Source organism: Serratia proteamaculans (assembly GCF_949794035.1).
GTDB lineage: Bacteria > Pseudomonadota > Gammaproteobacteria > Enterobacterales > Enterobacteriaceae > Serratia > Serratia proteamaculans.
In genome coordinates, this window is sequence record NZ_OX461105.1 from 1374057 (window position 1) to 1600105 (window position 226049).

General features: G+C 56.3%; 224 protein-coding genes and 1 riboswitch (2 of these 225 cut by a window edge). Of the genes, 116 read left to right on the plus strand and 108 right to left on the minus strand.

Annotated features, from left to right (window positions below):
* Window positions 1-709, minus strand: partial view of a molybdenum-dependent transcriptional regulator gene (modE, locus tag QOT07_RS06440; protein WP_099065154.1) — the 5' portion only. It extends 83 nt beyond the left edge of the window; the window shows 709 of its 792 coding nt (coding positions 1-709); its start codon is at window positions 707-709; the stop codon falls past the left edge of the window.
* Between the two features lie 190 nt (window positions 710-899).
* Here modE and QOT07_RS06445 point away from each other — a divergent pair, with 190 nt between their 5' ends.
* From QOT07_RS06445 to modC, 4 genes are all read left to right on the plus strand, one after another.
* Window positions 900-1043, plus strand: coding sequence for an AcrZ family multidrug efflux pump-associated protein (locus QOT07_RS06445; protein WP_085115649.1), 144 nt, complete (start codon window positions 900-902; stop codon window positions 1041-1043).
* A gap of 157 nt (window positions 1044-1200) precedes the next feature.
* The gene (modA, locus tag QOT07_RS06450) at window positions 1201-1974 is read left to right on the plus strand and encodes a molybdate ABC transporter substrate-binding protein (protein WP_283602743.1); all 774 of its coding nucleotides are present in this window, start codon (window positions 1201-1203) and stop codon (window positions 1972-1974) included.
* Window positions 1971-2660, plus strand: a complete 690-nt coding sequence (gene modB / locus QOT07_RS06455; RefSeq protein ID WP_099065156.1) for a molybdate ABC transporter permease subunit — start codon at window positions 1971-1973, stop codon at window positions 2658-2660. The genes modA and modB overlap by 4 nt, the downstream gene beginning before the upstream one ends.
* Window positions 2661-3728, plus strand: coding sequence for a molybdenum ABC transporter ATP-binding protein ModC (gene modC, locus QOT07_RS06460; RefSeq protein WP_207976031.1), 1068 nt, complete (start codon window positions 2661-2663; stop codon window positions 3726-3728). It abuts the gene before it with no gap.
* Window positions 3729-3761: 33 nt separating this feature from the next.
* Here the strand turns inward: modC and QOT07_RS06465 are convergent, their stop codons facing one another.
* A complete protein-coding gene (locus QOT07_RS06465) occupies window positions 3762-4586 on the minus strand; it encodes a pyridoxal phosphatase (protein WP_283602744.1) in 825 nt (274 codons plus the stop codon).
* Between the two features lie 178 nt (window positions 4587-4764).
* Between QOT07_RS06465 and pgl the strand changes: the two genes are divergently transcribed.
* On the plus strand, window positions 4765-5760 hold the full coding sequence (gene pgl, locus QOT07_RS06470) for a 6-phosphogluconolactonase (protein WP_207976029.1): 996 nt from the start codon (window positions 4765-4767) through the stop codon (window positions 5758-5760).
* A 41-nt stretch (window positions 5761-5801) separates the two neighbouring features.
* On the opposite strand, the gene QOT07_RS06475 is transcribed toward pgl, so the two are convergent.
* Window positions 5802-6284, minus strand: a complete 483-nt coding sequence (locus tag QOT07_RS06475; RefSeq protein WP_283602746.1) for a kinase inhibitor — start codon at window positions 6282-6284, stop codon at window positions 5802-5804.
* Between the two features lie 166 nt (window positions 6285-6450).
* Between QOT07_RS06475 and QOT07_RS25855 the strand changes: the two genes are divergently transcribed.
* Window positions 6451-6852 (plus strand): YkvA family protein, encoded by a 402-nt coding sequence (locus QOT07_RS25855; RefSeq protein WP_099065161.1) that lies wholly within the window; start codon window positions 6451-6453, stop codon window positions 6850-6852.
* A gap of 4 nt (window positions 6853-6856) precedes the next feature.
* Here the strand turns inward: QOT07_RS25855 and bioA are convergent, their stop codons facing one another.
* Window positions 6857-8131, minus strand: a complete 1275-nt coding sequence (gene bioA, locus QOT07_RS06485; protein ID WP_099065240.1) for an adenosylmethionine--8-amino-7-oxononanoate transaminase — start codon at window positions 8129-8131, stop codon at window positions 6857-6859.
* Between the two features lie 90 nt (window positions 8132-8221).
* On the opposite strand from bioA, the gene bioB reads away from it, so the two are divergent.
* The 4 genes from bioB to bioD are packed head-to-tail and all read left to right on the plus strand — an operon-like array spanning window position 8222 to window position 11834.
* The gene (bioB, locus tag QOT07_RS06490; RefSeq protein WP_012005745.1) at window positions 8222-9259 is read left to right on the plus strand and encodes a biotin synthase BioB; all 1038 of its coding nucleotides are present in this window, start codon (window positions 8222-8224) and stop codon (window positions 9257-9259) included.
* Window positions 9259-10410: an 8-amino-7-oxononanoate synthase gene (bioF, locus tag QOT07_RS06495; RefSeq protein ID WP_099065162.1), complete on the plus strand. Its 1152-nt coding sequence runs from the start codon at window positions 9259-9261 to the stop codon at window positions 10408-10410. Before bioB ends, bioF begins: the two co-directional genes overlap by 1 nt.
* Complete coding sequence (gene bioC / locus QOT07_RS06500) at window positions 10394-11161, plus strand: malonyl-ACP O-methyltransferase BioC (protein ID WP_283602747.1); 768 nt, start codon at window positions 10394-10396, stop codon at window positions 11159-11161. The genes bioF and bioC overlap by 17 nt, the downstream gene beginning before the upstream one ends.
* Window positions 11154-11834, plus strand: a complete 681-nt coding sequence (gene bioD, locus QOT07_RS06505) for a dethiobiotin synthase (protein ID WP_262261188.1) — start codon at window positions 11154-11156, stop codon at window positions 11832-11834. The genes bioC and bioD overlap by 8 nt, the downstream gene beginning before the upstream one ends.
* A gap of 57 nt (window positions 11835-11891) precedes the next feature.
* Here bioD and QOT07_RS06510 read toward each other — a convergent pair whose 3' ends face one another.
* Together QOT07_RS06510 and QOT07_RS06515 are read right to left on the minus strand one after the other, a co-directional pair.
* Window positions 11892-13604 carry a hypothetical protein gene (locus tag QOT07_RS06510; protein WP_283602748.1) on the minus strand — a complete coding sequence of 571 codons (1713 nt, stop codon included), beginning with the start codon at window positions 13602-13604 and terminating at the stop codon, window positions 11892-11894.
* Between the two features lie 191 nt (window positions 13605-13795).
* The gene (locus tag QOT07_RS06515; protein WP_085115670.1) at window positions 13796-14506 is read right to left on the minus strand and encodes an ATP-binding cassette domain-containing protein; all 711 of its coding nucleotides are present in this window, start codon (window positions 14504-14506) and stop codon (window positions 13796-13798) included.
* A 1334-nt stretch (window positions 14507-15840) separates the two neighbouring features.
* Here QOT07_RS06515 and uvrB point away from each other — a divergent pair.
* Both uvrB and QOT07_RS06525 read left to right on the plus strand, forming a co-directional pair.
* Window positions 15841-17853 (plus strand): excinuclease ABC subunit UvrB, encoded by a 2013-nt coding sequence (uvrB, locus tag QOT07_RS06520; protein WP_099065166.1) that lies wholly within the window; start codon window positions 15841-15843, stop codon window positions 17851-17853.
* A gap of 107 nt (window positions 17854-17960) precedes the next feature.
* Window positions 17961-18218, plus strand: a complete 258-nt coding sequence (locus tag QOT07_RS06525; RefSeq protein WP_283604307.1) for a VF530 family protein — start codon at window positions 17961-17963, stop codon at window positions 18216-18218.
* A gap of 4 nt (window positions 18219-18222) precedes the next feature.
* Here QOT07_RS06525 and QOT07_RS06530 read toward each other — a convergent pair whose 3' ends face one another.
* Window positions 18223-19140, minus strand: a complete 918-nt coding sequence (locus QOT07_RS06530; RefSeq protein ID WP_099065167.1) for a gluconeogenesis factor YvcK family protein — start codon at window positions 19138-19140, stop codon at window positions 18223-18225.
* 260 nt (window positions 19141-19400) lie between these two features.
* Window positions 19401-19543: riboswitch (molybdenum cofactor riboswitch) on the plus strand.
* On the opposite strand from QOT07_RS06530, the gene moaA reads away from it, so the two are divergent.
* From moaA to QOT07_RS06560, 6 genes are all read left to right on the plus strand, one after another.
* Complete coding sequence (moaA, locus tag QOT07_RS06535; RefSeq protein ID WP_165366370.1) at window positions 19530-20516, plus strand: GTP 3',8-cyclase MoaA; 987 nt, start codon at window positions 19530-19532, stop codon at window positions 20514-20516. Its footprint overlaps the riboswitch before it by 14 nt.
* 28 nt (window positions 20517-20544) lie before the next feature.
* Window positions 20545-21057, plus strand: coding sequence for a molybdenum cofactor biosynthesis protein B (moaB, locus tag QOT07_RS06540; RefSeq protein ID WP_085115674.1), 513 nt, complete (start codon window positions 20545-20547; stop codon window positions 21055-21057).
* 5 nt (window positions 21058-21062) lie between these two features.
* On the plus strand, window positions 21063-21542 hold the full coding sequence (moaC, locus tag QOT07_RS06545; protein ID WP_012005756.1) for a cyclic pyranopterin monophosphate synthase MoaC: 480 nt from the start codon (window positions 21063-21065) through the stop codon (window positions 21540-21542).
* Window positions 21539-21784, plus strand: a complete 246-nt coding sequence (moaD, locus tag QOT07_RS06550; protein WP_017891981.1) for a molybdopterin synthase sulfur carrier subunit — start codon at window positions 21539-21541, stop codon at window positions 21782-21784. The genes moaC and moaD overlap by 4 nt, the downstream gene beginning before the upstream one ends.
* A 2-nt stretch (window positions 21785-21786) precedes the next feature.
* Entirely contained in the window at window positions 21787-22254 is a 468-nt protein-coding gene (moaE, locus tag QOT07_RS06555; RefSeq protein ID WP_170924993.1) for a molybdopterin synthase catalytic subunit MoaE, read from the plus strand.
* A gap of 128 nt (window positions 22255-22382) precedes the next feature.
* The gene (locus QOT07_RS06560) at window positions 22383-23093 is read left to right on the plus strand and encodes a Bax inhibitor-1/YccA family protein (protein ID WP_099065169.1); all 711 of its coding nucleotides are present in this window, start codon (window positions 22383-22385) and stop codon (window positions 23091-23093) included.
* Window positions 23094-23137: 44 nt separating this feature from the next.
* Here QOT07_RS06560 and QOT07_RS06565 read toward each other — a convergent pair whose 3' ends face one another.
* The 5 genes from QOT07_RS06565 to QOT07_RS06585 are packed head-to-tail and all read right to left on the minus strand — an operon-like array spanning window position 23138 to window position 28859.
* Window positions 23138-24244, minus strand: a complete 1107-nt coding sequence (locus QOT07_RS06565; protein ID WP_261415543.1) for an ABC transporter permease — start codon at window positions 24242-24244, stop codon at window positions 23138-23140.
* Between the two features lie 10 nt (window positions 24245-24254).
* On the minus strand, window positions 24255-25427 hold the full coding sequence (locus tag QOT07_RS06570) for an ABC transporter permease (RefSeq protein ID WP_260329117.1): 1173 nt from the start codon (window positions 25425-25427) through the stop codon (window positions 24255-24257).
* Window positions 25424-27154: an ATP-binding cassette domain-containing protein gene (locus QOT07_RS06575; protein ID WP_283602750.1), complete on the minus strand. Its 1731-nt coding sequence runs from the start codon at window positions 27152-27154 to the stop codon at window positions 25424-25426. Before QOT07_RS06575 ends, QOT07_RS06570 begins: the two co-directional genes overlap by 4 nt.
* 10 nt (window positions 27155-27164) lie before the next feature.
* A complete protein-coding gene (hlyD, locus tag QOT07_RS06580) occupies window positions 27165-28151 on the minus strand; it encodes a secretion protein HlyD (RefSeq protein WP_099065171.1) in 987 nt (328 codons plus the stop codon).
* Between the two features lie 18 nt (window positions 28152-28169).
* The gene (locus QOT07_RS06585; protein WP_261427184.1) at window positions 28170-28859 is read right to left on the minus strand and encodes a transcriptional regulator; all 690 of its coding nucleotides are present in this window, start codon (window positions 28857-28859) and stop codon (window positions 28170-28172) included.
* 302 nt (window positions 28860-29161) lie between these two features.
* Between QOT07_RS06585 and rhlE the strand changes: the two genes are divergently transcribed.
* On the plus strand, window positions 29162-30538 hold the full coding sequence (rhlE, locus tag QOT07_RS06590) for an ATP-dependent RNA helicase RhlE (RefSeq protein WP_099065173.1): 1377 nt from the start codon (window positions 29162-29164) through the stop codon (window positions 30536-30538).
* 61 nt (window positions 30539-30599) lie between these two features.
* On the opposite strand, the gene QOT07_RS06595 is transcribed toward rhlE, so the two are convergent.
* Together QOT07_RS06595 and QOT07_RS06600 are read right to left on the minus strand one after the other, a co-directional pair.
* Window positions 30600-31628 (minus strand): HlyD family secretion protein, encoded by a 1029-nt coding sequence (locus QOT07_RS06595; RefSeq protein ID WP_261427183.1) that lies wholly within the window; start codon window positions 31626-31628, stop codon window positions 30600-30602.
* A 2-nt stretch (window positions 31629-31630) separates the two neighbouring features.
* Window positions 31631-33238 (minus strand): MFS transporter, encoded by a 1608-nt coding sequence (locus QOT07_RS06600; RefSeq protein WP_283602751.1) that lies wholly within the window; start codon window positions 33236-33238, stop codon window positions 31631-31633.
* A gap of 159 nt (window positions 33239-33397) precedes the next feature.
* On the opposite strand from QOT07_RS06600, the gene QOT07_RS06605 reads away from it, so the two are divergent.
* The 4 genes from QOT07_RS06605 to dusC all read left to right on the plus strand — a co-directional run bounded on the left by QOT07_RS06605 (window position 33398) and on the right by dusC (window position 36635).
* Window positions 33398-34177, plus strand: a complete 780-nt coding sequence (locus QOT07_RS06605) for an IclR family transcriptional regulator (RefSeq protein WP_207976003.1) — start codon at window positions 33398-33400, stop codon at window positions 34175-34177.
* 12 nt (window positions 34178-34189) lie between these two features.
* A complete protein-coding gene (locus QOT07_RS06610; protein WP_283602752.1) occupies window positions 34190-34639 on the plus strand; it encodes a universal stress protein in 450 nt (149 codons plus the stop codon).
* A 25-nt stretch (window positions 34640-34664) separates the two neighbouring features.
* Window positions 34665-35624 (plus strand): D-2-hydroxyacid dehydrogenase family protein, encoded by a 960-nt coding sequence (locus tag QOT07_RS06615; protein WP_283602753.1) that lies wholly within the window; start codon window positions 34665-34667, stop codon window positions 35622-35624.
* A gap of 81 nt (window positions 35625-35705) precedes the next feature.
* Window positions 35706-36635 carry a tRNA dihydrouridine(16) synthase DusC gene (gene dusC, locus QOT07_RS06620; RefSeq protein WP_207975999.1) on the plus strand — a complete coding sequence of 310 codons (930 nt, stop codon included), beginning with the start codon at window positions 35706-35708 and terminating at the stop codon, window positions 36633-36635.
* Between the two features lie 44 nt (window positions 36636-36679).
* On the opposite strand, the gene QOT07_RS06625 is transcribed toward dusC, so the two are convergent.
* The 3 genes from QOT07_RS06625 to QOT07_RS06635 form a co-directional block, all read right to left on the minus strand.
* Window positions 36680-36946: a hypothetical protein gene (locus QOT07_RS06625; protein ID WP_283602754.1), complete on the minus strand. Its 267-nt coding sequence runs from the start codon at window positions 36944-36946 to the stop codon at window positions 36680-36682.
* Between the two features lie 348 nt (window positions 36947-37294).
* Window positions 37295-38056 carry an arylamine N-acetyltransferase family protein gene (locus tag QOT07_RS06630; RefSeq protein WP_283602755.1) on the minus strand — a complete coding sequence of 254 codons (762 nt, stop codon included), beginning with the start codon at window positions 38054-38056 and terminating at the stop codon, window positions 37295-37297.
* Between the two features lie 75 nt (window positions 38057-38131).
* Window positions 38132-39070, minus strand: coding sequence for a LysR substrate-binding domain-containing protein (locus QOT07_RS06635; protein ID WP_283602756.1), 939 nt, complete (start codon window positions 39068-39070; stop codon window positions 38132-38134).
* 81 nt (window positions 39071-39151) lie between these two features.
* Between QOT07_RS06635 and QOT07_RS06640 the strand changes: the two genes are divergently transcribed.
* Window positions 39152-40021, plus strand: a complete 870-nt coding sequence (locus QOT07_RS06640) for a DMT family transporter (RefSeq protein WP_283602757.1) — start codon at window positions 39152-39154, stop codon at window positions 40019-40021.
* A 9-nt stretch (window positions 40022-40030) separates the two neighbouring features.
* On the opposite strand, the gene QOT07_RS06645 is transcribed toward QOT07_RS06640, so the two are convergent.
* On the minus strand, window positions 40031-41323 hold the full coding sequence (locus QOT07_RS06645; protein WP_099065184.1) for an oligosaccharide flippase family protein: 1293 nt from the start codon (window positions 41321-41323) through the stop codon (window positions 40031-40033).
* Between the two features lie 154 nt (window positions 41324-41477).
* On the opposite strand from QOT07_RS06645, the gene QOT07_RS06650 reads away from it, so the two are divergent.
* Window positions 41478-42332: an ATP-grasp fold amidoligase family protein gene (locus tag QOT07_RS06650; protein WP_157765477.1), complete on the plus strand. Its 855-nt coding sequence runs from the start codon at window positions 41478-41480 to the stop codon at window positions 42330-42332.
* A 15-nt stretch (window positions 42333-42347) separates the two neighbouring features.
* Here the strand turns inward: QOT07_RS06650 and QOT07_RS06655 are convergent, their stop codons facing one another.
* On the minus strand, window positions 42348-43250 hold the full coding sequence (locus QOT07_RS06655; RefSeq protein ID WP_283602758.1) for a LysR substrate-binding domain-containing protein: 903 nt from the start codon (window positions 43248-43250) through the stop codon (window positions 42348-42350).
* Window positions 43251-43362: 112 nt separating this feature from the next.
* Here QOT07_RS06655 and QOT07_RS06660 point away from each other — a divergent pair, with 112 nt between their 5' ends.
* Window positions 43363-44142: a HalD/BesD family halogenase gene (locus tag QOT07_RS06660; protein ID WP_283602759.1), complete on the plus strand. Its 780-nt coding sequence runs from the start codon at window positions 43363-43365 to the stop codon at window positions 44140-44142.
* A gap of 39 nt (window positions 44143-44181) precedes the next feature.
* Here QOT07_RS06660 and ansP read toward each other — a convergent pair whose 3' ends face one another.
* Both ansP and QOT07_RS06670 read right to left on the minus strand, forming a co-directional pair.
* Complete coding sequence (gene ansP, locus QOT07_RS06665; RefSeq protein WP_283604309.1) at window positions 44182-45645, minus strand: L-asparagine permease; 1464 nt, start codon at window positions 45643-45645, stop codon at window positions 44182-44184.
* Window positions 45646-46128: 483 nt separating this feature from the next.
* Window positions 46129-46566 (minus strand): PACE efflux transporter, encoded by a 438-nt coding sequence (locus QOT07_RS06670; protein WP_085115695.1) that lies wholly within the window; start codon window positions 46564-46566, stop codon window positions 46129-46131.
* Window positions 46567-46693: 127 nt separating this feature from the next.
* Here QOT07_RS06670 and QOT07_RS06675 point away from each other — a divergent pair, with 127 nt between their 5' ends.
* Window positions 46694-47587: a LysR family transcriptional regulator gene (locus QOT07_RS06675; protein WP_207975984.1), complete on the plus strand. Its 894-nt coding sequence runs from the start codon at window positions 46694-46696 to the stop codon at window positions 47585-47587.
* 75 nt (window positions 47588-47662) lie between these two features.
* The gene (locus QOT07_RS06680) at window positions 47663-48289 is read left to right on the plus strand and encodes a LysE family translocator (protein ID WP_085115741.1); all 627 of its coding nucleotides are present in this window, start codon (window positions 47663-47665) and stop codon (window positions 48287-48289) included.
* A gap of 22 nt (window positions 48290-48311) precedes the next feature.
* Here QOT07_RS06680 and QOT07_RS06685 read toward each other — a convergent pair whose 3' ends face one another.
* Window positions 48312-48875, minus strand: a complete 564-nt coding sequence (locus QOT07_RS06685; RefSeq protein ID WP_099065188.1) for a DedA family protein — start codon at window positions 48873-48875, stop codon at window positions 48312-48314.
* A 50-nt stretch (window positions 48876-48925) separates the two neighbouring features.
* Window positions 48926-49606 (minus strand): DJ-1/PfpI family protein, encoded by a 681-nt coding sequence (locus QOT07_RS06690; protein ID WP_099065189.1) that lies wholly within the window; start codon window positions 49604-49606, stop codon window positions 48926-48928.
* Window positions 49607-49697: 91 nt separating this feature from the next.
* Here QOT07_RS06690 and QOT07_RS06695 point away from each other — a divergent pair, with 91 nt between their 5' ends.
* The 6 genes from QOT07_RS06695 (at window position 49698) to QOT07_RS06720 (ending at window position 54269) form a co-directional block, all read left to right on the plus strand.
* Window positions 49698-50642, plus strand: coding sequence for a GlxA family transcriptional regulator (locus tag QOT07_RS06695; protein WP_099065244.1), 945 nt, complete (start codon window positions 49698-49700; stop codon window positions 50640-50642).
* Window positions 50643-50689: 47 nt separating this feature from the next.
* Window positions 50690-51793, plus strand: a complete 1104-nt coding sequence (locus QOT07_RS06700) for an adenosylhomocysteinase (RefSeq protein ID WP_283602760.1) — start codon at window positions 50690-50692, stop codon at window positions 51791-51793.
* Between the two features lie 161 nt (window positions 51794-51954).
* The gene (gene pbpG, locus QOT07_RS06705) at window positions 51955-52884 is read left to right on the plus strand and encodes a D-alanyl-D-alanine endopeptidase (RefSeq protein ID WP_099065191.1); all 930 of its coding nucleotides are present in this window, start codon (window positions 51955-51957) and stop codon (window positions 52882-52884) included.
* A 161-nt stretch (window positions 52885-53045) separates the two neighbouring features.
* Entirely contained in the window at window positions 53046-53453 is a 408-nt protein-coding gene (locus tag QOT07_RS06710) for a VOC family protein (RefSeq protein WP_283602761.1), read from the plus strand.
* A 232-nt stretch (window positions 53454-53685) separates the two neighbouring features.
* On the plus strand, window positions 53686-53865 hold the full coding sequence (locus tag QOT07_RS06715) for a hypothetical protein (RefSeq protein WP_283604311.1): 180 nt from the start codon (window positions 53686-53688) through the stop codon (window positions 53863-53865).
* Window positions 53866-53915: 50 nt separating this feature from the next.
* Window positions 53916-54269, plus strand: a complete 354-nt coding sequence (locus tag QOT07_RS06720) for a TehB family protein (protein ID WP_283602762.1) — start codon at window positions 53916-53918, stop codon at window positions 54267-54269.
* A 48-nt stretch (window positions 54270-54317) separates the two neighbouring features.
* Here the strand turns inward: QOT07_RS06720 and QOT07_RS06725 are convergent, their stop codons facing one another.
* The gene (locus tag QOT07_RS06725; RefSeq protein WP_099065194.1) at window positions 54318-55721 is read right to left on the minus strand and encodes a NarK family nitrate/nitrite MFS transporter; all 1404 of its coding nucleotides are present in this window, start codon (window positions 55719-55721) and stop codon (window positions 54318-54320) included.
* Between the two features lie 263 nt (window positions 55722-55984).
* Here QOT07_RS06725 and QOT07_RS06730 point away from each other — a divergent pair, with 263 nt between their 5' ends.
* From QOT07_RS06730 to QOT07_RS06750, 5 genes are all read left to right on the plus strand, one after another.
* Window positions 55985-59773 carry a nitrate reductase subunit alpha gene (locus tag QOT07_RS06730; protein ID WP_207975980.1) on the plus strand — a complete coding sequence of 1263 codons (3789 nt, stop codon included), beginning with the start codon at window positions 55985-55987 and terminating at the stop codon, window positions 59771-59773.
* Window positions 59770-61308: a nitrate reductase subunit beta gene (gene narH / locus QOT07_RS06735; RefSeq protein ID WP_219015644.1), complete on the plus strand. Its 1539-nt coding sequence runs from the start codon at window positions 59770-59772 to the stop codon at window positions 61306-61308. Before QOT07_RS06730 ends, narH begins: the two co-directional genes overlap by 4 nt.
* Window positions 61305-62030 carry a nitrate reductase molybdenum cofactor assembly chaperone gene (gene narJ / locus QOT07_RS06740; protein ID WP_099065197.1) on the plus strand — a complete coding sequence of 242 codons (726 nt, stop codon included), beginning with the start codon at window positions 61305-61307 and terminating at the stop codon, window positions 62028-62030. The genes narH and narJ overlap by 4 nt, the downstream gene beginning before the upstream one ends.
* A 3-nt stretch (window positions 62031-62033) precedes the next feature.
* Window positions 62034-62714 carry a respiratory nitrate reductase subunit gamma gene (gene narI, locus QOT07_RS06745; protein WP_099065198.1) on the plus strand — a complete coding sequence of 227 codons (681 nt, stop codon included), beginning with the start codon at window positions 62034-62036 and terminating at the stop codon, window positions 62712-62714.
* A gap of 172 nt (window positions 62715-62886) precedes the next feature.
* On the plus strand, window positions 62887-63810 hold the full coding sequence (locus QOT07_RS06750) for a DUF808 domain-containing protein (protein ID WP_099065199.1): 924 nt from the start codon (window positions 62887-62889) through the stop codon (window positions 63808-63810).
* A 31-nt stretch (window positions 63811-63841) separates the two neighbouring features.
* Here the strand turns inward: QOT07_RS06750 and QOT07_RS25935 are convergent, their stop codons facing one another.
* The 3 genes from QOT07_RS25935 to QOT07_RS06760 all read right to left on the minus strand — a co-directional run bounded on the left by QOT07_RS25935 (window position 63842) and on the right by QOT07_RS06760 (window position 65598).
* On the minus strand, window positions 63842-63925 hold the full coding sequence (locus QOT07_RS25935) for a small membrane protein YohP (RefSeq protein WP_020825765.1): 84 nt from the start codon (window positions 63923-63925) through the stop codon (window positions 63842-63844).
* 105 nt (window positions 63926-64030) lie between these two features.
* A complete protein-coding gene (locus QOT07_RS06755; protein ID WP_283602764.1) occupies window positions 64031-64567 on the minus strand; it encodes a GNAT family N-acetyltransferase in 537 nt (178 codons plus the stop codon).
* A gap of 101 nt (window positions 64568-64668) precedes the next feature.
* Window positions 64669-65598: a DMT family transporter gene (locus QOT07_RS06760; protein WP_232519147.1), complete on the minus strand. Its 930-nt coding sequence runs from the start codon at window positions 65596-65598 to the stop codon at window positions 64669-64671.
* Window positions 65599-65696: 98 nt separating this feature from the next.
* On the opposite strand from QOT07_RS06760, the gene QOT07_RS06765 reads away from it, so the two are divergent.
* Entirely contained in the window at window positions 65697-66575 is an 879-nt protein-coding gene (locus QOT07_RS06765) for a LysR family transcriptional regulator (RefSeq protein WP_261415567.1), read from the plus strand.
* Between the two features lie 6 nt (window positions 66576-66581).
* Here QOT07_RS06765 and QOT07_RS06770 read toward each other — a convergent pair whose 3' ends face one another.
* The 6 genes from QOT07_RS06770 to QOT07_RS06795 form a co-directional block, all read right to left on the minus strand.
* Window positions 66582-67607 (minus strand): MerR family transcriptional regulator, encoded by a 1026-nt coding sequence (locus QOT07_RS06770; RefSeq protein ID WP_283602765.1) that lies wholly within the window; start codon window positions 67605-67607, stop codon window positions 66582-66584.
* Window positions 67608-67837: 230 nt separating this feature from the next.
* Window positions 67838-68290, minus strand: coding sequence for a type II toxin-antitoxin system PemK/MazF family toxin (locus tag QOT07_RS06775; protein ID WP_283602767.1), 453 nt, complete (start codon window positions 68288-68290; stop codon window positions 67838-67840).
* Window positions 68291-68445: 155 nt separating this feature from the next.
* A complete protein-coding gene (locus tag QOT07_RS06780) occupies window positions 68446-69258 on the minus strand; it encodes a MetQ/NlpA family lipoprotein (RefSeq protein ID WP_099065205.1) in 813 nt (270 codons plus the stop codon).
* Between the two features lie 133 nt (window positions 69259-69391).
* Window positions 69392-70228, minus strand: a complete 837-nt coding sequence (locus tag QOT07_RS06785) for a DUF1460 domain-containing protein (RefSeq protein WP_283602768.1) — start codon at window positions 70226-70228, stop codon at window positions 69392-69394.
* Window positions 70229-70332: 104 nt separating this feature from the next.
* Window positions 70333-70875, minus strand: coding sequence for a GNAT family N-acetyltransferase (locus tag QOT07_RS06790; protein ID WP_099065207.1), 543 nt, complete (start codon window positions 70873-70875; stop codon window positions 70333-70335).
* Entirely contained in the window at window positions 70872-71342 is a 471-nt protein-coding gene (locus QOT07_RS06795; protein ID WP_283602769.1) for an acyltransferase, read from the minus strand. The genes QOT07_RS06790 and QOT07_RS06795 overlap by 4 nt, the downstream gene beginning before the upstream one ends.
* Before the next feature lie 204 nt (window positions 71343-71546).
* Here QOT07_RS06795 and QOT07_RS06800 point away from each other — a divergent pair, with 204 nt between their 5' ends.
* Entirely contained in the window at window positions 71547-72137 is a 591-nt protein-coding gene (locus QOT07_RS06800; RefSeq protein ID WP_099065209.1) for a Yip1 family protein, read from the plus strand.
* A 54-nt stretch (window positions 72138-72191) separates the two neighbouring features.
* On the opposite strand, the gene QOT07_RS06805 is transcribed toward QOT07_RS06800, so the two are convergent.
* From QOT07_RS06805 to QOT07_RS06820, 4 genes are all read right to left on the minus strand, one after another.
* Window positions 72192-73043: a DMT family transporter gene (locus QOT07_RS06805; protein WP_099065210.1), complete on the minus strand. Its 852-nt coding sequence runs from the start codon at window positions 73041-73043 to the stop codon at window positions 72192-72194.
* Window positions 73044-73428: 385 nt separating this feature from the next.
* Window positions 73429-75147, minus strand: coding sequence for a D-lactate dehydrogenase (gene dld / locus QOT07_RS06810; RefSeq protein WP_283602770.1), 1719 nt, complete (start codon window positions 75145-75147; stop codon window positions 73429-73431).
* Between the two features lie 117 nt (window positions 75148-75264).
* Window positions 75265-76059 (minus strand): type I methionyl aminopeptidase, encoded by a 795-nt coding sequence (gene map / locus QOT07_RS06815; RefSeq protein WP_283602771.1) that lies wholly within the window; start codon window positions 76057-76059, stop codon window positions 75265-75267.
* Entirely contained in the window at window positions 76056-76259 is a 204-nt protein-coding gene (locus QOT07_RS06820) for a ParD-like family protein (RefSeq protein ID WP_099065213.1), read from the minus strand. Before QOT07_RS06820 ends, map begins: the two co-directional genes overlap by 4 nt.
* 169 nt (window positions 76260-76428) lie before the next feature.
* On the opposite strand from QOT07_RS06820, the gene ddlA reads away from it, so the two are divergent.
* Window positions 76429-77532, plus strand: coding sequence for a D-alanine--D-alanine ligase (gene ddlA / locus QOT07_RS06825; protein WP_099065214.1), 1104 nt, complete (start codon window positions 76429-76431; stop codon window positions 77530-77532).
* A gap of 521 nt (window positions 77533-78053) precedes the next feature.
* On the opposite strand, the gene QOT07_RS06830 is transcribed toward ddlA, so the two are convergent.
* Together QOT07_RS06830 and QOT07_RS06835 are read right to left on the minus strand one after the other, a co-directional pair.
* Window positions 78054-78833: an ABC transporter substrate-binding protein gene (locus QOT07_RS06830; RefSeq protein WP_261427157.1), complete on the minus strand. Its 780-nt coding sequence runs from the start codon at window positions 78831-78833 to the stop codon at window positions 78054-78056.
* Window positions 78834-78874: 41 nt separating this feature from the next.
* Window positions 78875-80029, minus strand: coding sequence for a pyridoxal phosphate-dependent aminotransferase (locus QOT07_RS06835; RefSeq protein ID WP_261415573.1), 1155 nt, complete (start codon window positions 80027-80029; stop codon window positions 78875-78877).
* A gap of 118 nt (window positions 80030-80147) precedes the next feature.
* On the opposite strand from QOT07_RS06835, the gene QOT07_RS06840 reads away from it, so the two are divergent.
* The 10 genes from QOT07_RS06840 to QOT07_RS06885 all read left to right on the plus strand — a co-directional run bounded on the left by QOT07_RS06840 (window position 80148) and on the right by QOT07_RS06885 (window position 91904).
* The gene (locus tag QOT07_RS06840; RefSeq protein ID WP_261283939.1) at window positions 80148-81077 is read left to right on the plus strand and encodes a LysR substrate-binding domain-containing protein; all 930 of its coding nucleotides are present in this window, start codon (window positions 80148-80150) and stop codon (window positions 81075-81077) included.
* Between the two features lie 116 nt (window positions 81078-81193).
* A complete protein-coding gene (bglX, locus tag QOT07_RS06845) occupies window positions 81194-83491 on the plus strand; it encodes a beta-glucosidase BglX (protein ID WP_283602772.1) in 2298 nt (765 codons plus the stop codon).
* A gap of 172 nt (window positions 83492-83663) precedes the next feature.
* Entirely contained in the window at window positions 83664-84713 is a 1050-nt protein-coding gene (locus QOT07_RS06850; RefSeq protein ID WP_207975957.1) for an ABC transporter substrate-binding protein, read from the plus strand.
* The gene (locus QOT07_RS06855; RefSeq protein WP_099065220.1) at window positions 84710-85708 is read left to right on the plus strand and encodes a FecCD family ABC transporter permease; all 999 of its coding nucleotides are present in this window, start codon (window positions 84710-84712) and stop codon (window positions 85706-85708) included. Before QOT07_RS06850 ends, QOT07_RS06855 begins: the two co-directional genes overlap by 4 nt.
* Window positions 85701-86480: an ABC transporter ATP-binding protein gene (locus QOT07_RS06860; RefSeq protein ID WP_261427150.1), complete on the plus strand. Its 780-nt coding sequence runs from the start codon at window positions 85701-85703 to the stop codon at window positions 86478-86480. Before QOT07_RS06855 ends, QOT07_RS06860 begins: the two co-directional genes overlap by 8 nt.
* Window positions 86473-87192, plus strand: a complete 720-nt coding sequence (locus QOT07_RS06865) for a substrate-binding domain-containing protein (RefSeq protein WP_283602773.1) — start codon at window positions 86473-86475, stop codon at window positions 87190-87192. The genes QOT07_RS06860 and QOT07_RS06865 overlap by 8 nt, the downstream gene beginning before the upstream one ends.
* 134 nt (window positions 87193-87326) lie before the next feature.
* The gene (locus tag QOT07_RS06870) at window positions 87327-87851 is read left to right on the plus strand and encodes a MarR family winged helix-turn-helix transcriptional regulator (protein ID WP_099065223.1); all 525 of its coding nucleotides are present in this window, start codon (window positions 87327-87329) and stop codon (window positions 87849-87851) included.
* Window positions 87848-89185 (plus strand): c-type cytochrome, encoded by a 1338-nt coding sequence (locus tag QOT07_RS06875; RefSeq protein ID WP_283602774.1) that lies wholly within the window; start codon window positions 87848-87850, stop codon window positions 89183-89185. Before QOT07_RS06870 ends, QOT07_RS06875 begins: the two co-directional genes overlap by 4 nt.
* 32 nt (window positions 89186-89217) lie before the next feature.
* On the plus strand, window positions 89218-89667 hold the full coding sequence (locus QOT07_RS06880; RefSeq protein WP_099065224.1) for a (2Fe-2S)-binding protein: 450 nt from the start codon (window positions 89218-89220) through the stop codon (window positions 89665-89667).
* Between the two features lie 2 nt (window positions 89668-89669).
* A complete protein-coding gene (locus QOT07_RS06885) occupies window positions 89670-91904 on the plus strand; it encodes a xanthine dehydrogenase family protein molybdopterin-binding subunit (protein WP_283602775.1) in 2235 nt (744 codons plus the stop codon).
* A 57-nt stretch (window positions 91905-91961) separates the two neighbouring features.
* On the opposite strand, the gene QOT07_RS06890 is transcribed toward QOT07_RS06885, so the two are convergent.
* The 7 genes from QOT07_RS06890 to lsrK all read right to left on the minus strand — a co-directional run bounded on the left by QOT07_RS06890 (window position 91962) and on the right by lsrK (window position 98022).
* Window positions 91962-92258: a hypothetical protein gene (locus QOT07_RS06890; protein ID WP_085115723.1), complete on the minus strand. Its 297-nt coding sequence runs from the start codon at window positions 92256-92258 to the stop codon at window positions 91962-91964.
* Window positions 92255-92890: a division plane positioning ATPase MipZ gene (locus QOT07_RS06895; RefSeq protein WP_085115724.1), complete on the minus strand. Its 636-nt coding sequence runs from the start codon at window positions 92888-92890 to the stop codon at window positions 92255-92257. Before QOT07_RS06895 ends, QOT07_RS06890 begins: the two co-directional genes overlap by 4 nt.
* Before the next feature lie 278 nt (window positions 92891-93168).
* The gene (gene yajD, locus QOT07_RS06900; RefSeq protein WP_020825794.1) at window positions 93169-93510 is read right to left on the minus strand and encodes an HNH nuclease YajD; all 342 of its coding nucleotides are present in this window, start codon (window positions 93508-93510) and stop codon (window positions 93169-93171) included.
* Window positions 93511-93568: 58 nt separating this feature from the next.
* Entirely contained in the window at window positions 93569-94030 is a 462-nt protein-coding gene (locus QOT07_RS06905) for a GNAT family N-acetyltransferase (protein WP_099065226.1), read from the minus strand.
* A gap of 52 nt (window positions 94031-94082) precedes the next feature.
* Window positions 94083-94976, minus strand: a complete 894-nt coding sequence (locus QOT07_RS06910; protein ID WP_283602776.1) for a LysR family transcriptional regulator — start codon at window positions 94974-94976, stop codon at window positions 94083-94085.
* 60 nt (window positions 94977-95036) lie between these two features.
* Window positions 95037-96221 (minus strand): MFS transporter, encoded by a 1185-nt coding sequence (locus QOT07_RS06915; protein ID WP_012005814.1) that lies wholly within the window; start codon window positions 96219-96221, stop codon window positions 95037-95039.
* A gap of 235 nt (window positions 96222-96456) precedes the next feature.
* Window positions 96457-98022 carry an autoinducer-2 kinase gene (lsrK, locus tag QOT07_RS06920; protein ID WP_198404499.1) on the minus strand — a complete coding sequence of 522 codons (1566 nt, stop codon included), beginning with the start codon at window positions 98020-98022 and terminating at the stop codon, window positions 96457-96459.
* A gap of 313 nt (window positions 98023-98335) precedes the next feature.
* Here lsrK and lsrG point away from each other — a divergent pair, with 313 nt between their 5' ends.
* Together lsrG and QOT07_RS06930 are read left to right on the plus strand one after the other, a co-directional pair.
* Window positions 98336-98629 (plus strand): (4S)-4-hydroxy-5-phosphonooxypentane-2,3-dione isomerase, encoded by a 294-nt coding sequence (lsrG, locus tag QOT07_RS06925; protein WP_085115728.1) that lies wholly within the window; start codon window positions 98336-98338, stop codon window positions 98627-98629.
* A gap of 84 nt (window positions 98630-98713) precedes the next feature.
* Window positions 98714-99307, plus strand: a complete 594-nt coding sequence (locus QOT07_RS06930; protein WP_261427142.1) for a LysE family translocator — start codon at window positions 98714-98716, stop codon at window positions 99305-99307.
* On the opposite strand, the gene QOT07_RS06935 is transcribed toward QOT07_RS06930, so the two are convergent.
* The 5 genes from QOT07_RS06935 to bhsA (QOT07_RS06955) form a co-directional block, all read right to left on the minus strand.
* The gene (locus tag QOT07_RS06935; RefSeq protein WP_283602778.1) at window positions 99304-100116 is read right to left on the minus strand and encodes an AraC family transcriptional regulator; all 813 of its coding nucleotides are present in this window, start codon (window positions 100114-100116) and stop codon (window positions 99304-99306) included. The two genes, QOT07_RS06930 and QOT07_RS06935, sit on opposite strands and share 4 nt — an antisense overlap.
* A gap of 144 nt (window positions 100117-100260) precedes the next feature.
* Window positions 100261-101109 carry a PA4780 family RIO1-like protein kinase gene (locus QOT07_RS06940; RefSeq protein ID WP_085115729.1) on the minus strand — a complete coding sequence of 283 codons (849 nt, stop codon included), beginning with the start codon at window positions 101107-101109 and terminating at the stop codon, window positions 100261-100263.
* A gap of 123 nt (window positions 101110-101232) precedes the next feature.
* Window positions 101233-102723 carry an alpha-amylase gene (gene amyA, locus QOT07_RS06945; RefSeq protein WP_099063952.1) on the minus strand — a complete coding sequence of 497 codons (1491 nt, stop codon included), beginning with the start codon at window positions 102721-102723 and terminating at the stop codon, window positions 101233-101235.
* Window positions 102724-102991: 268 nt separating this feature from the next.
* On the minus strand, window positions 102992-103249 hold the full coding sequence (bhsA, locus tag QOT07_RS06950; RefSeq protein WP_099063954.1) for a multiple stress resistance protein BhsA: 258 nt from the start codon (window positions 103247-103249) through the stop codon (window positions 102992-102994).
* 204 nt (window positions 103250-103453) lie between these two features.
* The gene (bhsA, locus tag QOT07_RS06955; protein WP_099063955.1) at window positions 103454-103711 is read right to left on the minus strand and encodes a multiple stress resistance protein BhsA; all 258 of its coding nucleotides are present in this window, start codon (window positions 103709-103711) and stop codon (window positions 103454-103456) included.
* A 174-nt stretch (window positions 103712-103885) separates the two neighbouring features.
* Between bhsA (QOT07_RS06955) and QOT07_RS06960 the strand changes: the two genes are divergently transcribed.
* The gene (locus QOT07_RS06960; RefSeq protein ID WP_283602779.1) at window positions 103886-104530 is read left to right on the plus strand and encodes a TetR/AcrR family transcriptional regulator; all 645 of its coding nucleotides are present in this window, start codon (window positions 103886-103888) and stop codon (window positions 104528-104530) included.
* A 57-nt stretch (window positions 104531-104587) separates the two neighbouring features.
* Here the strand turns inward: QOT07_RS06960 and QOT07_RS06965 are convergent, their stop codons facing one another.
* The 4 genes from QOT07_RS06965 to QOT07_RS06980 all read right to left on the minus strand — a co-directional run bounded on the left by QOT07_RS06965 (window position 104588) and on the right by QOT07_RS06980 (window position 108253).
* Window positions 104588-105409, minus strand: coding sequence for a MetQ/NlpA family ABC transporter substrate-binding protein (locus tag QOT07_RS06965; protein ID WP_430523269.1), 822 nt, complete (start codon window positions 105407-105409; stop codon window positions 104588-104590).
* A gap of 17 nt (window positions 105410-105426) precedes the next feature.
* Window positions 105427-106095: a methionine ABC transporter permease gene (locus QOT07_RS06970; protein WP_099063957.1), complete on the minus strand. Its 669-nt coding sequence runs from the start codon at window positions 106093-106095 to the stop codon at window positions 105427-105429.
* Complete coding sequence (locus tag QOT07_RS06975) at window positions 106088-107113, minus strand: methionine ABC transporter ATP-binding protein (RefSeq protein WP_283602780.1); 1026 nt, start codon at window positions 107111-107113, stop codon at window positions 106088-106090. Before QOT07_RS06975 ends, QOT07_RS06970 begins: the two co-directional genes overlap by 8 nt.
* A 249-nt stretch (window positions 107114-107362) precedes the next feature.
* Complete coding sequence (locus QOT07_RS06980) at window positions 107363-108253, minus strand: LysR family transcriptional regulator (protein ID WP_283602781.1); 891 nt, start codon at window positions 108251-108253, stop codon at window positions 107363-107365.
* A 119-nt stretch (window positions 108254-108372) separates the two neighbouring features.
* On the opposite strand from QOT07_RS06980, the gene QOT07_RS06985 reads away from it, so the two are divergent.
* Both QOT07_RS06985 and QOT07_RS06990 read left to right on the plus strand, forming a co-directional pair.
* On the plus strand, window positions 108373-109353 hold the full coding sequence (locus QOT07_RS06985; RefSeq protein WP_283602782.1) for a quinone oxidoreductase family protein: 981 nt from the start codon (window positions 108373-108375) through the stop codon (window positions 109351-109353).
* Window positions 109354-109411: 58 nt separating this feature from the next.
* Entirely contained in the window at window positions 109412-110293 is an 882-nt protein-coding gene (locus QOT07_RS06990; protein WP_283602783.1) for an oxygenase MpaB family protein, read from the plus strand.
* A 3-nt stretch (window positions 110294-110296) separates the two neighbouring features.
* On the opposite strand, the gene QOT07_RS06995 is transcribed toward QOT07_RS06990, so the two are convergent.
* On the minus strand, window positions 110297-110806 hold the full coding sequence (locus QOT07_RS06995; RefSeq protein ID WP_198404458.1) for a phenolic acid decarboxylase: 510 nt from the start codon (window positions 110804-110806) through the stop codon (window positions 110297-110299).
* A 119-nt stretch (window positions 110807-110925) separates the two neighbouring features.
* On the opposite strand from QOT07_RS06995, the gene QOT07_RS07000 reads away from it, so the two are divergent.
* The 3 genes from QOT07_RS07000 to QOT07_RS07010 all read left to right on the plus strand — a co-directional run bounded on the left by QOT07_RS07000 (window position 110926) and on the right by QOT07_RS07010 (window position 113597).
* A complete protein-coding gene (locus QOT07_RS07000; RefSeq protein ID WP_283602784.1) occupies window positions 110926-111828 on the plus strand; it encodes a LysR family transcriptional regulator in 903 nt (300 codons plus the stop codon).
* Window positions 111829-111938: 110 nt separating this feature from the next.
* Window positions 111939-113042 (plus strand): suppressor of fused domain protein, encoded by a 1104-nt coding sequence (locus QOT07_RS07005; protein WP_283602785.1) that lies wholly within the window; start codon window positions 111939-111941, stop codon window positions 113040-113042.
* 27 nt (window positions 113043-113069) lie between these two features.
* Window positions 113070-113597 carry a cysteine hydrolase family protein gene (locus QOT07_RS07010; protein ID WP_219015671.1) on the plus strand — a complete coding sequence of 176 codons (528 nt, stop codon included), beginning with the start codon at window positions 113070-113072 and terminating at the stop codon, window positions 113595-113597.
* 46 nt (window positions 113598-113643) lie between these two features.
* Here the strand turns inward: QOT07_RS07010 and QOT07_RS07015 are convergent, their stop codons facing one another.
* Both QOT07_RS07015 and QOT07_RS07020 read right to left on the minus strand, forming a co-directional pair.
* Window positions 113644-114537, minus strand: a complete 894-nt coding sequence (locus tag QOT07_RS07015) for an NAD(P)-dependent oxidoreductase (protein ID WP_283604315.1) — start codon at window positions 114535-114537, stop codon at window positions 113644-113646.
* A 62-nt stretch (window positions 114538-114599) separates the two neighbouring features.
* Window positions 114600-115346 (minus strand): SDR family NAD(P)-dependent oxidoreductase, encoded by a 747-nt coding sequence (locus tag QOT07_RS07020; protein WP_207975910.1) that lies wholly within the window; start codon window positions 115344-115346, stop codon window positions 114600-114602.
* Between the two features lie 127 nt (window positions 115347-115473).
* On the opposite strand from QOT07_RS07020, the gene QOT07_RS07025 reads away from it, so the two are divergent.
* Complete coding sequence (locus QOT07_RS07025) at window positions 115474-116409, plus strand: LysR family transcriptional regulator (protein ID WP_283602786.1); 936 nt, start codon at window positions 115474-115476, stop codon at window positions 116407-116409.
* Between the two features lie 158 nt (window positions 116410-116567).
* Window positions 116568-117575, plus strand: a complete 1008-nt coding sequence (trpS, locus tag QOT07_RS07030) for a tryptophan--tRNA ligase (RefSeq protein WP_085115783.1) — start codon at window positions 116568-116570, stop codon at window positions 117573-117575.
* A gap of 38 nt (window positions 117576-117613) precedes the next feature.
* On the opposite strand, the gene QOT07_RS07035 is transcribed toward trpS, so the two are convergent.
* Entirely contained in the window at window positions 117614-118972 is a 1359-nt protein-coding gene (locus tag QOT07_RS07035) for an MFS transporter (protein WP_261427133.1), read from the minus strand.
* A gap of 226 nt (window positions 118973-119198) precedes the next feature.
* On the minus strand, window positions 119199-120104 hold the full coding sequence (locus tag QOT07_RS07040) for a GntR family transcriptional regulator (protein WP_219015675.1): 906 nt from the start codon (window positions 120102-120104) through the stop codon (window positions 119199-119201).
* A gap of 137 nt (window positions 120105-120241) precedes the next feature.
* Here QOT07_RS07040 and QOT07_RS07045 point away from each other — a divergent pair, with 137 nt between their 5' ends.
* The 6 genes from QOT07_RS07045 to QOT07_RS07070 all read left to right on the plus strand — a co-directional run bounded on the left by QOT07_RS07045 (window position 120242) and on the right by QOT07_RS07070 (window position 125600).
* A complete protein-coding gene (locus QOT07_RS07045; RefSeq protein WP_198404451.1) occupies window positions 120242-121264 on the plus strand; it encodes a zinc-binding alcohol dehydrogenase family protein in 1023 nt (340 codons plus the stop codon).
* 119 nt (window positions 121265-121383) lie between these two features.
* Complete coding sequence (phnC, locus tag QOT07_RS07050; RefSeq protein ID WP_413477484.1) at window positions 121384-122217, plus strand: phosphonate ABC transporter ATP-binding protein; 834 nt, start codon at window positions 121384-121386, stop codon at window positions 122215-122217.
* Between the two features lie 44 nt (window positions 122218-122261).
* Entirely contained in the window at window positions 122262-123194 is a 933-nt protein-coding gene (gene phnD / locus QOT07_RS07055) for a phosphonate ABC transporter substrate-binding protein (RefSeq protein WP_099063975.1), read from the plus strand.
* 78 nt (window positions 123195-123272) lie between these two features.
* Complete coding sequence (gene phnE, locus QOT07_RS07060; protein WP_099063976.1) at window positions 123273-124136, plus strand: phosphonate ABC transporter, permease protein PhnE; 864 nt, start codon at window positions 123273-123275, stop codon at window positions 124134-124136.
* Window positions 124133-125032: a phosphonate ABC transporter, permease protein PhnE gene (phnE, locus tag QOT07_RS07065; protein WP_219015676.1), complete on the plus strand. Its 900-nt coding sequence runs from the start codon at window positions 124133-124135 to the stop codon at window positions 125030-125032. Before phnE (QOT07_RS07060) ends, phnE (QOT07_RS07065) begins: the two co-directional genes overlap by 4 nt.
* 103 nt (window positions 125033-125135) lie before the next feature.
* Entirely contained in the window at window positions 125136-125600 is a 465-nt protein-coding gene (locus tag QOT07_RS07070) for a YehS family protein (protein ID WP_099063977.1), read from the plus strand.
* A 37-nt stretch (window positions 125601-125637) separates the two neighbouring features.
* Here QOT07_RS07070 and QOT07_RS07075 read toward each other — a convergent pair whose 3' ends face one another.
* From QOT07_RS07075 to ssuD, 3 genes are read right to left on the minus strand one after another with little or no spacing between them, the layout of a single operon-like run.
* Entirely contained in the window at window positions 125638-127038 is a 1401-nt protein-coding gene (locus QOT07_RS07075; RefSeq protein ID WP_283602787.1) for an FAD/NAD(P)-binding protein, read from the minus strand.
* The gene (sfnG, locus tag QOT07_RS07080) at window positions 127031-128122 is read right to left on the minus strand and encodes a dimethylsulfone monooxygenase SfnG (protein WP_207975901.1); all 1092 of its coding nucleotides are present in this window, start codon (window positions 128120-128122) and stop codon (window positions 127031-127033) included. Before sfnG ends, QOT07_RS07075 begins: the two co-directional genes overlap by 8 nt.
* Before the next feature lie 17 nt (window positions 128123-128139).
* Window positions 128140-129300, minus strand: a complete 1161-nt coding sequence (ssuD, locus tag QOT07_RS07085) for an FMNH2-dependent alkanesulfonate monooxygenase (protein WP_207975899.1) — start codon at window positions 129298-129300, stop codon at window positions 128140-128142.
* A gap of 274 nt (window positions 129301-129574) precedes the next feature.
* Here ssuD and QOT07_RS07090 point away from each other — a divergent pair, with 274 nt between their 5' ends.
* Together QOT07_RS07090 and QOT07_RS07095 are read left to right on the plus strand one after the other, a co-directional pair.
* Window positions 129575-131461, plus strand: a complete 1887-nt coding sequence (locus tag QOT07_RS07090; RefSeq protein WP_283602788.1) for a sigma-54-dependent Fis family transcriptional regulator — start codon at window positions 129575-129577, stop codon at window positions 131459-131461.
* A gap of 126 nt (window positions 131462-131587) precedes the next feature.
* Window positions 131588-134158 (plus strand): putative mucin/carbohydrate-binding domain-containing protein, encoded by a 2571-nt coding sequence (locus QOT07_RS07095; protein ID WP_283602789.1) that lies wholly within the window; start codon window positions 131588-131590, stop codon window positions 134156-134158.
* Between the two features lie 65 nt (window positions 134159-134223).
* Here the strand turns inward: QOT07_RS07095 and QOT07_RS07100 are convergent, their stop codons facing one another.
* Together QOT07_RS07100 and QOT07_RS07105 are read right to left on the minus strand one after the other, a co-directional pair.
* Window positions 134224-135723 carry a SulP family inorganic anion transporter gene (locus QOT07_RS07100; protein WP_283602790.1) on the minus strand — a complete coding sequence of 500 codons (1500 nt, stop codon included), beginning with the start codon at window positions 135721-135723 and terminating at the stop codon, window positions 134224-134226.
* Window positions 135720-136340, minus strand: a complete 621-nt coding sequence (locus QOT07_RS07105; RefSeq protein ID WP_283602791.1) for a carbonic anhydrase — start codon at window positions 136338-136340, stop codon at window positions 135720-135722. The genes QOT07_RS07100 and QOT07_RS07105 overlap by 4 nt, the downstream gene beginning before the upstream one ends.
* Before the next feature lie 616 nt (window positions 136341-136956).
* Here QOT07_RS07105 and atzF point away from each other — a divergent pair.
* The 8 genes from atzF (at window position 136957) to urtE (ending at window position 148725) form a co-directional block, all read left to right on the plus strand.
* On the plus strand, window positions 136957-138786 hold the full coding sequence (gene atzF / locus QOT07_RS07110; RefSeq protein WP_283602792.1) for an allophanate hydrolase: 1830 nt from the start codon (window positions 136957-136959) through the stop codon (window positions 138784-138786).
* 2 nt (window positions 138787-138788) lie between these two features.
* Window positions 138789-142412, plus strand: a complete 3624-nt coding sequence (gene uca, locus QOT07_RS07115) for an urea carboxylase (protein WP_283602793.1) — start codon at window positions 138789-138791, stop codon at window positions 142410-142412.
* A gap of 50 nt (window positions 142413-142462) precedes the next feature.
* Complete coding sequence (locus tag QOT07_RS07120) at window positions 142463-143173, plus strand: GntR family transcriptional regulator (RefSeq protein ID WP_219015683.1); 711 nt, start codon at window positions 142463-142465, stop codon at window positions 143171-143173.
* A gap of 53 nt (window positions 143174-143226) precedes the next feature.
* Window positions 143227-144495, plus strand: a complete 1269-nt coding sequence (urtA, locus tag QOT07_RS07125; protein ID WP_099063988.1) for an urea ABC transporter substrate-binding protein — start codon at window positions 143227-143229, stop codon at window positions 144493-144495.
* A gap of 63 nt (window positions 144496-144558) precedes the next feature.
* Complete coding sequence (gene urtB, locus QOT07_RS07130) at window positions 144559-146139, plus strand: urea ABC transporter permease subunit UrtB (protein ID WP_283602795.1); 1581 nt, start codon at window positions 144559-144561, stop codon at window positions 146137-146139.
* Window positions 146139-147215: an urea ABC transporter permease subunit UrtC gene (urtC, locus tag QOT07_RS07135; protein WP_283602796.1), complete on the plus strand. Its 1077-nt coding sequence runs from the start codon at window positions 146139-146141 to the stop codon at window positions 147213-147215. The genes urtB and urtC overlap by 1 nt, the downstream gene beginning before the upstream one ends.
* The gene (urtD, locus tag QOT07_RS07140; RefSeq protein WP_283602797.1) at window positions 147212-148018 is read left to right on the plus strand and encodes an urea ABC transporter ATP-binding protein UrtD; all 807 of its coding nucleotides are present in this window, start codon (window positions 147212-147214) and stop codon (window positions 148016-148018) included. Before urtC ends, urtD begins: the two co-directional genes overlap by 4 nt.
* 8 nt (window positions 148019-148026) lie before the next feature.
* Window positions 148027-148725, plus strand: a complete 699-nt coding sequence (gene urtE / locus QOT07_RS07145; RefSeq protein ID WP_219015686.1) for an urea ABC transporter ATP-binding subunit UrtE — start codon at window positions 148027-148029, stop codon at window positions 148723-148725.
* A gap of 9 nt (window positions 148726-148734) precedes the next feature.
* Here the strand turns inward: urtE and QOT07_RS07150 are convergent, their stop codons facing one another.
* Together QOT07_RS07150 and QOT07_RS07155 are read right to left on the minus strand one after the other, a co-directional pair.
* Window positions 148735-149034: a type II toxin-antitoxin system RelE/ParE family toxin gene (locus QOT07_RS07150; RefSeq protein ID WP_219015687.1), complete on the minus strand. Its 300-nt coding sequence runs from the start codon at window positions 149032-149034 to the stop codon at window positions 148735-148737.
* Window positions 149019-149282 carry a type II toxin-antitoxin system ParD family antitoxin gene (locus QOT07_RS07155; protein ID WP_261089679.1) on the minus strand — a complete coding sequence of 88 codons (264 nt, stop codon included), beginning with the start codon at window positions 149280-149282 and terminating at the stop codon, window positions 149019-149021. The genes QOT07_RS07150 and QOT07_RS07155 overlap by 16 nt, the downstream gene beginning before the upstream one ends.
* Window positions 149283-149414: 132 nt before the next feature.
* Between QOT07_RS07155 and QOT07_RS07160 the strand changes: the two genes are divergently transcribed.
* The 3 genes from QOT07_RS07160 to QOT07_RS07170 all read left to right on the plus strand — a co-directional run bounded on the left by QOT07_RS07160 (window position 149415) and on the right by QOT07_RS07170 (window position 151045).
* Window positions 149415-149927 (plus strand): DUF2165 family protein, encoded by a 513-nt coding sequence (locus tag QOT07_RS07160; protein ID WP_099063996.1) that lies wholly within the window; start codon window positions 149415-149417, stop codon window positions 149925-149927.
* 170 nt (window positions 149928-150097) lie between these two features.
* A complete protein-coding gene (locus tag QOT07_RS07165; RefSeq protein WP_283602798.1) occupies window positions 150098-150349 on the plus strand; it encodes a hypothetical protein in 252 nt (83 codons plus the stop codon).
* A gap of 429 nt (window positions 150350-150778) precedes the next feature.
* Window positions 150779-151045 (plus strand): hypothetical protein, encoded by a 267-nt coding sequence (locus tag QOT07_RS07170; protein WP_283602799.1) that lies wholly within the window; start codon window positions 150779-150781, stop codon window positions 151043-151045.
* A 109-nt stretch (window positions 151046-151154) separates the two neighbouring features.
* Here QOT07_RS07170 and QOT07_RS07175 read toward each other — a convergent pair whose 3' ends face one another.
* Genes QOT07_RS07175 through QOT07_RS07185 form a run of 3 tightly spaced genes read right to left on the minus strand, consistent with a single transcriptional unit; the run spans window position 151155 to window position 152838 of the window.
* The gene (locus QOT07_RS07175) at window positions 151155-151745 is read right to left on the minus strand and encodes a DUF4326 domain-containing protein (protein WP_283602800.1); all 591 of its coding nucleotides are present in this window, start codon (window positions 151743-151745) and stop codon (window positions 151155-151157) included.
* Window positions 151742-152179: a DUF488 domain-containing protein gene (locus QOT07_RS07180; protein WP_283604318.1), complete on the minus strand. Its 438-nt coding sequence runs from the start codon at window positions 152177-152179 to the stop codon at window positions 151742-151744. The genes QOT07_RS07175 and QOT07_RS07180 overlap by 4 nt, the downstream gene beginning before the upstream one ends.
* Window positions 152179-152838, minus strand: coding sequence for a dual OB domain-containing protein (locus QOT07_RS07185; RefSeq protein WP_283602801.1), 660 nt, complete (start codon window positions 152836-152838; stop codon window positions 152179-152181). The genes QOT07_RS07180 and QOT07_RS07185 overlap by 1 nt, the downstream gene beginning before the upstream one ends.
* A 692-nt stretch (window positions 152839-153530) precedes the next feature.
* Between QOT07_RS07185 and acpA the strand changes: the two genes are divergently transcribed.
* On the plus strand, window positions 153531-154238 hold the full coding sequence (acpA, locus tag QOT07_RS07190) for an acid phosphatase (protein WP_283602802.1): 708 nt from the start codon (window positions 153531-153533) through the stop codon (window positions 154236-154238).
* A gap of 4 nt (window positions 154239-154242) precedes the next feature.
* Here acpA and QOT07_RS07195 read toward each other — a convergent pair whose 3' ends face one another.
* Window positions 154243-154755, minus strand: a complete 513-nt coding sequence (locus QOT07_RS07195) for a GNAT family N-acetyltransferase (RefSeq protein ID WP_207975873.1) — start codon at window positions 154753-154755, stop codon at window positions 154243-154245.
* Window positions 154756-154886: 131 nt separating this feature from the next.
* On the opposite strand from QOT07_RS07195, the gene QOT07_RS07200 reads away from it, so the two are divergent.
* From QOT07_RS07200 to QOT07_RS07210, 3 genes are read left to right on the plus strand one after another with little or no spacing between them, the layout of a single operon-like run.
* The gene (locus QOT07_RS07200; protein WP_283602803.1) at window positions 154887-155663 is read left to right on the plus strand and encodes a hypothetical protein; all 777 of its coding nucleotides are present in this window, start codon (window positions 154887-154889) and stop codon (window positions 155661-155663) included.
* Window positions 155656-155922 carry a hypothetical protein gene (locus QOT07_RS07205; RefSeq protein ID WP_232519100.1) on the plus strand — a complete coding sequence of 89 codons (267 nt, stop codon included), beginning with the start codon at window positions 155656-155658 and terminating at the stop codon, window positions 155920-155922. Before QOT07_RS07200 ends, QOT07_RS07205 begins: the two co-directional genes overlap by 8 nt.
* Window positions 155923-155930: 8 nt before the next feature.
* Window positions 155931-156137: a hypothetical protein gene (locus QOT07_RS07210; RefSeq protein ID WP_198404453.1), complete on the plus strand. Its 207-nt coding sequence runs from the start codon at window positions 155931-155933 to the stop codon at window positions 156135-156137.
* Between the two features lie 44 nt (window positions 156138-156181).
* Here the strand turns inward: QOT07_RS07210 and QOT07_RS07215 are convergent, their stop codons facing one another.
* Window positions 156182-157399 (minus strand): FAD-dependent oxidoreductase, encoded by a 1218-nt coding sequence (locus tag QOT07_RS07215; RefSeq protein WP_283602804.1) that lies wholly within the window; start codon window positions 157397-157399, stop codon window positions 156182-156184.
* Between the two features lie 254 nt (window positions 157400-157653).
* On the opposite strand from QOT07_RS07215, the gene QOT07_RS07220 reads away from it, so the two are divergent.
* A complete protein-coding gene (locus QOT07_RS07220; RefSeq protein ID WP_283602805.1) occupies window positions 157654-158523 on the plus strand; it encodes a LysR substrate-binding domain-containing protein in 870 nt (289 codons plus the stop codon).
* Here QOT07_RS07220 and sseA read toward each other — a convergent pair.
* From sseA to QOT07_RS07240, 4 genes are all read right to left on the minus strand, one after another.
* Window positions 158520-159365 (minus strand): 3-mercaptopyruvate sulfurtransferase, encoded by an 846-nt coding sequence (gene sseA / locus QOT07_RS07225; RefSeq protein WP_207975867.1) that lies wholly within the window; start codon window positions 159363-159365, stop codon window positions 158520-158522. The genes QOT07_RS07220 and sseA overlap by 4 nt on opposite strands.
* 80 nt (window positions 159366-159445) lie before the next feature.
* On the minus strand, window positions 159446-161668 hold the full coding sequence (locus tag QOT07_RS07230; protein ID WP_283602806.1) for a virulence factor SrfC family protein: 2223 nt from the start codon (window positions 161666-161668) through the stop codon (window positions 159446-159448).
* Window positions 161665-164610, minus strand: a complete 2946-nt coding sequence (locus QOT07_RS07235; RefSeq protein ID WP_283602807.1) for a virulence factor SrfB — start codon at window positions 164608-164610, stop codon at window positions 161665-161667. Before QOT07_RS07235 ends, QOT07_RS07230 begins: the two co-directional genes overlap by 4 nt.
* Complete coding sequence (locus tag QOT07_RS07240; RefSeq protein WP_283602808.1) at window positions 164610-165821, minus strand: SrfA family protein; 1212 nt, start codon at window positions 165819-165821, stop codon at window positions 164610-164612. Before QOT07_RS07240 ends, QOT07_RS07235 begins: the two co-directional genes overlap by 1 nt.
* Before the next feature lie 124 nt (window positions 165822-165945).
* Here QOT07_RS07240 and QOT07_RS07245 point away from each other — a divergent pair, with 124 nt between their 5' ends.
* Window positions 165946-166362 (plus strand): NUDIX hydrolase, encoded by a 417-nt coding sequence (locus QOT07_RS07245; RefSeq protein WP_283604320.1) that lies wholly within the window; start codon window positions 165946-165948, stop codon window positions 166360-166362.
* Here QOT07_RS07245 and QOT07_RS07250 read toward each other — a convergent pair.
* The 5 genes from QOT07_RS07250 to QOT07_RS07270 form a co-directional block, all read right to left on the minus strand.
* A complete protein-coding gene (locus QOT07_RS07250) occupies window positions 166359-166859 on the minus strand; it encodes a 2-thiouracil desulfurase family protein (protein WP_283602809.1) in 501 nt (166 codons plus the stop codon). The genes QOT07_RS07245 and QOT07_RS07250 overlap by 4 nt on opposite strands.
* 72 nt (window positions 166860-166931) lie before the next feature.
* Complete coding sequence (locus tag QOT07_RS07255) at window positions 166932-167606, minus strand: Rossmann-fold NAD(P)-binding domain-containing protein (RefSeq protein ID WP_207975858.1); 675 nt, start codon at window positions 167604-167606, stop codon at window positions 166932-166934.
* The gene (locus QOT07_RS07260) at window positions 167603-168628 is read right to left on the minus strand and encodes an AraC family transcriptional regulator (protein WP_283602810.1); all 1026 of its coding nucleotides are present in this window, start codon (window positions 168626-168628) and stop codon (window positions 167603-167605) included. Before QOT07_RS07260 ends, QOT07_RS07255 begins: the two co-directional genes overlap by 4 nt.
* A 9-nt stretch (window positions 168629-168637) precedes the next feature.
* Complete coding sequence (locus QOT07_RS07265) at window positions 168638-169522, minus strand: oxidoreductase (protein ID WP_283602811.1); 885 nt, start codon at window positions 169520-169522, stop codon at window positions 168638-168640.
* 82 nt (window positions 169523-169604) lie between these two features.
* On the minus strand, window positions 169605-171053 hold the full coding sequence (locus QOT07_RS07270) for an aminotransferase-like domain-containing protein (RefSeq protein ID WP_283602812.1): 1449 nt from the start codon (window positions 171051-171053) through the stop codon (window positions 169605-169607).
* A 175-nt stretch (window positions 171054-171228) separates the two neighbouring features.
* Between QOT07_RS07270 and QOT07_RS07275 the strand changes: the two genes are divergently transcribed.
* Both QOT07_RS07275 and QOT07_RS07280 read left to right on the plus strand, forming a co-directional pair.
* Entirely contained in the window at window positions 171229-171417 is a 189-nt protein-coding gene (locus QOT07_RS07275; RefSeq protein ID WP_099064011.1) for a DUF1127 domain-containing protein, read from the plus strand.
* A gap of 277 nt (window positions 171418-171694) precedes the next feature.
* Window positions 171695-172825, plus strand: a complete 1131-nt coding sequence (locus QOT07_RS07280; protein WP_283602813.1) for a Gfo/Idh/MocA family protein — start codon at window positions 171695-171697, stop codon at window positions 172823-172825.
* Between the two features lie 104 nt (window positions 172826-172929).
* Here QOT07_RS07280 and QOT07_RS07285 read toward each other — a convergent pair whose 3' ends face one another.
* From QOT07_RS07285 to QOT07_RS07295, 3 genes are read right to left on the minus strand one after another with little or no spacing between them, the layout of a single operon-like run.
* Window positions 172930-174801 carry an amidohydrolase gene (locus QOT07_RS07285; RefSeq protein WP_085115820.1) on the minus strand — a complete coding sequence of 624 codons (1872 nt, stop codon included), beginning with the start codon at window positions 174799-174801 and terminating at the stop codon, window positions 172930-172932.
* A 21-nt stretch (window positions 174802-174822) separates the two neighbouring features.
* Window positions 174823-175368, minus strand: a complete 546-nt coding sequence (locus tag QOT07_RS07290; RefSeq protein ID WP_085115821.1) for an antibiotic biosynthesis monooxygenase — start codon at window positions 175366-175368, stop codon at window positions 174823-174825.
* Between the two features lie 46 nt (window positions 175369-175414).
* Window positions 175415-176059 (minus strand): hydrolase, encoded by a 645-nt coding sequence (locus QOT07_RS07295; RefSeq protein ID WP_037422649.1) that lies wholly within the window; start codon window positions 176057-176059, stop codon window positions 175415-175417.
* Between the two features lie 142 nt (window positions 176060-176201).
* Between QOT07_RS07295 and QOT07_RS07300 the strand changes: the two genes are divergently transcribed.
* Together QOT07_RS07300 and QOT07_RS07305 are read left to right on the plus strand one after the other, a co-directional pair.
* Window positions 176202-177110, plus strand: coding sequence for a LysR family transcriptional regulator (locus QOT07_RS07300; protein ID WP_207975852.1), 909 nt, complete (start codon window positions 176202-176204; stop codon window positions 177108-177110).
* 38 nt (window positions 177111-177148) lie between these two features.
* The gene (locus QOT07_RS07305) at window positions 177149-177529 is read left to right on the plus strand and encodes a cell envelope integrity TolA C-terminal domain-containing protein (protein ID WP_283602814.1); all 381 of its coding nucleotides are present in this window, start codon (window positions 177149-177151) and stop codon (window positions 177527-177529) included.
* Between the two features lie 43 nt (window positions 177530-177572).
* On the opposite strand, the gene nudI is transcribed toward QOT07_RS07305, so the two are convergent.
* A complete protein-coding gene (gene nudI, locus QOT07_RS07310; protein ID WP_219015701.1) occupies window positions 177573-177998 on the minus strand; it encodes a nucleoside triphosphatase NudI in 426 nt (141 codons plus the stop codon).
* Between the two features lie 243 nt (window positions 177999-178241).
* Here nudI and QOT07_RS07315 point away from each other — a divergent pair, with 243 nt between their 5' ends.
* The 6 genes from QOT07_RS07315 to QOT07_RS07340 are packed head-to-tail and all read left to right on the plus strand — an operon-like array spanning window position 178242 to window position 183975.
* The gene (locus QOT07_RS07315) at window positions 178242-179309 is read left to right on the plus strand and encodes a fatty acid desaturase (RefSeq protein WP_283602815.1); all 1068 of its coding nucleotides are present in this window, start codon (window positions 178242-178244) and stop codon (window positions 179307-179309) included.
* Between the two features lie 29 nt (window positions 179310-179338).
* Window positions 179339-180271 carry a glycine betaine ABC transporter substrate-binding protein OsmF gene (osmF, locus tag QOT07_RS07320; RefSeq protein ID WP_283602816.1) on the plus strand — a complete coding sequence of 311 codons (933 nt, stop codon included), beginning with the start codon at window positions 179339-179341 and terminating at the stop codon, window positions 180269-180271.
* 47 nt (window positions 180272-180318) lie between these two features.
* Window positions 180319-181479: an ABC transporter permease gene (locus QOT07_RS07325; RefSeq protein ID WP_283602817.1), complete on the plus strand. Its 1161-nt coding sequence runs from the start codon at window positions 180319-180321 to the stop codon at window positions 181477-181479.
* Window positions 181476-182411: an ABC transporter ATP-binding protein gene (locus QOT07_RS07330; protein ID WP_085115828.1), complete on the plus strand. Its 936-nt coding sequence runs from the start codon at window positions 181476-181478 to the stop codon at window positions 182409-182411. Before QOT07_RS07325 ends, QOT07_RS07330 begins: the two co-directional genes overlap by 4 nt.
* Window positions 182408-183187 (plus strand): ABC transporter permease, encoded by a 780-nt coding sequence (locus tag QOT07_RS07335; protein WP_283602818.1) that lies wholly within the window; start codon window positions 182408-182410, stop codon window positions 183185-183187. Before QOT07_RS07330 ends, QOT07_RS07335 begins: the two co-directional genes overlap by 4 nt.
* Window positions 183188-183195: 8 nt before the next feature.
* Window positions 183196-183975 carry a phosphate/phosphite/phosphonate ABC transporter substrate-binding protein gene (locus tag QOT07_RS07340; protein ID WP_283602819.1) on the plus strand — a complete coding sequence of 260 codons (780 nt, stop codon included), beginning with the start codon at window positions 183196-183198 and terminating at the stop codon, window positions 183973-183975.
* Between the two features lie 2 nt (window positions 183976-183977).
* Here the strand turns inward: QOT07_RS07340 and QOT07_RS07345 are convergent, their stop codons facing one another.
* Window positions 183978-184712 carry an SDR family oxidoreductase gene (locus tag QOT07_RS07345; protein ID WP_099064021.1) on the minus strand — a complete coding sequence of 245 codons (735 nt, stop codon included), beginning with the start codon at window positions 184710-184712 and terminating at the stop codon, window positions 183978-183980.
* Window positions 184713-184840: 128 nt separating this feature from the next.
* On the opposite strand from QOT07_RS07345, the gene QOT07_RS07350 reads away from it, so the two are divergent.
* Window positions 184841-185752: a LysR family transcriptional regulator gene (locus QOT07_RS07350; protein ID WP_283602820.1), complete on the plus strand. Its 912-nt coding sequence runs from the start codon at window positions 184841-184843 to the stop codon at window positions 185750-185752.
* On the opposite strand, the gene QOT07_RS07355 is transcribed toward QOT07_RS07350, so the two are convergent.
* From QOT07_RS07355 to QOT07_RS07365, 3 genes are all read right to left on the minus strand, one after another.
* A complete protein-coding gene (locus QOT07_RS07355; RefSeq protein WP_170924999.1) occupies window positions 185740-185916 on the minus strand; it encodes a hypothetical protein in 177 nt (58 codons plus the stop codon). The genes QOT07_RS07350 and QOT07_RS07355 overlap by 13 nt on opposite strands.
* 208 nt (window positions 185917-186124) lie before the next feature.
* Window positions 186125-187051, minus strand: coding sequence for a drug/metabolite exporter YedA (yedA, locus tag QOT07_RS07360; RefSeq protein WP_283602821.1), 927 nt, complete (start codon window positions 187049-187051; stop codon window positions 186125-186127).
* Between the two features lie 168 nt (window positions 187052-187219).
* Window positions 187220-187873 carry a helix-turn-helix transcriptional regulator gene (locus tag QOT07_RS07365; RefSeq protein WP_112348186.1) on the minus strand — a complete coding sequence of 218 codons (654 nt, stop codon included), beginning with the start codon at window positions 187871-187873 and terminating at the stop codon, window positions 187220-187222.
* A 104-nt stretch (window positions 187874-187977) separates the two neighbouring features.
* Between QOT07_RS07365 and QOT07_RS07370 the strand changes: the two genes are divergently transcribed.
* From QOT07_RS07370 to QOT07_RS07380, 3 genes are all read left to right on the plus strand, one after another.
* Window positions 187978-189432: an MFS transporter gene (locus QOT07_RS07370; RefSeq protein WP_283602822.1), complete on the plus strand. Its 1455-nt coding sequence runs from the start codon at window positions 187978-187980 to the stop codon at window positions 189430-189432.
* Between the two features lie 111 nt (window positions 189433-189543).
* Complete coding sequence (locus QOT07_RS07375; protein WP_099064026.1) at window positions 189544-190113, plus strand: helix-turn-helix domain-containing protein; 570 nt, start codon at window positions 189544-189546, stop codon at window positions 190111-190113.
* A gap of 2 nt (window positions 190114-190115) precedes the next feature.
* Complete coding sequence (locus QOT07_RS07380; RefSeq protein WP_099064027.1) at window positions 190116-190634, plus strand: GNAT family N-acetyltransferase; 519 nt, start codon at window positions 190116-190118, stop codon at window positions 190632-190634.
* A 170-nt stretch (window positions 190635-190804) separates the two neighbouring features.
* Here QOT07_RS07380 and QOT07_RS07385 read toward each other — a convergent pair whose 3' ends face one another.
* The 4 genes from QOT07_RS07385 to QOT07_RS07400 all read right to left on the minus strand — a co-directional run bounded on the left by QOT07_RS07385 (window position 190805) and on the right by QOT07_RS07400 (window position 193994).
* Complete coding sequence (locus QOT07_RS07385; protein ID WP_099064028.1) at window positions 190805-191635, minus strand: 5'-nucleotidase, lipoprotein e(P4) family; 831 nt, start codon at window positions 191633-191635, stop codon at window positions 190805-190807.
* Window positions 191636-191656: 21 nt separating this feature from the next.
* Window positions 191657-192508 carry a GNAT family N-acetyltransferase gene (locus tag QOT07_RS07390; RefSeq protein WP_261415632.1) on the minus strand — a complete coding sequence of 284 codons (852 nt, stop codon included), beginning with the start codon at window positions 192506-192508 and terminating at the stop codon, window positions 191657-191659.
* Between the two features lie 187 nt (window positions 192509-192695).
* Window positions 192696-193793: a porin OmpC gene (gene ompC, locus QOT07_RS07395; protein WP_099064030.1), complete on the minus strand. Its 1098-nt coding sequence runs from the start codon at window positions 193791-193793 to the stop codon at window positions 192696-192698.
* Window positions 193794-193796: 3 nt separating this feature from the next.
* Window positions 193797-193994: a hypothetical protein gene (locus QOT07_RS07400; protein ID WP_157765454.1), complete on the minus strand. Its 198-nt coding sequence runs from the start codon at window positions 193992-193994 to the stop codon at window positions 193797-193799.
* A 181-nt stretch (window positions 193995-194175) separates the two neighbouring features.
* Here QOT07_RS07400 and QOT07_RS07405 point away from each other — a divergent pair, with 181 nt between their 5' ends.
* From QOT07_RS07405 to dinG, 3 genes are read left to right on the plus strand one after another with little or no spacing between them, the layout of a single operon-like run.
* A complete protein-coding gene (locus tag QOT07_RS07405) occupies window positions 194176-194493 on the plus strand; it encodes a carboxymuconolactone decarboxylase family protein (RefSeq protein WP_261415987.1) in 318 nt (105 codons plus the stop codon).
* Between the two features lie 4 nt (window positions 194494-194497).
* Window positions 194498-194932 (plus strand): tautomerase family protein, encoded by a 435-nt coding sequence (locus tag QOT07_RS07410; RefSeq protein ID WP_099064032.1) that lies wholly within the window; start codon window positions 194498-194500, stop codon window positions 194930-194932.
* Window positions 194933-194946: 14 nt separating this feature from the next.
* Window positions 194947-197145, plus strand: a complete 2199-nt coding sequence (gene dinG / locus QOT07_RS07415; protein WP_099064033.1) for an ATP-dependent DNA helicase DinG — start codon at window positions 194947-194949, stop codon at window positions 197143-197145.
* Here dinG and QOT07_RS07420 read toward each other — a convergent pair whose 3' ends face one another.
* Window positions 197146-197580 (minus strand): Lrp/AsnC family transcriptional regulator, encoded by a 435-nt coding sequence (locus QOT07_RS07420; RefSeq protein WP_099064034.1) that lies wholly within the window; start codon window positions 197578-197580, stop codon window positions 197146-197148.
* 136 nt (window positions 197581-197716) lie between these two features.
* On the opposite strand from QOT07_RS07420, the gene QOT07_RS07425 reads away from it, so the two are divergent.
* Both QOT07_RS07425 and QOT07_RS07430 read left to right on the plus strand, forming a co-directional pair.
* The gene (locus QOT07_RS07425) at window positions 197717-198631 is read left to right on the plus strand and encodes a DMT family transporter (protein ID WP_219015711.1); all 915 of its coding nucleotides are present in this window, start codon (window positions 197717-197719) and stop codon (window positions 198629-198631) included.
* 70 nt (window positions 198632-198701) lie between these two features.
* Window positions 198702-199331: a LysE family translocator gene (locus QOT07_RS07430; protein ID WP_085115842.1), complete on the plus strand. Its 630-nt coding sequence runs from the start codon at window positions 198702-198704 to the stop codon at window positions 199329-199331.
* A gap of 2 nt (window positions 199332-199333) precedes the next feature.
* Here QOT07_RS07430 and QOT07_RS07435 read toward each other — a convergent pair whose 3' ends face one another.
* The gene (locus QOT07_RS07435; RefSeq protein WP_099064035.1) at window positions 199334-200170 is read right to left on the minus strand and encodes a helix-turn-helix transcriptional regulator; all 837 of its coding nucleotides are present in this window, start codon (window positions 200168-200170) and stop codon (window positions 199334-199336) included.
* Window positions 200171-200270: 100 nt separating this feature from the next.
* Here QOT07_RS07435 and QOT07_RS07440 point away from each other — a divergent pair, with 100 nt between their 5' ends.
* The 4 genes from QOT07_RS07440 to QOT07_RS07455 all read left to right on the plus strand — a co-directional run bounded on the left by QOT07_RS07440 (window position 200271) and on the right by QOT07_RS07455 (window position 205295).
* Complete coding sequence (locus tag QOT07_RS07440) at window positions 200271-201695, plus strand: MFS transporter (protein WP_283602825.1); 1425 nt, start codon at window positions 200271-200273, stop codon at window positions 201693-201695.
* A 61-nt stretch (window positions 201696-201756) separates the two neighbouring features.
* Window positions 201757-202389: an FMN-binding negative transcriptional regulator gene (locus tag QOT07_RS07445; protein WP_283602826.1), complete on the plus strand. Its 633-nt coding sequence runs from the start codon at window positions 201757-201759 to the stop codon at window positions 202387-202389.
* Window positions 202390-202428: 39 nt separating this feature from the next.
* On the plus strand, window positions 202429-203388 hold the full coding sequence (gene ybiB / locus QOT07_RS07450) for a DNA-binding protein YbiB (protein WP_207975826.1): 960 nt from the start codon (window positions 202429-202431) through the stop codon (window positions 203386-203388).
* Between the two features lie 50 nt (window positions 203389-203438).
* Complete coding sequence (locus tag QOT07_RS07455; protein WP_283602827.1) at window positions 203439-205295, plus strand: M3 family metallopeptidase; 1857 nt, start codon at window positions 203439-203441, stop codon at window positions 205293-205295.
* 65 nt (window positions 205296-205360) lie between these two features.
* On the opposite strand, the gene QOT07_RS07460 is transcribed toward QOT07_RS07455, so the two are convergent.
* Window positions 205361-205999, minus strand: coding sequence for a flavin reductase family protein (locus QOT07_RS07460; protein WP_099064040.1), 639 nt, complete (start codon window positions 205997-205999; stop codon window positions 205361-205363).
* Window positions 206000-206118: 119 nt separating this feature from the next.
* On the opposite strand from QOT07_RS07460, the gene rlmF reads away from it, so the two are divergent.
* The 3 genes from rlmF (at window position 206119) to QOT07_RS07475 (ending at window position 211941) form a co-directional block, all read left to right on the plus strand.
* A complete protein-coding gene (rlmF, locus tag QOT07_RS07465; protein ID WP_170287984.1) occupies window positions 206119-207084 on the plus strand; it encodes a 23S rRNA (adenine(1618)-N(6))-methyltransferase RlmF in 966 nt (321 codons plus the stop codon).
* A gap of 220 nt (window positions 207085-207304) precedes the next feature.
* A complete protein-coding gene (locus QOT07_RS07470) occupies window positions 207305-210313 on the plus strand; it encodes a DUF4214 domain-containing protein (protein ID WP_283602828.1) in 3009 nt (1002 codons plus the stop codon).
* 323 nt (window positions 210314-210636) lie between these two features.
* On the plus strand, window positions 210637-211941 hold the full coding sequence (locus QOT07_RS07475; RefSeq protein ID WP_283602829.1) for a methyl-accepting chemotaxis protein: 1305 nt from the start codon (window positions 210637-210639) through the stop codon (window positions 211939-211941).
* Window positions 211942-211981: 40 nt separating this feature from the next.
* Here the strand turns inward: QOT07_RS07475 and ybiO are convergent, their stop codons facing one another.
* The 6 genes from ybiO to dps all read right to left on the minus strand — a co-directional run bounded on the left by ybiO (window position 211982) and on the right by dps (window position 217866).
* Complete coding sequence (gene ybiO, locus QOT07_RS07480; protein WP_219015721.1) at window positions 211982-214201, minus strand: mechanosensitive channel protein; 2220 nt, start codon at window positions 214199-214201, stop codon at window positions 211982-211984.
* A gap of 153 nt (window positions 214202-214354) precedes the next feature.
* Window positions 214355-215077 (minus strand): glutamine ABC transporter ATP-binding protein GlnQ, encoded by a 723-nt coding sequence (gene glnQ / locus QOT07_RS07485; protein WP_012005910.1) that lies wholly within the window; start codon window positions 215075-215077, stop codon window positions 214355-214357.
* Entirely contained in the window at window positions 215074-215733 is a 660-nt protein-coding gene (gene glnP / locus QOT07_RS07490) for a glutamine ABC transporter permease GlnP (protein WP_099064044.1), read from the minus strand. Before glnP ends, glnQ begins: the two co-directional genes overlap by 4 nt.
* A 105-nt stretch (window positions 215734-215838) precedes the next feature.
* On the minus strand, window positions 215839-216582 hold the full coding sequence (gene glnH / locus QOT07_RS07495) for a glutamine ABC transporter substrate-binding protein GlnH (RefSeq protein ID WP_085115857.1): 744 nt from the start codon (window positions 216580-216582) through the stop codon (window positions 215839-215841).
* A gap of 354 nt (window positions 216583-216936) precedes the next feature.
* The gene (locus tag QOT07_RS07500) at window positions 216937-217203 is read right to left on the minus strand and encodes a DksA/TraR family C4-type zinc finger protein (protein WP_099064186.1); all 267 of its coding nucleotides are present in this window, start codon (window positions 217201-217203) and stop codon (window positions 216937-216939) included.
* Window positions 217204-217362: 159 nt separating this feature from the next.
* Window positions 217363-217866 carry a DNA starvation/stationary phase protection protein Dps gene (dps, locus tag QOT07_RS07505; RefSeq protein ID WP_099064045.1) on the minus strand — a complete coding sequence of 168 codons (504 nt, stop codon included), beginning with the start codon at window positions 217864-217866 and terminating at the stop codon, window positions 217363-217365.
* Window positions 217867-218228: 362 nt separating this feature from the next.
* On the opposite strand from dps, the gene QOT07_RS07510 reads away from it, so the two are divergent.
* The gene (locus QOT07_RS07510) at window positions 218229-218768 is read left to right on the plus strand and encodes a P-loop NTPase family protein (RefSeq protein WP_099064046.1); all 540 of its coding nucleotides are present in this window, start codon (window positions 218229-218231) and stop codon (window positions 218766-218768) included.
* A 42-nt stretch (window positions 218769-218810) separates the two neighbouring features.
* Here QOT07_RS07510 and nanQ read toward each other — a convergent pair whose 3' ends face one another.
* Together nanQ and rhtA are read right to left on the minus strand one after the other, a co-directional pair.
* The gene (nanQ, locus tag QOT07_RS07515; RefSeq protein WP_099064047.1) at window positions 218811-219278 is read right to left on the minus strand and encodes an N-acetylneuraminate anomerase; all 468 of its coding nucleotides are present in this window, start codon (window positions 219276-219278) and stop codon (window positions 218811-218813) included.
* A 146-nt stretch (window positions 219279-219424) separates the two neighbouring features.
* Entirely contained in the window at window positions 219425-220312 is an 888-nt protein-coding gene (gene rhtA / locus QOT07_RS07520) for a threonine/homoserine exporter RhtA (RefSeq protein ID WP_112348209.1), read from the minus strand.
* Between the two features lie 398 nt (window positions 220313-220710).
* On the opposite strand from rhtA, the gene ompX reads away from it, so the two are divergent.
* Complete coding sequence (ompX, locus tag QOT07_RS07525; RefSeq protein ID WP_012005917.1) at window positions 220711-221229, plus strand: outer membrane protein OmpX; 519 nt, start codon at window positions 220711-220713, stop codon at window positions 221227-221229.
* A gap of 101 nt (window positions 221230-221330) precedes the next feature.
* On the opposite strand, the gene QOT07_RS07530 is transcribed toward ompX, so the two are convergent.
* On the minus strand, window positions 221331-222314 hold the full coding sequence (locus QOT07_RS07530; RefSeq protein WP_283602831.1) for a nitrilase family protein: 984 nt from the start codon (window positions 222312-222314) through the stop codon (window positions 221331-221333).
* Between the two features lie 93 nt (window positions 222315-222407).
* Here QOT07_RS07530 and QOT07_RS07535 point away from each other — a divergent pair, with 93 nt between their 5' ends.
* Entirely contained in the window at window positions 222408-223283 is an 876-nt protein-coding gene (locus QOT07_RS07535) for a LysR family transcriptional regulator (RefSeq protein WP_283602832.1), read from the plus strand.
* Between the two features lie 9 nt (window positions 223284-223292).
* On the opposite strand, the gene QOT07_RS07540 is transcribed toward QOT07_RS07535, so the two are convergent.
* From QOT07_RS07540 to QOT07_RS07550, 3 genes are all read right to left on the minus strand, one after another.
* On the minus strand, window positions 223293-223823 hold the full coding sequence (locus QOT07_RS07540) for a GNAT family N-acetyltransferase (protein WP_283602833.1): 531 nt from the start codon (window positions 223821-223823) through the stop codon (window positions 223293-223295).
* Window positions 223824-223874: 51 nt separating this feature from the next.
* Window positions 223875-225245, minus strand: coding sequence for a GntP family transporter (locus QOT07_RS07545; RefSeq protein ID WP_207975810.1), 1371 nt, complete (start codon window positions 225243-225245; stop codon window positions 223875-223877).
* A gap of 107 nt (window positions 225246-225352) precedes the next feature.
* Window positions 225353-226049: the 3' portion of an HPr family phosphocarrier protein gene (locus QOT07_RS07550; RefSeq protein WP_283602834.1), read on the minus strand. Its footprint extends 80 nt past the window's final position; 697 of the gene's 777 nt are visible here — the last part of the coding sequence; its start codon lies beyond the right edge, outside the window — the gene reads right to left on this strand; the stop codon is at window positions 225353-225355.

Genomic DNA, 226049 nt, shown 5'->3' on the forward strand with positions numbered 1-226049 from the left:
ACTCCGGATTGGTCACGGTGGCGCACAGGGTTTCACCCCCGGTCAGCGTAATCAGTACTTCGCTGTGATCGGCACCTGGCTGGATGCTGGCCACTACGCCGGCCAGCGAGTTATCTGCCGCTCCGGCCAAAGACGGGTCGGTATTCAGCTTCACCCAGGGCGCTTTAATCAATGCCAGCACTTCCTTACCGGGCGAGAGCTGCAGCCGATCGGCACTCTGTTGGGTCAGAGCAGCACTGAGGCGGGTTTTGCCGTCGTTAAGTAAAATATCCAGGTGTTGCTGCACCTGCTGGTGATCGCGTTCGATCACGGTGCCGAAGAACTGGTTACGGGCACTGGTTTGCAGTGAAAAGCGGGAGATGGCCGCCAGCAGGCTGTCGAGCGGCAGGTTGTCCTGTTGCAACACGTCGAAGGCTTTTTGCTGGATTTGCCCCAGCAGATCGTAAAGCTGGATCAGCCGCTCACCGTAGTGGGTCACCTGAGCACCGCCACCGCCTTTGCCACCGGTGGCGCGTTCCACCACCGTTTGCTCCGCCAACTGGTTCATTTCGTTAATTGCATCCCAGGCGCTTTTATAGCTGATGCCTGCCAGTTTGGCCCCCTGGCTGATGGAGCCGGTGTGCCGGACCTGTTTAAGCAGCGCGATGCGGCGTGGATCGGCGAACAGTTTTTGCTGGAGTTTTAGAGTAAGAAGAATTTCGGCCTGCATAACGCGTCCTGTCGGCTGCAAAAACCTTATTGTCGCTGATTTGTGGGCAAAGCGCCAAATGGCACGTTTGGCCGGTTACAAATTTCACCCAGTCTCTAAAATAACCACGTTTTAGCGAGTGTTTTGGTTTAAAGTAAAGATTACGTGGCGGTGTTCATTACCGCTCAATGGGCAGTTAAGTGAGGCTACCATGTTGGAATTATTGGAAAGTTTGCTGTTCGCCGTAGTGATGGTGCCAATCGTCATGGCCATCATTCTCGGTTTGATCTACGGTTTGGGGGAAGTGTTCAACGTCTTCTCCAAAGTGGGTCATTCTAAAGAGAACCGCACCTAGTACCACCCCTTCTCTATACCCGCCGGCGTCGTTCGGCGGGTGTTTCTCAAGTTATCTCCCACTGTGCCGATAAACCGCATGACAAGCTTCTGCGTGACGTTATATTATTTTTTATATAACGAAGAATGATAATGCACGTTAACTTGCGGAGAAAACAATGAAACAGCAATGGACCAAGTGGGTCGGCGGTATTGTATTGGCGTCCGGTATGATCATTCAGGCTTCTGCGGCAGAGAAGGTCACCGTTTTTGCGGCGGCGTCGCTGACTAACGCGTTGCAGGACATCGCGACCCAGTATCAGAAAGGCAAGGATGTTCAGGTGGTTTCTTCTTTCGCCTCCTCTTCTACGCTGGCACGCCAGATTGAGCAGGGTGCTCCGGCCGATCTGTTTATCTCCGCCGATCAACAGTGGATGGATTATGCCATCGACAAACAGCAGATAGTCAAAGACACCCGCTATACCTTGCTGGGTAACGAGCTGGTGCTGATCGCGGCCAAAGATGCCAAACTGGCTAAAATTACGCTCGATAAGCAAACCGACTGGGCGAAGTTGCTGAATGGCGGCCGTCTGTCAGTGGGCGATCCGGACCACGTGCCGGCCGGTATTTATGCCAAGGAAGCGCTGCAAAACCTGGGTGCCTGGACTGCACTGGAACCAAAATTGGCGCGGGCCAACAACGTACGCAGCGCGATGGCGCTGGTGGAACGTGGTGAAGCTCCGCTGGGCATTGTTTATGGCTCGGACGCGGTAGCCAGTGATAAAGTCAGCGTGGTGGCGATCTTCCCGGAAGACAGTCACAAACCGGTTGAATACCCGATGGCCATCGTTAAAGGTCATCAAACACCGGCCGTCAGCGCGTTCTACAGCTACCTGAAGAGCCCGGAAGCGGCTGCCATTTTCAAACAGTATGGATTCTCCCCGCGTAAATGATTTTGAGTGAGTACGAGTGGCAGGCGGTTGAGCTGAGCCTGAAAGTGTCCGCCCTGGCGGTGGTGTGCAGCTTACCCTTTGGCATTCTGATGGCCTGGGTGTTGGTGCGCTGCCGCTTCCCCGGCAAGTCGCTGCTGGACAGCATTATTCACCTGCCGCTGGTACTGCCGCCGGTGGTGGTCGGCTATATATTGCTGATCGCCATGGGGCGGCGCGGCGTGATCGGCGAATGGCTGTATGACTGGTTCGGTTTCAGCTTCAGTTTTAGCTGGCGCGGTGCGGCATTGGCTTCCGCAGTGGTGGCGTTCCCGCTGATGGTTCGTGCCATCCGGCTGGCGCTGGAGGCGGTAGATACCCGCCTGGAGCAGGCTGCCCGTACCCTGGGGGCCAACCCGTGGCGGGTGTTTTTCACCATCACGCTGCCGCTGTCGTTACCCGGTGTGATTGTCGGTGTGGTGCTGGCCTTTGCCCGTTCGCTGGGCGAGTTCGGTGCCACCATTACCTTTGTTTCCAATATTCCCGGCGAGACGCGCACCATCCCGCTGGCGATGTATACCCTGATTGAAACGCCGGGGGCAGAAGCCGCCGCAGCGCGCCTGTGCGTGATTGCCATTGTGCTGTCTCTGGTTTCACTGATGGTTTCCGAGTGGCTGGCCCGCTGGGGCCGTAAACGGATGGGCGTGTAAATGCTGGAACTGGATTTTAGCCAACGCCTTGGCGACCTTAACCTTAAGGTGTGCGCCGATCTGCCCGCTCAGGGCATCACCGCTATCTTTGGTCTGTCCGGGGCCGGTAAAACCTCATTAATCAACGCTATCGGCGGCCTGACGCGCTTGCAGCAGGGCCGAATCGTTCTCAACGGCCGCACGCTGGTGGATACCGATCGCGGCCTGTGCTTGCCGCCGGAAAAACGCCGCATTGGTTATGTGTTTCAGGACGCGCGCCTGTTCCCGCATTACCGGGTACGCGGCAACCTGCAGTACGGCATGGCCGCCGGCATGCGAGCCCAATTCGACAACATTGTTGAACTGCTGGGCATCGGCCCGTTGCTTAATCGCCTGCCGTTGACGCTGTCTGGTGGTGAAAAACAGCGAGTGGCGATTGGCCGTGCCTTGTTGACCGCGCCGGAGCTGTTGTTGATGGACGAACCCCTGGCGTCGCTGGACTTGCCGCGCAAGCGCGAGCTGTTGCCCTACCTGGAGCGGCTGGCTCAGGACGTCAACACGCCAATCCTCTACGTCAGCCACAGCATGGATGAAATTCTGCGCCTGGCGGAGCAGGTTATGGTGCTGGATAACGGCCAGGTGCGGGCCTTCGGTGGGCTGGAAGAAGTGTGGGCCAGTAGTGCGCTGCGGCCCTGGTTGCAGCGTGAGGATCAGAGCAGCGTGTTACGTGTCAGCGTGATTGAACACCATACGCGCTATGCGATGACGGCGTTGGCGTTGGGTGACCAACGGCTGTGGGTCAGCGGTGTCGATGCTCCACTGGGCGCCCAACTGCGTATCCGCATCAACGCCGCCGATGTCTCGCTGATATTACAACCGCCGGTCAACAGCAGTATCCGTAACGTTTTGCCGGCCAAGGTGAGCGAGTGTCTGGAGGTTGACGGGCAGGTAGAGGTGAAACTGGCGGTGGGAGAAAGCATACTCTGGGCGCGTATTACGCCGTGGGCGCGTGACGAACTGGCGATCCGACCGGGGCAGTGGTTGTATGCGCAGGTCAAAAGCGTGTCGATCAGCCGCGAGGCGCGTTGAATAGCGCCCTCCCAGCGGGGGAGGGCAATAGTATTACTGGCCCAGCACGCGGGTGCGGATCACCTCGGCAATGCCTGGCTGCAGGTGATCGGCGATCACCAAATCGGCGCGTTGTTTGATGGCGTCATCGGCGTTGCCCATCGCTACACCCAGACCTACCGCTTCCAGCATGCTGAGATCGTTGTAGTTATCCCCGAAGGCCACCACCTGATCCATACTCAAGCCCTGAGACTCCACCCATTGTTGCAGGCGTTTCCCTTTGCTGTTGCCGCCTTTGGCGATGTCGACCTGATCGTGCCACGACCATTCACAGGCCAGTCCGAGTTCCTTTTCCACCGTTTCGGCGAAGCTGCGCAGCGCGGGGATATCGGCGTGCGAGGTGGCGAACTTCCAGATCGACTTCGCTTCGTCGGCGGCCTGAACCAGGCTGTTGACCTGCAGCAAGGTTGGGCGCTGTGCCGGCGGCAGGGTTTCTGCCCAGGCCAATGAACGGGTGACGTGGCCGCTCGCATCCTGATACAGCATGGCGTCGTCTACGTACATCAGGCCATGAATGTCGCTTTGTTTCAGCATCTGCAGCACCAGCTTGGCCTGATCTTTTTCCAGCGGATCGGCGGCCAGCACTTTCTTCTGCTGGAAGTCATACAGATAGGTGCCGTTACAGCAGATTGCCGGGGTATCTATCTCCAGCGCCTGATAGAACGGGTGGATCGCCACATGATGGCGACCGGTGACCACCACCACTTTGATACCGGCGGCGCGTGCCTGGGCCAGGGCAGCCAGCGACTGCGGTAAAATGCGTTTTTGGTTGTCCAGCAAGGTGCCATCCAAATCGAGGGCAATGATGCGGTAGCTCATAGGGATCTCATTATAGTTAGCAACAAAATTAAACCGATGGTACACCGGATAAGCAACGGATAAAACCGCACAGATTTCATCTGCATCGCGGGGTTGTTATGTCACAGTGGTGAGGTAAGCTAGGGGAAACCGAAAAACCTGAAACCGGTTTCTCTTTTACCCTATTCAAGGAGAATTCATGAAGCAAATCGTTTATGTCGCCAGCCCGGAAAGCCAGCAAATTCACGTGTGGCAGTTAAGCGACACGGGGGCGTTAACACTGCTGCAGAGCGTTGAAGCGCCGGGCCAGGTCCAACCGATGGCGATCCACCCGGACAGAACGCATCTGTACGTCGGTGTGCGTCCGGCTTTCGGCATTGTCAGCTACCGCATTGAGGCGGATGGCACATTGCAACAGGCCGGTATGGCGCCGCTGCCAGGCAGCCCAACCCATATCTCTACCGATTTGCAGGGGCGTTATCTGTTCTCCGCTTCTTACAGCGGCAACTGCGCCAGCGTCAGCCCGATCGGCCATGATGGCGTAGTGGTCGCGCCTATCCAGCAGATCGACGGCTTGACCGCGCCGCACTCGGCCAATATCGACCCGACCAATCAGCTGTTGCTGGTGCCTTGCCTGAAAGAAGATCGCATCCGCCTGTTTAATCTGGACTTGCAAGGCGAACTGACGCCACACAGCCAGGAAGCCGTGGCGACCGCTAGCGGTGCCGGTCCGCGTCATATGGCGTTCCACCATAACGACAAATATGCTTACTGCGTGAACGAGCTGGATGGCACGGTAGACGTGTTAGCCATCAGCGAAAACGGCGGTAAATATACCCTGGTGCAAACGCTGGACATCATGCCGGCCGATTTCAACGGCACCCGCTGGGCGGCGGATATCCACATCACGCCGAACGGCCGTTTCCTGTACACCAGTGACCGCACCGCCAGCATCCTGACTATTTTCAGCGTGTCCGAGGACGGTAGCAGCCTGTCAGTGGTCGGCTACCATCCGACCGAAGAGCAGCCGCGTGGCTTCAATATCGACCACAGCGGTCGCTTCGTGATTTCGTCCGGCCAGAAGTCCGATCATATCGGGGTATACGAGATTGATCAGGCCAGCGGCAAGTTGACTACGCTGGCAAGGTACCCGGTAGGTAAGGGCCCGATGTGGGTAAGCATCCTGGCTAAGTAAAACCTGGGGCGAAGACATTCGCCCCTTTTTTTGCCAAAAAATCAGCTGTACTTCACCGTCAGCGTGGCACTGCCGAGGCTATGGAAGTGCACGTTAAAACCGACCAGCGCGCCGCTGGAGCCTTCATCCACCTCGATGCTTTCCACGTCCAGCGCATGCACTGTGAAGTGATAGCGGTGACTTTCGCCCTGCGGTGGGGCCGCGCCGCCGTAACCGGCGGAACCAAAATCGGTACGGGTCTGGATAGCACCGGCCGGTAAACCCCCTTTGCCGGAGCCGGCGCCAGCGGGCAGTTCGCGCGTTGCCGCCGGAATATTGGCTACCACCCAGTGCCACCAGCCGGAGCCGGTTGGGGCATCGGGATCGTAAACCGAAATCACGAAGCTTTTAGTGCCCTCCGGTACGCCATCCCATGCCAGGTGCGGCGACAGGTTATCGCCGTGATAGCCCATGCCGTTAAATACCTGACGTTCCGGCATTTTTGCGCCGTCTTGCAACTCATTGCTGTACAAACGAAAAGTCATGGTGACTCCCTGTTGTCGGTAAAAGCAGAGCCTTAAGCTAGATCGTTTTGCCGGAACAACACAAGCAGCATTGTACCTCGCCAGTCGCCTCACCTATGGGTTACCATAATTAACCGCGAGGCTACATTCGCGAAATCAATCATTCACAGCTCGATATAAAGTAACCATGATTTCATTAAAAAAACGCACGCCGTGGTTTGGCTGGCTGCGCCGCTGGGCCAAGGGCATCAAGCGCGACATTTATGCACTCTGGCTGGCGGCTCGCGACCGGCGCACGCCCTGGTATGCCAAATTGGTCGCTCTGCTGGTCGCGGGCTACGCAGTATCACCGATAGATCTGATCCCGGACTTTATCCCGGTGCTGGGCTATCTGGATGATGTGATCATCGTGCCGCTGGGCATCATGCTGGCGGTGTGGCTGATCCCCAAACCGCTGATGGCGGAGTTTCGGGAGAAAGCGCAACGGCGCATCGATAATCCTACCGGCCGTATGGCTGCGGTGATGATTATTCTGCTGTGGGTGGGGTGTCTGGTGTTGCTGGCCCGTTATCTGGACCAGCATTGGTGATCGATTACTGTACCGCGGCCGTCACTGCGTCGGTCAAGCGGCTGAGCTGTTCAGGTTCAATGATGTACGGCGGCATTAAATAAATCAGTTTGCCGAAGGGCCGGATCCACACGCCACGCTCGACAAAGCCACGCTGTAGCTGCGCCACGTCGACAGATTCTCGCATTTCCACCACGCCAATCGCCCCCAGCACCCGCACATCCGCCACTTTTGGCAGCGCCTTCAGCGGCAATAACTGCTGTTTCAATTGGCTTTCGATAGCGGCGACCTGCTGCTGCCAGCGGTTTTCTGCCAACAGTGACAGGCTGGCGTTGGCCACTGCGCAGGCCAGCGGGTTGCCCATAAAGGTAGGCCCGTGCATAAAGCAGCCCGCAGCGCCGTTGCTGATGGTCTCCGCCACGTGACGGGTAGTCAGGGTGGCGGACAGCGTCATATAGCCGCCGGTCAGCGCTTTACCCAGGCACAGGATATCCGGCACCACGTCAGCATGTTCACAGGCGAACAGCTTGCCGGTGCGGCCGAAACCGGTGGCGATTTCATCGGCAATCAACAGCACCTGATGGCGGTCACACAGCTCACGCACCCGCTTGAGATAGGTCGGATGGTAAATGCGCATGCCACCGGCACCCTGAACCACCGGTTCGAGGATCACTGCCGCCACTTCCCCGGCATGCTGTTCCAGCAGGGCGGCAAACGGCGCGATATCATTTTCATCCCAGACCTGATCGAAACCGCACTGCGGCGCGGTAGCGAACAGGTGTGGTGCCAGATAACCCTGATACAGGCTGTGCATTGAGTTGTCCGGATCGCACACCGACATCGCACCGAAGGTATCGCCATGATAGCCGTGACGCAGGGTCAAAATGCGTTGCCGCCGTTCCCCGCGCGCCTGCCAGTATTGCAGCGCCATCTTCAGCGACACCTCCACCGCCACCGAGCCGGAATCCGCCAGGAACACGCATTGCAATGCTTCCGGCGTCATGGCCACCAGGCTGCGGCACAGGGCAATAGCCGCAGGATGGGTAATGCCGCCGAACATTACGTGCGACATTTTTTCCAGCTGTTGCGTGGCAGCCAGGTTCAGCTGCGGGTGGTTATAGCCGTGAATGGCTGCCCACCAGGACGACATACCGTCAACCAGGCGTCGGCCATCGGCCAACTGCAGTTCAACGCCGCTGGCGGCCTCTACCGGGTAACAGGGCAGTGGGTGACTCATTGAAGTGTAAGGGTGCCAGATATGGCGCTGGTCGAATTCAAGGTCGGAGGCAGTGACAGACATACTTGTAAACCAAATGATGTGCGTAATGGTTGACAGTATATCCACAATATCTAAACTGACGACACTTTTTTCATTTTTGGAGACGCCGTGATGGCCGATCGCATTCACTGGACAGTGGGTCTTGCCCAGACCCTGTTTGATAAACCCCTGCTTGAACTGTTGTTTGAAGCCCAGACGGTTCATCGCCAGCACTTTGACCCGCGCCAGGTGCAGGTGAGCACGCTGTTATCAATCAAGACCGGCGCCTGTCCGGAAGACTGCAAGTACTGTCCGCAAAGTTCGCGCTACAAAACCGGCCTGGAGTCGGAGCGGCTGATGCAGGTGGAGCAGGTGCTGGAATCGGCGCGTAAGGCCAAGGCGAATGGATCGACCCGTTTCTGTATGGGAGCGGCGTGGAAAAACCCGCACGAGCGCGATATGCCTTACCTGCAGCAGATGGTGCAAGGGGTGAAGGCGATGGGCATGGAAACCTGCATGACGCTGGGCACGCTGGACGGTACGCAGGCGGAACGGCTGGCGGATGCCGGGCTGGATTACTACAACCATAACCTGGACACCTCGCCGGAATTCTACGGCAACATCATCACCACCCGCAGCTATCAGGAACGTCTGGACACCCTGGGCAAGGTGCGCGGCGCGGGCATTAAAGTCTGTTCCGGCGGCATTGTCGGGCTGGGTGAAACGGTGCGTGACCGCGCGGGGCTGCTGGTGCAGTTGGCTAATTTGCCGACGCCGCCGGAGAGCGTGCCGATCAACATGCTGGTGAAGGTCAAGGGGACACCGCTGGCAGATAACGAAGACGTTGACCCGTTTGATTTCATCCGCACCATTGCGGTGGCGCGCATCATGATGCCGGCTTCTTACGTGCGCCTGTCCGCCGGCCGTGAGCAGATGAACGAGCAGACTCAGGCGATGTGCTTTATGGCCGGTGCCAACTCCATCTTCTATGGTTGCAAGCTGCTGACGACGCCAAACCCGGAAGAAGACAAAGACCTGCAACTGTTCCGCAAACTGGGCCTGAACCCGCAGCAGACCGAAACCGAGCACGGCGACAATCAGCAGCAACAGGCGCTGGCTGCACAGCTGATGCAGGCCGATACCGCTGAGTTTTACAATGCGGCGCTGTAATGAGCTGGCAACAACGCATTGAACAGGCGCTGGAGGAGCGGCAACAGAGCGCCGCTTATCGCCGTCGCCAGGTGAATCAGGGCGGCAATGGCCGCCATATCCAGCTTAACAACGAGCATTACCTGAATTTCTCTGGCAATGACTACCTGGGCCTGAGCCAGGATGCGCGGGTGATCGCCGCTTGGCAGCAGGGCGCGCAGCAGTATGGTGTCGGCAGTGGTGGTTCTGGCCACGTTACCGGCTTTTGTAGCGCACATCAGGTGCTGGAACAGCAACTGGCGGACTGGCTGGGTTACCCGCGTGCGCTGCTGTTTATTTCCGGCTATGCCGCCAATCAGGCGCTGCTGGCAGCCCTGATGCAGGCAGAGGATCGCATTTTAGCCGACCGGCTTAGCCACGCCTCTTTGCTGGAGGCCGCCGCCCACTCTCCGGCTCAGTTACGTCGTTTTCGCCATAATCAGCCGCAGTCGCTGGCTGGCCTGTTGGCAAAACCCTGCACTGGCCAGATGTTGGCGGTGACCGAAGGGGTCTTTAGCATGGACGGCGACAGCGCGCCGCTGGCGGAACTGCATCGTCTGACCCGCGAGGCCGGTGCCTGGCTGATGGTTGATGACGCGCACGGTATCGGTGTTCATGGCGAACAGGGACGCGGCAGTTGCTGGCAGCAGGGCGTCCGGCCCGAACTGCTGGTGGCCACCTTTGGCAAAGCCTTTGGCCTCAGCGGTGCGGCGGTGCTGTGCGATGAGTCCACGGCCGAATATCTGCTGCAGTTTGCCCGCCATCTGATTTACAGCACCGCGATGCCACCGGCGCAGGCCTGTGCATTGCAGGCGGCGTTGCATTGCATCCAACAGGGCGATGAATTGCGCGCCCGGTTGCAGGATAACATTCAGCGTTTCCGCCAGGGGGCAGCCCAGTTATCGCTCAGCCTGACGGAGTCGGTTACCGCCATACAGCCTTTGCTGGTGGGGGATAACCAGCGAGCGCTCGATCTGGCGCAAAGTCTTCGCGAACAGGGGCTGTGGGTGAGCGCTATTCGTCCGCCAACGGTGCCACCGGGCGGGGCGCGTCTGCGTATTACCCTGACGGCGGCGCATCAACCGCAGGATATCGATCGTCTGCTGGAGGTATTGCATGACGTCAGCGTTTGAATCGGTCAATAAGCAAGCGGTAGCCTCGGCCTTCAGCCGGGCGGCAGGCAGCTATGACGCGGCGGCGGTGCTGCAACGTGATGTTGGTGAGCGCTTGCTGGAGATCGGGCTGGCACACAGTGGCGAACAACTACTTGATGCAGGCTGTGGCACTGGCCACTTTAGCCGTCGCTGGCGCGAACTTGGCAAGCAGGTCACGGCGCTCGATCTGGCACCGGGCATGCTGGCCTTCGCCCGCCAGCAACAGGCGGCAGATCATTACCTGCTAGGGGATATTGAAAATATCCCCTTACCCGACGCTGCCGTGGATATCTGTTTCAGCAGCCTGGTGGTGCAATGGTGCAGTGATTTGCCAGGCGCCCTGGCGGAGCTCTACCGGGTCACCCGGCCCGGCGGTGTGATCCTGTTTTCTACCCTGGCGCAAGGATCGCTGGGCGAACTGGGCGATGCCTGGCAGCAGGTAGACGGCGAACGCCATGTGAACGATTTTCTGCCACTGGAACAAATTGGCGCAGCCTGCGCCGGTTACCGTCACGGTCTGGAGGCGGAGTGGCAGACTCTGAATTACCCGGACGTGATGGCGTTGATGCGATCGCTCAAGGGGATCGGCGCGACCCATTTGCATCAGGGGCGCGAGGCAGGGCTGCTATCCCGTCGGCGGCTCGCCGCTTTACAGGCGGCTTATCCCTGCGATCGCGGGCAGTTCCCGCTCAGTTATCATCTGGTTTATGGAGTGATTTATCGTGATTAAGCGTTGGTTTGTCACCGGCACCGATACCGAAGTGGGCAAAACCGTGGCCAGCAGCGCCTTGTTGCAGGCCGCTAATCTGGCGGGTTACCGCACCGCCGGTTACAAACCGGTGGCTTCCGGCAGTGAGATGACCGCCGAGGGGTTGCGTAACGGTGACGCGCTGGCGTTGCAGGCGAACAGCGCGGTGGCGCTGAACTACCAGCAAGTAAACCCTTATGTTTTCGCCGAACCGACCTCACCGCACATTGTCAGCGCCGACGAAGGGCGGCCAATCGAACTGGCGCAGCTTTCCGCCGGGTTACGCCATTTGGAGCAACGTGCCGACTGGGTGTTGATCGAGGGGGCCGGGGGCTGGTTTACGCCCCTTTCTGAGCAGCATACCTTTGCCGATTGGGTGCAGCAGGAGCAACTGCCGGTGATTTTGGTGGTGGGCATCAAGCTGGGGTGTATTAACCATGCGCTGCTGACCGCGCAGGCGATCCAACAGGCGGGGTTGTCGTTGGTGGGCTGGGTTGCCAACGACGTCAGTGCGCCGGGCCGTCGCCATCAGGAATATCTGACCACGCTGCGCCGTATGCTGCCAGCGCCATTGCTGGGAGAGATCCCCCATCTGGCCGAACCCGAACGGCAGGTTTTGGGGCACTATCTGGATTTGAGCGTTTTACCCCATTGAGCGTTAAGCCTTCCGTCCACGGATCCACCGTGGACGGAGAAAAGCTGACTTACCGTTTTACATGGCGGTGATGCAGGCATTATCGAAGTAAAGCACCCCGTTTTTCGCTAAAGCATACAAATTGAAAGACAAGATGACATGGGTTGCCCAAACCGGCACTTTTCGTCGGTTGGCGTTAAAACGGTATTCCTTAAACTCGGCATAATCACTGGCATTGAGAGTCCCATCCCAGGCGGCCACATCTGATTTAGCGATGATCGATACGCCGTTGCTTTCCACCTCCTGAATACAGGCATAGCTCAACGTGGCGAATAAATTGCCGGAGCCGCCATTCAGCGTTTTCAGGGTAAAACAGGCGCCCAATTGTTCATATTGCGATACCGGAACAACCACCCGCACACCGGCACTAGAGTTGGTATTCCCCAGTTTGGTCACTTTTAGCGCATTGTTGCCGTTAACGCCCGCACCGGATTCAATGGTGAGGGTAATGGCGTCTGAGGTGAAGGGATTGCTGACGTTGCCACCGGAAACTTCCCAACCTATCGGCTTGGTAGTAAATGAGAAATTGCCGTCTTTGAGCTTGTTATTATTGGCGGTGGTCAAAGTTTGAATGCCTTTGCCTCCACCACCGCCATCGAGCCGGCTATTTTTAATCACAAAGTCGCCGGTACCGCCAAAATAACGGCCGGTCGCGGTTCTTACTTCATAGAATTTGACGTTGTCTACGATAATCCCGCTGCTACCAGCCTCGGCGTAAAAACAGTAGTCTTGAGACGCAAGCCCATTCAGAGCAATGATTTCCCCACCCTGAATAAGTAATGACGCATTCTGGTTGGCGCTACAGCGGAAGGGGATATCATTGACCGGGTTAGTTTTATTACTGAACTCGATATGACAGCCATGGAACTCAATGCTTCCGGCCTCGACTTTCGCAATCGCACCCGCATAGTCTATTGATGTGCCGAAGAAACGAAATGCGCCGTTTGGGTTCTGATTGCCGATAGCTAACCCCTTAGAGTTACCGATGGTACCACCGAAGAAGTTTATCCCTTCGCCAAAGTTCTGAGCGGTGGGATTTTCATCACCGGTTTGAGTCGGTTGCACATTCGTGGGTTTTTTCGCTTGCGGCATATGCAAGCATTCAAAGCAGCGGATGATCTCACAGGCATAGTGATGCCCAATATACGCGTTGGTGCCAAAATACATGCCGTAATAAAAACCGGAAATATAAACATTATTGACGGAAAAATTACCCAAAGGGCCTTCAGGCGAATAGAAGCGAATACCATCAATATAGTTATACTTAGTCTCAGTCTCAGTCTCAGTCTCAGTCTCAGTCTCAGTCTCAGTCTCAGTACTTGATGTTTTAACTGTAGAGCCAATTCCTCTGACGGTGAAGTCTTTCAAAATAGGTGCTGGTCGAATAGGGATGTTGATATCCAAGGCCGCGGTAGTGGTATAGCAGCGCAGGAAGTAGTTGTGGTCGTTTTCAGTCCCGTTGGGGATATTGGTGGTGATCTTTACACCGTTGCCGTCGATATAAACGAAGCCGACATCGATATCGGTCTTGGGGGCGGTCCACACCTCAAAGGGGGCGGTGAACTTTACAATAGCCGGTCTTTTTAATGTGTCCCTGATGAAGGTTTGAGCCTTGATCAGCTCATCGCGTGATTTGACATAAATGCCTGCTACGTCGAGTCGCTCTTTCAAGGTCCAGGTTTTATCGAGCAGATCGCTATATTGAATAAATCCTGCATTGTTATCGGCCATTATCTAACCCTCAATTCAAGTTAATCGGATGTGAAAACCCGTTGAATATGGAGGGAGCATTTGGTCATTTCCAACAAACGGAGCTCTGTCTTCGCTGATACAACACAATGAGCAATGAGTGGTACGGTGCTCAAGGCGTTGGTATGAGATAAGCCATGAGAGCGGGGTGCAATACTTTGCACCCCTGCCAGTCACACTGCCAGATAGGCATTAATCAACTCCTCGTCCAACTGTTCCAGCGTGCCATCGGCTACGCTGCGCCCCTGATCCATCAGGCAGAAACGGTCCGCCACGCGACGGACAAACGGCAGCTTGTGCTCCACCAGCAGGATAGTCATGCCCAGCTCGCGGTTAAGTTTGCGGATCACGTTGCCGATATCGGCAGCGATGGTGGGCTGCACGCCGTTGGTAGGCTCATCGAGGATCAGCAATTCCGGCTCCAGTACCAGGGCGCGACCAATCGCCAGTTGCTGCTGTTCACCGTCGCCTAAATCGCCGGCCCGGCGGCTGCGCATTTCCCGCAGATTGGGGAACAGGCTGTAAATCAAGGGGGGAATGCGGCGAGTCCTGTCGCGACCGGCCATTAGTGCTACCTGTAAGTTTTCCTCCACGCTGAGTTGCGAAAAGATTTGTCGCCCTTGCGGCACGTAGCTGATCCCCAGGGCCGTGCGGCTTTCCACTGGCTGCTGGAGCAGGCTTTGCGGTGGTTCGTCCGCCAACTGCCAGGTCATGCTGCCACTGACTACCGGCAAATGGCCCATAATGCAGTTCACCAGCGTGGTTTTGCCCACGCCGTTACGGCCGATAAGCACCGTGCACTGGCCGCGTGGCAGCTCCAGATTGATGTCCCACAGGGTATGGGTTTGCCCGTAAAACTGATTCACTGACCTTAAACTCAACATCCGGCATTCTCCTCAAAGACCCGTATTCCACTCGTGGATGTACGCCCGTCGGGGCGCTGGCGTAACGCGGTTTTATTTAACAAACCGCATCGATCTCACCTGGCGGCGCCCAATAGCGACCGGTGCAGGTACGGCAATCGAACCTCTACTTCCCTGTGTTATCCACTCCTTACTGCAGTTTCCGCATTAGCGGTTTCTTTCCCGAGTGTCGTAATGTCCAGAACAAAATGCTGAATGACTACCTTTAACGAGGTAGTTTAGGTTCAGCTAAAACCTGTGGTACTTAGGTGAAAATGGTCGTTACTGTGAGTTTTCTAGCGCCATCTCGTCTTTATCCGGCAAATGTCAGGCGTTTTACATCTGTATGGCCCTTAACTGATGGCGGATAATTCTGCCATTACAGACCGGATATTTATCCCGACCGAGCTTTTGGCGTAAAAGGGTAATGCAACCCCTGGGCCAACTTTATTAAACCGTTAAAAAAGGGGATTGTTATTGTCTTGTTAACGGTTTTCCGGGACAGGACGGGCCTGGCGGGCCGAGTGAAAATAAGGGGGAAAGTTAACGCGGACGATTTTTGCACTCTTCCAGTGCTGCGAAGAAAAGTTATGGTGCAAACTATTTCGCCGGTTGTAGCAAGATGCAACAGATGATGGCAACAATGAGATAAATCCGTTTTTGGCAATGGGCCTTTTTAGCATTAATCGGCATAACAAAAGCGATATTATTGTGAAAAAATAACTAAAAAAGCCCTCTTGGCGAACAGAAACGGCAAAAAGCGTTCTTTCTGCAACTCCCGGCCGGGGCGGGGCGGTGAGAGTTATCCACTATTCCTGTGGATAACCTTGTGCATTAGATTTAGAAAACCGGTTTAAAGCGAGAGCGGACGCGGGTTCTGTTCGCTTTGTCCGCAATCTCGTCTTTTTTATAAAATCATTAATTATCAATAAATTAACTAAAATCAAGCGGCTAATGTATTGATGAAGTCTCTATGTATGATTTTTGGCCGCAGTGCTATCAATAAGTTAATTCGTGACGGATTTTGGGGATAAATCTGTTATTGACAATAAAAATGTCACGCGGCTGTAACCCTGACGGTGCATTCGGCTTGGTTTGGCGCACGCTGAAGCAACGAATCGCTTGAAGCTGGTTTTATATCCAGTATCATAGTGACTGGCGAAAATCGCCGGGGCTTTCCATAATTAGAGGCCATTCATCGAGCATTAGCTCTATGGCCGCCTGAGCGCGCACATCTCCAGGTAGGGGCGCTGCATGCTGCGCCCGCTCACTACGACAGCCGGTAGCAACGCGGCAATTTGAAAGACGAAGGGTATATGAGTAAAGTTTTCAAACTGCATTCCGATTTCAAACCGGCCGGCGATCAGCCACAAGCCATCAGCAAGCTGGAAGAGGGCCTGGAAAACGGTCTGGCACACCAGACGCTGTTGGGCGTTACCGGTTCGGGCAAGACATTTACCGTCGCCAATGTGATCGCCGATCTAAACCGGCCGACCATGGTGCTGGCACCTAACAAAACGCTGGCGGCGCAGCTGTACGGCGAGATGAAAGAGTTCTTTCCCGAGAATGCGGTCGAGTATTTTGTTTCTTACTACGACTACTATCAGCCGGAAGCCTACGTCCCCAGTTCCGACACCTTTATTGAAAAAGATGCTTCGGTGAACGAACACATCGAGCAGATGCGCCTTTCCGCGACTAAAGCGCTGCTGGAACGCCGCGATGTGATCGTGGTGGCGTCGGTGTCGGCGATCTACGGCCTGGGCGATCCTGACCTCTATCTGAAAATGATGCTGCACCTGACCAAGGGGATGATCATCGATCAGCGTTCGATCCTGCGTCGTTTGGCGGAACTGCAATATGCCCGCAACGATCAGGCCTTCCAGCGCGCGACCTTCCGCGTGCGCGGTGAGGTGATCGACATCTTCCCGGCGGAGTCAGACGAGTTGGCGCTGCGCATCGAGCTGTTTGATGAGGAAGTCGAGCGGCTTTCGCTGTTTGATCCTTTGACCGGCCAGATCGAACAGGTGGTCCAGCGTTTTACCATTTACCCGAAGTCGCACTACGTGACGCCGCGTGAGCGGATCCTGCAGGCGATGGAAGAGATCAAGGTGGATCTGGCCGAGCGGCGTAAGGTGTTGCTGGCCAACAACAAGCTGCTGGAAGAACAGCGGCTGACGCAACGCACCCAGTTTGATCTGGAGATGATGAACGAATTGGGTTACTGCTCCGGCATTGAAAACTACTCGCGCTACCTGTCCGGGCGTGGAGAAGGCGAGCCACCCCCAACGCTGTTTGATTATTTACCGGCGGATGGCCTGCTGGTGGTCGATGAATCTCACGTGACCATTCCGCAAATCGGCGGCATGTACAAGGGTGACCGTTCGCGCAAGGAAACGCTGGTGGAATACGGTTTCCGCCTGCCGTCAGCGCTGGACAACCGCCCGATGCGTTTTGAAGAGTTCGAAGCGCTGGCGCCGCAGACCATTTATGTGTCCGCCACGCCGGGCAAATATGAGCTGGAGAAGTCCGGCGACGATATTATCGATCAGGTGGTGCGGCCTACCGGGCTGCTGGATCCGCAAATAGAAGTGCGGCCGGTGACCACTCAGGTGGATGACCTGCTTTCCGAAATCCGCAAGCGGGTGGCGGTCAACGAGCGGGTGCTGGTTACCACCCTGACCAAACGCATGGCAGAAGACCTGACCGAATACCTGGAAGAGCACGGCGAGCGTGTGCGCTATCTGCATTCGGACATCGATACTGTGGAACGGGTCGAAATCATTCGTGACCTGCGCCTGGGCGAGTTTGACGTGCTGGTGGGCATCAACCTGTTGCGTGAGGGGTTGGACATGCCTGAGGTGTCGCTGGTGGCGATCCTGGACGCGGATAAAGAAGGCTTCCTGCGTTCCGAACGTTCGTTAATCCAGACCATCGGCCGTGCGGCGCGTAACCTCAACGGTAAAGCGATCCTCTACGGTGACAGAATTACCGACTCGATGGCCAGGGCGATTAGCGAGACCGAACGACGCCGCGCCAAACAGCAGATGTTCAACGAAGAAAACGGCATTGTTCCGCAGGGCCTGAACAAGAAAATTTCCGATATTCTGCAGTTGGGCAAACCGGGTAACCGTGGCAAGGGCCGAGGTAAGGGCAAGGCGGCAGAAAACGCCGCGCAGTACCAGCACCTCACGCCAAAAGCGCTGGATCAGAAAATCCGCGAGCTGGAAGCGCAGATGTATACCCACGCCCAGAACCTGGAGTTCGAGCAGGCAGCGGGCTTGCGCGATGAGATCCACCAGCTGCGTGAGCAGTTTATCGCTATTTCATGACCGGTTGGCACGCCGCAGAGTGCGGCGCTGCCAAACATAAAATCCTTGTCGCCTCCGCCAAAGCTGATTATGGTGTGCGGCCAATTGACTACTACGAGCCGCAGACCATGACCGAACACCAGTCCAAAGACCCGATGCACGGCGTCACTCTGGAACAACTTTTGAATAAACTGGTGGAGAGCTACGGCTGGTCAGGGCTGGCCGAACGCATTCGCATCAACTGCTTCAGCAGCGATCCCAGCATCAAGTCCAGCCTGAAGTTTCTGCGCCGCACGCCGTGGGCACGCAAGCAGGTGGAAGATCTTTATATCGATATGGTCGATAAGGCCGCCAGCGATAATCCATGGCTGCGTGGCGGCGAGTAACGCTTTAGCCGCGGGCACCCAACTCGATCAAAGCCTGATCCAGCGCCTGACGCAGCAACTGACGGTCGTGACGGTAAGGGACATCCGTCGCTTCCAGCGGTTGTTTAATCACCACCCGATCCTGTACTTCATGGGTATCTACCGCCGGGCCAACAATCAACGCGTCGATCATCTGACGGCCAATTTTCTCTTCCATCAGCTCCAGCTTGTTCTTTAGCGTCAGAGCAGCCGCAGCAACGCTCAGTTCGCGGCCCAGATTGCCGATATAAATCATATTGGCGCTGCTGCGACGTAACGCCTGTGTAAGGTCATCCAGCAGCAGCAGTGGCATCAGGCTGGTCAGGAAGCTGCCTGGCCCGATCAGGATCACATCGGCCTGTGCGATGGCGTCCAGCGCCTCTCGCGTAGCATGGACGTGCGGTGACAGCATCAGTTCCTGCGGCATATCGGTCAGTTGATCGACATTCACTTCACCGTAAACATGATTGCCTTCATGGTCATGCGCCATCAGATCCACCGGTTGCTCGGACATCGGGATCAACGCCGCGTCCACCTTCAGCAAACTGCGTACCAGATTGATCGCCTCCAGTGGACGTACACTGAGGTGATCCAACGCCTTCAGCATCAGGTTGCCGAGATTATGCCCCGAGAGTTCGCCATTGCCGCTAAAGCGGTACTCGAACATTGCGGAGGCTACGCTCGGTTCGGTAATCAGCTGATTCAGGCAGTTACGGGTATCGCCCCAGGCAATGCCGCCTTCTGAACGGCGGATACGGCCAGTGGAACCGCCGTTGTCGGTGGTGGTGACAATACCGGTTAAACGGGATCCTAAAGACGACAGGGAAGACATCACGCGGCCAAGACCATGACCACCACCTAATGCCACCACCCGATCGAGATCGGCCAGGGTACGATTACGCATAAATTTCCTTACAAAGGGGCTTAACTGCCCGCATAAAATAGCGGATTTGGCGTAAAAACGCGAAAAAGAGTGTGATTTGCGTGATTCCGGTCAATTCGTCTGCGTAAAGGGCGTTTATCATGGTTTACCAGATTTGGAATCGCCTAAAAACGCTGTATACACAATTATATAGCGAAATTGGGCGTTGGCTATCGCCTTTGTTTAGCGCTAGAATTCTGATGAAAACCACGGTTTCGTTCCGGCTACTCAGGCAGCGGGAACTGAGACCAAAACTCCTAGCCTCTGGGCCTACGTTGTTCTGGTGAACAATATGGCGCTTGGGCCGTGGCGAAGTCAGCCACCAGGGTGCAGGGCGGAAACGCTCGCATCTCCCGACTTTGGAAGGTGTTATGGTGCCGCAACTCATTGATGCTTATGAGCGCAAGTTCTATTACTTGCGCCTGTCGATCACCGACGTGTGTAACTTTCGTTGCACCTACTGTCTGCCGGATGGCTATCGCCCTAACGGCAGCCCGAAAACCTTCTTGTCGCTGGATGAGATCCGCCGTGTCAGCCGCGCATTCGCCGAGCTGGGCACCGAAAAGGTGCGCCTGACGGGCGGTGAACCTTCGCTGCGTCGCGATTTTACCGAGATCATCGCCGCCGTGCGTGAAAACCCTGCCGTTCGCCAGCTTGCCGTGACCACCAATGGTTATCGTTTGGCTCGCGACGTCATGGCCTGGCGTGATGCCGGGCTGACGGCGATCAACGTTAGCGTCGACAGTCTGGACCCCCGTCAATTTCACGCCATTACCGGTCAGGACAAATTCCGCCAGGTGATGGAGGGCATCGACGCCGCCTTTACCGCTGGGTTCAGCAAGGTAAAGGTCAACGCGGTGCTGATGCGTGACGTTAACCACCAGCAGCTGGGCGCTTTCCTGCACTGGATAAAAGACCGTCCGATCCAACTGCGCTTTATCGAACTGATGGAAACCGGCGAGGGCGGCGATCTGTTCCGCAAACACCACGTGTCTGGCGAAGTGATCCGTTCGCAACTGGAACAGCAGGGTTGGCAGTTGCAGCCGCGCGGCCGCAGTGATGGTCCGGCGCAGGTGTTCAGCCACCCGGATTACCAGGGCGAAGTGGGTTTAATCATGCCGTATGAAAAAGATTTCTGTGCCAGCTGCAACCGGCTGCGGGTTTCCGCCATCGGTAATCTGCATCTGTGCCTGTTCGGTGAGCAGGGCATTAGCCTGCGCGATCTGCTGGCGGATGACGGCCAGCTTGAGGAATTGAAGGATCGCATTCAGGGCGGGCTGCGGACCAAAAAGCAGACCCATTTCCTGCACCAGGGCAACAGCGGCATTACGCAGAACCTGTCGTTTATCGGCGGCTAAATTTTTCTAAATTGCACGGGAGCAAGCAATGAGTCATGCCAGCAGCGAATTCATTCCGGCGCATATCGCCATTCTGACCGTTTCGGACAGTCGCGGTGAAGCAGAAGACACCTCGGGCCAGTATCTGCAGGAAGCCGCGCTTGAAGCCGGGCACCAGGTGGTGGACCGCGCCATTGTCAAAGACGATATTTATCAAATCCGCGCGCGAGTCTCCGCGTGGATCGCTGACGAACAGGTTCAGGCCGTGCTGATCACCGGCGGCACCGGCTTTACCGCCAGGGACAACACTCCGGAAGCGCTGCTGCCGCTGTTCGATCGTGAAGTGGAAGGGTTCGGTGAACTGTTCCGCATGGTGTCCTATGAAGAGATTGGCACCGCCACTATCCAGTCGCGTGCGCTGGCCGGTATGGCCAACCAGACGGTGATTTTTGCCATGCCGGGTTCGACCCGCGCCTGTCGCACCGGCTGGGAACGCATTATTGAAGAGCAGTTGGACGCGCGCCATCGCCCGTGTAACTTTCTGCCACACCTGAAGAAATAAAAACTATGACGCAGCTAACCCACATTAATGCCGCGGGCGAAGCCCATATGGTCGACGTTTCCGCCAAGGCAGAGACGGTACGCGAGGCGCGTGCCGAGGCCTTCGTTGAAATGCTGCCGACCACGCTGGCGATGATCATCGAGGGCAGCCACCACAAGGGTGATGTGTTCGCCACGGCGCGTATTGCCGGTATTCAGGCGGCGAAACGCACCTGGGAGCTGATCCCACTGTGCCACCCGCTGATGCTGAGCAAGGTAGAAGTGCAGTTGGAGGCTCAGCCGGAACACAGCCGGGTGCGGATTGAAACCTGCTGCCGGTTGACCGGCAAGACCGGTGTCGAAATGGAAGCCTTGACCGCCGCTTCGGTAGCCGCATTGACCATTTACGACATGTGCAAGGCGGTACAGAAAGACATGGTGATCGGCCCGGTGCGGCTGCTGGCGAAAAGCGGCGGTAAATCCGGTGATTTTAAGGTGGAGCTATGATTAATATTCTGTTTTTTGCGCAGGTGCGTGAACTGGTCGGCACCGGTGATCTGTCAATGCCGGCGGACTACCCAACGGTAGAGGCGCTGCGTAAGGCATTGTGCGCACGCGGCGATCGTTGGGCGTTGGCACTGGAGTCCGGCAAGCTGTTGACCGCGGTGAATCAGTCGCTGGTGGCGGCAGAGCATCCGTTGCGCGCCGGTGACGAAGTCGCTTTCTTTCCACCGGTAACCGGAGGTTAATGGTGGAAAATACCCGTATCCGCGTGGGTGAAGCGCCGTTCAACGTCGGCGACGAATACCAGTGGCTGGCACAGTGCGACGACGATGGTGCCGTGGTGACCTTTACCGGCAAGGTGCGTAACCATAATCTGGGCGATAACGTCAGTGCGCTGACGCTGGAACACTACCCAGGCATGACCGAAAAAGCGCTGGCGGAGATCGTGGATGAAGCACGTAGCCGCTGGCCATTGCAGCGTGCAACGGTGATCCACCGCGTGGGTGAGTTATTCCCTGGTGATGAGATTGTGTTTGTCGGCGTGACCAGCGCCCACCGCAGCATGGCCTTCGAGGCCAGCGAATTTATCATGGACTACCTTAAAACCCGCGCACCGTTCTGGAAACGCGAGGCAGTTGGGCAGGGCGACCGCTGGGTCGATGCGCGTGACAGCGATCATCAGGCGGCGCAACGCTGGCATAAAGCGGCTAAATAATCGGTAAACAGCAGAAATATATCAATACCTTTGCAACTTTCAGGTTAGATTTTCTGTGGTACGCTTATAGCAGGCTGAGTCCCATCAATGGGATTTAAATCTTGTCTCACATGTAAAAGGTAACCGTCATGGACCGATATCCACGCTCTAATGGTTCAATCGTCGAACGTGCCAACAGCGGCATTCAGGCTTATATGGCGCAGGTATATGGCTGGATGACCTGTGGCATGCTGTTGACGGCGTTTGTGTCCTGGTATGCGGCCAACACGCCCGCGATCCTTAACTTTATCTTCTCCAGCCAGATCACCTTCTTCGGCCTGATTATCGTGCAGTTAGGGCTGGTGTTCGTGATTTCCGGCATGGTCAACCGGCTGAACGGTACGGTAGCCACCGCGCTGTTTATGCTCTATTCGGCGCTAACCGGGTTGACGCTTTCCAGTATTTTCATCGCCTATACCTACAGCTCGATCGCCAGTACCTTTGTGGTGACCGCCGGCATGTTCGGTGCGATGAGCCTGTACGGTTATACCACCAAGCGTGATTTGAGCGGTTTCGGCAGCATGCTGTTTATGGCGCTGATCGGTATCGTACTGGCTTCGCTGGTCAATATCTGGCTGAAAAGCACTGCGTTGATGTGGGCGATTACCTATATCGGTGTGGTGGTGTTTGTCGGCCTGACGGCGTATGACACCCAAAAACTGAAAGCGATGGGCGAGCAGTTGAACGCCGATGACAAAGACAGCTTCCGCAAGTACGCCATCGTCGGTGCGCTGACGCTGTACCTTGATTTCATCAACCTGTTCCTGATGTTACTGCGCATTTTCGGTAACCGCAGATAAGAATCAATATGACTTGTAGGGGCTCAGCATGCTGAGCCCTTTTTTTATGCAATTTTGCGGCGGAACATGGCATAGGCGGCGCTGCCGGTGGTGGCGGTGATCGCCAGCAGTGGCCACAGGCTGTGCCAGATGATGCTGAAACTGGCGTCCTTCAGGTAGATCTGTTTGGTGATGTCGGTAAAGTGGCGGATGGGATTGGCCCAGGTGAGGTTTTGCAGCCACACCGGCATGTTCTCCACCGGTGAGACATAGCCGGAAAGCAGGATCGCCGGCATCATAAACACGAACACGCCGATAAACGCCTGTTGCTGGGTGGCGCACAGCGACGAAATCAGCAGACCGAACCCCACCAAAGACAATCCGTAAACCAGCATGGTGCCGTAGAACAGCAGTAGTGAACCGGCGAACGGGATCTGATAGATAAAGATGCCAATCAGCAACACGATGCTGGCCTGGAAGGTCGCGACGATTAGCGCCGGTACTGCTTTACCGATAAAAATCTGCCAGGTGGTCAACGGCGACACCAGCAACTGCTCCAGCGTGCCCTGTTCGCGTTCTCGTGCTACCGACAATGAAGTAACAATCAGCACGCCAATGGTGGTGATCATGGCGATCAGTGAAGGCACTACAAACCATTTGTAGTCCAGATTCGGGTTATACCAGTTGCGCACCACCAGCTCGCTGTTGTTCGGCTTGGCGCGATCGCCGATCAGTTCATTCTGATAGTCCTGCACAATTTGCTGAACATAGTTGGCGGCGATCTGCGCGCTGTTGGAGTTGCGCCCATCGAGCAACAATTGCAGCGGGGCCGTATTGCCGTTGGCGATATCACGCGAGAATTGGGCCGGGAAGCGGATCAGCAGCAGGGCCTTTTGGTTATCGATGGTGGTTTGTATTTCCTGCGGGCTGCGCAACAGCAACACATGCGAGAAGGCCTTGGCTTTGGCGAAGCGCTGGGTCAGCTCGACCGAGGCATGACCGCTGTCTTCGCTATAGACCGCGATGGTGGCGTTGGTCACCTCCAGCGTGGCGGCGAACGGGAACAGCAGCACCTGCAGGATAACCGGCATAATCAGGATGGCACGGGTCTGCGGATCGCGCAGCAGCGACTGCATTTCCTTTATGATTAACGTCCAGAGACGATGAAACATCTTATTCCCCTTAATCCAGCCGCCGCTGGGTTTTCCAGGCCGTCAGGCCTATAAACACCACCGCCGAAGCGATCAGGAACAGCAGGTTAATCATCAACACCGTACCGACGTTGCCCGCCAGGAACAGCGTTTGCAGCGTGCTGACGAAATAGCGTGCCGGAATGATGTAGGTCACGGCGCGCACGATGGCCGGCATGCTGTCGATCTGGAAGATAAAGCCGGACAGCATGATCGAAGGTAGAAAGGCCGCGTTAAGCGCCACCATTGCCGCGTTGAACTGGTTGCGGGTAATGGTTGAAATCAGCAGCCCCATGCCGAGCGTACTGGCAAGGAACAGGCTGCTGATGACGAATAAAATCAGCAGCGAGCCGCGATAGGGCACGCCGAGCACCCATACCGACACCGCCATACATAGCACCATGGCGATCATGCCGAGAAAATAGTAGGGCACCAGCTTCGACAACAGCAGCTCTGTGCGCGTTACCTGGGTGGAAAGCAGCGCCTCCATGGTGCCGCGCTCCCACTCACGGGCGATCACCAGTGAGGTGAGGATAGCGCCGATCACCGTCATGATAATGGTGATGGCGCCGGGAATAATGTAGTGCCGACTGATGGCCGCCGGGTTAAACCAATAGCGCATCTGTACATCGATTAACGGTTTTTCCTCACGCCCATTATCGGTGGCACGCTGTTGCTGCCAGACCTGCCACACTCCCTGGGTATAGCCCTGGACAAAGTTGGCGGTGTTCGGCTCGCTGCCGTCGGTAATAATTTGTATCGGTGCGCTGTCGTGCGGTCGCGCCATGCGTTGGGCAAAATCATTGGGGATCACCACCAGCCCACGAATGCGCCCGGCCTGCATCAGTTGGATCAACTGCTGGCGGTTGTCGCTGATGGTCGGCTCGATATAGGGCGAACCGGCAAAGGCATTGGCCAGGTCACGCGCCTCTTCGCTCTGCTGTTCCATCAGAATGCCCAGCCGCAGCTTGCTGGAGTCCAGGTTGATGCCATAGCCGAAGATAAACAGCAGCATCAATGGAATGACAAAGGCGATCAGCCCGCTGCTCGGATCGCGCATGATTTGCCGTGTCTCTTTCAGGCACAGCGCGCGCAGCCGCCGCCAGGAAAAACCACTGTCATCGCGGGCGGCGTTTTTTTCGCTCATGGCTATTTTGGGGCTCATGACTGCTCCTCCTGATCATAACCCTGCACCAGCTCGATAAACGCCTGTTCCATGGAAGGATTGGGATTATCACTGCTGGCGACCTGGTGTTTGAGATCGTCCGGCGTGCCGGCGGCGATGATCTTACCGCGATACACCAGCCCGATGCGGTCGCAGTATTCCGCCTCGTCCATAAAGTGGGTGGTCACCATCACCGTCACGCCTTTATCTACCATGCCGTTAATATGCAGCCAGAATTCGCGACGGGTCAGTGGATCGACGCCGGAGGTCGGTTCATCGAGAAACAAAATATCCGGCTCGTGCATGAGCGCACAGGCCAGCGCCAGCCGCTGTTTGAAGCCAAGCGGCAGAGAGTCGGGCGTCTGGTTGAGGATCGGGCCAAAGTTGAAGGCGCTGGACATTTCACTGATTTTATCGCGCTGCGCCTTGCCGCTCAGGCCATAAACGCCGGAAAAGAACTTCAGGTTTTGCGCCACCGTCAGGTTGCCGTACAGCGAGAATTTCTGCGCCATATACCCCAAATGCTGGCGTGCCTTGCCGGAGCTGGTTTTCAGATCCATGCCCAGCACCAGGGCCTTGCCTTCGGTCGGCACCAGCAACCCGCACATCATTTTAAAGGTGGTGGATTTACCGGCACCGTTCGGGCCAAGCAGGCCGAAAATCTCACCGCGCTGTACTTTGAAGTCCACGTGATCGGTGGCGGCAAAGTCGCCGAATTTCTTGGTCAGCCCTTGCGCTTCGATCACCGTTTCCGTGCTTTCTCCCTCGACGGTCGGCATGATCTCCGCCAGCGCCGATTTGCTGTTTGGCCCGCCGCCGAGCAGATCGATAAACGCATCTTCAAAGCGAGGATCCGCTTCGCTCAGCTCGGCATCAGGCAGATCCAATGCTTGCAGGACCTGCCGATGATCTTCGCCTTGCTTGAGGATCAGCCGCAGGTACTTGCCCTGGATCACGCCGTCGGTGACCGTCGGCAGGCAGATCGCCCGTTGCAGCAGGGCACGGTGGCTACCGGCTGGCGGCGCGATCAGCACCGTGCGCCCGGCCATCCGTTGGGTAAGATCTTTCGGCGCGCCGCTGAACAGCAACTCGCCCTCGTTGAGCAGCAGCACTTCGCGGCACTGTTCGGCTTCATCCAGATAAGAGGTGCTCCACAGGATCAGCATGCCGTCGTTGGCCAGTTCATGCACCATGCGCCACAGTTCGCGACGTGAGATCGGATCGACGCCGACGCCGGGCTCATCCAGCAACAGCACCTGCGGTTGCCCGACCAGCGTACAGGCCAGTCCGAGCTTCTGTTTCATGCCGCCGGAAAGTTTGCCCGCCAGCCGGCTGGTAAAGCGGGTGAGATCGGTAAATGTCAGCAGCCGATCGAAGGTTTGCTTGCGGAGATCGCCGGTGACGCCGCGCAGATCGGCGTACAGCGTCAGGTTTTCCATCACCGTCAGATCTTCATACAGGCCGAACTTTTGCGGCATGTAGCCGAGGATGGCGTGCAACTGACGATCCTGGGCGATCGGATCCAACCCGGCGACGCGCAGCGTGCCGCTGCTGGGTTTCAGCAACCCGGCCAGCATACGCAGCAGGGTGGTTTTCCCGGCACCGTCCGGGCCAACCAGCCCGGTGACGGCGCCGCTGGTCAGCCGGGTTGTCAGGCTGGCAACCGCCGGTTTTTCCAATGACGGAAAGCGTTTTTCCAGTGCTTCCAGCTCAATAACCTGTTCCATCACCGCCCCCTCAAGGTTGGGCAAAGCGAACGGTGACCGGCATCCCCTGGCGCAGTGCGTCATCGGCGTCGGTGACGATCACCCGCAGCCGGTACACCAGATCGGTACGCAGGTCCGGGGTTTCGACGCTTTTCGGGGTGAACTCAGCGGTAGGTGACACAAAACCGATTTTGCCGTGATAGGGCTTGCCTGGCCGACCGTCGGTATAAATTTCCAGTTCGGTGCCCGGCGTTGCTTTGCCCAGGCTGGTTTCATTGACATAGGCGCGCACCCACACCGGGCGGGTTAGCGACAGGGTAAATACCGTGCCACCGGCGCCGAGCATGGTGCCCGGCTCGACCGCGCGGGTCAGCACCGTGCCGGCCGAGGGGGAAATCAGGCTGGTGTCGTGCAGGTTAAGCTGTGCCTGCGCCAGTGCGGCTTCGCTTTGCGCCAGGTTGGCTTTGGCCTCTTCAATCTCCTGCGGACGATTACCGCTCAGGTACTGCGACAGTTTGTCTTTCGACGCCTGAAGGTTGGCCTGTGCCTGATTGCGTGAGGTGCGGGCATCTTCCAGTGCGTCGGCGGAGGTGGCATTTTTCGCCCACAGTCCCTGTTGACGTTTCAGGAAGCTGTCGGCATAGCTGAAGGCGGAAAGGCGCTGCGCCATTTCCGAACGTACCTGGGCAATCTCTTCGGCGCGGTAACCGGCCATCAGCAACGCCAGTTTGGCTTTGGCACTGCCGACGTTAGCCTGCGCTTGCTGTAGCGCGTTGATGTAGGGCGCATCGTCCAGTTTGCCGAGCAATTGCCCCGGTTGAAGGGTATCGCCTTCATCCACCGTCAGCGACGCCAGGCGCCCATCGACGCGGAAGCCCAAATTCACCGTACGAATATCCACGTTACCGTACAGCGTCAGCGGTTGGGCCCGATGCTGCTGGTAATACCAAACTCCGTACGCGGCCGCGGCGATCAGCACAATAACCACCACAATGAAGGCACTGCGTTTCTTATTCATAATTCTCCCTGCCTGAATTTACGCGCCATAGCGTTGGCGCAGCCCATTAACCAGAAGTTCGATGTGTTCAGCCAGCACCTCGCTGATTTGTTCCGCTTCGGCGGCGCCGATCTGCTGCCAGCCAGCCTGTCGGCGGACGGTTTCGCGCGCCACGCGGAACGACAGCACTTCGCCGATCAGCGCGTGAGTATGCAGCACGATTTTGGTCGATTGCGGGTCGATGCCGGTGTAGGCCGCCAGCAGGCGGCAAAGCTTGTTATGCAGCGGTGCTACCACCTGCTGGTGGATCAGCGGATAAGCGTCGGTGGGGGAGAGCTGCTCGCGCGACATGATTTTGCTCAGGTTTAGCGTCTGTGGCTGAGTCATCAGGTCGCTGAACGCCAGCAGGCCGCGTTTCAGGTGTTCGAGGTAGCGCTCCGGCGGACGTTCGGTTTCCGGCAGTTGCCAGAAGTGGTCAATTTCTTCGGCCAGCGGGCGAAAAGCCTGCTGGATAAAATCGGCAATCCACTGTGCAACGGCCAGATAAAGGCCTTCTTTGGAATTGAAGTAATAGGTGATGGCGGCGATGTTGTGTCCGGCGCGCTGGGCGATATCGCGGGTGGTGGCGCCCTGAATGCCGTATTCACCAAACATCTCGATGGCGGCGGCGATCAACTGCTGGCGTGCCTGCTCACCCCGTGCCCGGCTGGCAGTCTGATTATTTGGCATTGATGGCGCCTGAAAAAGTTAATCAATCATATGATTAACTTTATGCCAGATTGCACGAAATGCAATCAGTAACCGCGATTTATTTAAGGACATTTTTTCAGATTAGGCTGAATTCTCGGCATATTGTGCTCTGAGTCACTTAATTTGCCTTTTCTTGTTCGAGTTCTGCTACAATCGCCCGCTTGGTGCACTGCAGTTTGTGCCAATCCCTCGTGGTCATGCTTAATGTCCCGTCTGATAATCCTCCCAGGAAACTGCACCGAACACTGTTAGGTTAGGGGGGATCTGGAGTTTTTCTCTTTATGTCATTTGAAACCCTCGGCTTAAGTGCTGAAATTCTGCGCGCTGTTGAAGAACAGGGCTATCGCGAACCTACGCCAATTCAGCGCCAGGCTATTCCTGTCGTATTGGAAGGTCGTGACCTGATGGCCAGCGCCCAGACCGGTACCGGTAAAACCGCTGGCTTTACCCTGCCGCTGCTACAGCTGCTGAGTAAGCATGATCATGCGGTCAAAGGTCGCCGTCCGGTACGTGCGTTGATCCTGACGCCGACCCGTGAACTGGCTGCGCAGATCGGCGAAAACGTCGAATCCTACAGCAAATACCTGCGCCTGCGTTCGCTGGTGGTATTTGGTGGCGTGAGCATCAACCCGCAGATGATGAAACTGCGCGGCGGCGTCGACATACTGGTGGCAACACCGGGTCGTCTGCTGGATCTGGAACACCAGCGCGCGGTTGACCTGTCCAAAATTGAAATTCTGGTGCTGGACGAAGCTGACCGCATGCTGGATATGGGCTTTATCCATGATATCCGCCGCGTGCTGGCCAAGCTGCCTGCCAAGCGTCAGAACCTGCTGTTCTCTGCTACCTTCTCCGACGATATCAAAGGGCTGGCCAACAAACTGTTGCACAACCCGGCATCGGTTGAAGTGGCGCGCCGTAATACCGCGTCCGAGCAGATCGAACAAAGCGTGCACTTCGTTGATAAGAAGCGTAAGCGGGAACTGCTGTCCCAGATGATCGGCGAAGGTGACTGGAAGCAAGTATTGGTGTTTAACCGCACCAAGCACGGCGCTAACCACCTGGCTGAACAGCTGAACAAAGACGGCATCACTGCCGCAGCGATCCACGGCAATAAAAGCCAGGGCGCTCGTACCCGTGCATTGGCCGACTTTAAAGACGGCAAAATTCGCGTATTGGTAGCTACCGACATCGCGGCACGCGGTCTGGACATCGACCAGTTGCCACACGTGGTGAACTACGAGTTGCCAAACGTGCCGGAAGACTACGTGCACCGCATCGGCCGTACCGGTCGTGCTGAGCGTACCGGTGAGGCGATCTCGCTGGTGTGTGTGGATGAACACAAACTGCTGCGTGATATCGAACGCCTGCTGAAGCGTGAAATCCCGCGTATTGCCCTGCCAGGCTATGAGCCGGATCCAAGCATCAAGGCAGAGCCAATCATCAACGGCCGTCAGGCTGGCGGTGGTCGCGGTGCGCCACGTGGTAACGGCGGTGGTCAGCGTTCCGGTAACGGTGGCGGCCAGCGCAGTGGCAACGGTGGCGGCAATGGCGGTCAGCGTGAAAACCGCGGTGGCGGCAGTGCTCGTCCGCAGGGTGATGCCAAGCCGCGTTCAGGTGCACCTTCGCGCCGTCCGCGCAGCCGCCCGGCTGAGTAAATTGCTCTGTTGTCCGCTGCTAAAAGGCCACCTTCAAGGTGGCCTTTTTTATTGGCAAAAATCAGCGCATCTCAAGTTCCGGCACCACCGACATGCCGACGCGCAGTCGCGCCAGCTCCGGCTGATTTGGCTCCAGCAGAATTTTCACCGGCAGACGTTGCACCACTTTGGTGTAGTTGCCGGTGGCGTTATCGGCGCTGATGGCGGCAAAGGTCGAGCCGGTAGCCGGGGCGATACTGTCAACGTGGCCGCGTAGCGTCACGCCGGGCAGGGCATCCACGCTGATCGAGACCGGCTGGCCGGCAGACACGTTGGCCAGTTGGGTTTCCAGGAAGTTGGCGATCACATAGCTTTGCTGTAGCGGCACCACCGCCAGCAGGCGCGTACCGGCAGAGACCCAGGCCCCCTGACGTACCGCACGCTGACCGACAGTGCCAGCAATGGGCGCGATAATCCGGGTATAGGAAAGATTCAGGCGTGCCTGATCAACGCTGGCCTGCGAGGCGGCAATATTCGCTTCGGCCTGTTTCCGACTGGCCTGCAACACGCCAACTTCCTTGCGCGCAGAAACCACTGCCGCCTGATTTTGCTTTAGCTGTGCGGCGGCGGTCTGCATTACGGAAGCGGATTTTTGCTGTTCATCGGCGGTGGCGGTGCCGGTTTTTAGCAGTCGGCGATAGCGGTCGGCATTTTGCCCGGCATAGTTCAACGTGGCCTGACTGGCACTGACGCCGGCTTCCTGCTGGGCAATATTGGCCTGCTGTTGATCCAGCTGCGCCTGAATGCTGGCCAGCTTGGCCTGGCTAATCTGCAGGTTGGCCTGTGCCGTTTCCAGCGCCACGCGATAATCCCGATCGTCGAGGGTCGCCAGCACTTCACCGGCTTTCACCTGCTGATTATCACTGACGTTGACGCTGCGGATATAGCCGGAAATCTTGGGGGCCACCAGCGTGTAATCGGCACTGACTACCGCGTCATCGGTACGAAAATGATGGCGATTGAGAGAGGAACGGACAAAGAAAGCGATAGCCAGCAGGATTAACAGCAGCAACGCCAGGGTTAAGGTTCGTTTTGCAGGTGTGAAGCTCATGGTTATGATCCTGATGTTTTTGGAACTAGAGGTAAAAGCGTTTGCGGCGGATAGACTCGTTTCGGCAACCAGGCGGTCAGCAGCACCAACAGCAGCGCGCAGCCAATAATCAGCAGATAGGCATCACTGATGCTGAGGATCACCGCCTGATGTTTTACCAGCGTCGAAAAATGCCCGAGATTTTCCGCTGAACTGACCGAGCCGTCCGGTAACAGCGGCATAGCCCCGCTGGCGTGTTCTGAGCTCTCTGCCGTCATCAGCCACGGGCGATTGCCCAGCCGGTCAACCAGCACCTGCGAGTGAAATTGCTCCCGGTGGCTCATAAAATTCTCGACCAGGCTGCCTGCCGCTACGGCAGAAAAACCGCGCACGGTGTTAAACATGGCCGAGGCGAAGGGCCCTTCCGGTGGCAGTATTACGCTGGTGGAGGTCATTAACACCGGCAAAATCATCATCGGTTGGCCAAACGCCTGCATGCCTTGCATCAACCAGAAATTTTGTCGTGCCCAGTCGTCGGTCAATTGCATTCCCAGCAGGCAGGAGCCGGCGATTAGCGCGGCCCCGAGGGTCAGTACCCAGCGGGCGTCTATCCAGCGCAGATTCAACAGGGTGGCGATTAAAGGGGCGATCACCAACTGCGGCAAGCCGACGGCCAACGCCAGCGGTGCAAATTGTACGGTGCGAAAACCCTCTACCTGTGAAAAGTAGAACGACGGCAGCATTGAGCCTGACAGCGCCAGCAACAGCACGCCGGCCAGCGTCAGCAGGCTATAAGAAAGATTGATGCGCTGCAGTAATTGCAGTTTTAGCAGCGGCAGCGGATGGAACCATTCGTTGATCAAAAACGTCACCAGCAGCGCGATAGACACCGGCAACATCAGACTAATCAGCGGCGAATTGAACCAGTCGAGCCGTTCTCCCTGTGTCAGCGAAAGGATCAACAGCGCAATGCCGCTGCACCCGGTGAGCATGCCAAACAGATCGATCTGACGGAAACGTTCCAGGCGCAAGGGATCCTGCGGCAGCCCCCAGCCGATCAGTAAAGAAGCGATCAGACACAGCGGGATCGCCTGCCAAAAGACAAACTGCCAACCCAGACTGTCGGTCCACAGAGCCGCCAGCGGTGCCGCGACATTGGGGCCAAAGGTGGCGGTCAGCGCATAGGCGGCCAGCCCGTAAAGTTTGATGGTGGGGGGCAGAAAACGCAGCGCCACCGTCATCAGCAGCGGCGGCAATGCGCCGCCAAACAGGCCTTGCACCACCCGCAGCGCAATAAACAGCGTGGGATCAGCGGTTAACGGCTGGAGTACCCCGACGGCGGCAAAACCGCCGATCATCACCAGGGCGAAACGGCGTAGCGAAAATGTTACGGCAAACCAGGGGGCAACCATCATGGCCGACACTTCCGCCGCCTGATAGGCCGAGGTGATCCAGCTCCCCTGGTCGAAACTGATACCGATAGCCGCGCGGATATCCGCCAGTGCCAGATCGCTGATGCGATCATTGAGTCCAGAGGTCAGGGCGGCAATCAGCACACCCACCAACCCCACAGCCAGACGCAGAGTGAAAGGATGCGGCGCGGCGGCAGGAGGCGCAGGCTGAGCATTCATAGTATGACTCCAGAAACGAAACTTGCGATGCACTGTATTGCATGGCGATACATTGTGACGCATGCTACATTGTGATGCGCTGTATTGCAATGTGGTACAGCATGCCGTCTGGCAGAAAAAAATGTTACAGTGTGGCCAAAAGTAAGGAAAAGAATCCCTATGTCTGAACCCTCAACATGTTGTGATGATGAAAGGGCCGGCGGTATTCAGGTCATCACCCGCGCGGCGAAAATCCTCGAAGCTCTGGGTGCAAAGCCGAATGGCATGAGCCTGGGAGAAATAGCGCTGGCGGTCGATCTGCCGCGTTCCACCGTGCAACGTATTGTCAACGCGCTGGACTCTGTGCAATTGGTGCGGGGCGGAGTCGGTGGTGTGCGCCTGGGGCCGTCTTTGCTGCGGCTGATTGCCAGCGTGCATACCGAAATGGTGGCCATTGCGACGCCCTGGTTGCAGGCTTTATGTGATGCCACCGGTGAGACGGTTTCGCTGGGACGCGCCAGCGGTTTGCAACTGGCGGTAGTGCATTACATTGTGGCGGATCGTGAGCTGCGAGTGGTGCCGCGTATTGGTATGAACCTGCCGCTGTACAGCACCTCCGGCGGACGAGCGTTGCTGGCGTTGAACAGCGATGATGCGGCCCGTGATTTACTGGGTGAGGCTTATAGGGCGGTAACCGATCTGACGGTGCGAGATTTTCCTGCTTTACTGGAACACCTCACTGAAATACGTCGTACCGGTCTGGCCTACGATCGGGAAGAAACGTTGGAAGGCGTCTCTACCATGGCGGTGGCTATCGACACCATTCTGGGGCGCTTCTCCATCAGTCTGTTAGTGCCCAGCACCCGTTTGGCCAAGAATGAAGCTCGCTTCCGCGAAGAGATCCTTAAATGTAAAGACGCGCTGATCGATGAGATTGGCAAGGTGGCGTCGCGAGATTAACCGGAGAAGGCAATGAAAACACTGTTGGTCGCAATTGATAACTCCGCCAATGCGCACAAAGTCATTTCACTGGCTGCTGATCAGGCGTTGGCGCAGCAGGCCGCGGTCGTAGTGCTGTGCTGTGTGGACCTCAGTTATTCCATGGCGGGTCCGTATGAAATTGAAGCGGGTGAAGATCCGGCAGATTTCGGCTATGCGCAGGATGAACAGAATGCCGCCGCCACCGTGGTGCGACAGGCGCTGGTCAAGCTGCAGGACGCCGGCGTCAATGCGCGTGGCCGAGTGGTGGCCGGTGAGCCGGCAGAAACTATCGTCGCCCAGGCCAAAACACTGAACGCGACGATGATCATTATGGGGCGCCGTCACCTTTCTCCTTTTAGACGTTTGTTGAATGGATCGCACAGCGCCCTGGTGATTGAAAATGCGGATTGCCCGGTGCTGGTTGACGTGCGTGCCGACTGACTGCCCTTGATCCCCGGAGCCGGAAATGAAGCTAAAATGTGCCATTCTTGATGATTATCAGCAGGTCGCGCTCGCCATGGCGGACTGGTCGGTGATAGCCGATCGGGTTGAAATGTTCTCTTTTAGCCAACATTTTAGCGATGAAGCGGAGTTGGCGGTACATTTGCAAGACTGTGACATTGTGGTCGCCATGCGTGAACGTACGCCGATGACCGCGACGCTGCTGGCCCGCTTGCCCAAATTGAAACTGTTGATCACCTCAGGCATGCGTAATGCCTCTATTGATCTGGCGGCGGCGGCCCAGCGTGGAATTATTGTCAGCGGTACCGCCAGTGGCTCTGCCGCGCCGATGGAACTGAGCTGGGCGCTGTTGCTCGGGTTAGCCAAGCATCTGGTGCCGGAGAATCACGGTCTGCGACACAACGGGCCCTGGCAACAGACGCTGGGCGTGACTCTGCAGGGGAAAACGCTGGGCCTGCTGGGGTTGGGCAAAATTGGCAGTCAAATGGCAGTGGTGGCGCAGGCGTTTGGTATGCGGGTGTTGGCCTGGAGCCAGAACCTGACGGCGGAGAGGGCCGGTGAGGTGGGTGTGACGCGAGCTGAGTCAAAACAGGCGCTGTTTGAGCAGAGCGACTTTGTTTCCGTTCATCTGGTGTTGAGTGAGCGCAGCCGTGGGTTGGTCGGGCAGCCAGAGCTGCAGGCGATGAAGAAAACCGCTTATCTGATCAATACCTCGCGTGCGGCCATTGTCGATCGCAGCGCCTTGATTGACGCTTTGCAGCAGGGGCAGATTGCCGGTGCCGGGTTGGACGTATTCGAGATCGAGCCGCTGCCAGCCGACGATATCTTCCGCCACCTGCCCAACGTGCTGGCCACGCCGCATCTGGGTTATGTGGCTGACAGCAACTATCAGGTCTATTTCCGCGAAGCGATCGAAAACATCGAGGCTTTTATCGCCGGTGAGCCCCTGCGCCAATTGGGGTAGCGCGGTTTTATTCCCCCGAGACGCTTGTCTGCTGCGGGTATTCCCCCGTATCATTGCGCGTCTTTTTCAGCAGGGGTAATCATGCGCGTATTATTGGCTCCGATGGAGGGCGTTCTCGATTCTTTGGTGCGTGAACTGCTCACCGAAGTGAACGACTACGACCTGTGCATCACCGAATTCCTGCGCGTGGTTGACCAACTGCTGCCTGCCAAATCTTTCTATCGCCTGTGTCCCGAACTGCATCACGCCAGCCGTACGCCGTCTGGCACCCTGGTGCGCATTCAACTGCTGGGCCAGTACCCACAGTGGCTGGCGGAAAACGCCGCCCGTGCGGTTGAACTGGGATCCTACGGTGTTGATCTCAACTGTGGCTGCCCGTCCAAGCTGGTCAATGGCAGCGGCGGTGGGGCGACGTTGCTGAAAGATCCGGAGCTGATTTACCAGGGCGCCAAAGCCATGCGTGCAGCGGTGCCTGCCCATTTGCCGGTGACGGTAAAAATACGGCTGGGCTGGGATAGCGACAGCCGCAGTTTTGAAATTGCCGATGCGGTGCAGCAGGCGGGTGCTACAGAATTGGCGGTACACGGCCGTACCAAAGAGGACGGTTACAAGGCGGAGCGTATTAACTGGGCGGCGATTGGTGAAATCCGTCAGCGGCTGACCATTCCGGTGATCGCCAACGGTGAAATCTGGGACTACCAGAGCGCGCAAGACTGCTTGCAGACAACCGGCTGCGATGCGGTGATGCTGGGGCGTGGCGCACTTAACGTGCCGAACCTGAGCCGGGTAGTGAAGTACAACGAACCCCGCATGCCATGGCCGCAGGTGGTGCAACTGCTGCAAAAATACGTCCATCTGGAGAAACAGGGTGATACCGGCCTGTACCATGTGGCGCGGATTAAACAGTGGCTGGGGTATTTGCGCAAAGAATATGACGAAGCGACCGAGCTGTTCAGTGAAATTCGCGCGCTGAACAATTCGAAAGATATTGCCCGGGTGATTTGTCGTTAACAATAATAAACCCGCCTGAGGCGGGTTAGAGTAAATTCTATTTATCAGGATTCATTGTCGAGACGATTTATTTCTATCTCGATATCCTGAATGGATTTTTCCAGACCTTCCAGGCAACTGCCCTGTTTATTTAGCAGTTCGCCAATCGCCTCGGCGAATTCCTTGTGTTTATATTCGCCCTGGTCGAAAGCCAGCCATTGCGCAGACAGCGTCTCGGTATTGGATTGTGCATAGTGTCTCATTTCCTTTAGCTGAGAAACCACATCACGTAAATTATCAATCTGCGTTTTGCTGTTTTCATTGTCACTCATGCATTGCTCCTTGGAGTACGTCATTTAAATAATTGCGACTGCCAGATAAAGCCTACCCTATATGGCTCAATATATCAGCATGTCAAACTGCCGCAGTTAGAATTGGCCCGATTTATATTGATAAAAAGGCTTTATAAACAAAATAATATGTCAATTGTAAAATTTTATAAATTGTCACCTTGTTGTGGTTTTTTTTGGTATTAATTAAGTTGTCAATAGTCTGCGTCTTATATTTGTCAGGGCGAGGCGTACGAGCTGTATTTTAAATCGAAATTTTTATGGGTAATAAAACAGGAGTGAACCTCCTGTTTTATAAATATTATTTTTCCGTTAGCCTGGCCGCCGGTATCACTGGTCGAGATCAATGCCAAAATAGTGCATCAGCGCTTCGCGGCGTTCCTGTTCCGAATGCAGCGTTGACTCCCGGCGGTGATGATCCTCGGTGATAATCAACTTGTTCTCGCTGAGGGTTACCCGGCCATTTTCCGTGGCGTGGGAACACACCAGCTTCTGGGTGAAATGCGACAGCGGTGAGGTGCTGTGGTAGTGGCACATGTCGGAAAATTCGGCCAACTGGCGTTTTTGCAGGCTGAAGCGATAGAGCGTTTTGGCGTGCGAACGCTGATCGCCGTTGCGGCGCTCCAGATAGTAAATATCGCCTTCCTGTTCCAGGTGGAAGGTGCCGGTGCTTTGTGGCTGTTGCTCGGCTGTGCTGACCTTTAGCGGTGTCAGAAATGAATCACCAAACCCGACGTCCACCAGATAGGGTTGATCCAGCGCCACCATTAGCGCCATATGGTCGAACGGCGGCCCGAAACTGCCATCGCGGGCGCGGATCTCGCCGGAAATAAAATGCACGTCAAAGCCGATGTCCTTCAACAGCAGGGCAAACAACCGGTTCAACTCATAGCAAAAGCCGCCGCGGTTATGTTCGACAATTTTACTGAACAGCGCTTCCTCCTCCAGATGGATACCCTGGTGATAAATAATGCTCAGGTTCTCAAAGGGAACCTTCAGCATATGGCCACGGTGTAACTGTTGCAGCGTCAGGAGGTCGGGTTTGGGGATGCCTGCGAATCCAATGTGTTGCAGGTAGCGTTGTCTGTCCACGTTTTGTCTCACAGCAGAAAAATTGAACATAAAATAGTTGGGTTTGGCAAAGTTGTGAGGGCAATAAGTGCTATGTCAGAACGCCGGGGGTTTGCCTGCCGCCTGCAGCAACAGATTCACCCAGCGGCGGGTGGTGGCGCTAACGAAGGCGCTGTCCGCCCAGCACAGGCGATATTGGTGGGTCGCGGGCAGTTGTCGGCTCTCGTCAAACAGCCGTACCAGCTTGCCGCTGGTCAGAGCATCCTGTGCCACGGCCAGGCTGCCGAGCACAATGCCCTGGCCTTCTATGGCTTCCTGCAATGCATGCCCGACGCTGTTAAAGGTGAGGATACCCCGTGGTGCCGTAACACCTTCACCAAAGGCCGCGAACCAGTCTTGCCAACCGGCAACGCCCATTTTCTGCCCATCTTTCCACGGGGAATGAATCAACTGCGATAATGCCAAATCAGCGGGGGTGACGAGCTCAGGATGCGCGGAGAGAAAGGCTGGACTGGCCAGCGGCGCGAAGGCATCGCTGAGTAGCTCGCGGGAGTGCGGCGGCGGGGTGGCCGTTGGGCTGTAACGTATGGCGATGTCGGCTTCGCCATTGGCCAGATCGCGCAGGCTTTCGTTGGCGTCCAGCACCAGCGAAACATCAGGATCGGCACGGCGTAATGCCGGCAGGCGAGCTGCCAGCCAATGGCTGGCGATCCCCAGCGTGCAGGTCAGCCTCAGCGTTTGCTGTTGTTCCGGTCGGACGCGATCGCTGGCTTTTTGCAGTAGCGTCAGTGCGCGGGTTACGTCGATAGCCAGCCGTTTTCCGATGTCGTTGAGCTCCACCGCGTTACCCTTGCGATGAAACAGCTCAACGCCCAGTTCATTTTCCAGGTGACGTATCTGGCGGCTGACTGCCCCCAGCGTGACGTTCAACTCTTCCGCTGCCTCGGTAAAACTGGCGCAGCGCGCCGCCACCTCGAAAGTATGCAAGGCTTTCAGGGAGGGCAAGCGAGGTTGAGCGTTCAGCTTGAGTTTCATTCAACCATATTGCCAATCTATCGATGTTCCACAAGTGATTTTTTGCTTACTTTTGAGGCAAAGAACGCACGGGAGGATTGAGTGGACATACTGATGGGACTGGCCGCCGCGCTGTGCTGGGGCGGCACGGATTTTTTGGTCGGCATTAACGCCCGAGCGGTGGGGGTGCGCAGGGCGGTATTTTTTTCGCAAGCGATCGGGTTTGCGATTTTTACCCTGCTACTGCTGGCAACCAGTGGGCCTGTCTTTGAGGCCTCTGCCAACGTTTTGGGACTGGCATTGTTGGCCGCCGGCCTGACGGTGGGTGGGTCACTGGCGCTGTCGCAGGCCTTTGCTATCGGCAAGGCGGCGATGGTGGCGCCTTTGGTCACCAGCTATGGTGCGGTCACCACGCTGCTGTCGTGGATCAGTGGTGAACGGCTTGGCGCGCTGACGTTGATTGGACTGGCTCTGTGCCTGATGGGGGTGATGCTGACCGCCGTGAGTCTGGGTCGCCAGCCCGGCAGATCCCCATCTTCTTTACCGGCGATAGCCTTTGCGCTGCTGGCGGCGCTCTGCTACGGCATTGGCTTCTGGCTGCAAGGGCAATACACGCTGCCCGTGTTGGGGCCGAGCGTCAGTCTGTGGCTCGGTTATGCCGTAGGGCTGACGGCCCTGCTGGTGTTGAATGCTGACCGGCGAGCTTTGGTGGCGCGGCCGGGCTGGCGGCAGGGTGGCCTGCTGCTGGTCGCCAGCTTGCTCAATTTGGGGGGCTTTAGCGCATTTGCTGTGGGGGTCGGCAGTGGGTCGTTGGCCATTGTGACGGTGCTCAGTACCTTGTCCGGTGGCATCGCCGCGCTATTGGCGGCTTTGCTGTTGCGCGAGCGGCTTTCCGCCATACAGTGGCTGGGGGTGTTGACGGTACTGGCGGGTGCCTTGGTGCTGCATCTCAAAGCAGCATTAACGGGGTAGCCAGTACAGCTAACCGCCCTGGGGGGCACGTCTGATATAGGTCAAAGGATTCAGCGAGCGCAGGTGCATCTGCAACACCGTGCCGCGGCGGAAGAAGTAATTGAGGACGGTCAACGACAACAGTTCGGTCAGTAGCGTGCTGTAGGCGGCACCCATCATGCCGTATTGGCGGATCAGGAAATAGGACAGTGGGATATTAATGATAAACACCAGAAACATCTTCTTCGACAGAAAGCCGTAGCCGGAGAAAATCACAATGTATTTGTAGGCCAGGGTGCCCAGGGCGGAAAGCAGGGTGGCTACCGCCAACACTCCCATCGCCGGGTAAGCCGCTAAATATTGCTCCCCGTACAGCAATACGATCACCGGTTTGCCGAGTAAAAGAATACTTGCCACGATCGCGGCGGAGATCGCCAACACCAACCCATTCAGTTTGGCGGCGGTGCGTACCGCGTCATCGCGCTGATAAGCAAATATTTTGGCGAAAAACGAGGTAATGACGGCATCAGTGACAAACATCCAGGCGGTCGCCAGGGTGATGGCGACGGAGTAAATCCCCAGCGCTTCGGCGGAGACAAACCACATCAAAAATAACTGAGCCAGCCGGGTATAAATGGCGATGGAGACATTGGACACCGCCAATGGCAGGCCGCTGGCAAGCAGATAGCGCACGTATTTGCGCCGAACTCGCCTTGGTGCAATAAAGCGCGGATTGCGGCGGTGATAGATGTGATGGCGGATCAGGTAGGGGATCAAATAAACCATTACGATCGGGATCGCCAGGTAATACAGGTGCAGATCAAAATAGACGATCAGATAACGCACCAGCAGCGCACTGCCCAGCCCGGCCACGTTGGCCAGCGTATTGAAGCGCGACTCCAGCCGGGCATCATGATAAATGGTGAACACGTCTCTGAGCGAGAAGAAGCTGGCGACAAAGGTGGCGGCGCAAAAGTAGAAGGTAATGAAATCTTCGCGTAGTCCGGTGTAAATCAATATTGCCGCTGAGAACAGCACAAAGCAGCCCTGTCGCAGCCGGTTGGTGGAAAACATCAATGCGGTTCCGGAGCCTGGGTTGCGGCTAATCCGCTTGAACAGCACGGTATCGGAGCCCAGCAGCGCCAGCGTCTGGGTAATGGCGAAAATCGCGGTGGCAAAGGTAATTTTGCCAAAGCTTTCCGGGCCAATATATTTCGCCATATAGGCGGTGATGAAAATCACCCCCAGGATAGACACCATTTTTTCGGATATCATCCAGAACGCATTTTTCACGATATTGATATCTATGAATTTTAATTTCACTGGTACTTTCCCTGTTGCATCTTATAATAGGATTTGTCCGATTATCTCCTTGCCCTCTGTAAGGATAGGCCCACAGGGTTTTATAATTAAGATGCTATAACCGGAATGTCAGAAGCATTTATCCCTATGCTATGTTCATGGAAGAAAGAGAAGAATGAGAAAATTCGCAAAACGACTCTATCGGGCCGCGCCCGATTTTATTTATTATCAAGTCAGCCATTATCTTGCCCATGGCTCTTTGGTCAACTTCAAAAGCCCGAAGAAATTCTCAGAGAAAATCTATCAACGAATGCGCTATCCACACAGTGATTTCAGCAGGTTAGCAGATAAGGTGGCGGTCAGGGAGTATATTTCCCAGCGGGTGTCAGAAAAGTACCTAACCCCCATCATTATGGTTACCGATAATTTCACCGAGCAGGATTACCTTTCGTTACCCCAATCGTTTGTTATCAAAACTAATAATGCCTCTCAACAGGTGAAAATAGTCAAAGATAAAGATCAGGTCAGCTATAGAGATATTGCGAAGATTCTTAGTGGATGGTCTGAAATAACCTATTGGAAAAGATTTCGTGAAAAACACTACGCGAATATCCCGCAGCAAATTATTGTCGAGGAGTTGTTAGATATAGAATCGGAAGGTGAATTGATTGACTATAAGGTGCATGTGTTTAACGGAAAACAGTCTTATTTGTTTGTCGAATTGCTGCGAGGCGGGCCTGAACCGACTTCACTGGAGTTTTTGGAAGAGCACGCACACCACTGCTTCTTTACTCAAGCGGATATCCCGCAACTCAATACGCTGAATGAAAAACCGGCATTCTGGGATGAAATGGTACAAGTGGCGAAAGCCGTCTCGGCGGATCTGGACTATTGCCGCGTCGATTTCTATCTCACCCGCGAGCAAATCTACATTGGGGAGCTGACCCTGACCCCCGGTGCCGGCAACGAGGTTTATCTGCCGCGCGCGACCAACCTGCTGCTGGGCGAGATGATGTCCAAGGCCGGGTAATCGCTGTGGCAATGCTTAGTGTTCGCTATCCGTAGGCGTGATGCTCTGCAGCCATGCCAAAAACTCAACCGCTTTGGGTTTGTCCAGCGTGCGTTGCGGATACACCACGTAGTAAGGTTTGCTGAGCGGTAGCACAGGCTCTGCCAGAGGCACCAGTGTGCCCTTGGCCAGTTCGCGCTGGATCAGTCGCCGTTGGCCGAGCAAAATGCCGTGGCCTTCAACTGCGGCATCAATTGCCAGTGAGGTCAGGTTATAGGTCAGGCCACGCCGCTGCGGCGGTGGTAACCCGGCGGCGCTGAACCATTCATGCCAGCCCGGCAGGAACTGGCTTTCTTTCCCCCAATCCACGTGGATCAGTGGCTGGTGAGTCCAGTCGCCGCTGGTCTGCAACTGCGGGCTGCAAACCGGCTGCACGCAATCCTGAAACAGCCGCACTTTTTCCAGCAGTGGATAGTCCTGATCGCCAAAACACAGTGCAAAGTCCGCCGCCGAGCTGGCGAAATCTACTTCGGCATGGGTGGCGTGCAGTCGAAGATCCACCTGCGGATGCTGGGCCAGCCAGCCGCCGATGGCCGGATTCAGCCATTTTGACGCCAGCGCCGGTAGGGCAAATAACGTCAGTTCTTCTTTGCCACGTTGGCGATCGACATGTTGCTGCGCCACCCGCAGTGTCTCAAATGCCTGCTGCACGTAGGCCAGGTAGTCCGTTCCCTGTTCGGTTAGCGTCACGCCGCTTTTGGCGCGGATAAACAGCACAATACCCAGGTGTTGCTCAAGCTGGCGGATCTGCTGGCTGACGGCGGCGGCCGTCAGCGCCAGGCTGTCTGCCGCACGGGTCAGGCTGCCAGTGCGGGCGGCGGTTTCAAACGCCAGAATGGCGCTCAGTTTGGGCAGGCGGCTGCGGGAAGGAGGGCTCATGGTGGCTATCGCTAAGAATTGGTTAACTTATCCTTAACGTATTTTTGTTATTACGGCAATCTGACATTCGCTACAGTGGGTTATCCGGCCGCGATGCCAACAGGAGCCTCTGATGCAGCCACTTGCCCATATCGTTGATTTATCCGCAAACCCGATTGATGACGTCGCCTTTCAGGCCCGTTGTAAAGCCACGCTGGATACGGCGGGGGCGCTGGTGCTGCCGGGTTTTCTGACCGCGGCGGCCCTGGCGACCATTCGTCTGGAGGGGGCCGAGCATAGCCATGCGGCGTTTTATGCGGCCAGCAAGCATAACGTCTACCTGAAGCCGCAGGACGAAACGTTGCCGCCCGATCATGCACGCAACCGGCTGGTGGTGTCGTCCAAGGGCTGTATTACCGACGAGGAGATCCCAGAGCAGTCACCGCTGCGTACGTTGTACGACGCGCAACCGTTTCGTGATTTCCTCTGCGCCGTGCTGGCGGAACAGCGCCTGTATCCCTACGCCGATAGTCTGTCTTCGATCAACCTGCACTACGCCCATCGTGGGCAGGAGCTGGGTTGGCATTTTGACAACTCATCGTTTGCCATCACGCTGTTGATCCAGAAACCGCAGGCTGGCGGGCGTTTTGAATATGTGGAAAACCTGCGAGATGCCGATAGGGGCGAGATGAACTACGCCGGCGTGTCGCAGGTGTTGGACGGTGAACGTGTGGTTAAGCCGTTGGCGATGGAAGAGGGGGATTTGGTGCTGTTCCGTGGCCGTAACGCCATGCATCGGGTTACGCCGACCGAGGGTGACATTACCCGCATGCTGGTGGTGCTGGCTTACAACGCGCAACCGGATATTGCGCTGTCGGAAAGCGCCAGAATGACCTTTTACGGCCGGCTGTGAGGGATAAAAAAACTGCCCCGGTCGGGGCAGTCTAAAAACTTAGTGGTGGGCTTCTTCGTGCGCCTGTTGTTCCCGTTTGACTTCCTGTGCGCGCTTGCGCAGGCCGAACCAGCCTAGCGTCAGCAACACTGCCAGCACCGGAATGGTGGCGATAGTCCAGGTGCCGTTCGGGTAGTCGAACGCCATCATGACCACCACCGCCAGCAGGAACGCCAGCGTCAGCCAGGAGGTCACTGGCGCGCCGGGCATTTTGAAGGAGACCGGCTTTGCGCGGCCTTCACGCACGGCTTTGCGCAGGCGCATCTGGCAGACGATGATAAACGCCCACGAGGCGATAATGCCCAGCGAGGCGATGTTCAGCACGATCTCAAACACCCGCGAAGGCACCAGATAATTCAGCAAAACGCCGAGCACATAAATGCCGCAGGTCACCAGGATACCGGCGTAGGGCACCTGTTGGCTGCTCATGTTAGCCATGAATTTAGGTGCAGAGCCGCCCATCGACAGCGAACGCAGGATGCGGCCGGTGGAGTACAGGCCTGAATTCAGGCTGGAGAGCGCCGCGGTCAGCACCACAATATTCATAATGGTGCCGATATAAGGCACGCCCAGCTTGCTGAAGAAGGTCACGAACGGGCTTTGGCCCGCCTGATAGGCGTTCCACGGCAGCAGCAGCACCAACAGGACTACCGATCCAACGTAGAACAGACCGATGCGCCAGATAACGCTGTTGATAGCCTTCGGCATCATTTTGGCCGGGTCTTTGCACTCACCGGCGGCGGTACCGATCAGCTCAATCCCGGCGAAGGCGAAGATAACCCCTTGTACCAACACCAGCGCAGGCAGCAGGCCATGCGGGAACATGCCGCCGTTTTCGGTAATCAGATGCAGGCCGGTAGTGTTGCCTGCCACCGGGGTGCCGGTGCCGAGAAACACCACGCCGACCACCAGGAACAGCGCAATGGCGACGACTTTGATCAGTGCGAACCAGAACTCCATTTCGGCGAACCACTTCACGCCGATCATGTTCATGGTGGCGACCACCCCGAGGGCGCAGAGTGCGAATAGCCACTGCGGCACGTCGGCGAAGGTCCCCCAATAGTGCATATACAGCGCTACCGCCGTGATGTCGACGATACCCGTCATCGCCCAGTTGAGGAAGTACATCCAACCGGCGACGTAAGAGGCTTTTTCACCGAGGAACTCACGGGCGTAAGAAACAAAGCTGCCACTGGTGGGGCGGTGCAGCACCAACTCGCCCAGCGCGCGCAGAATAAAGAACGAGAAAATCCCGCACACCAAATAGACCAGCGCCAGCGCTGGCCCTGCCATTTCCAGCCGACCGCCGGTACCGAGGAACAGGCCGGTACCTATTGAACCGCCGATGGCGATCATCTGTATCTGCCGGTTGCCCATGCTTTTGTGATAACCGGATTCATGGGAGTCTAACCATCGTCTTCTGGCTGCATGTTGGTCATGCGCCGTTTTTTTTTGTGATTGCATCATCCGTCCTGTTTACCTGTCTATGGAGTTACCCTGCTCTGCTGCCAGAGCAAACGATTGCTATTGCCAATCGTAGTGAGAATGAGGTCATGGCATCATTCTGCGCTTTAATACCCGTCGCCTTGCGATCTTTAGCGATGAAATTCATGGCGTATATTATCTGAGCAGCCGCAGTGAAATAACGGCGGAGCATGCTACCTTTTCTCTGTAAAGGTGGCAAAAAATCCTGCGTATAAATCGTGACCAATTGTGTTTATTTTTTGTTAAATATATAAAAGAATATATTATTCAACAAGATGATTGAATTTATCAAGACGGAAATAACGAGGAATAAAAAGTGATTAAAATCACAGAATAATAATTACCGCGCAAACTACATGGAATTTGGCTTATTTATTCGCGACGAGAATAAAGGGGGATAATAAGCTTCACCCCTGCCTGCGGCGATATTGTCCACAGGCGAGGGTTATTCTTGGTCGATCTTTAAGCGGACTCACCAACCGGCAGGGCAGAACTTGGCAGGCCGAATATTTTGTCGAATGCCCAGTTAAACACGAAGGTGTAGCACGGGATAATTACGATCAGCGCCATATCCAGCAGCAGCGCCTGCCACAGCGTAATCCCCATCCACCAGGCGATCAGTGGGATCAGGTACACCACCAGCGTCAGTTGGAAGCCCACCGCATGGATAATGCGACGCTTGAGCGTCCGGGTGCGCGAGGCCTGACGGCTTTCCCACAGCTCAAACAGCGAGTTATAGATGAAATTCCAGCTTACGGCGATGGTGGTGATGATCACCGCCAGCGGCCCGGTGCTGCTGGGTGCACTGCCGGAAAGCAGCGCCAATCCGAGTGCGGAGATCGCCATGCCGATAATTTCATAGGCGGTGACATACACCAGTTTGCGTTTAACGCCTTGCATTACTCATCTCCTGACTGATTTTTTGGCTTTAGGGTCGGATGACCTTTTGCCGTCTGACGAGTAAGATACCGTCAATCATGTTGATAGAAAAAGTCAGGAGCTGTCAGTTTTACTGACAGGTAATGCAATGAACTTTTCCAGCGATAATATAGAGCTGTTTTTGGCGGTACTGGATCGCGGTTCGTTTTCCGCTGCGGCCCGCTCACTGCGGCGTGTACCTTCGGCCGTCAGCATGGGGATTGCCAACATGGAGGCAGAACTGGGCTCTCTGCTTTTCGATCGTTCGCACCGCGAACCGGTACCTACCCCGCTGGCATTGGCACTGGCGCCGCATGCGCGGCTGATTGCCGATCAGCTTAAACAGTTGCAAAACCACGCCATCGAGTTGTCCCAGGGGCTGGAAAGCACTTTGTCGATCGGTATCGCCTCGGACATCAACAGCCGTGGCCTGCTGGCCGCAGTCAAAACCCTGGCAGACCGTTATCCGTTGCTGAACATCGAAGTATTGACTGCCCCGCAGGATGACGTGTTGCACATGTTGCATCAGGGCAGGATAGGCGTTGCTCTGGCGTTCGGTGGGCTCAATATCAACAGCCAGGAGCAGTTTCACTTTGTCGGCGCGGAATCGCTGGTTGCCACGCTCTCGCCACGGCACCCGGCGCTGAGCGGCACGGCGAACGAGCTGTTTCTCGAAGACCTGGTTAACGTGCGGCAAATTATGGTGGCCAGCCGCGATCTGCCGATTGCCGATCTGCGGCCGCGAGTGGCGGAATCTTACTGGCGTACCGACAGTTTGCCGATGGCGCTGAGCATGGTGGAAGCCGGTCTGGGCTGGGGCAATTTCCCGCTGTCGTTGACCGCACCGTTACTGGCCCAGCAACGGCTGGTTCGGCTGAAATTCAAAAATACCAAAAATGAACTGCGCCTGCCGATCCACCTGATCTGGCTGAAAAACCGGCCACTGGAGAAGGCCGCCCGTGAGCTGGTGGCGCTGATGCAAGATATGCCGCAAGTGGAATAATCCCCGTGGCTGCATTGCTTTTATTTTCATCGCTGCGCTACTTTGAGCAATGGGATTTTTATAGGGGCAGAAAGCATGTTGAGCGAAACGGCATTATCGGTATTGAGCATTAGCGGCGCGATTACGCTGGGAGCGATGAGCCCGGGGCAAAGCTTTATTCTGGTGGCGCGTACCGCCGTAGCCTCTTCGCGCCGCGACGGTATGGCGGTAGCGCTGGGCATGGGCGTCGGTTGTTTTATCTTTGCCTTGATCGCTCTGCTGGGGCTGCAGTCGTTGTTGTTGGCACTGCCGTGGCTCTACACCACGCTAAAGGTGTTGGGTGGGGCTTACCTTATCTATCTGGCCTGTAAAATGCTGCGTGGGGCTCGGCAGCCGCTAAATGTGGAAGCGGTCGGTGAGCAGCACCTGGGGTTCCGCAAGGCGTTTACTACCGGCCTGCTGACTCAGTTGGGCAACCCCAACACCGCCATTGTGTTCGGTAGCGTGTTTGCCGCGTTGCTCAGCCATAAAATATCCCCGGTGATGTACCTCGTATTGCCGGTGATCGCACTGACCATCGATGTGCTGTGGTACGCCTTTGTGGCCTTTGTTCTGTCGTCACCACGCCCACGCCGTACCTATCTGCGTTTTAAAGCCTGGTTCGATCGGCTGGGCGGTGGTGTGCTGGCCTTGCTCGGTTTGAAGCTGATGCTAAACCGATAACGCAATTATTTTGGGTATAACCTTAGTCGGCATGGCGGCGGCGCCACCAAAATCGTAGCAACAAAATAGCGGCAATCACCAGCGCGCAAAACAGCACGCTGGTTAGCCGTTTGTCGAAACCCGAGATAAAGCGGGCGATCGCTTCACCGCCGAAATAGCCCAGCAACACAAAAATCGTCGCCCACAGGATAGCGCCCAGAATATTCAGCGGTACAAAGCGCGACGGCGGCAGCTTGCTGGCCCCGATCAGCACCGGGCCGATAATGCGGAAGCCGTACATAAAACGCACGCCAATCACGAACAGCATAGGGTGGCGAGCAATCAGCTTTCTGGCGCGTTCGATGCGCTTTTCCTGGCTCTTCATGCGCGAAATTACCTGCCCGCCGAAGCGGCGACCGAGGAAAAATAATATCTGATCCCCCAGCGTGCCACCCAACGCCACCACCGCGATTACCCAAGGCAGATGCAGCAGCCCCTGATGCGCCGCAATACCGCCCAGCAGCGTGATGGTTTCGCCCTCAGCCAGACAGCCGATAAACAGTGCCCAGTAGCCGTAATCCGTAATGTAGTGGGCTAAATCCGCCATTCCTATCCCCTATGTCTCTAACACATAAGGCTAAGTATACGCCCTGTGTGCTAGCCGCGGGCGGCAATCTGCGCCACCAGCGCCTGGCGTTGTGGCAGAGTGTCGGCCATCTGCGCCTGTACTCGCGCCAGAATATTGGCCGGTGCCAGCTCCGGTGTTCCTCCGGGGAATGGCGGGGCCGGGGCATATTCCAGATACAGTTGGATCATTTGCGCGGTTTCCTCATCCTGCAGTTCAGCGATCAATGCCAGAGCGAAGTCGATGCCTGCCGTCACACCGCCGCCGCTGATAATGTTACCGTCGCGCTCAACCCGAGCCTGGCTGGGGATGGCGCCAAACAGTGCCAGGCTGTCGCGCATTGACCAGTGACAGGCGGCACGTTTGCCCTGCAGTAAGCCGGCGGCGGCCAGGATCAGCGAGCCGGTACACACCGACGTCAAATAGCGGGCATCAGGCCCCAGACGGCGGATCTGACGCATAAATTCGTCATTCTGCAGCGCCTGGGTGCAACCGGCACCGCCCGGCACGCACAGCACGTCGCAGTGCGTGACCTCTTCCAGTTTCTGCAACTGCGTAAAGTGCAATCCTTCGGCACTGATATCTGCGCCACCGACCGAGGCAACGACAATCTCTGCGCCCGGCATGTGGCGCAGAAACTGCAGTGGGCCGGTGAAGTCGAGCTGGGTGACACCCTGATAGATCGGAAAAACAATCACTAACGATTCAGACATGATATTCGCCTCAGTTTTGTCATTTGACTTGGGTAATAATAAGCGTCCTGTTTTTGGCTGATATGACGGATAACCCTCAAAAAGCGCCATGATGAAAAATATCGGCTTTGTGGTCTTCCCCGGTTTTAACCTGCTGGATTTTGCCGGGCCACTGGCGGCGTTTGATAACGCCAATCAGTTTACTGCGACCCCGGCTTACCGCTGCCTGCCACTATCAGAGCACGGCGGCAGCGTGACGAGCTCGTCAGGTGTGGAAGTACTCACACAGGCGTTTAATCAGGGGCGCTTTGATACGTTGTTGATTGCCGGTGGCAGCGGTAATGTGGTGGCCACACAGTCTGCGGCACTGCTGGCGTTCCTGCACCGGCAAAGCCTGCAGGCGCGACGTATGGCCAGCGTGTGCACCGGCGCATTTATTCTGGCTGCTGCAGGCTTGTTGGACGGTAAACGGGCTACCACCCATTGGTACCATGCCGCCCGGTTGCAGCAGGGCTATCCGCGTATTCGCGTCGACAGTAATCGCATTTATATCCGCGACGGTGCGATATGGACCTCGGCGGGCATTACCGCCGGTATCGATCTGGCGTTGGCGATGGTGGAAGAAGATCTCGGTAGCGAACTGGCAGCCAACGTGGCGCGACAACTGGTAGTGTATCACCGCCGCCCGGGAGGGCAGTCGCAATATTCGCTGTTGCTGGAGTTGAATCCGTCTTCAGACCGTATCCGCAGTGCGCTGTCTTATGCTCGCGAACACCTGCATCAGCCGTTGACGGTGGCCGATCTGGCCGACGCAGCTTGCCTGAGTGAACGCCAATTCGGCCGGCTATTCCGTGCCGAAACCGGCCAAACGCCGGCCAAGGTGATCGAGCAACTGCGGGTTGAGGCCGCCAGAATGCGCATAGAAGAAGGCAGCGAAGCGCTGGAGGTTATCGCCCGTGCCGTCGGGTTTAGCGATCCGGAGCGGATGCGGCGGGCATTTATTCGCGTCTTTGGTCTGTCGCCGCAGGCGATAAAGCGCCTGAGCCGCGCCGGTTAAATCATTCTGCCGTGCCCAGGTGGCGCGGCGCAGTAGAGGAGCAACAGATGTATCAGGATTTTGAGAGCGAACTGGACTGGGCGATGCGCCATATGCCACGCACCCGGGCGGCGGTAGCTGCGTTGCCGGATTTAAACGGCGTGCGGCTGGCGTGCAACATGCATCTGGATCTGAAAATGGCACCGCTGGTGGCGGGCCTGCTGGACAAGGGGGCAGCAATCTATCTGACTACCTGCAACCCGACCACGGTACAGGATGACGTGGTTGCCTGGCTGGAGCGCCGCGGTGCCGAGGCCCATGCCTGGCGGGACATGAGCGATGCCGACTGGTCCGAATCCTTCGACCGCGCACTGGTCTGGGCGCCGACTCACCTGTGTGAAATGGGGGCAGATTTGACTACCCGTTTGCACCAGTCAACCGACGGCCCGCAGATTATCGCCGGGCTGGAAGCCACCGGTTCCGGGATCAGCCGACTGAACGGTATGGCGCCGCGCTATCCGATCTTCAACTGGGATGACTTACCGGTGAAAGAAGGGCTGCATAATCGGCACATGGTCGGTTTGACCGCCTGGCATACCTTCTTCCAGACCACCCATTTAACGCTGCATGAAAAATGTGTACTGGTGATCGGTTATGGTTTGGTTGGGCAGGGCGTTGCGGCGGCGGCGAAAGCCTACGGCGGACAGGTGATCGTGGCGGAAATCGATCCGGCTCGGGCGTTGCAGGCACGTTATGACGGTTGGGCGGTGGTCGAACTGGCCAGTGCCGTTAGTCAGGCCGATGTGATTGCCACGGCGACCGGGGCGAAAAATGTGCTGTCGGCACGGCATCTGCAGCAGGCGAAAGATGGGGTGTTCATTCTCAACGTCGGCCATGTGACGGCGGAAATTGACGTTGGCTTCCTGCAAAGCCTGCCACACAGCGAGCCTATGCCGTTTGTAAACGCCTACCAACTGGAAGAGAAAACGCTCTATTTGCTGGCCAATGGCTCGATGTTCAACCTGACGGCGGGCTACGGCGACAGCCTGAATGCCTTTGATGTGACGCTGGCGGTGATGGCGGCGGGCATTGGACATATTGTGGGTGAGGGTGCTAGCCGGGGACCTGGTTTATACCTGTTGCCTCAGTCGGCCTGGCAACCGGCACTGTAACTTTTTCCTCGCGGGCGTTAATCCCAGAGCGCTCGCGGTTTAAACAATTTTCCTTCCGACAGAATTTGTCACAAATCGACTGGCATAATCCCAGTGCCAACTGCAGATCCCTCACATATAATTCGGCCAAATAAGACCTTCATCTTCTTCGTCACAGAGTAATACATGTGAAAATACGTGTTTTGGTACTAACCCTGCTCGCATTGCAGGCAGGAGCAGGCATCGCGCCGCGCGCGCTGGCCAGCGAAAATAACGCCGCCGTTCGGGCCAGCCAGCCTGAGTTGGCTTCCGGCAGCGCCATGGTCGTGGATATGCAGACCCACAATGTGATGTATGCGCGCAACCCGGATGAAGTGGTGCCGATCGCCTCGATCACCAAGGTGATGACCGCGATGGTGACGCTGGATGCCCATTTGCCGATGGATGAAATGCTGTCGGTGGATATTCATCAGACGCCGGAAATGAAAGGGGTTTATTCACGCGTACGTCTGAACAGCGAAATCAGCCGCAAAGACATGCTGTTATTGGCGCTGATGTCGTCAGAAAACCGCGCCGCTGCCAGTCTGGCACACCATTATCCGGGCGGTTACGGCGCCTTTATCAAGGCGATGAATGCCAAAGCCAGATCGCTGGGCATGACCAACACGCGTTACGTGGAGCCGACCGGACTGTCGATTCATAACGTCTCGACCGCACGTGACCTGACCAAGCTGCTGATTGCTACCAAGCAATATCCGCTGATTGGCCAACTCAGTACCACCACCGAACGTATGGCCAGCTTCAAGGATCCGAACTATACGCTGCCGTTTCGTAACACCAACCATCTGGTTTACAACCCGAAATGGAACATCCAGTTGACCAAAACCGGCTTCACTAATGAAGCAGGGCATTGCCTGGTCATGCGTACCATGATTGGCAGTCGCTCAGTCTCGCTGGTAGTGTTGGACGCCTTCGGCAAGTACACCCACTTTGCCGATGCCAACCGTCTGCGCACCTGGATCGAAACCGGTAAGGTGACGCCGATCCCGGCCGCTGCCCGTGACTATCGTCGTCAGAAAGACGCCCGTCTGGCGAAGAACGAAAGCGAATAACCCGTTCTGCGGCCTGCGGAGTCTCCGCGGGCCGTTATTTCTCCCTGATGCCGCCTTATCCTTGCCGTCAGCGATATCTCCCATTACCTTGGGTAGATTCGCGTTGCTAATCCATCCGCTATCATTAATAAATACCCTATCGTGCATGAGGACGGCATCCTATGAGCAAAGTTTCTACTTTTGTCATGTTTCAGGGCCAGGCCCAGCAGGCTATTGATCTTTATAGCGAGTTATTCGCCGGTTTCAAGGTTCAACAGTTGCAGCATTATGATGAGAGCGATGATGGGCCACGACGGGTCAGGCATGCGACCATCGACTTTGAGCGGCACAACCTGGTGTTCACTGATAGTCCGGTCAGCCATGATTTTGGCTTTACTCCGGCGGTGTCACTTTTCGTTAATTTCGCCACCGACGCGGAGCTGGAGCGGGTTTTCGCCCGTCTGGCTGAGGGTGGTGAAGTGTTGATGCCGATTGATGACTATGGCTCCAGCGCGCGTTTCGGTTGGTTAAACGATCGCTTTGGTTTGTCCTGGCAATTGAACGTGCCGGCTGGAGATGTGGGGGGATAATTATAAATGCTTAGGGCTAATATAGCGTATTTAAAGTAAAACCTATATTAGCCAAATACTGCGTTTTGAAGTTTATTGCCTGTATAAATATCGTCAAATATGAAGGTGAAGTCAGGTTTAAATAACTCGTCATCCCCTATTAAGCCCGGATTTGTTTTTCGTCTCTGGTGTATTGTCATTTTGACATCGTGGTGTCATGGTGACAATGTGATTATGATGTCATTTTGACATTATCTGTTTTAAATGTGTTTTAAAACAACAGTATAAAAACTGGCATGTCCTTTGCTGGCTATTACGTTATGAGCAGTTATCAAAACGTTATAAACAACAGCAACAGCAATTGCGCGCATTTATCGTTAGCGAAGATCATATGAAACAGGCTTTCAGCTTGCTGAAGGCATTAAACAGTTAATCCAGACCGCAGAGATGCGACTTCACCCATATTTACCGGGAGAATTAATTATGAAATACCGTATTCCAGCCGATTATAAACACACCCGTTCAACTCCGTTCTGGGACAAGGACAGCGTGCCAAAAGCGTTGTTAACCCACCACAACACCAAGAAAGGGGTCTATGGACGGCTTTCGGTGATGCGTGGCGCGGTGAAATATATTGGTTTTAAATCAGAGCATGACAGCCAACCGGAGATTGAAGTGATTATCTCCGCCGGCCAGTTTGGCGTCAGCCCGCCGGAATATTGGCACCGTATTGAATTATTGACGCTGGACACCTATTTCAATCTGGATTTCTTCGCTGCGCCGGAGATTGAACTGGAAGGACAAGGGTTCGGTCAGGTGGTTAACAGCAAGCGCTAACCGATAGCTCAGTGCCACGCATGCTTAGGCTGCGTGACACTGAGCAGATTATTTTCTGTTATCGATTTTAGTGCGTACGTAGAACCACCAGGTTACTAGCGTACATATAATATAAAACACCAAAAACACTCTCATTGCGCTGTCTGCCGCACCGGTCAGCGCCAGTGAAGTACCGAATGCTTTAGGAATGAAGAAACCACCGACTGCCCCAATTGCCGAGATAAAGCCGAGCGCGGCGGCAGAGTCGGTCGCTGCTTCACGCGCAGCTTCTTCGTCGCTCCCGCCGTTGGCCTTCACACGTCGGGTGGTGTCATAACGGAAGATAATCGAGATCATCTGGAAGGTTGATCCGCTCCCCAAGCCTGCCGTCAGGAATAACCCCAAAAAGACCACGAAGAAAGCTAGGAACGAGCCGCTGCCGTTACTGCCCGGCAAGGTCAGAAAGATCAGTCCAGCAAATACGCTCATCATGAAGAAGTTCAGTACGGTAACGCGTGCACCACCGAATCGGTCGGCCAGCACTCCGCCCACAGGTCGCGCCAGCGCGCCTATCATCGGTCCCCAAAAGGCATAATGCGTAATCACTACGTCAGGAAACTGGGTTTTTGACAGCATGGCAAAGCCAGCCGAGAAGCCGATAAATGAACCGAATGTTGCCAAATACAGCAGCGCCATCACCCACATATGCAGGCGTTTTAACACCGGCAACTGGTCACCCAATGAGGCTTTGGCTGCTGCGATGTCATTCATGCCAAACCAGGCAGCAACGGCAAAAATTGCCAGCGGGATCACCCAGATAAACGCCGCGTTTTGTATCCACAACGTTTCGCCTTCCGGCGTGACCTGACCACCGCCGGTGAAAGCGCCGAAAATAGCGCTGGTTATCACCAACGGTGCCACCAACTGCATGACGCTGACGCCCAGATTGCCCAGACCCCCATTCAACCCCAATGCGCCGCCCTGACGGTTTTTCGGAAAGAAGAAGCTAATATTGGCCATACTGGAGGCGAAGTTAGCTCCAGCTACTCCACACATCAATGAAATAATCACAAATACCCAATACGGTGTGGCAGGGTTTTGTACCGCAAAGCCCAACCACAAACATGGGATCACCAAAATTAACGTACTGAAAGCGGTCCAGCGGCGGCCACCGAAAATCGGAATGACGAACGAGTAGGGCACGCGCATGAAGGCACCGGCCAGGGAAGGCAACGCGGTCAGCATGAACAGTTCATCGGTGGTAAATTTAAAGCCGATGCGATTCAGGTTGATGGTGATGGCGCTGAACAGCATCCAGACGCAGAAAGCCAGCAGGAGACTGGGGATGGAAATCCAGAGGTTACGTCGCGCAATACTGTGGCCAGTATGCTGCCAAAATTGGAGATCTTCGGGATTCCAGCTAGATAAAACACCTTTTTCGGTATGTTTTTCAGTGTTTGGCAATGGCGACATGACCGTGGCTCCTCAATGTGCAAGATCGCTGCCATTAGTCTGGTCGAGGGTTTCCGCATTCGCAAATACGTTTCTTAATCCGATTTTTATTTCTTGTCCTCTTCCACGGCAATGTCATGGTTTTTGTCTATCCTGAAAAAAGTGCCGCAACAGCCTGCTGCGGCACTTTACTTTATAATTAGTATTCAATTTATTGATTTAAATATAAAAAAATTATTCACCTACAACGACGGTTTCGGCTGGCGGCTTGATGGAGAATGTCGATGAGCAAATTTCTTGACCGGTTCCGTTATTTCAAGGAACTGGGTGACACGTTTTCGGATGATTTCGGACAAACGCTTGATACTAATCGGGATTGGGAGGATAGCTATCGTCAGCGATGGCAGTATGACAAGATTGTCCGATCAACTCATGGTGTCAATTGCACCGGTTCATGCAGTTGGAAGATCTATGTCAAAAACGGATTGGTTACGTGGGAAACACAGCAAACTGACTATCCTGAAACCCGACCCGACTTGCCTAATCATGAACCGCGTGGCTGCCCGCGTGGTGCCAGCTATTCATGGTATTTATACAGCGCCAACCGGTTGAAGCACCCGTTGGTGCGCCTGCACTTGCTTGAGTTGTGGCGTGAAGCCCGTCAAGTTCACGATGATCCGGTTGACGCTTGGGCTGCAATCGTCAGCGATCCGCAAAAGTCCCAGCGTTACAAACAGGCTCGGGGGCGTGGTGGGCTGGTGCGCGTCAGTTGGGATGAAATGAATGAACTTATCGCCGCTGCCAATGTTTACACCGCCAAAACCTTCGGCCCGGACCGGGTTACTGGTTTCTCGCCTATTCCGGCGATGTCGATGGTTTCCTACGCATCCGGTGCCCGTTATCTGTCACTGATTGGCGGCACTTGCCTGAGTTTTTATGACTGGTACTGCGATTTGCCACCGGCTTCGCCGATGACCTGGGGCGAGCAAACCGACGTGCCGGAATCGGCAGATTGGTATAATTCGTCTTACTTGATCGCCTGGGGTTCCAACGTGCCGCAAACCCGCACGCCAGATGCGCATTTTTTCACCGAGGTACGCTACAAAGGGACCAAAACGGTCGCGATCACTCCGGACTATGCGGAGATTGTCAAGCTTTGCGACCAATGGCTGGCACCGAAGCAAGGAACCGACAGCGCAATTGCCCTGGCGATGGGGCATGTGATTCTGAAAGAGTTTTATCTACAAAAACCTAGCCAGTACTTTACCGATTATGTCTCAAGATACAGTGATTTACCTATGCTGGTGTTGCTGGAGCTGCGTGAAGACGGCAGCTATGCTGCCGGGCGTCAGCTGCGCGCTGCGGATTTGGTCGATGAACTGGGGGAAAGCAACAATCCGAAATGGAAAACGGTGGCGATTGACCAACTTAGCGGCGATCTGGTGGCACCGTTGGGATCAATCGGTTTCCGCTGGGGTGAGAAGGGTAAATGGAACTTAACCCAGACTGCCGGGCAGTCACAGCGCGAGGTCAAACTGCAACTGAGTTTGCTGGGTCAGCAGGATGCGGTGGTATCGGTCGGCTTCCCGTACTTCGGTGGATTGGAAAGTGAACAGTTTCGCCCGGTGGCATTGCAGGATGTATTGCATCATCCGGTCCCGGCGAAACAAATTACGCTGGCAGAGGGGTCACAGGCATACGTCGCCAGCGTTTATGACCTGATGATCGCTAATTACGGTCTTGCCCGTGACTGGGGAACGACACAGGCAGATAACTCGCTGGCCGCCACAGATTATAACGAAGTCAAAGCTTACACACCCGCGTGGGCGGAGCAAATCACCGGCGTACCGCGCGCCAATATTATTCGCATCGCTCGCGAGTTTGCCGACAACGCCGACAAAACACACGGACGTTCGATGATTATCGTCGGTGCCGGTATTAATCACTGGTATCACATGGACATGAATTACCGCGGATTGATTAACCTGTTGGTCTTCTGCGGCTGTGTTGGCCAGACCGGAGGTGGTTGGGCGCACTATGTTGGGCAGGAAAAACTCCGGCCGCAAACCGGCTGGCTACCCTTGGCATTCGGGTTGGACTGGAGCCGTCCACCACGTCAGATGAATACCACCTCATTCTTCTACAACCATTCCAGCCAATGGCGCTATGAAACGCTCAATACTGAGGACCTGCTGTCACCGATGGCTGATAAATCCCGTTTCGGTGGCAGCCTGATTGATTTTAATGTGCGAGCCGAACGGATGGGTTGGTTGCCTTCCGCTCCGCAATTGAACGTCAACCCGTTGAATATTGCCAAACAGGCTGAACAGCAAGGAAAAACACCGCAGGAATTTGTGGTGGACGGGTTGAAATCCGGCAGCCTGCGCTTCGCCGCAGAGCAACCGGACGATCCGCAAAATAGCCCAAAAAACCTGTTTATTTGGCGTTCGAATTTATTGGGCTCTTCCGGTAAAGGGCATGAATATATGCTCAAGTATTTGCTGGGTACCGAACATGGTATCCAGCAGGTTGATCTCGGACAGCAAGGGCAGCAAAAACCGCAAGAGGTGGAATGGCTCGATCAGGCGCGTGAAGGCAAGCTGGATCTGGTCGTGACGCTGGATTTTCGCATGTCGACGACTTGCCTGTATTCCGACATTATCCTGCCAACCGCCACCTGGTATGAGAAGGACGACATGAATACCTCGGACATGCATCCGTTTATTCATCCGCTCTCCGCCGCAGTGGACCCGTGCTGGGAGTCGCGCAGCGACTGGGAAATCTATAAAGGTCTGGCGGCGAGTTTTTCAAAAGTCTGCGTTGGCCATCTGGGTGAAGAAACCGATGTGGTATTGGTGCCCATTCTGCATGACTCGCCGGGCGAACTGGCGCAGCCGCTTGAGGTGCTCGACTGGAAGCAAGGTGAATGTGAGCTGATCCCGGGGAAAACCGCCCCCTCGATAGCAGTAGTACAGCGCGACTATCCGAATACCTACGCACGTTTTACTTCGCTGGGGCCGCTGCTGGATAAGCTTGGCAACGGCAGTAAAGGCATCAACTGGGACACCCAGGAGGAAATAGACCTGCTCGGTAAACTCAACCGTTGTCACAGCGGAGGTCATGCCGACGGTCGGCCGGTGATCAATACGGCGAAGCAGGCGGCAGAAGTGGTGTTGATGTTGGCGCCGGAAACCAACGGTGAAGTGGCAGTAAAAGCCTGGCGTGCGCTGGGAGAGCTGACCGGCCGTGATCATACTCATCTGGCGCTGGGGAAGCAGGATGTCAAAATTCGCTTCAGCGATCTACAGACGCAACCGCGTAAAATTATCTCCAGCCCGACCTGGTCCGGTTTAGAAGACGATCATGTGTCGTATAACGCCAGCTATACCAACGTGCATGAGCTAATCCCGTGGCGAACGCTTAGCGGTCGTCAACAGCTTTATCAGGATCATCCGTGGATGCGTGCTTTTGGTGAGAGCTTGCTGGTGTATCGACCGCCTATCGACACTCGCACCACGCGACCGATGTTTAATCAACGCCCCAACGGCAACCCGGAAAAAGCGCTGAACTTCCTGACGCCGCACCAGAAATGGGGCATCCACTCGACCTACAGCGACAACTTGTTGATGTTGACGCTGGCGCGAGGTGGGCCACTGGTATGGATCAGCGAAACCGATGCTAAAGAACTGGGCATTGAAGACAATGACTGGATCGAAGCATTCAACGTCAACGGCGCTTTATCGGCCCGTGCGGTGGTCAGCCAGCGGGTGCAGGCCGGTATGGTCATGATGTATCACGCGCAGGAACGTACCATCAACGTCCCCGGTTCGGAAATCACTGGCCAGCGTGGCGGTATTCACAACTCCGTGACCCGTGTCAGCCCTAAACCTACCCATATGATCGGGGGTTACGCCCAATTAGCTTACGGCTTCAACTATTACGGTACGGTCGGCTCGAACCGCGACGAGTTCGTTATCGTGCGTAAAATGCGGCGCATTGACTGGCTGGACAACGAAGGGCATGACAGCGAGCAACCGGCAGCAGTGGCCGGCGGCCGGGGAGTGGAAAAATGAAAATTCGTTCGCAAGTCGGTATGGTGATGAATCTCGACAAATGTATTGGCTGCCATACCTGTTCGGTAACCTGTAAAAATGTTTGGACCAGCCGCGAAGGCACCGAATACGCCTGGTTCAATAACGTTGAAACCAAACCGGGTCTGGGATATCCGCTGAATTGGGAGGACCAGGACAAATGGAAAGGTGGCTGGATCCGCAAGATCAATGGCCGCCTGAAGCCTCGTCAGGGCGGGCGCTTTGCCGTATTGGCGAATATTTTTGCCAACCCGCATATGCCACAGATTGATGACTATTACGAACCCTTCGACTTTGATTACCAGCACCTGCACACCGCCGCAGATGGCAAAGTGCAGCCGGTGGCACGGCCGCGCTCATTGCTGACCGGCAAACGGATGAACAAAATCACCGGCAGCGCCAACTGGGAGGACGATCTGGGGGGCGAGTTTGCCAAGCGTTCGCAAGATAAGAACTTTGAAAACGTGCAAAAGGAGATGTACGGCCAGTTTGAAAGTACCTTCATGATGTATCTGCCGCGACTGTGTGAGCATTGTCTTAACCCAGCTTGCGTGTCGAGCTGTCCAAGTGGCGCAATTTACAAGCGGGAAGAAGACGGCATTGTGTTGATCGACGAAGACAAATGTCGCGGCTGGCGAATGTGTGTCAGCGGTTGTCCGTATAAAAAAATCTACTTCAACTGGAAAAGCGGCAAGTCGGAAAAATGCATTTTATGTTATCCGCGCCTTGAAGCCGGTTTACCGACCATCTGTTCCGAAACCTGCGTTGGCCGCATCCGCTATCTGGGCGTAGTGCTTTATGACGCTGACGCCATTGAACAGGCGGCCTCGGTGGAAAACGATCAGGATCTGTATGAACGCCAGTTGGGAGTATTCCTGAACCCGAATGACCCAATGGTGATTGAGCAGGCGCTCAAGGACGGTGTGCCAATGAACGTGATCGATGCCGCTCAGCGTTCGCCGGTGTACAAACTGGCTATGGACTGGAAACTGGCGCTACCGCTGCATCCGGAATATCGCACCTTGCCGATGGTGTGGTATGTGCCGCCATTGTCGCCTATTCAGTCGGCGTCTGACGCCGGTGTTTTGCCTCACAAAGGTGTGTTGCCGGACATCGATGCATTGCGCATTCCGCTGCAATATTTAGCCAACCTGTTTACCGCCGGCGATACCGCACCGGTGGCACGTTCGCTGAAACGTATTTTGGCGATGCGTCACTACAAGCGTATGGAAACGGTGGAGGGGGTACATGATACCAGCGCCCTGGATGAAGTGGGTCTGACCGAAGCGCAGGTACAGGAAATGTACCGCTATCTGGCCATCGCCAATTACGAAGACCGTTTCGTGATCCCGACCAGCCATCGCGAACTGGCACGCGACGCCTTCCCCGAGCGTAATGGCTGCGGCTTTACCTTTGGCGATGGTTGTCACGGCAGCGACAGCAAGTTTGATCTGTTTAACTCCAAACGTATCGATGCCATTGATGTTGGGGTGAAAACCGGGGGGCAGAAATTATGATTTCACTCCGCATTATTTCGCGCCTGCTGGAATATCCCGATGAGGCATTGTGGCAAGGGAAATATGAATTGTTGGCGGCGTTACCCGAGGCCAGCGAATTGTCACCACAACAACAAGCTTTGTTGGCCGACGTGATCCACTGGCGCTGTAACGGGCGTCTGCTGGACGCACAGGCAGAATATACCGGTCTGTTTGACCGTGGTCGTTCAACCTCGCTGTTATTGTTTGAACATGTACACGGCGAATCGCGCGATCGTGGTCAGGCGATGATCAACCTGCTTGAACAATATCGTCAGGCCGGCTTGCAGTTGGATACCTATGAATTACCCGACCATTTGCCGTTGTTTCTCGATTTCTTGTCAATGGGGGCCGAGAAAGAAGCGCTGGAATGGTTGGAAAGCATTGCGCCGATCCTGGCTCTGCTCGGCGCACGCTTGCACGAACGGGAAAGCCGCTATGGTCAACTGTTTGATCTGCTGACTCAGCTTTCCGGCAGTCAGGCACGCAGTAAAAATCTAATGCCTAAAGTGCGTGAAGAAGCGCGTGACGATACGCCGGCGGCGCTGGACGCGGTATGGGAGGAAGAGCAGGTGCGGTTTATGGTTGAGCAGGGCGGCTGTAGCGCTGAAGAGGCGAAGCATCATCAGCGTCGCTTCTCCGGTTCTGTGGCTCCGCAATATCTTGACGTTGGCGCTGCCGCGCCACAAACCAGAGGGGAGTGAGTGATGGCGCATTTCCTTGATGTATTTTTTTTCGATATCTATCCGTATATCGCCGGCACGGTGTTTCTGCTTGGTAGCCTGTTGCGGTATGACTACGGTCAATACAGTTGGCGTGCCGGTTCTAGCCAGATTATGGATAAGCGTTGGATGCGGGTAGCCTCCAACCTGTTCCACGTAGGCGTGCTTGGGGTATTGGCTGGTCACGCTTTTGGTATGCTGACACCACACTGGGTGTATGAATCCTGGTTGCCGATGCCGGTGAAACAACAGATGGCGATGTTTATGGGCGGTGCCTGTGGCGCACTGATGCTGATTGGCGGCCTGATGTTACTGTATCGCCGGCTGTTTAATCCACGCGTACGGGCGATTTCCAGCGGCGCGGATATTTTGATTCTGGTATTGCTGCTGATCCAGGTTTCTTTAGGGTTGGGCACAATACCGTTTTCGGCTCAGCATCCTGACGGTAGCGAGATGTTGAAGCTGGTGAACTGGGCGCAGCATGTGGTGACATTCCGTTTCGGTGCCTCAGAGTTCCTGCAAGGTGTTGCACCGATTTATCGGATTCATTTGGTGCTGGGCATGACCTTATTCCTGCTGTTCCCCTTCACACGGTTGGTGCACGTGTGGAGTATTCCTCTGGAGTACCTGACGCGACGGCCGCAACTGGTGCGTAAAAGAAGATAACCTGTGTCTGCCGGGGCAGAGCCTTGCCCCGGTGACGTTGTTTTGATGCCTCAATTTTACTCCATCATTGCAATATAATACCTTCACTCCGACCATGCTGATGGCTATTTGGGCACAGTTACCGCTATGCTAAACAGGTGACAACTGATGAATTTAAAAAGGATGAACCGCTTTGGCTGGAAGTAGCTTACTGACTTTAATCGATGATATTGCCTCACTGCTGGATGATGTTTCGCTAATGACCAAAATGGCGGCGAAAAAAACCGCCGGGGTATTGGGGGATGATCTGGCATTGAATGCGCAACAGGTTACCGGGGTAAAGGCCGATCGCGAGCTGCCGGTGGTGTGGAGCGTGGCCAAAGGGTCGTTTATCAACAAGGCAATTCTGGTGCCGCTGGCATTGCTGATCAGTGCATTCGCCCCCTGGGCCATTACACCGTTGCTGATGGTGGGTGGTGCTTATCTGTGCTACGAGGGCTTTGAGAAGGTGTTCCACAGCCTGACCCACAGCAAGCAAACGGGTGGTGAAGAGAAAAAAGAGGCGCTGGATGCCAATGAGGATGTGGCAGCCTACGAACAACGCAAAGTTAAAGGGGCAATACGTACCGACTTCGTGCTGTCCGCCGAGATTATCGCCATTACGTTGGGTACCGTGGCGGGGGCGACCTTCAGCCAGCAGGTGATCGTGCTGTGTGGTATCGCGATTGTGATGACGGCGGGGGTTTACGGTATCGTGGCCGGTATCGTCAAACTCGACGATCTGGGGCTGTATCTGAGCCGCAAAAGCAGTGCGCTGGTGCGTTCTATCGGCAACGGCATTGTCAGTGCAGCTCCTTATCTGATGAAAACGCTGTCAATCGTCGGCACCATCGCCATGTTTATGGTCGGGGGCGGCATTCTGACCCACGGGTTGCCGCCGGTGCACCATTTGTTTGAGGACTGGGCGTCGTACGCCACCGTGGTGCCGACCTTCGGCCAGATCCTGCAAGGCGTGATCCCTGCATTGCTCAACGTGGTGTTTGGCCTGATTGCCGGGGGCGTGGTGCTGCTGGTAGTTTCGGCGCTGGGCGCGATCCGGGGGCGTTTGAAAGCCTGAATAAATCCCGCGCCGGCTGGCGCGGGGCATTTTAGAAGATCAGCTTAAAAACACCGGTGATGGTGAGCAGGCCCACGATAAAGATAATGGCGACAATCCACAGAATAATTTTCATTGTTCTCTCCCTATAGGTTTGAATGATGGCGCGAGCTTTCGCTAACCTAATGAAATCATTATTTACTGTAGTTGATATTTCGCAGATTGCCTGTTGCGCTGGCAATCAGGGCCGGTTGACATCACCGGCACCCAGCGTGCGCTGCATGATATGAGTGTCGCGCCACTCGCCCAATTTAAAACCCACCGCCTTTAGCGTGCCCACGCTGCAAAACCCCAGAGTCTGATGCAGAGCCAACGAACCCTGATTGTGTTTGGCATTGCCGACGGTCGCTAACATTTGGCGCCAGGGACCTGACTCGCAGCGGGCGATCAGTTCTGCCAATAAGGCTTTGCCGATACCCTGACCTTGCTGCCCGTCGGCGACATACACCGACTCCTCCACGGTAAACTGGTAAGCCGGGCGAGGCCGATAAGGGGTGGCGTAACAGTATCCCACCACCCGATTATCGCGTTTGGCCACCAACCAGGGGAGCCCGGCTTCTTGCACCTTACTGAGCCGCTGTTGCATTTCTTCCAGCGTTGGCGGCTCTTCTTCAAACGATGCGGCACCGTACAACACATGATGGGTGTAAATTTGCTGCACGGTGACCATGTCGTCTGGTGTGGCATCGACAAGCATCAGCGGGGTGGTATGGGGCATAGTGTTCCTGTTTACCTTGAAAAATAAGAAGATAAGCGCATTATGCGCCGCCCACGTTGACAAGGTAAATTGGGCTTTCTTATGCTGAAGATAAGAGAAACCTATGGTTGCTCGCTAGCCGATCGTCGTTGTGTCAGGCGCATTAATACGCCGGAGGCTAACAGTACGCCGAGGATCACCCAGGCTGCGCCGGCCAGTTGCCAGACGTTGGGGGCAGTACCGGTGAGTGTCGCCACCAACATAGTGAAAACCGGCGCCAGATTAAAGAAAATCGCAGTGCGAACCGAACCTATTTTTTCCAGTCCGTTGAACCACAACAGATAGGCCAACAGCGAACCGCATAGCGCCAGATAAACCACGGCCAGGTGTACGCTGAGGCTGGCGGTGGCCAGGCTTTGCAGCGGGTTTTCGAAGATAAACCCCAGCGGTAGCAGGGCCAGGGTACCGAACAGCATCGAGTAGCTGGTGGTTTCGATGGCGGTGGCGTTGTGCACCAGTCGGCGGGTGCCCACCATATTCAACGCCCAGGCCAGGCTGCCGAGTAAAATAATGCCGTCACCGGGGCTGATTTCCAGCCGCAACAGCGTTTGGATCTGGCCTTTGGTAATCACCAATACCACGCCAATAAAACCGGCTAACAGACCGGCAATACGCGAACCGTTCAGTTTTTCATTCTCCCAGATCACGCCGAATACCAGCGTCCACAGCGGCGTAGTGGCCAGGATCAGCGCACCGTTGATCGGCGTGGTGGATTGCAGGCCGAAAAAAGTGCACAGGTTGAATAGCGTAAAGCCCAGCACACCCAGCCCCAGATAAGCCGGCCAGTTGTTTTTCAACGTGCTGAGGCGTAGTTGCCCACGCAGGCCGAAGAACAGCAGGAGTGCCAGCGTCGCCAGGCTGAAACGCTCAATCGACGCGGTGATCGGCGGCTGGTGGGCGATGATATAGGCACCGGCGTTAAAGTTGGTGCCCCAGAAGAAGGTGGCGATAATCACGCCCAGATAGGCCAGCGGCAGCGAGTTTTTCATCATGATTTCCTGTGGTGGCGAAATAAACAGAAAATAGCTTGCGCCTTAAACCTTCGCGGTAATACTCCCTATATGTTCACTGTTGATGTGAGAAAACACCCATGTTCAATTGGGAAGATCTGCACTATTTCATGGTGTTCGCCCGTGAAAAATCGCTGTCGGGTGCGGCCCGCAGTTTGAAGGTTGATCACGCCACCGTTGCCCGGCGAATCGCCAGCCTGGAGATGGCACTGGCATTAAAACTGGTTGATCGCCGTCCGCGTAGCTACTTGCTGACCGTCGATGGACAACGCATCGCGGCACAGGGGGACAGCATGACGCTTAACGCTTTTGCCATCAGCCGCAGCGCGCTTAATGGGCAACAGGGTGTCGCGGGCGAGGTGACGCTAAGTGTGCCACCGGTGATGGGGCTCAAGCTGATCGCGCCGCGAATTGCCCAATTGCAGCGGCGTTATCCGGATTTACAACTCATCCTGCTGGCGGAGACGGCCAACGTTTCGTTGCTGCGTGGTGAGGCGGACATTGCCATTCGGCTTAGCCGCGTCAGCGAAAGCGACCTGGTCACGCGAAAAATGGGTACCGTCGAGTTTGGCCTGTATGCCAATGCGAACTATCTGCGGGTGACGCCGGAAGCGGAGCGGGGGTTTATCGGTTATCACGATGAGCGGGTGGCCTCTGTGCAGCAGAAGTGGCTGCAGGATCAAGCCGGAGAGCGGCCGCTGGTTATGCGCAGTAACGATCTGATGATCCAGGCCGCGGCTGCGGCAGCCGGTGCAGGTATCGCGCTGTTGCCGCATTTTGTCGGGCAAGAATTGGGGCTTGCACCTCTAGCAGCCGCGCAGTCGTTACAACGTGAAATCTGGCTAACGGTGCATGACGACATTCGCCATGCACCGGGTATCGCCGCGGTGACGGCGTTTTTGCTGGACTGCTACGCGGGTGTCCCGGGTATCACCCGGCTGGTGGATAACCTGAGCTGAGTAGGTTTAACCGCGCATTAACTGTGCTACCGCCTGCTGCAAATAACGCAGCAACGGCGGGGTCAGCCAGGTGCCCTCGGTGAGCGTTGGCTCCCGCTCCATAGCCTGGCGAATTTTCATTTGGGTGGCAGGATCGGTACCGGCATAGGACTGGAACAGTTCCAGCCATTGCGCCGCCAGTTGTCTTGCTTGTCCGGACTCTGCTGGCACACCCTCATTCAGTGCCTGATGGAATTGGGCGATCAACGCCGGCCATTCCTGCAGGCGGGTAAAGTAGTGTTGACGTACATAGGCATATTCTTCTGCCGACAGGTATTTCTGATAGATCGAAAGCTTGGTTTCGGCAAATGCCCGGGTCACATAGTCAGTCATCGCCGGGGTGATACCGGTTTGTTCGCGCATTGAGGGTTCATCGGCATGCATGGCGTTAAGCCGGGTGAGGAACGCCGGGTTGCCCGCAGTATCGCGTTCCAGCATCAGCATCCAACGTCGGGCCAGAGCCTGCGCCTGCAGTGCTTGCGGTGCCACCCCGCTGTCGATCAACTGACGGATACTGCTGACCAGTTCGCCCCATTCCTGATTACGTAGCGGATCGGCCTGATAGAAGGGCAGTTGCGCCAGCTCGTCTGCGGTAAAATATTTATCGTACATGGTCATTAACTCCAACGTAGTCAGCCAGTCGTTCAGTTCCGGTTCATCCCCGGCGGTGAGCTGCGCATGCATATGCTGCAGACGATCGCGTAGCGCGGCGGTCTGCACCAGTTGCTGCTCCAACATGGTAATTTGCTGCTCAATCACCGTGGTCAGTGCGATGCCTGAGCGAGCCAAAATTGCCCCGACTTCCGCCAGCGTAACTCCCATGCGGCGCAGCGCCTGAATATGGTGCAAGCGGGTGATGTCAGCCCGATTATATAAGCGATACCCGGCGTCGGAACGCGCAGAAGGAACCAGCAAACCAATGTTGTCGTAATAATGCAGCGTCCTGACGGTGATGCCGGAACGGCGGGCCAGTTCGCCAACTTTTAATTGCATGAGTGTGCTCCTCCCTTGTGCGTGCAGGAATACTAAAGCCTGACGTGACGTGAGGGTCAATAGGCGGGATGAGGATATTTTCGGGGGAAGTTGCGGTATCTCAGAATGGCAAAAGCCCAGCGGTATGGCTGGGCTTTGCGGGTCCCTTAAAGGGAAGGTATAACATAAGGGCCTTTTCGGCTACGGCAGTAATCTTATCTGGTTTGCTTGTTTTGTCAACAGATTGAGCGTTATGCCAGCACCATGTTTCGAGCATTAATTGATTTGATTACCGCTCGTTGTATCTCGGCAACCAGTTCTCGATGCAAGCATTGGATGAGAAATCCTCGTTCCTTACGTGCCCTGTTAAGACGTTGGCGGCTCACCTGTTGCACCAGATCTCCTTTGGCCCAACGTGTTTGTGGATGAAAGAATCGCATGTCTTCAATGACTTCATCGGCAATCTCAATATGCATACCCCGGCTAAGCTTGCTGATATCTTTGGTGGTCGACAGCGGTACAATAATGCAAACGTTACCGTTGATTTTTCCATTGAGTACCACGATAAGTCGATTTTTCACCATTTCAGGTGGAATGTGACCATTATAAAAATGGGGCAAGTGGGTAGGGACAACGGGTACAGGATAATTGCCATAATTGCATTCGAGTATTTCCCCGACCTTAGGGGCAAAATTGATGGGCATATAAACTCTCCTTGTTACGCAAAAACTATCTGACCGAACTGAATGGTAATAATGAGTCTGTTGCCAGGCCGGAGAAAGGGATTGGTAGGAGTCTATGGGAGGAGAAGATTAAAAATGCGAGCTCCTACGCAAGAGCTCGCAAACAACCTGCTGAGTTACCAGCCTTTTACGGCACCGCCGTTAAAGATTTTCTCGGCGGCTTTGGCCACTTCATCCGACTCGTAGGCCTTGATGAAGTTTTGTACGTTCGGCGCATCCTTGTTGTCTTCACGCGTCACGATGATATTGGTGTACGGCGAGTTCTTGTCTTCGATGAAGATGCCGTCTTTGGTTGGCGTCAGGCCGGTCTGGTTGATGTAGGTAGTGCTGATGACGGCCACGGTGACTTTGGGATCGTCCAGCACCTGCGGCAACTGCGCTCCCTCCAGTTCCATAATCTTGTAGTTATGCGGGTTGGCGCTAATATCCAGCGAAGTCGGCAGCAGTCCTTTACCCTGTTTGAGCGTAATCAGACCGGTTTTTTCCAGCAGCAGCAGCGCACGGCCGAGGTTGGTAGGATCCAGCGGGATGGCAATTACCGCGCCGTCCTGCAGCTCTTTCAGCGATTTGATTTTTTTCGAATAGCCGGCCATCGGGAACACGAAGGTATTGCCCACTGCGACCAGCTTGTAGCCGTGATCTTTATTCTGCTGTTCGAGGAACGGCCGATGCTGGAAGACGTTGGCATCCAGCTCGCCTTTGTCGGTGGCGTCGTTGGGCAGCAGCGAACCACTGAAACCGACCAGTTCAACCTCCAGCCCGTACTTCTGTTTCGCGACCTGTTTGGCAACCTCCGCCACGTCCTGCTCTGCACCGTTGATTACCCCGACCTTGATATGATTCTGATCGGTTTTTTGTTCACAGCCTTGCAGCGCCAGTACGGCGGCGAAAGCCGCCAGCAGAGGGGTGAAACGCCAGCTTTGAGTCATCGACTTCTCCCTGAAAAAAACAATTAAATCAGTTGGTTTTGTGCTGTTAGCTAAGCCTGAACCTGTGGGGAAGTCAAATGCTTGCTCAGCACAAAGGCTTCTAGCTAATAACAGGAAGTTTTATCGCGCACTTTTATTTTGCTCGCAGTACCACGATGCCCGGCGTGGCCAGCACGTAATCCATAAAGGGCGAGTCCACCACCTGCATATTTTCTTTGCGCGAAGAGGCGTTACGCAGCACCGGGCCGTTTTCGGTCATGATATAGATGCCGGTATGGGTGACGTCCAGCCCTGGCAGATGGGTGTAAATGCCGATGTAATCGCCGGTGTGCAACTGGGCCAGCACCTTGTCGTCGATAAAATCGCTGGGCAGATAGGTAATGCTGCGCTGAACGTTTTTCAGACCCGGCAGATAGCTGCTGCCATCCGCTTTTTGGTTCAGGTTTTTCACCAACGTTACGGTGTGTGGGCTAAGCGTGGCGGTGATGTCCGTTGCGTTAGTTTTTGCCTGATGCGACCAATCGCTGAAGAAATGTTTGCGGTGCTGGAAGTTGATATCGCCGTTGGCGTAGCGGATGTTAATCAGCCGCTGGACAAAGTCTGTCTGGTTCTCAGCCTGGCGCAGGGCATCGACATAATCAATATAGGTAAAACAGTCCAGGCCGCGGAAGTCGATCACCAGTTTTTCCGGCGTATCCTGCGAGCCAACCAGCATATTGGCAACGTAGGGCGTACCGAGGAAGGGCCGGGACAGCAGATCGATCATGCGAGCGCTATCCTGCTGCTGCTCTGTCGGCGCGGCGGCGCGCAGGGCGAGAAGCTGATTGAGTTTGTTTAACGTGTGGTTATCCATGCTGGCCTTGAGATCTGCTGGTGGGGTAGTGATGGGTTCAGGCGTTTGCCCAACCTGAATTTTATCGGTACAGCCGCTAAGCGCAATAGCCAATATCAATGAAACAACCTTGTACATTTTACCCTCCAATGGTTTCGGCACGTTATCATACAAATGATAACAGTTCTCACCATGGCCAGGGTGGTTAATAGTTAAACATAGCCTCAACGTTTGGCTAACGCTTAATAACCGATTTCACTGTTAAACGGCAGGTACCAGAACAGGGCGATCTCGTGATCGGCGATATCCGGCTGGGCGCGATACAACAGGTGGTCGATGCCGCCGAGGATAAACCCAAAGCTTTGGTAGCAGCGGCAGGCGGGCAGATTGGTATTCTGCGTTTCCAGCATCAACCCGGCGGTTTCCTGACGTTGCGCCCATTGCCGCGCAGTTTCCAGCAGTGCGGTGGCGACACCCAAACGGCGTACGTGAGCGCTGACCACAATTTCCTCAATCAGCGCGTAACCGTTCCAGTTATTGCTCAGCGTGATGTGGCCAACCGGCTCGCCGCGATGGCGGGCCAGAAAGGTTTCGCTTTCGTCATTGACGAACGGGGCCAGCGGGTAGTTCTTGCGAAAGGGGGTAACCGGCAGCAGCGGCCAGTTGTCGATCGGCGCGTCGAACACCGGCTGGGCGTAGTGGGCGATATGAAAGCTAAAGTCACAGCCGGTCAGGTAGCCGTCGGGTAAACGGGTGACCGGGGCAATCTGGATCGCCTGGCTCATGGGGCAAGCTCCCTCAGCAAACGCGCCGGGTTCCCGGCATAGATCCCTTTACGGGTGATATTTTTGGTGACCACCGCACCGGCACCAATCACCGCACCACTGCAGATGTTCACCGACAGAACCGTGGCACCGGAGCCGATGGAAACGTGATCGCCAATCTGCGTACGACCCCAACTCGTTGAGTCGGCATTGGGGGCGCCATCTTTAAACAGATCGTTGGCGAAGGTGACGTTGTGGCCGATAAAGCAATCCGCGCCAATAATGACATATTCACAGATGAAACTGTGCGACTGGATTTTGCTGCGGGCGCCAATGCTGACGTTTTTCTGGATCTCGACAAAGGGACCGACAAATACCCCATCGCCAAGTTTACAGCCATACAGATTACAGGGCTGAACGACGGTGACATTTTGACCGGCGTCGACATCGACAATACCGGCCTGAAGAACACGAATGGCGGATGACATGACATTCCTCACGGCAGTGACGCAGGGGGGAATTATAAAACAAACTGTCGCCACGTCTGTGCTTTCCGAACGCTTTTTCAGCGAAAGACTATAATTAGTACAGGGGAGAGAGCCCCGTGGCCGCAATCCTCGTACGGTTAGCAATCCGTCAGAGGGGTAAATTCGTTCGCCGATCGCGACCTACGGCGATGAAGGAGGTGTCTCATGGTTAGTCATGTTTGGGGACTTCTGGCGCATCCAAGCACCGAGTTCGAACACATTAAAAGCGAGAACGAAAGCGTCTCGCACCTTTACACCCACCATGTGCTGTTGCTGGCGTTGATCCCGGTAGTCTGTGCCTTTATCGGCACCACCCAACTGGGCTGGCTCTCCGGCGAAGGACAGGCTATCCGGCTCGATATGTTCACCGCATCCTATACCGCGGTCGCTTTTTACCTGTTGATGCTGGCGGGTGTAGCCATTATGGGGAAAGTGATCCACTGGATGGCAAGGCGTTATGAAGTGCGCCCTAGTCTGCATCGCTGCATGGTGTTTGCCGGTTATATCGCAACCCCGATGTTCCTCAGCGGTATTGTGGCGCTTTATCCCGTCGTGTGGCTGTGTCTGTTTGTTGGCGTGATTGGCCTGTGCTATTCGGGCTATCTGCTGAATCTGGGCATCCCGCACTTCCTGAATATTGACAGTAAGGAAGGGTTTATCTTCTCCAGCTCCACCTTTGCCATCGGTATCCTGTTGCTTGAGCTGCTGCTTGGGGTCACGGTACTGCTGTGGGGGTATGGTTCCTGGTTGTTCTGAAATCTGTTTTGATAAAGCCCCTCACGCCGGTCTGGCGTGAGGGGCTTTTGCTATTCAGGATTGGCGAAATACCAGCATCACGCCAAGCAGAATCGCCGCCATTCCCAGCATGCTAACGGCAGCCAGCGCGTGGCCGAGCAGCAGGTAGTCGAGCAGGGCGGTTACCGCCGGGATCAGGTAAAACAGGCTGGTGACTTGCACCAGATTGCCGCGTTGGATCAGCCGGTACAGCAAAAAGGTCGCCAACACCGAAATCACTACCGCCATCCACAGCAGCGGTACGATAAATGCTGCACTCCAATCGACCCGCAGTGGTTCAAAGGGTAACACCAGCGTACACATCAACAACCCGACGGCGTACTGCAACGGCAACACGGCCAGCGGCGCTTGGGCCAGGCCTTTTTGCAGCAGCGTACCGGCGGTCATGCAACCCAGCGCGACAAAGGCACACAGCATGCCGAGCAGCGAAAAATGCGCAATCATCAGGCTTTGATACACCACCAGCGTTAACCCAGCCATCGCCAGCAGCAGCCCAAGGCCGCGCAGCCCGGAACAGCGGCGTTCGGTAATGAACTGAGTGAGGATCGGCTGAACGCCAAGCAGCGTCGCCAATACGCCGGGAGTAATGCCCTGTTCCAACGCCAACAGATAACATATCTGGTAACTGCCGATCATCAGCAGCCCGATCAGCGCCACGCGGCGGCGGGTGCCGGGCACGGGCAGGCATTGCCGTTGCCACAGGCCGATCGCCAATAGCAGTGCCAGCGCGATAGCGCAACGGAAGAACAAAAAGGCAAAGGCGGAGGCATGCTCCAGTCCCCAGCGAGAGAAAATAGCGCCGCTGCTCCAGAGCAGGACGAATAGCGTTGCCAGGCCGGCGTTGGCCCATTGGGAAATAAATCGCATTTGGTTTTCACCTGTCGTGAAAGTAACAAACTCCAGTACGCCCGGCGGTCTTCGCCTGAACGTAAATCAATTAAAGCTGGAGGTGAGAATTCGGTTTGGCTTAGCGCACAACCACAGAGCGTGGCGGGTAAGCAGCAACCGCAGAGACGACAGAGAAAACGGCGGGTGGGGCAGAGGATGCGCACAGCAGAACGACGGCCGGAAGGCACGTGTTCGCAGGATCTTTCATGTGCGCAAACTGAGTCATTGATATTCCTGAACGCAGGGAGTGATTAACTATTCCAAGATAGTGAAATCCAGTGGGCTGTGCAACATAAAACTAACAAAGTATCCGGCCAGTGGCCTGGCCCCCGAATGACGGGGGCACTGGCTGAAAGAAATAACATTACTGGTTATTGTCGGCCCAGTGTTTGCGCTTGCTGGTTTTGCCCAGGCCCGGGTTAAAGCTGTTGGTCGGGTCGGCAGAGCGGTAGAACGCCTGCAGATCGGGCTTGGCCGGGTAGAGGTGGCCGACGTTATGTTCCGCCGGGTACTCCGCGCCGCGCTGGTCGAGGATCGCCAGCATTTTTTCTTTCAGCGCATGGCTGTCGACGCCTTTTTTCACCACATAATCCTGATGGAACACGTGGCACATAAAGTGGCCGTAATACAGCTTGTGCACCAGTTGGCTATCGATTTCCGGCGGCAGGGTTTCGAACCAGTCGGTGTCGTTGCGGCGCAGCGCGATATCCAGCGCCAGAATATCTTCAACTTTATCGGCATGCACTGCATGGTAACGCACGGCAGCACCGGCGGCGGCAAAACGGTGCAGGAAGGCTTTTTTGCCTTCGTCCGGGGTGCAGGCGAAGAACTCGCCATCGGCCTGGGCAAAGTACTGGTTCAGGTACTGCTGCGCTTCTTCAACGCCCGGACCGGCCATTTTCAGCAGCAGGTGATGTTCAAAGCGTTCGCGGTACTCTTTCATCCGTTTCGGCAGGTGGCTGGGGGCCAGATGGCTAAGCCCCTGCATCAGCCGATCGGTCAGGTTGTGCGGCAGCAGCGGCAGCTTGTTGAGGCTGGCGTCCATGCGGCCTTTCAGGGTGAAAAAACTGGGCATCTGATCGGTGCCCAGTTTGTCGATCATCATAAAGGTATCTTTGCCGTACACTTCAGCGATATCAAAAATATCCCGGTGCATGTACTCGCCGGCCACCGGCAGGTTGTCGAATTGGCTGAGCATATGACGACGCAGTTCGGTTAAGACGGCGGTGTTGTTGGTGCCGATATAAAACACCTGCTCTTTACCTTCTTTCTCAAAGGTGTCCAGCCGCACGGCAAATACCGCCAGCTTGCCGGCACAGCCGGAGGCTTCGAACAGACGGCGTTTATCGGCATTGAATCGGGATGGAGTATCGGCATCGACGTCGCGCACCCGGCTGGCATATTCGTTGTCGGAAGCACGCAGCTCGCTGTGCTCGACATCTTCCGGGCGATAGTCACCTTTTTCCAAGCGGGTGAGGATCTCCTCCGGCGTATCGCCGAGTTTAATCCCCAAATGGTTCACCAGCCGCAGTTGGCCGTCTTCACCCAACTGGGCGTACAGCGCCATTTCGGTATAGGCCGGTCCGCGCTTGACCAGCGAGCCGCCGGAGTTGTTGCACACGCCACCGATCACCGAAGCGCCGATACAGGAGGAACCGATCACCGAATGTGGCTCGCGCCCATAGGGCTTCAGGAGTTTTTCCAACTGATTGAGGGTACTGCCTGGGAAACCGACCACCTGTTTGCCGTTGTCCAGCACCTGCACGTGATCGAGCCGCAGGGTGCTGATAATGACGACATCACGGTCGTAGTCATTGCCGCTGGGCGTTGAACCCTCGGTCAGACCGGTGTTCGCCGCCTGCATGATGACAATTTTGTCGGCGGCGACGCAGGCCTCCAGCAGTTGCCACAGTTGCAACAGGCGCGTCGGGAACACCACCGCCAGCGCCTGACCAACCCCAGAGCGGAAGCCTTTGCGATAACGTTCGGTGCTACGTTCGCCGGTCAGCAACTGCGGGCCGCCGACGATACTTTTGAGCTGATTGAGAAACGCCTGGTGGGTCGCGCTGGTGGACTGCGTCATGCCGATCTCCCTGTGGTACCCGTCGTCTTTCAAGCCGCGCGTTGTTGGCGGCAACCTGAAATTGGTAGGGTAATCATTTAATGGTTTATTAACTTGCCAGCCTAATAGCTTATTAACTTAGTAGTTATCCGCGTAACCGGCCTGGCGCTCTTCTTCACGCAGCGTCAGGATTTCCACGCCGTCGGCGGTGACGGCCACGGTGTGCTCCCATTGGGCCGACAGCTTTTTGTCGCGAGTCACCACCGTCCAACCGTCTTTCTTTTGCTTAATCCGGTGGTCGCCCTGGTTAATCATGGGTTCGATGGTAAACACCATGCCTTCCTGCAGCACCATGCCGGTACCCGGCTGGCCAAAGTGCAGTACCGCCGGCTCTTCGTGCATATCCCGGCCGATGCCGTGACCGCAGTATTCACGCACGATGCTGTAGCCGGCCTGTTCGGCGTGCTGCTGAATCGCATGGCCGATGTCGCCCAATGTCGCCCCTGGCTTAACCACCCGGATGCCTTGCCACAGCGATTCATACACGTTATTCACCAACCGCTTGGCCAGCGGTGTGGTCTGGCCGATGCAGTACATCTTGCTGGAGTCGGCGATGTAGCCGTCGTTTTCCAGTGTGATGTCGACGTTAACGATCATGCCGGAACGCAGAATTTTGCTGACCGACGGAATGCCGTGGCAGATTACGTCGTCAATCGACGTATTGAGCACATAAGGAAAATCGTACTGCCCTTTGCTGGCCGGGCGCGATTTCAGCTCATTGACGATAAAGGCCTCGGCGCGGTCGTTGATCTCCATGGTGGAGATGCCCTCGACAATCACCTTATCGAGCATAGCAAATACCTGCGCCAGCAGGGCGCCAGAGTGACGCATTTTGGCAATCTCTTCCGACGTTTTGATCACAATCTCTTTCACCCGATAATCTCCTTCAAGGTCAGTGCATTATCTTTCATCATTTTTTTTACCAGTTGCGGGTAGGTCAGTTCCGGATGGAACTCCGCCAACATGCCGATTTTGATCCAGTATTCCGCCTGCGCGTTGATCGAGCGCGTCATCGTCAAACTGGCGAGGCGCAGATCGTCATGCAGCGCGTCTGAAATTTTTACTATGCCCATAGGCTGCTCCATAAGCGATTTATATACGAAGTGTATATGGTTTGGATGGTGCGAATTTTGCTTTCTGTGGCATAGGAAGATTCCGGGTCACAAGGATTGCCGCCGTCGGGCAATGCGTTTATTGTGATAAACGACTTTTTTGCACTGATTTTTCAGAAGGATTTAGGGCGTGAGCAAATTACGTGTTGGGGTGATCTTTGGCGGTAAATCGGCGGAGCATGAGGTTTCGCTGCAGTCGGCAAAAAACATTGTGGATGCAATCGACAAAGACAAGTTTGACGTCACGCTGCTGGGGATCGACAAGCAGGGGCAATGGCACATTAACGATGCGTCCAATTACCTGCTGAATGCGGAAAACCCGGCGCTGATTGCCTTGAACCGCTCAAATAAAAATGTGGCGCTGATCCCCGGCCAGGAAAAGCAGCAGTTGATCGAGTCAGGCAACGCCGGTGCGCTGGGCCAGCTCGATGTGGTGTTCCCCATTGTGCATGGCACGCTGGGGGAAGACGGTTCGTTGCAGGGACTGTTGCGGATGGCCAACCTGCCGTTTGTCGGTGCCGGCGTGCTGGGTTCAGCGGTTAGCATGGACAAAGACGTCACCAAACGCCTGTTGCGTGATGCCGGGTTGGCGGTGGCGCCTTTTGTGACGCTGACGCGCAACAACCGCGCTAAATACAGTTTTGAACAACTCAGTGAACGCCTGGGGCTGCCGCTGTTTGTGAAACCGGCGAACCAGGGCTCTTCGGTAGGGGTCAGCAAGGTGCAGGATCGCGCCGGCTATGAGGCTGCGGTGGCGCTGGCGTTCAGCTTCGATCATAAAGTGCTGGTGGAATCGGCGATTGTCGGCCGTGAGATCGAGTGCGCGGTATTGGGTAACGATGAACCTCAGGCCAGCCTGTGTGGCGAAATCGTACTGAGCGACGCCTTCTATTCCTACGACACCAAATACATCAATGAGCAGGGCGCTCAGGTGATAGTGCCGGCGGCGATTACGCCGGAAGTGAGTGATAAAATCCGCGATGTAGCGCTGAAAGCATTCCGGGCGCTCGAGTGTTTCGGTCTGGCGCGTGTCGACGTGTTCCTGACGCCAGACAACAACGTGGTAATCAACGAAATCAACACGCTGCCGGGCTTCACCAATATCAGCATGTATCCCAAACTGTGGGCCGCCAGTGGCGTCAGCTACAGCCAACTGATCACCCGCCTGATTGAACTGGCGCTGGAGCGTCATCAGCAGGACCGTGCGCTGAACAGCTCGGTGTTTGATCGGTAAACGGGCATAAAAAAAGAACCAGGTTGGTGGCCTGGTTCTTCTATTTTCGGCTCTGAAAGAGAGCAGTATTGCATGTACTTGTCATCCGCTTTTCAGTGTACCCGGTGTTTTGTTTGATTACAAATTGTGCAGCCTGCTTTATAATCAATGATGATGACAGGTGTGTCGGAGTAGTGCAAGACGGGTGGTGAATCACAAACGATTTCCATTGGTCCCAACTGGATACGGGTGGTGCTGTCCGGTTTGCTCCCACCCAAAGGTGTGCTGCATGTACTTGTCATCCAACGGGTACTCACCGTAAGGGGCTACCCAAGAGCAATTACGGTGAAGTGCGCACCCTCCGTCACAAGGAGTGTGTAAAGTGATAACTGCAAGTCTGGTTCTATTGACGTTACAGACAGTTCTTGTCTGTTTGCAAATTATCGTTGTCATCAAGCAACTGACTCGTCGTCCATAGGGAAATGGCGGGAACTTAATCAAGAGCTGAGTTAACCACTCAGCTCTTTTTTGAAGCTGATTTCTTACTTCACTGTCACATCAATATCGCCAAAATACTTCTTCGCCAGCTCACCCACGGTGCCTTGCTGTTTCACTTTTACGATCGCCTCATTCAGCTTTTTCTTCAGGGCGTCATCACCCTTACGCAGACCGAAGGCAATGCCCTCACCGAGGATCTTGTCGTCGCTGACTGCATCGCCGACAAAGGCGAAACCTTTGCCGTCAGGGTGCGCCAGAAAACCGCTTTGCCCTGACGGTGCCATGACCAGCGTCGCGTCGAGACGCCCGGCAGTCAGGTCGAGATAAGCCTGGTTCTGATCCTGATAGGACACCACGTCTACACCCTGCGGTGCCCAGTGGGCCTTGGCGTAAGTTTCCTGAATCGAGCCTTGCAACACGCCAACGTGTTTGCCCGCCAGCGAGGTGGCGTTTGGTAGCAAGCCGCTGTCGGCCTTGGCGATCAGGCGGTTCGGCACCTGATAGATTGAATCGGTAAAGTCTATCGCCTGACGACGCTGGTCGGTGACGTTCATCGCCGAGTTGATGGCGTCGAACTTGCGTGCCTTTAGCGCCGGGATCAGGCTGTCGAACGAGGTTTCGACCCAACTGCATTTTAACTGGGCGGCGGCACACACCGCGTTGCCCAGATCGATATCAAAGCCTTCCAGCTTACCGCTGGCAGATTTGGATTCGAACGGGGGATACAGCGCTTCCAGGCCGAAGCGCAGGGTATTTTCCGCCGCCAGCGTGGAACCGGCGGCCAGCAGGCAGCCTGCGGCGATCAACGTTTTCAGTGATTTCATAGTCGAGCCCTTTTCCCATGGTCAAAGCAAAAATAAATGCGTTATACCTGACACAGACGGCGTGCGCCTTCCAGCAGGGTCTCATTATCTTTAGAAAAACTCAGTCGGATGATGCCGGTATCAGTGCCGTCGCTGTAAAACGCCGACAGCGGGATAGTCGCGACCTTGGCCTCACGGATCAGACGCACCGCAAAGTCATTGTCACTTTCGCTGCTGAAACCGCTAAAGCGGGCCAGCATAAAGAAACTGCCACGGCTGGGCAGTAATTCAAAGCGTGAATCTTGCAGCGCGCTCGCCAGTAAATCACGTTTCTGCTGATAGAAGGCCGCCAGTCCCAGATAACTTTGCGGGTTGCCCAGCGCTTCGGCGAAGGCGTACTGCATCGGCGTATCGGCGGAAAACACCATAAACTGGTGCACCTTGCGGATTTCGTCCATCAGCGCCGCCGGTGCCATGCAGTAACCGACGCGCCAGCCGGTCACGTGGTAGGTTTTGCCAAACGACGAAACGATCACGCTGCGTTCAGCCAACTGAGGGTGGCGTGCCATGCTGTGGTGAATATCACCGTCGAACACCACGTGTTCGTAGACCTCGTCGGACAGGATGACGATATCGGTATTGCGCGTCAGGGCGGTCAGACGTTCAATATCATGTTCGCCGAATACGCTGCCGGTCGGGTTGTGCGGGCTGTTAACGATGATCATCCGCGTTTTGCTGTTGATGGCGGCGGCGACTTCGTCCCAGTCAATATGCAGGTCCTGCAGCGACAGTTTGATCGCTACCGGTGTTGCGCCTTGCAAGCGTACGATCGGCGCATAGCTGTCGAACGCCGGTTCGAAATAAATCACCTCATCGCCCGGATGCACCAGCGCGCTGATGGCGGAATACAATCCTTCGCTGGCGCTGGCAATGACCGTGATTTCTTCGTCGGCGTCATAGCGCGCGCCATACAATCGTTCAAATTTGTCTGCCAGCGCGGTACGTAATGCCGCCACGCCGCTCATCGGTGCGTATTGGTTATGACCTGCGCGCATGGCTTGCGCCACCGCTTCAACCAATTGAGGTTCACAGGCGAAGTTCGGTGCCCCCTGCGACAGATTCAGGGCCTGATGTTCGGCGCTGAGCTGGCCGATAACGGTGAAAATCGTGGTGCCGACGTCCGGCAACTTCGAGCGGTGTGAGCAGGCGCTCTGCATGAGTGGCTCCAGGGGAAACAGGGGAAGTATGGTTTGATTAAGCATCACTGAGGGTAGGCCAACAAGGGAAAGTTTGTCATACTCGCCATGCATCCAGATCATGGCTTGAGAGGCCGTTATGTCAATGTCCTTACCTTCCCTAGACGTGCTGAAAACCTTTGTGGTGGTGGCGCAACGGCTTAATTTCACCCATGCCGCTCAGAGCCTGCATCTAACACAGGGCGCGGTCAGCCGACAGATCCTCGGGCTGGAGCAGCATCTGGGCTACCCTTTATTTAGCCGCCGGGCGCGCGGCCTGACGCTGACTCCACAGGGCGCGATGCTGCTGGCTCCGGTGCAGCAGGCGCTTGGGCAGTTGGATGAAGCATTGGCGCGAGTCGGGGCGCAGCCGGGTACCTTGCGGATCAAATGCCCGACCTGTGCCATGCGTTGGGTGCTGCCGCGTATTATCCGGCTGCAAAATGAACGGCCGGAAATGCATATTGAGCTAACCGCTTCGGTATCGCACGGGCTGGATTTTGGCGCAGAACATTTTGATGCCGCGGTGGTGTTCGGCCAGCCACAGGCCAAAAAATTGCGGGTTCATCATCTGTTCGATGAAATCCTGACGCCGGTCTGCACGCCATCTTATTTGCCCGATTTGTCACGCCCACCCACGCCAGCCGATCTGGCGGAGAAAACCCTGTTGCATCCCACGCGCGATCGCCGCGACTGGTTGCTGTGGCTGAAGGCGGCGGGGTTCGAGGCATTGCCATCCGGCAAGGCGCAGCATTTCGATACGCTCGATCTGGCGATGAGCGCCGCGCTGCAAGGCTTTGGTATTGCCATCGGCGATCTGTGCCTGCTGGAAGAAGATATTCAGGCGCGGCGTGTGGTCACACCGTTCCCGCTCAGCGTGGTCAGCGGTGCGGCTTACTATTTGGTCTATCCTGAACGGGCGGTGGTGCCGCAGGCATTAACCGAACTGGTCAATTTCCTCAGTGATGAAGCGGAACAAAGCCGCGCCAGGCTGCAAAACTATCGACCGGCCTTCGCTAACAGCTTGTAACTTTTAACATTACAAATTATTTCTGCGCTGAAAAGGAGTATGGCACACTGCCTTTTCACGTTGATAAATCATCTCCGTCGCCGCCTGCGGCGGGAACATGCCTGAGATCAAATAATATGAAATGGCTTTGTGTGGTGAGTATGTTGTCCGGTCTGGCCATCAGCCCGGTTTTTGCGCAGGAAAGCGCCGTGATCCAGGGCGTTAATGCCCAGCAGCGCGATGCCTTCGTAACCAACCTGATGAAACAGATGACGCTGGCCGAAAAAATTGGCCAGTTGCGCCTAATCAGCGTCGGGCCGGATAACCCGAAAGAGGCGATCCGCGACGGCATCAGCAAGGGGCAGATTGGCGCCATCTTCAATACCGTTACCCGGCCGGATATCCGTGCCATGCAGGTTCAGGCCATGCAGCTCAGCCGCCTGAAAATCCCGTTATTCTTCGCCTACGATGTGGTGCACGGTCAACGTACCGTGTTCCCAATCAGCCTGGGGCTGGCGGCCAGTTTTGACCTCGAGGCCATCGCGCTCAGTGGCCGGGTATCGGCGCAGGAAGCCAGCGACGACGGCCTGAACATGACGTTCTCGCCGATGGTCGATATCACCCGCGATCCGCGCTGGGGCCGGGTCTCGGAAGGTTTTGGGGAAGATACCTGGCTGGTGTCCAAAATTGCCAAAGTGATGGTGGATGCCTACCAAAACGGTGACCCGTCCAAACCCGGTTCCATCATGGCCAGCGTGAAGCACTTCGCACTGTACGGGGCCACCGAAGGCGGCCGCGATTACAATACCGTCGATATGAGCCCGCTGAGAATGTACCAGGACTACCTGCCGCCGTATAAGGCCGCAGTGGACGCCGGCAGCGGCGGGGTGATGGTGTCGCTCAACTCGATAAACGGCATTCCGGCTACCGCCAACCCGTGGCTGTTGAAAGACCTGCTGCGCGATCAGTGGGGCTTCAAGGGCATCACTATCAGTGACCACGGCGCGATTAAAGAGCTGATCAAACACGGCGTGGCTGAAGACGCGCGTGATGCGGTGCGGCTGGCAATCACTTCCGGCGTCGACATGAGCATGAGCGACGAGTATTACGACCAATACCTGCCGGGGCTGGTCAAAGACGGGCTGGTATCGGAAAGCGACATCGATCGCGCCTGCCGCGACGTGCTGAACACCAAATATGATATGGGCCTGTTCAAAGACCCTTATACCCACCTTGGCCCGGTCGGCTCCGATCCGCAGGACACCAATGCCGAAAGCCGTTTGCACCGTGCCGAAGCCCGCGTGATTGCGCGTAAGACCTTGGTGTTGCTGAAGAATGACAAGCAGACGCTGCCGTTGAGCAAGCAGAGCACCATAGCGCTGGTCGGGCCGATGGCCGACAGTCAGCGTGACGTGATGGGCAGTTGGTCGGCGGCCGGGGTGATCAAACAGTCAGTGACTCTCCGTCAGGGGCTGGAGCAGGCGGTGGGCGACAAGGCGAAGATCCTCTATGCCAAGGGGGCCAACGTCACTCAGGACAAGAGCATTATCGACTATCTGAACGAGTATGAGCCGGCGGTGGTGTTTGATACCCGCCCGCCACAGCAGATGATTGACGAGGCGGTGCAGGCGGCGAAGAAAGCCGATGTGGTGGTGGCGGTGGTGGGTGAATCACAGGGGATGGCGCACGAAGCTTCAAGCCGTGCCGACATTACCATTCCGCAAAGCCAGCGTGATCTGATCGCGGCGTTGAAGGCCACCGGTAAACCGCTGGTGCTGGTGCTGATGAACGGCCGACCGCTGGCGCTGAGCTGGGAAAGCCAGCAGGCGGATGCGATGCTGGAAACCTGGTACAGCGGCACCGAGGGTGGCCATGCGGTGGCCGACGTGTTATTCGGGGACTACAACCCGTCGGGCAAATTGCCGATGACCTTCCCACGCTCGGTCGGGCAGATCCCGATGTACTACAACCATCTGAATACCGGCCGTCCGTTCGGCAAGGAAAACCCGGGCAAGTACACCTCCCGTTACTTTGACTCACCGAATGGCCCGCTGTATCCCTTTGGCTACGGTCTGAGCTATACCAGCTTTAGCCTGTCGGATCTGAAACTCTCCAGCCCGACGATGGCGCGCAACGGCAAAATCACCGCCAGCGTCACGCTGAAAAACACCGGTAAATATGATGGCGCCACCGTGGTGCAGTTATATCTGCAGGACGTGACGGCTTCGGTCAGCCGCCCGGTGAAAGAGCTGCGTAACTTCAAAAAGGTAATGCTGAAAGCCGGTCAGGCGCAGAAGGTGGAGTTGCCGATCACCGAAGAGGATCTCAAGTTCTATAACGCCAGCCTGAAATGGGGCGCGGAACCGGGCAAGTTTAATGTATTTGTCGGCCTGGATTCCGACGAGGTACAGGCACAGAGCTTTACGCTGAAGTAATCACTCCTGGCCCTCTCTCGCTGCGGTGGGAGAGGGTTTTGTTGATGTTTAACACCCACCTGTTTTGTTTAATTCCCCGGCTATTTTCTCAATCGTTGATCCCGCTGATTGTTTCGCCATGGCTATCGCTATATCATTTTATATATAACGATAATCAACCGGAATCCCCCTCATGTTCAAACGCTTCCCGCGCCTACTGCTGCTTTTTATTCTGTTCTCTTGCGCTGCGCAGGCAGATCGCCAGGTTACTGACCAACTCAACAGACAGGTCAGGCTACCCGATACCATCACCCGCGCCGTGGTGCTGCAACATCAGACGCTGAACCTGCTGGTGCAACTCGACGCTCTGCCACAGGTGGTTGGGGTGCTCAGCAGTTGGAAGAAGCAACTGGGGCCGAATTATCTGCGCTTGGCACCTGGGCTGGCAAACATGCCGATGCCGGGCGATCTCACCTCGGTGAACATCGAAAGCCTGCTCCGATTGCATCCGCAGGTGGTGTTCGTTGCCAACTATGCACCACCGGAAATGATTGCCCAGATTGAAAGGGCCGGCATTCCGGTGGTGGCGATTTCACTGCGTCGTGAGGCGGCGGATCAGGCAGGAAAAATGAACCCGCAGCTGAAAGATGAAGATCAGGCCTATAACCTGGGCCTGCAGGATGGCATTCGCTTAATCGGCACGGTCATGGGCCACCAGCCACAGGCCGAGGCGCTGATCCAGGACGTATTTCAGCAGCGGACGCTGGTGGCAGACCGGCTGCGCGACCTGCCGGAGGACCAGCGAGTACGGGTCTACATGGCCAACCCGGACTTAACCACTTACGGCTCGGGCAAATACACCGGCCTGATGATGCAGCACGCCGGGGCTCTCAACGTGGCGGCGAAGGACATTAACGGTTTTAAACAGGTGTCGATTGAGGACGTGCTGAAGTGGAACCCGGCGGTGATTTTCGTGCAGGAACGCTATCCCGAGGTGGTGAAGCAAATCCTCAGCTCGCCGCAGTGGCAGGGGATTGATGCGGTGAAAAATAAACGGGTCTATCTGATGCCGGAATACGCGAAGGCCTGGGGCTACCCGATGCCGGAAGCGCTGGCATTGGGCGAACTGTGGATGGCGAAAAAGCTTTATCCGCAGCGTTTCAGCGACGTTAATCTGCAACAGCGGGTGGACGCCTACTACCGGCAGTATTACCGCAGTAGCTGCTGCCAGAGTGGGCAATGAGGCTGGGCTGGCTGATCCTGCTGACGTTGCTTTGTGCGCTGTTATCGTTGGGCATCGGTCGCTATCCGGTGTCGGCGGCCCACAGCCTGCTAATCCTGCTGGAGCCCTTGACTGGCCCGCACGGCGGTATTGATGAGATCCAACGCCAGGTGATCCTCGGGGTGCGCGTGCCCCGGGTGTTGCTGGCGATGGGGGCCGGGGCGGCACTGGCCTTATGTGGTGCGGCGCTACAGGGGGTATTTCGCAACCCGCTGGTGGATCCGCACATTATCGGCGTCTCCTCCGGTGCGGCTTTTGGCGGTACGCTGGCCATTTTGCTCAGCCTGCCAATGGCGGCGCTGCTGCTGTCCGCCTTCGTGTTCGGCATGGCGGCGTTACTGCTGATTTTCGCCATCACCAGCGCCATTGCCCGACGCAATATTCTGTCACTGGTGCTGGCCGGGGTGATCCTCAGCGGCTTTTTCTCCGCCTGCGTCAGCCTGCTGCAATATCTGGCCGATACCGAAGAAAAGCTGCCGAGCATCGTGTTCTGGCTGCTGGGCAGCTTTGCTACCGCCGACGATAACAAACTGTTGATGCTGTTTCTGCCATTGCTGTTAGGCGGCGGGCTGCTGCTGGCATTGCGCTGGCGCATTAATCTGTTGTCGCTGGGGGATGAGGATGCCGCCGCGCTGGGCATCAATGTCGAAGGGACCCGCTGGCTGATCCTGACGCTGTGTGCCGCCATCGTCGCTGCACAGGTGGCGGTGAGCGGCAGCATCGGTTGGGTAGGGCTGGTGATCCCCCACGTTGCCCGCTTGCTGGTCGGCCCGGATCATCGTCGTCTGTTGCCTGCCTCAATGTGTCTGGGCGCGCTGTATATGGTGTTGATTGACGATTTGGCGCGCACCTTAAGCAGCAGCGAAATTCCATTGGGCATCCTGACGGCGCTGATTGGTGCGCCGCTGTTTGCGTTGCTGTTGCGCCGCGCGCAACTGAGAGGCTGGCATGGCTGAGACATTGTTGCGGGTGAAGGGGCTGGGTTTTAGTTGGCCCGGCCAGACACCACTGTTTCATCAATTGAATTTACAGTTACGGCGCGGTGAGGTGCTGGCGGTGCTCGGCCCCAACGGACGCGGTAAAAGCACCCTGATGCAACTGCTGCTCGGTACCTTACCATTGCAGCAAGGCGCGGTGGAACGGGGTAACGGCATAGGTTTTGTCCCGCAGCAGTTCGCTGCCCCCTTTGCTTATCGGGTGTTGGATATCGTGCTGATGGGGCGCGCGCGTTACGTGGGTTTGTTCCGCTCCCCCTCGGCGCAGGATCACCGACTGGCGAAAGAGGCGCTACAGTCGCTGGATATGCTGGGCTTTGCCGATCGCGAATTTGGCAGCCTGTCCGGCGGGCAGCGGCAACTGGTATTGATAGCCCGCGCGTTGGCGATGAGCTGTGAGGTGTTGATGCTGGACGAGCCGACCTCGGCGTTGGATTTGCACCATCAGGACCGGGTGCTGAGCCTGATCTCACATTTGGCACGGGAACGACAGATGGCGGTGATGTTTTCTACCCATCAGCCCAATCATGCACATGCAGTGGCCGATCGCGCCCTGTTGCTGGGGGCGGCAGGACAGCATCAGCTGGGCTCCTGCGCTGAGGTGCTGACGGCCGAGAGCCTGTCGCCGCTGTTTGATTTGGCGATTGAACGGGTAGCCTTGCAGATCGACGGGCGTCAGTTTGAAACGCTGGTTCCCCTGTACCGCAGCCAACGGGAGCGTGAAAGTGAGTAATATCTTGTTGTTCGCCGCAGGTAGCCTGCGTGGGGCATTCGGTCCCTTGTTGGCTGCCTTTCAGAGGCAAACCGGTGAGGCGGTGGAGGCGGTATTTGGCCCGGCGGGCCTGCTGCGCCAGCGAATTGAAGCCGGGGAGCGCCCGCATATTTTCGCCTCGGCCAACCTGGCGCACCCGCAGCGATTGGTAAGTTTGCAACTGTCGTCACGGGTTGAGCCTTTTGCTCGCAACCGGCTGTGCACCACTGTGCGTAATATTGCCGGCTTAACCGAACGGCCATTGCTGGAGGTGTTGCTGGACTCGCGTTGGCGGGTGGCGACATCAACGCCGGGCGCTGATCCTTCCGGCGACTATGCGCAGCAACTGTTCGAGCGTATTGAGCTGTTGGCACCGGGGCAGGGCGTCGCTTTGCAGCAGCGGGCTTTGGCGTTGGTAGGCGGGCCCGACTCCGCGCCGCTGCCACCGCATCGACTGGCGGCGGAGTACCTGCTCAATAGCGGACAGGCGGATATTTTCCTCGGGTATGCCAGCTATGGCACAGCCTTGGCGGAATTCCCTGAACTGGCGGTGCGGCAGTTACCGCCACCGTTGGCGATTGAAGCCGATTACGGCCTGTGCCTGCTGGATGCGCGAGCGCAGCCTTTAGCCGGGTTTATTCTGGCGGAACAGGGGCAGGAGATACTGCGGCAGCAGGGTTTTTTGTCCTTATAAACTCAGCCAGAACACCACTATCCTCATGTATTTAAATCACTTTAATTAAATCTCTGTCACTGGCTTGATCCTGCCGGTGAGTTCGATCTATTATTTGCTTGCACAAGCAAATAAATTTCCAGAGGCCATCAAGCATGTCAAAACCGCGTAAACTTCCTGCTGCGCTGGGGATTCATCTGGACGTCACCAACCGCCTGTGGCGTACCGCCATGGATCAGTCGGTGAAAATGACCAATCTGACACGCCCGCATTGGCTGGCGCTGAGCGCCATCGCCGATCTTGGTGACGGTTGTACCCTGAAAGACATCTCGCTGCACCTGAATGCCGAGGTCTCAACCATGTCCCGTGCGCTGTTATTTCTGGAAAAGAATCAGTTAATTGCGCGCATTGCACTGACGGAGGACAAACGCGCCAAAGGGGTGAGAATGACAGCGGCCGGGCAGGAGATGCTGGAGCAGCTGGATCACTCCAGCCAACAGGCACGCCAATTGCTGCTCAAAGGGGTTTCCACCAGCGATCTGGAGGCGTTTTACCGCGTGTTGTTTGGCATTAAACATAACGCAATCGCCATGCTCGATCAGGAAAACCTGTTGCCGGAGGAGTTCGCATTGCTGGCGAGCGAGCAGGCAAACGAGATTAACCCGGACGGCGGATCGTGATCGGCCGCCGGCGAGTCGTGCAGGGGCTGTGTGCATTTGCACTGGGCATTTTTGCCGTCTCGGCATTTGCCGGCACTGAGGATCCACAGATTATCGCCCGGGGCAAATATCTGGCCGTTGCCGCCGACTGTGCTGCCTGCCATCGCGGCAGTGCTGAACATGATGCGCCCTATGTCGGTGGTTATGCGATTGCTTCACCGATGGGAAAAATCATCGCCAGCAATATCACACCGGCCAAAGAGACCGGGATTGGCAATTATAACGAGCAGGATTTTCGGCGCGCATTGACTCAGGGCATTCGCCGCGATGGTCAACCGCTGTATCCCGCGATGCCCTATAGCGCTTATCAGGGGCTGAGTGATGCCGATCTACACGCCTTGTACCGCTATTTTATGGTCGGAGTCACTCCGGTTGAACGTGCGGCTCCAGCCACTCAACTGGATTTTCCCTTCTCCTGGCGCTACGCGATCCTCGGCTGGAACTGGCTATTCCTGAAGAATACGTCCACCCATGCCGCGGGAGCGAATGAGCGCGGCCGTTATCTGGTCGACGTGTTGGGACACTGTTCCGCCTGCCACAGTCCGCGCAACTGGATGATGGCGGAGCGGGGCGACCGCTACCTGGCTGGCGGTGAGGTTGGCGGCTGGATAGCACCGAATATTACCTCGGATCCCGTCAGTGGCATCGGCGGGTGGAGCCAAACGGAACTGGTGCAATACCTGCGCACCGGACGTAATGACAAAGCGCAGGCGGCAGGTGGTATGGCGGAAGCGGTGGAGCATAGCCTGAGGTTCCTGAGCGATGACGATCTTATCGCCATCGCGGATTGGCTAAAACAAACCCCGCCGATAACCAGGGTTCGCGCTACCAAAGCTGCCTATCAGTATCAGGGCGGTGGAGTGGATAGCGCTTCAGGCGCTGCGCTGTATGCCATCTCTTGCGCCAGTTGTCATCGTCTTGACGCCAAAGGTGCTTACGACGGGCACTTTCCCGCTTTGCGCCATAACTCTACCGTCGGCAGTGAACAGGCCAATAACCTGGTGATGGTCATTCTGCATGGGGTCAAGCGGCAGGGCGAAAATATACAGACCTGGATGCCGGGCTTCGCCGACAGCCTTGACGATCGACAGGTCGCTGAGTTGGGTAATTATGTGTTGCAGCAGTTTGGCAACCCTGCCGTCAGGGTGACACCGGCACAGGTGGCGCAACTGCGGGCGGGTGGAGAGATACCCCTGTTGATCTGGCTGTTGCCTTATCTGCTCTGGGGCGGGCTGTTGTTGGTATTGCTGGCTCTGGGCTGGCTGATTCAGGCGCGTCGCCGCCGCACACGCTGATATTTTCGCTCCGCAACCTAAGAGAGGGTGGCATGAAGTTCAATCTGAACGGCCGTGAGGTCGAGTTTGACGGTGAGCCGGATACGCCGCTGCTGTGGGTGATCCGCGAGCATTTTAAGCTGACTGGCACCAAGTTTGGCTGCGGTATCGGTGCCTGTGGTGCCTGCACGGTCCATGTCGACGGTCAGGCGGTGCGTTCTTGCTGCTACCCGCTGCAGTTGGTTGTGAATCGCAAGGTGACCACCATTGAAGGATTGTCCGCCGATCGCAGCCATCCGGTGCAGCAAGCCTGGATTGCCGAAGATGTGCCGCAGTGCGGTTACTGTCAATCCGGCATGATCATGGCGGTCAGCGCGCTGCTGGCGGCAAATCCACATCCCAGCGATCGTCAGATCGATGATGGCCTGACCAACCTGTGCCGTTGCGCCACCTACCATCGTATTCGTTCGGCGGTACATCGCGTCAGTAATGGGGAGAAATAACCATGACGATCAGCCGACGTACCTTGGTCAAAGGGGGCGCACTGGCCGTTGGTGCTCTGCTCCTGCCGATATCGCTACGCAGTATCGCGGCAGTGGTTTCTCAAAACATCACGCCACCAGACAGCCAATATGAGTTGAACGACTGGATTTGGATCGATCGCAACGGCCAAATCGTCATCGGCGTGTCGCAGTGCGAGGTCGGTCAGGGAATATACACCGGTCTGGCGGAGGTTGTGGCGGCAGAAATGGATGCAGATTGGGCGCAGGTGACGGTGAAGTTTGTCACCGGTCGTGATGCCTACCGTCAGGTTGCAGGGGGAGAGTCTTTTGCGCAGTTTGTCGCGGCCTCAACCTCAATGACCAAGTTTTACCAACGCACCCGGCTAGCGGGCGCGCAGGCCAGAGATTTTTTCCTGCATGCCGGTGCCAAACATCTGGCTTTACGGCCGGAGCAGTGCCGTACGGAAAAAAGCTGGGTAGTTGATGATGTTGGCCAGCGGCGGGTAGCCTATGGCGATCTGCTGCATTATGCGGCGGAGCTGCCGCTGAATCCCACACCGACATTGAAGAGCCAGGAGCAGGAAAAACAGGGCATTATCGGCAAGCCGTTGTTACGGGTTGATACGCCGGAGAAGGTCGACGGCAGTGCAATTTACGGCATCGATATTGAGTTGCCGGGAATGTTGGTCGGCGTCCCCTGGATGGTACCGGATCTCAGTGGAAAAATTATCGCCATACGTAACGAACAGCAGATACGCGCTATTCCGGGGGTTATCGATCTGGTGCTGACCCGGCAGTGGTCAATGAATAACATGGTTGGCCTGGACCATGATATGTCCCTGAATACGGTGATCGTGGTGGCTGAAAGCTACTGGCAGGCCAAGAAAGCGGTGGATTTGCTGGAGGTTGAGTATCAGCCGGGGGAGGGGACGCCGCTTTCCAGCGATAAAATCGCCGCGGAGAATCAGGCCATGCTCGACGGTGGCGAGTTGGCGCAGGCGGTAGATCGCGGTCAGGCTGCGGCGTTGATTCAGCAGGCTGTTGGCAGCACGCGGTTGCATCAGGCGCATTACAGCGCGCCCTATCTGGCACATGCCACCATGGAACCCTGCAATGCCACCAGTCATTATACGGCGGGCCGCATTGAAACCTGGGGGCCATTCCAGGGGCAGGACATGGTGCGCAGTGTCTTGGCGAAAATGTTTGGCTTGAAGCCTGCCGATGTGGTGGTTAACACCACCTATCTGGGCGGCAGCTTTGGGCGTAAATACCTGCCGGATGCAGTGATGCACGCCACCGCCGCCTCCAAGGCGTTGGGGAAGCCGGTTAAGGTTATTTACCCACGCGAGATCGACATCCGTCATGAATACTATCGCCCCGGCTGTATCAGTCATTACCAGGCGCTGCTGGATGAAAACGGCTATCCGCAGGCTTTGTGGGCGCGTTATGCCGGCCAGTCGCTGTTCTGGCAGATGCGGCGCGAAACGGTGCATGAGGCGGGCGGCTGGGATGAAAGCATGGTGGAGTGTGTCTATAGCACGCCGTATCAGATCCCTAACCTGAAAGTGGAGGCCGGTATTGTCGAGCAGCCGGTATCACTGAGTTATTTGCGCGGTGTGGGAAGCGTGGCCAGCCTGTTTTTCCTGGAAAGCTTCATCAGCGAACTGAGCTATAAAGCCAACATAGATGAATATCAGTATCGACGAAAATTGCTGCAGGGTAGCCCTGAAGCACGGCGGGTGCTGGACGCCACTGCGACGGCGGCGGGTTGGCAGCACGATCTGCCGACGGGAACCTATCGCGGCATGTCTTGTAATATCTGGCTAGGTCGAAACAACGCTTTTACCACTTACGTGTGCCTGGTGGTCGAACTGAGGATTAATCAAGGGCAACTGCAATTGATCCGCGCGGTGTGTGGTATTGACTGCGGTAAGGTGATTAACCCTAATTTGGTTCGCGCTAACGTTGAGGGCGGCATTGGTTTTGCCCTGACCACCTGTTTGAAAAGTGAATTGCATTTTGAGCGGGGTGGCGTAGTAGAGGGGAATTTTGATAGTTATCCGCTGATAACTATTGCCGAGATGCCCAAGGTGGAAGTCGTGGTGCTCGACAGTTCGCGTGAGCCACAGGGATGCGGCGAGGTTTCCACTGCGGTGGTCGCACCGGCGATAGCCAGTGCCCTGCATAAGGCGACCGGAAAAACCTATCGCGATATGCCGTTTCCCCGGCAGTGGTAGTTGGATTATCAACCTGCCAGGCGAGTAGCTTATTAAGCTGGCAGGTTGTGAAGCTAATTACATCTTCTTCAGCAGTTGCAGCAGGTGCTCTTCACTCTTTTCTGCCAGCCCGTCGATCGCCAGCTTGATGATATCGGAACGGGTGATGCGCACCACGCCGTTACGTGCCGCCTGCACAATGATTTCATCGATCGCGTCGACGTGGTTATCGGTCAGGCTGACTGAAATGGCTTTGTAAGTGCGTTTGCGGCCCTGCGGTTTGGCTTCCGGGGCGGGAACATGCAGGGTGTGTGAAGTGGCGCTGTTGATAAATTCGTCTTCTGACATGCGCTGGGTAGGGGTACGCTTTTTCACAGGATCACCTCTTTCACCAGGCTTTCAATCTCCGCCTGCGCTTTTAGGTTATTCGCCTCATGCACGGTGATGGCCTCGCCCCAGGCATCGCGGTAAATCTTGCGGTCGCACAGACGGTTGCTGACCAGCGTCAACTCCGGGTACTCGCTCAACACCTGCGCCGCTTCGTTAGCTTCATTAATAAAGATATTGGTCGGGCACATGTTCAGCACGATGTAGCCTTTCACCTTCTCGTTATATTCCTGCGCGGTGGCGAACATTTCCGACAGATAGCCGACGGTATCGAGATCCATCTGGGAAGGGCGCAGTGGGGAGAGGAACAGATCGGCGGCCAGCAGGCCGGAACGCAGCTCGGCGCTGTCGCGGCCGGCGGTATCGACAATCACATAGTCGTAATGACGATCCAGCTCCAGCAGGGTCTCTTTGATTTTGCCTGAGGCGGCGACCACCGGGATATGCGGCAAGCCTTCTACATTCTGGCGGTCGTTATACCAGGTCATGATTGATTTCTGATCGTCAGCATCAACGATGATGGCGGTTTTTCCCAGCTTGAGGATCAAATATCCGGCGATATTGACCGCCTTGGTCGATTTCCCTACGCCACCTTTTTGCGAGCCAATCAAAACAATCATGCTGCCATCTCTCAAGTTATTAAGCTGGTAACTTATTAAGTTAATATGCTTATTGGATTGATAATTAAACAGGTTAACAACAACAACGCTTGAACAATATGCACCAACGGCGACGGCTTGCCAAGCCAGTATGCGGTTAACTTTGCTGCTTATTTTGCTGGTAACTTAGTAGGCGGGTAAGTAGGAATGCTCTGGGAAGTGGTTATGCGGAGGAGATTTTTTTTAATTTGGCAACTTAATAAGTTATTAGGTTGCCAATGATGGCTGTTCGGTAATGGCTACTTTTTCAACATCGATTTCAGGTTGGCGAACGGGTTATGGGTCGCGAGCCCAACGTCTTTTTGCGCGTCCTCACCGGCCACTACCGTAGAGCCATATTGATCGGCTTCGGTATATTTGGAGTGTTCGTGGTCGTGGCAATACAGGCACAGCATTTCCCAGTTGCTGCCGTCTTCGGGGTTGTTGCTGTGGTCGTGATCGATATGGTGGACCGTCAGTTCGCGCAGATTGGAATAAACAAACTCGCGCGAGCAACGCCCGCAGACCCAGGGGAAGATTTTCAGTGCTTTTTCGCGGTAGCCGGTCTCCAGCCTCGCGTAGTTTTTTGGAATATATGCCATGGTGTGTGCCCGTCGGGTGATAACAGTAATGCGTTAAATAATACCACAACGCGCCGGATTACAGCGTGCGGCACATCACCGTCACTTCTTCGCCGCATACTTCCCGCAACTCAACCGGTTGCCAGCCCAGTTTTTGATACAGCAACTGTTGATCGGGAGTGTAGAGATACAACTCGGCGATCTGTTGCTGGCGGCAGTGGGCGACGCAGTGATCGATCAGGCGGCGAGCCACCCCTTGCCCACGGTGCTGGGGGTGAGTAAAGACTTCACCCATCCAGAATTTTCGCTCCGGCCTATCCGCCAGTTCGTAAACGATCAGGCTGGCAGTGCCGAGGATCTCTTGTTGCGGCGACAGAGCCAACAGCGCCATGCCGGGATGCTGCGGTTCGCAACGCTGTTCAAGACGTCGGCTGATTTTTTCGCGACAGCTCCACGGCGGGAAATCCTGCCACTCCAGATGCAATAATGCGGCCAGTTCATCAATGCGTTGGCGATACGCAGACAGTGGTTCAATACGCATAATTCGATTCGTTTTTTGCCCAATAGCAGCCAACTATAGCGGCAGATTTCGCTTATTTGAAGGTCTCGACCGCCCAATCGATAAACACGCGCATTTTGGCGCTTAGATGGCGGTTGGAGGGATAGACCACGTACATCTGTTCCGAGGGCGGTTGCCAGTCGTGCAGCAGGCTGACCAGTTCGCCGTTGTCCAGATGCGGCTGGGCCATAAAGCGGAAGGTTTGAATAATGCCCAACCCGGCCAGTGCCGTCGCCAGCAGCGCATTACCCTCGTTGACGCTGACGTGATAGCGATGCTGAATATCAATCTCCTTGCCCCGATCGACAAAGTGCAGCGGCTGGATGCGATCGTTCAGCGCATGGCGGTAATGTGCCAGTGGAAAACCCAGCTCCAGATCGCAAGGGTGTTGCGGCGTACCGTGGCGCGCCAGATAGGCCGGGGTGGCGCAGGTCACCCATTCAAGCTCGAACAACCGGCGGGCAATCAGGCTGGAATCGGCCAGTGGGCCGCTGCGGATCACGCAGTCGGCGCTGTCGTTAATCAGATCGATCAGACGGTCGCCCACCCCCAGGTCGATCTGAATTTGCGGGTAACGCGCGATAAAGTCCGGCAGCGCCGGCACCAGCAACTGCCGTGCCGTCGAGCCACCGGCGTCAATGCGCAGCACGCCTTGTGGCGCACTCTGCGACTCGGTCATGCTGCCTTCCATCTGTTCCAGCTCCGCCAGCCACTTGACCGTGCGCTGGTAATAGCATTCGCCCTCGGCAGTGACCGACACGCTGCGGGTGGTACGCTGGAACAGCTTGGTTTGCAGATGATCTTCCAGGTTCTGGATCAGCTTGGTGACGGTGGCCTTGGGCATCCGCAGTGAATCTGCGGCGCGGGTGAAGCCACCGGTTTCGACCACGCGGTTAAACACCCGAATAGCGAGTAAATGATGATCCATAGCGCTCTCAGTGCAAAACCCCGGCAGAGGCCGGGGCGTGTTTCTGCGGATGAATAATGATTATGACTGTTTAACGCCAATCATGCCGGAACGCAAGGTCAGGCCGAAAACCAGCGCGGCGGAGAGGGTGAGCGCACCGCCAAACAGCATGGCGCTGCTGACGCCCTGCCAGTCGACCACTTCGCCACCCAACAACGCGCCGGAAGCCAGCGCAATCTGGATCACGCAGACCAGCAGTGCCTGACCGGCCTCCGGTGCCTGCGGGACGGCGGCGAACATCCAGTTGGTGGCGCAGACCGGTACGGCGCCAAATGCCAGTCCCCATACCATCACCATCAGCGTGGCACCGGCGATGCCACTGAGGAACGGCGAGACGATCAGGATGGCAGCCAACATGGCGGTGATCAGAATAAAGGTGGCGCGCAGGCTACGTTCGGCCAGCCGTTCACCGAGGAAGGTACCGAGCAGACCAATGGCGCCGTAGGCCAGCAGCTGCAACGAAATCGCCGAGGGGCTGAGGACGAACACCTGCTGCAGCAGCGGCTTCAGATAGGTGTAGGCGGCAAAGTGACCGATAAACAGCAACACGATGGCAATCAGCCCGGTACGTGCCATCGGCAGACGCAGGGGTAACAGCAGGTCGCGTGCGGTGACCGGGCGAGTGGGTGGGACCGACGTCAACAACCGCAGTTGGGCCAATAGCACCCCAACCGCCAGCACCGCGCTGCCAAAGAAGGCGGCGCGCCAGCCGAACAGGTCACCAATCAATGCCCCGGCGGGGACGCCGCACACGGCACCGACCGAAATGCCGCTGAGGATCAGCGCGGTGGCGCGACCCTGGCTGGCTTCCGGCACCAGATGGCGGCCATAGTTGGCGGCAAAGGCCCAAAAACCGCCGACGCAGATGCCCAGCAGGACGCGGCCAAGCAGCATCATGGGGAAGTTAACCGCCAATGCGGAGACCAGGTTGGAGATTGCCAGCAGCACGCTCAGTGCAAGCATCAGCAGGCGACGGTCGAGTCGACCGGCCGCCAGGCTCAGGGCCGGTGCGGCGATAGCCGCGATGATGCCAGGCACGGTCACCATCAGACCGGCTCTGCCGGTACTGACATCCAGCGACGGGGCGATATTGGTCAGCAGGCCGATCGGCAGAAACTCGGTAGTGACCATCACAAAGCAGGCAACCGTCAGCGAGAAAATCGCCAGCCAGGCTGATGGTGCAGGTTTATCATTATTATTCAGCATAGTACTGCTCATCCCAGGTGAATGTGTAAACCGCGCAGCGGGCGCGGAGTGACAGAGATCACAATTTACGCAGGCATTTGCGGCGGATAAATCCGTTTGCGGTAGTTACACTGTTTCTGTGGGGGAACAATCAGGCAGGGCAAGTCAATCGGGGGTTGGCGGCCAACCGGAAGGCCAAAGGCTTAATCGGCATAAGCTTATGCGACGGGCGCATCAGGTGTGCGCCCGGGGAGGCTCACAGGCCCGGCGCTTTCCACATCGAGGTGGTCAGGCCATGGTCTACCAGGGTGAGCTGGTCGGCATAGACCTGCTGCCAGGTCTCCTTTTGCCGCTGATACAGTTCATGATTGGCCATATCCGGTTGGTACTCACGCTCCCAGCGCACCAGACTTTCACCGGTTTGTGCCAGCGACTCATACAACCCTGCACCCACTCCGGCGGCAATGGCGCAGCCCAGCGCGGTGGCTTCTTTCACCACCGGTACGCGCACCGTCAGGCCGGTGACATCGCTGAGGATTTGGCTCCACAGCTTGCCCTTGGAGCCTCCGCCGGCAAATACCAGCGAGCGCGCCTGTACGCCGGAGAAACTGGCGATCTGCTCCAGGTTGCAGGCGGAAACAATGGCGGCGTTCTCTTCCAATGCGCGGAACAGGGTTTGCTTATTGCAGCGCTCCGGGTCGAGTGACAGGTTGATAAACGAAGGCGCGGCGTGATACCAGGTCTTGAAATGCATGGCGTCGGAAAATATCGGCATCACTCCGTAAGCCCCTGGCGGCACTCGTGCGGCCATCTCTTCCAGCAGGCTGTAGGCATCTACGCCCAGCCGTTCCGCCATCAGTTTTTCTTCGGCGCAGAAGGCATCGCGGAACCAGCGCATGGTTAATCCGGTGAAGAAGCTGATTGACTCGGCCTGTGCCATGCCGGGGATCACGTGCGGATTGATGCGGATGTTCATCTCCGGGTCGGTGGCCGGTTCCGGCAAATTGACGATTTGCTGCCAGAAGGTGCCGCCCAGCACCGCCGTTTGTCCGGCGTGCACTACTCCCAACCCGAGACTGCCCAGTTGCACATCGCCGCCGCCCATTACCACCGGCGTGCCGCGTAACAGGCCACTTTGTTGTGCCGCCTGTTCGGTGATGTGTCCCAGCAGGCTGCCGGTTTCTTTCACCGGTGACAGCATATCGGCGCGCAACCCGGCCATGTCGAGCAACGCCGGGCGCCAGTCACGGCTGACCAAATCGAGCATGCCGGTGGTCCCGGCATTGGAAGGATCGACCGCCAGTTCGCCGCTCAGCATATTGGCCAGCCAGTCGCTGATCATGGTCAGCGTCGCCGCCTGACGGTAGATGTCCGGCCGGTGATGCGCCAGCCACAGCAGGCGCGGCATGGCGCTTAATGCCAGCGTTTGCCCGGAATACTGATAAACCTCGCGTTCGAAATTGTGGTTATGCAGTTCTTTCAGTTCGCTGACTTCCTCGCTGGCGCGAGCATCAACATTGGCGCAGGCCCAGATCGGCACGCCGTCGCGATCGTAAAGCACAATACCCTCACGCATCGAGCAACAGGCCACGGAGCGGATCGCCTGGCCAGAGATACCGGCATTCTGCAGCGCCTGCCGGATGCACTGGCAGGTCAGTTGCCAGTTGTGGGCCAGATCAAACTCCATTGAGCCGGGCACCCCCGGTACCGCCAGATGCCGCCACTCTGCCTGGCCCTGAGCAATTTGATTACCTGCCAGATCGAAGATGACCGCGCGAATGCTGCCGGTGCCTGCGTCCAGTGCCATCAAATAGTTATCCATAGCTCACACTCTCTGGGATTGGGATCTTAACTATAGATGCGGTGCTCTGCGCACTGCTGGCGGAAGCGGCGGGGTCGGCAGGATTTGTGAACTGCGCTGCAAAATTGCCGTTGCGGGGGGTAAATCCGCGGGAATAAACCTATGGTTGGAAAGCACATTGACCTTCACTACCCTAAATAATTCGAGTTGCATCGAGGCGGTAACAAAGTGCATCCCCGAGAGCATACCAGTAGTACGTGACCGGGGTAAACGCAGGCAGCCAACAAGGATGCAGCTTGAAGTATGACGGGGAAAGGGTAAACAAGGAGCCACCATGCACGTCACACTGGTAGAAATTAACGTTAAGCAGGACAAAGTAGACGAGTTTATTGAGGTCTTCCGCGCTAATCATCTGGGAGCGATCGAAGAGCCGGGCAATCTGCGCTTTGACGTGTTGCAGGATGAAACCATCCCGACGCGTTTTTATATCTATGAAGCCTACCGGGATGAGCAGGCCGTCGCTGCCCACAAAAAGACGCCGCACTATCTGCAATGCGTGGAAAAACTGGAAGCGCTGATGACCGGGCCGCGCAAGAAAACCAGCTTTATCGGCCTGATGCCGGGTTAGCGGGCAGTAGGGTAATTTTGTTCAATACAGGGGGCTCCCAAGCCGTCAGTCTGGCATCTGTGAACTCTTTCTCAGGTGCCTGTAATGAATATTTATCTTTCGATGGCCGCTTTTGCACTGGCCTCTTCCATCACTCCCGGCCCGGTCAATATCGTGGCGCTGAGCGCCGGGGCGCAATTCGGTTTTAACGCTACCTTGCGGCATGTTTTTGGTGCCACGCTGGGTTTTACCCTGCTATTGATTCTGATTGGGCTGGGCCTGCACAAGTTGCTGATACTGTTGCCGGTGCTGACGCAGCTGATCCAGTGGGCGGGCATCGCCTTTTTGTTGTTTATGGCTTATCAACTGGCCTTTGACGACGGACGACTGGGCAACGGCAATCAGCCGCAAGCGCCGTCGTTCTGGTATGGCGCCTGGTTGCAGTGGCTGAATCCCAAGGCCTGGCTGGCGTCAGTGGCCAGTTTGGGGGCGTTTGTTGCCGACGGTGACCGGTTGCTGTTATGGCAGTTCGCGGTGATTTATTTTGTCGTCTGCTATGCCTCGGTGGCCTGCTGGGCCTACACCGGTGCGATGCTGACCGGTCTGTTGCAACAGGCTCGCCATGTGCGGCGTTTTAATCGCTTGATGGCGTTGCTGTTGGTGGCCAGCGCCTGCTATCTGCTGGCCGACGGCGTTTAGCGCGGATTTTGGTACTGGCCAGGGGTGGCAGCCAGCAGCAGTTTGAAGGTGCGCTGAAAGTGCGCCTGATCGGCAAAGCCGCTTTCGCTGGCGGCCGCGGCGATCGGATAGCCCCGTTTCAGCAGTCGGTGACCGAACTGAATGCGCTGATTGACCAGGTAGGCGTGCGGCGTCATGCCGTAACGCTGTTTAAAGGCGCGGATTAAGTAAGAAGGCGAGAGTGCTGCCGCCTGGCAGATGGCTTCCAACGTCAGTGGTTGGGTGCAATGTTGGCTGATAAAGGTTGCTGCTGCTTCCAGCTTTGGGTGCTCGGCTGCGGCCGGGCGGACATCGCCCAGGCGGATTTGCAGCTCGGTGAAGTATTCCACCAGAGCAATCTGTTTTTCCAACTGGCAATGTTGCGGGGCGATCAGCAGCGCATACAGCTGGTTCAGGCCATTGAACAGGGCAGGGGCACGGCTGAGCACCTGCTCAAACGGAATAAAACCCCCGTCGCCACCGGCGATCTCTTGCTGCAGTTTACCCAGCCAGGTGGCATCAATATAAAACATGATATATGACCAGCGTTGCTCACCGATGGGATTGCAAGCATGGGCCTGCTGCGGGTTAATCACCACCACGTCGCCGGTACTGACCTGCCGTTGTTGGCTGCCATTAATATAAATGCTGGTGCCGTCGGTGATAGCACCGATGGAGAAAATTTCATGGCTATGCAGGGCGTAACAAACTTTGCGGCCATCTTCAATGGCGCGAGCTTCCACAAAAGGGAGCTGCGGGTCACGCCAGAATTGCGGCGCGGTAGCGGTCATGAGCTTTCCTTTCTGCGACGACGAGGCTAGCTTGTTATAGCGTAAAATGGGGGCGGGAGGGAATGAGGATGATGATTTTTAATGCGTGTGGCTGTGTTCAGGATCGAATAAACCCCGGCCACACTGGACATGGCCGGGTGGGGGTTAATCTTCTTCGTTGCGAGCCATAAGCTGACGTTGGTGCTCTTCGCTGGCCGCCTGGATTTCTTCCAGCACTGAACCGACATCGGCGCGTTTGTTGCTCTCGACAAACTTACCGGTCAACACACTGGCCGGTGTCAGGTTACCTTCCTGATACAGCGCCCAAATTTCTTTGGCGTACTTGCTGTCGAGCAGTTCCGGGGCATATTGGCCGTAAAACTGCGACATGTTGTTGATATCACGTTCGAACATGCTTTTGGCGTGGTTGTTGGCGGCGGCATCCACCACCTGCGGTAAATCGATAATCACCGGTCCATTTTTGTCCATCAGCACGTTGAATTCCGACAGGTCGCCATGTACCAGCCCGGCGCACAGCATGCGCACCGCGTAGTTCATCATAAGTGCGTGATCGGCCCGCGCCTGTTCCGGCGTCAGAGTGACATCGCTCAGACGTGGGGCTACCAGGCCTTCTTCGTCGGTGATCAGTTCCATCAGCAGCACGCCATCCAGACAGATATCCGGCTGCGGTACGCGTACGCCCGCTTTGGCGAGCAGATACAGTGCATCGACCTCGGTATTCTGCCAGGCTTCTTCCTGCTGCTGGCGACCGAATTTCGACCCTTTGCTCATGGCACGGGCATCGCGGCTGTTACGCACTTTGCGGCCTTCCTGGTAATTCACGGCCTGCTTGAAGTTACGCTTGTCTGCTTCTTTGTAAACTTTGGCGCAGCGGATCTCTTCGCCGCAGCGCACGATAAAGACGTCGGCTTCTTTGCCACTTTTCAAACGGCGGATGACGTCGTCGATTAAACCATCATCTACCAATGGCTGGAGTCGTTTTGGAATTTTCATGCAGCCTTGTACCCTATTTAGGCTCCGGTGTGAATGGTTTGCTAAGGTGTTAGCCAAATTTAGACCCGAAAGGCAAAATTTAGTTTGCCGCCGTTGCGACATATGGCCGCAACGGCGCACCTGCTACAGGGTTTCTGCCAGTACCCAAACGCTGACGCTGCCGCCGTTAACCGGGAAAGTCGCATTCCCCTGTTCGTCGGTGGTGACCTCATCCTGACGGTTACCGAGCAGATCGCGCCAATTTTTATGTGCCAGTTCGGCACCCAGCGAAACCGCTTTGCCGCTTTCAGCCCCATTGGTGAGTACCACTACGCAGCCAGGTGCTTCGGCGGTACCGCTGCGGCTGAAGGCCACGCAGTTTTTATCATCAAAATAATCGGTTTGCACGCCGTTGGCAAAGCGTTGTCGCGCCTGAATCAACTTTTCCAGCTCAGGGATAACCGGCATATCAATCTGGTACTCCTGGCCGTCACTGCCTTTATCTTTATAGCTGGCACCGTACAGGTCAGGATAGAACACGCAGGGCACCCCTTGTTCGCGTAACAGGATCAGGGCGTAGGCCAGCGGTTTGAACCAGGGTTCGACCGGCGCTTCCAGCGATTGTAGCGGTTGGGTGTCGTGGTTGGCGACCAGCGTGACCGAATGGGCTGGATCGGCAGCGGTCAGGGTATCGGTGAACATCTGCGCCATATCGAACCCATCCCCCTGTTTTGATGCCTGATGAAACTTCAGGTGTAAGGCTACGTCGAACAGCATCACTTTGCCCTCGACCAGGTCAATATACTGTTGTAACGCGGCCAAATCGTGCGACCAGTATTCGGCGACGATAAACAGATCGCGCTGTGCGCTGTCACGCACGTGGTCAGCCCACTCTTTAAAGAACCAGGCGGGGATATGTTTGGCCGCATCCAGCCGGAAACCGTCGCACGGCAGGGTTTCCAGCAGCCAGCGCGCCCAGTATTTCAGCTCTTCGACTACCGCCGGGTTGCGAAATTCAACGTCGGCCCCCATCAGATAGTCGTAGTTGCCTTTCTCGTCGCCGACCTGATCGTTCCAGCCGTCGTCACCGTAGTCATTGGCGATTTTGAACACGCCTTTCTCATCGGGCTGTTCAACGTAATCAACCCCACCAAAGCATTTGTAATCCCAAATAAATTTGGAGTAGGTGCCCTGTCGGCCGGGAAAGGTGAAACGGGTGTAGGCCAGAGCGTCGAAACCCTGGTCGTTAATATTATTGCGGTTGTTGGCGTCCGCCTTATACACGTGCACCTGCTCTTTTTCGTCGGCACCGAGCTTGTGGTTGAAGACCACGTCATAAATCACCCGCACGCCGTTATCACGCAGCGCTGTGGCGGCATGCACCAATGCTTCCTTGTCACCGTATTTGGTGGCGCGGCTGCCTTTTTGGTCGAACTCGCCCAGATCGAACAGATCGTAGCTGTCATACCCTACCGAATAGCCGCCGGAAGCGCCCTTATAGGCGGGGGGCAGCCACAGGTCGGTGATACCCAACTGAGCAATTTGCGCGGCCCGTTCGGCGACCTCTGGCCATAACTTTCCGCCATCAGGATAATACCAATGGAAAAACTGCAGCAAGGTGGTTTTTTTCGTCATGAGCCAGCGTCCCTATTTGCCAGAAAGAGGTGCGGGATGAGCCGTCGCCCACCCCATCCTGTTACAGCATGGGCTACTTTTGGTAAAAGGGAAACTCGGTTCGGGCGGGTTAATCCAGGCTGACGTAATGAGACAATACCAGTCTGATATTGGCCTATCGAAGTAGCTGCTAAACCACTGGATTGGGCTTCAGCCAGCAGATTTTCGGCGGGGCAATAATACAAAAGGCGGCCAGGGCCGCCTCTTTGCGCAATTGCTGATTCAGCAATTAATTGTAGATAATCGCAGTACCGTGCAGTTTGTTGTCGCCAGTAGTTGAGATGATCTGGAATGATTTAGCACCTGCTTCATCCGCTTTGGCAGCCAGTTTGTTTTCCAGGCTGGTCAGGTCGGAAGCCCCACTGACGGTAACCACACCGGCTTTTTGCAGATCTGCCGGTTGGGCATTTACCAGGTCGGCGGCGAAGCTACCGAAAGAAACAGAAGCTAGTGCGATGGCAGCGATGGTCATTTTCAGGTTTTTCATGGTCTTATTTCCTATCTCGATATTCTGTACGATGTTTTTTTATTGGGTCGTTAAATTAATTAACGATCGATAATTTAATGTTAGACGCCTGTTCGGCGCTTTGCAATTATTTTTTTAATGTTCGTTAATTAATTTTTTTCTTATCGTCGTTAACCGGGAAGAAAATAGCCGTTACCGGCCCAGAGAATGACGATTAACTGATTGTTATTGATAGATTACTGCGGTGCCATGCAGTTGGTTGTTACCCCCGGCGCCGGTGATGCGGAATGATTTTGCACCGGCTGCGTCAGCTTTGGCCGCTAAATCGGCTTCCAGAGAGGTGATATCAGAAGCACCACTGACAGTAACCACGCCGATTTTTTGCTGATCAGCCGGCTGACTGTTAACCAGGTCTGCAGCAAAGCTACCGAAAGAAGCAGAGGCAAGCGCGATGGCGGCAAGAGTAATTTTTAAGTTTTTCATTATGTTAATTCCTATTCTAACAGCGTAAACTGGGATTTGAATGTCTGTCGTTGTTATTACTTAACGATCGATAACTAAATGTTAATCGCTTCTCGACGGCAGCGCAATATTTTTTTATAATGATCGTTAATTTAATTAGTGAGCCCTGCTGCGGGGCGGGATAAGAGAGGGTCTATGAGTATCAATGAAGAGGTCTGCGCTAAAAAAACGCGTGGCAGACCGAAGCAGTTTGATCGCGACCGTGCGCTGGACAGCGCGCTCGATCTGTTCTGGCGGCACGGTTATGACTCAACGTCGCTGGCCGATCTGGTTGAAGTCACCGGCGCCAAGGCGCCAACGCTGTATGCCGAGTTTGGTAATAAAGAAGGGTTGTTCCGTGCGGCGGTGGAGCGTTATCTGCAAAAGTACACTACCTGCACCAATCAACTGCTGGAGCGGGATCTGCCGATAGCGGAAATCGTTGAAGCCTATGTGCGCTCTTCAGCTGAAGTGTTTACCGATCCGGATACGCCGTCTGGCTGCTTTATGGTGTGTGCGTCCGCGGCACTGTCTTCGTCGTCTGATGAAGTCGCCGAAATGCTGCGTAACAAGCATCATGCTAATGAGGCCAGCCTGCGAGCCTGTTTTGACCGTAAGGTACAGCAGGGGGAGTTATTGGCGAAAACCGATACCGCACTGTTGGCCAAATTCATCGTCTGTACCATTGAAGGCATGTCGGTTCAGGCACGTGAAGGGGCTAGCCGTGAGGATTTATATCGCTTGCTCGATGCATTGATGCTGGTTTGGCCGCGTCTCAGCCAGGTGGGCAATAAGGTCTAGGGAAGGGCGTATTGTTCGATAAAGGGCAAGGCCGCATTGCTGCGGCCTTGGCTTGAATTACTGGTTAACCGGGATCACTGCGCCCTGGTATTTTTGGCGGATGAAGTCCTGAATGGCTTTGGAGTGCAACACCTTCACCAGGGCGACAATTTCCGGCTTGTTCACGTCGGCCTTATGCACGGTGATGATGTTGGCATAGGGGTTGTTTTCACCGCTTTCGACCGCGATCGGGTCTTTGGTTGGGTTCAGCCCGGCATCGATGGCGTAGTTGGCGTTAATCACCACCGCGTCACCCTCATCGTTGTTGTACATCTGTGGCAACAATGCGCCTTCCACGTTCGCCAGGAACTTCAGATCTTTCGGGTTTTCCACCACGTCGGTAATGCGTGCATCCACTTTGCTCACGCCTGGTTTCAGCTTAATCACGCCTTCTTTTTCAAAGATAGACAAAATGCGCCCTTCCTCTGCCACCGCATCACGCATGATGATTTTTCCGTTGTCCGGCAGATCCTTCAGGCTTTTATACTTCTTGGAGTAAATGCCGATCGGCTCGATATGGATAGCCCCGGCGCTGACAAAGTCGTAACTCTTATCGCCCGCATGGTCCTTCAGTACCGAATTCAGATAGGGCACATGCTGGAAGTAGTTGGCGTCAATATCGTGACTGGCCAGCGCCGTATTCGGCAGGATGTAATCCTGGAAGGGTTTGATCACCAGATCAATGCCTTCCTTCGCCAAAATCGGCTTGGCCTGCTCGAGGATCTCCGCGTGCGGAACGTTGGACGCACCAACCACCAGCTTGGTCTCCGCCGCGGCACCCAAGGAGGCTAACGCGGTCAGTGAGGCGAAAGCCAGCATCATCATTTGCTTTTTCATCATCATTATTCCCAGGTTATTTATCGTTTATCGAGCGTTGTTGTAATGGTGTCGCCGATGAACTGGATAACGAAAACGATCAGCAGGATCGTCAGCGTCGCCACCAGCGTCACGTCACCGTGATTGCGTTGAAAACCTTCCAGATAGGCCAGATTACCCAGCCCGCCTGCGCCGATCACCCCGGCCATCGCGGTATAGCTCACCAGCGCGATCAGGGTGACGGTAATACCAGAAACCAGCGCCGGGGAAGACTCCGGCAGCAGCACGCGGAAGATAATGGTGCTGGTTTTGGCACCCATAGAGCGCGCCGCTTCAATGACCCCCTTGTCCACCTCACGCAAGCCAATCTCAACCAGCCGCGCATAGAAGGGGGCAGCGCCGACAATCAGCGCCGGCAGCGCAGCGTCAGCTCCTAAAATGGTGCCGATCAGCGTCTTGGTGAACGGGATCAGCAACACGATCAAAATGATGAAGGGAATGGAACGGAATACGTTGACCAGCACTGAAATCAGCGAATAGACGAGGCGATTTTGCAACAGTTGGCCGCGGGAGGTCAGGAACAGCAGCACCCCCAGCACGATACCGAGTACCAGCGTCGCCAGCCCGGCGATACCGGTCATGTACAGGGTTTCCAGGGTGGCGTTCAGCAACTGGTCAATGCGCAGGTGAGGGAACAGTGACTCAATCATGTTTAATCACCTCAGCGGCGATCTGTTGTTCTTTCAATAATTTCAGCATGCTGTCGATTTGCAGATCGTTGCCATCGGCGTGGATATACAATTCGCCAAAGGATCCGTTCAGGGTCTGGGTTATCTTGCCGTGCAGAATATTAATGCTCACCTTGTAGCGCAGGATCACGTCGGAAATCACCGCCTGATGGGTTTGCACGCCGACAAAGGTCAGTTTGAAGATCGCGCCCGGCAGGTGCTGGGCCAACAGTGGATTAAAGCTTTCCTCTGTTTCCTGATACTGCGAAACCTGTTTAACGAACTGCTGGGTAATCGGCTGCTGCGGCCGGGTGAAAACATCGATCACCGGGCCTTCTTCGACAATGCGGCCGTTTTCCATCACCGCCACGCGATGGCAAATTTTGCGCACTACGTGCATTTCATGGGTGATCAACACAATGGTCAGGTTCAGCTTGCGGTTGATGTCCAGCAACAGGTCCAGAATCGAATCGGTGGTCTGAGGATCGAGTGCCGAGGTGGCCTCATCGCACAGCAATACTCCCGGATTATTGGCCAGTGCGCGGGCGATGCCGACACGCTGTTTCTGTCCGCCACTGAGCTGCGAAGGATAAGCCTCTTCGCGGCCCTGCAGGCTAACCAATGTCACCAGCTCCGCCACACGCGGTTTAATCTGTGCCTTGGGCACGCCGGCGATTTGCATCGAGAAGGCAATATTCTGGCTGACGGTGCGTGACCACAGCAGGTTGAAGTGTTGAAACACCATGCTGATTTTCAGCCGCGCCTGGCGCAACTGGTCGCTTTTGGCGGCGGCGATATCGAAACCGTCGACCTGAATGCTGCCGCTGGTAGGGGTTTCCAGCCCGTTAAGCAAACGGATCAGGGTGCTTTTACCGGCTCCGCTATAGCCAATGATGCCGTAAATTTGCCCGGCTTCGACCGCCAGGTTGACATCATCCACCGCGATAACGCGGCCCTGTGCGCTGTCAAAAGTTTTGCAAACGTTCGAAAGAACGATCATAAAGAAGCGGATCCTTATCAATACATCACAGTATTCCGCCCGGAGCGCGCAGCGCCAGAGGGCTCGGCTTCTCGAAGCAAAGGGCAGGCGGAACCTCTGTTGCTGGTGAATACAGGCCAATCCTACCGGGGGTTGATAGTGACAGGAAGAATATAAATCCTATTAGTTATTCTTATTTGATATATAAAATAATGAGCAGAAGTGATGGTGAAACCGCGGCCTGGGGCGATTTTGGCCGCGGTGTTTTGTTCAGGCGCGTCCCCAAAGTCTGGCGACGGTCAGGGCGATAAAAGCTTCCAGCTTGGGTGACTGCCGTCGTTCGGGCAGATAGACCAGGTGCATCGGCCGTGGCAGCGGCGAATAGTCCGGCAACACCCGCACCAGCCGGCCGGCAGCAATATCTTCGTCCAGCAGCATACCGGCATGCAGCGCGATACCAAACCCGGCCAGCGCCGCCCGGCGCACTCCTTCGCCAGAGTCCATCCGCAGCCGTGGCCTGACCGGCACGCTAATTTCCCCCTCTGGCCCCTGCAACCGCCAGAAGTGGTTGCCGTCCCACTGGCTGAAGCCAAAGCAACTGTGGGTGCTGAGCTGAACCGGCTGCGTTGGAACACCCTGCTGCGCTAAATAGTCCGGCGAGGCGGCCAGCGTCATACGGTAATCGGGCAGGGCACGTGCCACCAGGCCGTCGTCCGCCACCGGGCCGATGCGAAATGCAGCTTCGTAGCTTTCCTCAATCAAATCCACTTTGCGATCCGACAGCACCACCTCCGCCTCGACCTCTGGGTGCCGCTGCAGGAATTCGGTGAGGATCGGCGTCAGAACGCGGTTGCCAAAAGTGACCGGTGCGCTGATACGCAGCAGCCCGCTGGGGGAGCTCAGCAGCGCCCGGGCACTGGCTTCGGCGGCATCGGCGTCGGCCAGCAGGCGGCGGCAGCGTTCGTAGAACACCCGACCGGCCTCGGTCAGCCCCTGCCTGCGGGTGGTGCGGTTCAGCAGCGGCGCATTCAGGCGTTGCTCCAGGTAACGGATGTGCTTGCCGACCATGGTCGGAGAGATTGCCATCTCCTCGGCGGCGGCGACAAAGCTGCCTTTTTCCACCACCCGCACAAACACCGCCATGCTGGTTAATCGGTCCATTATAAACCCCTGGTGTTTTCTGAATGTTCTGCGGGCCACTTTGCCTGATTATAGCGCTTTGCGATAATCCTTCTATCGACCGTCAGTGTGTTATTGGCGGAATTTCCCGGAGCAGCAACATGCATGCATTAGCGTTTGAACACTTTGGCGGGCCGGACGTGCTCGAATACCTTGAGTTACCGACGCCAGCGGTACCGGCGGGCGCGGTGCAGGTGCGGATGGGCGCTGCCGGGCTGAATTTTGCCGATATCTACCGCCGCAAGGGCAATTATGTGCTGCACGGTAACCCGCCGCATATCGGTGGTTACGAAGGCGTGGGCACCATTATCGCCGTGGGTGAGGGCGTCAATGGCTGGCAGTTGGGGGAGCGGATTGGTTTCGCCGATGTGCCTTTTTGTCACGCCACGCGTATCAATGTGCCGGTGGAGCATGCACTGCGGCTGCCACCAGCCCTGAGCGACGTCGAGGCGGCCTCAATTCTGCTGCAAGGGCTGACGGCGCAGTACCTGATTAATGACAGCGTGCAGGTGAAGGCGGGCGATCGCGCGTTAGTGCATGCAGCGGCGGGCGGTGTCGGGCAGATCCTGACCCGCATGCTGGTGGCGCGTGGCGCACAGGTTTACGCCGTGGTGTCTTCGGCGCACAAACAGCAGATCGCGCTGAACAACGGTGCCGCAGCAGCCTTCACCTATCAGCAGGATTGGGTCGCGCAAATTGCCGCGCTGACCGGCGGTGGCGTTGAGTACGGTTTCGACTCGGTCGGCATCACGCTGCAACAGAGCATCGACGCGCTGCGCCCTGGTGGCCGGGTCGTCACCTTTGGGATGGCGGGCGGCGAGGCTCCGGCTATTTCTGCCTACGGCCTGATGATGGATTCCAAAGGCGTGGTCGGCGGTGACCTCTGGACTTATCTCAACAGCGCCGAGGCACGACGTGAAAGGGCTGAACGCCTGTTCAGCAGTTGGCAAAATGGCGAATTTGCCGTGCCCCATATCGAAACCTTCCCGCTGAGCGAAGGCGCGGCTGCCCACCGTCGGCTGGAAGATCGCAGCTTTGCCGGTAAGATTGTGCTGCTCAACGATCGCGACCCGCAGAGTTAAAAGCAGCCTTCCCCTGCATGCTACACTGGCCGCCGGACGATAATTGGGGTCAGTCAGGATGGAAGTGATACGTGCGGCGATAGAAAAACAGGTGATCGGTCTGACCGGGCTGGCGCTTGGCGGGGTCGATTTTGAGAACCCGCCGGGTGATCCGGGCCTGTTTGGGCCGCAGTCGGTTATCTGGCAGGTACACAGTGATTTCACCTCGATGCTGTGTGGCGGTGTCAGCGCCTTGTTGCTGCAAATGCTGCACCCGTTGGCGCTGGCCGGCGTCTGGGACCATTCCAACTTCCGCGACGATATGCTCGGCCGCCTGCGCCGTACCAGCCAGTTTGTCTCCGTCACCACCTTTGGCCCCACGGCCGAGGCCGAACGGTTGATCGCCAAAGTTAAAGCCATTCATTTGCGGGTCAACGGCGTCAGCAGCGACGGCAGGGCTTATGCCGCCAGCGATCCGGACCTGCTCACCTGGGTGCACGTGGTGGAAAGCCGCTGTTTTTTGGCCAGCCATCTGCGTTACCGCAATCCTCATCTTGCCCGCGAACGGCAGGACAGCTATTACCGTGAGGCGGCACGCGTCGCCGCTGCCCTGGGAGCACGCAATATCCCTGTATCCTGTTGTGAAATCGAAGATTACCTGCAGCGGATGCGGCCGCAGTTGGTGTGTGATGAGCGCACGCAGGAAGTGGCGCGCATTCTGCTGGCGGCTCCGGCACCGAGCAGGCTGGCACAACCTTTTGGCGCTCTGGTAATGCAGGCGGGTATTGATCTGCTGCCGGATTGGGCGCAGCAGCAGTTTGATTTTTCTTCCGGCCGGTTGCGACAAAAACTGGTGCGGGTCGGTGCCGGCGGGGTGGGTAAAGTGCTGCGGGCCTCGATGCGTAACGGTTCCTATCAGCGAGCGCTACGACGAATTAACAAAACCGCCGTAGCGCATTGATGATTACCGCAGGTTAGCGGGGAAATCTGCCGGCAGCTCGCTGGCCGGACAGTTAATCACCTGCTCATCGTTTTCGCCGCAGTCGCGTACAAAGGTGATGCTGGCAAATTCGTCGATCACTTCAGTCGGGTACGCCGGACCGGCTTCACGATAGGCCGCCATCTGTGCCAGGTGTTCATTTTGGAAACACACGGTGTGCTGCGGATTATTCATAACCCAGCGCGGGAAGAAAATGGTGCCGTGGAAAATCAGATCGCCCAGATTGACGATGAGGCTAACGTCAGTCCCGGTCGGCTCAGTCCATGAGATTTTATACACTTCTGCGGCCACCCGAACCACGTAGACCGCCTGATCTTTCACCCAACGATTGCCCACTAACCCACTGTGGATCCGATAATCGATGGTGCCGGCATTCTTCAGGTAGATCTCATAATTCCAGCCATTGTCATAGGTATACACCAGATGTTTGCCGATAAAACCGCTCAGGTCGTGCTTGTCGAAGCTGCTCATTATGTGTTCCTTATGGGGAGTGTTTTAAGTCGATATGAGTAGCCTACGCTGATAAAAATCGATATAAAAACGCTAATATTGGCGGTTAATAATCGAATTATTAGATGTTTTAGGAGGCGAGAATGCGGGCACCCAAAACCACTCTGGATCAGTGGCACACGTTGCAGACCGTGATTGAGCAAGGGGGGTATATTCAGGCGGCTGAATACCTGCACCGCAGCCAATCCTCGGTGAGTTACAGTTTGCACACCTTGCAGGAGCGGCTGGGGGTTAAATTGCTGATGATAGTCGGCCGTAAGGCGGAGTTGACGGTGGAAGGCCGGGCATTATTGGAACATGCCAAACCGCTGATTACCGCTTTCAGCCAGCTTGAGGCGCGGGCGGCGGCGTTTACCCAAGGTGAGAAGGTGGCGTTAACGCTGGTAGCGGACAGCGTTTTTCCAAAGCCGTTACTGTTCCGCGCGCTGCGGCAATTTCAACAGCGCTATCCGCAAACTCAGGTGCGGTTGCGTGAGATCCTGCGGGGTGAAAGCCGGGAACTGCTGGCGCAAGCTGATGCCGACTTATACATCACCACGTTGCCGCCGGATGCTTCAGTGGACGGCAGTTTTTTGATGGATGTGAATTTTATCGCCGTCGCCCATCGTCACCATCCGTTGCATCAATTGAAGGGCCCGTTGACCCAGGCCGAACTGGTCCGTTTTCATCGCGTGGTGATTACCGATCCTCTGCAGCAAGCGGATGCAGACGCCGCGTGGAGTTTTACCACCTTTGATGCGGCGATACAGGCGATATGTCATGGGGTGGGGTATGGCTGGTTGCCGCAGGACCGGATCACCGGGCTGCTGGCCAGTGGTGAATTGCTGCCCTTACCGCTTGCCGGTCAGCGGATCCGTGCCACGCCGCTATATTTAATTTATGGGGATCCTCAGGGGTATTTTGATCTGACGACCAGGGCGATGGCGGAAATGATTACCGATGCGGTGCAATCCGACCATCAATTAGCCAACAGCCCGAAATTTTGAGACTTTTACGGGTGATCCGGCCGTTAATGCGCTTTACACTGGGCAAAAGCCAATTTCCATTTTATTTAGCGTGCAGCATTATTCTGCGCCTTGAGCCTATTTGAGGTTATATGAACGAGTCACACGTACTTGCTGAAGTCAGTAATGAGAACCAGACGCTGGTGGCGGTGGTTCAGCAAGATCATCGGGCTGCCTATTTTTATATTTATCCTTCAGAAGAAAATAGCGAACGTTTTCAGGTGCGAGCCTGCTGGCTGCGTAACCTGGCGGCCGCGCCGCAACAGGAAGACAGTGCGGCATTGGCGTTGGGCCAGCCACCGATGCTGGCAGCCGAGTTTTGCCGCAATCTGGAGGGGGAAGCGCCGCTGAACCCGGAAGGGCTGATGGTGGTCTGGACGGAGAGCGACGACGGTGCGGCGCTGTGGTATTACGGTCAACTGCTGGCAGTGATCCCCGGCTGGAGCCTGTATATCGACCACTCGGTGTGCTATTCCGCCAGTTGCATCAAAGAGAGTCCGCTGGCTTATCCGCTCGGCTCTGCTTCCACCAATACCCAGTATGCGCTGGCGGAAAGTACCCGTCAGTTCTGGCGTAGCTGGCAGCGGGAAGAGGATAATCCGTGGCCAAAAATGCAGAACGACTATCAGGCGATTTACGATCAGCACTTTGGTCCCTCGGTGAAATACTATGCAATCGACCAGGGTAAATGGCCGCCGATGGCCATTACTCAGCATGAGCGCGATGGCATCTACTATTTTCTCACCATGGGCGTCAGTATCCGCCCGATGCCGTGGGTGGAAATCCTGTTTAACGACGAAGCTCCCCGCTACCGCCGTATGGAAATGGGCATCGCCATCGACGGTCAGTACATGACCGAGGAGAACGCGGTGCAGATGGCCAGCGCGCTGGCCGGGTTTGCCCACGCCCCCTGGGCTAAAATTACCTGGTTTGGCGAAGGCCATACCCTGGAGTCTGAAGTCGCGCCGCAGGGTTATGAGGGCTATGTGCTCTCCTCGTCGTTTTACCCATACAGCGAGCACCTGACCCTGCCGAAACAGTATGGCGATCCGGTGAATATTTTCTGGGCCAGCCCGGTATTTGAAGCCGAGCGCCTGCTGGCGCACGCGACACCGAATGGTGGCCACGATCTGGTAAGTCAATTGCGTGAACAGGGCGTTGACCATATCTTCCGTCCGCGCCAACCGTTATGCTGATTTTCGATTAAATTCACGGGAGTTATCATGAAGTCAGCGCTGTTGATTATTGATGTGCAGAAAGGGTTGTTTACGCCGCCGCCGGCCGATGCCGAAGCGACGATTGAGCGAATTAACACTTTGAGCGCCGCTGCCCGTCAGGCTGGAGTGCCGGTGATTTTTATCCAGCATCAGACACCAGACGATGAGCTGGCACAGGGCAGCGATGCCTGGCAGATTGACTCCCGTTTGCAGGTGAACGACGGCGACCATCGGGTGGGTAAAACCACCCCGGACTCCTTCCTGCGCACCGGGCTGGGACCATTGCTGATCGCCAAGGGGGTTTCGCATTTGGTAGTCTGCGGCTACTCCACCGAGTTTTGCGTAGACACTACCACCCGTCGCGCCGCTGGGCTGGGCTATCCGGTGACACTGGCGGCCGATGCACACACCAGTCACGACAAAGCGCACGCCACTGGCCTGCAGATCCGTACCCATCACAACGCCACGTTGTCGAATATTGAAAGCTTCGGCGTGCTGATCAATGCGCTGCCGGCGGCAGAAATCCGCTTCTGATCGCCAGATAAAAACGAGCCCGGTGTATCAGCCGGGCTCGTTAGCCTTATTTCAATCCCGCCCTGCGTGCCGCCACCTTGGCCAACGCTGACCAGTCCAAATCCGCATCGCCCTGCGCCACCGCATCGAGGAAGTTATCCTTCAGTACGCCGGCGAACGGCATTGGTGTGTGGCTGTTGGCAGCGGCCTCCAATGCCAGGCTCACGTCTTTCATACCCAGGCTTAATTTGAAACCGGCCGGTTCGAACTTCTCTTCGGCAATCAGTGCGCCATAGCCCTTATAAGCCGGAGATGCGAACAGGGTACTGCTGAGCATTTGCAGGTAATCCGCGCCGGAAACGCCGTAATTACGCACCAGCGCACTGCCTTCGGCCATTGCCTCAATCGCACTGGCCAGCGTAAAGTTGGCGGCGATTTTGACGATATTGGCCTGTTCGGGCTGCTCGCCAAAATGCCAGGTCTGTTGGCCGAGCACCTCAAACAGCGGCTGTACCTTGGCGATCAGCTGCGCATCGCCCGCCGCCAGAATATTCAGCTTACCGGCCGCGGCTACGTCCACCCGCCCCAGCACCGGCGCGGCGATATAGCCGACGTTGTGCTCCATATGCAACGCCGCCAGTCGTTTGGCCAGCGCCACCGATATCGTCGCCATATTGATGTGGATCGCCCCCGGTTGCAGCCGTTGCAGCAACCCGCTTGCCAGCACCACCTGCTCGGTTGCGGCGTCGTTGGCCAGCATGGTGATCAGCACATCCACATCGGCCAACTCATCAGCCTGCTGCGCCTGTTGGCCCCCGGCGGCGACCAGCGGTAGTGCTGCCTCAGGGGAGCGATTCCAGACTTTCAGCGTATAGCCCGCCTGCAACAGGTTGGTGGCCATTGCGCTACCCATACCGCCCAGCCCGGCAAATCCGATCTTCATATTGTGTTCCTTCTTCAGGTTGAATCCCTTCACCCTAGCGCGGCAGGCTGAGAACGCAAATGGCGGAATGTAACGCTTTCTTAACCGACCCGCGCGCCGCCGTTAATTGAGGTGATGGTGCCGGTGATAAATGAGGCTTCTTTTGACGCCAGCCACAGTGCGGCGTTGGCGATGTCCTCCACCCGGCCGGTGCGGCCCATAGGTGTTTCTGCCGCGATGGCGTCAATGCGATCCTGCGACAACCCGGCGCCGAAGAAGCGGGTATCGGCGATAAAGCCCGGGGCAATGGCGTTGACAGTAATGCCCAATTCGCCAAGTTCGCGTGCCAGACTGAGGGTAAAACCCTGCACACCGGCCTTGGCGGCGGAATACCCCAGCGCCCCGGCGCTACCGCTGCCACACTGGGCGGCAATTGAGCTCAGGTTAATGATGCGACCGCCCGGTTTACGCAGGTGTGGCAACATCGCGAGGGTAAACAGAAAGGTGCTTTTCAGATTCCCCTCGATCACTGCATCCCATTCCTGTTCGGCCTGCGCCAGCGGCGTGTCGGCGGCAATCACCCGGGTAAAGCCGGCGTTGTTGATCAACACATCTACGGTGCCGAGATCGGCAGCGAGCTGTGCGACGACGTCTTCCACTGGCCCACGGCGGCTCAAATCCGCCGAATAGTAGCGGGTGTCGGGGCCAATTTGCTGCGCTGCCTGCTGCAGGCGTTGGGGCTCACGTGCCACGATGGCGACACGGTAATCCTGTTGCGCCAGTTGCCGGGCGATAGCCAGCCCAATGCCGCTGGAGCCGCCGGTGATAATCGCTGTACGTTGCGTCATAACTGTTCTCCTTACCGCGGGCCGTGCCGGAATGGCGTCGGCGTTCTGCGGTTGGAAAAGTATTGGCTTTTGCTGTTGATACATCCAATACTCTATTTATGCTCCCAAAATATGAAAAAGGTATCGTGTGATTGAACTACGTCAGCTGCGGCAGTTTATCGCCGTCGCGGAAGAAATGAGTTTTCACCGTGCCGCCGACCGCTTGCATATGGCACAGCCACCGCTGACCGCCGCCATCAGAAAAATTGAGCAGGAACTGGGGGTGCTTTTGCTGGAGCGTGGCAACCGCATCACCAGGATCACCGAAGCGGGGCAGGTATTTCTGATTGAGGCACGGCGCACGTTGGCGCAGTTTGATCGCACCCTCGGCAATACCCGGCGTGCGGCACGCGGCCTGACGGAATCGCTGCGCCTGACTTTTGTCGACAGCACGGTGAACGCCCTGTTACCGGGGATCCTGCGGCAGTTTCGTCAGGCACATCCGCAGGCGGAGTTTCATTTGCAGGAGGCCACTACCGCCGAGCAACTGATCGCACTGCGTGATGACCGTGCCGACATTGGCATGGTGGTACTGCCGGTGGTGCCACAGGAGGGCTTGCAGATGCTGCCTTTCCTGTACGATCGCATGGTGCTGGCGTTGCCGGAAAACCACCCGCTGGCGGCGCAGCAGCAAGTTACTTTGAGCAGTCTGGCCGATCAGTCCTGGATATTGTTTCCAGCGCATTACGGGCCGGGGATGCATGCGGCGATCCTGCAGGCCTGTGCGGTGGCGGGGTTTAGTCCGCGTATCGTGCAGGAGGCGCGACAGATGCAGACCATTGGCGGGCTGGTGGCGGGAGGCGTGGGCATCGCGCTGATGCCGGCCCTGTTTGCGGTGTTGCAATCCCCCGGGGTAGTGTTTCGAGAACTGAGCGGCACCGGCAGCCCGGTACCCTATACGTTGGCGCTGGCGTGGCGCACACCGTCACCGCTGAGCGAGGCATTTTGCCGTATAGCCCGTGAACAGGCAGCAACCTGGCAACCTGCGGTTATTGACAACACGGCTGCCGGGAGCGTAGCCTAAAAGCCATGAATATGCCGATGCACTCCACTCACAGCCAGTCCTGGTGGCGCCTCCTCTAAAGGCGGCACGGGTATTCACACCTCTTTTTAATGCCGCCGGTTCTGGCGGCATTTTTATTGCGTTGATCCGGTGGTGTCTTTACTTTCAGGAGCAAGGCAATGAGCTACACCATTCTGACCGGCGATCGCGCCACCGGATCCCTCCATTTAGGCCACTACGTCGGTTCACTGCGTCAGCGCGTTGAGCTGCAACAGCAGCATCAGCAAACGGTATTGGTGGCAGACCTGCAGGGGCTGACCGATAACGGCAATAACCCGCAAAAAATCAGCACCAACGTGCTTAATCTGGTGGCCGACTATCTGGCGGTTGGCATCGATCCGCAGAAAACCACCATTTGCCTGCAATCCGCGCTGCCGGCGCTGGCCGAGCTGACGATGTATTACCTCAACCTGGTCAGCGTGGCGCGGCTGGAACGCAACCCAACGGTGAAAAGTGAAATTATCGAGAAGGACTTTTCCCGCAGTCTGCCGGCCGGTTTTCTGGTTTATCCGGTCAGCCAGGCGGCGGATATCACCGCCTTTGGTGCCACACACGTGCCGGTCGGCGAGGATCAACTGCCGATGCTGGAGCAAACCAATGAAATTGTCCGACGTTTCAATCGCATTGTCGGCCAGCAGGTTTTGACGGAGTGCCAACCCTTACTGAGCAATGTTAGCCGACTGCCGGGGCTGGACGGGCAGGGCAAAATGTCGAAATCACGCGGCAATACCATCACTCTGGGTGCCGACGCCGATCAGGTGCACAAGGCGGTGATGAGCATGTTTACCGATCCGGGCCATCTGAACGTCAGTGATCCCGGCCAGGTGGAGGGCAACATGGTGTTCACCTATCTGGATGCCTTCTGTGATGACGCCGTGCTGGTGGCGGATTTGAAGGAACACTATCGCCGTGGCGGGTTGGGTGACATGAAAATCAAACGCCTGCTGGAAGACTGCCTGCAAAGTCTGCTGGAGCCGATCCGCACTCGCCGGGCCGATTACCTGGCCGACAAGGGCGAACTGCTGCGCATTTTACAGCAGGGTACCCGCTGTGCCGACCAGGTCAGCCGGCAGACGCTGGGGCGGGTGAAGGCCGCGCTGGGGTTGGATTTCTTCTCTCTGAGCTGAAGGTTTGCCCCCGGTGGAAAGAGGGCGTGAGCAAAACATCAGGCTGCGCTGTCAACGATCGGCTGTTTGACCACGAAGATATACGACAGCGCACCGATCACGGTGAAGCAGGAGCAGAGGGTGAGCGCCAGGCTGAACGAGTGAGTGGTATCCAGGATCCAACCGGTGACTACCGGCGCGAACGAGGCAAAGATAAAGCTGGCGAAGTTTTGAATGCTGCCGACCGAGGCGGTCATGCGGGAGGTCACCGCCACGTGGATTAGCCCCCAGCAGGAGGTGCCGGCAAAGTGGATGCAGAACAGCGCCATGCCGATCAACAACACCGCGCTGTAGGTGGTGGTGGCCTGAGCGACCACGGCGGTAAAGGAAGCGGACAGCAGCATGCCGGCGACGATGCAAATTTTACGGCTTTTCAACGGCGCCATACCGCGACGTACCAAAAAGTCGGTGACGAAGCCGTTTGACAGCATGCCAGCGGCACCAAACAGGAATGGGATGGCGCTCATCAGCCCGGTACTTTTCAAATCCAGATGGTAAGTGGTCTGCAGATAACCCGGCAGCCAGGCCAGATACAGCCAGGCGGTGTAGTTGATACCGCTAAAGCCGATCATCATGCCCCACATGGTGCGATTCCTGAACAGCGCTCGCCATTCGCGAAAGTTCATCGGTTCTGGCCTTGCGCTGACGCTCCCGGCATTCAAATAGGCCTGTTCCTGGGCACTCAGGCTGACGTCCTGTCGGTTGCGATACAGCATGTACCAGCCGATCGACAGTGCGATGCCCAACACGCCGATGGTGATAAACATGCCGCGCCAGCCGAAGGCCAGCATCATGGCGGTGAGGATCGGCGGGCTGATCGCCAGCCCAATGGTCGAAGCGGCATTGAAAATGCCCATCGGCATACCGCGATCCTTGATATTGAACCAGTCGTTGATCACCTTCACGCCGCACGGGTTCATCGGCGCTTCACCGATCCCCAATCCGATACGCACCCAGATAAACTGGGTGAAGTTGTGGATCATGCCGGACAGCGTCTGGAACACCGACCAGACAAACATGCCGATCCCCAGCATGATGCGCGGGCCTTTCCTGTCCAGCAATGGGCCGCAAGGCAACTGGGCGATACCGTAGGCCAGGGAGAATGCCGAAAGCAGCAAGCCGATTTCGGTGCCGCTCAGGCCCATTTCTTGCCGAATGGTAGAGTTCGCCACCGAGAGTGAACTGCGATCAAGAAAGTTAATTATGGCCGCCAGAAATAACAAACACATGGCCGTAGTTTGAATTTTTTTAATTCTGGCCGAGCGAACCAGCATGCCCTCGGGTGGCATAGGAATTATGTGATCGGAATAGGGTTCAGCCTGTTCCTTTCCGGTGTTAATCGTATTACTTCTTTCCATTTCGTCCTCCAGAATCTCGCATTAATAATATTTATTATTCCGGGTATTCCCCTGGATGGTGTTTTAGTGAAGGTATTGGCAGGTGGTCGGCAGTAAGCCTAGAGGGCGAAATATTTTAGGCACTTAGTTTTGTCGCGGTTCCGTGCGGCAGCCAGTATTTTGCTGCTTTTTATCGGTTTTAAATCATGCCGGGGTGTTTTTTACTGATAAAAAACACCCCGGCAGCTCAAGCGATGGCCTGATTGAGGGAGCGGATCATCGATTGTTTGGCGGTATCCAAATGGCGGTGCAGCGCGTTGATGGCTTCCTGATCGTTACGGCAGATCAGCGCACTGAGAATGGTCATGTGCTCTTCAATGGCAATGATATTGCGTTGTTTCAGATCGGTCTCATCCCACTGATAGTGGAAATGAAAAATCACCGAAATGATCTCCAGCGACTGGTTGAAAAACGGGTTGTTGGCGGCGGAGAGGATCAGCCCGTGGAAGTCACGATCCAACTGGGAAAACAAGCGATAGTGGTCGCTGATACCTTCGCGAAGTTGGCGGTGGCGGCTCAGCAGTTCTTTGGCCTGCAGCCAGCGTTCATCGTGCGCCGGCAGATTGATAAAGTGGGAAAGGGCGTGCGTTTCCAGCATTTGTCGCAGTTCAAACAGTTGTTCGGCATAGCGCTGGTCAAACTGTTTCATGCTCCACTGCCCGCGCTTGACGCTGTCGATCAGATTGTAACGGCTAAAATGCAGCAGAAATTCCCGCACCACCACCGGGCTGACGTTGACCGCCCGCGCCAGTTGCAGTTCGCTGAAGCTGTCTCCGGCGCGCAGTTGCTTCTGATTGATCATCTGATAGAACGCTTTCTCGAACCTTTTCCCCTGCTCGTCCAGGGAGGGGCTTTGGCAGTCGAAGCCGTCGTCCGACTGCGGCTGGCGTAAAATAACATAGTCGTCACCGACCTTTTCCAGCACGCCACGCTGGAACAAATGCGTCAGCGTATGGCGCACCGTGGTGCGGCTGATGTTGTACATTTCGGCCAACGCAGCCTGAGACGGCAGCGGTGAGCGCAGGTGGCCACTGTTGATGCCGTCAATCATCTGGTTAACGACATTGTGCCGCAGATTTTGGGTTCTGCTCATATGAGCCTCGGCTGTTTTTTATCTATTTAAAACCAATTTAAAGCGGTTTATTTTGTACTGCCTCACAGATTTACCCACCAATTTATTGCCGTTCGGCATTTTTATTTAATAACTCTCCCAATAACCGAGGGGACGTTATGAAAACAATGAAAGTATTAGTGCTCGATCAACCGACGAAATTAATTTATCAGCAACGTCCGGCCCCTTTTCCCGCACCGGCCGAGGCGGTGATCAAAATGATTACCGTGGGCATTTGTGGTACGGATATTCACGCCTGGTCCGGTCAGCAACCTTTCTTTAGTTATCCGCGGGTGCTGGGGCACGAGATATGCGGTGAGATTATCAGTCTGGGCAACCAAGCGACGGGCTGGCGGATTGGGCAGCGCGTGACGGTGATGCCTTATCTTTCCTGTCATCATTGCGGTGCCTGCCTGAGCGGCAAAACCAACTGCTGCGAGAATATTTCGGTGATTGGCGTACATCAGGACGGCGGCTTCAGCGAGTTTCTCAGCGTGCCGGTCAGTAACCTGCTGGCGGTGGACGACGTGGCGCCAGAGGCGGCAGCCCTGATTGAGCCGTTTGCCATCAGCGCCCATGCAGTCCGCCGTGCGGCCATAGCGCCGGACGATCCGTTATTGGTGGTAGGTGCCGGGCCAATCGGCTTGGGTGTGGCGGCGATAGCCAAAGCCGATGGAGCACAGGTAGTGGTGGCTGATACCAGCGCCGAACGACGACGGCATGTCGAACGGGTGCTGGAGCTGCCGGCACTCAATCCACTGGACGATCAGTTTGAGGCCAGGCTGCGCGGCCAGTTTGGTGGCATGCTGGCGGCGAAAGTGATCGACGCCACCGGCAGTGCGCAGGCAATGAACCATGCCGTCAACCTGATCCGTCACGGCGGCAGCATCGTTTTTGTTGGGTTGTTCAAGGGGGATTTGCAATTCTCGGATCCTGAGTTCCACAAAAAGGAAACCACCCTGATGGGCAGTCGTAACGCTACCGAAGAGGATTTCGTCAAGGTCGGCCGGTTAATGGCGACGGGGGCGATCACCGCCCAGATGATGTTGACCCATCACTTTGATTTCGACAGCCTGGCGGAGGATTACGAAGCGCAGGTCATCAACAACAAACAGCTAATTAAAGGCCTTATTCGCTTTTAATCCCAATGGGAAATGACGGCACGCGTCATTTCCCAGCCATAAAACCATCATCCCGTTGTCACAAAGTTATTCGTTAATAGGTGCCCATAATGATTAGCCACTGAAACCAGAGAAATCATATGGCTCAGGCACAGTTAAAACTTGCAACGACCGACTTTCCAGGGCAACAACCGATGTCATCCCGCAAGGTGCTATCGGTAAAAGGCTTAGGCAAAGCTTATAAATCTCAGCACCGGGTGCTGGACGATATCAACTTCGACCTGCACGTGGGTGAGTTCGTGGCGGTGATCGGCCGTTCCGGTGCCGGTAAATCCACTCTGCTGCATACCCTGAACGGCACCATTCCTTCGAGCTGCGGCGAAATGCTGCATTTTGAAGACGACGGCGTGGCGCAGGATATCGCCCAGTTGACCGCCCGCCAGATGCGCCAGTGGCGTTCACGCTGTGGCATGATTTTCCAGGACTTCTGCCTGGTGCCGCGGCTGGACGTGATGACCAACGTGTTGCTGGGTCGTCTGAGCCACACTTCCACCCTGAAATCCTTCTTCAAACTGTTTGACGACGCCGACCGTGCCCGCGCCATAGAACTGCTGCAGTGGCTCAATATGCTGCCGCATGCGTTGCAGCGCGCCGAGAACCTGTCGGGCGGCCAGATGCAGCGAGTGGCGATCTGCCGCGCGCTGATGCAAAACCCCAAAATTCTGCTGGCCGATGAGCCGGTGGCATCACTCGACCCGAAAAATACCCGCCGCATTATGGATGCGCTGCAAAAAGTCAGCGAAAACGACATCGCGGTGATGGTGAATCTGCATTCGGTCGAACTGGTGAAAGAATATTGCACCCGGGTGATCGGCATTGCTCAGGGCAAAATCGTGTTTGACGGTCATCCGTCGCAACTCAACGAACGGATACTGCACCAGCTGTATGGCGAGGAAGCCAATCAAATCCATTGAAACCCTTATTTTCACTTTTACCTTTACACACACAAGGCATAGTAATGAAAAAAGTATTGAGTCTGACCACCCTGATGGCCGGCGCGATGATGGTATTTAATGCTACCGCAGCGGACGCACCTAAAGTACTGAACCTGGGCATTCTCGGTGGGCAAAACGCCACCCAGCAGATTGGTGATAACCAGTGCGTTAAACAGTTCCTGGACAAAGAGCTGAGCGTCGACACCAAGCTGCGCAACTCCTCTGACTATTCCGGCGTGATCCAGGGGCTACTGGGCGGCAAAATTGACCTGGTGCTGAGCATGTCGCCGTCGTCATTTGCTTCGGTGTACATCAAGGATCCGAAAGCGGTGGATATCGTCGGCATCGCGGTGGATGACGTTGACCAATCCCGTGGTTACCACTCGGTGGTGATCGTTAAAGCCGGCAGCCCGTATAAAAAGCTGGAAGACCTGAAAGGCAAGGCGGTGGGCTTCGCCGATCCGGATTCCACTTCCGGCTTCCTGATCCCGAACCAGGAATTCAAGAAACTGTTCGGCGGCACGGTAGACAATAAATACAACAACGCTTTCTCCAGTGTGACCTTCTCCGGTGGCCATGAGCAGGACGTCCTCGGCGTGCTGAACGGTCAGTTCGAAGGCGCAGTGACCTGGGCGTCGATGATCGGCGACTACAATACCGGCTACACCAGCGGAGCATTCACCCGCATGATCCGCATGGATCACCCGGACCTGATGAAACAGATCCGTATTATCTGGCAGTCGCCACTGATCCCGAACGGCCCAATCCTGGTGAGCAATGCATTGCCGGCAGAATTCAAAGCCAAGGTCGTGACTGCCATCAAGAAGCTGGATAAGGAAGACCACCAGTGCTTTATCAAGGCGATGGGCGGCAAACAACACATCGGCGACACCACACTGGCGGAATACCAGAACATCATCGATATGAAGCGTGAGCTGACCAAAGGCGACCGTTAATTCTCGCCTTTACGTCGTGATTGATCCAAAGGGGTTCAGCATGCTGAGCCCCTTGTTGCATAAAGATGGAAACCTATTTTGAATAAAGATTTTGCGCACTATTACCAGCAAATCCGCAGCAAGCAAAAGCGTGAGACGCTGATCTGGTCGCTCGGTCTGGTGGTGCTCTACCTGGGCGCCGGCAACATCGCCGAGTTCAACTTGCACACCGTGTGGCTATCGATCCCCCACTTCTTTGACTATCTGGCGGAAACCATTCCGACCCTGCACTGGCGCTTATTGTTTGCCGATGGCCACACCGAAGGGTCATTCGCCTACTGGGGTTACCGGCTGAACATTCAATTGCCGCTGATCTGGGAAACCTTGCAGCTGGCGTTGGCGGCGACCATTCTTTCGGTGCTGGTGGCCGGTGTGCTGGCGTTTTTGGCGGCCAATAACACCCACAGCCCGGCGACGCTACGTCTGACAATCCGCACGCTGGTGGCATTTTTACGCACCATGCCGGAACTGGCGTGGGCGGTGATGTTCGTGATGGCGTTCGGCATCGGGGCTATTCCCGGCTTTTTGGCGCTGGCGCTGCACACCATTGGCAGCCTGACCAAGTTGTTTTATGAGTCGATTGAAACCGCCTCCAACAAGCCGGTGCGCGGGCTGATGGCCTGCGGTGCGACCCCGTTGCAGCGCATGCGGTTTGGCATGTGGCCCCAGGTGAAGCCGGTGTTTCTTTCGTACAGCTTTATGCGGCTGGAAATCAACTTCCGCCAGTCAACCATTTTGGGATTGGTCGGGGCGGGTGGCATCGGCCAGGAGCTGATGACCAACATCAAACTCGATCGCTACGATCAGGTCAGCATGACGCTGCTGCTGATTATCCTGGTAGTTTCGCTGCTGGATTACACCTCAGGTGAACTGCGCAAACGGGTCGTGGAGGGGAAAAAATGATAACGGCACCCACTATTTCGGCGGAAAAGCTGCAAACGCTCAAACAGCAGCATCCGGAGATATTTTCACAGCAACACCGCTACCTGCGCACTATCGGCATTGTGGCGGTGGCGATTGCACTGTATTACCTGTTTTTCTTCCAGTTTTTTGGTATCTCGTGGCCGCAGTTTATTAACGGTTGTCACCAGCTTGGCCGCTACTTTATGCGCATGTTCGTCTGGCACGATTTCGTCAACTGGCCGTTCATGTACTACTTCCAACAGATATTTATCACCATCGGCATCGTGTTTGCCGGCACCCTTACCGCCTCGTTGATCGCCTTGCCGCTGTCGTTCTTTGCGGCACGCAACGTGATGTCGACGCCGTTACTGCGACCGATCTCGGCGCTGGTGCGCCGCCTGCTGGATGTCTTGCGCGGTATCGACATGGCGATTTGGGGGCTGATTTTTGTACGCGCCGTTGGCATGGGGCCGCTGGCCGGGGTACTGGCGATCGTGATGCAGGACGTCGGGCTGCTTGGCAAACTGTACGCCGAAGGGCACGAAGCGGTCGATAAATCCCCCAGCCGGGGTCTGACGGCGGTGGGTGCTAACGGCCTGCAAAAGCACCGCTACGGTATCTTTACCCAGTCGTTCCCCACATTTTTGGCGCTCAGCCTGTACCAGATTGAATCCAACACCCGTTCTGCCGCGGTGCTGGGCTTCGTTGGCGCCGGCGGTATCGGCCTGGTGTATGCGGAGAACATGCGGTTGTGGAACTGGGACGTGGTGATGTTTATCACCCTGATCCTGGTGGTGGTGGTGATGATTATGGATAAGGTCTCGTCCATCCTGCGCAATAAATACATCATTGGCGAAGACATCCCGCTGTATCAGCAAAAAAGCCAAATCGATTGAGAAACCCGGCTCTGATCCCTATACTGCCGCACATATTCAAGGCGCAGCAGTATAGGGTATTACAATGTGCGCGCCTTCCGGTTTACAAGCTAAAGGCAATTCTATGATCAACAATGACGTGCTGCGCAGCGTGCGCTACATGCTGAATATTAACGACGCGAAAATGGTTGAGATTATCAAGCTGGATAATTTCGACGTTGCGGTCTCGGCAATGAGCACTTACGTCATCAAGGAAGGCGAGCCAGGTTTCGAAAACTGTCCGGACGAAGTGATGGCACACTTCCTGAACGGTCTGGTGTTCTTCAAGCGTGGTAAGGACGACAAGTTCCCGGCGCCGGAAGTGGAACTGCCTGTCACCAACAATCTGGTGTTGAAAAAGCTGCGCGTAGCCTTCGAGTTGAAAGATACCGACATGCACCAGATCTTCACCGCCGTGGAGTTCCGCATTTCCAAACCGGAACTGAGTGCGCTGTTCCGCAAAGAAGGCACTAAAAACTTCCGTCCTTGTGGCGACCAGATGCTGCGTTACTTCCTCAAAGGGTTGGCGCAACGTCTTCGTGGTGCATAAATAACACCCCGGTGGTGATTAAGGCGTGATCGAAAGATTACGCCTTTTTTATTGGTTTCGGGGGTGAGGGGGCCAGCAGCTGTTGCGCCAGCGATTCTGCGTGTTGCGCCACCTGTGGCAAGCCCATTAGCTCGCCGAAACGGCCACGGGCGGCGGGGCCTGCCACGTACAGGTGAGCCTGACTCTGACCCTGGCGGTTAATCGGCCGGGAATGGGCATCGACCCAAATTCCCAACGCCAGCGGATCCGGTTGGATCAGCCCCTGCGTTGCGAGTTGTTTCAGCAAAGCATCACTTTCCAGCAACGCACTGTGCGCAGGGCCGGTAGTGACAATCAGTTGATCCACCAACAGCGTTTCCGCAACGCCCCTACCGCGCGCTTTTAAACTCAGCACAATCGCCCGCTTATCCACTGAGACCTGCTGCAGGCGGGCGGCCAGCACCTTAAGATGCCCGGTCTGCTGCAACTGCGTCAGCACCTCGCTGACCTGCGGCGCGATGCGGTAACGATGCACGTCCCACCAGGGGCGAATATGTCGCAGAAAACGCCGCTGTTCCTTCAGCGACCACTGTTGCCAAATTTGTTGGCCGTGGGAGCGAATGTCATCCAGCACCAGTTGCCAGGGCAGCCCCTCTGCCTTTGCCTGGCGGACTTCCTGCCGAACTCGTCGCAGCCAGCCACGGGCGGTAGCCGCCTGCGGACGCTGGTAATCAAGCGGCCGCGCGGCATAGTCACCGGTCAGGTTTGGCCGGGGAAGTTGACCGCGCCGTGAGAAAGCCAGGATCGGTCCGCGATGTCCCTGGCGGTGAAGTGAGGCCACCACATCCGACATGGTCAAACCGGAACCGATAATAGCCACCCGAGCCTGATTATCCACCTCGGTCAACGCGTTAACCTGCCAGGGATTGGCGATCAGCCCCGGATGATTTTTCAGCGCTTGTTGAAGCTGTTTGGGTACGGCCGGCGGCGGATGACTGATGGCCAGCACTACGTCATCCGCAGGGTATTTATTTCCGCAAGCGGTCAGTACCACACCGTCCTGCAGAGCAACGGCGTAGTCCTGAACGTGGGTAACCTGCACCGCGGAGGTTTCCATCGCCGTGGCCAGCTTTTCGGCGATATAGGCACCAAACTGGCTCCGCTGCGGATAGAGGCTCCCATCCGACCAGAGTGCCTTGGGATCCTGTTGGCAGGCGGCAGAAGCCCGGAACCAACGGTCGAAGTCGCCTTCTTCCTCTGCGGAAAGCTGCATCCGTGCGGCGGGGACGTTAATGCGGTGCGCCGGATCGCGGGTGCCGTAAGCGACGCCTTGCGCCAACTGAGCACGAGGCTCAATAATTGTCACCTTCAGCCCGGCTTCTCCCAGTCGCGCCAGGTGGATAGCCAGCGCCGTGCCGCTAAAGCCGCCACCAATGATGACAATCTGCCGGTCAGCCATGACTCAGCTCCGGCTGCTGTTGACGTTCCAGTTCACGCACCAGCGGGATCACTTCGCGGCCAAAAAACTCCACCTCTTCCTGGAAGTGCAGGAAGCCGAGCAGCATCAGATTTACCCCCGCCTGCTTCAGCGCGATGATCCGCTGTGCAATCTGCTGCGGCGTGCCAATCAGGTTGGTTTTGAACCCATCGTTATATTGCACCAGATCCTCCAGCGTTGATTTAGCCCAGTTGCCTTCGCCCTCTGGCGAAGCGCTGCCGGCATTTTTAACCTCGGATTGAAAGCCTTTCACCGCATCGGGATTGGCATGATCAAGGATATCACGCAGCACGCTTTGTGCTTCCTGCTCCGTCTGGCGGGCAATCACAAAGCCATTGACGCCGACCTTAACCCGGTGCTGGTTTTCTGCGGCCTTGAGCTGGATATCCTCAACCTGCAGGCGGATAGCTTCCGGAGTATTGCCGTTAGTGAAGTACCAGTCGGAGACCCGTGCTGCCATATCCCGCGCGGCTCTCGAGCTGCCACCCTGGAAAATTTCCGGCTGGGGATCGAGGGGTTTTGGCTTCAATGCATAGTCGCGGAAGCGGTAAAAATCACCGGCAAAAGTGAAGCTATCCTGCTGCCAGATGCCCTGCAGGCAGCGAATAAACTCCTCCGAACGCAGGTAGCGCTCTTCATGATCCAGCCAGGGTTCGCCAATGGCTTTAAACTCGCCGCGGAACCAACCGCTAACGATATTGACGGCAATACGCGCGTTGGACAGGTGGCTGATGGTGGCGATCTGTTTGGCCGCCAGCGTCGGGTTCCATGGACCAGGCAACAGGGCGGCAATCACCTTGAGCCTGGTGGTCACGGCCAGCAGGTCTTGTGAAAAGGTCACCGACTCGTGCTGGTTATCGGCACCATAACCGGCGGTAAAGCGGATCTGTGTCAGGGCATAGTCAAACCCGGCGCGCTCGGCAATCTGGGCCAGCTTGCGGTTATAGTCGGCATCCCAACCGGTGCGCTGAGGGATCTGACTGATCACCAGACCGCCTGAGACGTTAGGCACCCAGTAGGCGAATTTAATCGGTTCATTGCTCATGGTGTGGCTCCTCAGTTTTACTTTTTCACCGGACGACGATCGCCACCGATGGTTTCTCCAAACGGCCCGGTATTGACCGTGCGCTGACGTTTCACGTTGTTAATCGCCAGCGGCAATAGCGGCATCACCAGCTCGGCAAATCGGTGCGCTTCTTCCAGATGCGGGTAACCCGAGAAAATGAAATTGGTGATCCCCAACGCCTGATATTCTCGAATGCGTGCCGCAATCTGTTGCGGATTGCCGACCAGTGCCGTACCCGCGCCCCCACGCACCAGTCCGACCCCGGCCCACAAATTGGGAGCGATACGTAAACTGTCCTTCGAACCGCCATGCAGGGCGCTCATACGGGCCTGGCCAGTCGAGTCCATGCGCGAGAAAATCTTCTGCGCGGCGGCGATGGTTTCATCATCCAGGTGGGCAATCAGTTTGTCGGCGGCGGCCCAGGCTTGCTCTTCGGTTTCGCGCACAATCACGTGCAGGCGAATGCCATAGTCCAGGGTGCGGCCGCGCTCTTCTGCCCGCTGACGGACCACGGCAATTTTCTCCGCCACCTGTTCCAGCGGTTCTCCCCAGGTGAGATAGGTATCGATCTGGTTGGCCGCCACCTCCAGCGCTTCTTCAGACGAACCGCCAAAAAACAGCGGTGGCCCGTTCTCCTGCACCGGCGGGAACAGCACCTCAGCGCCTTCCACCCGCAGATGCTCACCCTGGAAATCGACCTTTTCCCCTTTCAACAGGCGGGAATAAACCTCCAGAAACTCACGCGTGACCTGATAACGTTCGGCATGGCTCAGGAAAATCCCATCGCCTTTGTTTTCCACCGGATCGCCACCGGTGACTACATTGATCAACAGACGGCCTTCCGAAAGACGATCCAGCGTGGCAGCCATCCGTGCAGCCAGGCTGGGGGGCTGCAAGCCAGGGCGCACAGCGACCAGATAGCGCAGACGTTTGGTGATTGGGGCCAGTGCGGCAGCGACCAGCCAGGAGTCCTCGCAGCTTTTGCCGGTGGGGATCAGCACGCCGTAATAACCCAGACTGTCTGCCGCCAAAGCAACCTGTTGTAAATAAGGCAGATCGACGGCTCTTCCTCCCTCGGCAGTGCCCAAATAACGGCCGTCACCGTGGGTCGGTAAAAACCAAAAAACGTTGATGTTGTCAGCCTGTGCTTCGCTCATTATCCGTTTCCTATATAACGATATCTTAATTTATTCCATAGAATATCCAGACTTGGTTATAAACAACTTAGCAGGAAGCATGCCAGAAATGACTTTCTTATTTTTTGTTAATTATTAGTGGGTTAGTTTATTTGTTGGCAGCGGTATTCTGCTGCAAATGCAGCAGTGACTGGCGGAGTGCTGCTGCATTTGCAGCAAGGTGGGCGTTTCCCCTCTCGTTATCGCCGGCGTCTGCCGGTATGGTTTCCGTTCTGATCCCCTGAAGGTAATAACCATGCAAACCTCCGGCCCACAGTTAATTGATCCCGCTTCTATCGCCTTCCAGAGCGTGCTGGATCGATTGGCACCGACCGATGCGACGGTGCTTATCGTGGGTGAAACCGGCACCGGTAAAGAGGGGGTAGCCCGTTACCTGCATCATCAAAGCCCAAGACGCGATGGCCCCTTTCTGGCGGTGAACTGCGGGGCTTTGACCGAGAGCCTGGCCGAATCGGAGCTGTTTGGGCATGAAAAAGGGGCTTTCACCGGGGCGACGGATCGCCATCAGGGATGGTTTGAGGCGGCGGCAGGCGGCACGCTGTTGCTTGATGAAATTGGTGAGTTGAGCCTGTCGTTACAGGTCAAACTACTGCGTGTTTTGCAAGAACGGGAAGTGACCCGGGTTGGTTCTCATCGACCGGTCAAAGTGGACGTCCGCGTGGTGGCTGCCACGCATGTGGATCTGGCTAATGCCATCCGCGAACGTCGTTTCCGTGAAGATCTTTACTATCGGCTTAACGTCGCCGCCGTTGCTCTGCCGCCCTTGCGCCAACGGCGGGAGGATATCCCGTTGCTGGCCGACCATTTCCTGACGCTGTACGCGCGGCGCCTGGGGCGCCCTCAATTACGTCTCAGTGAGCAGGCGTTGGCCGCCCTGATGGACTATCCGTGGCCGGGGAATATCCGCGAACTGGAAAACACCCTGCACAATGCCGTGTTGCTTAGCAGAGAACCGCTGATTAGCCCGCAGCAGCTGAGGTTGAACGCCGAAAATGTCAGTGCATTGCCTTATGGTGATGATTCGTTGGATGTTTTCCTGCGCCAGCAGCTTGAGAGCAACGACAGCCCACTCTACCAGCGGGTGATCGATTCGCTGGTGCGCAATGCTTTTGAACTGAGCCAGGGCAATCAGTTGCAGACCGCGTCGCTGTTGGGGATCAGCCGTAATACGCTGCGTACCCATCTGGGGCATCTTGGCCTGATCAAAGCCCGGCGCAGCGTGACGAGTTCGGCACTAAAATCTGCCCAATCCGCCGGCCGCAGTGAACGTGAGCTGCGCATTGGCTATCAGAAGTTTGGCAATTTGGGGATACTCAAAGCCCGTCAGTCGCTGGAGGCCCGGTTTGCCGAGAGCGGGGTGAGTGTACTGTGGAGCGAGTTTCCTGCCGGCCCGCAGTTGCTGCATGCCCTGACCAACCGTGAAATCGATTTTGGCACTACCGGCGAGGTGCCACCGCTGTTCGCTCAGGCCGGCAACAGCCCGCTGCTGTATGTGGCCTGGGAACCTGCCGCCCCACAGAGCGTGGCATTGTTGGTTGCTCACGATAGCCCCATTCAGACTATTGCCGACCTGCGCGGCAAGAGGATTGCGGTCAATAAAGGCTCCAACGTGCATTATCTGCTGCTGCAAATTCTGGATGAAGCCGGGCTGACGCTGGAAGATGTGCGGGTGGTCTATGCACCACCAAAATACCCACTGACCCCCAGCGATCACCATGCGGTAGATGCCTGGATGATGTGGGATCCTCTGCTGAGCGATGCCGAACAGAATGCGCAGCTCAGGGTGATTGCCAATGGCGTCGGACGGGTGAACAACCATCAGTTTTATCTCACCCATCGCGACTTTGCCGGGCATTCCCCCGATTTACTGCACGGGCTGATGAGTGCGCTGGAACAAACCGGCCATTATATTGACGCCCACCGTGACCAGGCCGCGGTACTGTTATCCGCTGAGCTGGGGTTGGCTATTTCCTCGCTCACCCATGCTTTGGCTCGTCGCAGTCATCAACCCCGTCGAATGGATTTGACTATTATTCGCCAGCAGCAGGCGATAGCCGATCGTTTTTATGCTTTGGGGCTATTGCCGCGCGCGATTAAAGTCCGCGAGGCGGTATGGCAGTAAAATATTTGGGTTTCTACTCTTTGTTGTGTGGTGGTTCAGCCATTTTCCATCGTTAGTGCTTAAGAGCATTCCTGGTTAATTTCTCAAGGTCTGTTAGACGAAAATAATAACCTTGAGGAATATAAAATGCCTACAATCACTAAATCAAAAACTCTTTATACTTTGCCAAGACCGGTATGGCTGGATGCTGCGGGAATGAGCAAAGGCATCGGCCACGATCGTCAGCATCTGGGGATTATTCTCGCCGCCGGGCAGGTGGTGCGAGTACGTCAGACCAATGCAGCCTTTACCACCAAACTTAAACTGCGCCTGCTCAATGACGATAACAAAACCGAGGCTGACTTCAGCATCGGCAATGCCTGGGTTGAGGCCAGCGTAAATGCGGTCTCGGTGCCGTTTATTGATACGCCTTACGTAGAGGGCACGCCGGTTCTGGAGTTTGAGTATCCCGACGCCAGCAAACCCTTGCCGGTTTACCGCAAAGGTGAAAATGAAACCACTTTCTTTGCACGTTGGGACGCGCAGGATGCTGAATTCGCATTGGTCGACTCTGAATATACCAATATCCTGGTGCCAAAAATCAGCAAAAAAGATCTGAAGTCTTTGGGTGAAGCCAAAAATATTGATGGCTTGATCGCCTATTACGATCGGATCTTTACTTTTTATAATGCGCTGGCGGGTGTTTCATTTGAGGCTGAAAGCGACTCTGATCGTAATATCAAAAATCGTTATTTTATCAAGGCCGATAAAAATGGTGCCGGAGCCGCTTATTATGGCGGTAATTGGACGGCGGAAAGTACCAGCTCAATAAGCAGTTTCTGGCTGACGGCGCTGGATAATAATTGGGGCAGCCTGCATGAGATTGCCCATGGTTATCAGGGAAATTTTATAGGCGATAAATATTTTTCCACCGGTGAGGTATGGAACAATATTTATGCCGCCTGTTATCAGGATGTGATGTTGGGGGAGCGAAAATATAAAGAAGGCTGGCTGTATGATTACGGCAATATGGCTAAAGTTGAGAAAAAAATCCTGGACCTGATCGCTCAGTCTACGCCGCTCAATCAGTGGGACCTGCGTTCCAAGCTGTATTTTATCGTCTTGATGGTGGGTAAAGCGGGCAAAAATGCCTTCACCCACTTTAATCAGCAGTATCGCCAAAGTTGTAATACCCCTGGCTTCGTGCCAAGTGAACATGCCTTGCTGGATATGCTGTCGGAAAGCTTTGCCGTTGCGGGCAACAAAGTGGATGTGACGCCATTTATCCAATGGGTCGGGGGTTATGTCACTCAGGAACAACGCAATCGCAACGTTTTCAGCCATGCGAAAGCCGTCTATCCGTTGTGTCAATTGGTCGGTGCACAGGATATTGAATCGGTCAAAACGCAGTTGAAACTCGACTCCACTCTGCAGTTGGTTGATTCGACTCAGTTGAAGGCCAGCGGCCTGAAAGGCAATGCGACCCTGAGTTTTGATATTGACGATTTCGCACAAATTTATGGCGAAGACCTGATCCTGATGGAAGGGGCGCGTTACGCATATAAAACGCGTATCAACAGCCCGACCATGGTCCTGAGCGACCTGCCGATTGGCGTATACACTCTGCGGTTACCGACCGGTAAAAACCATAAGTATCAACCGACTCAGGACTACCTGGTGCTGCAGCAGGGGGATAACGCGGCGAAGATTGGCTTTGTCAAAAAAGTATCTTCGTCAATCGTTTCACAGGACATCAATCTGCTTGGCCTGGGCGATGCCGTGTTCGCCACGCTGGCGGTTGATCATGCCAAAGGTATGGTGGTGATTGACGTTACCAGTACCACGCCGCATTCCTATTTCCCAGATATGACCTACGCCAAAATCACCTTACGTAATCAGCAAAATGCGGTGATTTTCAGCAAGGATATTCATGGTACTCAGGCCACCTTAAGTCATGATGAGCTGCCTTTCACCGCCGGTGATAAAATTGAAATCTATCATGAGGAACCTGGCCGGGTACGCGTGAGCCCGGCGTATCCGAATATCCTTGATAACAAGAACAAAACTAACGTCTTGCTGATCACCAACAGCGGACTGAAAAATGAAGCGCTGCCGGGTGATCCCGAGCAGGCGCTATTAGCGCGGATTGAAACTGCGGCCCAGCATTTGCGCAGCTACCCTCAGGCCTATTACGCGCTGTTCTCGGTATTTAAAGACGATATTTACCTGGCGATTAATATTTTCGCCAGTCCCCAGCGTGAGCAGTTGTTAGAAACCTATAAGGACTGTATTTCTGCCAGCAACATTCGCCCTGATGAGCTGGTAGGGAATACTTTCAGCATCGACTACAGGGGGATCAGCGATTGGCAATTCTTGACTGGCACTGTCGACCTGGTGAGAAAAACCTTAACGATTGAACTCATCAAAGGTGGGGTTGTACACAATTATTTCCCAGACACTTATGCCACATTCAGTTATGACGATGCGGATGGTAACAACCTGTTCAGCTATGAAGTGATTGGCGACCAGCCGCAGCAGGCCCGTACAGTGGTGCTGCCGATTTCAGGTTACGGCGGTGAAGTAATCCACCTGCATCACGAAGAGCCGAATAACCGTTTGGTGATCACCAATGAAATGCAGCACTTGCGGTTGGGTGAAAGGGGCAAGCAACAGACTTATTGCATTACCCCGGTGGGTCTGGAACGGGTCGCGGACTGATCCGCAGCCAGGTTTCTGACTGCTGTACTCACGGTGCCGGGTTTCATACCCGGCGCCGTTTTCGTTTAAGAGATTTCGCGTGCCAGAATGTTGGCCGGTGGATGCAGACTGATGTTGATCTGTTTATCAGCCGCCGTTTGGCGGTATTCGTTGAGCATCGCGCGGATATCGTCGTCCAGGTAGTTAATCCCTTCGCAATCGATAATCACCGTGCTGTTGGGCTCTATTTGCGCCAATAAATGCTTCAGGCGCATCTTGTTGAGGAAGGTCAGGTTTTGCTGGCACTGAAGCAGATAATGGTCGTCGTAGCGGGTCAGATGCAGGGCGTGACGATTGCTTTGGTACAGGCTCCACAGCAGTTGCGCCGCGAGGCCGATCGCAATGCCCGCCAGCATGCCAAATGCCAGAATACCGCCGAGCGTCGCGGCAAAAGGGACGAACTGTTGCAGGCCCTGACGCCACAGACTGATAAAAATACGCGGGTGCGCCAGCTTAAAACCGGTGTAGATCAGGATGGCCGCCAGACTGGCCAGCGGGATGCTGTTGAGCAGCTCGGCAAACAGCAACGCACTGAGCAGCAACAGTACGCCGTGCAGCAAAATAGACACCCGACTGCGTGCGCCGGCCTGCACGTTGGCAGAGCTGCGCACGATCACGGCGGTAATCGGCAAACCGCCCAGCAGCCCGCTAATGCAGTTGCCCACGCCTTGCGCGCGTAGCTCTTTATCGGCGGAGGGTTCCGGCATCATCGGCGCCATCTTTTTCAAGGCTTCCTGGCTCAGCAGGGTTTCCAGGCTGGCGACAATCGCCAGGGTAATCGCCACCAGATAAACCGCCGGGTTGCGCCACGCTTGCCAGTTGGGCAACGAAAATTGCGTCTGCAGCGCTTCGACACTGTTCAGTGCCGGCAACTCTATCCGCGGCAAAGTGCCAATGGTGGGCCAAATCTTCTGGCCGAGCCAGACAAACAGACAGCCCCACAACACGGCGACCAGAGGGCCGGGTAATGCCGTCAGCCGCAGGCGTTGTTTGAGCGATGAGCGCCCCCAGAAACCGATCAGCAGCAGGGCACCCAGCGTCAGTGACACCGCCGCCGGGGCGATATCACCTCGCAGTTGCGCGCCAGATGGTTTCTCACTCAGACCATGCCCTGATGGATAACCCATGGCTAACGGCAACTGTTGCAGGATCAGTAAAATACCGATGGCGGCCAACATGCCGTGGATCACCGCTCCGGGGATCAGCGCCGCCAGCTTGCCGCCGCGCAGCAGGCCGAATGCCAGTTGCAACACGCCGGCCAATAACAAGGCGAGCAAAAATGACGGAAAGTCGCCCAGCGTGACCATGGCACCGGTGACAATGGTCACCAGCCCGGCGGCGGGGCCGCTGACCGAAAACGGCGAAGGGCTGAGCAGGGTGACGACAATGCCGCCGATCACCCCGGTCAGCAGGCCGACGAACGGCGGGACACCGCTGGCTTGCGCAATACCCAGGCTCAGCGGCAGGGCGACTAGAAACACCACCAGCCCGGCGGGCAGGTCAAAACGCAGATCGGCGCGATTCATGTCACCCTCCCGGCGGCGTTACGCTGCTCCAGCACATTCAAAAATCCGGTATGCATATCGTAAATGCAGCCGACCAGCGTCAAGCGGGCATTGTGTCGCCAGGCGCGTTGAATCAACTGGGTTTTGCTGAGGGTACTGAGCTGGAGCTGTACGTTGGTGTGCGCCGCCTGGTTCAGGTGAGCCGTTTCGTCGTTCTGGGTATCGTTGCCCAATGGCAAATGCGGTTCCAGACTAGTGCGTAGCGAATTGAGGCGGCGGGTTAGTGAGTCCTTACTGGGGGTATCGCGGCTGCTCAGGGCAGATTGGATGCCACCGCAGCCGTAATGGCCGCAAATCACGATGGCCTCAACCTCCAGATGTTCGACCGCGTATTGCACCACGCTCATCAAATTATCATCCTGCTCTTCGACCATATTGGCGATATTGCGGTGTACAAACAGTTCGCCGGGCTGTGCACGAACGAGGGTTTCGGCGGGGACCCGGCTGTCGGAACAGCCAATCCACAGCGTGTGCGGTTTCTGCACCTGTGCCAACTGCGGGAAAAAATTGGGATCGCGCGCTTGTTGCTGGGTTGCCCAACTGCGGTTTTTAACCAGCAGATGATTAATCAATGTCATGGGGGCTCCTTGGGTCAGGGTATTTAGCAGCGAGAAAGTTCGGCGCTGACGTGCAGGCCGCCGCCACTAGCAAAAACTCCAGACCTAGGTTAGTCCAATCATTGTGCGAATGATAAGCAGGGTTTGTGTAAAGTTTTCTATATCGAGGTGGGCTTGGTTAAATACTCTATTTTAAAGTCCATTTTGTTATAAACATATGTCGGTTATTTTATGGTTTTTAATTCTGGATTTTTAATTAAGATTGAAACTTAATTTGTGTTTTTATGGTTTTTTGTAATTCATTGTGCTCCGGTTGATTTTAGCTTGAAGTTGGTTGATGGCATTGTTTTGTAATTAAATAATTTATTAAAACCACAGGCTAATTATTTCTGATTAATCGTAAATTGGTATTCCAACACACGCACATAGATTGGGGTTAATTTAAGAAAAACATTTTTGTATCGGCATAATAGCGGTTTATTGCACCTTTTTTGTTCGCCGCTTGCCCGTGGCTGGTGCAGGTTTTCTCCGTTTTAAGATAAGTTTTTCTTATAATTTATTAGAATCAGCCAATTAAAAACTGGCACGCCGGTTGCTCTGTTGAATCCCATCTTGTGTACCAGATGGAATTCAGCCAATGACTCAGCCTGTAAATCTACGCGGTTTCACCCTCGGTGAATGGCAACACCATTATCACACCTGCCCGGCGGGCGAGCGCATGGCCTGCGTGCGCGCTACTTTGGCTGCATGGGCTACCGATCTCCCTGCGGATGACAATGCCTGGCTGTATCTTGCCGACGCGGCACAGCTGGAGGCGCAGTGCCAACGACTGGCCCAACGGCTTGAAGCCGTCGCCGGTGACATCAGCCGCCTGCCGCTGTTTGGTGTCCCCTTTGCGGTTAAAGACAATATCGACGTCGGTGGCTGGCTGACCACCGCCGCCTGTCCGGAGTTTGCCTATCAGGCGACGGCAGACGCCGGCGTCGTTGCCAATCTGTGCGCCGCCGGTGCCCTGGTGATCGGTAAAACCAACCTCGATCAGTTCGCCACCGGCCTGGTGGGCACCCGTTCCCCGCACGGCGCGGTGGTAAACAGTTTTGACAGCCGTTACGTCAGCGGCGGCTCCAGTTCTGGATCGGCCTCGGTGGTGGCGCGCGGCCTGACGCCGTTCTCACTGGGTACCGATACCGCCGGTTCAGGGCGTGTTCCGGCCGGCTTCAACAACATTGTCGGCCTGAAACCGACCAAGGGCTGGTTGTCGAATCTGGGCGTGGTGCCTGCGTGCAGACTGAATGACACGGTGTCGGTATTTGCCCTGACGGTGGCGGACGCTGCGCTGGTGGCCGAACTGGCGGGTGGCTACGACGCTGCCGATGCCTACTCCCGTATCAATCCCCATACCGCCCCGGCGGATCTTCCCGCAGCCCCACGTTTTGCGGTACCGGCACAACTTGAGTTTTTCGGCGATTTGCAGGCCGAGCGGGCTTTTCAACAGGCGCTAGTGCAGTTGCAGCGCTGTGGCGTAACGCTGGAAACCCTCGATTTTACCCCGTTCCGCGTACTGGCGGAGCAGCTCTATTACGGCCCCTGGGTGGCGGAACGCACCGTGGCGGTCGAAAAGATGCTGAGTGCCAACCCGCAGGCCATCAACCCGGTGGTGCGCGGCATCGTCAATAACGGCCTGAAGTACAGCGCCTGCGATGCCTATAAGGCGGAATATCTGCGTGCCGAACTGACGCGGCAGATTGAACAGCGGTTGGCTCCCTTCGACGCACTGGTGGTGCCGACCTCACCGACCATCCGCACGCTGGCGGAAATGGAGCAGGAACCGGTGTTGTTCAACTCGCAGTTTGGCACCTACACCAATTTCACCAACCTGGCCGATCTGAGCGCGCTGGCGCTGCCGGCGTCGATGCGTGACGACGGCCTGCCCGCCGGTATCACGCTGGTCGCTCCCGCCTGGCACGATCGGGCGCTGGCCGGGTTCGGGCTGCGCTGGCAACAGGCGCAGGATCTGCCGTTGGGCGCCACCGGCCGCCCGCTGCCACCTTCGCAATCCCTTATACCTTCGACCCAGCACGTGCGGGTGGCGGTGGTGGGTGCCCACCTCAGTGGAATGCCATTGAATTTCCAGCTCACACAACGTGCGGCGGCTTTGGTGGAACAAACCACCACCGCGCCGTGCTACCGGCTGTACGCGTTAGCCAATACTCAGCCGCCAAAGCCGGGGTTGGCCAAAACCGAACAGGGGGCCGCTATCGATGTCGAGCTGTGGGATATCCCTCTGGCGCGTTTCGGCGAATTCGTGGCGGAAATCCCGGCGCCGCTGGGCATCGGCACGCTGTTGCTGGCGGACGGTCGCCGGGTGAAGGGCTTTATCTGCGAACCCTGGGCGCTACAGGGCGCCACGGACATCACTGAATTTGGCGGTTGGCGCAACTATGTCGCCAGCCTGAAGGGGGCTTGATCATGTTTTCTACCGTACTGATTGCCAACCGTGGCGAAATCGCCTGTCGCGCCATCCGCACTCTGAAACGTCTGGGCGTGACCAGCGTGGCGGTCTATTCCGATGCCGATCGCAATGCTCCACACGTCACCGAAGCCGATCTGGCGGTGGCGCTCGGCGGTGAAAAACCCGGCGACAGCTACCTGTGTATCGACAAGATCCTGGCGGCGGCGGCAGAAACCGGCGCGCAGGCGATCTACCCCGGTTACGGCTTCCTCTCCGAGAGCGCTGAGTTTGCCGACGCCTGTGAAGCGGCGGGCATTGCCTTTATCGGCCCAACGGCGGCGCAAATCCGCGAGTTCGGCCTGAAACACCGGGCGCGTGAGTTGGCGGCGGTGGCGCAGGTGCCGATGACGCCGGGCACCGGCCTGCTGGACAGCGTTGAGCAGGCGGTCAACGCCGCCAGCCAGATTGGCTACCCGGTGATGTTGAAAAGCACCGCTGGCGGTGGCGGTATCGGCCTGACGCGCTGCGATGACGAAGCCGCACTGCGTGAAGCCTACGACAGCGTGAAACGGCTGGGTGAGCAGTTTTTCCGCGACTCTGGGGCCTTTATCGAGCGCTTTGTCGATCAGGCGCGCCATGTCGAAGTGCAGATCTTTGGCGACGGTCAGGGCTGGGTGGTCGCGCTCGGCGAGCGTGACTGCTCATTGCAACGTCGCAACCAAAAAGTGGTGGAGGAGACCCCGGCACCCAACCTGCCTGCGGCCACTCGTCAGGCGCTGCATCAGGCGGCGGTGGCGCTGGGGGCGTCGGTTAATTATCGCAGCGCCGGTACCGTGGAGTTTATCTACGACGGTGCACGCGATGAATTTTATTTCCTCGAGGTGAACACTCGCCTGCAGGTGGAGCATCCGGTCACCGAGATGGTCACCGGGCTGGATCTGATCGAATGCATGTTGCAGGTGGCGGCGGGGGATGCGCTGGACTGGGCGGCACTGCAACGTCCGCCGCAGGGTGCGTCGATTGAAGTGCGCATTTATGCGGAAGATCCGCTGAAGAACTTCCAGCCCAGCCCGGGCGTATTGACCGAGGTGCATTTCCCGGAGTCCGTGCGGGTTGACGGTTGGGTCGCTACCGGCAGTGAAGTGTCGGCATTTTACGACCCGATGATCGCCAAGCTGATTGTCCACGGCGAGGATCGCCAGCAGGCGCTGGAGAAAATGCGCGTGGCGCTGGACGCTACCCGGCTGCACGGCATTGCCACCAATCTGGATTACCTGCGGCAGGTGATTGCCACCGCCGAATTCCAGACCGGCAGCGTGTGGACCCGCATGCTGGACAGTTTCCGTTTCCAGCCCAGCAGCATCGAAGTATTGCAACCGGGGACCTACAGCAGCGTGCAGGATTACCCGGGCCGTCTCGGTTATTGGGATATCGGCGTACCGCCGTCCGGGCCGATGGACGACTTTGCTTTCCGGCTGGCCAACCGCATTGTCGGTAACCACCCCAGCGCCGCCGGACTGGAGTTTACCCTGCAGGGGCCGACCTTACGTTTCCACTGCGATGCCACCATTGCCCTGACCGGGGCGGACTGCCCGGCGGATCTGGACGGCGAAGCGCTGGATTACTGGCAGCCGGTTGCGGTTCGGGCCGGGCAGGTGCTGACGATGGGCCGCGCTCAGCACGGATGCCGCACCTATCTGGCGGTACGTAACGGTTTCGACGTGCCGGTGTATCTGGGCAGCCGCTCGACCTTCGCACTGGGGCAGTTTGGCGGTCACGCCGGACGCACCCTGCGGGTCGCGGACATGCTGGCGGTGTCCCAACCGACGTTGGCCGCCACCACGACTCCTGCGCCGATCGCCGCGCCGCAGGCAATGGATGACAGCCTGATCCCCGAGTACGGCAACCTGTGGAACATCGGCGTGCTGTACGGGCCGCACGGCGCGCCGGATTTCTTTACCCCGGAGTCGATCGAGACTTTCTTCGCTGCCGAATGGCAGGTGCATTACAACTCCAACCGGCTGGGCGTACGCCTGTCCGGGCCAAAACCCGAGTGGGCACGGCAGGACGGCGGTGAGGCGGGGCTGCATCCGTCCAACGTACATGACTGCGAATATGCCATCGGTGCGATTAACTTCACCGGCGATTTCCCGGTGATCCTCACCCGTGACGGGCCGAGCCTGGGTGGCTTTGTCTGCCCGGTGACCATCGCCAGGGCCGAATTGTGGAAGGTCGGTCAGGTGAAGCCGGGGGATCGCATCCGCTTCCACCCGATTGGCTTCAAACAGGCGCAGTCGCTGGAGCAAGCGCAGCTCGGCAGCATCGAAGCCTTGGCGGCGGTAAAGGCGATTACCCTGGCCGCACCGGATCTGACTCCGGGAGCCACCGGGTCGGCCAGCATTCTGGCGGCGTTACCGGCCACCGACAGCCGCCCTGCAGTGGTCTATCGCCAGGCAGGGGACGGCTACATTTTGCTGGAGTACGGCGACAACGTACTCGATCTGGCACTGCGGTTACGCATTCATCTGCTGATGCAGTCGCTCAGGCAGGACGTCATTCCCGGCGTTGAGGAGTTAGCGCCCGGCGTGCGATCGCTGCAGATCCGCTACGACAGCCGCGTGCTCGGTCAGGCCGATTTACTGACGCGTTTGCTGGCGCGCGAGCAGGCGCTGGGGGATGTCAGCCAACTGAAGGTGCCGACGCGCACGGTGTATCTGCCGATGGCGTTTGAAGACTCCGCCACCCTGGGAGCGGTAGAACGCTATCAGCAGACGGTCCGTTCGTCCGCCCCCTGGCTGCCGAACAACGTCGATTTTATCCAGCGCATCAACGGCCTCAGCACCCGTGAGCAGGTGCGCGACATCATCTTTGATGCCAGTTACCTGATCCTCGGGCTGGGTGATGTTTATCTCGGCGCACCCTGCGCGGTGCCGATTGACCCGCGTCACCGCTTGCTCAGTTCCAAATACAACCCGGCACGTACCCATACCGCCGAAGGCACGGTCGGTATCGGCGGCATGTACATGTGCATTTATGGCATGGATTCGCCGGGTGGTTACCAACTGGTCGGGCGCACGCTGCCAATCTGGAACAAATTCCTCAAAAACCCGCAGTTCACCGCCGGTGAGCCCTGGCTGCTGCACTTCTTTGATCAGGTGCGTTTCTACCCGGTCAGCGAGCAGGAACTGGATGAACAGCGCGAGGCGTTCCGTGAAGGGCGCGCGCAGATCCGCATTGAGGACAGCGAGTTTGATTTTGCCGAATACAGCCGTTTCCTGGTGGACAACGCCGAAGATATCAGCGCCTTCCAGCAGCGTCAGCAGCAGGCGTTCAACCACGAGGTGACGCGCTGGCAGGAAGAAGAGGGCGAAGCCGAGGCCCAGCTGTTGCCGCCGCAGATTGATGAGGAAGACGTGGACGGTTATCTGGTCAGCGCCGACCTGAACGGCAGCGTGTGGAAGATCCTGGTGGAGCCGGGACAGCAGGTAGAAGCCGGTCAGCCGCTGATCGTGGTCGAGGCGATGAAAATGGAACTGGCGGTCACCGCACCGCGCGCCGGGATCATTAAGCGCATCAGTTGTCAGCAGGGGCGGCCTGTCGGGCCGGGCGACGCCCTGTTGTGGCTGGAGCACGCCAGTTAACCGTCTTTAATCGTCGGGCGCGGCAGGCTGCGCCCGCAGAGAGGAATGCGATGCAAATCACCAATAACCGCAGCAAGGCGCGGCCGGAGGGGCTGGCGGAACGTATCTATCTGCAGCTCAAGGACGACATTTTTGATTTTCAGCTGCTGCCGGGCGATCGCTTTAGCGAAAACGAAGTCGCGCTGCGCATGGACGTTAGCCGTACGCCGGTGCGTCAGGCGTTGTTCTGGCTGGAGCGCGAAGGCTATGTCGAAGTGCATTTTCGCAGTGGTTGGCAGGTGCGGCCGTTCGATTTTGCTTACTTCGAGGAACTGTATGACCTGCGCATCGTGCTGGAGTGTGAGGCGGTAAAACGCCTGTGTGCACGGCTGGCGGGCGAAATGCCGTTGCAACTGGAGACGCTCAGCAGTTTCTGGATCGACGAGCCGCGGCTGGAGGACGGCAAGACCGTTTCGCTGCATGACGAGCAGTTTCACATGGCGCTGGTGGAGGCTGCGGGCAATGGCGAAATGGCGCGTATCCATCGTGATCTGACCGAGAAGATCCGCATCATTCGTCGGTTGGACTTCACTCAGGGCAGCCGGGTGGCGGCGACCTATAACGAACACGCCGCGATTTTGCGGGCGATCTTGCAACAGCAAACCGAGGAGGCGCAAACGCTGCTCAGCAACCATATTGCCGTCAGTAAGGCTGAGGTCAGAAAAATAACCCTGCATATGTTGCATCAAGCACGCCTCCAGCTACCAGACAGTCCTACGTGAGTTTTTCTTAAAAAAGAAGGTTGGTTTTCTAACACACATCAGGAGTTTGAATTATGCAACGTCGTCACTTTATAAAAGCTTTTGCGCTGTCCGCCACCATGATTGGCATGGGGATGGCTTGGGGCGTGCAGGCGGCCGATACCATCAAGGTCGGCATCCTGAGTTCGCTGTCCGGCACCATGGCCATTTCTGAAACGCCGCTCAAGGATGTGGCGCTGATGACCATTGATGACATTAACGCCAAGGGTGGCGTATTGGGTAAAAAACTCGAGGCGGTGGTGGTGGATCCCGCCTCCAACTGGCCGCTGTTCGCCGAAAAGGCGCGTCAGTTGCTGAGCCAGGATAAAGTGGCGGCGGTGTTTGGCTGCTGGACTTCGGTGTCGCGTAAATCCGTGCTGCCAGTGTTTGAAGAGCTGAACGGCCTGCTGTTCTACCCGGTGCAGTACGAAGGGGAAGAAATGTCACCTAACGTGTTCTACACCGGCGCCGCCCCTAACCAGCAGGCGATCCCGGCGGTGGAATACCTGCTGAGCGAAGACGGCGGCTCGGCGAAACGCTTCTTCCTGCTGGGCACCGACTACGTGTATCCGCGCACTACCAACAAGATCCTGCGCGCCTTCCTGCATTCGAAAGGTATTCAGGATAAAGATATCGAAGAGGTCTATACGCCGTTTGGCTACAGCGACTACCAGACCATCGTCGCCAACATCAAGAAATTCTCCGCCGGCGGCAAAACGGCGGTGATCTCCACCATCAACGGTGACTCCAACGTGCCGTTCTACAAAGAGCTGGCCAATCAGGGCATCAAAGCCACCGATGTACCGGTGATCGCCTTCTCGGTGGGGGAAGAAGAGCTGCGCGGCATCGACACCAAACCGCTGGTGGGCAACCTGGCGGCCTGGAACTACTTCGAATCGGTAGACAACCCGACCAACAAGCAGTTTGTCAGCGAATGGCGAGCCTATGCCAAGGCGCATAACCTGCCGAACTATGCCACTGCCGTGACCAACGATCCGATGGAAGCCACCTATGTCGGCATCCATATGTGGGCGCAGGCGGTTGAGAAGGCCGGTACCACGGACGTGGATAAGGTGCGCGCCGCGATGGCCGGGCAGACCTTCGCCGCACCCTCGGGCTTTACCCTGACCATGGACGCCACCAACCACCACCTGCACAAACCGGTGATGATCGGTGAAATTGAAGGCAACGGCCAGTTCAATGTGGTGTGGCAGACCGATGCCCCGGTACGCGCTCAGCCGTGGAGCCCGTACATTGCCGGCAACGACAAAAAGTCGGAAAGCCCGGTCAAAGGCGGTAAGTAATGCCCGGCCCCCCGTTACGGCGGGGGGCTGACTGAGCCATGCCCTATTGCGACGAGGCATCTGATGAAACTTTTATCTTTAAGCCATCTCAGGCATCTGTGGTTATTGCTGTGCTGCCTGCCCATATTCGCGCAGGCGGGGCCGGCCGATGACTTTGCTGCGGCCAACCGTACGCAGCAGGCCAAATTATTGCAGGCGTGGGCGACCGCGCCGGATGCTGCGTGTTTGCCATTACTGCAGGCGTTAAAGCAGGAAAACGTGGTGATCGACGAGGCCAAACATGCCTTTATCCAGCAGGGCGATCGCTATCAGCCGCTGGAGGGTAGCGCTGCCCCGGTCGGTACGCCGAAGAAGCTGTGGCTGAATAACCGGCTGCGGATCCTGATCGCCAACGCGCTGTCGGCACACCGGCTAGTCAGCGAAGATCCGGCGCTGCGTTTACAGGCGGCGCAGGCTCTGCAGCAAGAGGCGCAAAACAGTCAGTTACCGCTGTTGACCCAACGTCTGGCGCAGGAAAAAGACAGCCGGGTGCATGACGCGCTGAGCATTGCGCTGGCCAATCTGCAACTGACCGACGCTGATGCCAAAGTGCGCCTCAATGCGGTGCAACTGCTTGGCAGTTCGGGCGCGCCGGAAACCCAAACCCGGCTGCAGGCATTGACCGATGCCAGCCATGAACCGGACGCCGCCGTGCGTGCCGAAGCGCTGAAAAGCCTGACCAGCGTGAAACACCGGCTGATGATCGGCGACCTGATTGGCCAGGCGTTTACCGGCCTGTCGCTTGGCTCGATCCTGCTGTTGGCGGCGCTTGGGCTGGCGATCACTTACGGCCTGCTGGGGGTGATCAACATGGCGCACGGCGAAATGCTGATGCTCGGTGCCTATTCGGCTTATCTGGTGCAGGGGGTGTTTCAGCAGTTTGCGCCGCAGTGGCTGGCGCTGTATCCGCTGGTGGCGTTGCCGGTGGCGTTCACCATCACCGCCTGCATTGGCATGGCACTGGAGCGCACGGTGATCCGTCATCTGTATGGTCGGCCACTGGAAACCCTGCTGGCGACCTGGGGGATCAGCCTGGTGCTGATCCAGGGCGTTCGGGTGTTGTTCGGCGCGCAAAACGTCGAGGTCGCCAACCCGGCCTGGTTGTCGGGCGGCATTCAGTTACTGCCGAATCTGGTGCTGCCGTGGAACCGTATCGCGGTGATCCTGTTTGTGGTGTTGGTGCTGGCACTCACCTGGCTGTTGCTGAATAAAACCCGCCTCGGCATGAACGTGCGTGCCGTGACGCAGAACCGTGCGATGGCCGCCTGCTGTGGTGTGCCCACCGGCCGTGTCGATATGCTGGCGTTCGGTCTGGGCTCCGGCATTGCCGGGCTGGGTGGAGTGGCGCTGTCACAACTGGGTAACGTCGGGCCGGAACTGGGCCAGGGCTATATCATCGACTCGTTCCTGGTGGTGGTACTCGGCGGCGTCGGCCAACTGGCCGGTACCGTGGTGGCGGCTTTTGGCCTCGGTATCCTCAACAAAATTCTTGAACCGCAGATTGGTGCTGTATTGGGCAAGATCCTGATCCTGGCGCTGATCGTGCTGTTTATCCAAAAACGTCCTCAGGGACTGTTCGCCTTCAAGGGCAGGGTGATCGACTGATGAGCCAACCATTGACTGTCACCGGCGTGCAAAAGGCACCCCGACTGGCGCTGGGCATCGGCGGACTGGCGTTGCTGGCGCTGTTGATTATGCCGTTTCTGGCGCTGTTGCCGGCAGACCATCCGCTGGCGATTTCCACTTATACCCTGACGCTGGTGGGTAAAATTTTGTGTTATGCGGTGGTGGCGGTGGCGCTCGACCTGGTGTGGGGCTATGCCGGGCTGCTGTCGTTGGGGCACGGGCTGTTTTTTGCCCTCGGTGGCTATGCCATGGGCATGTACCTGATGCGCCAGGCGGCGGGTGATGGCCTGCCGGGATTTATGGCCTTCCTGTCGTGGAACGAGTTGCCGTGGTTCTGGAGCGGTACCCAGTATTTCGCCTGGGCGCTGTGCCTGATCGTGCTGGTGCCCGGGGGGCTGGCCTTTATCTTCGGTTACTTCGCTTTTCGCTCAAAAATCAAAGGGGTGTATTTCTCCATCATGACCCAGGCGTTGACCTACGCCGGTATGCTGCTGTTCTTCCGTAACGAAACCGGCTTTGGTGGCAACAATGGCTTTACCGGTTTCACGACGCTACTGGGCTTCCCGATCACCGCGACCGGTACGCGGGTGGCGCTGTTCCTGACCACGGTGCTGCTGCTGGCCGCCAGTCTGGCGATCGGCTTTGCTCTGGCACGCAGCAAGTTCGGTCGGGTGTTGACGGCGGTACGCGATGCGGAAAACCGCCTGACGTTCTGCGGTTACGATCCGAAAGGCTTCAAACTGTTTGTCTGGACGCTGTCGGCGGTGCTGTGTGGGCTGGCCGGGGCGCTGTATGTACCGCAGGTGGGGATTATCAACCCGGGCGAAATGTCGCCGACCAACTCGATCGAAGCCGCCATCTGGGTTGCGCTCGGCGGGCGCGGCACGCTGGTGGGGCCGTTGCTGGGGGCCGGTATCGTCAACGGTGCCAAGAGCTGGTTCACCATGGCCATTCCGGAATACTGGCAGTTCTTCCTCGGTCTGATGTTTATCATCGTCACGCTGTTCCTGCCGAAAGGGGTCATTGGCCTGCTGCGCAGAGGGAAATCACAATGAATTCGCTGCAAATGACCGAAGAGTTGTTCACCCAGCCGCTGCCGGCCGATAAATACCGTCAGCAAACCGATCCGGTACTGCTGCTCGACAAGATCAATGTCAGCTTCGACGGTTTCCGTGCGCTGAGCGATCTGTCGTTGCAGATTGGCGTGGGGGAATTGCGCTGTGTGATCGGGCCCAACGGCGCGGGGAAAACCACGCTGATGGATGTGATCACCGGCAAGACCCGACCGGACAGCGGCAGGGTGTTTTACGATCAAACCGTTGATCTGACCGCGCTGGATCCGATGCAGATCGCCCAGGCAGGCATTGGTCGCAAGTTCCAAAAGCCCACGGTATTTGAGGCGCTGACGGTGTTCGAAAACCTGGAGATCGCCCAGAAAACCCAGAAGTCGGTATGGGCCTGCCTGCGCGCCAAACTGAGCAGCGAACAACGCGATCGCATCGATGACATGCTGAAAACCCTGCGGCTCGGCCATGAACGGCATCGTCCCGCCGGGTTGCTGTCTCACGGGCAAAAACAGTTTCTCGAGATCGGTATGCTGCTGGTACAGGAACCGCACCTGCTGTTGCTCGATGAACCGGCGGCTGGCATGACCGATGCTGAAACCGAGTACACCGCCGAACTGTTCCGCTCGCTGGCGGGCAAGCATTCGCTGATGGTGGTGGAGCACGATATGGGGTTTGTTGAAACCATTGCCGATCACGTCACGGTGCTGCATCAGGGGCAGGTGCTGGCGGAGGGTTCATTGGCGCAGGTGCAGGCCGACGAGCAGGTGAGCGAAGTGTATTTGGGGCGCTAGGAGCAGCTATGTTGCAAGTGAACGAACTGAATCAATATTACGGCGGCAGCCATATTTTGCGCGGCCTGTCGTTTGAAGCCCATATCGGCGAAGTGACCTGCCTGCTGGGGCGCAACGGCGTGGGGAAAACCACGCTGTTGAAGTGCCTGATGGGGCTGATCCCGGCCAAGAGCGGCAGCATCAGTTGGCAGGGCGAAAGCCTCAACGGCAGAAAACCGCACCAGCGGGTACAGGCAGGCGTCGCCTATGTGCCGCAGGGGCGTGAGATCTTTGGTCGCCTGACGGTGGAGGAAAACTTGCTCATGGGGTTGGCGCGCTTTTCTGGCAGTCAGGCCCGCAAGGTACCGGATCATATCTATGAACTGTTCCCGGTGCTGTTGCAGATGAAAGATCGGCGTGGCGGCGATCTCTCCGGTGGCCAGCAACAACAGTTGGCGATAGGGCGGGCGCTGGCCTGCCGACCGCAGTTGTTGATCCTCGATGAGCCGACGGAAGGGATCCAGCCTTCGGTGATCAAAGAGATCGGCACGGTGATCAAACAGTTGGCGGAAAGAGGGGATATGGCGATCCTGCTGGTGGAGCAGTTTTATGATTTCGCCGCCGAGCTGGCGGACCGTTATCTTGTGATGTCGCGTGGCAGCATTGTCCAGCGCGGTGCAGGCAGCGCGATGGAGCAAGACGGCGTGCGCGGGCTGGTGGCGATATAAGAGGTGATGCTACCCGATAAATTGTTGGCGGAAGGGATCCCGGGAGTGATGCAATATCCTGATAATTCTCACCTGCCGAGCGTCGTCTCGGAAGTAGATAATATGCTTTCCTACCGGCAGAGCGCAGAGATCATCGGTTATTGATTCAATGCGCCTGCCAATTTGATGATGACTTAAATTATCGAATGTATCGTGAATATGGTTTAGATAGTCTTCGGCAGCAGTTAATCCGTGCCGCGCCAAACCATACAAATAGATATCTTCCATATCAGCCAATGCTTTTGGCCTGATCGTTATTTTTCTGCGCATCCTTTAGCTTTGCTCCGTATTCTTTCCATGAACACATCACGATCCCATTCCACAGCGTCTCCGCTGTTCTCCCCCTCGGCGATCAAACGGCGTAGCTCTTCCAGTTTTGAGGCGGCGGTGCGCTCACGCAGGGTGCGCACCGATTCACGAATAACTTCGCTGGGGGTTCGGTAGTCGCCGCTGGCTACCAGACCTTCAACAAAGTTACGCAGTTCTTCACCCAGATCCACTGTTAATGTTCTGCCCATGTTTTCCCCTCCGCTATTCTCTTAATCATTGTAAGATTAGTTCTTACATTATGCACGTTAAAACTGGGGAGTCTAAAATGGCAACAATACAAGGAACTCTGGTTTTTACATCATCATAAATTAGGGATAATTATGAACGAAATCACTATGTCGCGTCTGGGCTGCATCGTCCTGTCACTGTTCCCGGCTCTTTGGGGGATCTTCAGTCTGCTGAACAATACCGCCGATTTTGCTGGTACCGCCCAACATGCCGTGGCGCCGCTGCTTGCCATGCAGGATACCTATCAGGTTCCCGGCTTAATGTGGCGCGCCGTCAGCGTGGAATGGGCCGGGCGGGTCGGGTTGGCGATGATCACTGTGCTGGAGTCTGTGGCCGGTATCACCGCGGCACTGGGTGTGATGCTGATGCTGAAACATCTGCGCCAACCTTACGCGGCCTTTGCCAGGGGGAAAGCCTGGGCCATGCTGGGCGCACTCTGCGCGATTGCGGTGTGGGGGCTCGGTTTTATGGTGGTCGCAGGCGACTGGTTTATGGCCTGGCAGGCCAAGGAAAACCCGCTAGCGGTGCAACTGGGGGCGATGCTGTACATGGTGCCCAATACGCTGGCCTTGCTGTTTCTGATGCTGCAACGTGACGCTCGCTAAGCCGTGAAGTCGCAGGATTTTGATAAAACTGCGGCGATGTTCGCGAAAGTGTTGCCAAATGCTAACCTGCCAGGTCTTGTCACATTTCGTTCATAGTTGTGCCATAGCATAATGAATCTTAAATAAATTTATAACAAATCAATAGGTTAAAAATTTTACGAGGGATAAATATGAGCGATAAATCCGATAAGGATCTGCCGGCGTCGGCGCAACAGCAGCAGCCGAGCAATCCGACGCGTCGGCGTTTTCTGGCAGGTGCGACGGTGTTGGGGGTCGGTGCCTCGATTGTGCCGTTGGCCAGGGCCGCGGCTGACGGCAACAAGAAAGTGGTACTGAACACTTTGCCGACCGGCGCACAAAACCCACTGCTGCGGCGTCATGTGAAAAATGTGGTGGTATTATTTCCAAATGGTCAAGTTTGATCTAATTGATAATAAAAAAAACCATCAAGTAAGTCGATATGTTGATGAGCAGAAAGACACGTTAGCATTAGCTTGAGTTGTCTTGCCCTGTAATCAGGGCGTCAATCTTGAGAGTAGGTCACAAAGCTAATTCAGTTTTGAAACCTGTTTACGAAAGTCTCGATCCTATAAGGCAGATGGCACTTATTAATATGTGCTTTCAACTTAGCTCAAAGCAAGTGGTATAGGTAGACCCAAAATCACGCTAAACGCATAATTTCTGTTTTTGAGACTGGTTTGTTCGACGCATATCAAGAGTGGACCTTTGGGTCCCTTTATTTGTTAAAATTTAAACTGATACTTTTTCTATACGGCGTTGAACAGAATAATGAACACTGTTATGATCGTAGGATCTCTGAGATGGAGCATTAAAAATGTTAAGGAAATAAGATGGTTGGCCGTAGAAGTCCTGGGGAGTACTGCTATATAATAGCTGAGGTTTTTCCAGATCCAGCTAAGAAAAGAGGAAGGCTTCATCCTATTCAAGGGGAGGTTTATCCGACTGACATGTATATCGAATGTTCAAAGGCTATCAGAGAGCTTCCAGTTGGAACAAAGATTAGATTAGCGGTTGTTGTTAAGAATCCGAAGGATTCCGATGACAAACCTCATTTGTACAGTAGCTACAAATGGGATTATGAGATAGTATCGGAATAGAGCTCTAATAGAGAAGGTGTCTAAATTATAGTATGTTAGCCCCCTAAAGATTAACATCATTAATAACATAGTCCTTTGATAGTATTGTCTGTTATGAATTAAGTTCAGTTTATTCACCATCATCTAATTCATTTAAAAACTCTGCGAGAATATCGCCGTGACATGCATAAGGCTTACAGTGACAACCTAGGGTTTTACCTCTATTTAGCTTTAACTTTTCCTTAAAGTCGTCTCCTCCTTTTAAGTAATTACGATCAAAATCATATTTAAACTTTCTAATCACTTCATCTCTATCACCATCAGCACCGATTGCATAGGGATTACCCCATAGCGTTCCGCGACCGCAATAAATGTCAAAGTGCTCGCCTCTGTCTTTATTGGAAACAAAAGTGATTTTATCTTTTATATAACGTACAGGTATTTTTTCTGAAAGCTCTTCAGAAATAACAGTGAAAAAAGGTTTAGTTGCCGAATCGAAAATCACTGCATGTGTCAAACCTACTGATAGAGGATCATCAATTACTTCCGAATCTGATTTTATTAATAATTCTGATTGGAAAAATCCCTTAATAAGGTTATGGTGATCGTCAATATAGATAACTTGATAATCATTAGACTCAGAGAAAATCCGGGATAATTTCCTCTCAAATTTTCCTCTAGATGCAAAGTTCGGATGATATATTATCAATACCTTTTTCATATCAGATGTTTAACCTCAAAATCAGTATCCCAATGCTTGTTTAGGTATTCTATCACAAGACGGCGGTGACAGTGATGAGGTTTGTGTTCACTGCAAAGTAAACATCCATCAGAAATAAGATTCTTGTCTATTCGCTCAATATTTCTTTTTGCCATAAGACTTAAGAAGTTGTCTTCGTAAATTTCCCATGAGACATTTCCTTTTTTATAAGGATCTAACATTTCTTTTGTTGGTGCTAAGTCTGGAACGTGAACGTAATTTACGCCACAAAGTTCGTGAAGGAAATATTGTAGATCTTTCTTTTTGGCAAATCCTGCGAGCTGTGAAATATTATTTAAGCGTACATCGACCAAAGTTTTAATGGGTTGAGATTTTATTAATGAAAAGAACCTCTCAGCACTTTTTTCTGTGAATCCGATGGAGTAAATTTTCATCACATCATCTCCGCGATCAATTTGTAATGGAACCCGCCAAAAGTATCTAATGCTAGGCTAACGGTAACAAATTTTCCCTCATAATTATATGTTCCTAACTCTTTATCTTTAAAGAAATTAATCCAGACAATGTCTGTTATTTTCAGATTATAAAGAATATTGTTGTAAATAAACTCACCTCTAACTTTAATTTTTTCATCCCATTTTGAAGTGTAAATTGTGATGTCATTGACATAAATAAAGTAAAGGCTGTCAGTGATTCCTTTTATTTCATCTGGGGAAACCTGATCATTAGTTCCACCACCTGACTGATAGTTATTAGGCCATAATGTCGATGGTTGATCGCATAGTTCACTAAGATCGTCGTTGCTGTAGGGATATTCGTCTATTTTTTCCCAATACTCTTCACTATCTATACGATAGTTTTCAGTTTGAAATTTTTCAGGAACAGCATGGGTAAATGTTGCAGTAATAATATCAAGAGATGAGGCATATGATTGGTCTTGGTAGATACAATCCTCATCATTAATACTGCCAAACTTGTTAAGAGGTCTAATCCATTCACCGATGCTACCATCAGCATTGATTACCTTCCCAGCCACACAATAGTCGTTGTTTTTTAGTGATTTACTTAGGCATACAAAGGTTTTCTCTACCATGATCCAACACTCCTATAATCGCAAAAAATTCACGTTACCATCGGAATGATCCTAAATCAAGATGTGTTATTTCGGGCAGATGACATCTTGCCTAGTTCCAGCACTCTTTTACAATAATCGTGTTTTCTCTATGTTTCATCGAGTGATGATTTTTAATCTCTTGGTCAATCTTCTGTAGCCTCCCCTCAAGAGAACCTATCTTCTGTCTAATTTCTTGAGTTTTTCAACTCAAGATTTCCTGTCATAACAGATAAATTATTTTATAAATCCTTGGCGTATAATGAGAAAGTACCCGAAGGTCCCTTTTTTTTATGAGTTTATAATAATATTCGTAATAATCACCATGGTTAACTTCTTTCTATTTCTTTGACCAAACGTTGTATATGAAGAAAGGTAGATATTCATATTCGAGATCGTTCACGACCGTTGTTCGGACACCGATAGCTCTATCCTCCGACTTTTTTTTACGTTGATCTTTGTACGTGATTTCAAGACTAGATGTTATCTCAAACGGAACTTCGAGCCTCATCCCTCTGAAACCATTGAAGTCAGGGCCACGCCATGGAGTATTGATTTTTGATAACTCTAACCAAATTGCCTTAACTTCACCCATTGGGTCATCTGGAATTTCTGAAAAAATCGATTTATGGCCATAAGTTTCATTATCAACTTCATCATTATCAACTTCGAAAGTGATGCCGCCGCAGAAGCACCCGCACATCGGCGATTTACTCAGTCAAAAGGGGATCGACTGGGCATGGTACGCCGGGGGTTGGCAATACGCGCTGGACAACCGCAAGGATCAGGGCGATTTCCCCGGTGCGCCAGACTTTCAGTATCACCATCAGCCGTTCAACTATTTCGAAAATCTGGGGCCGGGCAATCCACAGGCACGCGAGGCGCATTTACGTGACGGCGGCATTGGCGATTCAACCGGCAGCAATAAATTTTTGGCCGCGGTGGAGGCGGGAACTTTACCACCGGTGGCGTTCTACAAGCCGCAGGGCAACCTTAATATGCACGCCGGGTATTCCGATGTGGAGGCCGGCGACCGCCATATCGCCCATATCATCAACAGCCTGCGCAACGGCCCGCAGTGGGAAAATAGCGTGGTAGTGATTACCTTCGATGAGAACGGCGGCTGGTGGGATCATGTGGCCCCTCCGCAGGGCGATCGTTGGGGCCCAGGCTCACGTATCCCGGCGTTGGTGATTTCGCCATTCGCCCGTAAAGGCTACGTTGACCATGAGGTGTATGACACCGGGTCAATTTTGCGATTAATCAGCCGGGTGTTTGATCTGCCGCCGCTGGACGGGCTAACGGAACGGGATAAGGCAATGGCGGCGCGCAGCCAGAAACCGCTGGGCGATCTGACTGGCGCGCTGGAGTTTCCGGGATAAGGGGTTACAGCGGCTTGGACATATACCAGATACCGATGGAACCCTGGGCGCTGGTGTAACAGGTCTCACCGCAAATACTCAGCCCCTGGCGTTGGTAAAAGCGCTGGGCGCTGGTATTGCGCTGTAACACTTCCAGCCACAGCCTTTGCTGCTTACGTTCGATCGCCCGAAGCTGCACCTGTTCAAAAAAGTGCTGGCCGTAACCCCGGCCGGCATATTCCGGCAGGAAATAGATTTTCTGCAATTCGGCCCCGGTTGTTTGGGTCGGTGCCAGCAGGCTGTTGAAATTCAGCCGCGCATAACCCACCAGATTGTCGTCTTCGTATCCCAATAGCCAGCAAACTTCCGTATCCTGCAGCGTTTTTTCCAGTGCCTCAACGGCAAAGTCTTGCGCCAGAAAAGCATCGAGTTCCGCTTTATGGTGCCAAAGTTCGCCAAAATGGGCCTGATAGGTGCGAATACCTACGTCACGAACCTGCGCTAAATCACCGCTCAAAGCCTGGCGGATACTGAACATATGAACCTCTTGGTGAGAAACGAGAAACGGCGGGCAACCTGAAAGGGAATCGCCGCGCTGGTGAAGATTTAGACAATCAAGGGTATACGAGATATACTCAATATACTCAATATCTGTCTGCCGGAGGGCGTATGACAGCCAAACAGCAAATCCATCGTCGTCAGGGACATCGTACTGTTATGCAAATGCTCACTGCCGATCAGCTGCAACATCTTAAGCCAAGTAAGCATTCGGCGCGATTCTTGGTGATTGAAATTGATCCCGATGCTCATACAACCAAATCGGATAGCAACAATGACGCCGGTAATAGCGCCCTGAGAAAAAAACTAACCGAAATGATCAATGACCCGGCAGTGGATCCCAATGCGGCGATGCAAATGCTGGAGATTGCATGGGATATGGTGACCAAGTCTACAGCCGGGAAGCTACCGGCAGTACGAGGGGATGTCGATAGCGACAACGGTATGCCTGCCGCCAGCATTTTTGCGGGTTTTCCCGAGTTTCAGGGCAGGAATGAAGCAAGGAAGCAGGACCTTCGCCAGTACCTCCTGGAAGATGCCCACTGGCTGACATCAGCCGAACTCTCCGACAGGGCCGGTTTTAAAAATCGCAACCGCAGCGCAGGCCCAAACGGTTGGAAGCAACGTGGGAAGATTTTTGCGATCAACGTTGAAGGCCACGACCGTTATCCGGCTTACGCGCTGGATGAGGCTTACCAGCCACTAAAAATCCTCAAAGACATATTGACCGTCTTTGGTGACGGCACCAGCGCCTGGTCAATTGCGAGCTGGATGGGGACGGCCAATAGCTGGCTGGGCGGTAAAAAGCCTAAAGACGTAATGAAGAAAGAACCCGCTGCCGTGTTACATGCTGCTCTTATAGAGAAGGCGGGGGCACAGCATGGCTGATGACTTATTTCCCCCGGTAGGAAAGGTCAATATTAATAAGCGAATTGTCGGGGCAGGGACGCCGCTTTATCGTATATACCCTTCATACTTGAAGCTGCATCTGTGTTGGCTGCAAGCATTCACCCCAGTCACTTACTTGAGTAAGCTCCTGGGGATGAATGCTCTTGCCGCCGTGATGCAACTCCAATTATTTTGGGTATATAAAGTAAGTCGCAATACTGTTACTGCCAGCCCTGGAGGTAACGCGCAAGTGGGCTGAAGCTATTCATGCATGAGCAACATCAAGATATTCATGGGCTGATTTGGCCGTCAAAACAACATCCTGGCAATGCCTATATTCTGTTTGGCGACCGTTTGAATGGAGACGAGTTATCTATTACTGGTAATAGGGTATCAGTAATAGATAAAAGCGTTTTATTACATCTGTTTGAGCTGGCCGATGAAATGGGCATTACTCTGCTGGAAGATGATTAATTTTTCGAGGGTACCCATTGCGCATTTCTGACCGCAACAAACCCTCAATCAGCAAGATGCTTCGGCGTTTCCCGCCGGAACCCCAGCCCGATAATCCGGCCAAATAAACGTGGCAACCAGCGGCTGTTGCCGACCCGGGTCATCAGACTGGATCCACCGCGGCCACGACGTTTTTTCGGCCTGCGTTGGCTCATTTTAATTTGCAGAAACTGAGTGGCTTTGGTGGGGAAATTGCGGCGTCGTTGCACGCGCAACAGGTGTTTGAGCTGTAGACCATGGCTGCGTAGCGGAGGGATAATCAGGTTGGCGGTAGCAACCGCATCCTGAATCGCCAGATTCACGCCGACACCGCCAATCGGCGACATGGCGTGTGCGGCGTCGCCAATGCACAGCACGCCCGGTTTGGCCCACTGATCCAGTCGATCGATGCGAATACTCAATAACTTCACCTGATCCCAACTGAGGATCTCCTGCAGGCGATGGTCCTGGAAGGGGGCGACCTCGGCGATATGCAGCAAAAATTTTTCCAGCCCCTCCTGTTGGATCGCCTCGAAGCTGCCCTTGTCGACTGAATAACCGCATTGCCAGTATTCACCCCGGTCGATCATGATGAAGTTTTGCTTTGGCCCGGTGTGACCCATCGACCAGGCCGGATCGCCGGGCCGTTTATCGATCTTCATCCACAATACGTCGCGCGGCGAGCCAAAACAGCGGCTGCTGAGTGCCGCCTGTTCACGTACCACCGAGTTACGTCCGTCAGTGCCGATCACCAATTGGCAGCGGACACGGATCGGGCCTTCCGGCGTATCCGCCAACACCCCGCAGACCTGACCGCGATCGTACAACAACTGGTGTGCCTGCGCCGATTTGAGCAAGCTGAACGCAGGAAAGGCGGTGGCTTTTTCTGCCAGAAAGTTGAGAAACTCCCACTGCGGCATAAAGGCGATAAATTTGCAGCGCGTCGGCAGGCGGGTGAAGTCGGCAAGTGTAATATCACGCCCGGCGATCTCGGCATGCAGCGTTTCTGCGCGCTGGTGTGGCAGTGCCAGCAGTTCCTCCAGCAGGCCAAGCTGATGCATGATTTCCAGGGTGGAAGGGTGAATGGTATCGCCGCGAAAATCGCGCAGGAAGTCGGCGTGCTTTTCCAGCACCATCACGTCTATCCCCGCCCGGGCCAGCAGATAGCCGAGCATTAATCCGGCGGGGCCGCCGCCCACGATGCAGCAAGTGGTAGCGTAAGGTGTGATCGGTGACTGCGACATAGCGGTTGGCCCCTGGGATCCGCATCCTGCCGATCCTGATTGAAAACTCAATATTGATAATGATTATCAATATCAAGACGAGCTGTCAACCCGTGGCGCTGTGTGGTCAAAGGGGGACGACGTGTTAAAGCCGGCTGTTTGGCAAGCAGAGCGATGCTCCTGAAAGTTATTGACCGGCTGAGCATGACACGCCATCTTTGTTAGTCATATCGGCATTATTTTGACTGATGGTTCTTAAAAACAGGATGGTTGGTATGGGGCGAGTCACCTTTGATCTCGACGATTTGCGCAGTTACGTGACCGGCATTGAGCTAGGCAGTTTCGCAAAAGCGGCGGAGCGGCTGGGACGGTCTACCTCGGCGGTCAGCGCGCATCTGAAAAAGCTGGAGCAGCAGGTGGGTAGCCCGATCCTGCGTAAGTCCGGGCGCGGCATGGTGATGACCGAGGCCGGTGAAACCCTGCTGGGCTATGCCCGTCGTTTGCTGGAGTTGAATGATGAGGCCGCGACCGCAGTGCGCGGGCTGGATCTGCACGGCACTGTCAGGCTGGGTTTGCAGGAAGACTTCGGGGAAACCTTTTTACCGCAGGTCTTGGGTAGTTTTGCCCGAGCGCATCCGCGAGTGCGTATCGAAGCACGTATCGCCCGCAATACCGAACTGCTCGAGTGGGTGTTGAAAGGGCAACTGGATTTGTCGCTGGCGTGGGACGGCGGTATCAGCACGCCGTTTTATCAGACATTGGGTCAGCGGCAGATGCACTGGATTGCCTCATCCCATTTTGAACTGACGCCATGGAGCCAGGGAGATGAACCGCTGCCACTGGTGATGTTTGATGCCCCATGCCTGATGCGCAGCGCGGCGATTAAGGCGCTGGATCGTGCCGGTATTCCCTGGCGTATCGCCTTTACCAGCCACAGCCTGAACGGCGTGTGGGCCGCGGTCAGCGCCGGATTAGGGGTGACGGTGCGCACCGACGCCGGGCTGCCGTCGGGACTGTCCCTTTTGCCACCTGACGTGTTACCGCCGCTAAATCAGCTAGGCGTGGTGCTGCACCGTGCCGAAGAAAACCCGTCAGCGGCGATCCAGCGTTTGGCGCAGATCGTCGCCGATCGGATCAACGGTTAGTCCTGCTCGATCGGCTGTTTGCCGCTCAGTGCACCCCATTCACTCCAGGCGCCGTCGTACAGCTTTACCTGCGGCGCAGCCAGCGACAGCAGGCCGAATGCCAGCACTGCCGCCGTCACGCCGGAGCCACAACTGGTGATGATCGGCCCGTCGATATTCACGCCCTTGTCGCTGAAGGTTTTCTTCAGCGCTTCCAGCGATTTGAAACGGCCGTTTTCCAGCAGTTCGCCGTAAGGAATATTGATGCTGCCGGGAATATGGCCGCGGTGCAGACCGGGGCGCGGTTCTGGGGCTTCGGCGTAAAAACGCGGTGCGGCGCGCGCGTCCAGGATTTGCACCTCAGTGTTCAGCGCCTGTTCTACCTGCTGCATATTGACGACCGCGTCGGCATTAAATCGGGCGTTGAAGGTTTGCGGCGTGCGCTGCGCAGCACCGGTCGCCAGCGGTTGGCCCAGTGCCGTCCAGCCGTTCAGGCCTTCGTCCAGCACATAAACCTGCTGGGCACCAAAATTACGGAAGGTCCACCAACCGCGCGGGGCCGAGAACTGATTGCCCTCATCATAAAACACGATGGTCTGTTGCTCGCTGATGCCCAATTTACCCACCGCTACGCTGAATTCCTCTGCCGTCGGCAGCATATGCGGCAGCGTGGTGTTTTTGTCCGCGACGTCATCGATATCGAAATACACCGCGCCCGGGATATGGCCGCGTTCAAATTCAGCGAGCATGTCTTTCTTCGGCACCAGGCCGACCGGGGACATCCTGACATCAACCACGACCAGGTTTTCATCGTTGATATGTTGTGCAAGCCATTGCGGAGTAACCAGAAACGGAGAGTTCATCGTTATTTTTCGCCTGTGGTGAAAACGGTTTTTCACTATACACCAGCCGCTTTGGCGATGTGATCCATCCGCAGAAATTATCAGGCCGACTCGGACGTTAGCGAGGCGACGATGGTGCCCAAAGCCGCCTGTGAAGCTGCCTCAAAGGCAGGGTTAGCCTCTGCCGCTTTATTCTCCGCCAGCAGCGTCTGCAGACCGACCAACCAGTCGTAGATATAAAACGCGGTATTTCTTGCCGGTGTCGGTGCCAGTTTGGTTAACCGCTGTTGGTTACCCCAGTCGACGGCGGGCTGCGGCGGTGGGGTAAAGATCGGTTGGCCGTGATTAATCCGGCTGGCGGGGCGTAACTTCGCTTCACGCTGCTGGAAGCCCAACCAGGTGACAAAATCACCCAATATCGCCAACGCCTGGCTGACCTGTCGGTCTTCAGCTTGCTCCGGCAACGCCCCGGCAGATAATGTGCGCTCCAGCGATTCGGCCATCTCCAGCCGGCAGGCGGCGGTGATCAAGGCATCGACCAGCATCTCCAGATGCTGTTTCCCAACGCCCAACAATGCCAGCAGTTGGGCATTATCCGGCAGGCCGCGCAGATGGTTTATCCAATCCGTAAACACCCGTTGGGCAAACGACTCACCGCCATGCCCGGTGGGCGCAATGGCGGCCACAACTTCCTCACCAAACAGGTCGATCTCAACATCAAATGGGGGAGGACTGGACACCGGCGCGGGCGAGCTATGCCGTTGTTGGTTATAGAGTTGGCGCAAGGTATCGCACTGCGGCAGCAGCCATTCGAGCAGTTCGCCGTGCAGGCCGGCTTGCGCCTGCAATCTGCGCAGCAGGTGCTGGGTGCGTTGTTGCATTAACGCGCTGTCTGCCGCGTGGAGCCAGTTGCCGAGCAGGCTTTCAGACAGTTCGCGTCGCAGTTCCTGCTGTTGTTCAAGGATGCGATGCTGTTTCAATGTTGGGCACGCCTGTGCGGCCAGCCAGTCCACCATGCGCTGGCAGTCGCTTTCATCCATCGCCAGCAGGGTTGCCCAGCTTTCGCCCGGTTCACCAACATAACGTTGAACGGCGTCGTCGGGGCGTGATTTCCCGGCCTGACGCGAGTCAAATTCCGTGACTGCCCAGATTAAGCCCGGCTTGCGACGGCTGCGTAGCTCTGGGTTTTCTCCCTGGGTTTGTCTGACCCAATAAGCCAGCGCGTTGCCCGTTCTGCTGGCATCTTGCGGCGTACGGGCCGCATCGGTCACCAGTAGCAGGTTGGCATGCAGGCCATCGGCCGCGAGAATCAACAGGTTGGCGCGTTTTGCCTGCTGCATGCGTTGAATCAGCCCAGCGCCCGGGCAGGGGCTGCCGGTCGGCAGGTCCAGCAGTTCGATAGGGTTCGGCAACCCGCCGCTTTCCCTCGGTGGCAAGGTGGTGGTCACCGAGGCAGCCAGCCAGGCCAGATCGGTCAGTGCGATGTCCACTGCGGTGCCTTGCTCCGTCAATACGGCAAGTTTTACCTCGGCTGGCGTTGGGATAGCCTGGGCCTGCAGGATGCCGCCATCCTGACTCAATACCTGGCGAGGGGCATACACCCGTTCGCCGTGCCCCAGGCGGTGTAAAGCATGCGTCAACTGGCGATAACAACTCGTCAGTAGCGGATCCTCACCCCAGAGCGGCGCGAACAGCCTGGCTCGGTCGTCAACGTTCAGACAGGGGGCCAGCGAGATGGCATATGGCCAGAAGTGTTTATCCAGCGGCGTTTGCCATTTGCCGCCCTGATGGCGAAGGTTGTCCCACAGCGCCACCATGGCGTTGCTGTCCAGGCCGCCGATCGCCATGGGCTGGCGGTGGCGTTCCAGTGTGTGCAGATGTGTGGCCATGGCGCGGGCATCCCAATCCGGGCGAAAGCCGCCATTCAGGGCGCTGGCGATCATCATGGCAACCAACTGTGCTTCATCAAGCAGGGAAACGGCAACGGGATAAGAAGGCGGATTTTGGGCATCACCAGAGCAATAGCGTACGGCCAGCGTGGCATCTTCGCTCAGTAACCTGGCACCGGGTGCCAGCGCGGATAACAGGTGGGCCTTGGCTGCGGCGTTATGGCCATAAAGGCCAATGGCCAGGGGCTGATGCTGGGCTTTGTCCAACTGCCTGGCCCGGTTGTAGCTGCGGCGCAGGCGGATCGTCAGATTATCGGCTTCCCGGTTCAGCCGAGTGGACTGCTGCCGGGTGGCGGCCACCCAGTCAATCGCCTGCGTGATGCTGTTGCCGAGGCGGTTTAGCGGCTCAGGCCGGCTGGAAGTGATAGGTTTCATGGTTGATAAAGGCTCCCGCTGTCGATCCAATAATGGGTTGCGCCAGAGGCGCTGGCCGCCAGGGTATTGAGTTTGAGTTGCAGATGATGCGCGGGAACCGGCGTGCCGTCGGTCAATCGGGCTTCGGCGATGCCGACGCCTTCGGCTCCCTGCCCATCGTTACCGGTCAGGATCAGTCGCAGGCTTATGACCGTATCACCGGCCAGTTTGCGCGCCAATTGGGCATCGGTGATGGTCAGCGTGTAGAGCGGGGATGCCGGCCAGCGTTCATTGTCCAATTGACGGAATCCGAGGCGCAGAGGGCCGCGCAGCTGGAAACAGTTGTCGGCATCCAACGCGAAGTCTGCGCGATCCAGATCGATATCGCGATAGTAGACATTATCGTCCGCCAGCAGGTTATTGCTATCCAGCATGCCCAGATGACGAACGGTGGAATAGGGTTGGAAGTCGCCGACGTTAAAATAAAAACTCTCCAGCCGCAGGTCGATCGCCAACAGGCACAGCATGGCACCCACGGCAGCGGTTGATTTGGGGTTATCGATACGCCCGCGTTTGTTAAACGGGTACCAACTGCGGGTGTGATAACCCTCAAGCGGCAAAATTCGGCTGGCGGGCAGCGGCTGCAGGTGACGCAGCAGCGCCTGAACACCCGGAAAACGTGCCGGGCGGCCGGTCAATAGCAACACATCGCAGGTATACAACGCCACCACCTCGCAAAGCAGGCGCAGGCAGTGACTGATGCCGATCCGGTCAGACAGGAAAGCGCTGTGCAGGGCACCCAGACGGACAACCAACGGGGTTTGCAGAATGTCGAAGGCGTCAACGCCGGATCCACGCTGAACTTCGTCATTGATAAACGCCAGTACCTGTGGCGTGGGGGGCTGCGGCAGCAGTTCGCCCAGGCTGGCGGCGATTTCCGCGTGGGTATCCAGCGGATCGTAATCTTCATAAGCACTGAGCAGCGCACGCCCGGCGGGCATGAAAATCTGCAGCGTGGCCTGCTGGCGCAGGGTTGAAAACCCATCCATACGGCCCTGGTTGCCAAACAGCTTGTCCATCATCACCGGCGTTGCGCCGACCCCGGCCTGTTCGAATGCCTGCTGTACGGCGGGCAAGATAAATTGCTGAATGACATCCAGCAAAATGTCGTCACCGGCGACCTTAAATCCTTCACGGAACAGCAGACGCGGATTGATTTTGATGTTGTTGCCCACGCCATCGTCCAGTGTGTATTGGGTGATGGCCAGATCGGTGGTGCCGCCGCCCACGTCGATGGAGGCGATGCGCAGCGTTTTTCCCGGTTGTTCTCCCGCCACCGGCGGTCGGTCCGGGCGGGCCATGGCGGCAAAAAAGGCGTCGGTGCGGCCGGCAAAATTCACCTGAGTTTCGTTATACAGATAAACCATCTGGCCGCAGGTGGCTTCATCCCATTCCATATGCACCTGTGGCACCGGCATGCGGGCTTGCTCGCCGTTGAACGGGGCATCCAGCGGGTGCCAACCCAGGGCTTTCCATATCAGGCCAATCGCTTCCTGCATGCGGCGACGGAAAATTTCGCGCTCTGGCTTGGGCATTGCCGAAGGCAACGTCAGGATGATGGTGCGCAGGCGGCGTGGGGCGGTGGCGTTGGGCATTTTAATCCGCTGGGCGACGCTGTTGATTTGCATCAGTGCCTGCGCCAACAATTCGGTCAGCATCAGGGTCATGACCGAACTGCGGCTATAGTGGGCGGCAAATACCGGCAGCCGCTGATCCACAGGTAACGCAGACAGAGGTAAACCTTCGTCGTTGATCAGTGAGGTCAATGGCGCAGCGGCGGCCATCGGCTCTTGTTTGCTGTTAAAACGCCAGCCGGGCGCATAACGTTCTTCATCCCACAGGTAGCGACGCGGGCTGGAAATCCCGGTGGTGCCTTCGGTGCCTTCCCGCCGCAGTGCCAGTTGCATGGCTTCCCGGCCCACGCGGGTGATGGAAGGCCAGCTAAAGGCGTCATCGCGTCCGCTTTGGAATGAAAGGTGGGGTTTGCCAAATGAGACCTGGGCAAACTCTACCCGGCTTTCAAATAATTCGTTGTAAACGCAGTGCGGCGCGGACAGCGAACGTAACTGCAGTTCATTGGTCTGTTTCAGGCCATTACTTTCATGCGGGTGATCTTCGACCAGCACCCCACAGGTGTGAGAATTGCCGACGTCCAAAATCAGATCTACGTTGATTGCGGGTTGTTGTGGTGTCTCTCCGATGATTTTTATCTGCGGGACGGTTAATTGGCTGCCGAGCAAATTCAACAGATTGAGGTAGTGCGCCTGATATTCGAAGGTTTTCAGTCCGGCGTTTATTGCCGTTTCGCTGCGGTGCTCCAGCTGGGTCGCGGATTGGCTAAAGACTTCACGCAGCCAGCTGTCTACCCAGGTCAGGTCAAGAAACTCACCCAACTGATGGTTTTGATGGCCCAGCGAGAAGCTGAGTCCGGTATTGAGATCGCTTTCACCTGGGGCTAGCGCCTCCTGGCCCGCAGAGGCGAGTCGGGTATCAAAGGCCAATACCACCCGCAGCAGGTTGCCGTCCTGATCGGGGTTATCCAGTAACAGAATCTGCATCCGGGCCCAGTTATCCGGCCCGGATAAAAACACCCCTGATGAAGTGCGACGAAAGAAGGGCAGCGGCAGCCAGGTTTGATCCAACAACTGCAGCGATTGCTGCAAGGGGAAGCTGAACTCCGGGCGAACCACTTCGGGAGTCTGTCCCGGTTGGGCGGGCAACAGGTATTTGCCGCTGTCGGCATCCCATTGCAGGCGCAGTAGCGGGCCGCTGGCCGTTTGGCGAACAAACTTGCCCGGAAACTCATCATCCAAAACCGGCGTCAGAGCAAAGTCCAAAAATTGGATACCGCTGTCCTGGATCAGCGTAATGCTGTGCGGGTAATCGGTAAGGGTGGCCAGCATTATTTACTCTCGCGTTTTAACATCATGGGGTAGACCGTATCCGCATCGTAACGACCGACGCATTCTGCCGGGCCGGTCTCATTTTGCTTGCAGATGATTTCCGGCATCTGGTAGCGGCTGCCGTCGCTGCAGCGCGCTTTGGTACGGCTGTTAATCACCAGATTGCCGGACTGCATCAGACCGGCCTCAATCGGTTCCCGGCAGCTGATGCCATCGCCGTAGGTAATGCTGGCACTGCCTTTACCTGCGTTGATACGGTATTGCAGGCTGGGACGCTTACCGGTGGGGAGATCCTTCAGCGCTACCGTGGCCCGCCATTTACCGTTCAGAAAACGGGTCGAGCCGGCTTTGACCGAATCGGCGGGCAGTACCAGATCATGCTTGTCCGCCGACGGCAAGACCACCGGCACCGGTGCTGCTGGCATCAGCGTTGCCGGTGCTAACGGCAGTTGCAGCTTGAACACCGGTGTGACGGTGCGCGGCGGCGCCGGTGGTTGTGCCACCGGGGGCGTAGCAGGTGGGGCACTCGGTTGGCTCAGCCAACCTGCCAGCAGGGTAATCAGCATGAGCGCCGGCAATATCCACACGTAGCGACGCCATTGGCGGCGCGGTTGCGTCGGTGTGGCGGCAACCGACGATTTAACCTCTGGCTCTGGGGCGGTTTTTGCTGTGGGGACTGCCATCGGCCTTGGTGCGGCGGCGATCGGTGTCGGTTTTTCTTCTACATTTTCGGCCGGTCGCAGACACGCCAGCGGGTCGTCCTGGCACTGAGCCTGTGGCTTGATAAAACCCCAAAAGGTCAGTACCGGTTTGTCGTCAACCAGATAGACATGGTTGGGGTCAGGAATTTGCATTGCTTTGGCCAACAATGCGCCAAACAGGCGGTGGCTGGGGTGTTCGGCTGTCTGTGTTTGAGCGACCAGCAAACGCAAGGTTGTCAGGCTTTGTTCCAGCAGATGTACGGCCTGCGCGCGTTGGGCATCACTCGCCGCCAACCAGGACGTGACTTTGCCCGGAAAGGGGGAGTACCAGTCAATGCGGGTGCCCGTCTCGTTCGGCTGCGGGATCGCCAGGCAGTCGGCGGCTTGCTGCTGTTGGCGAATGCGTAATGTTTCCCGCAACTGCTGCGCGCAGGCATAAACCGGTTGTCCATTCTCGCCCAATGCAAGTACGTCATCTAAACTGCCACTGCGTAAAAAGGGTTTCACCACGGCAAAAAACCTTGTCCTGTTTTGCTAAAACGTGCAAACAGCCATAGTAACCCGGGGTCTGAGCGGTCAAACGGCTAAGGACAGGCGTAAAATGCAGTTCTTTAAGAGGATCAACATGTCGCAGATGGATAACCTGGACTTTGGCGGTGCAAAAATCGCGCTGTTGTGCGGCGATAACGTGCTGACCTACCAGCGCGATGACAAGGCGGATATTCCCTGGCCCGGCTGTTGGGATTTACCCGGTGGCGGGCGTGAGGATGATGAGACGCCGCTACAATGCGTGCAGCGGGAAACGCGGGAGGAGTTCGGCCTGCAGATTGACACGCAGCAGGTGAGCCACGGGCAGCGTTACCAGGGAATTTTTCCTGGTTACCCACCGACCTGGCTTATGTTGGGCAACATCACGCCGGAGCAGATTGCCAGCATACGCTTTGGCGATGAAGGGCAGCGCTGGCAGATGATGACCATCGACAGCTTTATTCATCATCCGCAGGGCATTTCGCACCTGCAACAGCGGCTGGCGCAACATTTGCGGCGTTAAGCCCCTTCCAGCGCCTCAATCCGGGCGATCAGCGCGTCGAGCTGACGATCGGAAAACACCTCAATGCCGTTCTGGCGCAGCAGTTCGGCGGTGACGCCGCTGCCGGGCTTGGTCTGGCCGCTGAAAGAACCGTCGTAGATAAATTGGCTGCCGCAGGAGGGGCTGCCGTCGGTAAGCAGGGCAAAGCGACAGCCGTGCCGTTGTGCTGTCTCCAGTGCCAGATGGGCGCCAAGCAAATAACGGTCAGTGACGTCACCGCCGCTGACTTCAACCACCCTTGCCTGTTGAGCCAGTACCGTGGCGCCTTCAGCGGATGGCGTGATTTCTGCCGAGGGGCGTGGGGTGGAAAAGCCGGCGGCCAGCTCCGGGCAGCAAACCACCAGACGGCCTTCGTGCTGCCAGCGCAGCAGCGTGGCGTTGAGCAAGGGTTTGTCGGAGGCGTTATAGCGAACTTTAAAACCGGCCAGGCAGGCGCTGAATAAAATCTTTGACGGCATGAGGTCTGTCTCTGTCACAGGGGCGAAAGCGTGGGACAGGCGGCCCACGCGCGCGCCTTTAACATAGCAGAATCATTCCGCCGATGGCAGCGCCAGACGATTGATCTCTGCCGGTTCAATGATCCGCAGCGTCGTTTCATGTCGCGCCACGGCCAGCATCGCCAGCCCGACGCGTTCGGTGGTGGTGATCTGATTGGGGAACAGCCGCAGTGCGCCGAACCACAGCGGTTTCAATAGCCGATACAGCAGATCATAAACACGGGTTCTGGAACGGATACCGTGCAGTGGCACAATAGCGCCGGGACGAAACATTACCGCATGAAACGGCAAGGCCAACAGGGCATTCTCGGTGGCCCCTTTGACCCTGGCCCACATGCTGCGACCGCCTTCGCTGCTGTCGGTGCCGACGCCGGAGACATAAATAAAGGTCATCTCCGGGTTCAACCGTGCCAGGGGGCGACCGGCGGCCAGCGTCAGATCGTAAGTCAGCGTGCGGTAGCGTGCTTCGCTCATGCCGGCCGAGGAGACGCCCAGGCAAAAAAAGCAGGCGTCGTAACCGGCAAGCTGGGCTTCTACGGCGGATAAATCACTCAGGTCAGGCAGCGTCAGCTGTTTCAATTTGGCATGGCTCTGCGTCAGCGCGCTGCGGCCGATGCTGAGCACTTCACTCACCTGTGGGTCACGCAGGCATTCGCGCAGCGCACCCTGGCCGACCATACCGCTGGCACCCAATATAATCACTCTCATGGTCTGTTCTCTCTGGGGCTGGCAAGGCGTTGGCTGCGCCAGCGGTTCGGCGTTTGCGCTTCCCACTGTATAAAGGCGCGGCTGAACGAATTCAATTCTTCAAATCCGAGCACAAAGGCGATTTCCCCCGGCTCCAGATCGGTTTCCGCCAACAGTTGGCAGGCGGTACGGTGACGGGTTTTATCCAGCAATTGCTGATAACTGTAGCCATGCTGTTGCAAGCGACGTTGCAGGGTGCGCGGACTGACATACAGTTCGGCAGCCACGCTGTTAACGCTCGGGCGCTGGCCGCGCATGCTGCGCCCCAGGATCGCCATCACCTGGCTGGGCAGATCGTCGCTTTGCAATGACCTGGCCAGTTCGGCTTCCAGCCCCGGCAGCAGCACCGCCAGCATGTCCTGATTGTAGGTGATGAAGGGCTGGCGCATCAGCGCTCGGTCAAACACCAGTACATCCAGCGGAGCATTGAAATGCACCGGACAACCGAAGTGGCGCGACAAAGGCGAAGCCGGATCCGGTCGCCGGGTCAGTTCGATCGCCCGTGGTCGTATCGTCTGCCCGGTGCCACGGCGGCACAGGGTGATGATGGAGGCGAACATGGCATCAATCAGCATCTCCGGCGCATGGCTTTCGGTCATGGTCCAGCGGGTGTGCAGGCGGATACTGTCGCCATCTTCGACCAACATCAGTTCTTCCGGGCACAGCAGCCGTTTGTAACGGGCAACCTTTTGCAGCGCTTCCCCGAGAGTGGCGGAGTGCAGCGCAGCGACCGAAGCAATATCATAATGCTCTGGCGATATGTCGCCGCCCAGGCGCAGGCCGAAGGCGTTGTCGTCGGCCAGCTGGGCGAGGGCGCGCCAGGTATCGAAGAACTGTCGGGTGGACAGCTTGACCTTCTCTCGCCGCCCGCTGAGCAGCCCGCCAGGCAGGCCGGCCAGTTGGCCGACCCGTTCGATATCCACGCCCATCGCCGCCAGGCGAGCCGACAGGGCGCTGGACAGGGAAATCTGATCGCTGCTCATTGTTGTTCCTTATGATTTACCCGTCACCACTGCCGTCATGGTGGCATAATCAGGCTGGCTGTCTTCCCGATCGGTGCTCAGACTGAGCGTGCGGAAGGCGGCATCTTCCGCTTCACGCGCCGCTAACACCTGTTGGGCCATATACACCGCATCACTGCCCAGCAACAGGCGTAACGGCGGCTCGTTCATCGATGCCAACTGCAGGATCACCTGCGCGGCCTTGGCCGGATCGCCAGGCTGATTGCCGTTATGCTGCTGCAGATACTCCAGCATTGGGGCAAAGAGTGGCTGGTAAGCTGAGCCGATTGGCGCGATGGTCATTGATGAACCGGCCCAGTCGGTGCGAAAACCGCCCGGTTCTACCATTGTGACCTTCACGCCGAATGGGGCGACCTCTTTCGACAGTGATTCTGAGAAGCCTTCGACCGCCCACTTGGCGGTATGGTAGGCGCTGAGCCCCTGCATCCCCAGGCGAGCACCGATGGTCGAAATCTGAATGATATGGCCGCTGCTTTGTTGACGCAGTATCGGCAAAGCGGCGCGGGTGACGTTGAATACGCCGTAAAAATTAGTGTCAACCTGAGCACGGAAATCGGCCTCATCGGCTTCTTCCACCGGCGCAATATTTCCGTAACCGGCGTTGTTGACCAGCACGTCGAGTCGACCGAAGTGTTCGACCGCCGTTTGCACCGCGCGTTTCGCGGCAGCGGCATCGGTAACGTCCAGTGCGACGGTGATAACCCGGTCGCCGTAGCGATCAATCAGTGGCTGTAACTGCTGTGGTTGGCGTGCGGTAGCGACCAGACGATGCCCGGCTTCCAGCACCGCTTGCGCCAGCTGCTGGCCCAGACCGCGTGAACTGCCAGTGATTAACCATACTTGAGACTGAGACATAAAACCTTCCTTACCTGTTCATTGGGTGAGGTTTCACTCTAGAAGGTTAGACGCTGTGCGGATAATCCGATCACGCCAACAGTTAATCCGATCGCGCCAATGTGTTTTCGAACGTCAGCATTAACTGTTGGATGGTTGCGCCGACCCGCAGTACCGCTTGTTCAATCTCGGGCATCAGTTTAGGTGGATAGGCATAATTGATGCGCAGACAGTTACGGTATTTTCCGGAGGCGGAAAAAATACTGCCGACCGCGATCTGTACACCCTGCTGCTCCAGATGACGGTTTAGCCGCAGGGTATCGAACTCTTCGTCCAACTCAATCCACAGCATAAAGCCACCTCGTGGCTGGCTGACTCGGGTACCGGGCGGGAAATATTTCATAATCCAACCGGTCATCACGTCGCGGTTTTGTTGGTAGCGGGCACGCATACGCCGCAGGTGCTGCAGGTAGTGGCCGTGACGAATAAATTCGGCAATCGCCAGCTGTGGCTGGGTAGCCGTGGAGCCGGTACCGATATATTTCATGTGCAGCACGCGTTCCAGATAGCGCCCGGGGGCGATCCAGCCGATGCGCAGACCGGGTGCCAGCGTTTTTGAAAAGGAACTGCACAGCAGTACCCGGCCGTCTTCGTCGAAGGATTTGATGGTGCGTGGGCGGGGGTATTGATAGGCGATATCGCCATACACGTCATCTTCAATGATCGTCACGTCAAAGCGCTGTGCCAGCGTCAGCAAACGCTTTTTGCGCGCCTCCGGCATGATGTAACCCAGCGGGTTATTACAGTTGGGGGTCAACAGGATGGTTTTGATCGGCCACTGCTCCAGCGCCAATTCCAACGCTTCCAGGCTGATGCCGGTCAGCGGATCGGTGGGGATCTCCAGCGCCCGCATGCCCAAGCCTTTCAAGGTCTGCATGGTGCCGTGAAAACAGGGGGAGTCAACCGCCACAATATCCCCCGGTTGGCATACGGCGCGCAGCCCGGCAGACAGCGCTTCGTGACAACCGGTGGTGATCACCAACTGGTCGGCATCAATCTGGCAACCGGAATCCAGCAGCAGGCGGGCAATTTGCTCACGTAACCCCACCACGCCCTGAATGCTGTCGTAATGCAGGCTACGCAGGTCGCCGTGGTGGCCCGTGTGTCCCAGTGCTTTCACCAGGGGTTTCAGCGTGGGTTCGCTGATATCCGGCATGCCTCGGCCCAGTTGAATCAGGTCTTCGCGGGGCTTGTTGCGGATCAGCTCCAGTACCTGCTCCCACTGCGAAATATCGACCGGTCGCTGCACCGGGCGGGTCACGGCGGGCAGTTCGGCCAGGGTACGCCGTGCTTGCACAAAATAGCCCGACTTCGGTCGCGCCTCCACCAGTTGGCTCTCCTCCAGCAGGCGGTAGGCCTGTTGCACTGTACTGATGCTGACGCCGTGCTCCTGGCTTAGCATGCGCACCGAAGGCAGACGATCGCCTGTGGGGTAAAGCCCCTGTTCTATGCGTTGACTGAGGATGGCGGCCAGCGTGGCGTAGCGTGTCATACAGATGCCCAAAATGAGAGTGAATGAGGAAAATACCGGTACAGATGAGGTTAAATTAGACCATTCAGACAGGCAGAGACAGCTTTTGTATGGAAAAAATATTGCAGGCTTGAATCTGTATTGTTTTTTGCCCACACAGCATCATGGTTCCAGTGCAAAACTGAAGGAGAACCTGATGATGACTGTATCTGCAGAGTGCCTACCGGCCCGGCGTCGGGCGACTTTTTCTCGCTGGCATTTGTACCTGCAACGCTACCATACGCGTCAATCGCTGTTGTTATTGGATGATGTGCAGTTGGCGGATATTGGCCTGACGCGCTCTGACGCACGACGGGAAGGGCGCAAACCTTTTTGGCGACGTTAGAGGCTGAAGCGAGCCTGAGCCTCTTGTGACAGGGTTTCAATGAATCACCCTAATTTGGAATGAAAAGTTCATTTCTAACCGCCGGGCCAGTTTATGCTGGCCCGGATTTTTATTGTTTCATCCAAGCCTGCAAGCTTTTATGAACGGCATCACGAATATCATCTTTATTTTCTCCCTCACTTGTTATTGAAATTTATATTTCATATAAACACTTATTAGATGGTGTGTTTCATCATGCGCGCCAACATGTTAAGGCTATCGGTAACGGGAGAAGGGAATGAAACAGGTTCGCGTTGGTTTAATTGGCACCGGCTACATTGGGCGCTGCCACGCCATTGCTTATGCGCAGGCTGCCACGGTATTTCCGCTGAAAGGGGAGCTGGTGCTGGAAATGCTGGCGGAAGTGACGCCGGAGCTGGCGCAACAGCGCGCGGCTGAATTTGGTTTCTCGCGCTCGACCGGTGACTGGCGTCAACTGGTAGCCGACCCGGCGATAGATGTGGTGGATATCTGTGCGCCCAACTTCCTGCATAAAGAGATGGCGCTGGAGGCGATCCGCCACGGCAAACACGTTTATTCTGAAAAACCGCTGGCGCTGGATGCCGCTGACGCCGCTGAAATGGTGCAGGCCGCGCGGGCCAAAGGCGTCAAAACGCTGGTGGGTTTCAACTACATGAAGAACCCGACCAGCCAATTGGCGCGTGAAATTATCGCCAACGGCGAAATTGGCGAAGTGGTGCATTTCTATGGCACCCACAACGAAGATTACCTCGCCGACCCACGCACGCCAATCGACTGGCACTGCCGCAAGGCGACGGCCGGGTTGGGGGCATTGGGCGACCTGGCGGCGCATATTGTGAATATGGCGCATTATCTGGTGGGCGACATCGTGGCAGTCTCCGGCGATATGCAGACCATCATCAAACAGCGTCCGGATGCGAAAGACCCGACGCTGATGCACCAGGTGGAAAACGAGGATCAGGCCAGTGCGCTGGTGCGCTTCGCCGGTGGGGCTATGGGCACTATCGAAACCTCACGTATTGCCTGCGGGCGCAAGATGGGGCTGACCTACGTAGTTACCGGCACCAAGGGCACGCTGAGTTACACCCAGGAGCGAATGGCGGAACTGAAGCTGTATCGTCACGATGAGCCGGCGGAACGCCAGGGGTTTAAAACCTTGCTGGTGGGGCCAAAGCATCCGGACTACGCGGCGTTTTGTATCAGTGCCGGGCATGGCATTGGCTTTAACGATCAGAAAACGGTGGAGATCCGCGATTTGGTTAACGGTATTGCTGCTGGTGATCGCATGTGGCCAGACTTTGAGGAGGGTTGGAAAGTGTCCTGCGTGCTGGATGCAATTGCCGCTTCTGCCGAGCAGCGCCGCTGGCTGGACATCAACCGCAACTGAGTGATGGACTCTGACGCTCACAAGCTGAGAGCGTCAGAGTTTAGTTGGTTAATAAGTTAGTGGCTTAGTAGCTTAGTGAGTTATCAGGTTACCAGTCTGGTAACTTAAAACGCAAAGCACGAACAACCGAACGCACCCCAGAAGGCATTCTCGTCTGAGATGGGAATGCTGGAGCGACGGGCGACATCATGCTGATGCGCATGCACCCCGCAGGGCCCGCAGCACTGGTGTGCCTGGCTTAATACCCCGGTACGGCTAGCGGCGGCAGGCGGCGCAGAGCGATAATGTCCCGGCACCTGAGTGACCGGCGACCAGTCCGGCAGCACCGGTATTGCCGGTGGCGCCAGCGGTGAGAAGCTACCGGCGGCATAAACCACTTTGCCGTCCACCACCGTCATCACCGATTCAATCCCCTTGATCTGCTCTTCCGGCACGCTGAAATAGTCCTGCGACAGCACCGCCAGATCCGCCAACTGCCCAACCTTAATCTGGCCTTTTTTGCCCTGTTCGGTAGAGAACCAGGCACTGCCCTGAGTCCACAGCATCAGCGCCGTTTCACGATCCAACCGTGCGTTATCGTCGTACATGGCCATACCGCCCACGGTCCGGCCGGAAACCAGCCAGTAGAGTGCGGTCCACGGGTTATAGCTGGCTACGCGGGTGGCGTCGGTGCCCAGCCCAACCGGCAGTTCGGCTGCCAGCATTTTCGCCACCGGAGGTGTCTGTTTAGTGGCTTCTTTACCGTAGCGCTCTGCGAAATACTCCCCCTGGAATGCCATACGGTGCTGTACCGCAATACCGCCACCCAGTGCTTTCACCCGTTCGATATTGCGATCGGAGATGGTCTCGGCGTGGTCGAAAATCCAGTGCAGACCGTTGAATGGAATTTCGCGGTTCACTTTTTCGAACACGTTCAGCATACGGCTGATGGATTCGTCATAGGTGGCATGCAGGCGGAATGGCCAGCGGTGCTCGACCAGGTGGCGCACCACGCGCTCCAGTTCGTCTTCGGTACCTTCCGGCAGGTCCGGGCGCGGCTGCAGGAAGTCCTCGAAGTCGGCGGCGGAGAACACCAGCATTTCACCGGCGCCGTTATGACGGTAAAAATCGGTGCCCTGGCCAGGTTTCAGCATGTCGGTCCACAGCTTGAAATCCTCCAGTTCCTGTTTCGGCCGCTGGGTGAACAGGTTGTAGGCAATTCGCAGGGTCAACTGCTTCTTCTCGTGCAGTTCGGCGATCACCTGATAGTCATCGGGGTAGTTCTGGAAACCGCCGCCGGCATCGATAGCGCTGGTCAGCCCAAGGCGATTCAACTCGCGCATAAACTGACGGGTCGAATTGACCTGCTGTTCCAGCGGCAGTTTTGGCCCTTTGGCCAGGGTGGCATACAGGATCATCGCATTGGGTTTGGCAATCAGCATGCCGGTCGGGTTGCCGTTGCCGTCACGCTGAATTTCGCCGCCGGGTGGGTTGGGCGTGTCTTTGGTGTAGCCCACCACTTTCAGCGCTGCGCGGTTGAGCAGGGCGCGGTCATACAGATGCAGGATAAACACCGGAGTGTCAGGCGCCGCCTGATTGATTTCATCCAGCGTTGGCATGCGGCGTTCGGCAAACTGAAACTCGGTCCAGCCACCCACCACCCGTACCCATTGTGGGCTGGGGGTGCGCAGCGCCTGTTCTTTCAACATACGCAACGCGTCGGCCAGCGAGGGTACCCCCTCCCAGCGCAGCTCCAGGTTGTAGTTCAGGCCGCCACGGATCAGGTGCAGGTGTGAGTCATTGAGGCCGGGTACCGCGGTGTGGCCGTGCAGGTCGATCACCTGCGTTTCTGGCCCTGCGTGTTGCATGACCTCGTTTTCACTGCCGACGGCGAGGAATTTGCCGTCGCGGATGGCGACTGCCTGGGCGGTAGGTGCCTGGCGATCGACAGTGTGAAATTTACCGTTGGTGATAATCAGGGAAGCATGGTTACTCATAACGTTCTCCCGGCAGGCCGCCTAACGGCGGGTGAGCCATTGATGAAATACACGGGTCACGATTGGCATCCAGAGGAACACCACCAGGGCAACCACGGTGGCGTCATTAAGAAAATGGCCGGTCAGCGTGCCGTTCAATTGCGGCAACAGCTTGCCCCAAAACCAGGGCACCAGATTGGTGGAAGGGAAGATCACCAACAGGGTGATCAAAAACTGTTTCCACTTGGCGGGCTGACGGGTAGTGGCACTCGGTGGCGTAAACCAGAATTCTGCACCGGGCCGAATTTCAATGCGGTCGCTCTCCAACAGCAGTGGCGAAACTTCCGCGATATAGCTTTTGCGCAGCGGCGAGTTAATCCACAGATAGAGATTGTCGAGGTTGTCAAAACGCACCAAAACGGTGTAGGCCTGCTCGTTACCGGTAGGGCGGATCACGTTAACGCCGAGGTGACCGGGAAAGTTGGCGGCCTCGGGCATAATGCGTTTTAGCCAGGCCTCGTAGGCCGGCTCCTGTCCCGGAGCCAAACGGTGTGTGATGACTAACGTGACATGCTGCGGGTGAGCCATAGCGATCCACTCCAGAAAAACCCCGGCGCATGGCCGGGGTGAAGGTTTATTTTGCCACGCGTGCTGGAGCGTGATGCACCATGGTGTAAGCGTAGTCAACGCCCATGCCGTAAGCGCCGCTGTGTTCGCGCACCAGCGCCATGACTGCGTCGTAAGTCTCTTTGCGCGCCCAGTCACGTTGGTATTCCAACAACACCTGCTGCCAGGTCACTGGGATGGCACCGGCCTGCACCATGCGATCGATCGAACGCTCATGGGCATCGACCGAGGTGCCGCCGGAGGTATCGGTGACTACGTAAACTTCATAGCCGGCCTCGAGCGCCATCAGCGCCGGGAAGGTCAGACAGACTTCGGTCCACAGGGCGGAAATTACCAGTTTTTTGCGACCGGTGGCTTCCACCGCTTTCACAAAGGCGGCGTCTTCCCAGGAGTTCATCGAGGTACGTTCAATCGGGGTGATTTCAGGGTGAACCGCCAGCAGCTCCGGCCAGATGTAGCCGCTGAAACTCTCAGTTTCCACCGAGGTAAAAAGGGTAGGAACATTAAAAATCTTGCCGGCCTTGGCCAAACCGACCACGTTGTTTTTCAGTTGCTGGCGATCAATATTAGCCACGCCAAAAGCCATTTGTGGCTGGTGGTCGATGAAAATCAGTGCGGAATTATCTTTATCAAGTAATTGAAATTTAGACATGATTTACCTTCCCAGTGATACTTCGGTTTAACAGATGATGAATGTCATCTCGATAAAACGCATGGTAGGCAGGGGCAGATTTCAAAGATAGCGCAGAATTTTTGCCGTCTTGTTGAGTTTTTTTATACACGGAGGGGGAGCGGTGAGATTAAACCTGGAAGCGTTACTGATTTTGGATGCGCTCGACCGGCATGGTTCCTTTGCCGCGGCGGCGGCGGTGCTGTTCAAAACGCCGTCGGCGTTGAGCTATATGGTGCAGAAACTGGAGAACGATCTCGACATCACGCTGCTTGATCGTTCCGGCCATCGGGCGAAATTCACCGATACCGGCAAGCTGATGTTGGAAAAAGGTCGGTCGATATTACGTGCGGCGCAGGATCTGGAGCAGCAGGCGCGCTATGTGGAAAACGGTTGGGAAAGCGAAATTACGCTCGGCATCGATGCTTCATTTCCGTTTGAGCGCTTGCTGCCGCTGATTGAAGAGTTCTATCAACAGCATCACCATACCCGCCTGCGTTTTGGTCATGAGGTGCTGGCCGGATCCTGGGAGTCACTGGTCTATGGCTGTGCGGATATTATTATTGGTGCGATCTGTGAACCCCCGTCGCGGGTAGGCTATGCTTTTAGTCAGTTGGGGCGGCTGGACTACGTGTTTGCCGTGGCTCCGCAGCACCCGCTGGCCACGCTGGCGGAACCCATACCAAAGGACGAAATTCGCCAGCACCGTGCGGTAGTGGTACGTGATACCTCACGGGTGAATGCGCCGCAGAATCTGAACATCCTCGAGGAACAAGACACCTTGACGGTATTTGGTTTCGACGCCAAGTTACAGGCGCAACTCAGCGGTTTGGGCTGTGGCTATCTGCCGCGATATTTGGCCGAACCCTACCTGAAAAGCGGCCAGCTGGTAGCGAAAAGCGTTGAATCCGAACGCTGCAGCGATGTCGCTTATTTTGGCTGGCGAGAAAATGCCACCGGTCTGGCAGCAAAATGGTGGCGTGAGCGATTACAACAGTTAGCCGATGCCGGGGGCGTCTACCCGGAGCACTGATTTGACACCTTCGGGTGATAATACAAGGATGCAGAGAGATGAAAACAGGGATGTGGTTATTGGCGATGTTACTGGCCGGCTGTAGCGCCGGCAGCGGGAACCCTACTGCGGACGGCAGGTTGGAGAACCGGATGGCTTCAGCCCAGCCGACGAAACCGCAGCGTAGCAATTATCCGGAAAGAATGCGCCAGGCCATCACGCAGGAAATGCAGTTGCCCGGTAAATATAAATCCAAAAGCTGTGCGATCAGCATTCATCTGTTACCCGACGGCTCGCTGAAAGATTTTAAAGTGCTGGAGGGCGATGCCGAGCTTTGTGCGGCGGCAAGCCAGGCAGTACAACGCGCCAAACTGCCGAAAATGGCCAATGAGACCGAGTACGCGTTATTCCACAGCGTAGTGCTGGATTTTGTCCCCTGAGGCTGTTGGCTTACCGCATCGGATGCGGTAAGCCATGCACGAGTTACAAAATACCTTTCTGCGCAAAGGTGATGCGAGTGGCCTCATTGAGATCGAGTTCACGTATCCGTTCGGGCCTGAGCCAGGCGACTTCCTGAAACTCTTCATTGAAGGTGATCTGACGATTGGCACTGACACAATCGAAGATCAGATACAGCATGTAGATCTGTTCTGTTGTCCCATCAGGATAAGTCTTGGTACGAACATCATCCCTGAAAGTCCAGGGGGCGATCTGGGTAATCAGCAGTGCTTCCCCCAGTTCTTCCCTGATCTCACGACGAAGGGCTTCCTCAATCGTCTCTCCGGGTTCCATACCTCCACCGGACAGCGCCCACTGGCCGGGGAAAACGCCGCGGTCATCGGCCATTTTGCACAGTAAATACTCGCCATTATTTTCAATAATCGGGCAGACGATGATCCTTTGACGCATGTAACCTCCTGATGTCATAAATTCTTATTAACTAATTAGATAACCGCTGTTATCAAGCCATGATGCTACCAATAATGCTCAGGGTAGTATCCGGTTGAACAGGCTGAGCTATCCGTGATCGGGCTCTCATCAACAGCAATGGCATAACTAGCTGATTTTTAACTTTGCTTTGCCGCTTTCGTTATTTTGAGTGACCCTGCCGCTCGCTGATACTGAGCAAAATCTCTTACAGCGAGTCTGCGCATGTCCTCAGCCAAAAGCCATAGCCACTATTTGCATCCTGCCCAACGTCAATGGATCCGGCAGCTTAACCAGCGTTGGTCCTGGCGGCTGGAACTGCCGACCTGGGGCATTATGGCGGCGGTTTACGGCGGCTGGTTTGGCGTGGTGCAGTACTGGCAGGTACTGGGGCCGTGGCTTGGTACGCCGTTGCTGATCCTGCTGAGCACCTGGTATATGTCGCTGCAGCACGAGCTGATCCACGGCCATCCGACCCGCTGGCCACGGCTGAATCAGTTATTCGGCCTGCTGCCGTTGGCGGTGTGGTATCCCTACGGCCTGTATCGCGATTCGCATCTTCAGCACCACCGTAATGAACATCTGACCGATCCGCATGAAGATCCCGAAAGCTATTACTTCAGCCAGGCGCAATGGCAGCGTTTTCCGCGGTTGTACCCGTTGTTGGCAAAGGTGCGCAATACGCTGAGCGGGCGCATGCTGATTGGCCCGACGCTGGATATTATCGCTACCGGGTTGAATGCGCTGAAAGCGATCGCCGCCGGTGACTTGCGCACTCTGGCGATGTGGCTGGTGCATTTACTGTTGCTGGTGGGAGTAATGAACTGGTTGCAACTGCACGGCATTGGCACGGTGTTTTACCTGCTGGCGATCGGTTATCCGGCGTTGGCGCTGACCAAGGTAAGATCGTTTTTTGAGCACCGCGCCGTTGAAGCTCCGCAGGCACGTTCTATTATTAATGAGGCGGCCTGGCCGTGGCGGCTGCTGTTTCTTAATCTGAACTATCATTTAGTTCACCATGATCTCCCCGGCTTACCGTGGTACGGTTTACGGCAGGTGTATCTGGCCGAGCGTGATGAATATCAACAGCGCAGCCAGGGATTTGTGGTGCAAGGCTATGGCCAGTGGGTGAGTGAATACGCATTTACCCCGGTCGCCGTTGAGGTTCATCCGTTTAATGCTGGCGAGTCGCCAAGGGAAATTGAGGGCGAAAATGAAGTCTGGCCGGCGGAGACATTTATTGTGCGATGGAAGCGCGCTTCGCAGGATTTTCCAATCGATCTGGCCAAATAGCCGGAAAATACACAACAAGAGGAAAAAGTATGGCAATCACCCCATCACGTGGTCGCGCTCTGGCTCTGGCGCTGAGTTTGCTTGCCGCGAGCGTCGGCGTGGCGCAGGCCGCCGACACGGTGCGCGTTGGTTCTAAAATCGATACCGAAGGCTCGTTGCTCGGCAACATTATCGTGCAGGTGCTGGAGTCCAACGGCATCAAAACCACCAATAAATTACAGCTCGGTACCACCAAGGTACTGCGCGGGGCGATCACCTCCGGCGAAATTGATGTCTACCCGGAATACACCGGCAACGGCGCATTTTTCTTCTCTGATGAAAAAGACCCGGCGTGGAAAAACGCCCAGGCCGGTTTTGAAAAGGTGAAGAAGCTGGATTACGACAAGAACAAAATTGTCTGGCTGGATGCGGCTCCGGCCAACAACACCTGGACCATCGCCATCCGTCAGGATGTGGCAGACGCCAATCACCTGAAAACGCTGGCCGATCTGGGCAAGTGGATCAACGGCGGTGGTAAGTTCAAGCTGGCGGCCTCGGCGGAGTTTATCGAACGTCCGGATGCCCTGCCTGCGTTCCAGAACGCTTACGGCTTTAAGCTGAATCAGGACCAGTTGTTGTCGTTGGCCGGCGGTGATACGGCGGTGACCATCAAGGCGGCGGCGGAGCAAACCTCCGGTGTTAACGCGGCGATGGCCTACGGTACCGACGGCCCGGTAGCGGCGCTGGGGTTGATAACGCTGGAAGATCCAAAAAGGGTGCAACCGATTTACGCACCGGCACCGATTATCCGCGAGGCAACGCTGAAACAGCATGCCAATATCGCCGAACTGTTGAAGCCGGTGTTTGCAACACTTGACGGCCCAACGCTGCAAAAACTCAATGCGCAGATTGCGGTAGAAGGCCAGGACGCCAAACAGGTGGCGGCTACCTACCTGAAAGAGAAAGGGTTGGTTAAGGGGTAACACCATTGGCCCCCGCTTGGGGGCCAACATGGAGCTGGAGAGTTTCTTTGATTATTGCCGTAAAAAACCGCGTACTACTGACGCTACTCATTCTGTTGCTGCTGGCCGCTTTTGGCCTGCCGTTTCTCAGCTATGCCCCCAATCGCCTGCTGTCGGGCAAGAGCATTTCCCTGATTTCCCTGTTGCACGGTCCGGCGCTGTGGTTACTGGTGCCGATGGTGGTTCTGGCGGGGCTCAGCCTGCTGGCACCCGGCAGGCGCAATGCCTTGTTAACCGCACTGGCGGCTTCGGCGCTACTGGCTTTGACCTTCTGGTTGAGTGGGCATGCGGCTCAACAGTTGGCGCAGGAAGGCTCTAAACTGGCGCGGACTTCCTGGGGCAGTGGTTGCTGGTTGATCCTGGCGCTGAGCTTGCTGATGGCCGCCGACGCCATGGCCCGCATTACCGCCTCACATTTGTGGCGCATGCTCGGCAACCTGCTGGTGATACTGCCTGCGTTGGCGCTGCTATTTAGCCACCAGTTGGATCAGCTTTCGCTGCTGAAAGAGTACTACAACCGGCAGGACGTCTTCGACGCCGCGCTGTTGCAGCACCTGACCATCCTGCTGGCAACGCTGGGGCCGGCGCTGCTGATTGGCATTCCGCTCGGGGTGCTGTGTTTTCGCTCTACGCGCTGGCAAACGCCGATATTTTCTACCCTGAACATTATCCAGACCGTGCCGTCGATTGCGCTGTTCGGCTTGCTGATCGCGCCATTGGCCGGTCTGGCGGCGGCGCTGCCCTGGCTGGCGGAACACGGCGTCAGCGGTATTGGCATGGCACCGGCAATTGTGGCGCTGGTGCTGTATGCGCTGCTGCCGCTGGTGCGCAGCGTGGTGGCCGGGTTGCAGAGCGTGCCGGCCAGCGTGATCGAATCTGCCAGCGGCATGGGGCTGACGCGTGGGCAGATATTCTTCCGCGTACAGTTGCCGCTGGCATTGCCGTTGTTCCTGACCGGCGTGCGCATTTTGGCGGTACAAACCGTTGGCATGGCGGTGGTGGCGGCGCTGATTGGTGCCGGAGGTTTTGGTGCCATCGTCTTCCAGGGCCTGCTCAGCAGCGCGCTGGATCTGGTACTGCTGGGAGTGATCCCGGTGATCGTGATGGCGGTAATCGTCGATTCGCTGTTTAAATTTATGGTTTCAATGTTGGATGTATCACGCCGATGATTCAGTTTAATCAGGTCAGCAAGATTTTTCAGGGCAAGCCAGCGGTGGACGATCTGACGCTGCGGATTGCCAAGGGTGAATTTGCCGTACTGATCGGCACCTCGGGCTCCGGGAAGTCCACGACGTTAAAAATGATCAACCGACTGATCGAACACGATCAGGGCAAGATTTACTTTGCCGACGAAGAGATCCAGAAATTCAAACCGCAGGATCTGCGCCGTCGTATGGGCTACGCCATTCAGTCGATCGGCCTGTTCCCACACTGGACGGTGGAAGAAAATATAGCCACCGTGCCGCAACTGCTGAAGTGGCCGCGCGCGCGCATTCGCGATCGGGTGACCGAATTGCTGGAGCTGTTGCACCTGGAGCCGGATCTGTTCCGCCACCGCTATCCACACCAGCTTTCTGGCGGGCAGCAGCAGCGGGTTGGGGTGGCGCGTGCGTTGGCCGCTGACCCTGAAGTGCTGCTGATGGACGAGCCTTTTGGCGCACTGGATCCGGTGACCCGCGCGGCGCTGCAAACGGAGATTGCGCGCATCCATCATCTCTCCGGACGCACCATTGTGCTGGTGACGCACGATATCGATGAGGCTCTGGCGCTGGCGGACCGTATCGTGTTGCTCGATCAGGGCCGCATTGTGCAGCAAGGCACGCCGCTGGAGTTATTGACCGCACCGGCTAACGATTTTGTGCGTGATTTCTTTGGCCGTAGCGATCGCGGTATCAAGCTGCTGTCGCTGGAAACGGTGGCACAACGGGTGCGTCCTGGCCATGTGGCAGGGGAGCCTATTGCCGCCGCCATGAGCCTGCGCGAAGCGCTGTCGGTGTTTGTGGCACGCGGTAGCGAATGTTTGCCGGTGATAGGCGAGCAGGGGGAAGCGCTTGGCGTGCTGCATTTCAGCGATCTGATTGTCCAAAAGGCGTTGTCATGAGTGGGTCTCAGGCCCTGCGCTGGCTGCGCGATCCGCTGCCCTGGACCTTTGCCCTGTTGCTGGCACTGGTGTTTGGCATGAATCATTTACACGGCCTGTTTGCCGCCTGGTTCCCCGATCTGGACCGGCCGGTGTATCAGCAGGACAGTTTTATCTCACTGGTATGGGCGCATCTGATGCTGGTGGCCGTCTCCAGCCTGATCGCCGTGGTGATTGGCGTGGCAGCCGGGGTTGGCGTGACGCGCCGCGCGGGTAAAGAGTTCCGCTCGCTGGTGGAAACCCTGGTGGCGGTCGGCCAGACTTTTCCACCGGTGGCGGTACTGGCAGTGGCGGTGCCGGTGATGGGCTTTAGCGAGCAGCCGGCGATCATCGCGCTGGTGCTGTACGGTTTACTGCCGATCTTGCAGGGCACCTTGGCGGGTATTGAGTCAGTGCCTGCGGCGACCCGTGAAGTTGCGCAGGGGGTAGGGATGAGCCCCCAGCAGATCCTGTGGCGTGTTGAATTGCCGCTGGCAGCCCCGGTGATCGTGGCCGGAATCCGTACCTCGGTGATCATTAATATCGGTACGGCGGCAATCGCCTCTACCGTCGGCACCAAAACGCTGGGCTCGCCAATCATTATTGGCCTGAGCGGCTTTAATACCGCCTATGTGATCCAGGGCGCGGTGGTGGTTGCCCTGTTGGCGATCATCACCGATATGCTGTTTGAGCGCTGGGTGCGTCGTCTCACTGCCTGGCGTCAGCAGACGCTGGTGACTTCTTCTTCTGCGGGGTAAGGGAAAAAATGCAGGTATCTTTGCCGATGTACGGCGTGACTCATCAACCGGCCGCAGCCTTCTGGCAGGTGCTGCGTGGCAAATTGCTGCAACTGGGGTTGCCGCAAGCGCCCGAATTGCTTAGTTGGCCGCAGGATCTGGCGCAGCATTGGCAGCGGGATGACTTATTGCTCAGTCAAACCTGTGGCTATCCGTTGGCCGTCAGCCTGCCGCAGGTTCAGTTGATTGGTACCTATCACTACCGCGTTGAGGGTTGTGAAGGGCCGGAATACAGCAGTTGGCTGGTGGTACGCGATGACGAACCCGGCGAACGGCTGGAGGATTTTCGCGGCCGGGTTGCCGCCTATAACAGCACCGACTCGCAGTCAGGCCATAACAGCCTGCGGGCGTTGATAGCCCCCTTGGCTCATGACGGAAAGTTCTTCAGTTCCGCTATTGCCTCTGGGGCACATTATCAGTCGATAAAACTGATCCAAAATCGGCAGGCGGATATCGCCGCCGTTGATTGCGTCAGCCTTGAACTGTTGAAGCGGGCGCAGCCGCAGGCATTGGCGGGACTAAAAATTATTGGGCGAACCGCCACTGTTCCGGGGCTGCCACTGATCACTTCGGCACAAACCCCGCCCGAACAGCTGGAGATCTTGCGCGCCGGGGCCAGGGCGATGCTGGGCGAAGCGGTAAGTGACAGCCTGTTGATCGGTGATTTCAGTCTGGTGCCACGTTCGGCATACCAAAAAATCGCCGAACTGGAACAACAGGCCGCCGCGTTTGGCGTGACGGCGCTGTAATTTTACAGCAGCCCGCCGCCGTCAATATCGATCACGCTGCCGGTGATAAAGCCGTTTTCCATCGCCAGTAGATAGCCCGCTGCCACCTCCGCCGCCAGACCGACACGCCCAACCGGCAACCCAGCGCCGGTTTTGGCAAACATCGCCTGACGCTGCTCGGCGCTCAGGGCGTCGTAGGCTTCGGTGGCCGTGACACCGGGGCTCACCACGTTGACCCGTCGCGGTGCCAACTCTTTCGCCAACTGCTTGCCAATCGCCTCCAATGCCGCATTGATGCCAGTTTTAATCAACTGGCCGCTGAGGTATTTCCGCGATAGCTGACCGGAGGTCAGGGTGATGGAGCCCCGTGGCGACAGGCTGGGCAATGCAGCCTTAATGGCACGCAGTGCGCCCCACAGTTTGACGTCGAAGTTGGCCTGCGCCTCGTCAAAATCGGTTTCTGCCAACAGCCTGGCCTGCACTGCCGGGCCGGCGGTGAACACCAGATGATCGAACTCGCCGATTTCGGCAAACAGCGCGCGCAGTGAGTTTTCATCGGTCACGTCTGCCTGCATCACCCGCAGGTTGCCGCCGCCGTCGGCAGGTTGGTATTGCTGCATGCTGCCGACGCGGCGTGAAGCCAACACCACATTGGCCCCGCGTTCTATCGCGGCATAAGCCACTGCCGCACCAATGCCGCTGTTACCGCCAAGGATCACCAGCTTTTGCCGGTTCAGGGAAGAAGAAGGACTAATCATGATAACGCCTCAATTACTGTGAGTTTCGGTGTTATCTATCATTCCTTATTGAAAATCCGCGAACAATTGGCCTAAATGGCAAACACTTGTTAAATATTTTTAATAATAGGCGTGACGCAGGAAGACCCATGACATCCTTTATCGACCTTGAAGTGTTTGTCCGTACGGTGGAAGGCGGCAGTTTTTCAGCGGCGGCGCGCGCGTTGGATATCACGCCGGCGGCGGCCAGTATTGCGATCAAAAGGCTGGAACAGCGGTTGGGGGTTCGGTTGCTGGTGCGTTCCACCCGCAGCCTGCGCCTGACGGAAGAAGGGCAGCGCTATCTCGACAGTGCCCGGCTGGCATTGGGGGCGCTGGCGGAGGGTGAGCAGGCGATACGTGAGAAACATCAGGGGCTGTCCGGCGTATTGCAGATCTCCGCCCCTTCGGATTTTGGCCGCAATCTGTTGTTGGGCTGGCTCGATGAATTCAAACGGCAACACCCGCATATCCAACTGCAATTACTGATTAACGACCGTCATGCCGATTTGTTTCGCGAACCGGTGGACATTGCTTTGCGCTTCGGGCAACTGGCGGACTCTTCGTTGGTGGCGCTGCCGATCCTGTCGCAGCACCGCCGTTTGATCTGTGCCAGCCCGGCTTATCTGCAGCAGTATGGCGTGCCGCAAACCCCGGCCGATCTGGCTCAGCACAGCATTCTGATTTATCAACCCAGTGGGCGCAGGCAGGCGGAATGGCGTTTTTGGCGAGGCGATGAATTGACGGAGGTGCCGCTGACCGGCCGTTATTTTACCGATGACGGCGAGGTAGCACGACGCTGGGCGTTGGCCGGACACGGGATTGTCCGTAAATCAGCCATTGATGTGGTGGCGGATATCCAGGCCGGACGGCTGCTGGCATTGTTGCCGGAGTGGCATAGCGACACGGTGCCCATCAGCCTGGTTTGTCCGCACCGTTCGCAGGTGTCGGAGCGCGTCAGGCTGTTGCAGCGCTTTTTACAGCAGCGCTGTCAGGACTGGATGGCGCATCACTTGCTCTGAATGCCTTCCGCCGGTGTAGCGCTGGCAGCGGCTTCGCTGGAGGTGGTGGTTTCTTCGCTTGGCGTGGTGGAGCGGGTGTACATATTCAGCCCGGCCAGGAATACGCCGCCGAGTGAACCAAAGGCACACAGAAAGATAACGATAATGAACGATTTTTTCAGCATTGGGATGATTTCGCAGGTTGCCCGGAACAGCGGGAATTATAGTCTCTTCAACGGACGAAACAAGAATCGTTTTTATACCCGTCGTCTTTCAAGCTGCAGCGTTGTTACCTGCACTCACTCACCCCAGTTACTTACTTAAGTAAGCGCCTGGGGATGAGTGAGCTGGGCGCCTAGCTGCAACTCGAAAGCCATAGGGTATAAACACCTGCTATTTCGGTTGCTGCTCCACGTTTTTTACACGGCTGGTCGGGCGCGCAAACAGGAACTTGCCCAGCGTGACCAGCACTACCGCCGCGACGATAATCACCAGCGCTGCCCATTCGCGCGGTGCCAACGACTCGCCGGCAAAGCCGATACCGAGCAGCACCGCCACCACCGGATTGACGTAGGCATAGCTGGTTGCCACCGCCGGGCGCACGTTTTTCAGTAAAAACATATAGGCGCTGATCGCCAGCATCGAACCGAACACAATCAGATAACCGAGCGCGAAGAAGCCTTTGGCGGTGGGCATCTGCGTCAGACGCTCGCCGCTAAGCTGGCTAACGACCAGTAGAACCACACCGGCGACCAGCATTTCCGCTGCCCCAGCCATCAGTCCGGCCGGCAGCGAAATACGCGAGCCCAGCACGGAACCAAAGGCCCAACTGGCAGAAGCCAGCAGGATCAGCAGCGCGCCTGTGGGGTTGCCAACCAGATTATTACCGGTATTCAACAGCACGATCCCCACCAGGCCCAGCCCGATACCCGCCCATTCCAGCTTGGTATTGCGCATGCCCCACAGCAGGCTGAAGCACAGGGTGAATAGCGGCACCGTCGCCACCATTACGGCGGCAATGCCGGAAGGCACGTTCTGATGCTCTGCCACGGTCACCAGGCCATTACCTACTGCCAGCAGCAGAATACCGATGGTTCCGGCAGCCAGCCACTGCTTTGCCGTGGGCAATGCATGGCCGCGCAGCGCCAAAAAGCTGAACAGCACAATGCCGGCGACCAGGAAGCGGATACCGGCCATCATCAGCGGCGGCCAGCTCTCGACGCCCAGACGAATAACGAAGTAGGTCGAACCCCAGACAATATATAACGTGAACAGCGCCCCGATTAACGGCAGGACGTTACGGCTACTTTGGCTCAGCATGGATTTTAATTCTGCAGGGAAGGTTATTATTAGAGGGCTCAGTAAACCCGATCGGACAGAGGATAAGCAACGCTTTTCAGTACTTTTTTAAGCAGGCAACGGGCTGGCGAGCCGGTGATGATCCACCGGATGACGCCAGCCTGCAGGATGCCTTGCGGCGGGGGTCGGTTACAGCAATGAAATACGGTAGGCGCAACGGCGTGCCCCCGCCAGGATATGTTCGGAGCGTTCAACCTGCGCCTGCAACACCTCGGTGAATATGCTCAGTTCTGCCCGACAGAATCCCTGACAAACGGTGGCGGCGGCGCAAATAGGGCAGTGGTTCTCTACCAGCAGAAAAGAGCCATCTTCCTGTACGCGTGATTCGGCCATGTAGCCTTCGCGACAACGGATCGCCGTCAGGCGCTCGACGCGCTCCTGTAAATCGGTGGCGCCGACCATCGCCTGTTTGTAGTTAATGCGCGTTTCCTGCTCGCGGGTGTCGATCAACAATTCGATCGCCTGTTCACCCAGCTTGTCGCGGACGGTGCGCAGCAGCTGTACCGTCAGTTCGGAATGAGTATCCGGAAAACGGGCATTGCCTGCGGCAGTCAGGTGCCACAGCTGTACCGGGCGACCGACGCCACGGGTCTCTGCTACGGCTTCAACCAACCCATCTTTTGCCAGCTTGACGAACTGCTGGCGCGCGGCCTCGCCGGTGGTGCCAAGGACTTTGCCTGCATCAGACGCTTGCTGTGGGCCGCGGGTTTTTAATAGTGTCAGCAAACGGTCACTGACCGATTGTGCGGGACCACCGCTATTTTCCAAGTTTATTCTTGACATATTTCTCCGCCTCACCCTACTCTTATTCCAAGATAATTCTTGTTAAATTTAACGCAGTATCACTATTAACTCAATGCCATTCCTCTGAAAACAGGACGACAACCGTGATAACCAACGATGATAGCCGCTGGGCCGATCTTTTTTCCGGCAAAAATGGTGCCAGTGCGATCGCGCTCTCACTCGGTGTAGCGCTGCATGCAATCAATATTCTGGTCGCTACCACCATTTTGCCCTCGGTGGTGCAGGATATAGGCGGTCTGGATCTGTATGCCTGGAACACCACGCTGTTTGTGGTGGCGTCGATTCTGGGGTCGGCATTATCGGCACGCTTGCTCAGTAGCTATGGGGCTCGCAGTGCCTACGTGGTGGCATCACTGTTCTTTATCGCCGGGGCGATGCTGTGTGCGTTGGCACCGTCGATGCCGGTGATGCTGGTCGGCCGAACCGTGCAGGGCTTCGGCGGCGGGCTGATTTTCGCGCTTTCATACGCCATGATCAATCTGGTGTTTGAGCAAAAGCTATGGCCGCGGGCGATGGCGCTGATTTCGGCGATGTGGGGTATCGCGACCCTGGTGGGGCCGGCGGTGGGCGGCATCTTTGCCGAATTGAACGCCTGGCGCTGGGCCTTTGGCATCCTGCTGCCGGTGATGGTGTTGTACGCCGGGTTTACCTTCCTGATCCTGCCGAAAGGCAAGCCGCAGCAACAGGCGGCACCGCTGCCGGTGGCTCAGCTGTTGTTGCTGGCAACGGCGGTTCTGGTGGTTTCCGCCGGCAGCCTGGCGGACAGCGCGTGGGTTAACTTAGGGGGGATTGCGCTGGCGGTGCTGATGATGGCCTGGCTGATACAGCGTGAAGCGCACTCCCGTGCCCGCCTGCTGCCGAAGGGGGCCTTACGCCGTGGGTCACCTCTGGCCTCGCTGTATATCACCGTCTCTTTGCTGGTGGTGGGTATGACCAGCGAAATCTTTGTGCCTTATTTCCTGCAAACACTGCACGGCCAGTCACCGCTGATTTCCGGCTATATTGCGGCCACCATGGCGGCGGGGTGGACGTTATCGGAGATCCTCAGTTCCGGTTGGCGCAGCGCAGGCATCCGCCGGGCGATCATCAGTGGACCGCTGTTTGTGTTGGTGGGGCTGTTAGCACTGGGCGTGCTGATGCCAATACCATCCGGCGGGCACTGGGCGGGGCTGACGCCGATTGTGATTGCCCTGACGCTGGTGGGGTTCGGTATTGGCTTCGGTTGGCCGCACCTGTTGACGCGGATCCTGCAAGTCTCGCCTGAGGCGGATAAGGATATTGCCGGGGCATCGATCACCACGGTACAACTGTTTGCGACCGCCTTTGGTGCTGCCCTGGCCGGGATGATTGCTAATCTGGCGGGGCTGAACGTACCGGGTGGAGCGGCTGGGGCGGCCTCCGCGGCGCGCTGGTTGTTCCTGTTGTTCGCACTGGCACCGCTGCTGGCGGTGTTCAGCGCCTGGCGCTGTGCGGCGATCGCACCGCCGGTTGTTGAAGGCGAGCAGCGGGTACCAGATCCGTCGGCGTTATCGTCGTAGGAACGAAAGACCTCTCAACGAATTTTACTACCGGTTAAAAATCTGATTGACGAATCCCGTATTTGAGATTATTTCTCTTATATGGGATTTTTTTGCATCAGAGACTAAAACATGGATAACGAATTGGAGAGCGCCGATCTCCGGCTGGCGCAACGGTTGTCTGATTTACGTCAGCAGCAGGGTTGGTCGCTGGAAGAGTTGGCGCAGCAAACCGGCATCAGCCGGGCGACGTTGTCGCGAGTCGAACGCACTGAAACCAGCCCGACCGCCTCACTGCTAAACAAGCTGTGCTCGGCTTATGGGCTGACCATGTCGCGGCTGCTGAGTGAGGTCGAGGACGAGCCGCCGGAGCTGCTGCATCGTGAACAGCAAACGGTGTGGGTTGATCGCACCAGCGGTTTTCATCGTCGTTCGGTCTCACCGCCTGCCGCCTTGTATAAGGCCGAGTTTATTGAATGCACCCTCGAGGCCGGGGCGGAGATTGCCTATGACGCGCCTTCGGTACATGCGCTTGAGCACCATCTGTGGCTGCTGGCAGGCCGGCTCGAACTGACGCTGGAGGCACGAACCTTCCAGCTTGAGCCGGGTGACTGCCTGCGTTATCGGCTGTTCGGCGCTTCAAAATTTCATGCCCCCGGCCCTGAGCCGGCCCACTACACCCTCGTTATCAGCAGGCCTTAATCATGATTGAGATACAGCAACTGAATGCAGAAGCGGCACACAACGCGATCCCTGAACTGGCCGAAATGCTGCAAGCCAGCGTCGCCCAGGGCGCGAGCATTGGTTTTGTTATGCCGTTCAGTCTGGATCAGGCTCAGGCGTTCTGGCGTGGTTTGCTACCGGCGTTTGAGCGTGGGGAACGGTTGCTGTTGGTGGCATACGATGCCGGGCGCGTGGTTGGCACGGTACAGTTGTTGCTGGCGATGCCGGACAACGGCCGCCACCGGGCGGAGGTGGTAAAGCTGATGGTGCACCCGGACGCTCGCCGCCGGGGCATCGCCCGTAGCCTGATGCTACAGGTGCAACAAAAGGCGGCTGAGCTTCAGCGGCATTTACTGGTGCTGGATACCCTGACCGGCGATACGGCGGAAGGCATGTATCGCCAAATGGGCTTTCAACTGGCCGGCAGCATTCCGCAATACGCCCTCGCCAGCAACGGCAGCGCGCTGGATGCCACCAGTTATATGTATAAGTTGCTGTAATTTTCCCCGTCGTCTTTCAAGCTGCAGCGTTGTTGGCTGCACTAGTTCACCCCAGTCACTTACTTGAGTAAGCTCCTGGGGATGAACGAGTTTGCCGCCTAGCTGCAACTCGAAATCCATAGGGTAATAGACTCAGTGAGGGCACTGACTGCAGCATCCATCTAATCCAACTACTGCCCGTTCCAGGCCTTGATAGCTTGCTGGCGTATCTGCAGTTTTTGCTCTGGCGTCAGCTTGTTATAGTCCTTCGCCATACCACTTTCCCAGTCGCCGTACAGCGGGTTCGGCAGCACGATGTATTCGGTGCCGAATTTGCTTTGGTTGTCGGCGACAAACGCCCGGCGCTGTGCGTTATCTTTGTGATAGGTCGCTGCGCCAAAGTCGTTCAGGTTGTCACCGGCGTAGACCACAATGTCGTAACCCGCGTTCTTGATGGCGTCGAAGCGTGGCTGCTTGTTGGAGGTGTCACCGCTAAGCAGCACGGTTTTTTCCGACATGCCGGTAAAGCCCAGTTTCTGCATATTGGCTACCGTGGCGGCGTATTCAGACAGCTTGCGGTTGGAAACGTAGAACATGGTGCCCTGATGGCTATTGACGTAACGGGCAAACTGCACGGCACCCGGCACGGCACCGGCTTGCTCCGCCTGTGACCATTTGGCCCAGGTGGCAGCGGCGAAAGGTTGGCCCTGCTGTGCCTGCCAGCCGGAGTACGGGCTGTTGTCGAGCAGGGTTTCGTCCAGATCAACCACTACCGCTTTCTTCTTGCCCGGGGTGGCCTTGGCCTGATCAAAGGCCAGTTTGGCGCTGTTGAACGCCTGGTGTGACAGCGCCTGATATTCGCCGGACTGCTGGAACCAGTTCAGTGCCAGCACTGACTGATCCGCCAGACGTTGCTGGGCTTGCAGATCGGTTTTTGGCGGCTGTGCACAGCCGGTCAGAGTCAGTAGCGCAATGCCAAACGCCGCGCCAAGGGCCACTGTCTGCCTGTTTTTTCCTGTCATAAAGGGATCGCTCTCTGGTTGTTATTGTGGTGTTTCTAAGTCCATCGTCATCTCAAACTGGCGTAATGGATCCTGTTGCCAGCCGAGCCGGTCGAAGAAGGGGGCGGCCACTTCGGGAACGTAGACGTTGGCCACCAGCGGTAACGGTGAAAACTTTGCCTGCAGCGCGGTCAACATCGCCCGGGCATGGCCCTGGCTGCGGTGCTGCGGTGGCACGTAAATCATGCGCAAAAAACACTTATCCGCACCGACCTGCACCACCGCATAGGCCTGATGCTGGCCAAGGGTAAAGGCGTAGGGTTTACCGGGCAGCTTGAAAAGCGATTCCGCGGCGATCAGCCAGGGCAGGCTGGTGGCACCTTCAGCCGTCAGGCGGTGGGAAACAAACAGCGGATCAATCTCTTGCAGCGGCACAATGTCGGCTGCGGCCTGCTCGCCGGCCTGATGGCCGGTCAGGGTTCCCACGATGCGCAGTCCGGCCTGATGGTACAGTGCAATCGCCGGGTCATTGCCTTCGATCACCTCCAGCGACAGTTGGCGATCGCCGCGTTTACGCGCGTCGGCAACAATTCGTTGCATCAGAGCCTTGCCCAATCCTTTACCGCGCATTTCCGGTCGGATAGACAACGCCGACACCCGGCTGTGTAAGCCGCGGCGGCTAATCAGCGCCAGTGCTACCGGTTGCTGTTGATGGGTGACGATAATGCTGTCATTCAGACTGAGATCTTCGGCACCGAAGCGGCGGGCGAAGGTGTCACCGTCAATAACGAAACGCACGATGTAGTTTTCAAAACAATGGCAGAGGATCTGTGCCAACTCGTCACTGTTGTAGCGCAGGGCGGAGTGGTATTCGAAGGGGGAAGTGTTTGGCATAGGTCATCCAGGTTGATTTGCGCAACATATAGATGTAGACCCGTTTGTTTTGTAAGGCAAGTTTCCTGGTGCGGTGATGAGGGGCAAGGGGAGAGGAAAATAAAAAAACCGGGCGTAGCCGCCCGGCGAAGTCACTCTGAGATCAAGTAGCCGAAGCTAAAGTTTGCAGTGGTGGTTATTCATCACATCAGAACTGGTAGGTCAGGGCGACAGCAATAACGTTGTCGTCTTTCAGACCCAGCTTATTATCGCCGTCGAGTTGGTTGATTTTATAATCGACATAGGTCGACATGTTCTTGTTGAAATAGTAGTAAGCGCCGACATCGATATATTTAACCAGGTCGGCATCGCCGATACCTTCAATATCCTTGCCTTTCTGCTGAACATAACCCAGCGATGGACGCAGACCGAAGTCGAACTGATATTGTGCAACCAATTCCAGACCTTCTGCTTTATTGGCAAAGCCGCTAACGGAGGTGGAATTATTGTTGATGGTCGCGGTGCCGGAAATAGGCGCGATGTTACGGCTTTGCGAATAGGTCGCTGCCAGATAAACGTCGTTGTTGTCGTATTTCAGACCGCCAGCCCAGATATCCGCTTTATCGCCTTTACCGAAGGTGCCTGCTTTTTGGCCGGCAGTACGGTTGGAGGAAGCGTAGGCAGCGCCGACGCTCAGACCGTCGATGATTTCATAGCTGGAAGACAGGCCCCAACCGTCACCGTTCGCCTTGCTGTTGGCGCGACCGTCGTTTTCGTTCTTGCCCTGGTACTGTACCGCGAACTTCAGACCTTCAACCAGGCCGAAGAAGTCATTGTTACGGTAGGTCGCCACGCCGTTGGTACGGCCATTCATAAAGTTGTCGGTCTTGACGTAAGCATCATCACCGAACTCTGGCAGCATATCCGTCCAGGCGCCGACGTCATAAATAATGCCGTAGTTGCGGCCGTAGTCGAAGGAACCGATATCTTTATATTTCAGACCGGCGAAGCCCAGACGAGTCTTGGTATCTTTCGCGCTGTCGGATTCAGAATGGTTAGCTGAAATCTGATATTCCCACTGGCCATAACCAGTCAGCATATCGTTAATTTGAGTAGCGCCTTTAAAACCGATACGCACATAGGTTTTGTCGCCATCATTACCGGCATCGTCAGAGAAATAGTGCAGTGCTTTTACGCGGCCGTAAAAATCAAGTTTGTTGCCGTCTTTATTGTAGATTTCTGCTGCCTGTGCTGTCTGCGCAATTAAAAGTGCCGGAATAATAACGGCCAGAAGATTACGTTTCATGATTTACCCTGCTTTATTCGATTGAAAGACGCTTATCATCAGTTGTACTGCTGTTTCACTGTGCCGCCCGTTTGTTTGCAGCGCAGGTTTTTTACCGTAGTTATGTGATCTATTTATGACAAAATATTCATTTCCATGTCGAACGATTAAAAAAGTTGCGGAAAGAGTGAATTTCTTCTCTGGATGACTGTCGGCTGTCATCGATACACCTCCGGGTATTGTGAGAAATCATGCGTGAGATTTATACATTGCGTCGCCTCGCGCGCCGTCCTCTGGAGCTAACCATCCTGTTTTTATGAATCTTTAGTGTTAAAAATCCCGATTTTCGCCTGCTGTGTTTGCGGGTAGCGTGGGGCTATCGGCAAATCGACAGGAGAAAATGATGCAACCTTCCCAACAGGCCGGCCAGCAGGCGTTCGGCGACATAGCCCCCAAACTGGCACAGCTCAGTGACAGCGTATTATTCGACGACGTCTGGCAGCGGCCGATACTCACCCCGCGTGAGCGCAGCCTGATCACCGTGGCGGCGCTGGTGGCGCTTAACCGCGTGGAGCAATTGCCGTTTCATCTGCAACTGGCCCAGCGCAATGGCGTGAACGTCGGACAGCTTGCCGAGGTGATCACTCATCTGGCGTTCTATGCCGGCTGGCCTGCGGCAGCCTCTGCCGTAACGCGTTTGCGCGAACTGAAACAGGAGTAGCCTCATGCCATTCAGCCGCATTGCTTTGCATCAGGGGAAATCTGCGCAATACCTGAAAACCCTGTCAGACAGCCTGCATCAGGCGCTGGTAGAAACCTTCAGCGTACCGCCGGCCGATAAATTCCAGGCCATCGATCAATATCGCCCGGGAGAGCTGATTTACGATCGTGACTATCTGGGCGGCCCGCGTTCGGCGGATTTTGTGCTGTTTTACATTACCGCTGGCCGTCCGCGCGATACCCTGACCAAACAGCGTTTTTATCAGCGGTTGGCGGAGCTGCTGGCGGAAAATCTGCAGTTACGACCGCAAGATGTGATGGTGGTGATCACCACCACTCAGTTGGACGAGTGGTCGTTCAGTGCGGGTCGCGCCTCAATGATCGAAGGCCAGGCTGACGCGGCCGACGGTCTGTGGGACAATAGCGCCATCATTTCGTAACGATATAGAGTTGAATGGCGCTCTCCCCCGCAGTTAAAGATCAGATTGGCCAGTGGTACAAAGCCCTGCAGCAGCAAATACCGGATTTTATTTCCCGTGCACCGCAACGGCAGATGATCGCCGAAGTGGCGAAAACGCTGGCCGGTGATTATCCGCGCCATCTGGCGATCGAGGCACCGACCGGCGTAGGCAAAACCTTGTCATACCTGATCCCGGGGATCGCCGTTGGCCGCGCCGAGAGCAAACCTTTGGTGGTCAGCACCGCTAACGTGGCGCTGCAGGATCAGATCTACAGCAAGGATTTGCCGCTGCTGAAGAAGATCATTCCCGATCTGAAATTTACCGGTGCCTTTGGTCGCGGGCGTTATGTTTGCCCGCGTAACCTGGCGGCGCTGAGCACTGACGTCAGCGAGCAGGGTGACCTGATGCTGTTTCTGGGCGACGAACTGGCCCCTTCCAACGGGGAAGAACAGGCGCTGTGCCAAAAGCTGAGTAAAGCGCTCAGCCGCCATGAGTGGGACGGGCTGCGCGACCATTATCAGCTGTCGATTGATGATCCTCTGTGGATCAAACTGAGCACCGATAAAGCCAACTGCCTGGGCCGTAACTGCCATTACATCCGTGAATGCCCGTTTTATATCGCCCGCAAAGAGATTGAGACCGCCGACGTGGTGGTGGCTAACCATGCGCTGGTGATGGCGGCGCTGGAAACCGAATCGGTGCTGCCCAACCCGAAAGAGCTACTGCTGGTGCTGGACGAAGGCCATCATTTGCCGGAAGTGGCGCGTGACGCACTGGAGATTGAGGGCGAAATCACCGCATTGTCGACTAACCTGCAGTTGGACATGATCGTGCGTCACGTTGAGCAGTGCATGACGCAATACCGACCTAAAAGCCCACCGGGGTTGGCGAACGACGAACGTTTGAAAAACCATTGTGAAGAACTGCGCGAACTGATCCAGATTTTTGAGCATCAGGTCAGCGCTTATCTGCCGACGGACACCGTTATCGCCGAACACCGTTTTGAAATGGGCGAACTGCCGGCGGAAATGGTGGAAACCTGCGCGCGCTTGTTCAAACTGACCGACGCTTTGCGCGGGGTGGCAGAGTTTATCGTCAACGATCTCAGCGAACAGACCGGCAAGCACGACATTGTGCGTCTGCACCGTTCCATCATTCAGATGAGCCGTACCCTGGGGTATCTGGAGGCGATGAGCAAACTGTGGCGGCTGGCTGCGTTGGACAAGTCTTCCAATGCGCCGATCTCCAAATGGGTCACGCGCGACTTGCGCGATAATGTGACCCACCTGTACCTGCACTGCGTGGGGATCCGCGTCAGCGATCAATTGGAAAAGCTGCTGTGGCGCAAGGTGCCGCACGTAGTGATCACTTCGGCGACGCTGCGCTCGCTGAACAGCTTTGCGCGTCTGCAAGAAATGAGTGGGCTGAGTGAAAAGGCCGGCGATCGCTTCGAATCCCTGTCTTCGCCGTTCAATCACGTGGAGCAGGGCAAGATTGTCATTCCGAACATGCGCTTTGAGCCGGCGATGGCCAATGAGGCCGAACACCTGGAAGAGATGGCGCGCTTTTTCCGTGCCGAGCAAGCCAGCGGCAAGCACAAGGGCATGCTGATCTTGTTCAGCAGCCACCGGGCGATGCAGACCTTTCTCAGCTACGTCACCGATCTGCGCCTGATGCTGCTGGTACAGGGCGATCAACCGCGCTACCGGTTAGTGGAAGAGCACCGTAAGCGGGTCGAGAAGGGCACCGCCAGCGTGTTGATCGGCCTGCAGTCGTTCGCCGAAGGGCTGGATCTGAAAGGTGAGCTGCTGACCCAGGTACATATCCACAAAATTGCCTTCCCGCCGATCGACAGCCCGGTGATCCTGACCGAGGGTGAATGGCTGAAGTCGCTGAAGCGCTATCCGTTTGAGGTACAGAGCCTGCCAAGCGCTTCGTTCAACCTGATCCAGCAAGTGGGCCGACTGATCCGCAGTAATGAATGCCACGGCGAGATCGTGATTTACGATCGCCGCCTGTTGACCAAAAGCTATGGTTCGCGCTTGCTGGCGGCGTTGCCGGTGTTTCCTATCGAACAGCGCGAAGTCCCTGAAGCAGACAAGGCGCACCTGGCCGCGGTCAAATCTGCCGCTGCGGCAGAGAAAAAAGACAAAAAGCGCAAGGATCCGTTCGCCCGTCGGCGTACGCGTTAATCAAAGCAGCGGCGGCAGGCGGCGCTTCACCGGCGTGGTTTTGACGATAGACGTGTTGCTTTGCGCGCACTCGGCCAGACGATCAAGGGTCTGGTCGAGTTGCTCCATCGAGTGCGCCACCAGACGCACGATAAAGCAGTCCTCGCCGGTCACCTTGTCACATTCAATTACCTCTGGGGTCGCCTGGATCATCTGTTCAACCTTCTTCAGCATGCCCGGCAGCGGTTTGATGCGCACCAGCGACTGAAAAGCGTAGCCCAACGCCTGCAAATCGACGTTCAGGGTGTAGCCCCGGATCACACCACTTTCTTCCAGCCGCCGCAGCCGTTCCGAAGTGCTGGGTGACGACAGTCCGGCGCTGGCGCTGAGGGTTTTCAGCGACACCCGTGCATCCTCGGCCAGCAGGGTCAGGATCTGGCGATCGATATCATCCATACAACCTCCATTAGGTTATTTATGTTTTATGCCTTCGATAAAAAGGCAGTTAAGCATAATGGCCTTTTTTATGCCATGGAAACCAGCGCGGGAAAGCCGCAAGATAAGCGTATTGGGCTACCCTGAGGAAACAACCATGAATGCAGAGATAAAACGCGGCTCGCTGGAGATGATCGCCGCGATGCTGATTTCCGGCACCATTGGCTGGTTTGTGCTGATGTCCGGCCAGCCGGTGATTAACGTGGTGTTCTGGCGCTGTGCGATAGGCGCGTTGGTGCTGCTGGCAATCTGCGCGGCGCTGGGCCAACTGCGACGTGATATTTTGACGCGCACTACGCTGCTGGTGGCGATTGCCGGTGGCGTCGCGCTGGTGATCAACTGGCTGCTGCTATTTGCCGCTTATTCTTATGCGTCGATCTCCATCGCTACCGCGGTGTACAACACCCAGCCGTTTATGCTGGTGGCGCTGGGTGCGTTGTTTCTCGGTGAGAAACTGACTGCCCGCAAACTGCTGTGGTTGGTGCTGGCATTTGTCGGCATGATGCTGGTGGTATTGGCGCAGCCGAAACAGGCGGGCGGACAGAATAACTACCTGATGGGTATTCTGCTGGCGTTGGGGGCGGCGTTTTTCTATGCCCTGATGGCGCTGGCCGCCAAACGACTGAAAGGGACGCCGCCGCACCTGATTGCGCTGATCCAGGTCACGGTCGGCGTGGTGATGCTGCTACCGCTGGTGGATTTCCATGCCTCGGCCAGTGCCGGACAGTGGGGCATGTTGGTGACGGTCGGGGTATTACACACCGGGATCATGTACGTATTGCTGTATGGCGCGATCCAAAAGTTGCCGACCAACCTGATCGGCTCACTGTCCTTTATTTATCCGATTGCCGCCATGCTGGTGGATCGGCTGGCATTTGGTCATCGGTTGGTGGCGCTGCAGTTTGCCGGCGCGGCTATCATCCTGCTGGCGGCCGCGGGCATGAACCTGCTGGGTGAGCGCCGGGTTCGGCTAACGGCTGCGCCAGGCGGCAAGCAGGCTCCAGAACAGTGACAGAGCTGACAAACGGCGGCGGTAGATCTATGATAAAACCTGTTTTCCGCCACGCGGTACCAGGTGATTTATGGTTGATGCTTCCACACTTTTGCTGTTTTCCGGCGCCTGTCTGGCGCTGACGGTGACTCCCGGCCCGGATATGTTGCTGATCGCTTCACGCAGCGTCAGTCAGGGCCGACGCGCGGGTTTCGCGTCACTGGCGGGGATCCAGCTTGGCACCTATTGCCACGCCCTGGCGGCGGCGTTAGGCCTGTCGCAACTGTTCGTCGCGGTGCCGCTGGCCTATGACGCGGTGCGCATGTTGGGGGCAGCCTATTTGCTGTATCTGGCCTGGAAAACGCTGCGAACCGGCAGCAGTTTGCAGGCTTCTGCCGGATTAGCGGCAGTACCGGCCATGCGGATTTTTCGACAGGGGTTGTTCACCAACATCCTCAATCCCAAAATGGCGCTGTTCGTTCTGGCATTGTTCCCGCAGTTTATCGATCCGCAGGCCGGTTCGTTGGTGGTGCAGATGCTGTTACTGGCGACGGTGCTGAATCTGGTGGGGCTGCTGATTAACGGCGGGTTGATCATGGCGGTCAGCAGCATGAAAAGCCGTTTCGTCGGTCGCCGCTTCAGCGCGCGCTGGCCGAACTACCTGCTGAGTGGCGTATTCGCCGGGCTGGCCTGCAAGCTGATTTTTGACAGCCGTAAATAGCCTTACGCCTGCAGTAATGCCTCAAACGCCGCGCTGGCCGGGCATTGCGCCAGCGCGCTGTACATCACCAGTCGCAAATGATTTTCCTCATCGACAATGAACGACGCATGTTCGAACGTCACCTGGCCGGCACCCGGCACCGTGAAAGTACGCTGCCCCTGGCAGAGGCCGTGAATATCATGCTGCTGCCACAGCTGGCGGAACTGCGGTGATACCTGTTCCAGCGTCTGAACCCGTTGCTGCATGGTGGCGTCTTCCGGTGCGCGGGCATAGTCGCGGCGAAAGCTGGCCAGGATTTGCGGCGCTTGCGCCTGCCACTCCATCAGCCGCTGGTTGAGCTGTGGATCGGCGAACAGCATCCACAGCATGTTGCGTTGTTGCGCCGGGCGATCGCCGATGGCAAACAGCCGATCCGCCGCCGGGTTCCAGGCGATGATGTCCCAGCTCAGGTTCATGACGTAAGCCGGGCGCAGTTTCAGGTCGTCCAGCAGGCGGCGTACCAGCGGCGATACCTGACACCATTGATGGCCTACCGGCACCGGCGGCCGCTGATGCGCCAGCAAAAACAGATGGTAGCGCCCGGTGGCATCCAGCTTCAGCACCCGCGCCAGATTTTCCAGAAAATCCACCGAGGCGTTGATCTCCCGCCCCTGTTCCAGCCAGGTGTACCAGGTAAGACCCACCCCCGCCAGTGCGGCCACCTCTTCACGCCGCAGCCCCGGCGTCCGGCGTCGGGTACCACTCGGCAAGCCGACGGCCTGCGGCGATAATTTCTCCCGCTTTTGACGCAGAAAATCCGCCAGATCCTGACGGGTTCGATTGAGGGTGCGCGGTGGCATAGTGGCTGTCCTGTTGCTGTTAGTAATAGTATAACTGGCTATATAGTAACAGTTTAGGGCATGTTCCATACTGCCGCCATCTCAATCTTTGGAGGCATTTATGGAACAGTCATTAGCGGAGGACGATCGTCGTCTGCCTGGATTACCGGTGTTGTTGCTGGGCGGTTTTGTGACGGTGTTTGACCTGTTTGTGGTGAACGTGGCAGCCCCGGTGATCCAGCAGCAGTTCGCCGCCGACTTTGCCGGCATCGGGCTGATTATTGCCGGTTATGAGTTGGCATTCGGTGTGTTACTGATTGCCGGTGGGCGGCTGGGCGATCGCTTTGGTCGCCGTCGCATGTTTAGCCTTGGCATGTTGGGCTTTACGCTGACGTCGGCGCTGTGCGGTATGGCGACCTCTCTCAGCATGCTGATCGTGGCGCGTTTTCTGCAAGGGGCAACGGCGGCGTTGTTGTTCCCGCAGATCTATGCGCTGTTGCGCGTGCTTTACAGTGAGCACCAGCGGCGGCGCGCTTTTGCCTGGCTGGGCATGACGCTGGGGCTGGCGGCCATTGTCGGTCAGATCTTCGGTGGCTTTATTATTGAAGCCGATATTTTCGGCAGCGGCTGGCGGATGATTTTCCTGATCAATCTGCCGGTGGGTGCGCTGGCGATGCTGGCGGCGCGGCGCATTCCCGAGTCACGCCTTGAACAGGCACAGCGGCTGGACGGCGTTGGCCTGCTGTTGGCGGCCAGCGGGTTGCTGCTGTTACTGGTTCCGTTGCTGGAAGGGCCGTCACGCGGCTGGCCCTGGTGGGTATTGCCTGCGCTGGCGCTGAGCGTGGCGGTGCTGTGGGGCTTTATTCGCTGGGAACGCCGACTGGCGCTGGGTGCCGGGGACGCAGTGCTCGATCCGGCGTTGCTGCGGCAGGGGAGTTTCGCCCCAGGCGTGGCGGTGGTGCTGGCGATTTACTCGACCGCTTCTTCGTTCTTCCTGTGTTTTGCCCTGCTGCTACAGGCAGGCCTTGGCCTGACGCCGTTTCAGGCCGGCAGCCTGTTTGCCCCCGCCAGCGTGGCTTTCATGCTGGCTTCATTTTTGGCACCGCTGTTGGCGCAGCGTTGGGGCAATGGCGTGTTGGCACTTGGCGTGGTGATTTACGCCGCGGGGATGGCGCTACTGGTAGCACAGGTATTGTGGGGCGCAGCGCTGGTGCAGCCACTGTGGTTGTTGCCGGGGCTGGTGATCCTCGGCTTTGGCCAGGCACTGAGCATGACGCCGTTGCTTAATCTGGTGCTCGGACTGGCAAAACAGCAGCAGGCGGGGATGGCCGCCGGGGTGATTTCCACCGTGCAGCAGGTCGGCGGCGCATTGGGGATTGCCGCCAGCGGTGCATTTTTTGTCCCCTTGCTGGCAGGCGGCGCGGGCGCAGAACGCTATGGGCAGGCGTTTGCCGGGGCAATGGTTTACAACCTGCTGGCGATGGTTGTCGCCTTTGTGCTGCTGAGGTGGATCATTCAACAACAGCGCAAAGTGGCTCTTCAGTAAACCGCGGGTGAGTGTTATTGCTATTTCATCTCCCCGATTATGCTAAAGGATGCCCAACGCCATGTATCAACCCGCTTCATTTCGTGATGACTGCCTGGAAAGCCAAATTGCGCTGGTTCGTGCCCACCCGCTGGGCATGTTAATCAGCCAGGATGAGCAGGGACTGGTAGCCGACCCGCTGCCGTTTTTGATTGACGCCGATGAGCAGGGAAACGTGGTGCTGCGGGCGCACCTGTCCCGCGCCAATCCCCACTGGGCGTTGTTACAGAAGGTGCAGGAATGCCTGGTGATATTTCAGGGGCCAGAGGGATATATCTCGCCCGGCTGGTATGAAACCAAGCGTCAGACCGGCAAGGTGGTGCCGACCTGGAATTACAGCGTGGTACAACTGCACGGCGTGCCCAGGGTAACGGAGGACGCGGGCTGGTTGCGGCAACAGCTGGAAGGATTGACAGCATTGCAGGAAGGACGTCAGCCTGAACCCTGGCGCATCGACGACGCCCCGGCCCATTACATTGCTGCGCAAATCAAGGGCATTGTCGGCATCGAGATCGCTGTGTCTCGCCGTGAAGGCAAAGGGAAGATGAGCCAGAACCGCAGCGCCGAAGACGTTGACGGGGTGATCGCCGCGCTGCGTGCCGGTGACGCAGATCAGCAACGACTGGCGGATGAGGTTGAGCGGCGGCGTGGATAAGGTATGCTGAACCCAGACTGAATCAGGGGAACGCAGACGATGGATTACACCAAAATTATCAAAGAAATAGGCCGTGGCAAGAACCATGCGCGCGATCTGGACCGGGAAACCGCCTTTCAGCTCTATCAAAAGATGCTGGCCGGTGAAGTGGGCGAGCTGGAACTGGGTGGCATCCTGATTGCCATGCGCATCAAAGGGGAAGCCGAAGAGGAAATGCTCGGTTTTTACCAGGCGATGCAGCAGCAGGTGATGTGTCTGCAGGCACCACAAGGGCGGCCGATGCCGGTGGTGTTGCCGAGCTATAACGGTGCGCGCAAACAGGCGAACCTGACGCCGCTGTTGGCACTGTTGCTCAAGCGTGTCGGTCTGCCGGTCGTGGTGCATGGCGTGTTGGATGACAGCACCCGCGTCACCAGTGCCGAAACCTTCCAGGCATTGGGCCTGCCCTGGTCGCAAGACGCCGCCGATGCCCAACAGCGTCTGGATCAGGGTGAAGCGGTGTTTATCCCGGTTTCAGCCTTGTCTGCACCTCTGGATCGTCAGCTTGGTATGCGCTGGCGCATGGGGGTACGCAACAGTGCCCATACGTTGGCCAAACTGGCCACGCCGTTTACCGGGCAGGATGTGCTGCGTATCGCCAGCGTGTCGCACCCGGAATACGTTGGCCGGGTGGCCTCGTTTTTCCGCCAGATCGGCGCCCGTGGGTTGTTGATGCACGGCACCGAAGGCGAGGCCTACGCCAATCCGCAGCGTTGCCCGCAGATCCATTACATCGTTAACGGCGAGCAGCAGGTGCTGCTGGAGCGGCCGGGGCAGGATGAAACGCCGGATCTGCCGGCAGCAAAAGATGCCGAGACCACCGCACGCTGGACCGAACGTTGCCTGGCGGGGGAAGTGGCAATCCCACTGGCAATTCAGCGCCAGATTGCCTGCTGTTTGCTGGCTACCGGTGAAGTCGGCAGCCTGGAGCAGGGACTGGAGCGTTTACGCAGCGCGTAAAACCCATCGTCTATACTGGAATACTTCGCGAATCGGCTGAAAGGATGGTTATGCAACAGGCTCTCGATTACTTCAATCAATTGAATCAGGATTACCTTGAGGTTCACCGCACCAAAGAAGATCTGTTCTGGCAGAACTATATGGGCACTGGCGGTGACGATGTTTCTGCACGCTTCTCGGCGGCGGAAAGCGCCTATAAACGCTTTATCGCTGAGCCGCGTCGATTGGCGGAGATCCGTCAGTTGCTCGCCGGGCTGGAGGTCCTGCCGCAGGATGTGCAGCGCGACGCCTTGCAACACGGGCTGAACGGCTGGCTGCGTTTCTTTGACTGTAACGCCATTGAAGATGCCGAGGCCCAGACGCTGCTGGATCACATCATCAGCGCCGAAGCGGACCTTTATACCCGGCGCAAGGCCAACCCGGTCAGCCATCTGAATGCCGCGGGGCAGCGGGTGAACGCCTCGCTCGGCGAACTGCTGACCAATCAGGCCACCAATGAAAATGAAGACTATCGCCGCAGCTCGCAGCATGCGTTGCGTGAGCTGGAGCAGTGGCTGCTGCATAACGGCCTGCCGGAGCTGATTAGCCTGCGCAACCGCTTTGCGCGTCAGATGGGCTTTCGTAACTATTTTGACTACAAGGTCAATAAAACCGAGCGCATGACGCCGGAGCAGCTGTTCGCCATTCTGGATCGCTTCGAACAGCAAACCCGTGAAGCCAATTCACGCAGCCTGCAGCAGTTGGCAGCGCAAAAGGGCGAACAGGCACTGGAGCCCTGGAACCTGCGCTTTGCCAGCGCCGGTGACGTGACCCGCCAACTGGATCCTTACTTCCCGTTCGCCCAGTCGCTTGAGCGTTGGATCAACAGCTTCAAACGACTGCACATCGGTTTTCGCGGTGCGCAGATGGATCTCGATCTGTTGGTGCGTGAGGGCAAGTATGAAAATGGCTTTATGCATGGGCCGGTACCGCCGTTTATCCAGCAGGGGAAATGGCTGCCGGCACGGATTAACTTTACCAGTCTGGCGCAGCCGGATCAGGTGGGCAGTGGCGCTCAGGGGTTGAATACGCTGTTCCACGAGGGCGGTCACGCCGCTCACTTCGCCAATATCTGCCAGAATGCCCCCTGTTTCTCGCAGGAGTTCCCGCCGACGTCTATGGCCTATGCCGAAACCCAGTCGATGTTCTGCGACAGCCTGCTGGACGACGCCGATTGGCTGAAACGCTATGCGAAAAACGCCGCCGGCGAGCCGGTACCGGATGCGCTGATTGAGGCCAGCATTGCTGCGCGTCAGCCGATGCGTGCGTTCAACGAGCGCCATATTCTGCTGGTGCCGTACTTTGAATGGGCGCTATATCAGTGGGATGAACAGCAGTGCACGCCGGAGGCGATTACCGCGCTGGCGCGTAAGGTTGAGCACAAAATACTGGGCATCAGCGGCAGCCCGCGCCCGACGCTGGCAATCCCGCATTTGTTGTCGCTGGAGTCGGCCTGTTCCTATCAGGGCTATCTGTTGGCGCTGATGGCGGTCGAACAGACGCGCCACTTCTTCTTGCAGCGTGACGGTTACCTCACCGATAACCCGGCGATTGGCCCGGACCTGGCGCGCCACTACTGGCTGCCGGGTAACGGTGTCAGTCACGATGAGACGCTACGCAGCCTGACCGGCGAAGGCTTTAATCCGGACTATCTGGCGCAGGCTTGTAACCAGACGGTGGCACAGGCGTGGCAGGATGCGCAGCAGGCCATCACGGCAGCGGCTGCCCGGCCTCAACCGGCGGCGGACTTTGACCTGGCGGCGCATATCCGCGTGGTGGATGGCGAGCAGGTGCTGGCGGATAACGCCGAAGGTGACGAAAAGATGTGTCGTGATTTCGCTGCGGCGATTAACGCACGTCTGGTCTGAATCCCATGAGAAAAGCCCGCCGATAACGCGTATCGGCGGGCTTTTTATCAAAAATATGAGGTCACTCAGCGCTTTTGCGCATCCGGCCGGGTCAGATCGAAACGGTGCAGTTCCGAGATGCCATAGTAAGCGGTCGGGCCCCCTGCACGCAGAATAGGCTCGGCGGCGGCGGTTTGATAGACGCCATGTTCGTCCAGCAGTGCGGGATCGATATGCACCGCCACCACTTCCCCCAGTATCAGCCAGGTTTCCACTTTTTCGCCGCCGGCACTTTGCAACTGAATGCATTGCGACAGGCGACATTCAAAGTTCACCGGGCTTTCCGCTACGCGTTCGGCCTTCACCCGACGGCTGGGTAATGGTGTCACACCGGCAAAAGCGAATTCATCTTCCCCGCGTGCCAGGCTGGCGGAGCTGTTATTCATGGCATCGGCCAATGGGCGAGTCGCCAGGTTCCAGACAAACTCCCCGGTCTCGACGATGTTCGCCACGCTGTCTTTCCAGCCGGTGCTGGCGAAGCCGATGATCGGTGGGCGGTAATTGAAGCAGTTGAAAAAGCTGTAGGGTGCCAGGTTGCGCTGGCCAGTGACGCTGACCGATGAGATCCAACCGATGGGGCGCGGGCCGACGATGGCGTTTAGCGGATCATGCGGCAAGCCATGCCCTGCGGCGGGTTCATAGTAATAACGGGACTCACTGCTCATAGGTGACCTGAGATAGGGAAACAGAGCTTTTATTCTGACGCGTTTCCCGTCGTCTGCAAGTTTGCCGCTGCTTTATGGTATCTTACGCGCCAGAAATACCTTTAAGAGAGCCCGTCACGGTGGAAAAAAAGAAAAGCTTCCCGCAGCAGAAAAGCGGACTGCACCCGCGTAACCGTCATCGCTCACGCTATGATTTCCCGGCGCTGATCGCCAGTTGCCCGGGGCTGGAGCCGTTCGTCAAGCCGAACGCCTGGGGCGATATCTCGGTCGATTTTGCCGATCCGGCGGCGGTTAAAATGCTCAACCGTGCGTTGCTGCAACATTTTTATGGTATCGAGCATTGGGACATTCCTGCCGATTACCTGTGCCCGCCAATCCCTGGGCGCTCCGATTACCTGCACCATCTGGCTGACCTGCTGGCGACCAGCAACGACGGTGAGATCCCGCGCGGTAAAGGCGTGGCGATCCTCGACGTAGGCATTGGTGCCAACTGCATTTATCCGATCATTGGCCTGCGCGAGTACGGCTGGCGTTTTACCGGTTCGGAGATTGACCCGGTATCGCTTAATTCGGCCAAAATGATCGTCGAAATGAACCCGACGTTGAGAAACAGCGTGCGTCTGCGCCTGCAAAAACAGCCGGAGTTTATCTTTAACGGCATTATCGGTGTGGCTGAGAAGTTTGATGCCACGCTGTGTAACCCGCCATTCCACGGTTCCGAACAGGAATCGCAGGCCAGCACCCGTCGCAAACTGCACAAGCTGGGCAAAGGCGAAGTGGCCGACAAGCCGGTACAGAATTTCGGTGGCAAAAATAACGAGCTTTGGTGTGAAGGTGGCGAAGAAGCCTTTGTGCGTAAAATGGTAGAGGAAAGCGTCAGCAAGGCGCAGAACTGCCTGTGGTTCACCTCGCTGATTTCCAAACACACTACTTTGCCATCAATTTATCACGCGTTGAAGCTGGCGGGTGCGGCCGAAGTGCGTACCATTGAGATGGCGCAGGGGCAAAAGATCAGCCGTTTCGTTGCCTGGACCTTCCATGACGCAGAACAGCAGGCCGCCTGGGCGGCAGAACGCTGGCGTTAATTTCGGGTTTTGCACAGATTTTTGTCGGTATGGGAGATAACTCCCATACTGGCTTTAGGCTTGCCCCCCTTTCTTGACATATCCCATTAAGGTTCCTTAACTGTAGCCATACTAATAATAGCTATCCCAGCAGTGTGCATCGTCTCTCTCCATGTTGTAGGAGACAGGTTGCGGCACCGATGTGCCGTATCTTTCATTCGACACATTAGTGGGAGTTATTATGATTCCTTTATCTTCTCAACAAGAAGTCGGCGCTCTGATCATCGGGATTTTTGGGCGTCTGCCGACGGTTTCTGAAATTGACTATTACGACAGTCAATTTGATATTAGCAGTCAGCCGCCGGCTTATATGGCCAGCATTTTAATGAGCCAACCTGATGCCGACTGGATGAACGGCCAGAGCGAATACGATATTTTCACCTCAGTCTACCTTTCGGTTTATAACGCCTACCCCGACCCGGATTATATTAACGAGCTGCTTATGCAGGGCCATTTCAATAGCGCGATCGCCAGTGTGGTCATCGATCTTTTTAATTATCTGGGGGACGATCCGGCTATCCTTGCGCAGCGTGATGCATTGGATCAAAGGATTGCCGAGGGGCTATTTCCTTCTGTTGCCGACGATGCTGTCGGAGGGGCAGGTGATGCCATCGCCATGTTCTACCTACTGAAAGCTCCTTGGCTGGCTGACGAAATCAATTCATATGGCCGTCAGCTTAATCAGGGGAGCGATCTGGCCGTCCTGGCACAGGAAAAAATTGAGACGTTACCAATCAATAACCTTTCTGACGGCGATTTTATTCTGCAGTTGTTCGAACAGGGTTTTGAGCGTCCACCCACGGCGGCTGAACTGACAGATTATCAGCATCAACTGGCGGAAGGGGCGACGCGTGGCGATCTGCTGGTTGCCATGATTGAGCAATTACGTGGCGAAGTGGCACCGGAAGATCAAACTGCGCAGCAGCATTTTAATGATGCCGGTTATGAATATCCGTCGGGAGAGCTGCCCGCAACGGTTTATTTGGAACAAGTGGCAGCACTGTTCCGCGCTATTCCTGAACGGAGTATCGATGCCGCCTCACTGGATACCTGGAGCAAAACCCTGGCCTCCGGCACCCTGAATTATCCTGAGTTGGTGGCTGCCCTGTTGGCAACTCCCGAGTTTCAGGGACAGATTGGTGACCTGCAGGGGGATGTTTTTATTCAGCACGTGTATCAGGCCGTTCATGGCAGAGCCGCGGATGAGCAACAGTTGGCACATTACCGGGCGTTGGGTGACGACAAGGGGCTGATCACGCAGGCGGTGGTTGAGGATCTGATCACAAACAATGTCACCGGTGGCGTCACTCAGAGTGAGCAATGGGCATTTGCTCGTGAGATTGGCCAAAGTCTGAACTATAAAACCACGGCTTCGCTTAGCACCAGCGAAGAGGGTGGAAATGCCTACGGGACGGTAAATACCCATGTCGGACACTCGCTGAGCAACGCGGAAACCGCCGTACTATTCCGGGTTTTCCTCAACGCGGATACGGATGTCTCTGTGGATCTGAGCTATGCTGCCCAACTTTCCTATCTGATTATCAATGGGGATGCTGCGGCGGCCATTCAGTTGCACAACAACCCGAACGTTAAATATGGCGTGGCGGTGACCGTAAATAACGCTAACGTCACCCTCGACGGTACCTACGGTAGCGATAAGGTACAGTTAACGGCGTTGGCCGATGTGGCTGCCGCAACCGGGAATTTTAATCTGAGCGAGGGCAATGACAGCCTGTTGTGGGCCGGGAACTCCACCGGGGGGGCCAACCATGTAGGGTGGTCGCTGAAAGCTGACGGTGGTGCGGGCATGGACATTCTGTCCGCTAATCTGATTGTCAAACTCACTTCTACGCTCGATCTTTGGGGGATGCGTGTCAGCACGGTGAGCAGCAATGCTGCCAACTTCAGCCATTTTGAACAGCTCGATCTGGCTGGTTATATTGGCCAGGCTGAAGCAACGCTGAATAAGGTCAGTTGGAGCGGGATTAAGACAGAAAAACTGGTGACTGAAGCCCACGTTTTTGACTACGGCGTGCTAAGCGGCAACGCAACGGTTGAGGGGGGCCGAGGAGGATATGTCGTCCAGGATCGGGCTGCGAACGATCTGGGTAGCGGGGGGCTGTTGCTTTCCGGTCGGGCGGATAACGTCAAAGTGATTAACGCCAATGCGGATGCTGCACGGCTTGAAATCAGCAGCGTGGGCGATCAGGCTGGCAGCCGGCTCGAAATCGATTTTCTGGAGAATGCCACTCATCGCGTCGATCTGTTATTTTCCGGCCGCGGAAACGTCGGATCCCTGGCGCTGGATTCTCACGGTAGTGAAAATCCGCTGGAGCTGATTGCCATTAATGCCGCGGGTTGGGGCCGCAGTGCACTGACGTTGACGGGCAGCAATGACCAGGTGCATGACATTGTGCTTTCTGGCCGAGCGAGCTTCAACCTGACGCTGGAAGAGGGGTACCACAACGTGGGGCTGATTGACGCTTCAGCCTTTGTCGGCAATGCGTTCACCCTGAATTCGGCCCATGGCGGTAGCGGAAACGGTACGCTGATTCAGATGCTGGATTTACTGCCGCTCAGCGGCGCTAGCCAGGCCAAATTGGATCCGTTATTGGCCGAGTTGGGGCTGGTGGGTGAGCAACTGTTAGTCAAAGGTGGGGGAGGCAATGACCAGTTCAACATCATGGGGGATACCACGCTAATCGCCGGTGCAGGGCAAAACAGCATAACTCTGCAATCAAGCACTGCGGCTTCCGGCGTCACCCTCAAGGGTTTTTCACTGCAGCAAGACAGTATTACTGACGTTTTGTCTGGCGTGAGCTTATCCCATAATACCGGAGGTAGCTCATTGGCGAATTACGGTACCAGCGATGGTCAAAATATTGAAGCCCGGATCGGTGCGCTGACAGATGAACAGATGGGGAGTGCCAGCCAGCTGCTGGCAGCACTGCTGGATCTGGACAGACCGGGGGCTCTCAGCGCTAAGGTGGGGGTGAGCAGCGTATTGGCCGATCAAAACAGCAGTTATATTATTGTCGACAATAACGACGATCACCGTTTGGATGCCGCTGACAGCGTTATTCTACTGTTGGGCCAGGATCATCAAATGCTGCTCAGCGAGCTGCGCTATGTTCCACCGGAGGTCACTATCACCGCTATGGCATCGACAGAGGAATTATTGGTTGCCTGAATCTTGGCTGTTGGATTAATGTCCGCTGGCGCCGGTTATTTAACCGGCGCCAATAATACCTCGCGTTTCCCTTTCAATTTCTTCAACTTGCGTTATTCTCAATGCGGTTGTCACTAATAAAAATCCTGACTTAATTATTTATTAAAAAAATAATAGTCACCTTGCTAAATTGATATATTTATCCCGGTTAGCGTTATCTGTCTGGAGAATAAGGCCTGCCCGTTTCTCCGGCTGATGCGCGCCTGCGTGTGGGCGCGGCGTGCAGAAAAATAAAATGAAAAGCATTTGTTCGCTAAATCATCTGCCAGAAGGATCTTCACCCTATGCTGTTACGATTCAGTCAGTTAAATACCCACAGCCGCGCGGAGCTAAACGCGATAGAAAATGCCGTTGCCATGATTGTCTTTAATCCGGATGGCACCGTGCTGCGCGTCAACGACTTATTTTTGCAGACCATGAAATTCCAGCGTCAGGAAGTGCTCGGTCAACATCACCGTATTTTCTGCGATCCACAATACGCCGAGAGTACGGCGTATCGTAAACACTGGGATATGCTAAATCATGGCAAACCTATCACCGACAATATAAAACGGATTTGCAAAGACGGTGAAACCGTATGGTTGCAGGGGACCTATACCCCGGTTTTGAACAAGCAGGGGCGGGTGGTGGAGATCGTCAAGATCGCCAGCGTGGTGACAGAGCGTATTACCCAGGCGCAGGAACATCAGAGTTTATTGGCCGCGCTAAATAGATCCATGGCGATGATCACTTTCAACGCACAGGGAAAGATCCTCGATGCTAATGACAATATGTTGAATTTAATGGGCTATCGGCTGGAGGACGCGCGCGGGCAGTCGCATGCAGTGCTTTGCCCGCCGGAGTTTGCCGCCTCCGACGATTATCGCCAACACTGGCAGCGTCTTGCGCGTGGCGAATTTATCACCGGGCGCTTTGAACGCGTAAACCGCCGCGGGGAGCGAGTCTGGCTGGAAGCCAGCTATAACCCGATCCTCGACGAGGAAGGGCGGTTGGTGAAAGTGGTGAAGATCGCTCAGGACATCACCCAATTGATGATTCAGCAACAGCACGAGGAAGAGATGGTACGTAATGCGCATCATCTTTCCCTGGATACCGACCGGACCGCTGCGCAGGGGGCGGTGATCGTGCAGCAGGCGGTGGCCGGCATGCAGCAGGTGGAAGCGGCTGCGCGGGATACTTCGGCGGTGGTTAGCGAACTGGGTAACGGCTCGCAACAGATAGGCACCATGGTGGAGGCGATCCGTAAAATTGCCGCCCAGACCAATCTGCTGGCAATTAATGCCTCTATCGAGGCGGCACATGCGGGGGAGCACGGGCGAGGGTTTGCCGTGGTCGCTAACGAGGTGCGTACTCTGGCAGAGCAGTCTCGTCAGGCGGCAACCGAAATTGAGCGCATCACCAAAGCGATTCAACAGGGCGTGACGGCGGCGATTGCCGGAATGGCGGTGTGCGTGGAACAGGCGGGTGGCGGCGTAGCGCTGACGAATGATGCCGGGGAAGTGATCAATCAGGTGAATGTTGGCATGCAGGATGTGGTCAAGTTGATGCAGACATTTGCTTCGGTGAAACAGACCGAGGCACTGCACTGAGACTTGTGACGCTAACCCCTGCCGGGGCTAGCGTCTTTTTTCACTCAGCTTGTTTGGTTGCCGACTCTTGCGAGCCCGGAGCATATGAAAGCTGCATGGCCTGCTGTGGCATGGCGATATCGGCCTGGTCAAAATGCATTTTTACCAGACGGTCGAGCGCATACTGCACCACCCATTGTTTCAGCGCCTGGGTACGCACGGTCACCCGGGTGGTGAAGGAACGGTCACCCAGTGCCACCACGCCATTGAATACCGGTTCACCCACCAGGAAGTGTTTCACCTGCTCGTCCTGTTTCAGCGCGTCTACCGCCTGATGCAGTACCCCATGAACATGGTCTATGTCTTCATCACGGCTCACGCTGTAGTTGGCGCGATATACGCCAAATTCGCGGGCATAGTTGGCCAGCGTGGTGATAGAAGAGAAGGGAACGATGTGATACACGCCGTAGTCGTCCCGCAGGCCGATTGAACGGATGGTCATGCGTTCCACCGTGCCGGTAATGCCGCTGACGGTGACATATTCGCCGGTATTCATGCCGTTCTCGAACTGGATGAAGACGCCGGTGATCACGTCTTTCACCAGCGTTTGCGCACCAAAGCTGATGGCCAGGCCCAGAGCCCCGGCACCGGCCAATAGGGGCGCAATGTTAATCCCTACCTGTGACAGCACAATCATGATGGTAATGGTACTGATCACGATGGCCAGCACGTTGCGAAACAGCGTCAGCAAGGTGCGTTCACGCGCGCTTGGGCGGATGCCATTGCTCAGTTCCAACGCCAGCCGGTGTTCGATAATGCTGGCCATCAGCGTCCAGCTGAAGACGGCGACCACCATAATCAGCAGGATATGTACCAGCCCACCAATGATTTTTTCGCCGTTCTCGCTACCGGCCCACTGATACAGATTGATCAGGTGCCAGGCGTCAAACAACAGCAGTGTTACCGCCAGCACCACCATCACCCGCAGTATCTTCAAGCCATTGGGGATATAAGAATTAATGCGCCGCTCCAGCATCGGGTAGCGCCGGTTGACGTCATCCGGCAGTGAAATGCGACGGAAAATCCAACGGGTCAGCATGCCGGAAAGCAAAGCACCGACGCCGATAACCACCAGACTTTTCACCGTTGCGGTCATCATAAAGCGCAGGCTGTTACCGATATCAAACTGTGACAGCGCAAATAACACCAGGAAATAGGCGATGGCCAGCAGGTGCCAGACATGGCCCAGCCCACGCAGAATGATGCTGAAGAATGCCATGGATCGTTCTGCCAGCAGGTTAATCTGTTGTTGTATCGGTTTGCGGTTACGCAGGATCAGCGCCACTGCATATAGCGTCAGCGCCAGCATGATCGCCAGGTTAGCCGCCGCTGCCGCCGGATAGCTGATTTGTGTCGCGACCACCGGCACCACCACCATCAGGCCGTAACCAATCAGGCCGCTAAGCCAGGCGAGGCGTTTGTTCCAGTAATGGGCGCTGGCATCGCTAAATGCAAAGGGACGCAGATAATCAAAGTCAGGCGAAAAAATCAGTCGCAACACGGCTTTGAAGAATTCGATAACCGCGAAGGCGCTGAGAAACAGAGTTTGCAAGCGCAGGATAGTCGCGCTGTCGGCATTAACATGGCGGGCAAACAGGTTACCCGCAGCCAGTGCCAGTACCAGTACCAGCAGATCGACGGCGAAGGCCCCGAGGATCGCCGTTGGCAGCTTATACCAAGGCCCCTGCTGCAGTTTGGCGTTGTGGCCCCAGCTACCCATCCGCTTGTACAGCGGGCGGATCAGCCGCCGGATCAGATGGAACAGGGCGAAGGTGGCCGCGACCGTCAGCAGAAAATAACCCAAGGCTCGGAAAAAACTGTCGGGATTAAAGGTGCGTTTGGGTCCGGAGTCGATCAGCTTTTGCAGCGAGTTTAACCGCTGATTGACCGTGCTGATGCCCCCTTGCGCCAAACTGCTCAGGTTGTCGCTCAGCGACTCGGGCGTTTCTGACGCGGCGGGTTTCGTCTGGGTCTTGGGCGATTCATCTGCCGCCTGTCTGAGGTGGTCGATCAGCGTGGCGCGGGCTTTGTCGTCTTGCAGAATATCTGCCAGTGCGGTGTAGGAAGCCTTTTGCTGCTCGGTCTGGTCGCTGGCCGCGGTATTCTGCGCGGGTTGCGCCATCGCCAACGGGGAAGCGGTGCAGGTGACCAGCAGCAGTAGCAGGGGGAACCAACGTTCTCGCAGATGAGAACCGAATCGGGAGCATGCGGTTGCGGGCATTTATCCTCTCTTGGGGCTCTGTAAATCGGCGGATTGATACAAATGTTAATAAAAACAAGCAATATAGTAGGAAATGATACGAGGCGGGGAGTGGGAACGCGTGCTAAATAGAAACGGCGGGCGCAGAGTACGCCCGCCGTTGAACAGGATAAATCAGGAAACGTGCTGCAGGAACTCTTTCAAGCGTGGGCTTGGCGGGTTGTTGATCAACTCATGAGGATTGCCGTCTTCCGCAATCCGTCCCTTATCGATAAAGATCAGACGTGACGCCACTTTTTCGGCAAAGCCGACTTCGTGGGTGACAATCACCATGGTCATGCCTTCTTCCGCCAGATCCTGCATCACCTTCAGCACTTCATGGCGCAGTTCCGGGTCAAGTGCGGAGGTCGGTTCATCGAACAGCATCATTTTCGGCTTCACCGCCAGCGCTCGGGCGATAGCCACACGCTGCTGTTGGCCGCCGGAAAGCTCTGAAGGATAGTGGTGCGCACGCTCAGCCAGGCCCACTTTGGCCAGCAGGTCACGTGCCAGCTTTTCCGCATCCGACTTTTTCAGTCCACGCACGCGAATGGGGCCAAAGGCGACGTTTTCCAGCGCGGTCAGGTGTGGGAACAGGTAGAACTGTTGGAACACCATGCCGGCTTCCTGACGGATCAGCCGATCGTCAACCTTGGGATCGTTAGCTTTCAGCCCGTCGACGATCAGATCGCCGCTGGTGATCTCTTCCAGCTTGTTGATGCAGCGCAGCAGTGTGGATTTGCCGGAGCCGGAAGGCCCGATAATCACTACCACTTCACCCTGGTTAATTTTCAGGTCGATATTGTGCAGCACCTGGGTTTGCCCAAAATGCTTGGAGACGTTTTTAAATTCAATCACAGGATTTTCATCCTTCTTTCCAGACGACGCAGCACGAAGCTCAGCACCAGAGTAATAATCAGATAAATAACCGCCACGGCGCTCCAGATTTCCAGCGCGCGGAAGTTACCGGCAATAATCTCCTGGCCCTGACGGGTCAGTTCCGCCACGCCGATCACGATAAACAGCGAGGTGTCTTTAATGCTGATGATCCACTGGTTACCCAGCGGTGGCAGCATGCGGCGCAGCGCCAACGGCATGATGACATAGCGGATGGTTTCGCGGCGTGACAGGCCCAGTGCCAGGCCTGCTTCACGGAAACCGCTATGAATTGACAGCACGGCGCCACGGGTAATTTCCGCAATATAGGCACCGGAGTTGATCATAATGGTGACCACCGCTGCGCTGAACGGGTCAATGCGTAAATCGTTGAACGCCATCGGCAGGGCGAAGTAGATAAACATCACCTGTACCACGATCGGCGTGCCACGGATAACTTCAATGAATACCAGAGCCACGTGGTTGGCAATCCAACCGCCGTAGGTTCGGGCAAAGCCGGCCACCAGGCCAATGATCAGGCCGCCAATCAGACCGAGGACCGAAATCCACAGGGTCATTTTGGCGCCTTCTAACAGGATGGGGATGGCGGGCCAGATGGCGCTCCAGTCGAACTGCATGGTGTTTTCTCCCGGTGATCCCAAACGTGGGAATCAGATACAACAAAGCGCAGGGGCTAAGACACCACCCCTGTGCTCAAGTGAATCAGTGACTGACTTCATCCGTTATTTAGGTTCGGTACCGAACCATTTTTTGTAGATTTCGTTGTAGGTCCCGTTGTCGCGCAGCGTTTTCAGCGCGCCATTGACCTTCACGCGCAGCTCATCACTGCCTTTAGGGAAGGCGATGCCGTATTGCTGGGCTTCCAGTGATTCACCGACGGTTTTGAATTTGCCGGCGCCGGCAGTCTTGATGAAGTACAAGATATTTGGCGTGTCGTGCAGTACCGCGTCAGCGCGCTTGGTGCCCAGTTCCATATAGGCGTTATCGATGTTCGGGAACTGACGCAGGTCTTTGGTTTTGATGTGTTGTTTGGCGTAATCAACGGAACCGGTGCCGCTCTTCACCGCCACCACTTTACCGTTCAGGTCGTCAATGCCCTTGATGCTGTTGTCATTGGCATTCACCATCACCAGCAGGCCGCTTTTGTAGTAGCCGTCGGAGAACTCGATGGCCTTTTTACGTTCTTCGGTAATGGTAATACCGGCCAGCGCCAGATCGATGTTTTTGGTTTGCAGTGCCGGGATGATACCGCTGAAGTCCATTGGTTTCAGGGTGTAATCCAGTTTCAGTTCTTTGGCGATAGCGGCCCATAGGTCGATATCGAAGCCGACATATTTGTCGCCTTGCTTAAACTCAAAAGGAACGAATGCGGTGTCGGTGGCGACGACCAGTTTGTCTGCTGCGTGGGAGCTTACGGCAAAGGCCAACGAAAGTGCGGCCAGGGAGACTTTAAAAATTGACTTCATGAGAGGAATTTCCTGTACAGGTTGCGGATTACCCATTTTTTATATTGCAGTTGGTGCCATGAAAAAATCGTGCCATGTTTTCAACTACTATAAAAACAAAGAGTTAGGCTGTGATGTTGTGTTTGAAGATCGAATTATTATTTTTATGCACCCAGTTGGGGCCCCAAAATGGTGCTTTGAGTTGCCTGTTGGTGCAGTCGTCTATCATTAACCAAATAATGGTGCTGAAACAACCGATAGTTAACCATTTCGCTTCAATACTGATAACTAACTCTAACTTTTGTGCAGCAAGGGTGTTGCATCTGGTGCAGGAATGTTCAGTCACAAAGGGCGGAAGGGCTTTACCCCATCAGCTTAACGCAGTTGGCTGTCTTTGCTGCCGCGGCGGTTATATAAGCTGCTCGCCGCCTGTTTTTTATCCAGCTCGGTTTGGCAGGCCAGGCAATAGCGCACGCCTTGCAGCGCTTGCCGACGCGCCAAAGGAATTTCTTCCCCGCACTCCTGACAATAATGCTCACTTTCGCCGTGGCCCAGCGCCTGTCTGGCACGCTGTACGGCGTCATCCACGGTGGAGTCGATTTGATCTTGCACGGCACCTTCTGCCGCCCATCCGCTTGCCATGGTCACCTCACTGTTGTGGCGCCGCCCGCCGTCTGATTTATCTACTATGGGCGGTTTTTTGAGCAATTCAAGCCGCGCAAAAAGAAAAACAGGCTGGGGCAAAGCCCGCAGCCTGTTCAGTCCCGCGATGCGGGCCGTTTTGATTGCTTTTAGCAGGGTTTATTCGATGTTGGATTCGATAAACCACAGGAATTTGTCCAGATCGCGGGATGCCGCGGTGAACATATCCGCCGTATCTTCATCTTCCACTTCAGTGATGGCCTTGCGAATGTCATTGGCCACCGCACCGTAACGATCGGCCAGCGCTTTCAGGTGTTCCTGTACGCTATGGATATTGGTCGGATAGCTTTTCAGCGGGGTTTTATCGTTCACTACCTGCACGGTGCCCAAGGCGACGCCACCCAACTGCACGATGCGCTCGGCAAAAGTATCCTGATGATCGATAATCGCCGTACGGAACCCGTCCAGCATCTCATGAACGGCAATAAAGTTAGCGCCACGCATGTTCCAGTGGGCCTGTTTGGTGATCAGTGACAGGTCGATAAACTGGATAACCTGACGGTTCAGCGCCTTGATGGCGTCCAGCTTGGTTTTTTCGTCCATGTCATTGCGAGTGTAAAGCAGCTCAGAAGATTTCGTTTTCACCAGTTTAGCGGTACTCATATCAGATCTCCTCTTGTTGTGGCATTGTCCTATTTTGGTTCGGGAATAATTATAGCAATGACAGGGATTTTTGCAGGACGAAAATGGCTATTGGATAAATAGGGAGTAACGAATTGAAAATGTGATTTAACAGGCGTAGAGTGATTGGGTTAAATTTAACTGATTGAATTTTAATTTAATTTTTTATTTCCTTTTGTAATATTTTATAAACCGATTTTATTATTATCCTTATTATTGTTTCAATCGGATGAAGCTGTGCTTTAAATTTAAAGGTCAATTGTAGAAATAGCCGTTAATTCATATTGATAGGCCAATGACATCTCCGCTAAGATATTCTGCCCTTATTTCAGAACCCGATGCCAATGAAAATCAACGTCGTTGGAACCAGTGGCAGTGGCAAAAGCACCCTGGCACGTCAGTTGGCGCAAACACTTGCGTTGCCCCATATCGAGTTGGACAAGCTGTTTTGGCGGTCAGACTGGCAAGGCACACCCGATGATGTGTTCTTGGTGCGAGTCGCAGAGGTACTGGCCGAGGCGGAAAGCGGCTGGGTGCTTGACGGCAACTATAGCCGAACCAAAGCGGTCAAGTGGAATGGCGTCGATTGGGTGGTGTGGGTGGATTATGGTTTCTGCCGTACGCTGTTTCAGGCAGTGCGGCGTGCCGCCACACGTGCATGGTCCGGTACCGAGTTGTGGGCGGGCACCGGCAATCGTGAAAGTTTCCGCCGTTCTTTTTTCAGCCGCGATTCAATTGTGCTGTGGACCCTCAAGACCTACCGTAAAAACCGGGTCGGCTATCTGGCTGACATGAGCAATCCCCGCTATCAGCATATCCGCTTTATCCGGCTGCGCTCACCTGGGCAAACCAGTGAGTTTATTCGCGATTTGTCCCGGCATTAAAGCGTGCCACGAGAAAGCCGGCCATTTCGACCGGCTGGCTGTTTACAGCAACAGGGTGTAATGCACTTTCATCACCGCTATTTTGATCAGCATCGGCGCGTTCAACTGACAACCGATTTGATGCGGCTCATGGGGGAAAAATATGGCGTACATGCCGGGAAACATCGTCAGCGTCTGGCGATGGCGGTGGATATCCAACAGCTGCAAATCCTGAACTTCGTCATAGGGCAATTCGCTTTGCCAGTCACCCGGCATGCCGTAATCAATACGTTCTTCACCGCTGATTAACAGATGGATATCGGCATATTCCTGATGCAGCTCTGCGCGCCGGGTTTCCGCCAACCCGGTGGTTAGCGTCATCACGTCCATAAAGATCTTTTCACCGTCGATCTCATGCCGCCCGAGCGCCAGCTCAGGCAGATCGTATTGACGAAGGGTGGTGAGAGTTTCGATCAGTATCGGTGACAGCCCACGGCCATAGCGTGGGTTAAACAGAGTGTTATAAATCACTTTAATTCTCCATGTGGTGAACCCTGCCGGGTCCGGTTCCATAAAAACGTGGGGGGTACTGCGCGGAAAAGTATGCCTGTTTGCCAGTATGAAAACAGTTAACCCGCCTGCATTCCGCTTTTGGCAAATGCAGGCGTTACCGATCCTCAGGAAAGATTTTCGATTTGTGGTTTTGGTTTGATGGTCAGGGTGGCGCCCATGGAAGCCGCGATGATCGCTGCCAGTGCCAGCCATTGCACCGTGGTCAGGTGTTCATTAAGGAACAGCATGCCGGAAAGCGCCGCCAGCGCCGGCTCCAGGCTCATCAGGGTGCCGAAAGTCCGCGCCGGAATTTTCGGTAGCGCGATAATTTCCAATGAGTAGGGCAGTGCGGTAGACAAAATGGCCACCGCCAGTGCGACGGGCAGGATATCAATATTCAGCAGGGCGCTTCCGGCTTGCCAGGCGCCAATCGGGCAGAACACCACGGCGGCGATCAGTGAACCGACCGCCACGGTGCCTGGGCCGTGGTCGCCGCCGGCTTTTTGGCCGCAGATAATATAGACCGCCCAACAGGCACCGGCACCCAGCGCGCAGGCCGCCCCAAAGGGGTCGATACTGCCCATGTCATGGCCCAATGGCAGCAGGAACCACAAGCCGGCGATCGCCAATGCGACCCACAAGAAGTCTATTGGGCGGCGTGACGAGAACATGGCGACCGCCAACGGCCCGGTGAATTCGAGTGCGACGGCGATGCCCAGCGGCAGGGTACGCAAAGAAAGATAGAACAGGTAATTCATCGCCCCCAGCGCCAGGCCGTAGATAAACAGCGGCAAACGGCTGCCGGCGGCGAAGCGCATGCGCCACGGACGGAAGATAATAAACAGGATCAGCGTACCGATACTCAGGCGCAGCGTGGTGATGCCTTCAGCACCGACCAGCGGGAACAGGCTTTTGGCCAGCGAGGCACCGGTCTGGATCGATACCATGGCAATAATCAATAAACAGATAGGCACCAGCGTGGAGGACGCTTTAGTGGTTGCAGACGAGGACATCCTTTAGAGCCTTTTATGCGTTTCCCATAACCTGGGAAGACTGTCGTTTTTTGGATGACGGCAGTGTAAATGAAATGAGGTAAATGTGTCTGAGAAAAGCTTATGCAGCGGAGAAAAGTGCCAGCTTCAGGGCAGTGATCTGGTTTTTATGCTCAAAAAATGCGCTTTTTTTAAGAATCATCTGGATATTAAATAGGTGATTGTTGTCACAGAAACGCGTAGAATGCGGCTCGAAAATAGAGCGAAAAGAAGAAGATACACTGTTCTTGAAATCTAATGTTACACGATATAAAGCATTAGACACTCATTTTAAGGCAGAGTTTCACGCTAATTTTTGCTATATTTTCAAAGCATGAACAAATGGATTTACTTAAAAATATAACGCGTTTGAGGTGGTTATGAAAAAAATTGCATGTCTTTCCGCAGTAGCAGCCTGTGTATTAGCAGTAACCGCAGGTACCGCATTCGCTGGCCAGAGCACCGTTTCTGCTGGTTATGCGCAGGGTGATCTCCAAGGCGTTGCTAACAAAGCCGACGGTTTCAACCTGAAGTACCGTTACGAATTCGACAACAACCCACTGGGTGTGATCGGTTCCTTTACCCACGTGGAAAAGAACGGTTCTGAGAACGGTTACTACGGTAAAGCTCAGTACAACTCTATCACTGCCGGTCCAGCTTACCGCTTCAATGACTGGGCAAGCATCTACGGTGTGGTTGGTGTTGGCTACGGCAAAAACATCGACAATGCTCAGAACGGTTCCGACCGTAACGGCAGCAGCGACTACGGCTTCACCTACGGTGCTGGCCTGCAGTTCAACCCAATCCAGGACGTTGCTCTGGATGTAGGTTACGAGCAGAGCCGTATCCGCAGTGTTGACGTTGGTATCTGGAGCGTTGGCGTAGGCTACCGTTTCTAAGATTTCTCCACGCCTGCGGGCGTGAGCATGTGGCGCAGTTAGCCGCATCAGATAAAAATCCGCCTTCGGGCGGATTTTTTTTGCCTGTTATCCAGCAACCTTCACTTGCCCAATTTTTGCCCCGGCTCTGACGAAAAGCGCGCGCTGCGGGCATCTCGTTCATAACCCTGCGGCTGGGTAAGAATACCGTATAGTGCCGGTCGGCGGCCGTGGATCCAGCGGCGTCCGGTGCTGAGTGGGATCAGCGACAGGTCAAGTTCGGCCGTGACCATCTGATTTTCTGCTGCCCAGGTTTCCGCCAGAATACGGCCGTAAGGGTCGAGGATCATCGCGTTGCCGGTTCGCACCTCATCGTCATCACGCCCTACGCCGTTACTGAATAAAACGAACAAACCATTGTCATGTGCGCGTGCCGGTAGCCAGCGCAACAGCCAGCCGCGGCCATGTTCGCCACGAAACGCCGCCTCTATCGCCGCCGGGTTTTCCTGCCGACGTTGCCAGATTTCCAGCGGGATCGGCTTCATGCCGTGCGGGCTACGTGAATGCGTTCCCCCCGTTTGATGCGGTGCCAGTAGCACCTCCGCCCCCAGCAGTGCGGTTGCCCGCACGTTTTCCACCAGGTTATTGTCCCAACAGATTAATACTCCCATCCGCACACCCCATGGGGTATCAAACACGGTGAAACTGTCGCCACTGGCTATCGCCGGGTGCTCAAAGGCGTGCAGTTTACGGTGCACGTGAAGTTTGCCGTCGGGCAGGCAAACAGCGTAGGCATTGTAATATTTTCCGTCTTCACCCTGTTCAATCAGCCCAACACCGATCGCCATGTTATAGCGCTCCGCCAGCGGACGAATACGCGCCAGTGAAGGGCTGGCGGCTATCGGTTCCGCCAGTGCGCCAATTTCGCCGGCGCTGAGGTGTCGAACGTGCCAATAGCCGGTAATGCACATCTCCGGGAAGGTCAGCACTTGGATTTGTTCGGTGGCGGCGCGGGCGATAAAGCCCTCAATCACCGACAGGTTGTAGTTTTTATCGTTGGCGCGATGCTGAAACTGCACCGTTGCGGCACGCAGATAGCTTGTCATGGGATCACCTTTGGCTGTTGTCTGGCGTTGATTACAGCAAAGCTATTGATTACTGTATAATCAATTAAATTCTTTATTTGATAACTAAACGGAATGGATATTCGACAACTACGCGCCTTTGTGGTGCTGGCTGAACAGGGTAATTATCGCCTGGCGGCGGAGCGGCTGTGTATCACCCAGCCGGCGCTGAGCAAACAGATCCAGGCGCTGGAAGCGCTGCTTGGTGCCCGCTTGTTTAACCGTGGCCGCCAGGGAGCACAACTCACCGCCAGCGGACAGCGGCTTTATCCCGAAGCCCAGACGCTGGTTGGCCAGCATCTGCAGTTTCAACAGCGCGCCTTGCAGATCGTGCAAGGGGAGGCGGGGCGGTTGGCGATGGGGTTCGGGCTGTCCAGTTTTCACCTGGCGCCGCAGCTGGTTGCTGCTTTCCGCCAACGTTTTCCTGAGGTTGCCGTGGGGCTGGAGGATTTGCCTTCGGAGCGGCAGTATCAATTGTTATTGCAGGGTGAGTTGCAGGTGGGGTTCGTACGGCTACCGGTCAGCACGCCGCTACGGGCTGCCGCGCTGCTGAGCGATCGCTTGGTGCTGGCCGCCCCCGCCGCGTTGGCGCTGAAGGCGGAAACGATCATCGGGCAATTCAATACTCTGCCGCTGCTGCAGTTGACGCCGAAACGCGGACGCGGTTTGAGCGAACAGTCGCTGCGCTTTATTGCTGCCCATCAACTGACACCCAACGTAGTGCAACAGGCCGGGGATATCCAGACGCTGCTGGCGCTGGTCGCCGCCGGCATTGGCGTTGCCCTGTTGCCGCACAGCGTCAGCCATATTGCCCCGGCGGGCATCGATATTCTGCCGCTGAGTGGCGAACAGACTGAGTGGCAAGTCGGTATTGCCTGGAACCCGCAGCAGGCTGACGCACTGCGGGATAATTTTATCCAGGTTGCGCTGGCTACGGCGTCGGTGAGTTAATACCCCGGCTTACAGCGGGCAATGCATCACCAGAATAGGGCTCTGATGGTACTCGCTGCGGCGGCTTTCGCTAAAACCGACCTTCTTCGCCAGCGCCACTGAAGGCTGGTTTTCCGGTGAAATAATGCAGACCGTCTTATCACCCGGTAAATGCTCTTTCCCCCAGGCCAAAGCCGCCCGCAGCGCTTCGGTGGCATAGCCTTTGCCCTGCGCCGATGTCACCAGCGTCCAGCCCATCTCTGGGGCGTCGAGCGCCGGGGTGATATGGCGTTGGAAGTCGGAAAAACCGATGCCGCCGAGGTAAGCGCCGCTGACTTTATCGCGCACGGCCCAATAGCCATACCCTAACAGCGCCCAGTGACCCACGTAACGCATCAGGCGGCCCCAGGAGTCTTCCCGGTCTCTCGGCGTGCCGCCGATATAGCGCACCACTTCAGGATCGGCCCACATGGCGGGCAATGAATCAAAGTCGTCCAGCGTGTGGGCATCCAGGCGTAAACGTTCGGTGAGCAACTGCGGGGCGGTGGTGATAAGGGTCATTATTTTTTTCCTGCACAGAGCCAAAAGGTTCTGTGCAGTATGCCAGAGAAATTACACCGCCAGCCACAGCAACCAGGTGAACAGGAAGCCACTGAGGCCGAGGATAGTGGTCAGCACCGTCCAGGTTTTCAGGCCATCAGCCACTGAAAGACCGAGGTATTTGGTGACGATCCAGAAGCCGGAATCATTTACGTGCGATAACCCCAGCCCGCCAAAGCAGGTAGCGAGAGTCACCAACACCAGTTGCAGATGATTCAGTCCACTGACCGCTTCCGACAATAATCCGCCGGTCGTCAGGATCGCCACGGTGGCGGACCCTTGTGAGGCACGCAGGGCCAGCGAGATGATAAATGCCGCCGGGATCAACGGCAGGCCGATGGTGGTCAAAACGTCCGCCAATGCCTTGCCCACGCCCGATTCAACCAGCACTTTGCCGAACACCCCACCGGCACCGGTTACCAGGATCACCACGGCGGCAGTGGGCAGCGCGCCACCCATCACGTCGCTGGTGTGTTGCAGGCTCCAGCCACGACGAATCGCCAGGAAATAGAACGCCAACAGCAGGGCGATCATCAGTGCTACCGCTGGGGAACCGATCAACGATAGCGTGTCGCGCAGCGCTGAACCTGGCTCAAGCAAGGTGGCGGAAACGGTGCCCAGCATAATAATCGCGATGGGAATGACGATCAGTGCGGCCACCAGCCAGGCACCGGGTGGATTAATGCGATCGCTTAACGGCGCTTTGCCTTCCGGGGCCGGTTCTGGCGCTGCCAGCTGCAACTGTTCCAGCACTTCAATCGATAACGGGTAAGCCTTACGGTTCAGCCATTTGGCTGTGAAGTAGCCGATAACGCCGACCGGAATACAAATCGCCAGGCCGATAATGGTCAGCCAGCCAATGTCGGCATTCAGTAACCCGGCAGCGGCCACCGGGCCAGGGTGCGGCGGCAGTGCGACGTGTACCGTCAGCATCACGCCGGCCATTGGCAGGCCAAACTTCAGCGGCGAAACCCTGGCCACCTTGGCAAAGCCATAGATGATCGGTGCCAGGATGATAAAGCCGACGTCGAAGAACACCGGAATGCCGAGAATAAACGCGGCGATGGTCAGCGCGGCCACGGTACGTTTCGGCCCTAACGCCTTGCTGAAGCGCTGGGCCAGCGACTCGGCACCGCCGGAATGCTCGATCATTCTACCGAGCATGGCGCCCAGACCGATGATAATGGTCACCGAGCCCAGCACGCCGCCCATCCCGGCGGTCATTACTTTCATCACTTCACCGGTCGGAATGCCACTGGCCAGCGCCACCAGCAGGCTGACCACCAGCAAGGCGACAAACGGCTGGATCTTGGCTTTGATCACCATCAGCAGGAGCAGCACTACACCTAATACGGCAATCATCAAAAGCATAGAAGTCGACATGGGATAGCCTTTAATCGGGTAAGAGTCAGGCACCGCGATCGCCGGTTGGCGATACGGGTGCGTTTAATTTTTATATTGTTGCTGTGCAGGTTGGGTTGGTTAGTCCGTTACAGGTAAGGCCTTATCCAACCCAGTCCGGCGCGGGTATCGCCCCGGGGTTTGTACTCACAACCAATCCAGCCGCTATAACCGAGGCGGTCCAGTTGGGCGAACAGCCAGGGATAATTCAGTTCGCCGTCGTCCGGCTCATGGCGATCCGGTACCGAGGCGATCTGAATATGGGCGTAGCGCCCGGCCAGTGCGGTCATCAGGCCACTGATATTGCCGTCTACCAACTGCGCATGGAAAAAATCGAACTGGATAAAGACGTTCGGGCGATCGACGGCCTCGACCAGTTTTGCTGCCTGATGCTGGCTGGAGAACAGATAGTTGGGCTTTACCTGCGGGCTGAGCGCTTCGATCAGCACCTTGATGCCGTGTTTGGCGAAGCTGTCGGCGGCGTAGCGGATATTGCTGATAAAAGTATCGCGGTAGCGCTGCCCGTCTTCGCCAGGCGGCACCACACCGGCCATGACGTGTACGCTGGGGCAGTTCAGCGCGATAGCGTAAGCCAGCGCGCGGTCGATATCGGCACGCGCAGCCTGTTCGCGGCCAGGTACGGCCGTCAGCCCCCATTCACCGGCATCGGCATCGCCGGGCGCGGTATTGAACAGCACCTGTTGCAGGCCGTTATGGCGCAACTTTTCAGCCAACAGCTCGGCCGGATAGTCATAGGGGAACAGAAACTCCACCGCGCTAAAGCCT

Excerpts from the sequence above, each read along its gene's own strand:
- QOT07_RS06445 (WP_085115649.1), top strand. The coding sequence starts at position 900 with ATGTTGGAATTATTGGAAAGTTTGCTGTTCGCCGTAGTGATGGTGCCA.
- modA (WP_283602743.1), top strand. The coding sequence starts at position 1,201 with ATGAAACAGCAATGGACCAAGTGGGTCGGCGGTATTGTATTGGCGTCC.
- modB (WP_099065156.1), top strand. The coding sequence starts at position 1,971 with ATGATTTTGAGTGAGTACGAGTGGCAGGCGGTTGAGCTGAGCCTGAAA.
- modC (WP_207976031.1), top strand. The coding sequence starts at position 2,661 with ATGCTGGAACTGGATTTTAGCCAACGCCTTGGCGACCTTAACCTTAAG.
- QOT07_RS06465 (WP_283602744.1), bottom strand. The coding sequence starts at position 4,586 with ATGAGCTACCGCATCATTGCCCTCGATTTGGATGGCACCTTGCTGGAC.
- pgl (WP_207976029.1), top strand. The coding sequence starts at position 4,765 with ATGAAGCAAATCGTTTATGTCGCCAGCCCGGAAAGCCAGCAAATTCAC.
- QOT07_RS06475 (WP_283602746.1), bottom strand. The coding sequence starts at position 6,284 with ATGACTTTTCGTTTGTACAGCAATGAGTTGCAAGACGGCGCAAAAATG.
- QOT07_RS25855 (WP_099065161.1), top strand. The coding sequence starts at position 6,451 with ATGATTTCATTAAAAAAACGCACGCCGTGGTTTGGCTGGCTGCGCCGC.
- bioA (WP_099065240.1), bottom strand. The coding sequence starts at position 8,131 with ATGTCTGTCACTGCCTCCGACCTTGAATTCGACCAGCGCCATATCTGG.
- bioB (WP_012005745.1), top strand. The coding sequence starts at position 8,222 with ATGGCCGATCGCATTCACTGGACAGTGGGTCTTGCCCAGACCCTGTTT.
- bioF (WP_099065162.1), top strand. The coding sequence starts at position 9,259 with ATGAGCTGGCAACAACGCATTGAACAGGCGCTGGAGGAGCGGCAACAG.
- bioC (WP_283602747.1), top strand. The coding sequence starts at position 10,394 with ATGACGTCAGCGTTTGAATCGGTCAATAAGCAAGCGGTAGCCTCGGCC.
- QOT07_RS06510 (WP_283602748.1), bottom strand. The coding sequence starts at position 13,604 with ATGGCCGATAACAATGCAGGATTTATTCAATATAGCGATCTGCTCGAT.
- QOT07_RS06515 (WP_085115670.1), bottom strand. The coding sequence starts at position 14,506 with ATGTTGAGTTTAAGGTCAGTGAATCAGTTTTACGGGCAAACCCATACC.
- uvrB (WP_099065166.1), top strand. The coding sequence starts at position 15,841 with ATGAGTAAAGTTTTCAAACTGCATTCCGATTTCAAACCGGCCGGCGAT.
- QOT07_RS06525 (WP_283604307.1), top strand. The coding sequence starts at position 17,961 with ATGACCGAACACCAGTCCAAAGACCCGATGCACGGCGTCACTCTGGAA.
- QOT07_RS06530 (WP_099065167.1), bottom strand. The coding sequence starts at position 19,140 with ATGCGTAATCGTACCCTGGCCGATCTCGATCGGGTGGTGGCATTAGGT.
- moaA (WP_165366370.1), top strand. The coding sequence starts at position 19,530 with ATGGTGCCGCAACTCATTGATGCTTATGAGCGCAAGTTCTATTACTTG.
- moaB (WP_085115674.1), top strand. The coding sequence starts at position 20,545 with ATGAGTCATGCCAGCAGCGAATTCATTCCGGCGCATATCGCCATTCTG.
- moaC (WP_012005756.1), top strand. The coding sequence starts at position 21,063 with ATGACGCAGCTAACCCACATTAATGCCGCGGGCGAAGCCCATATGGTC.
- moaD (WP_017891981.1), top strand. The coding sequence starts at position 21,539 with ATGATTAATATTCTGTTTTTTGCGCAGGTGCGTGAACTGGTCGGCACC.
- QOT07_RS06560 (WP_099065169.1), top strand. The coding sequence starts at position 22,383 with ATGGACCGATATCCACGCTCTAATGGTTCAATCGTCGAACGTGCCAAC.
- QOT07_RS06565 (WP_261415543.1), bottom strand. The coding sequence starts at position 24,244 with ATGTTTCATCGTCTCTGGACGTTAATCATAAAGGAAATGCAGTCGCTG.
- QOT07_RS06570 (WP_260329117.1), bottom strand. The coding sequence starts at position 25,427 with ATGAGCCCCAAAATAGCCATGAGCGAAAAAAACGCCGCCCGCGATGAC.
- QOT07_RS06575 (WP_283602750.1), bottom strand. The coding sequence starts at position 27,154 with ATGGAACAGGTTATTGAGCTGGAAGCACTGGAAAAACGCTTTCCGTCA.
- hlyD (WP_099065171.1), bottom strand. The coding sequence starts at position 28,151 with ATGAATAAGAAACGCAGTGCCTTCATTGTGGTGGTTATTGTGCTGATC.
- QOT07_RS06585 (WP_261427184.1), bottom strand. The coding sequence starts at position 28,859 with ATGCCAAATAATCAGACTGCCAGCCGGGCACGGGGTGAGCAGGCACGC.
- rhlE (WP_099065173.1), top strand. The coding sequence starts at position 29,162 with ATGTCATTTGAAACCCTCGGCTTAAGTGCTGAAATTCTGCGCGCTGTT.
- QOT07_RS06595 (WP_261427183.1), bottom strand. The coding sequence starts at position 31,628 with ATGAGCTTCACACCTGCAAAACGAACCTTAACCCTGGCGTTGCTGCTG.
- QOT07_RS06600 (WP_283602751.1), bottom strand. The coding sequence starts at position 33,238 with ATGAATGCTCAGCCTGCGCCTCCTGCCGCCGCGCCGCATCCTTTCACT.
- QOT07_RS06605 (WP_207976003.1), top strand. The coding sequence starts at position 33,398 with ATGTCTGAACCCTCAACATGTTGTGATGATGAAAGGGCCGGCGGTATT.
- QOT07_RS06610 (WP_283602752.1), top strand. The coding sequence starts at position 34,190 with ATGAAAACACTGTTGGTCGCAATTGATAACTCCGCCAATGCGCACAAA.
- QOT07_RS06615 (WP_283602753.1), top strand. The coding sequence starts at position 34,665 with ATGAAGCTAAAATGTGCCATTCTTGATGATTATCAGCAGGTCGCGCTC.
- dusC (WP_207975999.1), top strand. The coding sequence starts at position 35,706 with ATGCGCGTATTATTGGCTCCGATGGAGGGCGTTCTCGATTCTTTGGTG.
- QOT07_RS06625 (WP_283602754.1), bottom strand. The coding sequence starts at position 36,946 with ATGAGTGACAATGAAAACAGCAAAACGCAGATTGATAATTTACGTGAT.
- QOT07_RS06635 (WP_283602756.1), bottom strand. The coding sequence starts at position 39,070 with ATGAAACTCAAGCTGAACGCTCAACCTCGCTTGCCCTCCCTGAAAGCC.
- QOT07_RS06650 (WP_157765477.1), top strand. The coding sequence starts at position 41,478 with ATGAGAAAATTCGCAAAACGACTCTATCGGGCCGCGCCCGATTTTATT.
- QOT07_RS06655 (WP_283602758.1), bottom strand. The coding sequence starts at position 43,250 with ATGAGCCCTCCTTCCCGCAGCCGCCTGCCCAAACTGAGCGCCATTCTG.
- QOT07_RS06660 (WP_283602759.1), top strand. The coding sequence starts at position 43,363 with ATGCAGCCACTTGCCCATATCGTTGATTTATCCGCAAACCCGATTGAT.
- ansP (WP_283604309.1), bottom strand. The coding sequence starts at position 45,645 with ATGCAATCACAAAAAAAAACGGCGCATGACCAACATGCAGCCAGAAGA.
- QOT07_RS06670 (WP_085115695.1), bottom strand. The coding sequence starts at position 46,566 with ATGCAAGGCGTTAAACGCAAACTGGTGTATGTCACCGCCTATGAAATT.
- QOT07_RS06675 (WP_207975984.1), top strand. The coding sequence starts at position 46,694 with ATGAACTTTTCCAGCGATAATATAGAGCTGTTTTTGGCGGTACTGGAT.
- QOT07_RS06680 (WP_085115741.1), top strand. The coding sequence starts at position 47,663 with ATGTTGAGCGAAACGGCATTATCGGTATTGAGCATTAGCGGCGCGATT.
- QOT07_RS06685 (WP_099065188.1), bottom strand. The coding sequence starts at position 48,875 with ATGGCGGATTTAGCCCACTACATTACGGATTACGGCTACTGGGCACTG.
- QOT07_RS06690 (WP_099065189.1), bottom strand. The coding sequence starts at position 49,606 with ATGTCTGAATCGTTAGTGATTGTTTTTCCGATCTATCAGGGTGTCACC.
- QOT07_RS06695 (WP_099065244.1), top strand. The coding sequence starts at position 49,698 with ATGAAAAATATCGGCTTTGTGGTCTTCCCCGGTTTTAACCTGCTGGAT.
- QOT07_RS06700 (WP_283602760.1), top strand. The coding sequence starts at position 50,690 with ATGTATCAGGATTTTGAGAGCGAACTGGACTGGGCGATGCGCCATATG.
- QOT07_RS06710 (WP_283602761.1), top strand. The coding sequence starts at position 53,046 with ATGAGCAAAGTTTCTACTTTTGTCATGTTTCAGGGCCAGGCCCAGCAG.
- QOT07_RS06720 (WP_283602762.1), top strand. The coding sequence starts at position 53,916 with ATGAAATACCGTATTCCAGCCGATTATAAACACACCCGTTCAACTCCG.
- QOT07_RS06725 (WP_099065194.1), bottom strand. The coding sequence starts at position 55,721 with ATGTCGCCATTGCCAAACACTGAAAAACATACCGAAAAAGGTGTTTTA.
- QOT07_RS06730 (WP_207975980.1), top strand. The coding sequence starts at position 55,985 with ATGAGCAAATTTCTTGACCGGTTCCGTTATTTCAAGGAACTGGGTGAC.
- narH (WP_219015644.1), top strand. The coding sequence starts at position 59,770 with ATGAAAATTCGTTCGCAAGTCGGTATGGTGATGAATCTCGACAAATGT.
- narJ (WP_099065197.1), top strand. The coding sequence starts at position 61,305 with ATGATTTCACTCCGCATTATTTCGCGCCTGCTGGAATATCCCGATGAG.
- narI (WP_099065198.1), top strand. The coding sequence starts at position 62,034 with ATGGCGCATTTCCTTGATGTATTTTTTTTCGATATCTATCCGTATATC.
- QOT07_RS25935 (WP_020825765.1), bottom strand. The coding sequence starts at position 63,925 with ATGAAAATTATTCTGTGGATTGTCGCCATTATCTTTATCGTGGGCCTG.
- QOT07_RS06755 (WP_283602764.1), bottom strand. The coding sequence starts at position 64,567 with ATGCCCCATACCACCCCGCTGATGCTTGTCGATGCCACACCAGACGAC.
- QOT07_RS06760 (WP_232519147.1), bottom strand. The coding sequence starts at position 65,598 with ATGATGAAAAACTCGCTGCCGCTGGCCTATCTGGGCGTGATTATCGCC.
- QOT07_RS06765 (WP_261415567.1), top strand. The coding sequence starts at position 65,697 with ATGTTCAATTGGGAAGATCTGCACTATTTCATGGTGTTCGCCCGTGAA.
- QOT07_RS06770 (WP_283602765.1), bottom strand. The coding sequence starts at position 67,607 with ATGCAATTAAAAGTTGGCGAACTGGCCCGCCGTTCCGGCATCACCGTC.
- QOT07_RS06775 (WP_283602767.1), bottom strand. The coding sequence starts at position 68,290 with ATGCCCATCAATTTTGCCCCTAAGGTCGGGGAAATACTCGAATGCAAT.
- QOT07_RS06780 (WP_099065205.1), bottom strand. The coding sequence starts at position 69,258 with ATGACTCAAAGCTGGCGTTTCACCCCTCTGCTGGCGGCTTTCGCCGCC.
- QOT07_RS06785 (WP_283602768.1), bottom strand. The coding sequence starts at position 70,228 with ATGTACAAGGTTGTTTCATTGATATTGGCTATTGCGCTTAGCGGCTGT.
- QOT07_RS06790 (WP_099065207.1), bottom strand. The coding sequence starts at position 70,875 with ATGAGCCAGGCGATCCAGATTGCCCCGGTCACCCGTTTACCCGACGGC.
- QOT07_RS06795 (WP_283602769.1), bottom strand. The coding sequence starts at position 71,342 with ATGTCATCCGCCATTCGTGTTCTTCAGGCCGGTATTGTCGATGTCGAC.
- QOT07_RS06800 (WP_099065209.1), top strand. The coding sequence starts at position 71,547 with ATGGTTAGTCATGTTTGGGGACTTCTGGCGCATCCAAGCACCGAGTTC.
- QOT07_RS06805 (WP_099065210.1), bottom strand. The coding sequence starts at position 73,043 with ATGCGATTTATTTCCCAATGGGCCAACGCCGGCCTGGCAACGCTATTC.
- dld (WP_283602770.1), bottom strand. The coding sequence starts at position 75,147 with ATGACGCAGTCCACCAGCGCGACCCACCAGGCGTTTCTCAATCAGCTC.
- QOT07_RS06820 (WP_099065213.1), bottom strand. The coding sequence starts at position 76,259 with ATGGGCATAGTAAAAATTTCAGACGCGCTGCATGACGATCTGCGCCTC.
- QOT07_RS06830 (WP_261427157.1), bottom strand. The coding sequence starts at position 78,833 with ATGAAATCACTGAAAACGTTGATCGCCGCAGGCTGCCTGCTGGCCGCC.
- QOT07_RS06835 (WP_261415573.1), bottom strand. The coding sequence starts at position 80,029 with ATGCAGAGCGCCTGCTCACACCGCTCGAAGTTGCCGGACGTCGGCACC.
- QOT07_RS06840 (WP_261283939.1), top strand. The coding sequence starts at position 80,148 with ATGTCAATGTCCTTACCTTCCCTAGACGTGCTGAAAACCTTTGTGGTG.
- bglX (WP_283602772.1), top strand. The coding sequence starts at position 81,194 with ATGAAATGGCTTTGTGTGGTGAGTATGTTGTCCGGTCTGGCCATCAGC.
- QOT07_RS06850 (WP_207975957.1), top strand. The coding sequence starts at position 83,664 with ATGTTCAAACGCTTCCCGCGCCTACTGCTGCTTTTTATTCTGTTCTCT.
- QOT07_RS06855 (WP_099065220.1), top strand. The coding sequence starts at position 84,710 with ATGAGGCTGGGCTGGCTGATCCTGCTGACGTTGCTTTGTGCGCTGTTA.
- QOT07_RS06860 (WP_261427150.1), top strand. The coding sequence starts at position 85,701 with ATGGCTGAGACATTGTTGCGGGTGAAGGGGCTGGGTTTTAGTTGGCCC.
- QOT07_RS06870 (WP_099065223.1), top strand. The coding sequence starts at position 87,327 with ATGTCAAAACCGCGTAAACTTCCTGCTGCGCTGGGGATTCATCTGGAC.
- QOT07_RS06880 (WP_099065224.1), top strand. The coding sequence starts at position 89,218 with ATGAAGTTCAATCTGAACGGCCGTGAGGTCGAGTTTGACGGTGAGCCG.
- QOT07_RS06885 (WP_283602775.1), top strand. The coding sequence starts at position 89,670 with ATGACGATCAGCCGACGTACCTTGGTCAAAGGGGGCGCACTGGCCGTT.
- QOT07_RS06895 (WP_085115724.1), bottom strand. The coding sequence starts at position 92,890 with ATGATTGTTTTGATTGGCTCGCAAAAAGGTGGCGTAGGGAAATCGACC.
- yajD (WP_020825794.1), bottom strand. The coding sequence starts at position 93,510 with ATGGCATATATTCCAAAAAACTACGCGAGGCTGGAGACCGGCTACCGC.
- QOT07_RS06905 (WP_099065226.1), bottom strand. The coding sequence starts at position 94,030 with ATGCGTATTGAACCACTGTCTGCGTATCGCCAACGCATTGATGAACTG.
- QOT07_RS06910 (WP_283602776.1), bottom strand. The coding sequence starts at position 94,976 with ATGGATCATCATTTACTCGCTATTCGGGTGTTTAACCGCGTGGTCGAA.
- QOT07_RS06915 (WP_012005814.1), bottom strand. The coding sequence starts at position 96,221 with ATGCTGAATAATAATGATAAACCTGCACCATCAGCCTGGCTGGCGATT.
- lsrK (WP_198404499.1), bottom strand. The coding sequence starts at position 98,022 with ATGGATAACTATTTGATGGCACTGGACGCAGGCACCGGCAGCATTCGC.
- lsrG (WP_085115728.1), top strand. The coding sequence starts at position 98,336 with ATGCACGTCACACTGGTAGAAATTAACGTTAAGCAGGACAAAGTAGAC.
- QOT07_RS06930 (WP_261427142.1), top strand. The coding sequence starts at position 98,714 with ATGAATATTTATCTTTCGATGGCCGCTTTTGCACTGGCCTCTTCCATC.
- QOT07_RS06935 (WP_283602778.1), bottom strand. The coding sequence starts at position 100,116 with ATGACCGCTACCGCGCCGCAATTCTGGCGTGACCCGCAGCTCCCTTTT.
- QOT07_RS06940 (WP_085115729.1), bottom strand. The coding sequence starts at position 101,109 with ATGAAAATTCCAAAACGACTCCAGCCATTGGTAGATGATGGTTTAATC.
- amyA (WP_099063952.1), bottom strand. The coding sequence starts at position 102,723 with ATGACGAAAAAAACCACCTTGCTGCAGTTTTTCCATTGGTATTATCCT.
- bhsA (WP_099063954.1), bottom strand. The coding sequence starts at position 103,249 with ATGAAAAACCTGAAAATGACCATCGCTGCCATCGCACTAGCTTCTGTT.
- bhsA (WP_099063955.1), bottom strand. The coding sequence starts at position 103,711 with ATGAAAAACTTAAAAATTACTCTTGCCGCCATCGCGCTTGCCTCTGCT.
- QOT07_RS06960 (WP_283602779.1), top strand. The coding sequence starts at position 103,886 with ATGAGTATCAATGAAGAGGTCTGCGCTAAAAAAACGCGTGGCAGACCG.
- QOT07_RS06965 (WP_430523269.1), bottom strand. The coding sequence starts at position 105,409 with ATGATGAAAAAGCAAATGATGATGCTGGCTTTCGCCTCACTGACCGCG.
- QOT07_RS06970 (WP_099063957.1), bottom strand. The coding sequence starts at position 106,095 with ATGATTGAGTCACTGTTCCCTCACCTGCGCATTGACCAGTTGCTGAAC.
- QOT07_RS06975 (WP_283602780.1), bottom strand. The coding sequence starts at position 107,113 with ATGATCGTTCTTTCGAACGTTTGCAAAACTTTTGACAGCGCACAGGGC.
- QOT07_RS06980 (WP_283602781.1), bottom strand. The coding sequence starts at position 108,253 with ATGGACCGATTAACCAGCATGGCGGTGTTTGTGCGGGTGGTGGAAAAA.
- QOT07_RS06985 (WP_283602782.1), top strand. The coding sequence starts at position 108,373 with ATGCATGCATTAGCGTTTGAACACTTTGGCGGGCCGGACGTGCTCGAA.
- QOT07_RS06990 (WP_283602783.1), top strand. The coding sequence starts at position 109,412 with ATGGAAGTGATACGTGCGGCGATAGAAAAACAGGTGATCGGTCTGACC.
- QOT07_RS07000 (WP_283602784.1), top strand. The coding sequence starts at position 110,926 with ATGCGGGCACCCAAAACCACTCTGGATCAGTGGCACACGTTGCAGACC.
- QOT07_RS07005 (WP_283602785.1), top strand. The coding sequence starts at position 111,939 with ATGAACGAGTCACACGTACTTGCTGAAGTCAGTAATGAGAACCAGACG.
- QOT07_RS07010 (WP_219015671.1), top strand. The coding sequence starts at position 113,070 with ATGAAGTCAGCGCTGTTGATTATTGATGTGCAGAAAGGGTTGTTTACG.
- QOT07_RS07020 (WP_207975910.1), bottom strand. The coding sequence starts at position 115,346 with ATGACGCAACGTACAGCGATTATCACCGGCGGCTCCAGCGGCATTGGG.
- trpS (WP_085115783.1), top strand. The coding sequence starts at position 116,568 with ATGAGCTACACCATTCTGACCGGCGATCGCGCCACCGGATCCCTCCAT.
- QOT07_RS07035 (WP_261427133.1), bottom strand. The coding sequence starts at position 118,972 with ATGGAAAGAAGTAATACGATTAACACCGGAAAGGAACAGGCTGAACCC.
- QOT07_RS07040 (WP_219015675.1), bottom strand. The coding sequence starts at position 120,104 with ATGAGCAGAACCCAAAATCTGCGGCACAATGTCGTTAACCAGATGATT.
- QOT07_RS07045 (WP_198404451.1), top strand. The coding sequence starts at position 120,242 with ATGAAAACAATGAAAGTATTAGTGCTCGATCAACCGACGAAATTAATT.
- phnC (WP_413477484.1), top strand. The coding sequence starts at position 121,384 with ATGGCTCAGGCACAGTTAAAACTTGCAACGACCGACTTTCCAGGGCAA.
- phnD (WP_099063975.1), top strand. The coding sequence starts at position 122,262 with ATGAAAAAAGTATTGAGTCTGACCACCCTGATGGCCGGCGCGATGATG.
- phnE (WP_219015676.1), top strand. The coding sequence starts at position 124,133 with ATGATAACGGCACCCACTATTTCGGCGGAAAAGCTGCAAACGCTCAAA.
- QOT07_RS07070 (WP_099063977.1), top strand. The coding sequence starts at position 125,136 with ATGATCAACAATGACGTGCTGCGCAGCGTGCGCTACATGCTGAATATT.
- QOT07_RS07075 (WP_283602787.1), bottom strand. The coding sequence starts at position 127,038 with ATGGCTGACCGGCAGATTGTCATCATTGGTGGCGGCTTTAGCGGCACG.
- sfnG (WP_207975901.1), bottom strand. The coding sequence starts at position 128,122 with ATGAGCAATGAACCGATTAAATTCGCCTACTGGGTGCCTAACGTCTCA.
- ssuD (WP_207975899.1), bottom strand. The coding sequence starts at position 129,300 with ATGAGCGAAGCACAGGCTGACAACATCAACGTTTTTTGGTTTTTACCG.
- QOT07_RS07090 (WP_283602788.1), top strand. The coding sequence starts at position 129,575 with ATGCAAACCTCCGGCCCACAGTTAATTGATCCCGCTTCTATCGCCTTC.
- QOT07_RS07095 (WP_283602789.1), top strand. The coding sequence starts at position 131,588 with ATGCCTACAATCACTAAATCAAAAACTCTTTATACTTTGCCAAGACCG.
- QOT07_RS07100 (WP_283602790.1), bottom strand. The coding sequence starts at position 135,723 with ATGAATCGCGCCGATCTGCGTTTTGACCTGCCCGCCGGGCTGGTGGTG.
- QOT07_RS07105 (WP_283602791.1), bottom strand. The coding sequence starts at position 136,340 with ATGACATTGATTAATCATCTGCTGGTTAAAAACCGCAGTTGGGCAACC.
- atzF (WP_283602792.1), top strand. The coding sequence starts at position 136,957 with ATGACTCAGCCTGTAAATCTACGCGGTTTCACCCTCGGTGAATGGCAA.
- uca (WP_283602793.1), top strand. The coding sequence starts at position 138,789 with ATGTTTTCTACCGTACTGATTGCCAACCGTGGCGAAATCGCCTGTCGC.
- QOT07_RS07120 (WP_219015683.1), top strand. The coding sequence starts at position 142,463 with ATGCAAATCACCAATAACCGCAGCAAGGCGCGGCCGGAGGGGCTGGCG.
- urtA (WP_099063988.1), top strand. The coding sequence starts at position 143,227 with ATGCAACGTCGTCACTTTATAAAAGCTTTTGCGCTGTCCGCCACCATG.
- urtB (WP_283602795.1), top strand. The coding sequence starts at position 144,559 with ATGAAACTTTTATCTTTAAGCCATCTCAGGCATCTGTGGTTATTGCTG.
- urtC (WP_283602796.1), top strand. The coding sequence starts at position 146,139 with ATGAGCCAACCATTGACTGTCACCGGCGTGCAAAAGGCACCCCGACTG.
- urtD (WP_283602797.1), top strand. The coding sequence starts at position 147,212 with ATGAATTCGCTGCAAATGACCGAAGAGTTGTTCACCCAGCCGCTGCCG.
- urtE (WP_219015686.1), top strand. The coding sequence starts at position 148,027 with ATGTTGCAAGTGAACGAACTGAATCAATATTACGGCGGCAGCCATATT.
- QOT07_RS07150 (WP_219015687.1), bottom strand. The coding sequence starts at position 149,034 with ATGCGCAGAAAAATAACGATCAGGCCAAAAGCATTGGCTGATATGGAA.
- QOT07_RS07155 (WP_261089679.1), bottom strand. The coding sequence starts at position 149,282 with ATGGGCAGAACATTAACAGTGGATCTGGGTGAAGAACTGCGTAACTTT.
- QOT07_RS07160 (WP_099063996.1), top strand. The coding sequence starts at position 149,415 with ATGAACGAAATCACTATGTCGCGTCTGGGCTGCATCGTCCTGTCACTG.
- QOT07_RS07165 (WP_283602798.1), top strand. The coding sequence starts at position 150,098 with ATGAGCGATAAATCCGATAAGGATCTGCCGGCGTCGGCGCAACAGCAG.
- QOT07_RS07170 (WP_283602799.1), top strand. The coding sequence starts at position 150,779 with ATGGTTGGCCGTAGAAGTCCTGGGGAGTACTGCTATATAATAGCTGAG.
- QOT07_RS07175 (WP_283602800.1), bottom strand. The coding sequence starts at position 151,745 with ATGAAAAAGGTATTGATAATATATCATCCGAACTTTGCATCTAGAGGA.
- QOT07_RS07180 (WP_283604318.1), bottom strand. The coding sequence starts at position 152,179 with ATGAAAATTTACTCCATCGGATTCACAGAAAAAAGTGCTGAGAGGTTC.
- QOT07_RS07185 (WP_283602801.1), bottom strand. The coding sequence starts at position 152,838 with ATGGTAGAGAAAACCTTTGTATGCCTAAGTAAATCACTAAAAAACAAC.
- QOT07_RS07195 (WP_207975873.1), bottom strand. The coding sequence starts at position 154,755 with ATGTTCAGTATCCGCCAGGCTTTGAGCGGTGATTTAGCGCAGGTTCGT.
- QOT07_RS07200 (WP_283602803.1), top strand. The coding sequence starts at position 154,887 with ATGACAGCCAAACAGCAAATCCATCGTCGTCAGGGACATCGTACTGTT.
- QOT07_RS07205 (WP_232519100.1), top strand. The coding sequence starts at position 155,656 with ATGGCTGATGACTTATTTCCCCCGGTAGGAAAGGTCAATATTAATAAG.
- QOT07_RS07210 (WP_198404453.1), top strand. The coding sequence starts at position 155,931 with ATGCATGAGCAACATCAAGATATTCATGGGCTGATTTGGCCGTCAAAA.
- QOT07_RS07215 (WP_283602804.1), bottom strand. The coding sequence starts at position 157,399 with ATGTCGCAGTCACCGATCACACCTTACGCTACCACTTGCTGCATCGTG.
- QOT07_RS07220 (WP_283602805.1), top strand. The coding sequence starts at position 157,654 with ATGGGGCGAGTCACCTTTGATCTCGACGATTTGCGCAGTTACGTGACC.
- sseA (WP_207975867.1), bottom strand. The coding sequence starts at position 159,365 with ATGAACTCTCCGTTTCTGGTTACTCCGCAATGGCTTGCACAACATATC.
- QOT07_RS07230 (WP_283602806.1), bottom strand. The coding sequence starts at position 161,668 with ATGAAACCTATCACTTCCAGCCGGCCTGAGCCGCTAAACCGCCTCGGC.
- QOT07_RS07235 (WP_283602807.1), bottom strand. The coding sequence starts at position 164,610 with ATGCTGGCCACCCTTACCGATTACCCGCACAGCATTACGCTGATCCAG.
- QOT07_RS07245 (WP_283604320.1), top strand. The coding sequence starts at position 165,946 with ATGGATAACCTGGACTTTGGCGGTGCAAAAATCGCGCTGTTGTGCGGC.
- QOT07_RS07250 (WP_283602809.1), bottom strand. The coding sequence starts at position 166,859 with ATGCCGTCAAAGATTTTATTCAGCGCCTGCCTGGCCGGTTTTAAAGTT.
- QOT07_RS07255 (WP_207975858.1), bottom strand. The coding sequence starts at position 167,606 with ATGAGAGTGATTATATTGGGTGCCAGCGGTATGGTCGGCCAGGGTGCG.
- QOT07_RS07260 (WP_283602810.1), bottom strand. The coding sequence starts at position 168,628 with ATGAGCAGCGATCAGATTTCCCTGTCCAGCGCCCTGTCGGCTCGCCTG.
- QOT07_RS07265 (WP_283602811.1), bottom strand. The coding sequence starts at position 169,522 with ATGTCTCAGTCTCAAGTATGGTTAATCACTGGCAGTTCACGCGGTCTG.
- QOT07_RS07270 (WP_283602812.1), bottom strand. The coding sequence starts at position 171,053 with ATGACACGCTACGCCACGCTGGCCGCCATCCTCAGTCAACGCATAGAA.
- QOT07_RS07275 (WP_099064011.1), top strand. The coding sequence starts at position 171,229 with ATGATGACTGTATCTGCAGAGTGCCTACCGGCCCGGCGTCGGGCGACT.
- QOT07_RS07280 (WP_283602813.1), top strand. The coding sequence starts at position 171,695 with ATGAAACAGGTTCGCGTTGGTTTAATTGGCACCGGCTACATTGGGCGC.
- QOT07_RS07285 (WP_085115820.1), bottom strand. The coding sequence starts at position 174,801 with ATGAGTAACCATGCTTCCCTGATTATCACCAACGGTAAATTTCACACT.
- QOT07_RS07290 (WP_085115821.1), bottom strand. The coding sequence starts at position 175,368 with ATGGCTCACCCGCAGCATGTCACGTTAGTCATCACACACCGTTTGGCT.
- QOT07_RS07295 (WP_037422649.1), bottom strand. The coding sequence starts at position 176,059 with ATGTCTAAATTTCAATTACTTGATAAAGATAATTCCGCACTGATTTTC.
- QOT07_RS07305 (WP_283602814.1), top strand. The coding sequence starts at position 177,149 with ATGAAAACAGGGATGTGGTTATTGGCGATGTTACTGGCCGGCTGTAGC.
- nudI (WP_219015701.1), bottom strand. The coding sequence starts at position 177,998 with ATGCGTCAAAGGATCATCGTCTGCCCGATTATTGAAAATAATGGCGAG.
- QOT07_RS07315 (WP_283602815.1), top strand. The coding sequence starts at position 178,242 with ATGTCCTCAGCCAAAAGCCATAGCCACTATTTGCATCCTGCCCAACGT.
- osmF (WP_283602816.1), top strand. The coding sequence starts at position 179,339 with ATGGCAATCACCCCATCACGTGGTCGCGCTCTGGCTCTGGCGCTGAGT.
- QOT07_RS07330 (WP_085115828.1), top strand. The coding sequence starts at position 181,476 with ATGATTCAGTTTAATCAGGTCAGCAAGATTTTTCAGGGCAAGCCAGCG.
- QOT07_RS07335 (WP_283602818.1), top strand. The coding sequence starts at position 182,408 with ATGAGTGGGTCTCAGGCCCTGCGCTGGCTGCGCGATCCGCTGCCCTGG.
- QOT07_RS07340 (WP_283602819.1), top strand. The coding sequence starts at position 183,196 with ATGCAGGTATCTTTGCCGATGTACGGCGTGACTCATCAACCGGCCGCA.
- QOT07_RS07345 (WP_099064021.1), bottom strand. The coding sequence starts at position 184,712 with ATGATTAGTCCTTCTTCTTCCCTGAACCGGCAAAAGCTGGTGATCCTT.
- QOT07_RS07350 (WP_283602820.1), top strand. The coding sequence starts at position 184,841 with ATGACATCCTTTATCGACCTTGAAGTGTTTGTCCGTACGGTGGAAGGC.
- QOT07_RS07355 (WP_170924999.1), bottom strand. The coding sequence starts at position 185,916 with ATGCTGAAAAAATCGTTCATTATCGTTATCTTTCTGTGTGCCTTTGGT.
- yedA (WP_283602821.1), bottom strand. The coding sequence starts at position 187,051 with ATGCTGAGCCAAAGTAGCCGTAACGTCCTGCCGTTAATCGGGGCGCTG.
- QOT07_RS07365 (WP_112348186.1), bottom strand. The coding sequence starts at position 187,873 with ATGTCAAGAATAAACTTGGAAAATAGCGGTGGTCCCGCACAATCGGTC.
- QOT07_RS07375 (WP_099064026.1), top strand. The coding sequence starts at position 189,544 with ATGGATAACGAATTGGAGAGCGCCGATCTCCGGCTGGCGCAACGGTTG.
- QOT07_RS07380 (WP_099064027.1), top strand. The coding sequence starts at position 190,116 with ATGATTGAGATACAGCAACTGAATGCAGAAGCGGCACACAACGCGATC.
- QOT07_RS07385 (WP_099064028.1), bottom strand. The coding sequence starts at position 191,635 with ATGACAGGAAAAAACAGGCAGACAGTGGCCCTTGGCGCGGCGTTTGGC.
- QOT07_RS07390 (WP_261415632.1), bottom strand. The coding sequence starts at position 192,508 with ATGCCAAACACTTCCCCCTTCGAATACCACTCCGCCCTGCGCTACAAC.
- ompC (WP_099064030.1), bottom strand. The coding sequence starts at position 193,793 with ATGAAACGTAATCTTCTGGCCGTTATTATTCCGGCACTTTTAATTGCG.
- QOT07_RS07400 (WP_157765454.1), bottom strand. The coding sequence starts at position 193,994 with ATGACAGCCGACAGTCATCCAGAGAAGAAATTCACTCTTTCCGCAACT.
- QOT07_RS07405 (WP_261415987.1), top strand. The coding sequence starts at position 194,176 with ATGCAACCTTCCCAACAGGCCGGCCAGCAGGCGTTCGGCGACATAGCC.
- QOT07_RS07410 (WP_099064032.1), top strand. The coding sequence starts at position 194,498 with ATGCCATTCAGCCGCATTGCTTTGCATCAGGGGAAATCTGCGCAATAC.
- dinG (WP_099064033.1), top strand. The coding sequence starts at position 194,947 with ATGGCGCTCTCCCCCGCAGTTAAAGATCAGATTGGCCAGTGGTACAAA.
- QOT07_RS07420 (WP_099064034.1), bottom strand. The coding sequence starts at position 197,580 with ATGGATGATATCGATCGCCAGATCCTGACCCTGCTGGCCGAGGATGCA.
- QOT07_RS07425 (WP_219015711.1), top strand. The coding sequence starts at position 197,717 with ATGAATGCAGAGATAAAACGCGGCTCGCTGGAGATGATCGCCGCGATG.
- QOT07_RS07430 (WP_085115842.1), top strand. The coding sequence starts at position 198,702 with ATGGTTGATGCTTCCACACTTTTGCTGTTTTCCGGCGCCTGTCTGGCG.
- QOT07_RS07435 (WP_099064035.1), bottom strand. The coding sequence starts at position 200,170 with ATGCCACCGCGCACCCTCAATCGAACCCGTCAGGATCTGGCGGATTTT.
- QOT07_RS07440 (WP_283602825.1), top strand. The coding sequence starts at position 200,271 with ATGGAACAGTCATTAGCGGAGGACGATCGTCGTCTGCCTGGATTACCG.
- QOT07_RS07445 (WP_283602826.1), top strand. The coding sequence starts at position 201,757 with ATGTATCAACCCGCTTCATTTCGTGATGACTGCCTGGAAAGCCAAATT.
- ybiB (WP_207975826.1), top strand. The coding sequence starts at position 202,429 with ATGGATTACACCAAAATTATCAAAGAAATAGGCCGTGGCAAGAACCAT.
- QOT07_RS07455 (WP_283602827.1), top strand. The coding sequence starts at position 203,439 with ATGCAACAGGCTCTCGATTACTTCAATCAATTGAATCAGGATTACCTT.
- QOT07_RS07460 (WP_099064040.1), bottom strand. The coding sequence starts at position 205,999 with ATGAGCAGTGAGTCCCGTTATTACTATGAACCCGCCGCAGGGCATGGC.
- QOT07_RS07470 (WP_283602828.1), top strand. The coding sequence starts at position 207,305 with ATGATTCCTTTATCTTCTCAACAAGAAGTCGGCGCTCTGATCATCGGG.
- QOT07_RS07475 (WP_283602829.1), top strand. The coding sequence starts at position 210,637 with ATGCTGTTACGATTCAGTCAGTTAAATACCCACAGCCGCGCGGAGCTA.
- ybiO (WP_219015721.1), bottom strand. The coding sequence starts at position 214,201 with ATGCCCGCAACCGCATGCTCCCGATTCGGTTCTCATCTGCGAGAACGT.
- glnP (WP_099064044.1), bottom strand. The coding sequence starts at position 215,733 with ATGCAGTTCGACTGGAGCGCCATCTGGCCCGCCATCCCCATCCTGTTA.
- glnH (WP_085115857.1), bottom strand. The coding sequence starts at position 216,582 with ATGAAGTCAATTTTTAAAGTCTCCCTGGCCGCACTTTCGTTGGCCTTT.
- QOT07_RS07500 (WP_099064186.1), bottom strand. The coding sequence starts at position 217,203 with ATGGCAAGCGGATGGGCGGCAGAAGGTGCCGTGCAAGATCAAATCGAC.
- dps (WP_099064045.1), bottom strand. The coding sequence starts at position 217,866 with ATGAGTACCGCTAAACTGGTGAAAACGAAATCTTCTGAGCTGCTTTAC.
- QOT07_RS07510 (WP_099064046.1), top strand. The coding sequence starts at position 218,229 with ATGAAAATCAACGTCGTTGGAACCAGTGGCAGTGGCAAAAGCACCCTG.
- rhtA (WP_112348209.1), bottom strand. The coding sequence starts at position 220,312 with ATGTCCTCGTCTGCAACCACTAAAGCGTCCTCCACGCTGGTGCCTATC.
- ompX (WP_012005917.1), top strand. The coding sequence starts at position 220,711 with ATGAAAAAAATTGCATGTCTTTCCGCAGTAGCAGCCTGTGTATTAGCA.
- QOT07_RS07530 (WP_283602831.1), bottom strand. The coding sequence starts at position 222,314 with ATGACAAGCTATCTGCGTGCCGCAACGGTGCAGTTTCAGCATCGCGCC.
- QOT07_RS07535 (WP_283602832.1), top strand. The coding sequence starts at position 222,408 with ATGGATATTCGACAACTACGCGCCTTTGTGGTGCTGGCTGAACAGGGT.
- QOT07_RS07540 (WP_283602833.1), bottom strand. The coding sequence starts at position 223,823 with ATGACCCTTATCACCACCGCCCCGCAGTTGCTCACCGAACGTTTACGC.
- QOT07_RS07545 (WP_207975810.1), bottom strand. The coding sequence starts at position 225,245 with ATGTCGACTTCTATGCTTTTGATGATTGCCGTATTAGGTGTAGTGCTG.